Source organism: Pantoea sp. SGAir0183, from assembly GCF_043545505.1.
On the sequence record NZ_CP028053.1, the window covers coordinates 3,616,807 to 3,847,492 of the forward strand.

Annotated in this window: 201 protein-coding genes, 4 tRNA genes, 3 pseudogenes and 1 other annotated feature (2 of these 209 running past the window's edge); of the genes and pseudogenes, 78 read left to right on the forward strand and 130 right to left on the reverse strand. The window is 54.4% G+C overall.

The genetic code is table 11. From position 1 onward, the window contains the following. From C1N59_RS16820 to ribF, 9 genes are all read right to left on the reverse strand, one after another. Positions 1-697, reverse strand: the 5' portion of a protein-coding gene (locus tag C1N59_RS16820) for a porin (RefSeq protein ID WP_394549908.1). It extends 443 nt beyond the left edge of the window; the window shows 697 of its 1,140 coding nt (coding positions 1-697); it begins with the start codon at positions 695-697; the stop codon falls past the left edge of the window. A 371-nt stretch (positions 698-1,068) separates the two neighbouring features. Next, positions 1,069-4,299: a carbamoyl-phosphate synthase large subunit gene (gene carB, locus C1N59_RS16825; protein WP_006117641.1), complete on the reverse strand. Its 3,231-nt coding sequence runs from the start codon at positions 4,297-4,299 to the stop codon at positions 1,069-1,071. Positions 4,300-4,312: 13 nt separating this feature from the next. Further along, on the reverse strand, positions 4,313-5,461 hold the full coding sequence (gene carA, locus C1N59_RS16830) for a glutamine-hydrolyzing carbamoyl-phosphate synthase small subunit (RefSeq protein WP_006117640.1): 1,149 nt from the start codon (positions 5,459-5,461) through the stop codon (positions 4,313-4,315). 468 nt (positions 5,462-5,929) lie between these two features. Continuing rightward, positions 5,930-6,745: a 4-hydroxy-tetrahydrodipicolinate reductase gene (dapB, locus tag C1N59_RS16835; protein WP_033740228.1), complete on the reverse strand. Its 816-nt coding sequence runs from the start codon at positions 6,743-6,745 to the stop codon at positions 5,930-5,932. Between the two features lie 212 nt (positions 6,746-6,957). Next, entirely contained in the window at positions 6,958-7,908 is a 951-nt protein-coding gene (ispH, locus tag C1N59_RS16840; RefSeq protein WP_054634514.1) for a 4-hydroxy-3-methylbut-2-enyl diphosphate reductase, read from the reverse strand. Beyond that, on the reverse strand, positions 7,889-8,359 hold the full coding sequence (gene fkpB, locus C1N59_RS16845) for an FKBP-type peptidyl-prolyl cis-trans isomerase (RefSeq protein ID WP_033740226.1): 471 nt from the start codon (positions 8,357-8,359) through the stop codon (positions 7,889-7,891). The genes ispH and fkpB overlap by 20 nt, the downstream gene beginning before the upstream one ends. Before the next feature lie 3 nt (positions 8,360-8,362). Further along, the gene (gene lspA / locus C1N59_RS16850; RefSeq protein ID WP_006117636.1) at positions 8,363-8,866 is read right to left on the reverse strand and encodes a signal peptidase II; all 504 of its coding nucleotides are present in this window, start codon (positions 8,864-8,866) and stop codon (positions 8,363-8,365) included. Then, on the reverse strand, positions 8,866-11,685 hold the full coding sequence (gene ileS, locus C1N59_RS16855; RefSeq protein ID WP_394549909.1) for an isoleucine--tRNA ligase: 2,820 nt from the start codon (positions 11,683-11,685) through the stop codon (positions 8,866-8,868). The genes lspA and ileS overlap by 1 nt, the downstream gene beginning before the upstream one ends. Positions 11,686-11,714: 29 nt before the next feature. Further along, positions 11,715-12,641: a bifunctional riboflavin kinase/FAD synthetase gene (gene ribF, locus C1N59_RS16860; protein WP_394549910.1), complete on the reverse strand. Its 927-nt coding sequence runs from the start codon at positions 12,639-12,641 to the stop codon at positions 11,715-11,717. Between the two features lie 317 nt (positions 12,642-12,958). Between ribF and rpsT the strand changes: the two genes are divergently transcribed. Then, positions 12,959-13,222: a 30S ribosomal protein S20 gene (gene rpsT / locus C1N59_RS16865; RefSeq protein ID WP_006117633.1), complete on the forward strand. Its 264-nt coding sequence runs from the start codon at positions 12,959-12,961 to the stop codon at positions 13,220-13,222. A 344-nt stretch (positions 13,223-13,566) separates the two neighbouring features. On the opposite strand, the gene nhaA is transcribed toward rpsT, so the two are convergent. The 6 genes from nhaA to tal form a co-directional block, all read right to left on the reverse strand. Beyond that, positions 13,567-14,745, reverse strand: coding sequence for a Na+/H+ antiporter NhaA (gene nhaA, locus C1N59_RS16870; RefSeq protein WP_006117632.1), 1,179 nt, complete (start codon positions 14,743-14,745; stop codon positions 13,567-13,569). A gap of 236 nt (positions 14,746-14,981) precedes the next feature. Then, positions 14,982-16,124, reverse strand: a complete 1,143-nt coding sequence (gene dnaJ, locus C1N59_RS16875; protein ID WP_006117631.1) for a molecular chaperone DnaJ — start codon at positions 16,122-16,124, stop codon at positions 14,982-14,984. Positions 16,125-16,226: 102 nt separating this feature from the next. Beyond that, positions 16,227-18,137: a molecular chaperone DnaK gene (gene dnaK / locus C1N59_RS16880; protein ID WP_039338776.1), complete on the reverse strand. Its 1,911-nt coding sequence runs from the start codon at positions 18,135-18,137 to the stop codon at positions 16,227-16,229. Positions 18,138-18,545: 408 nt separating this feature from the next. Beyond that, positions 18,546-19,853 carry an MFS transporter gene (locus C1N59_RS16885; protein WP_394549911.1) on the reverse strand — a complete coding sequence of 436 codons (1,308 nt, stop codon included), beginning with the start codon at positions 19,851-19,853 and terminating at the stop codon, positions 18,546-18,548. 104 nt (positions 19,854-19,957) lie between these two features. Further along, positions 19,958-20,545: a molybdopterin adenylyltransferase gene (mog, locus tag C1N59_RS16890; protein WP_006117627.1), complete on the reverse strand. Its 588-nt coding sequence runs from the start codon at positions 20,543-20,545 to the stop codon at positions 19,958-19,960. A 116-nt stretch (positions 20,546-20,661) separates the two neighbouring features. After that, positions 20,662-21,615 carry a transaldolase gene (tal, locus tag C1N59_RS16895; RefSeq protein WP_006117626.1) on the reverse strand — a complete coding sequence of 318 codons (954 nt, stop codon included), beginning with the start codon at positions 21,613-21,615 and terminating at the stop codon, positions 20,662-20,664. A gap of 207 nt (positions 21,616-21,822) precedes the next feature. Here tal and yaaA point away from each other — a divergent pair, with 207 nt between their 5' ends. After that, a complete protein-coding gene (yaaA, locus tag C1N59_RS16900; protein ID WP_054634518.1) occupies positions 21,823-22,596 on the forward strand; it encodes a peroxide stress protein YaaA in 774 nt (257 codons plus the stop codon). 52 nt (positions 22,597-22,648) lie between these two features. Here yaaA and thrC read toward each other — a convergent pair whose 3' ends face one another. The 5 genes from thrC to C1N59_RS16925 form a co-directional block, all read right to left on the reverse strand. Beyond that, positions 22,649-23,932 carry a threonine synthase gene (gene thrC, locus C1N59_RS16905; protein WP_394549912.1) on the reverse strand — a complete coding sequence of 428 codons (1,284 nt, stop codon included), beginning with the start codon at positions 23,930-23,932 and terminating at the stop codon, positions 22,649-22,651. A 3-nt stretch (positions 23,933-23,935) separates the two neighbouring features. Then, complete coding sequence (gene thrB / locus C1N59_RS16910) at positions 23,936-24,865, reverse strand: homoserine kinase (RefSeq protein WP_006117623.1); 930 nt, start codon at positions 24,863-24,865, stop codon at positions 23,936-23,938. Positions 24,866-24,867: 2 nt separating this feature from the next. Next, positions 24,868-27,330, reverse strand: coding sequence for a bifunctional aspartate kinase/homoserine dehydrogenase I (gene thrA / locus C1N59_RS16915; protein ID WP_205951269.1), 2,463 nt, complete (start codon positions 27,328-27,330; stop codon positions 24,868-24,870). A gap of 25 nt (positions 27,331-27,355) precedes the next feature. Beyond that, positions 27,356-27,475: a sequence feature (Thr leader region), on the reverse strand. Then, the gene (thrL, locus tag C1N59_RS16920; protein WP_071988721.1) at positions 27,414-27,482 is read right to left on the reverse strand and encodes a thr operon leader peptide; all 69 of its coding nucleotides are present in this window, start codon (positions 27,480-27,482) and stop codon (positions 27,414-27,416) included. (Overlaps the previous feature by 62 nt.) A 187-nt stretch (positions 27,483-27,669) precedes the next feature. Next, complete coding sequence (locus C1N59_RS16925) at positions 27,670-28,374, reverse strand: tRNA/rRNA methyltransferase (RefSeq protein ID WP_006117621.1); 705 nt, start codon at positions 28,372-28,374, stop codon at positions 27,670-27,672. A 601-nt stretch (positions 28,375-28,975) separates the two neighbouring features. On the opposite strand from C1N59_RS16925, the gene arcA reads away from it, so the two are divergent. Then, the gene (gene arcA / locus C1N59_RS16930; protein ID WP_006117620.1) at positions 28,976-29,692 is read left to right on the forward strand and encodes a two-component system response regulator ArcA; all 717 of its coding nucleotides are present in this window, start codon (positions 28,976-28,978) and stop codon (positions 29,690-29,692) included. 38 nt (positions 29,693-29,730) lie between these two features. On the opposite strand, the gene creA is transcribed toward arcA, so the two are convergent. Next, on the reverse strand, positions 29,731-30,204 hold the full coding sequence (gene creA, locus C1N59_RS16935; protein WP_006117619.1) for a protein CreA: 474 nt from the start codon (positions 30,202-30,204) through the stop codon (positions 29,731-29,733). Between the two features lie 197 nt (positions 30,205-30,401). Here creA and robA point away from each other — a divergent pair, with 197 nt between their 5' ends. Next, complete coding sequence (gene robA / locus C1N59_RS16940) at positions 30,402-31,268, forward strand: MDR efflux pump AcrAB transcriptional activator RobA (protein WP_006117617.1); 867 nt, start codon at positions 30,402-30,404, stop codon at positions 31,266-31,268. 46 nt (positions 31,269-31,314) lie between these two features. Here robA and gpmB read toward each other — a convergent pair whose 3' ends face one another. After that, a complete protein-coding gene (gpmB, locus tag C1N59_RS16945; protein WP_033740218.1) occupies positions 31,315-31,962 on the reverse strand; it encodes a 2,3-diphosphoglycerate-dependent phosphoglycerate mutase GpmB in 648 nt (215 codons plus the stop codon). Between the two features lie 60 nt (positions 31,963-32,022). On the opposite strand from gpmB, the gene yjjX reads away from it, so the two are divergent. Next, positions 32,023-32,538 carry an inosine/xanthosine triphosphatase gene (gene yjjX / locus C1N59_RS16950; RefSeq protein WP_006117615.1) on the forward strand — a complete coding sequence of 172 codons (516 nt, stop codon included), beginning with the start codon at positions 32,023-32,025 and terminating at the stop codon, positions 32,536-32,538. On the opposite strand, the gene trpR is transcribed toward yjjX, so the two are convergent. Further along, positions 32,516-32,863, reverse strand: a complete 348-nt coding sequence (gene trpR / locus C1N59_RS16955; protein ID WP_033740217.1) for a trp operon repressor — start codon at positions 32,861-32,863, stop codon at positions 32,516-32,518. The genes yjjX and trpR overlap by 23 nt on opposite strands. 45 nt (positions 32,864-32,908) lie before the next feature. Further along, on the reverse strand, positions 32,909-34,828 hold the full coding sequence (sltY, locus tag C1N59_RS16960; protein ID WP_394549913.1) for a murein transglycosylase: 1,920 nt from the start codon (positions 34,826-34,828) through the stop codon (positions 32,909-32,911). A gap of 270 nt (positions 34,829-35,098) precedes the next feature. On the opposite strand from sltY, the gene atzF reads away from it, so the two are divergent. The 9 genes from atzF to C1N59_RS17005 all read left to right on the forward strand — a co-directional run bounded on the left by atzF (position 35,099) and on the right by C1N59_RS17005 (position 49,133). After that, complete coding sequence (gene atzF, locus C1N59_RS16965) at positions 35,099-36,895, forward strand: allophanate hydrolase (RefSeq protein WP_394549914.1); 1,797 nt, start codon at positions 35,099-35,101, stop codon at positions 36,893-36,895. 2 nt (positions 36,896-36,897) lie between these two features. After that, complete coding sequence (uca, locus tag C1N59_RS16970) at positions 36,898-40,515, forward strand: urea carboxylase (RefSeq protein ID WP_394549915.1); 3,618 nt, start codon at positions 36,898-36,900, stop codon at positions 40,513-40,515. 9 nt (positions 40,516-40,524) lie between these two features. Next, positions 40,525-41,226, forward strand: coding sequence for a GntR family transcriptional regulator (locus C1N59_RS16975; RefSeq protein WP_394549916.1), 702 nt, complete (start codon positions 40,525-40,527; stop codon positions 41,224-41,226). A gap of 30 nt (positions 41,227-41,256) precedes the next feature. Next, positions 41,257-42,525: an urea ABC transporter substrate-binding protein gene (gene urtA / locus C1N59_RS16980; protein ID WP_033740212.1), complete on the forward strand. Its 1,269-nt coding sequence runs from the start codon at positions 41,257-41,259 to the stop codon at positions 42,523-42,525. Between the two features lie 77 nt (positions 42,526-42,602). Beyond that, positions 42,603-44,168: an urea ABC transporter permease subunit UrtB gene (gene urtB, locus C1N59_RS16985; protein ID WP_394549917.1), complete on the forward strand. Its 1,566-nt coding sequence runs from the start codon at positions 42,603-42,605 to the stop codon at positions 44,166-44,168. Further along, the gene (urtC, locus tag C1N59_RS16990; protein ID WP_033740211.1) at positions 44,168-45,244 is read left to right on the forward strand and encodes an urea ABC transporter permease subunit UrtC; all 1,077 of its coding nucleotides are present in this window, start codon (positions 44,168-44,170) and stop codon (positions 45,242-45,244) included. Before urtB ends, urtC begins: the two co-directional genes overlap by 1 nt. Beyond that, positions 45,237-46,028, forward strand: a complete 792-nt coding sequence (gene urtD, locus C1N59_RS16995; protein WP_394549918.1) for an urea ABC transporter ATP-binding protein UrtD — start codon at positions 45,237-45,239, stop codon at positions 46,026-46,028. Before urtC ends, urtD begins: the two co-directional genes overlap by 8 nt. Further along, complete coding sequence (gene urtE, locus C1N59_RS17000; protein ID WP_325991656.1) at positions 46,029-46,727, forward strand: urea ABC transporter ATP-binding subunit UrtE; 699 nt, start codon at positions 46,029-46,031, stop codon at positions 46,725-46,727. A gap of 288 nt (positions 46,728-47,015) precedes the next feature. Then, the gene (locus C1N59_RS17005) at positions 47,016-49,133 is read left to right on the forward strand and encodes a TonB-dependent siderophore receptor (protein ID WP_394549919.1); all 2,118 of its coding nucleotides are present in this window, start codon (positions 47,016-47,018) and stop codon (positions 49,131-49,133) included. Positions 49,134-49,171: 38 nt separating this feature from the next. On the opposite strand, the gene C1N59_RS17010 is transcribed toward C1N59_RS17005, so the two are convergent. The 5 genes from C1N59_RS17010 to C1N59_RS17030 form a co-directional block, all read right to left on the reverse strand. Next, entirely contained in the window at positions 49,172-50,404 is a 1,233-nt protein-coding gene (locus tag C1N59_RS17010; RefSeq protein ID WP_394549920.1) for an MFS transporter, read from the reverse strand. Between the two features lie 78 nt (positions 50,405-50,482). Then, positions 50,483-52,834 carry a GNAT family N-acetyltransferase gene (locus C1N59_RS17015; RefSeq protein ID WP_394549921.1) on the reverse strand — a complete coding sequence of 784 codons (2,352 nt, stop codon included), beginning with the start codon at positions 52,832-52,834 and terminating at the stop codon, positions 50,483-50,485. Between the two features lies 1 nt (position 52,835). Next, entirely contained in the window at positions 52,836-54,128 is a 1,293-nt protein-coding gene (locus C1N59_RS17020; RefSeq protein ID WP_033740201.1) for a lysine N(6)-hydroxylase/L-ornithine N(5)-oxygenase family protein, read from the reverse strand. 10 nt (positions 54,129-54,138) lie between these two features. Continuing rightward, positions 54,139-55,692, reverse strand: a complete 1,554-nt coding sequence (locus C1N59_RS17025; protein ID WP_054634526.1) for a pyridoxal phosphate-dependent decarboxylase family protein — start codon at positions 55,690-55,692, stop codon at positions 54,139-54,141. A 441-nt stretch (positions 55,693-56,133) separates the two neighbouring features. Next, on the reverse strand, positions 56,134-57,720 hold the full coding sequence (locus C1N59_RS17030; RefSeq protein ID WP_394549922.1) for a methyl-accepting chemotaxis protein: 1,587 nt from the start codon (positions 57,718-57,720) through the stop codon (positions 56,134-56,136). Positions 57,721-58,270: 550 nt separating this feature from the next. On the opposite strand from C1N59_RS17030, the gene deoR reads away from it, so the two are divergent. Together deoR and ettA are read left to right on the forward strand one after the other, a co-directional pair. Continuing rightward, a complete protein-coding gene (deoR, locus tag C1N59_RS17035) occupies positions 58,271-59,035 on the forward strand; it encodes a DNA-binding transcriptional repressor DeoR (protein WP_033740198.1) in 765 nt (254 codons plus the stop codon). 197 nt (positions 59,036-59,232) lie between these two features. Further along, the gene (ettA, locus tag C1N59_RS17040) at positions 59,233-60,900 is read left to right on the forward strand and encodes an energy-dependent translational throttle protein EttA (protein ID WP_006118292.1); all 1,668 of its coding nucleotides are present in this window, start codon (positions 59,233-59,235) and stop codon (positions 60,898-60,900) included. Between the two features lie 42 nt (positions 60,901-60,942). Here the strand turns inward: ettA and C1N59_RS17045 are convergent, their stop codons facing one another. Next, positions 60,943-61,320: a type II restriction endonuclease gene (locus C1N59_RS17045; RefSeq protein ID WP_394549923.1), complete on the reverse strand. Its 378-nt coding sequence runs from the start codon at positions 61,318-61,320 to the stop codon at positions 60,943-60,945. Positions 61,321-61,424: 104 nt separating this feature from the next. Next, the gene (locus C1N59_RS17050) at positions 61,425-62,321 is read right to left on the reverse strand and encodes a LysR family transcriptional regulator (RefSeq protein WP_394549924.1); all 897 of its coding nucleotides are present in this window, start codon (positions 62,319-62,321) and stop codon (positions 61,425-61,427) included. A gap of 96 nt (positions 62,322-62,417) precedes the next feature. On the opposite strand from C1N59_RS17050, the gene C1N59_RS17055 reads away from it, so the two are divergent. Beyond that, positions 62,418-63,419: a zinc-binding alcohol dehydrogenase family protein gene (locus tag C1N59_RS17055; protein ID WP_394549925.1), complete on the forward strand. Its 1,002-nt coding sequence runs from the start codon at positions 62,418-62,420 to the stop codon at positions 63,417-63,419. Positions 63,420-63,462: 43 nt separating this feature from the next. On the opposite strand, the gene C1N59_RS17060 is transcribed toward C1N59_RS17055, so the two are convergent. The 10 genes from C1N59_RS17060 to serB form a co-directional block, all read right to left on the reverse strand. Further along, positions 63,463-64,218 carry a fimbrial biogenesis chaperone gene (locus tag C1N59_RS17060; RefSeq protein ID WP_394549926.1) on the reverse strand — a complete coding sequence of 252 codons (756 nt, stop codon included), beginning with the start codon at positions 64,216-64,218 and terminating at the stop codon, positions 63,463-63,465. A gap of 1 nt (position 64,219) precedes the next feature. After that, positions 64,220-65,503: a fimbrial protein gene (locus tag C1N59_RS17065; protein ID WP_394549927.1), complete on the reverse strand. Its 1,284-nt coding sequence runs from the start codon at positions 65,501-65,503 to the stop codon at positions 64,220-64,222. Between the two features lie 14 nt (positions 65,504-65,517). Continuing rightward, positions 65,518-68,040, reverse strand: a complete 2,523-nt coding sequence (locus tag C1N59_RS17070) for a fimbria/pilus outer membrane usher protein (protein WP_394549928.1) — start codon at positions 68,038-68,040, stop codon at positions 65,518-65,520. After that, positions 68,037-68,741, reverse strand: a complete 705-nt coding sequence (locus C1N59_RS17075; RefSeq protein WP_394549929.1) for a fimbrial biogenesis chaperone — start codon at positions 68,739-68,741, stop codon at positions 68,037-68,039. Before C1N59_RS17075 ends, C1N59_RS17070 begins: the two co-directional genes overlap by 4 nt. 39 nt (positions 68,742-68,780) lie before the next feature. After that, positions 68,781-69,335 carry a fimbrial protein gene (locus C1N59_RS17080; protein WP_394549930.1) on the reverse strand — a complete coding sequence of 185 codons (555 nt, stop codon included), beginning with the start codon at positions 69,333-69,335 and terminating at the stop codon, positions 68,781-68,783. A 244-nt stretch (positions 69,336-69,579) separates the two neighbouring features. After that, a complete protein-coding gene (locus tag C1N59_RS17085) occupies positions 69,580-70,029 on the reverse strand; it encodes a hypothetical protein (protein ID WP_394549931.1) in 450 nt (149 codons plus the stop codon). After that, the gene (locus C1N59_RS17090) at positions 70,029-70,946 is read right to left on the reverse strand and encodes a winged helix-turn-helix domain-containing protein (RefSeq protein WP_394549932.1); all 918 of its coding nucleotides are present in this window, start codon (positions 70,944-70,946) and stop codon (positions 70,029-70,031) included. The genes C1N59_RS17085 and C1N59_RS17090 overlap by 1 nt, the downstream gene beginning before the upstream one ends. Positions 70,947-71,268: 322 nt before the next feature. Next, positions 71,269-72,507: a multifunctional transcriptional regulator/nicotinamide-nucleotide adenylyltransferase/ribosylnicotinamide kinase NadR gene (gene nadR, locus C1N59_RS17095; RefSeq protein WP_006121839.1), complete on the reverse strand. Its 1,239-nt coding sequence runs from the start codon at positions 72,505-72,507 to the stop codon at positions 71,269-71,271. A 92-nt stretch (positions 72,508-72,599) separates the two neighbouring features. Beyond that, positions 72,600-73,982, reverse strand: a complete 1,383-nt coding sequence (gene radA / locus C1N59_RS17100) for a DNA repair protein RadA (RefSeq protein ID WP_006121838.1) — start codon at positions 73,980-73,982, stop codon at positions 72,600-72,602. A 13-nt stretch (positions 73,983-73,995) separates the two neighbouring features. Next, a complete protein-coding gene (serB, locus tag C1N59_RS17105; protein ID WP_394549933.1) occupies positions 73,996-74,973 on the reverse strand; it encodes a phosphoserine phosphatase in 978 nt (325 codons plus the stop codon). 107 nt (positions 74,974-75,080) lie between these two features. Between serB and C1N59_RS17110 the strand changes: the two genes are divergently transcribed. After that, positions 75,081-75,749, forward strand: coding sequence for a YtjB family periplasmic protein (locus C1N59_RS17110; RefSeq protein ID WP_033740187.1), 669 nt, complete (start codon positions 75,081-75,083; stop codon positions 75,747-75,749). Positions 75,750-75,862: 113 nt separating this feature from the next. Here C1N59_RS17110 and yjjG read toward each other — a convergent pair whose 3' ends face one another. Genes yjjG through C1N59_RS17125 form a run of 3 tightly spaced genes read right to left on the reverse strand, consistent with a single transcriptional unit; the run spans position 75,863 to position 77,385 of the window. Further along, entirely contained in the window at positions 75,863-76,543 is a 681-nt protein-coding gene (gene yjjG, locus C1N59_RS17115; RefSeq protein WP_394549934.1) for a pyrimidine 5'-nucleotidase, read from the reverse strand. A 19-nt stretch (positions 76,544-76,562) separates the two neighbouring features. After that, entirely contained in the window at positions 76,563-77,003 is a 441-nt protein-coding gene (gene rimI / locus C1N59_RS17120; RefSeq protein ID WP_006121834.1) for a ribosomal protein S18-alanine N-acetyltransferase, read from the reverse strand. After that, positions 76,975-77,385 (reverse strand): DNA polymerase III subunit psi, encoded by a 411-nt coding sequence (locus C1N59_RS17125; RefSeq protein ID WP_006121833.1) that lies wholly within the window; start codon positions 77,383-77,385, stop codon positions 76,975-76,977. Before C1N59_RS17125 ends, rimI begins: the two co-directional genes overlap by 29 nt. 105 nt (positions 77,386-77,490) lie before the next feature. Here C1N59_RS17125 and rsmC point away from each other — a divergent pair, with 105 nt between their 5' ends. The 4 genes from rsmC to C1N59_RS17145 all read left to right on the forward strand — a co-directional run bounded on the left by rsmC (position 77,491) and on the right by C1N59_RS17145 (position 79,000). After that, the gene (gene rsmC / locus C1N59_RS17130) at positions 77,491-78,522 is read left to right on the forward strand and encodes a 16S rRNA (guanine(1207)-N(2))-methyltransferase RsmC (RefSeq protein ID WP_039338798.1); all 1,032 of its coding nucleotides are present in this window, start codon (positions 77,491-77,493) and stop codon (positions 78,520-78,522) included. 159 nt (positions 78,523-78,681) lie between these two features. Further along, positions 78,682-78,768: transfer RNA gene (locus C1N59_RS17135), tRNA-Leu, on the forward strand. 30 nt (positions 78,769-78,798) lie between these two features. Next, positions 78,799-78,885, forward strand: a tRNA-Leu gene (locus C1N59_RS17140). A gap of 28 nt (positions 78,886-78,913) precedes the next feature. Then, positions 78,914-79,000, forward strand: a tRNA-Leu gene (locus C1N59_RS17145). 45 nt (positions 79,001-79,045) lie between these two features. On the opposite strand, the gene C1N59_RS17150 is transcribed toward C1N59_RS17145, so the two are convergent. Beyond that, entirely contained in the window at positions 79,046-79,279 is a 234-nt protein-coding gene (locus C1N59_RS17150; RefSeq protein WP_006121831.1) for a DUF1435 family protein, read from the reverse strand. Positions 79,280-79,536: 257 nt separating this feature from the next. Here C1N59_RS17150 and C1N59_RS17155 point away from each other — a divergent pair, with 257 nt between their 5' ends. Both C1N59_RS17155 and C1N59_RS17160 read left to right on the forward strand, forming a co-directional pair. Then, on the forward strand, positions 79,537-80,631 hold the full coding sequence (locus C1N59_RS17155; protein ID WP_039338799.1) for a GGDEF domain-containing protein: 1,095 nt from the start codon (positions 79,537-79,539) through the stop codon (positions 80,629-80,631). Between the two features lie 192 nt (positions 80,632-80,823). Beyond that, the gene (locus C1N59_RS17160) at positions 80,824-81,288 is read left to right on the forward strand and encodes a YbaK/EbsC family protein (RefSeq protein ID WP_006121828.1); all 465 of its coding nucleotides are present in this window, start codon (positions 80,824-80,826) and stop codon (positions 81,286-81,288) included. On the opposite strand, the gene C1N59_RS17165 is transcribed toward C1N59_RS17160, so the two are convergent. The 4 genes from C1N59_RS17165 to C1N59_RS17180 all read right to left on the reverse strand — a co-directional run bounded on the left by C1N59_RS17165 (position 81,285) and on the right by C1N59_RS17180 (position 86,167). Further along, entirely contained in the window at positions 81,285-82,505 is a 1,221-nt protein-coding gene (locus tag C1N59_RS17165; RefSeq protein WP_033740181.1) for an MFS transporter, read from the reverse strand. The genes C1N59_RS17160 and C1N59_RS17165 overlap by 4 nt on opposite strands. A gap of 200 nt (positions 82,506-82,705) precedes the next feature. Then, the gene (locus C1N59_RS17170) at positions 82,706-83,692 is read right to left on the reverse strand and encodes a nucleoside hydrolase (protein ID WP_394549935.1); all 987 of its coding nucleotides are present in this window, start codon (positions 83,690-83,692) and stop codon (positions 82,706-82,708) included. A 9-nt stretch (positions 83,693-83,701) separates the two neighbouring features. Continuing rightward, positions 83,702-84,727 carry a LacI family DNA-binding transcriptional regulator gene (locus C1N59_RS17175; RefSeq protein ID WP_394549936.1) on the reverse strand — a complete coding sequence of 342 codons (1,026 nt, stop codon included), beginning with the start codon at positions 84,725-84,727 and terminating at the stop codon, positions 83,702-83,704. A 45-nt stretch (positions 84,728-84,772) separates the two neighbouring features. Further along, positions 84,773-86,167, reverse strand: a complete 1,395-nt coding sequence (locus tag C1N59_RS17180; protein WP_006121824.1) for an MFS transporter — start codon at positions 86,165-86,167, stop codon at positions 84,773-84,775. Between the two features lie 585 nt (positions 86,168-86,752). On the opposite strand from C1N59_RS17180, the gene C1N59_RS17185 reads away from it, so the two are divergent. Next, the gene (locus tag C1N59_RS17185; protein WP_039338802.1) at positions 86,753-87,307 is read left to right on the forward strand and encodes a histidine phosphatase family protein; all 555 of its coding nucleotides are present in this window, start codon (positions 86,753-86,755) and stop codon (positions 87,305-87,307) included. Here C1N59_RS17185 and C1N59_RS17190 read toward each other — a convergent pair. Next, positions 87,304-88,254: a YncE family protein gene (locus C1N59_RS17190; RefSeq protein ID WP_394549937.1), complete on the reverse strand. Its 951-nt coding sequence runs from the start codon at positions 88,252-88,254 to the stop codon at positions 87,304-87,306. The two genes, C1N59_RS17185 and C1N59_RS17190, sit on opposite strands and share 4 nt — an antisense overlap. A 503-nt stretch (positions 88,255-88,757) precedes the next feature. On the opposite strand from C1N59_RS17190, the gene C1N59_RS17195 reads away from it, so the two are divergent. From C1N59_RS17195 to C1N59_RS17205, 3 genes are all read left to right on the forward strand, one after another. Beyond that, positions 88,758-89,771: a capsular polysaccharide synthesis protein gene (locus C1N59_RS17195; protein WP_394549938.1), complete on the forward strand. Its 1,014-nt coding sequence runs from the start codon at positions 88,758-88,760 to the stop codon at positions 89,769-89,771. Between the two features lie 180 nt (positions 89,772-89,951). After that, on the forward strand, positions 89,952-92,243 hold the full coding sequence (gene opgB, locus C1N59_RS17200; RefSeq protein ID WP_394549939.1) for a phosphatidylglycerol--membrane-oligosaccharide glycerophosphotransferase: 2,292 nt from the start codon (positions 89,952-89,954) through the stop codon (positions 92,241-92,243). Between the two features lie 234 nt (positions 92,244-92,477). Further along, positions 92,478-93,005: a coiled-coil domain-containing protein gene (locus C1N59_RS17205; RefSeq protein ID WP_253275869.1), complete on the forward strand. Its 528-nt coding sequence runs from the start codon at positions 92,478-92,480 to the stop codon at positions 93,003-93,005. A 21-nt stretch (positions 93,006-93,026) separates the two neighbouring features. Here C1N59_RS17205 and C1N59_RS17210 read toward each other — a convergent pair whose 3' ends face one another. The 3 genes from C1N59_RS17210 to C1N59_RS17220 form a co-directional block, all read right to left on the reverse strand. Further along, positions 93,027-93,734: a GNAT family N-acetyltransferase gene (locus C1N59_RS17210; protein WP_039338805.1), complete on the reverse strand. Its 708-nt coding sequence runs from the start codon at positions 93,732-93,734 to the stop codon at positions 93,027-93,029. A gap of 152 nt (positions 93,735-93,886) precedes the next feature. Continuing rightward, positions 93,887-94,402: an RcnB family protein gene (locus tag C1N59_RS17215; RefSeq protein WP_394549940.1), complete on the reverse strand. Its 516-nt coding sequence runs from the start codon at positions 94,400-94,402 to the stop codon at positions 93,887-93,889. Positions 94,403-94,533: 131 nt separating this feature from the next. After that, entirely contained in the window at positions 94,534-95,718 is a 1,185-nt protein-coding gene (locus C1N59_RS17220) for a serine hydrolase domain-containing protein (protein WP_394550890.1), read from the reverse strand. Between the two features lie 343 nt (positions 95,719-96,061). On the opposite strand from C1N59_RS17220, the gene C1N59_RS17225 reads away from it, so the two are divergent. Beyond that, the gene (locus C1N59_RS17225) at positions 96,062-96,730 is read left to right on the forward strand and encodes a YecA/YgfB family protein (RefSeq protein ID WP_039338808.1); all 669 of its coding nucleotides are present in this window, start codon (positions 96,062-96,064) and stop codon (positions 96,728-96,730) included. Positions 96,731-96,780: 50 nt separating this feature from the next. Here the strand turns inward: C1N59_RS17225 and C1N59_RS17230 are convergent, their stop codons facing one another. From C1N59_RS17230 to C1N59_RS17245, 4 genes are all read right to left on the reverse strand, one after another. Further along, on the reverse strand, positions 96,781-97,521 hold the full coding sequence (locus C1N59_RS17230; protein WP_394549941.1) for a FadR/GntR family transcriptional regulator: 741 nt from the start codon (positions 97,519-97,521) through the stop codon (positions 96,781-96,783). Positions 97,522-97,623: 102 nt separating this feature from the next. Then, positions 97,624-99,021: an MFS transporter gene (locus tag C1N59_RS17235; protein WP_394549942.1), complete on the reverse strand. Its 1,398-nt coding sequence runs from the start codon at positions 99,019-99,021 to the stop codon at positions 97,624-97,626. Positions 99,022-99,162: 141 nt separating this feature from the next. Beyond that, positions 99,163-100,191: an L-idonate 5-dehydrogenase gene (idnD, locus tag C1N59_RS17240; protein WP_394550892.1), complete on the reverse strand. Its 1,029-nt coding sequence runs from the start codon at positions 100,189-100,191 to the stop codon at positions 99,163-99,165. Between the two features lie 42 nt (positions 100,192-100,233). Then, entirely contained in the window at positions 100,234-101,001 is a 768-nt protein-coding gene (locus C1N59_RS17245; protein ID WP_394549943.1) for an SDR family oxidoreductase, read from the reverse strand. A 325-nt stretch (positions 101,002-101,326) separates the two neighbouring features. Between C1N59_RS17245 and C1N59_RS17250 the strand changes: the two genes are divergently transcribed. Beyond that, positions 101,327-102,580 (forward strand): enolase C-terminal domain-like protein, encoded by a 1,254-nt coding sequence (locus tag C1N59_RS17250; RefSeq protein ID WP_394549944.1) that lies wholly within the window; start codon positions 101,327-101,329, stop codon positions 102,578-102,580. A 134-nt stretch (positions 102,581-102,714) separates the two neighbouring features. On the opposite strand, the gene C1N59_RS17255 is transcribed toward C1N59_RS17250, so the two are convergent. Both C1N59_RS17255 and C1N59_RS17260 read right to left on the reverse strand, forming a co-directional pair. Then, a complete protein-coding gene (locus C1N59_RS17255; RefSeq protein ID WP_033740160.1) occupies positions 102,715-104,052 on the reverse strand; it encodes an ABC transporter ATP-binding protein in 1,338 nt (445 codons plus the stop codon). A gap of 10 nt (positions 104,053-104,062) precedes the next feature. Further along, complete coding sequence (locus C1N59_RS17260) at positions 104,063-105,799, reverse strand: ABC transporter permease (protein ID WP_394549945.1); 1,737 nt, start codon at positions 105,797-105,799, stop codon at positions 104,063-104,065. A gap of 290 nt (positions 105,800-106,089) precedes the next feature. Here C1N59_RS17260 and C1N59_RS17265 point away from each other — a divergent pair, with 290 nt between their 5' ends. Next, positions 106,090-106,428, forward strand: coding sequence for a hypothetical protein (locus C1N59_RS17265; RefSeq protein ID WP_394549946.1), 339 nt, complete (start codon positions 106,090-106,092; stop codon positions 106,426-106,428). Between the two features lie 164 nt (positions 106,429-106,592). On the opposite strand, the gene C1N59_RS17270 is transcribed toward C1N59_RS17265, so the two are convergent. Continuing rightward, on the reverse strand, positions 106,593-107,933 hold the full coding sequence (locus tag C1N59_RS17270) for an aspartate aminotransferase family protein (RefSeq protein WP_394549947.1): 1,341 nt from the start codon (positions 107,931-107,933) through the stop codon (positions 106,593-106,595). A gap of 63 nt (positions 107,934-107,996) precedes the next feature. Next, entirely contained in the window at positions 107,997-109,361 is a 1,365-nt protein-coding gene (gene eat / locus C1N59_RS17275) for an ethanolamine permease (protein WP_394549948.1), read from the reverse strand. Between the two features lie 244 nt (positions 109,362-109,605). On the opposite strand from eat, the gene C1N59_RS17280 reads away from it, so the two are divergent. Then, on the forward strand, positions 109,606-110,610 hold the full coding sequence (locus C1N59_RS17280; protein WP_033740148.1) for a phosphotransferase enzyme family protein: 1,005 nt from the start codon (positions 109,606-109,608) through the stop codon (positions 110,608-110,610). A gap of 138 nt (positions 110,611-110,748) precedes the next feature. Next, complete coding sequence (locus tag C1N59_RS17285) at positions 110,749-111,816, forward strand: AraC-like transcriptional regulator QhpR (RefSeq protein WP_033740338.1); 1,068 nt, start codon at positions 110,749-110,751, stop codon at positions 111,814-111,816. Positions 111,817-111,899: 83 nt separating this feature from the next. Here C1N59_RS17285 and C1N59_RS17290 read toward each other — a convergent pair whose 3' ends face one another. After that, positions 111,900-112,580, reverse strand: coding sequence for an EAL domain-containing protein (locus tag C1N59_RS17290; RefSeq protein WP_394549949.1), 681 nt, complete (start codon positions 112,578-112,580; stop codon positions 111,900-111,902). A 615-nt stretch (positions 112,581-113,195) separates the two neighbouring features. Continuing rightward, positions 113,196-114,338, reverse strand: coding sequence for an alpha/beta hydrolase-fold protein (locus C1N59_RS17295; protein ID WP_394550895.1), 1,143 nt, complete (start codon positions 114,336-114,338; stop codon positions 113,196-113,198). 275 nt (positions 114,339-114,613) lie between these two features. Here C1N59_RS17295 and C1N59_RS17300 point away from each other — a divergent pair. Then, positions 114,614-115,042, forward strand: a pseudogene (locus C1N59_RS17300) (GNAT family N-acetyltransferase). Between the two features lie 185 nt (positions 115,043-115,227). Next, positions 115,228-115,440, forward strand: a complete 213-nt coding sequence (locus C1N59_RS17305; RefSeq protein WP_033740144.1) for a hypothetical protein — start codon at positions 115,228-115,230, stop codon at positions 115,438-115,440. A 151-nt stretch (positions 115,441-115,591) separates the two neighbouring features. Here C1N59_RS17305 and acpT read toward each other — a convergent pair whose 3' ends face one another. The 19 genes from acpT to C1N59_RS17400 all read right to left on the reverse strand — a co-directional run bounded on the left by acpT (position 115,592) and on the right by C1N59_RS17400 (position 131,312). Further along, positions 115,592-116,176 carry a 4'-phosphopantetheinyl transferase AcpT gene (gene acpT, locus C1N59_RS17310; protein ID WP_394549950.1) on the reverse strand — a complete coding sequence of 195 codons (585 nt, stop codon included), beginning with the start codon at positions 116,174-116,176 and terminating at the stop codon, positions 115,592-115,594. A 1-nt stretch (position 116,177) separates the two neighbouring features. Continuing rightward, positions 116,178-117,407, reverse strand: a complete 1,230-nt coding sequence (locus C1N59_RS17315) for a beta-ketoacyl-ACP synthase (RefSeq protein ID WP_262959815.1) — start codon at positions 117,405-117,407, stop codon at positions 116,178-116,180. Further along, complete coding sequence (locus C1N59_RS17320; protein ID WP_058702122.1) at positions 117,404-118,135, reverse strand: 3-ketoacyl-ACP reductase FabG2; 732 nt, start codon at positions 118,133-118,135, stop codon at positions 117,404-117,406. The genes C1N59_RS17315 and C1N59_RS17320 overlap by 4 nt, the downstream gene beginning before the upstream one ends. Next, entirely contained in the window at positions 118,132-118,608 is a 477-nt protein-coding gene (locus tag C1N59_RS17325; protein ID WP_394549951.1) for an ApeP family dehydratase, read from the reverse strand. The genes C1N59_RS17320 and C1N59_RS17325 overlap by 4 nt, the downstream gene beginning before the upstream one ends. Then, complete coding sequence (locus C1N59_RS17330; RefSeq protein WP_039338825.1) at positions 118,605-119,774, reverse strand: beta-ketoacyl-[acyl-carrier-protein] synthase family protein; 1,170 nt, start codon at positions 119,772-119,774, stop codon at positions 118,605-118,607. Before C1N59_RS17330 ends, C1N59_RS17325 begins: the two co-directional genes overlap by 4 nt. 1 nt (position 119,775) lies before the next feature. Further along, positions 119,776-120,381: a DUF3261 domain-containing protein gene (locus tag C1N59_RS17335; protein ID WP_394550897.1), complete on the reverse strand. Its 606-nt coding sequence runs from the start codon at positions 120,379-120,381 to the stop codon at positions 119,776-119,778. A 44-nt stretch (positions 120,382-120,425) separates the two neighbouring features. After that, entirely contained in the window at positions 120,426-122,744 is a 2,319-nt protein-coding gene (locus C1N59_RS17340; protein WP_394549952.1) for an MMPL family transporter, read from the reverse strand. Then, complete coding sequence (locus tag C1N59_RS17345; RefSeq protein WP_394549953.1) at positions 122,713-123,318, reverse strand: LolA family protein; 606 nt, start codon at positions 123,316-123,318, stop codon at positions 122,713-122,715. Before C1N59_RS17345 ends, C1N59_RS17340 begins: the two co-directional genes overlap by 32 nt. Next, positions 123,315-123,737 carry an acyl-CoA thioesterase gene (locus C1N59_RS17350; RefSeq protein ID WP_039338828.1) on the reverse strand — a complete coding sequence of 141 codons (423 nt, stop codon included), beginning with the start codon at positions 123,735-123,737 and terminating at the stop codon, positions 123,315-123,317. Before C1N59_RS17350 ends, C1N59_RS17345 begins: the two co-directional genes overlap by 4 nt. A gap of 3 nt (positions 123,738-123,740) precedes the next feature. Further along, entirely contained in the window at positions 123,741-125,432 is a 1,692-nt protein-coding gene (locus tag C1N59_RS17355) for a glycosyltransferase family 2 protein (protein WP_289367812.1), read from the reverse strand. Then, entirely contained in the window at positions 125,423-125,776 is a 354-nt protein-coding gene (locus C1N59_RS17360; RefSeq protein ID WP_058708670.1) for an ApeI family dehydratase, read from the reverse strand. Before C1N59_RS17360 ends, C1N59_RS17355 begins: the two co-directional genes overlap by 10 nt. Further along, positions 125,763-127,124 carry an AMP-binding protein gene (locus tag C1N59_RS17365; protein ID WP_394549954.1) on the reverse strand — a complete coding sequence of 454 codons (1,362 nt, stop codon included), beginning with the start codon at positions 127,122-127,124 and terminating at the stop codon, positions 125,763-125,765. The genes C1N59_RS17360 and C1N59_RS17365 overlap by 14 nt, the downstream gene beginning before the upstream one ends. After that, positions 127,124-127,702, reverse strand: coding sequence for a COG4648 family protein (locus C1N59_RS17370; protein WP_394549955.1), 579 nt, complete (start codon positions 127,700-127,702; stop codon positions 127,124-127,126). The genes C1N59_RS17365 and C1N59_RS17370 overlap by 1 nt, the downstream gene beginning before the upstream one ends. A gap of 6 nt (positions 127,703-127,708) precedes the next feature. Further along, positions 127,709-127,960: an acyl carrier protein gene (locus C1N59_RS17375; protein ID WP_039338833.1), complete on the reverse strand. Its 252-nt coding sequence runs from the start codon at positions 127,958-127,960 to the stop codon at positions 127,709-127,711. Positions 127,961-127,972: 12 nt separating this feature from the next. Continuing rightward, complete coding sequence (locus tag C1N59_RS17380) at positions 127,973-128,230, reverse strand: phosphopantetheine-binding protein (RefSeq protein ID WP_039338834.1); 258 nt, start codon at positions 128,228-128,230, stop codon at positions 127,973-127,975. Beyond that, a complete protein-coding gene (locus C1N59_RS17385) occupies positions 128,211-129,044 on the reverse strand; it encodes a lysophospholipid acyltransferase family protein (protein ID WP_072209564.1) in 834 nt (277 codons plus the stop codon). The genes C1N59_RS17380 and C1N59_RS17385 overlap by 20 nt, the downstream gene beginning before the upstream one ends. Continuing rightward, entirely contained in the window at positions 129,023-129,745 is a 723-nt protein-coding gene (locus tag C1N59_RS17390; RefSeq protein WP_394549956.1) for a beta-ketoacyl synthase chain length factor, read from the reverse strand. Before C1N59_RS17390 ends, C1N59_RS17385 begins: the two co-directional genes overlap by 22 nt. Before the next feature lie 40 nt (positions 129,746-129,785). After that, a complete protein-coding gene (locus C1N59_RS17395; protein WP_394549957.1) occupies positions 129,786-130,856 on the reverse strand; it encodes a class I SAM-dependent methyltransferase in 1,071 nt (356 codons plus the stop codon). Positions 130,857-130,922: 66 nt separating this feature from the next. Further along, positions 130,923-131,312, reverse strand: a complete 390-nt coding sequence (locus C1N59_RS17400) for a lipoprotein (RefSeq protein WP_058702135.1) — start codon at positions 131,310-131,312, stop codon at positions 130,923-130,925. 227 nt (positions 131,313-131,539) lie between these two features. Here C1N59_RS17400 and C1N59_RS17405 point away from each other — a divergent pair, with 227 nt between their 5' ends. Beyond that, positions 131,540-131,959: a hypothetical protein gene (locus C1N59_RS17405; protein ID WP_394549958.1), complete on the forward strand. Its 420-nt coding sequence runs from the start codon at positions 131,540-131,542 to the stop codon at positions 131,957-131,959. 72 nt (positions 131,960-132,031) lie between these two features. On the opposite strand, the gene C1N59_RS17410 is transcribed toward C1N59_RS17405, so the two are convergent. The 5 genes from C1N59_RS17410 to C1N59_RS17430 form a co-directional block, all read right to left on the reverse strand. Continuing rightward, positions 132,032-133,324: an MFS transporter gene (locus tag C1N59_RS17410; RefSeq protein ID WP_394549959.1), complete on the reverse strand. Its 1,293-nt coding sequence runs from the start codon at positions 133,322-133,324 to the stop codon at positions 132,032-132,034. After that, positions 133,321-133,812: a YhcH/YjgK/YiaL family protein gene (locus C1N59_RS17415; protein ID WP_394549960.1), complete on the reverse strand. Its 492-nt coding sequence runs from the start codon at positions 133,810-133,812 to the stop codon at positions 133,321-133,323. Before C1N59_RS17415 ends, C1N59_RS17410 begins: the two co-directional genes overlap by 4 nt. Before the next feature lie 60 nt (positions 133,813-133,872). Beyond that, complete coding sequence (locus C1N59_RS17420) at positions 133,873-134,793, reverse strand: dihydrodipicolinate synthase family protein (RefSeq protein ID WP_394549961.1); 921 nt, start codon at positions 134,791-134,793, stop codon at positions 133,873-133,875. Positions 134,794-134,828: 35 nt separating this feature from the next. Beyond that, complete coding sequence (locus C1N59_RS17425) at positions 134,829-136,025, reverse strand: PfkB family carbohydrate kinase (protein ID WP_394550899.1); 1,197 nt, start codon at positions 136,023-136,025, stop codon at positions 134,829-134,831. A gap of 278 nt (positions 136,026-136,303) precedes the next feature. Continuing rightward, on the reverse strand, positions 136,304-136,519 hold the full coding sequence (locus C1N59_RS17430; protein ID WP_394549962.1) for a hypothetical protein: 216 nt from the start codon (positions 136,517-136,519) through the stop codon (positions 136,304-136,306). A 717-nt stretch (positions 136,520-137,236) separates the two neighbouring features. On the opposite strand from C1N59_RS17430, the gene C1N59_RS17435 reads away from it, so the two are divergent. From C1N59_RS17435 to C1N59_RS17445, 3 genes are all read left to right on the forward strand, one after another. After that, positions 137,237-138,523, forward strand: coding sequence for an MFS transporter (locus C1N59_RS17435; protein WP_394549963.1), 1,287 nt, complete (start codon positions 137,237-137,239; stop codon positions 138,521-138,523). A gap of 238 nt (positions 138,524-138,761) precedes the next feature. Beyond that, positions 138,762-139,388: a LysE family translocator gene (locus C1N59_RS17440; protein WP_394549964.1), complete on the forward strand. Its 627-nt coding sequence runs from the start codon at positions 138,762-138,764 to the stop codon at positions 139,386-139,388. Between the two features lie 383 nt (positions 139,389-139,771). Then, positions 139,772-140,254, forward strand: a complete 483-nt coding sequence (locus C1N59_RS17445) for a hypothetical protein (protein WP_152998366.1) — start codon at positions 139,772-139,774, stop codon at positions 140,252-140,254. A 108-nt stretch (positions 140,255-140,362) separates the two neighbouring features. Here C1N59_RS17445 and C1N59_RS17450 read toward each other — a convergent pair whose 3' ends face one another. Both C1N59_RS17450 and C1N59_RS17455 read right to left on the reverse strand, forming a co-directional pair. Beyond that, the gene (locus tag C1N59_RS17450) at positions 140,363-140,770 is read right to left on the reverse strand and encodes an MFS transporter (protein ID WP_394549965.1); all 408 of its coding nucleotides are present in this window, start codon (positions 140,768-140,770) and stop codon (positions 140,363-140,365) included. A gap of 2 nt (positions 140,771-140,772) precedes the next feature. Continuing rightward, a complete protein-coding gene (locus tag C1N59_RS17455; RefSeq protein ID WP_205955924.1) occupies positions 140,773-141,087 on the reverse strand; it encodes a hypothetical protein in 315 nt (104 codons plus the stop codon). A gap of 965 nt (positions 141,088-142,052) precedes the next feature. Here C1N59_RS17455 and C1N59_RS17460 point away from each other — a divergent pair. The 3 genes from C1N59_RS17460 to C1N59_RS17470 all read left to right on the forward strand — a co-directional run bounded on the left by C1N59_RS17460 (position 142,053) and on the right by C1N59_RS17470 (position 144,114). Next, on the forward strand, positions 142,053-142,379 hold the full coding sequence (locus tag C1N59_RS17460; protein ID WP_394549966.1) for a SymE family type I addiction module toxin: 327 nt from the start codon (positions 142,053-142,055) through the stop codon (positions 142,377-142,379). 348 nt (positions 142,380-142,727) lie between these two features. Then, entirely contained in the window at positions 142,728-143,537 is an 810-nt protein-coding gene (locus C1N59_RS17465; RefSeq protein ID WP_394549967.1) for a DUF6216 family protein, read from the forward strand. A 328-nt stretch (positions 143,538-143,865) separates the two neighbouring features. Continuing rightward, complete coding sequence (locus C1N59_RS17470) at positions 143,866-144,114, forward strand: hypothetical protein (RefSeq protein ID WP_394549968.1); 249 nt, start codon at positions 143,866-143,868, stop codon at positions 144,112-144,114. A gap of 285 nt (positions 144,115-144,399) precedes the next feature. Here C1N59_RS17470 and C1N59_RS17475 read toward each other — a convergent pair. From C1N59_RS17475 to C1N59_RS17485, 3 genes and pseudogenes are all read right to left on the reverse strand, one after another. Further along, a pseudogene (locus tag C1N59_RS17475) lies at positions 144,400-144,560 on the reverse strand (IS3 family transposase); the annotation flags it as partial. A gap of 16 nt (positions 144,561-144,576) precedes the next feature. Next, positions 144,577-145,143, reverse strand: coding sequence for a restriction endonuclease (locus C1N59_RS17480; protein WP_394549969.1), 567 nt, complete (start codon positions 145,141-145,143; stop codon positions 144,577-144,579). Then, entirely contained in the window at positions 145,136-145,354 is a 219-nt protein-coding gene (locus tag C1N59_RS17485; RefSeq protein WP_394549970.1) for a helix-turn-helix domain-containing protein, read from the reverse strand. The genes C1N59_RS17480 and C1N59_RS17485 overlap by 8 nt, the downstream gene beginning before the upstream one ends. Positions 145,355-145,456: 102 nt before the next feature. Here C1N59_RS17485 and C1N59_RS17490 point away from each other — a divergent pair, with 102 nt between their 5' ends. Further along, positions 145,457-146,416, forward strand: coding sequence for a DNA-methyltransferase (locus C1N59_RS17490; protein ID WP_394549971.1), 960 nt, complete (start codon positions 145,457-145,459; stop codon positions 146,414-146,416). Positions 146,417-146,983: 567 nt separating this feature from the next. Here C1N59_RS17490 and C1N59_RS17495 read toward each other — a convergent pair. The 6 genes from C1N59_RS17495 to C1N59_RS17520 all read right to left on the reverse strand — a co-directional run bounded on the left by C1N59_RS17495 (position 146,984) and on the right by C1N59_RS17520 (position 153,338). Then, a protein-coding gene (locus tag C1N59_RS17495) for an IS3 family transposase (RefSeq protein ID WP_394549972.1) occupies positions 146,984-148,104 on the reverse strand; the annotation gives its coding sequence in 2 pieces (ribosomal slippage) (positions 146,984-147,846 and positions 147,846-148,104; 1,122 coding nt in all). A 586-nt stretch (positions 148,105-148,690) separates the two neighbouring features. Next, positions 148,691-149,041, reverse strand: coding sequence for a DUF1493 family protein (locus tag C1N59_RS17500; protein ID WP_028722304.1), 351 nt, complete (start codon positions 149,039-149,041; stop codon positions 148,691-148,693). After that, positions 149,035-149,478 (reverse strand): STM2901 family protein, encoded by a 444-nt coding sequence (locus tag C1N59_RS17505; protein WP_028722305.1) that lies wholly within the window; start codon positions 149,476-149,478, stop codon positions 149,035-149,037. The genes C1N59_RS17500 and C1N59_RS17505 overlap by 7 nt, the downstream gene beginning before the upstream one ends. A 583-nt stretch (positions 149,479-150,061) precedes the next feature. Continuing rightward, positions 150,062-150,730 (reverse strand): haloacid dehalogenase type II, encoded by a 669-nt coding sequence (locus C1N59_RS17510; RefSeq protein ID WP_033737195.1) that lies wholly within the window; start codon positions 150,728-150,730, stop codon positions 150,062-150,064. A 52-nt stretch (positions 150,731-150,782) separates the two neighbouring features. Next, a complete protein-coding gene (locus C1N59_RS17515) occupies positions 150,783-152,114 on the reverse strand; it encodes an aspartate aminotransferase family protein (protein ID WP_394550901.1) in 1,332 nt (443 codons plus the stop codon). Positions 152,115-152,123: 9 nt separating this feature from the next. Then, positions 152,124-153,338: a phosphotransferase gene (locus tag C1N59_RS17520; protein ID WP_394549973.1), complete on the reverse strand. Its 1,215-nt coding sequence runs from the start codon at positions 153,336-153,338 to the stop codon at positions 152,124-152,126. 5 nt (positions 153,339-153,343) lie between these two features. Between C1N59_RS17520 and C1N59_RS17525 the strand changes: the two genes are divergently transcribed. The 3 genes and pseudogenes from C1N59_RS17525 (at position 153,344) to C1N59_RS17535 (ending at position 156,724) form a co-directional block, all read left to right on the forward strand. Continuing rightward, a complete protein-coding gene (locus C1N59_RS17525; RefSeq protein ID WP_394549974.1) occupies positions 153,344-154,804 on the forward strand; it encodes a MocR-like pyridoxine biosynthesis transcription factor PdxR in 1,461 nt (486 codons plus the stop codon). Positions 154,805-155,184: 380 nt separating this feature from the next. Then, a pseudogene (locus C1N59_RS17530) lies at positions 155,185-155,478 on the forward strand (MFS transporter); the annotation flags it as partial. A 77-nt stretch (positions 155,479-155,555) separates the two neighbouring features. Next, positions 155,556-156,724, forward strand: a protein-coding gene (locus C1N59_RS17535; protein WP_394549975.1) for an IS3 family transposase whose coding sequence is annotated in 2 segments (ribosomal slippage) — positions 155,556-155,805 and positions 155,805-156,724 — 1,170 coding nt in all. Because the reading frame shifts where the segments join, the coding sequence is not laid out codon by codon here. 701 nt (positions 156,725-157,425) lie between these two features. Here the strand turns inward: C1N59_RS17535 and C1N59_RS17540 are convergent. The 9 genes from C1N59_RS17540 to C1N59_RS17580 all read right to left on the reverse strand — a co-directional run bounded on the left by C1N59_RS17540 (position 157,426) and on the right by C1N59_RS17580 (position 166,383). Further along, complete coding sequence (locus tag C1N59_RS17540; RefSeq protein WP_049791813.1) at positions 157,426-158,211, reverse strand: arylamine N-acetyltransferase family protein; 786 nt, start codon at positions 158,209-158,211, stop codon at positions 157,426-157,428. 80 nt (positions 158,212-158,291) lie between these two features. Beyond that, a complete protein-coding gene (locus C1N59_RS17545; protein WP_033737163.1) occupies positions 158,292-159,530 on the reverse strand; it encodes an MFS transporter in 1,239 nt (412 codons plus the stop codon). Then, a complete protein-coding gene (locus tag C1N59_RS17550; protein ID WP_033737165.1) occupies positions 159,523-160,755 on the reverse strand; it encodes an ATP-grasp domain-containing protein in 1,233 nt (410 codons plus the stop codon). Before C1N59_RS17550 ends, C1N59_RS17545 begins: the two co-directional genes overlap by 8 nt. Then, on the reverse strand, positions 160,752-162,203 hold the full coding sequence (locus tag C1N59_RS17555; protein WP_394549976.1) for an FAD/NAD(P)-binding protein: 1,452 nt from the start codon (positions 162,201-162,203) through the stop codon (positions 160,752-160,754). The genes C1N59_RS17550 and C1N59_RS17555 overlap by 4 nt, the downstream gene beginning before the upstream one ends. A gap of 468 nt (positions 162,204-162,671) precedes the next feature. Then, positions 162,672-164,996, reverse strand: a complete 2,325-nt coding sequence (locus C1N59_RS17560) for a phage/plasmid primase, P4 family (RefSeq protein ID WP_394549977.1) — start codon at positions 164,994-164,996, stop codon at positions 162,672-162,674. Between the two features lie 11 nt (positions 164,997-165,007). Then, a complete protein-coding gene (locus C1N59_RS17565; protein ID WP_058701181.1) occupies positions 165,008-165,331 on the reverse strand; it encodes a DUF5375 domain-containing protein in 324 nt (107 codons plus the stop codon). Further along, positions 165,328-165,552, reverse strand: a complete 225-nt coding sequence (locus tag C1N59_RS17570; RefSeq protein WP_394549978.1) for a hypothetical protein — start codon at positions 165,550-165,552, stop codon at positions 165,328-165,330. The genes C1N59_RS17565 and C1N59_RS17570 overlap by 4 nt, the downstream gene beginning before the upstream one ends. Continuing rightward, a complete protein-coding gene (locus C1N59_RS17575; protein WP_394550903.1) occupies positions 165,549-166,088 on the reverse strand; it encodes a host cell division inhibitor Icd-like protein in 540 nt (179 codons plus the stop codon). The genes C1N59_RS17570 and C1N59_RS17575 overlap by 4 nt, the downstream gene beginning before the upstream one ends. Positions 166,089-166,116: 28 nt before the next feature. After that, a complete protein-coding gene (locus C1N59_RS17580) occupies positions 166,117-166,383 on the reverse strand; it encodes a helix-turn-helix transcriptional regulator (RefSeq protein WP_394549979.1) in 267 nt (88 codons plus the stop codon). 536 nt (positions 166,384-166,919) lie between these two features. Between C1N59_RS17580 and C1N59_RS17585 the strand changes: the two genes are divergently transcribed. Then, on the forward strand, positions 166,920-167,192 hold the full coding sequence (locus tag C1N59_RS17585) for an ogr/Delta-like zinc finger family protein (RefSeq protein ID WP_072193591.1): 273 nt from the start codon (positions 166,920-166,922) through the stop codon (positions 167,190-167,192). A 913-nt stretch (positions 167,193-168,105) separates the two neighbouring features. Next, positions 168,106-170,577, forward strand: a complete 2,472-nt coding sequence (locus C1N59_RS17590; protein WP_394549980.1) for a TIR domain-containing protein — start codon at positions 168,106-168,108, stop codon at positions 170,575-170,577. A gap of 91 nt (positions 170,578-170,668) precedes the next feature. On the opposite strand, the gene C1N59_RS17595 is transcribed toward C1N59_RS17590, so the two are convergent. Further along, positions 170,669-171,922: a tyrosine-type recombinase/integrase gene (locus C1N59_RS17595; RefSeq protein WP_394549981.1), complete on the reverse strand. Its 1,254-nt coding sequence runs from the start codon at positions 171,920-171,922 to the stop codon at positions 170,669-170,671. Positions 171,923-172,085: 163 nt separating this feature from the next. Then, positions 172,086-172,170 (reverse strand) — tRNA-Leu (locus C1N59_RS17600). Positions 172,171-172,401: 231 nt separating this feature from the next. Here C1N59_RS17600 and C1N59_RS17605 point away from each other — a divergent pair. The 5 genes from C1N59_RS17605 (at position 172,402) to C1N59_RS17625 (ending at position 177,683) form a co-directional block, all read left to right on the forward strand. Beyond that, complete coding sequence (locus C1N59_RS17605) at positions 172,402-172,893, forward strand: DUF2501 domain-containing protein (protein WP_006121821.1); 492 nt, start codon at positions 172,402-172,404, stop codon at positions 172,891-172,893. Between the two features lie 181 nt (positions 172,894-173,074). Continuing rightward, positions 173,075-173,710, forward strand: coding sequence for a hypothetical protein (locus C1N59_RS17610; RefSeq protein WP_006121820.1), 636 nt, complete (start codon positions 173,075-173,077; stop codon positions 173,708-173,710). Positions 173,711-173,722: 12 nt separating this feature from the next. Next, complete coding sequence (locus C1N59_RS17615; protein WP_394549982.1) at positions 173,723-174,391, forward strand: MarC family NAAT transporter; 669 nt, start codon at positions 173,723-173,725, stop codon at positions 174,389-174,391. 129 nt (positions 174,392-174,520) lie between these two features. Then, a complete protein-coding gene (locus C1N59_RS17620; RefSeq protein WP_394549983.1) occupies positions 174,521-176,089 on the forward strand; it encodes an ABC transporter substrate-binding protein in 1,569 nt (522 codons plus the stop codon). 91 nt (positions 176,090-176,180) lie between these two features. Continuing rightward, positions 176,181-177,683: a helicase HerA-like C-terminal domain-containing protein gene (locus C1N59_RS17625; protein WP_289367781.1), complete on the forward strand. Its 1,503-nt coding sequence runs from the start codon at positions 176,181-176,183 to the stop codon at positions 177,681-177,683. 32 nt (positions 177,684-177,715) lie between these two features. Here the strand turns inward: C1N59_RS17625 and C1N59_RS17630 are convergent, their stop codons facing one another. Further along, positions 177,716-178,210 carry a hypothetical protein gene (locus C1N59_RS17630; protein WP_006121814.1) on the reverse strand — a complete coding sequence of 165 codons (495 nt, stop codon included), beginning with the start codon at positions 178,208-178,210 and terminating at the stop codon, positions 177,716-177,718. 248 nt (positions 178,211-178,458) lie between these two features. Here C1N59_RS17630 and C1N59_RS17635 point away from each other — a divergent pair, with 248 nt between their 5' ends. Next, positions 178,459-179,748: a DUF445 domain-containing protein gene (locus tag C1N59_RS17635; protein WP_205952555.1), complete on the forward strand. Its 1,290-nt coding sequence runs from the start codon at positions 178,459-178,461 to the stop codon at positions 179,746-179,748. 623 nt (positions 179,749-180,371) lie between these two features. Here C1N59_RS17635 and C1N59_RS17640 read toward each other — a convergent pair. Beyond that, on the reverse strand, positions 180,372-181,217 hold the full coding sequence (locus C1N59_RS17640; RefSeq protein ID WP_205953989.1) for a BtpA/SgcQ family protein: 846 nt from the start codon (positions 181,215-181,217) through the stop codon (positions 180,372-180,374). Positions 181,218-181,246: 29 nt separating this feature from the next. Here C1N59_RS17640 and C1N59_RS17645 point away from each other — a divergent pair, with 29 nt between their 5' ends. After that, positions 181,247-182,128: a PfkB family carbohydrate kinase gene (locus C1N59_RS17645; protein WP_394549984.1), complete on the forward strand. Its 882-nt coding sequence runs from the start codon at positions 181,247-181,249 to the stop codon at positions 182,126-182,128. On the opposite strand, the gene C1N59_RS17650 is transcribed toward C1N59_RS17645, so the two are convergent. Next, complete coding sequence (locus C1N59_RS17650) at positions 182,121-183,071, reverse strand: ABC transporter substrate-binding protein (RefSeq protein WP_054688480.1); 951 nt, start codon at positions 183,069-183,071, stop codon at positions 182,121-182,123. The two genes, C1N59_RS17645 and C1N59_RS17650, sit on opposite strands and share 8 nt — an antisense overlap. A 324-nt stretch (positions 183,072-183,395) precedes the next feature. On the opposite strand from C1N59_RS17650, the gene C1N59_RS17655 reads away from it, so the two are divergent. From C1N59_RS17655 to C1N59_RS17685, 7 genes are all read left to right on the forward strand, one after another. Then, a complete protein-coding gene (locus C1N59_RS17655) occupies positions 183,396-184,418 on the forward strand; it encodes a LacI family DNA-binding transcriptional regulator (protein WP_054688220.1) in 1,023 nt (340 codons plus the stop codon). Positions 184,419-184,794: 376 nt separating this feature from the next. Then, the gene (locus C1N59_RS17660) at positions 184,795-185,541 is read left to right on the forward strand and encodes an ATP-binding cassette domain-containing protein (protein WP_161784123.1); all 747 of its coding nucleotides are present in this window, start codon (positions 184,795-184,797) and stop codon (positions 185,539-185,541) included. 22 nt (positions 185,542-185,563) lie between these two features. Next, the gene (locus tag C1N59_RS17665) at positions 185,564-186,565 is read left to right on the forward strand and encodes an ABC transporter permease (RefSeq protein ID WP_161784121.1); all 1,002 of its coding nucleotides are present in this window, start codon (positions 185,564-185,566) and stop codon (positions 186,563-186,565) included. A gap of 3 nt (positions 186,566-186,568) precedes the next feature. Next, positions 186,569-187,648 (forward strand): phosphotriesterase family protein, encoded by a 1,080-nt coding sequence (locus C1N59_RS17670; RefSeq protein WP_054634582.1) that lies wholly within the window; start codon positions 186,569-186,571, stop codon positions 187,646-187,648. 12 nt (positions 187,649-187,660) lie between these two features. Next, positions 187,661-188,416, forward strand: coding sequence for a glutamine amidotransferase (locus C1N59_RS17675; protein ID WP_033739233.1), 756 nt, complete (start codon positions 187,661-187,663; stop codon positions 188,414-188,416). Further along, the gene (locus tag C1N59_RS17680) at positions 188,416-189,525 is read left to right on the forward strand and encodes a M20 family metallopeptidase (protein ID WP_394550906.1); all 1,110 of its coding nucleotides are present in this window, start codon (positions 188,416-188,418) and stop codon (positions 189,523-189,525) included. The genes C1N59_RS17675 and C1N59_RS17680 overlap by 1 nt, the downstream gene beginning before the upstream one ends. 211 nt (positions 189,526-189,736) lie before the next feature. Next, a complete protein-coding gene (locus tag C1N59_RS17685; protein WP_241492924.1) occupies positions 189,737-190,069 on the forward strand; it encodes an SH3 domain-containing protein in 333 nt (110 codons plus the stop codon). Positions 190,070-190,132: 63 nt separating this feature from the next. Here the strand turns inward: C1N59_RS17685 and lptG are convergent, their stop codons facing one another. Together lptG and lptF are read right to left on the reverse strand one after the other, a co-directional pair. Continuing rightward, positions 190,133-191,209 (reverse strand): LPS export ABC transporter permease LptG, encoded by a 1,077-nt coding sequence (gene lptG, locus C1N59_RS17690; protein WP_054634584.1) that lies wholly within the window; start codon positions 191,207-191,209, stop codon positions 190,133-190,135. Next, positions 191,209-192,309, reverse strand: coding sequence for an LPS export ABC transporter permease LptF (gene lptF, locus C1N59_RS17695; protein WP_033739230.1), 1,101 nt, complete (start codon positions 192,307-192,309; stop codon positions 191,209-191,211). Before lptF ends, lptG begins: the two co-directional genes overlap by 1 nt. 268 nt (positions 192,310-192,577) lie before the next feature. On the opposite strand from lptF, the gene pepA reads away from it, so the two are divergent. The 4 genes from pepA (at position 192,578) to C1N59_RS17715 (ending at position 198,057) form a co-directional block, all read left to right on the forward strand. Further along, a complete protein-coding gene (pepA, locus tag C1N59_RS17700; RefSeq protein ID WP_033739229.1) occupies positions 192,578-194,089 on the forward strand; it encodes a leucyl aminopeptidase in 1,512 nt (503 codons plus the stop codon). 69 nt (positions 194,090-194,158) lie between these two features. Then, positions 194,159-194,617 carry a DNA polymerase III subunit chi gene (locus C1N59_RS17705; RefSeq protein WP_033739228.1) on the forward strand — a complete coding sequence of 153 codons (459 nt, stop codon included), beginning with the start codon at positions 194,159-194,161 and terminating at the stop codon, positions 194,615-194,617. Positions 194,618-194,622: 5 nt separating this feature from the next. Next, on the forward strand, positions 194,623-197,478 hold the full coding sequence (locus tag C1N59_RS17710) for a valine--tRNA ligase (RefSeq protein WP_054688224.1): 2,856 nt from the start codon (positions 194,623-194,625) through the stop codon (positions 197,476-197,478). Between the two features lie 81 nt (positions 197,479-197,559). Then, positions 197,560-198,057 carry a GNAT family N-acetyltransferase gene (locus C1N59_RS17715; RefSeq protein ID WP_394549985.1) on the forward strand — a complete coding sequence of 166 codons (498 nt, stop codon included), beginning with the start codon at positions 197,560-197,562 and terminating at the stop codon, positions 198,055-198,057. A gap of 5 nt (positions 198,058-198,062) precedes the next feature. On the opposite strand, the gene C1N59_RS17720 is transcribed toward C1N59_RS17715, so the two are convergent. Both C1N59_RS17720 and rraB read right to left on the reverse strand, forming a co-directional pair. Beyond that, positions 198,063-198,824: a tRNA isopentenyl-2-thiomethyl-A-37 hydroxylase MiaE gene (locus C1N59_RS17720; RefSeq protein ID WP_394549986.1), complete on the reverse strand. Its 762-nt coding sequence runs from the start codon at positions 198,822-198,824 to the stop codon at positions 198,063-198,065. A 57-nt stretch (positions 198,825-198,881) separates the two neighbouring features. Then, positions 198,882-199,304, reverse strand: a complete 423-nt coding sequence (gene rraB, locus C1N59_RS17725) for a ribonuclease E inhibitor RraB (protein WP_006121795.1) — start codon at positions 199,302-199,304, stop codon at positions 198,882-198,884. 163 nt (positions 199,305-199,467) lie between these two features. Between rraB and argF the strand changes: the two genes are divergently transcribed. The 4 genes from argF (at position 199,468) to ridA (ending at position 202,597) form a co-directional block, all read left to right on the forward strand. Then, on the forward strand, positions 199,468-200,475 hold the full coding sequence (argF, locus tag C1N59_RS17730; protein WP_006121794.1) for an ornithine carbamoyltransferase: 1,008 nt from the start codon (positions 199,468-199,470) through the stop codon (positions 200,473-200,475). A 242-nt stretch (positions 200,476-200,717) separates the two neighbouring features. Continuing rightward, entirely contained in the window at positions 200,718-201,653 is a 936-nt protein-coding gene (pyrB, locus tag C1N59_RS17735) for an aspartate carbamoyltransferase (RefSeq protein ID WP_006121792.1), read from the forward strand. Between the two features lie 10 nt (positions 201,654-201,663). Continuing rightward, positions 201,664-202,128 (forward strand): aspartate carbamoyltransferase regulatory subunit, encoded by a 465-nt coding sequence (gene pyrI / locus C1N59_RS17740; protein WP_054688225.1) that lies wholly within the window; start codon positions 201,664-201,666, stop codon positions 202,126-202,128. A gap of 82 nt (positions 202,129-202,210) precedes the next feature. Then, entirely contained in the window at positions 202,211-202,597 is a 387-nt protein-coding gene (ridA, locus tag C1N59_RS17745) for a 2-iminobutanoate/2-iminopropanoate deaminase (RefSeq protein ID WP_006121790.1), read from the forward strand. A 98-nt stretch (positions 202,598-202,695) separates the two neighbouring features. On the opposite strand, the gene C1N59_RS17750 is transcribed toward ridA, so the two are convergent. The 5 genes from C1N59_RS17750 to C1N59_RS17770 all read right to left on the reverse strand — a co-directional run bounded on the left by C1N59_RS17750 (position 202,696) and on the right by C1N59_RS17770 (position 212,615). Further along, entirely contained in the window at positions 202,696-204,345 is a 1,650-nt protein-coding gene (locus C1N59_RS17750) for a methyl-accepting chemotaxis protein (protein ID WP_054688226.1), read from the reverse strand. A 307-nt stretch (positions 204,346-204,652) separates the two neighbouring features. After that, positions 204,653-205,846, reverse strand: a complete 1,194-nt coding sequence (lplT, locus tag C1N59_RS17755) for a lysophospholipid transporter LplT (RefSeq protein WP_054688227.1) — start codon at positions 205,844-205,846, stop codon at positions 204,653-204,655. Then, positions 205,843-207,993, reverse strand: coding sequence for a bifunctional acyl-ACP--phospholipid O-acyltransferase/long-chain-fatty-acid--ACP ligase (aas, locus tag C1N59_RS17760; RefSeq protein ID WP_110267940.1), 2,151 nt, complete (start codon positions 207,991-207,993; stop codon positions 205,843-205,845). Before aas ends, lplT begins: the two co-directional genes overlap by 4 nt. A gap of 334 nt (positions 207,994-208,327) precedes the next feature. Further along, positions 208,328-210,067: a penicillin-binding transpeptidase domain-containing protein gene (locus C1N59_RS17765; RefSeq protein WP_054688229.1), complete on the reverse strand. Its 1,740-nt coding sequence runs from the start codon at positions 210,065-210,067 to the stop codon at positions 208,328-208,330. Positions 210,068-210,341: 274 nt separating this feature from the next. After that, a complete protein-coding gene (locus tag C1N59_RS17770) occupies positions 210,342-212,615 on the reverse strand; it encodes a molybdopterin guanine dinucleotide-containing S/N-oxide reductase (protein WP_039339105.1) in 2,274 nt (757 codons plus the stop codon). 187 nt (positions 212,616-212,802) lie between these two features. Between C1N59_RS17770 and galR the strand changes: the two genes are divergently transcribed. Next, positions 212,803-213,813 (forward strand): HTH-type transcriptional regulator GalR, encoded by a 1,011-nt coding sequence (gene galR / locus C1N59_RS17775; protein ID WP_039338882.1) that lies wholly within the window; start codon positions 212,803-212,805, stop codon positions 213,811-213,813. A gap of 218 nt (positions 213,814-214,031) precedes the next feature. Here galR and C1N59_RS17780 read toward each other — a convergent pair whose 3' ends face one another. Further along, positions 214,032-216,407 carry a beta-N-acetylhexosaminidase gene (locus tag C1N59_RS17780; RefSeq protein WP_283788028.1) on the reverse strand — a complete coding sequence of 792 codons (2,376 nt, stop codon included), beginning with the start codon at positions 216,405-216,407 and terminating at the stop codon, positions 214,032-214,034. A 247-nt stretch (positions 216,408-216,654) separates the two neighbouring features. Between C1N59_RS17780 and nrdD the strand changes: the two genes are divergently transcribed. Then, positions 216,655-218,793, forward strand: coding sequence for an anaerobic ribonucleoside-triphosphate reductase (nrdD, locus tag C1N59_RS17785; RefSeq protein WP_394549987.1), 2,139 nt, complete (start codon positions 216,655-216,657; stop codon positions 218,791-218,793). Beyond that, entirely contained in the window at positions 218,790-219,257 is a 468-nt protein-coding gene (gene nrdG, locus C1N59_RS17790; RefSeq protein ID WP_033739209.1) for an anaerobic ribonucleoside-triphosphate reductase-activating protein, read from the forward strand. Before nrdD ends, nrdG begins: the two co-directional genes overlap by 4 nt. Here the strand turns inward: nrdG and C1N59_RS17795 are convergent. Further along, the gene (locus tag C1N59_RS17795; protein WP_394549988.1) at positions 219,249-219,881 is read right to left on the reverse strand and encodes an NAD-dependent epimerase/dehydratase family protein; all 633 of its coding nucleotides are present in this window, start codon (positions 219,879-219,881) and stop codon (positions 219,249-219,251) included. The two genes, nrdG and C1N59_RS17795, sit on opposite strands and share 9 nt — an antisense overlap. Before the next feature lie 145 nt (positions 219,882-220,026). Between C1N59_RS17795 and C1N59_RS17800 the strand changes: the two genes are divergently transcribed. Further along, entirely contained in the window at positions 220,027-220,548 is a 522-nt protein-coding gene (locus C1N59_RS17800) for a type 1 glutamine amidotransferase domain-containing protein (RefSeq protein WP_006121777.1), read from the forward strand. A gap of 37 nt (positions 220,549-220,585) precedes the next feature. On the opposite strand, the gene C1N59_RS17805 is transcribed toward C1N59_RS17800, so the two are convergent. Then, positions 220,586-221,014: a YhbP family protein gene (locus tag C1N59_RS17805; RefSeq protein ID WP_033739205.1), complete on the reverse strand. Its 429-nt coding sequence runs from the start codon at positions 221,012-221,014 to the stop codon at positions 220,586-220,588. Positions 221,015-221,096: 82 nt separating this feature from the next. Here C1N59_RS17805 and C1N59_RS17810 point away from each other — a divergent pair, with 82 nt between their 5' ends. Then, positions 221,097-221,384: a GIY-YIG nuclease family protein gene (locus tag C1N59_RS17810; protein WP_394549989.1), complete on the forward strand. Its 288-nt coding sequence runs from the start codon at positions 221,097-221,099 to the stop codon at positions 221,382-221,384. Here C1N59_RS17810 and C1N59_RS17815 read toward each other — a convergent pair. Both C1N59_RS17815 and C1N59_RS17820 read right to left on the reverse strand, forming a co-directional pair. Next, the gene (locus C1N59_RS17815; RefSeq protein WP_033739203.1) at positions 221,368-221,874 is read right to left on the reverse strand and encodes a GNAT family N-acetyltransferase; all 507 of its coding nucleotides are present in this window, start codon (positions 221,872-221,874) and stop codon (positions 221,368-221,370) included. The two genes, C1N59_RS17810 and C1N59_RS17815, sit on opposite strands and share 17 nt — an antisense overlap. After that, on the reverse strand, positions 221,868-222,392 hold the full coding sequence (locus C1N59_RS17820) for a ubiquinone anaerobic biosynthesis accessory factor UbiT (protein WP_006121773.1): 525 nt from the start codon (positions 222,390-222,392) through the stop codon (positions 221,868-221,870). Before C1N59_RS17820 ends, C1N59_RS17815 begins: the two co-directional genes overlap by 7 nt. 205 nt (positions 222,393-222,597) lie before the next feature. Here C1N59_RS17820 and C1N59_RS17825 point away from each other — a divergent pair, with 205 nt between their 5' ends. The 3 genes from C1N59_RS17825 to C1N59_RS17835 all read left to right on the forward strand — a co-directional run bounded on the left by C1N59_RS17825 (position 222,598) and on the right by C1N59_RS17835 (position 225,610). Further along, positions 222,598-223,593 (forward strand): ubiquinone anaerobic biosynthesis protein UbiU, encoded by a 996-nt coding sequence (locus C1N59_RS17825; protein ID WP_394549990.1) that lies wholly within the window; start codon positions 222,598-222,600, stop codon positions 223,591-223,593. Positions 223,594-223,602: 9 nt separating this feature from the next. Beyond that, positions 223,603-224,487: a U32 family peptidase gene (locus C1N59_RS17830; protein ID WP_205959093.1), complete on the forward strand. Its 885-nt coding sequence runs from the start codon at positions 223,603-223,605 to the stop codon at positions 224,485-224,487. A 112-nt stretch (positions 224,488-224,599) separates the two neighbouring features. Beyond that, complete coding sequence (locus tag C1N59_RS17835; RefSeq protein WP_205953978.1) at positions 224,600-225,610, forward strand: luciferase-like monooxygenase; 1,011 nt, start codon at positions 224,600-224,602, stop codon at positions 225,608-225,610. A gap of 181 nt (positions 225,611-225,791) precedes the next feature. Here C1N59_RS17835 and C1N59_RS17840 read toward each other — a convergent pair whose 3' ends face one another. The 4 genes from C1N59_RS17840 to pnp all read right to left on the reverse strand — a co-directional run. Continuing rightward, positions 225,792-227,660 carry a DEAD/DEAH family ATP-dependent RNA helicase gene (locus C1N59_RS17840; RefSeq protein WP_058702613.1) on the reverse strand — a complete coding sequence of 623 codons (1,869 nt, stop codon included), beginning with the start codon at positions 227,658-227,660 and terminating at the stop codon, positions 225,792-225,794. Then, on the reverse strand, positions 227,653-227,733 hold the full coding sequence (yrbN, locus tag C1N59_RS17845) for a protein YrbN (RefSeq protein WP_100208641.1): 81 nt from the start codon (positions 227,731-227,733) through the stop codon (positions 227,653-227,655). The genes C1N59_RS17840 and yrbN overlap by 8 nt, the downstream gene beginning before the upstream one ends. 103 nt (positions 227,734-227,836) lie before the next feature. Next, positions 227,837-228,721: a lipoprotein NlpI gene (gene nlpI / locus C1N59_RS17850; RefSeq protein WP_033739194.1), complete on the reverse strand. Its 885-nt coding sequence runs from the start codon at positions 228,719-228,721 to the stop codon at positions 227,837-227,839. Positions 228,722-228,850: 129 nt separating this feature from the next. Next, positions 228,851-230,686 carry the 3' portion of a polyribonucleotide nucleotidyltransferase gene (pnp, locus tag C1N59_RS17855; RefSeq protein WP_394549991.1) on the reverse strand. Its footprint extends 294 nt past the window's final position, so only the last 1,836 of its 2,130 coding nucleotides appear in the window; its start codon lies beyond the right edge, outside the window; the stop codon is at positions 228,851-228,853.

Sequence of the window (230,686 nt, forward strand, 5' to 3'; positions counted from 1 at the left end):
TACCCCATGCCAGGGTAGGCGTAATATTGTAATTCACACCCAGCGAGCCACCGCCCTGGCGCTTATAGCGCAGCCCGTTGCCCGGCTGATACTCGTTATCGCTAAACAGGTAAGAGGCGTAAAGATCGACTGCCCCATAACTGTTTTTGTATTTCAGCTGTTTACGAGAACGGTAGGAACCATCGTAATCACCGTTAATGCCGTTGCCCGGCGCCTGGGCCAGCATGTCGTAATCCCAGATATCCGTCTTGGCACCCACAACATCGTAATAAACGCTGTTCTGCTGACCAAAGGTTAACTGGCCCCAGGTTTTACTTTTCAGGCCGGTATAAAGCTGGCGGCGAGTAGTCTCGTGCGCACCTTCAGCGTAGTGATTATCCCAGTTAAACACGGCCGGAATGTTAACGCCCAGTTCATAGTAGCTGGTCCAGCTAATATCATCGAACAGATAGTAGTCGGCGCTGAAACGGAAACGGGATCCGCCGTCAAAACCATTACGCTTGTAAGATTTATCGTTGACGCCGGTTTGATGATTAAACTGGGGGCGAATGCTGCCACCAAATTTGAAATCGAGACGGCTAAGGGGATCGCCTGCTTGTGGGTCTTGTTTAAGAAGAGTGATTTCAGCCTGGCTGGAAAACGTGACCAGAGCCAACAGTGCAGCCACTGCACTCAGTGCAAAATTACGCGCTTTCATTGTTATGAATATCCTGTTTATGCTCTCTTCATGAGCGGGCAGGATATTACATTGGCCATGCATGAGTTGGTAGTACTTTGTATTATAAATTCGTGCGAAAAAGCGAATCAGGCATGATTTGATAATAATTAAATCAAATTCTTTTGGCCTGAATTCGTTACAGTTGGGCTATATGACTTTTATTCAGTCCGCTTTTAAATCAGACGTTTTAAAATTTGGGTTAAAGGTAACGATAATATTATTTATCCGAAGTCTGACCCTGTTTCTTCTTACAACACCGCATTGAAACTAACCGATTTTAAAAAGCCCCTGCCAGAAGCGCTCTGCTGATGGCAGATGCTCCAGACAGGGGCCTGAGCGCTCAGTCTGCGCTATTTATGCGCAAGGATTTGCGCATGCATCTCCTGCACCGAAATGACTTTTTCGGTTGGATCGGCATTTAGCGCCATTGCCGTTGCGAAGCCACCGTTCAGCGTCGTGTCGTAATGCACCTTATATTGCAGTGCGCTGCGACGAATCAGCTTGGAGTCTTCAATCGCCTGACGACCTGCTGTGGTATTTACGATATAGGCGTACTCACCGTTTTTCAGGCGGTCCTGAATGTGCGGGCGGCCTTCGTGAACCTTATTCACCAAACGCGGGTTAATACCGGCCTCGCCCAGTACCACAGCCGTACCGTGCGTCGCATCCAGTTCAAAACCAAACTTCTGCAACTTCGCCGCGAGGTCAACGATACGTTTCTTGTCGCCTTCACGAACGGACAGCAGCGCACGTCCGGTTTTCTTCATGTTGCTTTGCGCACCCAGCATCGCCTTGGCAAACGCCTCGGCAAAGGTACGGCCCACGCCCATGACTTCCCCGGTTGAACGCATTTCAGGTCCCAGAATCGGGTCAACGCCCTGGAATTTGTTAAACGGCAGCACCACTTCTTTGACAGAGTAGTAAGGTGGAATCACCTCTTTGGTGACGCCCTGCTCCGCCAGCGTTTTGCCTGCCATTACGCGGGCTGCCACTTTTGCCAGCGGAACGCCGGTTGCTTTTGACACGAACGGGACGGTACGCGCCGCACGCGGGTTAACTTCAATCAGGTAAACTTCGTTGTCTTTGACCGCAAACTGTACGTTCATCAGGCCACGCACATTCAGCTCAAACGCCAGTTTTTCAACCTGCTGACGCATGACATTCTGAATATCCTGACTCAAGGTGTAGGCCGGCAGTGAACAGGCCGAGTCACCCGAGTGAACGCCAGCCTGCTCGATATGTTCCATGATACCGCCGATCAGCACGCGCTCACCGTCGCAGATAGCATCCACATCGACTTCGACGGCATCATCCAGGAAGCGATCCAGCAAGACCGGCGCATCGTTGGACACTGACACCGCCGTCTGGAAATAGCGTTTCAGGTCGATTTCGTCGTAGACAATTTCCATGGCGCGTCCGCCCAGGACATAAGAGGGGCGGACCACCAGCGGATAACCAATGCCCGCCGCTTTTTCAACCGCCTGCTCCAGCGTGGTGACGGTGGCGTTAGCTGGCTGCTTCAAACTCAGACGGTCAACCGCCTGCTGAAAACGTTCACGGTCTTCTGCGCGATCAATGGCATCCGGGCTGGTGCCAATGACCGGCACACCTGCCGCTTCCAGCGCGCGAGCCAGTTTCAGTGGCGTTTGTCCACCGTACTGCACGATAACGCCTTTCGGTTTTTCGATGCGCACGATTTCCAGCACGTCTTCCAGCGTGACAGGTTCAAAGTAGAGGCGGTCAGAAGTGTCGTAATCGGTGGACACGGTTTCCGGGTTACAGTTGACCATGATGGTTTCATAGCCATCTTCACGCAGCGCCAGTGCTGCGTGGACACAGCAGTAGTCAAACTCAATGCCCTGACCAATACGGTTTGGTCCACCACCCAGCACCATAATCTTGTCGCGATCCTGATTAGGATGAGCTTCGCACTCTTCTTCATAGGTGGAGTACATATAAGCGGTATCTGTTGCAAATTCCGCCGCACAGGTATCCACGCGCTTATAGACTGGGTGAAGATGATGCTGCTGACGCAGTTTACGAATCTCGCCTTCCGCGACGCCCGCCAGGGCTGCCAGACGTGCGTCGGCAAAACCTTTGCGCTTCAGCGCGCGCAGGAAATCCGCGTTAAGGCCATTGATGCCTTCACGCGCTACCTGCTCTTCCAGGCGAACCAGCTCTTCAATCTGCACCAGGAACCAGCGATCAATATTGGTAAGATTAAATACGCCATCGACCGACATGCCTGCACGGAACGCGTCCGCGATGTACCAGATACGATCCGAACCGGCATCTTTCAGCTCACGACGAATGCGGGTCAACGCTTCCGCATCATCCAGATGCACTTTCGGGTCAAAACCATTAGCTCCCACTTCCAGACCACGCAGTGCTTTCTGCACCGACTCCTGGAAAGTACGGCCAATCGCCATGACTTCACCCACCGATTTCATCTGGGTGGTCAGACGGTCATTCGCACCGGCAAATTTTTCAAAGTTGAAGCGAGGAATTTTTGTCACGACATAATCGATAGACGGCTCGAACGAGGCTGGTGTGCGTCCCCCAGTGATATCGTTCATCAGCTCATCCAGCGTAAAGCCTACCGCAAGTTTCGCGGCCACTTTGGCAATCGGGAATCCGGTGGCCTTCGATGCCAGCGCTGAAGAGCGTGACACACGCGGGTTCATCTCGATGACGATCAGACGGCCATTTTTCGGGTTCACCGCGAACTGGACGTTGGAGCCACCGGTTTCCACGCCGATCTCACGCAGTACCGCCAGCGAGGCGTTACGCATGATCTGGTACTCTTTGTCGGTCAGCGTCTGTGCGGGCGCCACCGTAATGGAGTCACCGGTGTGAATGCCCATGGCGTCAAAGTTTTCGATAGAGCAGACAATGATGCAGTTGTCGTTTTTGTCACGCACAACTTCCATCTCATACTCTTTCCAGCCAATCAGCGATTCGTCGATTAACAGCTCGTTGGTGGGCGAAAGATCGAGTCCGCGTTCGCAGATCTCTTCAAACTCTTCGCGGTTATACGCGATACCGCCACCGGTGCCGCCCATAGTGAACGACGGACGAATAATGCAGGGGAAGCCGACATCGGCAGCCACCGCCAGCGCTTCTTCCATCGTATGTGCGATACCGGAGCGCGCCGTATCCAGACCAATGCTTTTCATCGCCACGTCGAAGCGGCGGCGGTCTTCCGCTTTATCGATCGCATCGGCCGTGGCACCGATCATGGTTACGCCAAACTCGTCAAGAACGCCCTGACGTTCCAGCTCCAGCGCACAGTTCAGCGCCGTCTGGCCGCCCATGGTTGGCAACACCGCATCCGGGCGCTCTTTCTCAATAATCTTACGTACCACTTCCCAGTGAATCGGCTCGATGTAGGTTGCATCGGCCATTTCCGGGTCGGTCATAATGGTCGCCGGGTTCGAGTTCACCAGAATGACGCGGTAACCCTCTTCGCGCAGGGCTTTACAGGCCTGGGCACCGGAATAGTCGAATTCGCAGGCCTGACCGATCACAATCGGACCGGCACCAAGAATCAGGATGGATTTTATATCTGTACGTTTTGGCATGATTAGCTCCTGATTACTTTGCTTTCGAACGGAATGCGTCAATCAACTCGATAAAGTGGTCAAATAACGGTGCGGCATCACCCGGTCCCGGGCTGGCTTCAGGATGGCCCTGGAAGCTGAACGCAGGCTTGTCGGTGCGATGGATACCCTGCACGGTTTTATCAAACAGCGAAATATGCGTTACCCGCAGATTGGCGGGCAGATGGGTTTCATCCACCGCAAAGCCGTGGTTCTGTGCCGTAATCATGACGCGATTGTTATCGAGATCTTTCACCGGGTGGTTACCACCGTGGTGACCCAGCTTCATTTTTACGGTTTTTGCGCCACTGGCCAGTGCCAGCAACTGGTGGCCAAGGCAAATGCCAAACACCGGAATGTCGGTTTTCAGAAAGGCTTCAATCGCCTCAATGGCGTAATCGCAGGGCTCCGGATCACCCGGACCGTTTGACAGGAAGATGCCATCCGGATTCATCGCCAGAACGGTTTCGGCGGGCGTTTTCGCCGGGACAACCGTCAGACGGCAGCCGCGGTCAACCAGCATGCGCAGAATATTGCGCTTAGCGCCATAATCGTAAGCCACAACATGGTAGGGCAGCGCTTCTGCTGACGTCTGCGCAGGTAAATCCCCTTCCAGCGTCCAGCTCCCCTGCAACCAGGTATAGGTTTCTGCCGTTGTCACTTCCTTCGCCAGATCCATCCCTTTCAACCCCGGAAACGCCTGCGCTTTCTGTAAGGCCAGAGCGGCATCCGGATTGTCGCCCGCGATAATGCAGCCATTCTGTGCGCCTTTCTCGCGCAGCAGACGTGTCAGCTTACGTGTATCAATATCGGCAATAGCAACAATGTTATTGCGCTGCAGATAGGCTGACAGGCTCTCTTCGCTGCGGTAGTTGCTGGCAATAAGTGGCAGGTCGCGAATGACAAGACCCTGAGCGTGAATCTGACTGGATTCTTCATCGGCGGGGTTGGCACCAACGTTGCCGATATGGGGATAAGTGAGAGTAACGATTTGACGAGAATAGGAAGGATCAGTGAGGATTTCTTGATAACCAGTCATTGACGTATTGAAAACGACTTCCCCCACTGCCGACCCTGTAGCCCCGATGGCCCGACCGTGGAATTGGGTTCCGTCTTCCAGAACCAAGAGCGCTGACTTAATCAAAACATCCTCCAGGGAATAAACAGTCACAATATCTGCATATTAATTCATAATAATGATCTGAATCAATGCAAAAACGGCCTGAGTGGTCAATTTTTGGCAAATTGCGCGCATTCTAATGATCGCTCTGCTACTTGTCCACCCTGAAGCCACTTTTTTAACATCTTTTCAGGCTCAGAGCGAAAAAAAAGAGGATAAGGGACAAAAACAGGGGCAAACATAATCAAATAATCGTTTGCTCATCGTGGAGAATCATTATTCTGCCTGAGAAGGCTATGAATTTTGACCAAATGGTCAAAATTAACAGGTTTACCGTTAAGATGAAGAGAGAAGAAATAAGTTTATGAGCATTTATACAGAAAAAATAAACAAGAGGCTTATTTTTTACAAAATTAAGGGCAATAATATTATTGCCCTTTTTCAATCAATGAATTAGCGATTGAAATCACCACATCACACAGGTAAAACCCATTACAAACTGGCTAAATCAAGGACATCACGCATATCGTAAAGCCCTTTTTTCTTCGCACTTACCCATAATGCCGCCTTAACCGCGCCATTAGCAAACGTCATACGGCTTGACGCCTTATGAGTAATCTCTACACGCTCTCCGTCATCTGCAAACATGGCCGTGTGTTCGCCGACAATGTCACCGGCTCGCACTGTTGCAAAACCAATGGTTTGAGCCTTACGTTCGCCGGTGTGCCCTTCGCGACTGTAAACGGCATGATCAGCCAGTTTCCAGTCCATGGCGTCGGCAATCGCTTCCCCCATGGCCAGCGCCGTTCCTGAAGGGGCGTCCACTTTGTGACGATGATGCGCTTCGATAATCTCAATATCCGCATAATCGCCCATCACGGTAGCGGCTTTCTCCAGCAGCTTCAGAACCAGATTGACGCCAACGCTGAAGTTCGCCGCAAAGACAATCCCCGTCTCTGTTGCCGCATCACGAATCGCCGCCTTACCGGCTTCGTCAAATCCGGTCGTACCAATAATCATTGCCTTGCGGTGTTCACGGCACAGTGCCAGGTAGGCCAGCGTCCCTTCGGGACGGGTGAAATCGATTAAAACGTCAAAATCATCCATCACAGCACGTAAATCATCGACAACGGGAACGTCCAGTTTGCCCACGCCCGCCAGTTCACCAGCATCGGTGCCGATTAATGACGAGCCCGGACGTGCCAGTGCCGCGCCCAGATCCACGCCGTTGGCATGAACGACCGCCTGAATCAGGTTACGGCCCATGCGTCCCGGCGCACCCACGATGGCAATGCGGATATTCTTCATATTTATTCATTCCTAAAACAAAACTATGCATGCAAGCGCAATCAGGTTAACCATGAGATAACAACTGCGCCACTTTTTCTCGGGGATAATAAGAATTTTTATGCCAGGCGAAGGCGATTATCAGTAAAAGCAATTTCACCTCGTCGTTGGCCGGGCGGCGGATAGCAAAAAGGCCGAACAGAGTCGGCCTTTTTGCTACTACAGGTTTGTTGTCACTGCACGTTGCGGACATCAACCCGCAACTCTTTGGGGACTTCAAACACGATATTTTCTTCCCGCCCTTCCAGGACTCTGGCTTCGCCGCCACCTAACGCCTGCAGACGGCTGATGACATTCTGCACCAGAATATCCGGTGCCGATGCACCCGCGGTGACGCCAACACAGCGGGCCGCGGCGATCCATTCGGGCTGGATATCCTCTGCATCGTCGATCAGATAAGCCGCTTTACCCATGCGCTGCGCCAGTTCGGCCAGACGGTTAGAGTTTGACGAGTTTTTAGATCCGACTACCAGCACGACATCCGCCTCTTCAGCGAGTGCCCTTACCGCTTCCTGCCGGTTTGTCGTGGCATAGCAGATATCATCTTTACGTGGGCCGACAATTTTCGGGAAACGGGCACGCAACGCATCAATCACTTCAGAGGTATCATCGACCGACAGCGTGGTTTGCGTCATGAAAGACAGCCGGTCATGATCTTTAACGTCCAGTTTCCAGACGTCATCTGGGGACTCCACCAGATACATGCCGCCCTTGGGGTTATTGTACTGCCCCATGGTGCCTTCGACTTCCGGGTGCCCGGCGTGACCAATCAGCACCGACTCTTCGCCCCGGCGGCTGGCGCGCGCGACTTCCATGTGCACCTTGGTCACCAGGGGGCAGGTCGCATCAAAGACCGTGAGATCACGGCTTTTCGCTTCGTTACGTACCGCCTGAGAAACGCCATGGGCAGAGAAAATCAGGATAGCACCATCCGGCACTTCGCTGATTTGCTCAATAAAAATTGCGCCGCGCTGGCGCAGGCTGTCCACCACGTAGCGGTTATGTACCACTTCATGACGCACATAGACCGGCGCACCAAACAGCGTCAGTGCGTTTTCAACAATGCTGATGGCGCGATCGACGCCAGCACAAAAACCACGTGGATTAGCCAGCAGAATTTGCATGGTTCGCCTCCAGTACCGGATCGATTTCCAGCACCTCAATGTCAAACTGAACGCGATGGCCTGCCAGCGGATGGTTAAAATCAACGGTGATTGAATCACCATTGATTTCGCGAATCACGCCCGGCATTTCACTGCCGCCCATGCCGGTAAACAGCATAATAGCCCCAATCTCAGGCTCGCCCGCTTCATTAAAGTCGCGACGCGAAAAGTACTGGATCAGATCAGGACTGACACCGCCAAACGCCTCTTCCGGTGCCAGTGAGAACTGATGTTTATCCCCGGCTTTTAAGCCCAGCAGTGCCTGTTCCAGCGCGCCGGACAGGCTACCGTCACCCAGACGAAACAGCGCAGGTTTACCGCTGGCGCGGGTGGATTCCGCCACTGAGCCATCTTCCAGCTTCAGAACGAAATGCAACAACACCGCGCTGTCGCGCTGTACAGACTCAGTCATGGTTTACCCTTTTTTAACCTGCTTGCTGGACGGATTAAAAAACCCTTCCAGCACCACCAACGCCGCACCGATACAGATGCCGCAGTCAGCGATATTAAATGTAGCAAAGTGCCAGTTACCGATATAGAAATCGATAAAATCCACCACGAAGCCATGATACGCACGATCAAACAGATTACCGACAGCGCCGCCGATAATGAGCGCATAAGCACTGTTGGCGATCTTCTGTTGAGCGCTGTTGCGATACATCATCACCAGCAGCGACACCACAATCGCCAGCGCAATACCGGCGAAGAACCAGCGCTGCCAGCCGCCTTTATCCGCGAGGAAACTGAACGCCGCGCCGTAATTGTGCGCGTAAAACAGGTTAAGGAACGGCATCAGCGGCTGCGTTTCATGCAGCATCATGTTGTTCATTACCCACTGCTTGCTGACAAAATCAACAACGATAACAACCAGCACCAGCCACAGCCAGCGCAATCCGGTGGAGAAAACAGGTCTACTCATCAGGCAAACTTACGCTCTTCACCGTTTCCGGCTACGTTAGTGTAACAGCGACCGCACACCGCAGCGTGCTCAGGGTTCTGACCGACGTCAGTAGTGTAGTGCCAGCAGCGCGGACATTTCTCGCCTTCGGCTTTGTGCAGGCCGATTTTCAGACCTTTTACCAGTTCACTTTGCTGCGCATCAGCGTTAGCCTGAGCGTAGTCGGCAACCTCAGCACCGGAGGTCAGCAGCACAAAGCGCAGCTCATCACCCAGCGCCTTCAGCTTCGCCGCCAGCTCGGCATCAGCATACAGCGTGACAGAGGCTTCCAGCGCGCCACCAATGCGTTTATCGCTACGTGCCTGCTCAATCACCTTGTTCACTTCACCGCGCACTTTAAGCAGTTCAGCCCAGTACGCATCGTTCAGCGCTTCGTTTTCAGGCAGACCAAACAGGCCGGTGTACCACTCTTCAGTGAACACATACTTCGCGCGCTCGCCCGGCAAATAGCCCCAGATCTCATCAGCTGTGAAAGACATGATCGGCGCCATCCAGCGCACCAGCGCTTCCACAATGTGCCACAGCGCAGACTGACAGCTACGGCGCGCCAGGCTGTCACCTTTCGCGGTGTACTGACGGTCTTTGATGATATCCAGATAGAAGGAGCCCATCTCAATGGAGCAGAACTGCATCAGGCGCTGAATCACTTCGTGAAAATCGTAGTGCTCGTAGGAAGCCACGATATCCGCCTGCGCCGCCTGCGCACGTCCTACCGCCCAGCGATCGACCACCACCATCTCTTCGGGTTTAACCAGATCGGTGGCCGGATTAAAGCCGCTCAGGTTCGCTAACAGGAAACGCGCCGTGTTACGGATACGACGATAGGCATCGGCAGAGCGCTTCAGGATTTCGTCAGAAACGGCCATTTCGCCCGAGTAATCGGTCGAAGCAACCCACAGGCGCAGAATGTCTGCCCCGAGCTTATCCATCACATCCTGCGGCGCAACGGTATTACCAATGGATTTGGACATTTTGCGGCCCTGACCATCAACGGTAAAGCCATGCGTCAGCACCTGACGATAAGGCGCTTTGCCTTTCATCGCTGTCGAGATCATGAGCGAGGACATAAACCAGCCACGGTGCTGATCCGATCCTTCCAGATACATATCCGGCGTATTACCGCCAAATTCCGGGCGCGCATCCACGACGGAATAGCTGGTCGATCCTGAATCGAACCAGACGTCCAGCGTATCCGGCACCTTCACATAGTTGTCGGCATCATCGCCCATCAGATCGCGGGGATCGAGATCCCACCATGCCTGAATACCGTCCTGCTCAACGCGCTGCGCCACTTTTTCCATCAACGACAGAGTGTCCGGGTGCAGTTCTTCGGTCTCTTTATGGACGAACAGCGCCATTGGGACGCCCCAGGTACGCTGACGGGAAATACACCAGTCAGGACGGTTGGCGACCATGGATTCAATACGCGCCTGACCCCAGTCCGGGATCCACTGAACGCCTTTAATCTCTTTCAGGGACTGCGCGCGCAGACCTTTCTGATCCATGCTGATAAACCACTGCGGGGTAGCACGGAAGATGATCGGGGTTTTATGGCGCCAGCAGTGCGGATAGCTGTGCAGCAGTTTTTCAACATGCAGCAACGCGCCCTTCTCTTTCAGCAGTTCAACGATCAACTCGTTTGCTTTAAAGACGTTAATGCCGTCAAGTCCGGGATAGGTACCGGGCAGGTAGGCGCCATCAGGCCCAACCGGATTCGCCGTTTCCAGACCGTATTTCTGACCAATCACATAGTCATCCGGACCGTGACCCGGTGCTGTGTGAACCGCACCGGTACCGGCATCCAGCGTCACGTGATCGCCCAGAACCACCTTCGACTGGATCTGCGCCAGGAAAGGGTGCTGGAACAGTTGAAGCTCCAGTGCTGCGCCCTGGCAGGTGCCCAGCACAGTCCAGTGGCTGACGCCCGCGCGTTTCATGACGCTCTCAACCAGATCCTTCGCCAGGATCAGGCTGCGGCCCTCAATCTGCAACAGCTGATAGTCAAATTCGGGGTGCAGAGAGATGCCGCGGTTAGCAGGCATGGTCCACGGCGTGGTTGTCCAGATGACCAGCGAAACGGGGCCTTCTGAGGCCGTTACTCCAAATGCCGCACGCACGGCATCCGCATCCACGGCATTAAACATGACATCGATGGAGGGCGACGTTTTGTCATAATACTCAACTTCCGCTTCCGCCAGCGCAGAGCGGCAATCCATGCACCAGTGCACCGGCTTGGCGCCTTTGTGCAGGTGGCCATTACCGATGATTTTGCCCAGCGCACGAATGATATTCGCTTCGGTCGTGAAATCCATCGTCAGGTAAGGACGATCCCAGTCGCCCAGCACGCCCAGACGAATAAAGTCGGCTTTCTGTCCTTCAACCTGTTCGGCCGCGTATTTACGGCAGGCTTCGCGGAATTCGGCGGCGGTGACTTTCTCGCCCGGCTTACCGATCATCTGCTCAACTTTGTGCTCGATAGGCAAACCGTGACAGTCCCAGCCCGGCACATACGGTGAATCGTAGCCCGCCATGCCTTTCGACTTGACGATAATGTCTTTCAGAATCTTGTTAACAGAGTGACCAATATGAATGCTGCCGTTCGCATAAGGAGGGCCATCATGCAGGATAAAGGTTTTTTTCCCTTTTTTGGCTTCGCGGATGATGCCGTAAAGATTGTCATCATACCAACGCTGCAGCATTCCCGGTTCGCGTTTGGCCAGATCGCCACGCATGGGGAACCCCGTTTCCGGCAAATTCAGGGTAGATTTATAGTCACTCATCAGATTCTCGATTCCGTTTTTTGCTCAGGTTACAGGCCAAAAAATTGTCGGGCCGTTACCGTGTCTTTCGCAATTTGCTCTTTCAACGCGTCCAGTGAAGCAAAGCGCTGCTCGTTTCGTATTTTCTGCTTCAATACCACATCAATGTGGCGACCATAGAGATCCATATTGATGTCCAACAGGTGAACTTCAAGCTGTTGGCGTAAACCTTTTACTGTCGGGCGCGTGCCAATGTTGGCGACGCCGGGCAGGGGGTTCGGCCCCAGGCCCTCAACTTCTACCGCATACACGCCTTTGACCGGCGAGACGCAGCGGCGTAAAGGGAGATTGGCAGTAGGGAATCCCAGCGTGCGTCCCAGTGCATCACCGTGCACCACGCGCCCTGAGATACTGAAAGGATGGCCCAACAGCGACTGCGCCAGCGCCAGATTGTCCTCAGCCAGCGCCTGACGCACCGCCGTGCTGCTGATGCGTTTACCGCCGTCGCAAAACGTTTCTGTGCTGACGACGTCGAAACCGTATTCTACTCCGGCTTTCTGTAATAGCAGGAAATCCCCCTGCCGACCAGCGCCAAAGCGGAAATCATCCCCAACGGCCAGGTAGTTCACGCCCAGTTTGCTCACCAGCAATTCGCTAATAAAACTTTGCGCCGAGAGTGCGGCGAAGCGATGGTCGAACCGCACGCACAGCACATAATCCACGCCGATTTCTGCCAGGTACCTGAGTTTTTCGCGCAGGCGGGTCAGTCTGGCAGGGGCATTGCCACCGGCAAACAGCTCCAGCGGCTGAGGTTCAAACACCATCACCATGACCGGCAATTGACGTTTCCGGCCTTCTTCCATCAACCGCCCCATCAGCGCCTGATGGCCGCGGTGCACACCATCGAAATTACCAATGGTCAGAACGCAGCCGTGATGCTGCGCATTAAGATTATGAATACCGCGGATAAACTTCATGGCTGACTCAAACCGGTGGAAATCGGCGGATTATACCCTCGAAAGCCGCCGAGGTTAACCCGTGAACACGCCTTTCATGCGTAACAGGCCGTATTTACCGGCACGCAGAGCCACAAAGAGAATTTTGTTGCGAAATACTGTATTCAGGACACAGAAGCTGGTAGAATCTTGCGCCATCAAATACGTAACCGAGTGTCGTGCAGGTTATCACTTGTGAACGACGCTTATTTGCACAAATCCATTGACAACAGAAGGTCCAAAAGGCATAGTCCTCGGCCTTTGATTTGTCTCTATCGAACATATTTGGGAGTTGGACCTTGGCTAATATCAAATCAGCTAAGAAACGTGCCGTAACATCTGAGAAACGTCGCAAGCATAACGCAAGCCGTCGCTCTATGATGCGTACCTTCGTTAAGAAAGTATACGCGGCGATCGCTTCAGGCGACAAAGCTGCTGCGCAGAATGCATTTAATGAAATGCAACCAATCGTGGACCGTCAGGCTGCTAAAGGTCTGATCCACAAAAACAAAGCTGCACGTTATAAAGCAAACCTGACTGCACAGATCAACAAACTGGCTTAATCGCCTTTTGTTTATCGCTTTGTTGAAAGAACCGGCTCTGAGCCGGTTTTTTTATGTCTGCGATTCACCGCTGACCTTCCTCTTTCCCGCTTCCTTGCCGGACAGCCCGCGCAGATGGCGAACCGCTTCAAAGCTCGCCTTTCTGTGACAACGGATAGCCCATGGACGACGGGAAAACGCTATCAGGCATAAGCGGTAGGTGCCCATAATTCAGCCTGTGCCGTCCCGATCCGATATCTGCCCTTTTCGCGTTATCCCCGTACGCAAAAAGGTAATCTGTTATGTTCGCCCTGGCTGCATAACCGCGTCGGGGAAGGCAAAAGGAGGCTTACGCCTCCTTTCGTTTAACGCAGTTTATATCGCAATAACGTGTAACCCAGTACGGCCGAGAGCAGTGAACCGCTCAGAATCCCCAGCTTCGAGAATGTCACCAGCTGTTCATGAGCCGCATCAAAAGCCAGCGAGCTGATAAAGATCGACATCGTAAAACCAATGCCGCACAGCACGCCAATCGCCATGATATCGCGCAACGTCGTGCCATTGGGCAGCACCGCCAGCCTCAGCGTCACCGCCAGCCAACAGAACAGGGTAATCCCCAATGGCTTACCGATCAGCAGGCCAAGGATGATGCCCAGCGGCTCGGGTGACAGCACATCGCCAAAGGTAATCCCCGTCAGGGAAATCCCGGCGTTGGCGAAGGCAAACAGCGGCAGAATCAGCCAGTTCACCCAGGGCATCAAGCCATGCGCCAGATGTTCAGCCGGCGAGTGACCGTCTTTCTCTTCCAGCGGGACAAAGAAGCCGACGACGACGCCCGCAAGCGTTGCATGGACGCCGGACTTCAGTACCGCAGTCCACAGCACCAGCCCAACCAGCATATAAACGGCGATATTACGCACGTTACACCGGTTCAGGATGGCCAGCACGACAATGGCTCCTACCGCCACGCTGAGGGACGTGACTGAGAGATCGCTGGTATAGAACAGCGCGATAATGATAATCGCCCCCAGGTCATCGATAATTGCCAGCGCCATCAAAAAAACTTTCAGGGCCGTCGGGACACGGCTGCCCAGCAGGGCCAGCACGCCCAGCGCAAAAGCGATATCCGTCGCGGTGGGAATGGCCCAGCCATTGCGGGCGATCTCATCCCCGTGATTAAACAGTAAAAACAGGATGGCAGGCGCCGCCATTCCCCCTAAGGCGGCAATAACCGGGAAGACGGCCCGATCGCGGCTGGCCAGTTCACCCGAGATGAGTTCACGCTTCACCTCCAGACCAATCAGCAGGAAGAACAGCGCCATCAGGGCGTCATTGATCCATAACAACAGGTTTTTGCTGATATCCAGCTCACCGAAGCGAATCTGCACCGGTGTCTCCAGCAGCGCCTGGTAGCCCTGAGCGGTGGACGCACTGTTCGCGAGAACCATCGCCACCACGGCAGCCAGAATTAACACCATACCGTTGCTGGCATCACTCTCAATAAAACTTTTAATTAAATGCCTGATACGACGAGGTTTTGACAAAATGCACTCCTCCTGAGCGGAAAACACAATGCTGAGCAGTGTAACGATTCACTGAACCTGATAAAAAGCTAATTTATCCGCTTTTACGTAATGTCGACATTTTGGCGACAGCAAAGAGAAGAAGGAAAGCAGGCAAGAGAAGGCAGGGCCCTAAGTAACGGCGTACCTCCGCCCTGGTGCTGGCATAAAAAAAGCGGAGAATGTCCTCTCCGCTTTAGTGACATACGTCCGTGCGATTAACGGGTTAAATCGTCAAAAAACTTTTTCACGCCGTCAAAGAAGCTTTTGGAACGCGGGCTGTTGTGCTCGCCGCTGGGTCCACCAAAGCTCTCTTCCAGTTCACGCAGCAGCGCTTTTTGCTTGTCATTCAGACTGACCGGGGTTTCCACCACGACACGGCACAGCAGGTCACCTACCGCACCACCGCGCACCGATTTCACACCGCGACCGCGCATGCGGAACAGCTTACCGGTCTGAGTCTCTGCCGGTACCTTCAGCTTCACGCGTCCGTCCAGGGTAGGCACTTCAATCTCACCGCCCAGCGCCGCCATGGCAAAGTTGATCGGCACTTCGCAGTAGAGGTTGTTCTCTTCACGTTCAAAGATTGGGTGTTTTTTCACCGTCACCTGAACGTACAGATCGCCCGCGGGTGCGCCCTGCTCACCGGCTTCACCTTCACCGCTCAACCGAATACGGTCACCCGTGTCGACGCCCGCCGGAATTTTCACCGACAGCGTTTTGGATTTCTCGACGCGGCCATGACCATGACAGGCGTTGCACGGATCTTTGATCACCGAACCCCGGCCATGACAGGTTGGACAGGCCTGCTGCACGGTGAAGAAGCCCTGGCGCATTTGCACCTGGCCTGCGCCATGACAGGTTGAACAGGTTTGCGGTTTGGTCCCCGCTTTGGCACCGCTGCCGTGGCAGACATCGCACTCTTCTAACGTCGGAATACGGATCTCTTTGGTCACGCCGCGAACCGCTTCTTCCAGCGTCAGCTCCATGTTGTAGCGCAAATCTGAACCACGGGCTGCGCGCTGACGGCGGCCACCACCAAAGATGTCACCGAAAACGTCGCCAAAGATATCGCTGAAATCTGCACCGCCGCCGCCAAAGCCGCCGCCGAATCCACCTCCGCCCATACCGCCTTGTTCAAAGGCGGCATGACCGTACTGATCGTAGGCCGCGCGCTTCTGGGCGTCCGTTAAGATTTCGTAGGCTTCTTTTGCTTCTTTAAACTTGGTTTCGGCGTCTTTATCGCCTGGATTACGGTCCGGGTGATATTTCATCGCCAGGCGTTTGTACGCCTTTTTGATTTCACGCTCGTCTGCAGATTTGGCGACGCCTAAAATCTCGTAGTAATCACTCTTCGCCATTTATTTAGCCCTTAACATGATCGCACGGGCGTGGAGAAAACTCCTACGCCCGTGCTGGTTTCAACGGCTGTCAGGGCAACCGTCGCGCCCGGTCAGGGGCAATTATTTCTTATTGTCTTTTACTTCTTCGAATTCAGCATCGACCACATCGTCATCTTTCTTCGCTGACGCATCGTGGGCATCCGCTGCACCCGCCTGAGACTGCTGTGCGGCTTCCATCAGTTTGCTGGAAACTTCCATCAGCGCCTGCATTTTGGCATCGATCTCTGCTTTATCTTCGCCTTTCAGCGCCGTTTCCAGCGCGCTCAGCGCCGCTTCGATTGGGGCTTTGTCATCCGCTGACAGTTTGTCGCCCGCTTCATCCAGCTGCTTACGTGTGCTGTGAGCGATCTGGTCACCCTGGTTGCGGGTCTGCACCAGCTCTTCGAACTTACGGTCAGATTCCGCGTTCGCTTCAGCATCACGCACCATTTTCGCAATCTCGTCCTCGTTCAGGCCGGAAGACGCTTTAATGGTGATCTTCTGCTCTTTACCGCTGTTTTTGTCCTTCGCTGATACGTGCAGGATACCATCCGCATCGATGTCGAAGGTCACTTCGATCTGCGGCATACCGCGTGGCGCAGGCTGAATGCCGTCCAGGTTAAACTGGCCCAGTGACTTGTTGTCGCTGGCACGCTTACGCTCACCCTGCAGCACGTGAATCGTTACCGCAGACTGGTTGTCTTCTGCCGTCGAGAACACCTGGCTGTGCTTGGTTGGGATGGTGGTGTTCTTGCTGATCAGCGAAGTCATCACGCCGCCCATGGTTTCGATACCCAGTGACAGCGGAGTCACGTCCAGCAGCAGAACGTCTTTCACGTCGCCACCTAACACACCGCCCTGTACCGCAGCACCGACCGCCACCGCTTCATCCGGGTTCACGTCTTTACGTGGCTCTTTGCCAAAGAACTCAGTCACTTTAGCCTGAACCAGTGGCATACGTGTCTGACCACCCACCAGGATAACGTCGTTGATGTCCGAAACGGACAGGCCCGCATCCTGCAGTGCGACTTTCAGCGGCTCGATAGAGCGCGCAACCAGATCTTCAACTAACGACTCCAGTTTAGAACGAGTCACTTTGATGTTCAGGTGCTTAGGACCGGTAGCATCCGCCGTAATGTACGGCAGGTTAACATCGGTCTGCTGCGCAGAAGACAGCTCGATCTTGGCTTTCTCGGCGGCTTCTTTCAGACGCTGCATCGCCAGTGGATCGTTGTGCAGATCGATGCCCTGGTCTTTCTTAAATTCTGCCACCAGGTAGTTGATCAGGCGGCTGTCGAAGTCTTCACCACCCAGGTGCGTATCACCGTTGGTTGCCAGAACTTCGAAGGTTTTTTCGCCATCAACGTCGTCGATTTCGATGATAGAGATATCGAAGGTACCGCCACCCAGGTCATAAACTGCGATGGTGCGGTTGCCCTGGCCTTTATCCAGGCCGTACGCCAGCGCTGCTGCCGTCGGTTCGTTGATGATACGTTTGACTTCCAGACCTGCGATACGGCCAGCATCTTTGGTTGCCTGACGCTGAGCATCGTTGAAGTAAGCCGGAACGGTGATAACCGCTTCAGTTACGGGCTCACCCAGGAAATCTTCAGCCGTTTTCTTCATTTTTTTCAGCACTTCCGCAGAAATCTGCGGCGGTGCCATTTTCTGGCCTTTCACTTCCAGCCATGCGTCGCCGTTATCAGCACCCACAATTTTGTAAGGCATGATTTTGATATCACGCTGTACTTCTTCGTCCTGGAAGCGACGGCCAATCAGACGCTTGATCGCAAACAGGGTATTCTGCGGGTTGGTCACAGCCTGACGTTTAGCCGGTTGTCCGACCAGAGTTTCACCATCCTGTGTGTAAGCGATGATCGAAGGCGTGGTGCGATCGCCTTCGGCGTTCTCAAGCACACGCGCTTTGGTGCCGTCCATGACCGCAACACAAGAGTTGGTTGTACCCAGGTCAATACCAATAATCTTACCCATCTAAACATCTCCCACTTAAATTCGTTGCCAGTTTGGGTTGTGAACCTTTTATGTGGGCAGGTTGATGACATTCAACCCGACCTCACATGCTTTTTTTTCCAACGTCCACAACGCTCGATGACAAGTAAATGGGGTCGCTTAGAAGCGCATCAAGGGTTAAATGAAAAAAAATTTTCAACGGCCGCTCAGGCTGCCTTAACCAAGATAATAAACTGACGCGCTCCCTGACGAGAGTGCGGCAAAATGCCGCCTCGAAACAGTCCACGTTTCGGTTCTGTTCATCCATACAATGGGCAGTCCGGGTACGGTACGCTTTTATCTGGCGCAGGGCGCGGCGGCGAGCATCAGACTGCACGCCGCGACTGGCAAAGAAAAAGAAAGCGCGGAGCCGGGCTCCGCGTACAGGGTTCAGGCCTGATTGATGCCTTCACTCAGGCAAGGCTCGTGGCTGATATCCTGTCTCAGCCAGACGCTGACGATCAGTCCCACCAGCGCCAGCGCCATGACATACCAGCCAGGCGCCAGGGGAGACACATTCATTAGCAATGTTACGCAAATCGGCGTCAGCCCGCCAAACACCGCATAGGAAAGGTTGTAGGAAAAAGACAGGCCGGTGAAGCGAACCTCGGCGGGGAACGCGCGCACCATGACAAAGGGCACAATCCCGACAACACCCACGCTAAGACCTGCCAGCCCGTAAAGCAAAAACAGGTAATCGGGATGCTGCGGTGCCAGCGAATAGAACAGCCCGCTGCACAGTGCGAGCAATACGCTTCCTGTGCTTAATGTCCGGCTGGTACCGAAGCGGTCCACCAGCAGTCCGGATACGATACAGCCCACACACAGCATAATAATCGCAATGCTGTTGGCTTTTAAGGTCAGCGCCGGCGCCATTCCATGCTGTTTCTGCAACCAGAGCGGTGCCATCAAAATCACCACAACGATACAGGCCGACAGCATCCAGGTCAGCAGAATTGAAATCGCTACCGATTTTCGATGTTTCATGACCACGGTTTTCAGCGGCAGTTCCTGCGCCAGCGTTTTGCGCTGCTGCATCTCCACGAAAACCGGCGTTTCATGCAGCCAGCGGCGTAAATACATGGCGCCTAAGCCAAACGCCCCGCCCAGAAAGAAAGGAATGCGCCAGCCGCCATCGTGAATCGCCTGTTGCGTCAGCGTTGTATTAATTAAGGTTGCCACCACCGATCCCAACAGGATGCCAATCGTCAGTCCGGCGGTCAGCGTGCCGCAGGCGATACCAATGCGTTTGTAAGGCACATGCTCCGCCACAAACACCCATGCACCAGGCACTTCACCACCGATAGCCGCCCCCTGCAGCATGCGCAGAAGCAGCATCAACAGCGGCGCGGCAAGACCAATCGACGACCAGGTGGGCAACGCGCCCATTGCCAGGGTGGGTAAGGCCATCAGCAATATGCTCAGGCTGAACATTTTTTTACGGCCCACTTTGTCGCCAAAGTGCGCCATGATGATGCCACCAAGCGGACGCGCCAGATAACCCGCGGCAAAAATGGCGAACGTCTGTAACTGACGAAGCCAGTCGGGGATATCGGCGGGAAAGAAGAGTTCACCGATAACGGCGGCGAAAAAAACGAAGATGATAAAGTCGTAAAATTCCAGCGCGCCACCCAGCGCAGCCAGTGCCAGCGTTTTATAGTCCTGAGGTTTCAGGCGCGGCGTCTCAAGTGTGGTCATAGGCGTCCAGAGATAAAGAGAACGGTTGTAAAGCTGTGCTTACTATACCGTCAATTTATCACCACACCAGCCAGGCTGTAGCTTATTCCTGAAAAGCAGAATATTTAGTTATTTATCTCACGTATAGCGCTTTTTGGGCGAAAAGCTGCTACGCATTCCGCGTGGGTTTCGACATAAGGTCCGTCGAGCAACTGTAAACAATAAGGTACAGCTGCAAAAATTCCTGGGACCAGGACGTTGCCCTGCGCGTCTTTCAGCCCCTCCAGCGTTTCTTTAATGGATTTCGGCTGACCGGGCAGGTTAAGGATCAGGGATTGTTTACGAATCACGCCCACCTGGCGCGATAGAATCGCGGTCGGCACAAACTTCAGGCTGATTTGCCGCATCTGCTCGCCAAATCCTGGCATCTCGCGATCGGCCACCGCTAACGTCGCATCCGGCGTCACATCACGACGTGCCGGACCGGTTCCACCGGTGGTCAGCACCAGATGACAGAAGCGTTCGTCCACCAGCTCGCAAATGGCCTGCTCAATCATGGGCTGCTCATCCGGGACCAGTCGCGTTTCCAGTTCAAAAGGCGTGCTGATCGCACCGCTCAGCCAGGCTTCCAGAGCCGGAATGCCCTGATCCTGATAAATGCCGTTCGCTGCGCGATCGGAAACCGAGATCAATCCGATACGTAATGTGTTCATGATGTTGTTCGCTGTGGTTTACCGCAGTGCGGTGATAAGGAAAGGACGTAGTGAAAAGAATAACAAACCGTGACGGAAAGGGAAAACCGTGGCGACGGTGCCGCCACGGTGAACGATTACAGCATTTCTGCCAGCATCTTCTCAAGTTTGCCCTGGTCGATGGCAAAGTTGCGGATACCTTCCGCCAGCTTGGTCACCGCCATCGGATCCTGGTTGTGCTGCCACAGGAACTCTGACTCGGTCATTTTCTCCGGACGCGCTTTCACTTCACCGCTGTAGCTCAGCTTACGCTCCAGCGAGCCCTCGCTTTCAGCCAGCTCCTTCAGCAGCGCAGGTGAAATGGTCAGACGGTCACAGCCAGCCAGCTCAATGATTTCACCGACGTTACGGAAGCTTGCCCCCATAACCACCGTTTCATAACCGTGTTGCTTGTAGTAGTTATAGATTTCAGAGACGGATACCACGCCTGGATCTTCGTGTGGCGCGTACTCTTTTTTGTCGGTGTTCGCTTTGTACCAGTCGAGGATACGGCCTACAAAAGGCGAAATCAGATACACGCCCGCTTCCGCACAGGCACGCGCCTGGGCGAAGGAGAACAGCAGCGTCAGGTTACAGTTGATGCCTTCTTTTTCCAGCTGTTCTGCTGCACGAATACCCTGCCAGGTTGACGCCAGTTTGATCAGGATACGATCGTTGCTGATACCGGCATCGTTATAGAGTTTGATCAGGCTGCGTGCCTTGGCAATGCTGGCTTCTGTGTCGTAAGAAAGACGCGCATCCACTTCGGTCGAAATGCGGCCCGGGACCAGTTTAAGGATTTCCAGACCAATGTTTACGGCCAGTTTGTCAGAGACCAGTTGCAGTTGTTGCTCTTTATCGTTGCTCTGCTGACGTGCCCACGCGATCGCTTCATCAATCAGTTTACGGTATTCAGGGATTTGAGCAGCGTTAAGAATCAGAGAAGGGTTGGTGGTGGCATCCTGGGGTTGATACAGCTTCATCGCTGCGATATCACCGGTGTCGGCCACTACGGTGGTCAGTTGACGCAGGGAGGTCAGTTTGTCCGTCATGTTCTTTTCTCTTAGTTAACTGTCAGGGTGATAAAAGGCTGTTGGGATAATATCACGCGGCAACGGCGGTGCAAGGTCGGGGAATGCCGTTTACGATAGCGCGAACGAATGGGAGTGATTTGCCGATCCTTGCGGCTTTTTTGCTACACTCGCAGCAACAATGACTGGCTCTCCCCTTTCTGAAAGGGACTTACTGAGGACGCGACGATGTTGATGGTGATCTCGCCCGCCAAAACGCTGGATTATGAAAGCCCCCTGGCCACGCAGCACTTTACCCAACCTGCCCTGTTAGAAAAGTCACAACAGTTGATTCAGATTGCGCGTACGCTGTCGCCTGCGCAGATCGCGTCATTAATGAGTATCAGCGATAAACTGGCCCATCTGAACGCCGAACGTTTCAACAGCTGGCATCCCGACTTCAGCCTGGATAATGCCCGTCAGGCTATTCTGGCGTTCAAAGGCGATGTCTACACCGGTTTGCAGGCTGAAACCTTTAGCGAACACGATTTCGACTTTGCGCAGCAACATCTGCGGATGCTGTCGGGCTTATACGGTTTACTGCGTCCGCTGGATCTGATGCAGCCGTATCGCCTGGAGATGGGCATCAAGCTGGCGAATCCGGCAGGCCAGGATCTTTACAGCTTCTGGGGCGACCTGCTCACTGAAAAACTGAATGAAGCCCTTGCCCGCCAGGGCGATGACGTGTTGATTAATCTGGCGTCAGACGAATACTTCAAAGCGATCAAACCGAAAAAACTGCAGGCGCGCCTGATCAAGCCGGTGTTTCTGGATGAGAAAAACGGCAAGTATAAAGTCATCAGTTTCTATGCGAAGAAGGCCCGGGGATTGATGAGCCGCTTTATTATTCAGCAGCGCCTGACCCAACCTGAGCAGTTAACCCGGTTTGACCTTGAGGGTTATCGGTTTGCAGCAGAGGAAAGCAGAGACAACGAACTGGTGTTTAAACGCGCCGAACAGTAAACCTGCCCGACGCGCGACTGAATGCAGGAAGGTGGCACGAGCCACCTTTCTTTTATTTCAGCAAAAAGGCACGCAGTGAGGCAAAATCTGCCTTCATGGTATGCGACAGCAACGGCAGATCGGCACGCTCTGCCAGTTCAGTCGGCAGCGCCAGCTTCTGCTCCAGAATACTTTCCACGCTATCCAGGAACTTCGCCGGGTGCGCCGTGCCAAGGAATAAGCCGTACTCGCCGTCCTGTAACTGGTCACGCAGCAAGCGCCAGGCAATCGCCGCGTGCGGCTCTGATACGTAACCCAGTTTCGCCAGATCACGCATCGCTTCGCGCGTCACCGCGTCGGATACCGCGCCGTAGGCTAAATCACTCAGGCGCCAGGTTTTGCGACGGAACAGCTCCTCAACGCGCGGCCAGTTATTCGGCTGGCTCACATCCATGGCGTTCGACAATGTCGCGACGGTCGCGTTAGGCTGCCATTCGCCGTTGCCAAGAAAGCGTGGCACCGTGTCATTGGCATTCGTTGCCGCAATAAACCGCTTGATCGGCAGCCCAAGTGACTTCGCCAGCAGACCTGCCGTCAAATCACCAAAGTTGCCACTTGGTACAGAGACGACCAGTTGATTACGTTTTTCCTGCGGCAGCTGCGCGACGGCTTCAAAGTAATAACAAATCTGCGCCAGCAGACGGCTGATATTAATGGAGTTGGCTGAGTTCAGGCCGATAGCTTTCTTCAGTTCCTGATCATCAAAGGCCTGTTTGACCAATGCCTGGCAGGCATCAAAATCGCCGTCAATCGCAATGGTTTCGATGTTGCCGCCCAGCGTACAGAACAATTTCTCCTGCAACGGGCTGATTTTGCCCTGCGGATACAGGATCACGACGCGCACATTTTCCATGCCGTAAAACGCATGGGCGACGGCGGCACCGGTATCGCCAGAGGTTGCCGTCAGAATCGTGATCTGCTCATCTGAACCACTTACATAGGACAGCATCTGCGCCATAAAACGGCCGCCAAAGTCTTTGAACGCCAGGGTTGGGCCGTGGAACAGTTCAAGACAGGCGACATCATCGGTCACCGCTTTGATCGGTGCCGGAAAGGTAAAGGCCGTTTTCAGGCGTTCGGTCAGATGCGCCGCCGGCACTTCGTCGCCAATATAGGCAGAGAGGATTTTGCTGCTGCGTGTAACAAAATCCATCTCCAGCATGGCATCGATGTCGGTCAGTTCAAATTCAGGCAGCTCAAGCGGGAAAAACAGCCCTTGCTGTGAACCCAGACCTTGTTTCACCGCCTGGGCGAAGCTGACCTGCTCGTTATGATCCTTAAGATTGTAGAGTTTCATGCGTTATCCCAGTTTACGTGCGCCAGCCGTATCAAGACGGCAGATATGGACGAAGCCTTCATCGTTCTGCAGATAGTGCTGGCTCAGCCAGTCGGCCATCTGCTGTGCCGTTTCCATCTGGTTGCAAATGGCAAAGAGCGTGGGGCCAGAGCCCGAAATACCGCAGGCCAGCGCCCCGATATCCTGAGCAGCCTGACGTGCCTGGGCAAAGCCCGGTAACAGCTGAGTCCGGTACGGCTCAGCAATCACATCCTGCATCAGTTTAGCCGCCAGCGCGGGTTGGCGCGTATGGCAGGCGTGAATGAATCCGGCCAGCAGTCGGCCGTGCTTGATGCAGTCCTGCTTCGCGTACTGCGCCGGTAAAATCGCCCGCGCCTCCGCTGTTGACACTTTGATGCCCGGATAGGCCATCACCCACAGCCAGTCGTCAAAGCCTGGCACCGCCTGGGTAATGATCCCATTTTCCTCGATCATCAGTTGAATACCGCCAAGGAAGCACGGCGCGACATTATCGTAATGTACGCTACCGGAAATGCGCCCTTCCAGCTCCCCCATTAACGTCAGGAGCTGGTTGTCATCCAGCGGTTTGCCACAAAATTCGTTCATGGCCATCAGACCCGCAACCACGGAACAGGCGCTGGAGCCCAGCCCCGAGCCTATAGGCATGTTTTTTTCCAGCGTGATCGCCACCGGCACGCTTTTGCCAATGGCTTCGCAGAACCGCTCCCAGCACTGATAAACGATATTCTCTTTAGGATCGCTGGGCAGTTTGCTGACAAAGCGGCCAGTATTGCTCAGGCTAAAGCTGTCGGCCGCCTCGACCGAGACGCAATCTCCCAGCAATGAACCATCCACTGGCGAGACCGCCGCGCCCAGCACATCAAAGCCCACGCTGACATTGCCTATTGAGGCCGGCGCATGAATTTTTACCATCATTACACTCCCAACTTCCACGACAGTGTGCGCAGCAGATCGGCGAACACGCCCGCTGCTGTCACGTCATTTCCTGCACCGTATCCGCGCAACACCAACGGAATGGGCTGATAATAGCGGCTGTAGAAAGCCAGTGCATTCTCACCGTTTTTCACTTTAAAAAGCGGATCGTTACTGTCTACTGCCTCGATCTTGACTTTGCACGCCCCGCCTTCTTCGATCACGCCGACCAGACGCAACACTTTGCCCGCCTCACGCGCCTGCGCCACTCGGGCGGCAATCGCCGCATCGACGTCGGGCAGTTGCTGCATAAACTGCTCGACATCGGCAATGGCGGTCAGGTGCGCTGGCAGCAACGGCTCAATCTCAATGTCGTGCATTTCGTGTTGATAGCCGGCTTCGCGGGCCAGAATGAGCAGCTTACGCGCGACGTCCGTGCCGGATAAATCGTCACGCGGATCCGGCTCAGTGAATCCCATTTCGCGCGCCATGCGCGTGGCCTCCGACAGCGAGACACCTTCATCCAGTTTGCCAAAAATATACGACAGCGATCCCGACAGAATACCGGAGAAGCGGATCAATTCATCGCCTGCATTCAGCAAATTTTGCAAATTTTCAATAACGGGCAAACCGGCGCCCACGTTAGTGTCGTACAGGAACTTACGGCGCGATCCGGCAGCGGCGGCGCGCATCTTTTGGTAATATTCCCATGACGCGGTATTCGCCTTTTTATTCGGCGTCACTACGTGGAAGCCCTCAGCCAGGAAATCCGCGTACTGGTCGGCCACCGCCTGACTTGATGTGCAGTCCACAATGACCGGATTGAGCAAATGATACTCTTTTACCAGACGAATTAAGCGTCCCAGATTGAACGGCTCTTTGGCCTGCTCCATCTCGCCTTTCCAGTTACTGAGATCAATACCGTGTACATTGGTTAACAGCGCACGGGAATTGGCGATACCGCATACGCGCAAGTCGATATGCTTCTGTTTGAGCCAGGCCTGCTGGCGATGCAACTGATCCAGCAGCGCGCCGCCCACACCGCCAACGCCCACCACGAAGACTTCAATCACCTGATCGGTGGCAAACAGCATCTGGTGCACCACGCGAACACCGGTGGTGGCGTCGTCATTGTTTACCACGACGGAAATTGATCGTTCAGACGAGCCCTGAGCAATCGCAATGATATTGATATTGGCCCGCGCCAGCGCAGAGAAGAACTTGGCTGAAATCCCGCGCAGGGTACGCATTCCGTCACCCACGACCGAGATCACCGCCAGATTTTCGATAACGTCCAGCGCATCCAGCAGACCATCTTTCAGTTCAAGATAGAATTCGTCCTCCAGCACGCGACGGGCGCGGGCCTGCTCGCTCTGAGGAACGCAGAAGCTGATGCTGTATTCAGACGAAGACTGGGTAATGAGCACCACAGAAATGCCGGTGCGCGACATGGTGGCAAAGACGCGGGCCGCCATGCCCACCATGCCTTTCATGCCCGGGCCGGAGACGTTAAACATCGCCATATTGTTCAGGTTGGTGATGCCTTTGACCGGATACTCATCCTGCTCGCCGTTGCCGCTAATCAGCGTACCTGGCGCCTGGGGATTGGCCGTGTTTTTGATCAGGCAAGGGATTTGAAACTGCGCGATAGGTGCGATAGTGCGAGGATGCAGAACTTTGGCCCCGAAATAGGACAGCTCCATTGCTTCCTGGTAAGACATGGATTTGAGCAGGCGCGCGTCCGGAACCTGGCGCGGATCGCAGGTATAAACCCCGTCCACATCGGTCCAGATCTCACAGCAATCGGCCCGCAGGCAGGCCGCCAGCACCGCCGCTGAATAGTCAGAACCGTTGCGGCCCAGCACCACCAGTTCACCCCGTTCGTTACCGGCGGTGAAACCAGCCATCAGGATCATGTTTTCTGTTGGGATCTGACTGGCTTCAATGCGGCGGGTTGACTCGGCGATATCCACGGTTGATTCCAGATAATGACCGATGGCCAGCAGTTTTTCGACCGGGTCGATCACGCTGACGCCATAGCCACGGGCTTCTAACAGCTTTTCCATAATGGCAATGGAGAGCTTCTCGCCCCGACAGATAATGGCCGCATTGACGCTGTCAGGGCACTGTCCTAACAGGCTGATGCCGTGCAGAACCTGTTTAAGTTGCGCAAATTCGCTGTCAACACGGCTTTTCAGCTCCTCATAGTCGAAACCGGGTTGTGCCTCGGCCAGCCCCTGCAGCAGTTCTGCGAAGATGCGCGTCGCATCACTCAAATTGGGCAACGCATCCTGACCGCTAATGGTTTTTTCAATCATCGCAACCAGGTGGTTGGTAATCTTTGCAGGTGCAGAAAGCACGGTAGCAACCTGTCCCTGTTGCGCATTACTTTCCAGAATATCGGCGACGCGCAGAAAACGCTCTGCATTGGCCACCGAGGTCCCACCGAATTTCAGCACTCGCATGATGTCAACTCTCCTGATTTTGAGTCAAAAAAAAACCCGCACTCGTGAGGTGCGGGCTTCTTTTTTTGTTTTTCCTGGATGCGTCAGCCCGCCCCGTTACCCATGGTAATGGTGGTGGTAATAATTGTGGTGTTCAGGCTGTGATTACGCATTCAGATTTATTTTCTGTCTGTCATTGATTGTCCGTCTGGTTCTAAGAAGTAAATCAAAGCGCACATCAAGTCAACGGTTTTATCCTTTGTGCAAAAAAAACTCGCCATGTTTAGCGTGTGATTGCAGGAAAAAAACCTGGCGAATCGTTTGGTATCGTGCGCTTAATTAACATCTGTCACTAAATAGTTACGCATTCCCCGAGGATTTCTCTGCGAGTTTTTTTTCCACATCATGTAACAGGCGATGCAGCATTGCACTGTCGCGCTGTTCCAGCAAACCAATACGCTGATTAATCCAGTCTGACATTTTGATGTCGTCGCTGACATCCAGTTGCTGGAGTAGCTGCGTCAGACGCTGGCGCAACGCATGCAATTGCTGCGCATCGGCAAGCGGCGTAACGGGTGCTGTGACCTGGTTAAGGGCCGCTAACTGATAACAGTACACCATCACCGCCTGCCCGAGATTTAATGAAGGATAGTCCTGCGCCATAGGGATCCCGGTGAGCAGGTCAACCTGATCCAGTTCCTCGTTGGTCAGCCCACTGTCTTCGCGACCAAACACCAGCGCCATGCTGTTTACCCACTGCCGCTTTTCAAGCAACCGGGCTTCAACCTGCTGGGGCGTGGCGTAGTAACGGAACCTGGCACGACTGCGCGCGGTGGTGGCGACGGAAAAATCAATATCCGCCAGCGCATCAGCCAGCGTAGCAAATGTTTTCACGTTATCCAGGATGTCCCCCGCGCCGTGCGCCACACGGCGTGCAGCCGGGTCCTGCCAGGCATCGCTGGCGACAATGCGCAGTTCACTAAAACCCATGGTTTTCATGGCACGGGCCGCTGCGCCGATATTTTCCGGCCGGGCGGGCGAGACGAGGATAAGAGGAAAAAGCATGATCATTCCATCAGTAAATGTAGACGGTGCAGTGTAACATGTAGCGTGATATTAAGAGGTATAAGCTTTGAGGTTAACACCCTGAAATACATGTTAAAACACGTTAAAAAAAGCCATTGCGTCCTTTTTTACCATAAAGTGCACATTATTAGAAACTTCAAAATAAAAGCCTTTCAATTCAGCCCCCTGTGATAGTAAGTTTCTAACATCCCGTTTTGTGCTGTGCTGTGCCTGTCGGTACAAAAATGACGTGTAATCGCCTTCTGCGTCAATTTTTCGGGATGTTTTTCACAGAAATGTTAACGTGCTACAATTGCATTTGATATAAGTCAACGAAGCGTTGTTTTTATGCTTAGCAGTTGTTGTTATTGCTGTTAGGTTGCTGTTAAGACAGTTAGTATATGTTTCAATTTATTATTCCGCAGGGCATGGAATTGTCGTTACGGCTGGCTGAGCGAACACGGTTGTTGACCTTGATAAAAGCTTATCACAATGACTTTCGTACAACGGTTCAGCAAAGCTTGCCGTTCTCCGCACTGGAGAGCACCTAACCGCTGTACGCCCTGTTTTCAATTTAGTTGGCAAAATTAGGTAGCTAAACATGCAGACCCCGCACATTCTCATCGTTGAAGACGAACTGGTCACGCGTAATACCCTCAAAAGTATTTTTGAGGCGGAAGGTTATGTCGTGTATGAAGCGACCGATGGTGCAGAAATGCATCAGGTATTGACCGACAATGATGTCAACCTGGTTATCATGGACATCAACCTGCCGGGCAAAAACGGCCTGTTACTGGCGCGTGAACTGCGTGAGCAAGCTAATGTGGCATTAATGTTCCTGACAGGACGCGATAACGAAGTTGATAAGATCCTTGGACTGGAAATTGGCGCAGACGACTACATCACGAAGCCATTTAATCCGCGTGAGTTAACTATTCGTGCACGTAATCTGCTGTTACGCACCATGAACTTACCGCTGCCTAATGAAGAGCGTCGTCAGGTCGAGAGCTATAAGTTCAACGGCTGGGAACTGGATATCAACAGCCGTTCATTGATCAATCCCAACGGTGAGCAGTACAAACTGCCGCGCAGTGAGTTCCGCGCCATGCTGCACTTCTGCGAAAATCCCGGCAAAATTCAGACCCGTGCTGATTTGCTGAAAAAAATGACCGGACGCGATCTGAAACCTCACGATCGTACCGTTGACGTCACCATCCGCCGTATTCGTAAACATTTCGAATCCACACCGGATACGCCAGAAATCATCGCTACCATTCACGGTGAAGGCTATCGTTTCTGCGGTGACCTGCAAGAGTAACGGCCTCAAAAAAACGCCCTTTCGGGCGTTTTTATGCGTTAATGCCAGGGCATAATCGGCACGGCACTCAGCGCATTTTTCGGCGAACCATCCACCACCTTATCCGAATACGCCAGGTAGACCAGCGCATTGCGCTTGCTGTCAAAGAAGCGAACAACCTGCAACTTCTTGAAAATCAGTGAAGTACGCTGGCGAAATACAACGTCACCCTGCGCTTTTCCTTTGGCGATCTTATCACTTAACTCAACCGGTCCGGTTTGCTGACAGGAAATAGCGGCGTCAGACGTATCCTCTGCGAGTCCCAGTCCGCCCTTAATCCCGCCCGTTTTCGCCCGACTGATATAGCAGGTTACATTTTTAACATCAGGATCATCGAACGCTTCCACCACAATTTTGTGGTCCGGCCCAAACATCTTAAATACGGTATCGACCGAGCCGATCTCTTCGGCCAGCAGCGAACTGGAAAATAGCAGACCAGCGAAGGTGGCGATCGCAAGACGAGTTATTGTCATGAGTTACCATTGCAAATGTAATAGATGAGCATGTAATGTACTGTCAATTGATACAATAACCAATGCAAAAAGGGTATAAACTCCCGCGTTAGTGAATAGTACAACTACCCCAATCAAAGCCGATCACGTCTTTACGCTATAAGTACTATTATTCGTCGACTTCATTTAGCTGCGCCACCAGAGTATGAGGATGTTTTATGGACCAAGCCGGTATCATTCGCGATTTGCTTGCCTGGCTGGAGAGCCATTTGGATCAACCCCTTTCACTGGATAACGTTTCCATTAAGGCAGGTTATTCTAAATGGCATCTACAACGGATGTTCAAAGATGTCACCGGGCACGCCATCGGCGCTTACATCCGGGCACGGCGTCTTTCTAAAGCCGCCGTCGCGCTTCGCCTGACCAGTCGCCCGATTCTTGATATCGCCTTACAGTATCGGTTCGATTCCCAGCAGACCTTTACGCGTGCCTTTAAAAAGCAGTTTAATCAAACCCCTGCATGGTATCGCCGTTCATCTGACTGGAACTCCTTCGGCATTCGCCCACCGATTCGTCTGGGCAATGACACGCTGCCGGAACACCAGTTCGTTACGCTGCCGGAAACCGTACTGTTTGGTCAGACACAGAGCTACACCTGCACGCTGGAACAAATTTCCAAATATCGTGATGAAATGCGCCTCCACTTCTGGCGGCAGTTTCTGCTGGAAACGGATACGGTGCCGCCAGTGCTTTACGGTCTGCACCAGGTCCGTGCCAGTCATGAAAAGGATGATGAGCAGGAGATTCTGTATACCACGGCGGTGCCTGTGGACAGCGCAACGAATATGCACTCCGGGCAGAACGTCAGCCTGGAAGCAGGCGACTATGTGCAGTTCAACTATGCAGGTCCCCGCGTAGATTTGCAGGAATTTATCCTGTTACTGTATGGCACCTGCATGCCGACACTGGGACTGACTCGCCGTCAGGGCCAGGATATTGAACGTTTTATTACCCATGGCGGAAAGAAACGGACCGAACCCCCAGCAGATATTAAGTGCGAGTATCTGATCCCGATTCGCCGTTAATCGCGTTTGTGATTATGCCGTCGCGATGACGGCATGATCTGTCAACTTACCGCTGAAGTTCGTCCAGCGCGGGCTCGTCAAGATGCGAAATATCTCCCGCCGTTTCGACCACCCAGCCCGCTGCCAGCCAGGCGCTTTGTTGATGATCAACGCGGGAAATCGAACAGTTACGCAGACGAAGACGACGTTCCGCATACGCAGGCAATCCCAGAATGGTGCTCACCAGCACGCCCAGCGCCATACCATGGCTGACAATCAAGGGGCGGCTGCCAGCCGGTAACGCCAGGCAGGCATTCAGGGCATCCTGCATACGCTGCGCCAGTTCTGTCATAGATTCGCCCTGCGGAATACGGCCACCCTCAGTGCCGTTAACCAGCGACGCGCGCCAGCCCTCTTCTTCCGCACTCAACTCGTCCAGCAGGCGTTTTTCCAGCACGCCCATATTCAGTTCGCGCAGGCGGGCGTCAAAGGTGACATCGCAGCCGCAGGCATCGGCAATGATTTCTGCCGTACGTCGGGTACGTCCTAAGTCGCTGGAAATGATATGGGTGATACCTGCGTGTTTAATCCGTTCACCGACCTGACGGGCCTGGTGCTCGCCTTTTGCCGTCAGCGGACTGTCGGAGTGCCCTTGAATGCGGCGTTCTGCATTCCATACCGTTTCACCGTGACGAACAAGATAGACCTGTAGCATGCGTAGTTTCCGTTATACTGCGACCAAAATCGCCTTTATTACCTGAGGGTTCAATTAATTATGTACCATGTCGTCGCAGCTACCACCAATCCAGCGAAGATTCGTGCGATTGCTCAGGCATTCAACGACGTTTTCGGCGAGGGATCCTGCCATACAGAAGGGGTGGAGGTCGAGAGCGGCGTGGCAGCACAGCCCCTCTCTAACCTTGAAACCCGCACCGGCGCACGTCAGCGCGTCATGAATGCCCGTCAGGTTCGCCCGGAAGCCGATTTTTGGGTCGCGATTGAAGCAGGCATTGAAGAAGAGAGCGCGTTTGCCTGGATAGTGGTGGAAAACCACAAGCAGCGGGGTGAATCACGTTCAGCCAGCTTTACGCTGCCGCCGCCCGTGATGGCGGGTTTACGTGAAGGCCGTGAACTGGGCGACGAGATGGCGCGCCTGACCGGCATAGAAAACATTAAACACAAAGGCGGTGCGATAGGCACGTTAACCCATGGTCTGCTCAGCCGCTCCAGTGTGTATCATCAGGCGTTAATTCTGGCGCTCTGCCCGTTTACACATCCTTATTACGCGTAATCGACTCCGGGTGGCGCAGTTGGGCCTCCAGCCAGCGCTTGAGTGCGGGAGGCGCCTCTTTCAGGCTGTTCGATCCCCGGGTGATGGTCGCGATGCCGACGCCAAGCTCATTTTTCAACTCACGCTGGCTCATGTCGCCGTTCAGCAGCGATTCGATGATACGCAGACGTGTGCCAAAGGCTTCACGCTCATCGGGCGTCATCATGAGTTGCAGGAGCGGTAACGCATGCTGGTCGGCAAACGCCTGCTGAATCAGATCAACAAAACGTAGCCAGTTCGACTCCGCAGCCTGTTCAGTTTCGGGTGGCACAGCAGGTTGGTTCATGAGAGGGCTTCCGTACTCACTAAAGAGTACGGAAGCTTAACACAGCTAGTAACGGCGATTCCACTCAGCATCTGACAGGATCTTGTCAGGCTGGCCCAGGAAGTAGCGATAGTAGGCATCATAAGCCAGCACATTCTTCACGTAACCCCGCGTTTCGGAAAACGGAATGGTTTCGATGAAGGCGACGGCACTCAGATTGCCCGCGGTGCTGTTTTGCCAGGTCCGTACGCGACCGGGCCCGGCGTTGTAGGCCGCCGAGGCGAAGATCCGGTTCTTATCAAACTGCTGATAGACATAATCCAGATACTGCGTGCCAATCTGGATATTGGTTTGCGGATCGAACAGCTGAGACGGATTCACATAGCCAGGAATGCTAAACATCTTCACGGTATGCGTGGCGGTGGCGGGCATAATTTGCATCAGGCCACTCGCACCGACCGGGGAACGCGCTTTCGGGTTCCACGCACTTTCCTGACGGGAAATCGCCATCGCATAGCTCTGCGGAATGGTTTTCCCCTGTGTGTTCTGCTTATAAAGATCCTGCCATGCCAGCGGGAAACGTTCTTTCAGGCTGTCCCACATTTTTGCGGTGATGGTGGCCTGTACGCTGAGATCCCACCAGTCCTGCTCGCTTGCGTAACGCGCCAGCATCTGCTGCTGGACATGGGTTTTGCTGTTAATCAGGTTGGCCCATTCGCTTCGCGCCAGATTATCCAGCCCCCAGTACATCAGCTCGCGTACCCGGGCCAGCTCGGGCCCCTGTATCGTGGCGCTGTCGGGTTTCGGTGCGGCATCCACCTGCAGAGGATAATTCACGCCCAGACGCTGTGCAGCCACCATCGGGTAAAAGCCGCGTGACGTCATCAGTTTGCGCAGAATCTCATCGGCTTCTTCTTTGCGATCTTTGGAATAGAGCAGATCGGCCTGCCAGTATTGCCATTCGTCTTTCTCTTTCGCTTCTACCGGCAGACGGGCAATCCAGGTATTCAGGCCACGACGGTCATTTTCACTCAGCGCCAGGCGGACGCGCCGCTCCAGCAAGGCAGTTGATTCGCTGTTCATCACCACCGCATCGCGCCAGCGCGCTTGCTCAGAAGTCAGATCGCTGCCCATCATGCGCCAGACCACAATCTCCTTCAGCGCCTGTTCATCCTCCGGCCCCATTTTTTGCGCCCGGACCAGTTCGGGAATCATGCTGCGGGCATTTTCCATATCGGCACGCGCCACACGGGCGAAGGCAAAGATAGTGGCCTGGCGCGTAAAGTCGGTGGCGCCAACGCCGTTGGCAAAAGTCGTTACGGACTGGGGATCTTTCTGCAGCGTCAGTAAGGCATCCGACATCGTCTTATAATCAGCGGGCAGCATCTTCGCCAGATAGCTGACCAGGCTGTCATTGCCCGCTTTCATCGCCAGACGAATGCGCTCCAGCACCGTAATAGGCGAGAGCTGCCCTGAGACCTGCCAGACTGAAAACAGCTTGTCACAGTCATTCGGCAAGGCGGTGCCGCGCAGCCAAATCGCTTTTGCGCCCGCAAAGGCCGCCTGCTGCTGACCGGTAGACCATTTTGCATAATACCAGTTGCAGCGCGCCTGCACCGGCGTCGGTTCATCCGGGCTGAAATTCAGTACGCCTTGCCAGTCCTGACGATGGGCCAGCACGTTCACAAACCGTGTTTTCAGCGACCGTGCCGGGGGCAAGGTGGGGTACTTTTGAATGAAGTTCTGCACCGCCAGGCTGGTTTCCTGATCGAGATCCTGCGCCAGCAAACGGTATTCTAAGTAGGGATAAAGCGGATAATCCTGCAGCGTCGGTAACAGTTGATCGACTGTCGCCATCTGGTTACTGTCCCACGCCTGTTTAATCTGTTGATATCGTTGCCGTTGTTGATCAAGCGAATCAGCCCATGCGCTGCCGGCCATGCTCACCAGGCAGATCCCTATCATCCCGTTACGCCATTTCTCCACGTAAATCTCCTCTGTTGCTGGGCCCTGGCAGGGTGCCAGACGTTATTCATGCTAACCAGGGGAAGCCACTCTTGCCATGTTCTTCACAAAATTTACCTTTGCGCAGGCGTGGCGCACCGCGATATCACACGTTCTGCGCTACCGTTGTGCATTTTATCATCACATAAACTTATGGCATGCCGCTTTATCTCTTTGATTCATCAAGTTAAAAATCTGGCACAGCCTTTGCTTTGTTGAATGCCATCTTGTATACCAGTTGGAATTTATTGCATGGCTTCAACATCTGGCTTGACCCTTAGCGAATGGCAGCAACGCGCCCGGCTGCACCCACAGCAGCTTCACACGTTGCTGGCAACCCACCTGGCGGAACAGGAACCCAGTGATAATGCCTGGATCTGTCTTGCCAGTCCGGCGCAACTCGAAGCACAAATCACGCCGCTTCTGGCACGCTATCAGCAGGATCCCGACGCGCTTCCTTTGTTCGGTGTGCCGTTCGCGGTCAAAGACAATATTGATGTCGCAGGCTGGCCGACCACCGCCGCCTGCCCGGCGTTTAGCTACACCGCTGAAGAGGATGCCTTTGTGGTGGCGCGCCTGAAAGCAGCAGGTGCGGTGGTCATCGGCAAAACCAACCTTGATCAGTTTGCAACCGGCCTGGTGGGCACAAGGTCACCTTATGGCGCGGTGTGTAATACCTTTGATCCGGATTTTGTCAGTGGCGGATCCAGTTCCGGATCAGCCTCGGTACTGGCCCGTGGCCTGGTGGGTTTCTCACTCGGCACTGACACCGCCGGGTCAGGTCGGGTGCCGGCAGGGTTTAACAATATTGTCGGCCTGAAACCGACAAAGGGCTGGTTCTCTGCCCGTGGTGTGGTCCCGGCCTGTCGCCTGAACGATACGATTTCGGTGTTTGCGCTGACGGTTGAAGACGCCTTTACCGTGGCCAGCCTGGCCGGTGGCTACGACGAGAAAGACGCCTATTCGCGCGTGAATCCCCGTACGGCCCCAGCAGGCATGAAAGCCCGTCCTGATTTCGCCATTCCGGCTACACCGGAATTTTACGATGATGCCGCCGCCGAAGCCGCCTGGGATGCCGCGCTCAGCGCACTGAAGGCGACCGGCGCGACGTTGCATCCCATTGACTTTACCCCTTTCCGCCAGCTCGCCGAGCAGCTTTATCAGGGTCCGTGGGTCGCCGAGCGCACCGTCGCCGTAGGCGAGATGCTTAACCAGCCAGAGAACATGGATCCGGTGGTCCACGGCATTGTGGCGAATGGCCTGAAGTACAGCGCCGTAGATGCCTGGCAGGCCGAATATCAGCGTGCCGAACTGGCCCGGCACATTCAGCAGGTTCTGGCCTCGTTTGATGCGCTGGTGGTGCCCACCTCGCCCACCATTTACACGCTGGACGAAATGCAGCAGGAGCCGGTGCTGTATAACGCGCATTTTGGCACTTATACCAACTTCACTAATCTGGCCGATCTTGCTGCACTGGCCCTGCCCGCCCCGTTCAGAAACGACGACCTGCCGGCGGGCATTACGCTCATCGCTCCCGCCTGGCATGACCGCGCGCTGGCGCAGTTTGGCCTGCGCTGGCAGCAGGCTCTGGCCCTGCCTCTCGGCGCAACCGGCCTGCCACTGCCGCCCTCCCCGATGGCGCTTCCTCCATCCCACGATCATGTTCGGGTGGCCGTCGTCGGCGCACACCTGACCGGGATGCCCCTTAATTTCCAGCTCACCACGCGCCAGGCCGTTCTGGTGGAAGAGACGCAGACCGCCAGCCAGTATCGTCTGTTTGCCTTATTAGAGGGTCCGATTAAGAAACCCGGCCTGATGCGCACAGAACAGGGGGCGGCCATTACCGTTGAACTCTGGGATATCCCGCTGGCGCGCTTCGGTGAGTTTGTGGCGGAAATCCCTGCCCCACTGGGCATTGGCAATCTGACGCTTGCCGATGGACGTGTGGTGAAAGGCTTTATTTGTGAAGGTGCCGCGCTAACCGGCGCGCTGGAAATCACTGAATTTGGCGGCTGGCGTAACTGGCTTGCCTCGCCTGGGAGTAACTAATTATGTTCAGCACAGTCCTGATTGCTAACCGGGGTGAAATTGCCTGTCGCGCCATCCGCACGCTGAAACGTCTGGGCATTAAAAGCGTGGCCGTGTTTTCCGATGCCGACCGCAACGCACAGCATGTGAAAGAGGCGGATATCGCCGTGGGTCTGGGCGGCGGCAAAGCCAGTGACAGCTATCTGCGCATCGACAAAATTCTGGCGGCGGCGCAGGAAACGGGCGCCCAGGCGGTCTGGCCCGGCTATGGTTTTCTGTCAGAAAGTCTGCCCTTTGCTGCCGCCTGTGAAGAGGCCGGTATCGTGTTTGTCGGTCCCACGGCTGCGCAAATTGGTGAGTTTGGGCTGAAACATCGCGCCCGTGAGTTAGCCGCGCAGGCCGGAGTACCGATGACGCCAGGCACGCCGCTGCTCAACACACTTGATGACGCCCTCAGCGCAGCCGAATCCATCGGTTATCCGGTGATGTTAAAAAGCACGGCAGGCGGCGGAGGCATTGGGCTGACGCGCTGTGCCGACGCCGGGGCACTGCGCAATGCCTGGGAGAGCGTCCGTCGACTGGGCGAACAATTCTTTAGTGACGCAGGCGTTTTCCTCGAACGCTGTATCGATCATGCCCGCCACGTGGAAGTGCAGATCTTCGGTGATGGCAAGGGCACCGTGGTGGCGCTGGGTGAGCGCGACTGTTCGCTGCAACGCCGCAACCAGAAAGTGGTGGAGGAAACCCCCGCGCCCTGCCTGCCCGCGGCCACGCGCGCGGCGTTGCTTGCCTCAGCCGTTCGGCTGGGTGAGGTAGTCAATTACCGCAGCGCGGGGACCGTGGAATACATTTATGATGCACAGCAGGACGCCTTCTATTTCCTGGAAGTGAATACCCGCCTGCAGGTTGAGCATCCGGTCACCGAATGCGTCACCGGCCTCGACCTGGTGGAATGCATGTTGCGCGTCGCCGCTGACGAAGCGATCGACTGGCCGCGCCTGCAGCAGGCACCGCAGGGCGCGTCGATTGAAGTCCGTTTGTACGCCGAAGATCCGTTAAAAAACTTCCAGCCCAGCCCCGGCGTGCTCACGCATGTCAGTTTTCCTGACGATGTCCGTGTGGACAGTTGGGTGACGACCGGCAGCGAGGTTTCCAGCTATTACGATCCGATGATCGCCAAGCTCATCGTCCATGCGGACACGCGAGAGGCGGCGCTGGAAAAACTGCAATGCGCACTGAACGCCACACAACTGCACGGTATCGCCACCAATCTTGATTATCTGCGGCAGGTCGTCGCCACCGAGGCGTTCCGTAGCGGCAAGGTCTGGACACGTTTTCTGGACAGCTTTACGCCCGCGGCAGCCGTGGTCGAAGTGCTGCAGGCGGGCACGTTCAGCTCCATCCAGGACGTGCCGGGCCGGCTGGGTTACTGGAATATCGGCGTACCGCCGTCAGGGCCGATGGATGATTATGCCTTCCGCCTTGCCAACCGCATCGTCGGAAATCACGAGTCGGCGGCCGGGCTGGAATTTACCCTGCAGGGCCCAACGCTGCGCTTTCATTGCGCGGCGACCCTTGCTCTCACAGGGGCAGACTGCGGTGCCACGCTGGATGGCATCCCTGTCAGCAACTGGCAGCCGATAACGGTCAATGCTGGCCAAACGCTGACACTGGGTCGCGCCCAGCGCGGTTGCCGCTGTTATCTGGCTATCCGTAACGGCTTTGATGTCCCGGAATACCTTGGCAGTCGTTCCACCTTTTCTCTGGGCCAGTTTGGCGGGCACGCCGGTCGCACGCTTCGGGTTGCCGATATGCTGCCTGTCTCACAACCGTCACTGGCAGCCTGCACCACGCCCGCGCCGGTCAGCGCTCCGCAGGCACTCAGCCCGGCGCTGATCCCAACGTACACCAGCGAATGGCACATTGGTGTCCTGTACGGACCGCACGGCGCACCTGACTTTTTCACCCAGGCCGCCATCGATGAATTCTTTGCCAGCGACTGGCAGGTTCACTACAACTCCAACCGCCTTGGTGTACGTCTGGTCGGGCCTAAACCGACCTGGACGCGCGCTAACGGCGGTGAAGCGGGCCTGCATCCGTCTAACGTGCACGACTGTGAATACGCGATTGGCGCGATCAACTTCACCGGTGACTTTCCGGTCATCCTGACCCACGACGGTCCCAGCCTCGGCGGCTTTGTCTGCCCGGTGACGATAGCCAAAGCCGAACTGTGGAAGGTCGGCCAGGTCAAACCGGGCGATAAAATTCGCTTCCATCCCATCAGCGTCGAAGAAGCCGTCGCGCTGGAAAATGCCCGGTTGCAGGTCATCGCCACGTTGCGTCCGCACACGGCGCAGACGTTTGACGTACCGTCGCTGGCTGACAACCGCTTTGGCTCCGCTACCTTGCTCGCCGCCGTTGCCGCCACCGACACCACACCGCAGGCGGTATATCGTCAGGCCGGCGATAAATACATTCTGATCGAATATGGCGACAACGTGCTGGATCTGGCGCTCCGCCTCCGTGTTCATCTGCTGATGGCGTCGCTGCGTGAGCGACCGGTTGACGGCATCGAAGAGCTCTCCCCCGGCGTGCGTTCACTGCAAATTCGCTATGACAGCCTTACCCTGTCGCAGTCCCAGTTAATGTCCGAGCTGCTGGCCCGGGAAGCCATGCTCGGTGATGTCAGCACGCTGAAAGTGCCCTCTCGCATTGTCTGGATGCCGATGGCGTTTGAAGACAGCGCTACGCTCGGTGCCGTCGAACGTTATAAAGAAACCGTGCGCGCCAGCGCGCCCTGGCTACCCAATAACGTCGATTTTATTCAACGTATCAATGGATTATCCGATCGTGAACAGGTTCGCGATACGCTGTTCAATGCCAGCTACCTGATTTTGGGCCTGGGCGATGTTTATCTGGGTGCACCCTGCGCGGTGCCGATTGATCCTCGCCATCGCCTGCTCAGCTCCAAGTACAGTCCGGCCCGTACCTTTACCGCAGAGGGCACCGTCGGCATCGGCGGCATGTACATGTGCATTTACGGCATGGACTCTCCCGGCGGTTACCAGCTGGTCGGCCGTACGTTACCCATCTGGAACACCTTCCTGAAAAACCCGCAGTTCGGTGCCGGTGAGCCCTGGCTCCTGCGCTTCTTCGATCAGGTGCGCTTCTATCCGGTGAGCGAAGAGGAACTGGCGCAACTTCGTGATGATTTCCGCGAGGGCCGTGCTGCGCTGCGTATCGAAGAAACTGAATTCGATTTTGCCGCTCACCAGGCGTTTCTGGCGGCGAACGCCGACGACATTGCGGCGTTTCGCCAGCGCCAGGCCGCGGCATTTGAGCAGGAGGTTCGGCTCTGGTCGCAGGAGGAGCCGGAAGCCCCCGCTTCCACTGAGGCCGAGTCAGACGCGCCCGCTGAGGATAACAGCGCGCAGGCTGTACAGGCAGATATGAACGGCAACATCTGGAAAGTGCTGGTGCAGGCGGGCGAGACGGTGAGCGCCGGACAAACGCTGGTGATTGTTGAGGCAATGAAAATGGAACTGGCCATTACGGCTCCCTGCGCGGGTCGGGTGAAACGCGTGGCCTGTCAGGCCGGCCGCCCTGTCAGCCCTGGCGACACGCTGCTGTGGCTGGAATAAGGAGCGCCGATGACGACCCGATCAACACGAAGCAAAGCCCGCCCGGAAGCACTGGCAGAACGGGTTTACCAGGCACTGAAAAACGACATTTTTGAGTTCCGCCTGATGCCCGGCGACCGCTTCAGCGAAAGTGAGATTGCAGAGCGCATGGCGGTCAGCCGCACTCCGGTTCGCCAGGCCCTGTTCTGGCTGGAGCGTGAAGGCTATGTCGACGTGTGGTTTCGCAGCGGCTGGCAGGTGAAAGCCTTTGATTTTGCCTACTTCGAAGAGCTGTACGATTTGCGTACCGTCCTGGAGTGCGAGGCGGTCACGCGCCTGTGTGCGTTGCCGCCGACCCAATGCGCCGACCGACTACGCGAGCTGTATCAGTTCTGGTGCGAAGCCGCGCAGGTAGAAGATGGCAAACGGGTTTCACAGCATGATGAGGCGTTTCATATGACGCTGGTCGCCGCTGCGGGCAATGCGGAAATGGCGCGGATCCATGCCGAGCTGACAGAGAAAATCCGCATTATCCGGCGACTTGATTTTACCCGGGAAGATCGTATCGCGGCGACCTATCGCGAACACGCACATATTTTGCGAGCCATTTTATTGCAAGAGACCCGCGACGCCCGCCAGATCCTGACCGGGCACATTGCCGTCAGTAAAGCGGAGGTCAGAAAAATCACGCTACACATGCTCCAGCAGGCCCGGCTTCAACCCATTGAATAACGTATCCATACCATTAGGGGTTTACCATCGATGAAAAGACGTTCATTGCTTAAAGCTTTTGCTCTCTCAGCTACCGTCGCGGGCATGGGGTTCGCCTGGAGCGCTCAGGCGGCTGACACCATCAAAGTAGGCATCATGCACTCCCTTTCCGGCACCATGGCCATTTCTGAAACGCCACTTAAAGATGTCGCCCTGATGACCATCGATGAAATTAACGCCAAAGGCGGCGTGCTGGGGAAAAAACTGGAGCCCGTAGTGGTGGATCCGGCCTCAAACTGGCCGCTGTTCGCCGAGAAAGCCCGGCAACTGCTGACCCAGGACAAAGTGGCTGTGGTGTTTGGTTGCTGGACCTCGGTATCGCGCAAATCCGTGCTGCCGGTCTTTGAAGAACTGAATGGCCTGCTCTTCTATCCGGTGCAGTACGAAGGTGAAGAGATGTCGCCGAACGTCTTTTATACCGGTGCAGCACCAAACCAGCAGGCGATTCCGGCGGTGGAATACCTGATGAGCCAGGATGGCGGCGGGGCCAAACGTTTCTTCCTGCTGGGAACAGATTATGTTTATCCCCGCACCACCAACAAGATTTTACGCGCCTTCCTGCATTCAAAAGGCGTGCAGGATAAAGATATCGAGGAAGTGTACACCCCGTTTGGCTACAGCGATTACCAGACCATCGTCTCTAATATCAAGACGTTCGCCGCTGGCGGCAAAACCGCGGTGGTCTCCACCATCAATGGCGATTCCAACGTACCGTTCTACAAGGAACTGGCTAACCAGGGCATCAAAGCCACCGATATCCCGGTCGTAGCCTTCTCGGTGGGTGAAGAGGAACTTCGTGGGATTGATACTAAACCGCTGGTCGGTCAGCTGGCAGCCTGGAACTATTTTGAATCCTTAGATAACCCGACCAACGCGAAATTTGTTGCCGACTATCGGGCTTATGCAAAAGCGCACAATCTGCCGAATGCCAGCACCGTGGTAACCAATGACCCGATGGAAGCCACCTACGTAGGCATTCATATGTGGGCGCAGGCCGTCGAGAAAGCCGGTACGACCAATGTGGATAAAGTGCGTGCGGCCATGGCCGGTCAGACCTTTAAGGCCCCGGACGGGTTTACCCTGACGATGGATCAGACCAACCACCATCTGCACAAACCCGTGATGATTGGCGAAGTTGAAGAAAACGGTCAGTTTAACGTGGTCTGGCAGACGGACAAACCGGTACGTGCCCAGCCCTGGAGCCCGTATATTCCCGGCAATGATAAAAAACCGGATCATCCCGTGAAAACGACGCAGTAAAACTCAGACCGCCCTCGCGCTGGCTGTGAGGGCGGCCGTCAGGACATCCTATGCTCGCCCTTTTGATGAGGCTCACCATGATGCTTCGCCTGAATTTTTTAGCGTTATTGCTGCTTCTGCCGCTGTTTGCCAGCGCCGGACCCGCTACGGATTTTGCCGCCGCCAGCCGAACTCAGCAGGCCGATCTGCTGCAACAGTGGGCCGCTGCGCCAGATGCCCGCCGTTTACCCTTGCTGGAAGCGTTAAAAGCCGAAACCGTCGTAACGGATCAGAACCACCATCCCTTTAGTAAAACCGGGAATACGCTTCAGCCACTGGATGACGCCGCACAGCCCAACGGCGACGTTAAAAAGCTGTTTATGAACAACCGCCTGCGTGTACTGGTCGCCAGTGCTCTCGCCGCCCATCAGCTGGTAAGCCCTGATGCCGGCGTGCGCCTGCGCGCGGCGCAGCAGTTACAAAACGACGCGGCCGCTGACCTGCTTCCGCTCATAGAGAAACGCCTCAGTGTTGAAACGGATCCTCAGGTTCATGCTGCGCTGGCCATGACGGCGGCCAGTCTGCAGCTGACCAGCCCGCAGCCGATAGTGCGGCTGCGAGCGGTCAAACTGCTGGGCGAATCCAGCGATCCTAATACTCAGGCCAGCCTGCAGCGCCTGACGCAGCCCGCAGCCGAGCCCGATGAAACGGTGCGAGAGGCAGCGGCAGACAGCCTGAAGCAGATGAAAAGTCGCCTGATGTGGGGCGATCTGCTGGGGCAGGCATTCAGCGGGCTCTCGCTGGGATCGATCCTGCTGCTGGCCGCGCTGGGCCTGGCCATCACCTACGGTCTGCTGGGGGTGATCAATATGGCGCACGGTGAAATGCTGATGCTGGGCGCGTATGCCACCTGGCTGGTACAAAACCTGTTCCAGCAGTTTGCACCGCAGTATATCGCCTGGTATCCGCTGCTGGCGCTGCCGGTCGCGTTTCTGATGACGGCAGCCATTGGAATGGCGCTGGAGCGCACCATCATTCGCCATTTGTATGGCCGCCCACTGGAAACCCTGCTCGCGACCTGGGGCATCAGCCTGATGCTGATTCAGCTGGTGCGTATGCTGTTTGGTGCGCAGAACCTGGAGGTCGCCAATCCCGCCTGGCTGTCGGGCGGATTGCAGGTGCTGCCCAATCTGGTTCTGCCCTGGAACCGCATTGCAGTCATCCTGTTCGTGGTGTTTGTGCTGATACTAACCTGGCTGCTCCTCAACCGTACGCGGCTGGGGATGAACGTGCGCGCCGTCACCCAAAACCGGGCCATGGCCGACTGCTGTGGCGTGCCGACGGGCCGCGTGGACATGCTGGCATTTGGTCTGGGTTCCGGTATCGCGGGGCTGGGCGGCGTCGCTCTGTCGCAGTTAGGCAATGTCGGGCCAGAACTGGGCCAGGGCTACATCATCGATTCTTTCCTGGTAGTGGTGCTGGGCGGCGTCGGCCAGCTTGCCGGAACCGTGGTCGCCGCACTGGGACTGGGCATTCTCAACAAAGTGCTGGAGCCTCAGATGGGGGCCGTATTGGGGAAAATCCTTATTCTGGTGTTGATCGTGCTGTTTATTCAGAAACGTCCGCAGGGACTGTTTGCCGTGAAAGGAAGGGTGACTGACTGATGACGCAACCTCTCACCTTACGTCTGACGCGTCAGGCACCGCGCCTGACGCTGGGCATTGGCGCAGTCGTTACGCTGCTGCTGCTGATCATGCCGTTCCTGGCACTGCTGCCCGCCTCGCATCCGCTGGCGATCTCCACCTATACCTTAACGCTGGTCGGTAAAATTCTGTGCTACGCCGTGGTCGCGGTGGCGCTGGATCTGGTGTGGGGTTATGCGGGCTTACTTTCTCTGGGGCATGGCCTGTTTTTTGCGCTGGGCGGCTATGCGATGGGCATGTACCTGATGCGCCAGGCCTCCGGGGACAGCCTGCCCGCGTTTATGACCTTCCTGTCCTGGGATCGGCTGCCGTGGTTTTGGGCAGGCACGCAGCATTTCGCCTGGGCGCTGTGTCTGATTGTCCTCGTGCCGGGCCTGCTGGCGCTGGTGTTTGGTTTTTTTGCCTTCCGCTCGAAAATCAAAGGCGTGTATTTCTCAATCATGACCCAGGCGCTGACCTATGCCGGCATGCTGCTGTTCTTTCGCAACGAAACCGGTTTTGGCGGTAACAACGGCTTTACCGGTTTTACGACCCTGCTGGGCTTTAGTGTGACCTCAACCAACACGCGCATCGGCTTGTTTATTGCTACCGTCATGCTGCTGTTAGCAAGCCTGGTGCTGGGCTTCGCGCTGGCCCGCAGTAAATTTGGCCGGGTGCTGACCGCTGTTCGGGATGCCGAAAACCGCCTGATGTTCTGCGGTTACGATCCCCGGGGTTTTAAGCTGTTCGTCTGGACCCTCTCGGCCATGCTATGTGGCCTGGCAGGCGCGCTCTATGTGCCCCAGGTTGGCATTATTAACCCCAGTGAAATGTCCCCGACCAACTCCATTGAAGCCGCTATCTGGGTCGCACTTGGCGGGCGCGGTACGCTTATCGGTCCGTTGCTCGGGGCCGCCATCGTCAACGGCGCGAAAAGCGTCTTCACCGTGGCTTTTCCGGAGTACTGGCTGTTTTTCCTGGGGATGATGTTTATTTTGGTCACGCTGTTTCTGCCGCGTGGCGTGATGGGTTTACTGCGCCGGAGAAAAGATGACTGAGACCCTGTTCACCCAAACTCTGCCAGCCGATCGTTATCGTGCCCAGCGCGATCCGGTCCTGCAGTTGGCTAACATCACCGTAACCTTTGAGGGGTTTCGTGCGCTTAACAATCTCTCTTTACAGATTGGCGTCGGTGAACTGCGCTGCATCATTGGCCCTAATGGCGCAGGTAAAACTACGCTGATGGACGTTATTACCGGCAAAACGCGTCCCGACACAGGGCAGGTCATTTACGATCAGGATAAAAACCTCATCGCCCTGTCTCCGGTGGAGATTGCCCGTAGCGGAATTGGGCGCAAATTTCAGAAGCCGACAGTGTTTGAAGCGCTGACGGTATTTGAGAATCTGGAGATTGCCCTGAAAACCACCAAAACCGTCTGGGCCAGCCTGCGTGCGCGCCTTGACAGCGCGCAACGGGATCGGATCGATGAGATCCTGACGCTGCTGCGGCTTAGCGCCGCCCGCCAGCGAACGGCAGGTCTGCTGTCGCATGGCCAAAAGCAATTTCTTGAAATCGGCATGCTGCTGGTGCAGGAACCGCACCTGCTGCTGCTTGATGAGCCCGCTGCGGGCATGACCGATGCGGAAACTGACTACACCGCAGAACTGTTTCGCAGTCTGGCGGGCAAGCATTCACTTATGGTGGTTGAGCACGATATGGGCTTCGTGGAAACTATTGCCGATCACGTCACCGTTTTGCATCAGGGAGCCGTACTGGCAGAAGGTTCCCTGCGCGAGGTACAGGCCAACGAGCAGGTCATTGACGTTTATTTGGGGCGCTAAATGTTACAGGTATCTGAACTGCATCAGTATTATGGCGGCAGCCACATTCTGCGTGGCCTGTCTTTTGAGGTTAAACAGGGTGAAGTCACCTGCCTGCTCGGCCGCAACGGTGTGGGGAAAACCACGCTGCTGAAATGCCTGATGGGCTTAATACCGGCTAAATCGGGCGAGGTGTGCTGGCAGGACAATATCATCAACGGGCGAAAGCCCCACCAGCGCGTGCAGGCCGGCATGGCTTACGTGCCGCAGGGGCGGGAGATTTTTCCGCGTCTGACGGTTGAAGAGAATCTGCTGATGGGTCTGTCACGCTTCTCATCCTCGCAGGCAAAGCAGGTGCCTGAAGAGATTTACCAGCTGTTTCCGGTATTGTTCGATATGAAATCCCGCCGGGGCGGCGATCTGTCCGGCGGCCAGCAACAGCAGTTGGCCATTGGCCGGGCGCTGGCCAGCCGTCCACAGTTGCTGATCCTCGACGAGCCTACCGAAGGGATTCAGCCTTCAGTGATCAAAGAGATTGGCCTGGTGATCCGCCAACTGGCACAGCGCGGCGACATGGCGATTCTGCTGGTCGAGCAGTTTTATGATTTTGCCGCGGACCTGGCCGACCGCTATCTGGTCATGTCGCGCGGTGAAATTATCCAGCGCGGGCGCGGTGAAGAGATGGAAACGGATAACGTGCGGAGCCTGGTCGCCATCTGATTCTCCTCCTGTCAGGCAGGTCGGCGCGCAGGCTGACCTGCCTGGATCGCGGCACCCTGCGCTTTCTTCCCACCTGAGCCATGCACGCCCACGGTACGCATCCGTGACCGGCCCGTTTCTTTTCCGTCGTTAAATTCTTGTGTAATAACGCACAAGACATCTTGTAATAAATAACAGTAAGTATAATAATTCTCATTTGCATTCAATATGCATAACACCTTTGTCACATGACTTTCTGCGCCTTTCTTCTACCGGGCGCGTTGTATTTGCCTTTGTAAGGGATAAACAATGAGAATGCCTTTTGGCCCGAAACGGTTAGCGCTACTGTGTTCCATCGCCATTGCCGCCCCTGCGGTCTCCTTTGCCGCCGATACGCTGGTGGTGACAGCAAAGCCGGAAGAAACATCGACCACGCCCACTGAAGGCTACACGGCGACCGTCAGTAAAGGGGCAACCAAAACCGATCGTCCTTTGATTACCACCGGTCAGTCCGTTTCGGTCGTGACGCGCCAGCAAATGGCCGATCAGGGCGCAATGGATGTGAATCAGGCGCTTAACTACACCGCCGGTGCCTTCACGAACTTCGCTGGCGCAGCCACCCGCTACGACACGGTCTCTCTGCGCGGCTTCCACGGCGGCGATGTCGATAACATTTTCCTGGACGGTCTGCGCCTGATGAGCGATCCCGGCAGCTATAACGTGCTGCAGGTCGATCCCTGGTTCCTCGACCGTATTGATGTGATCAAAGGTCCTTCTTCTGCCCTCTATGGACAGACGGTGCCGGGTGGCTTAGTGATGGAAAGCTCCAGACGTCCGCAGTATGCGCCTGAGGGACATTTCCGTTTGTCTACCGGCAACCATAACACCAACAGCGCTGCGTTTGATTACACCAATGCCATCAACGATCAGTGGGCGTTTCGTCTGACCGGCATAACGCGCAACAGTGATACGCAGTACGATCACACACGCGAAGAAAAATATGCGATTTCGCCTTCACTGCTGTGGCAACCTGATGAGGATACGTCACTCCTGCTGCGCGCTTATCTGCAAAAAGATCCGTCCGGCGGCTATCACAGTGCCGTGCCTGGGGACGGCAGCATCACCGAACATAACGGGCGTAAGCTCAGCACCGGTTTCTATGATGGCGACAGCGCGCTGGATCAGTTCAAACGGCGGGAGCAAATTTACAGCGCGGAATTCGCTCACCGCTTTAATGAAACCTGGGCGTTTCGCTCGAATGCCAGCTACTCCCATTCCAATGTCGATCTGGATCAGGTTTATCAGATTGGCTGGGCATCACCGCAGTCCGAACTGCTCAATCGCTACTATTCCGGCTCGCGTTCGTCGCTGCAGGCGTACGCGATTGATAACCAGCTGGAAGCCGACTTTAATACCGGTCCGGTGGATCACAAGGTGGTGCTGGGTGCGGAATACCATCAGTACACGAACGATTTACGGGATGCCAGCGGCCCAGCCAGTTCACTCAATGCGCTGACAGGTCAGGCCGTGGGCGTGAATCCGGCTTACGTGTTTACAAATTCACAGCGTCGTTACTATCAAACCGGCGTGTACCTGCAGGATGAGCTGAAATGGGACAAATGGCATCTGGATCTCTCAGGCCGCTACGATCGCATCGTGTCTGAAAACCGCCAGTACAGCACCGATACCCAATATCGTCGTCAGGATGATCACGTCAGTGGCCGGGCGGCGCTGCTGTATGCCTTTGATAACGGGATTTCGCCCTACGTCAGCTACAGCCAGGCGATTACGCCACAGTCCCTTTCCGGACGGGATGGCAACCTGCTGAAGCCAACGACCTCGGAGCAGTATGAGACCGGCATTAAGTACCAGCCCGTGGGCACGTCCGATCTCTACTCCGCCGCGATCTACGACCTGACACAGAATGATGTCGGTAACCGCGTGGTAGTAGGCTCCTATTATGAACCGGCTGGCAAAGTGCACTCTCAGGGCCTCGAACTGGAAGCGCATAATCAGCTCACCCCGCGACTGAGCACGCTGGCGAGCGTGACGGTGAACCATGTGCGCTTCAAAGATTCCATCGACGGCAATAACGGCCACACGCCTTACGTGACGCCTGACTCGATGGCGTCTGCCTGGGCGAAATACCAGTTTGATGCGGGAATCAGCGTCGGTGCTGGCGTGCGTTACATTGGTCGGCAGTGGGCAGACAATGAGAACACCACACGTCTGCCTTCCGCTACGCTGTTTGACGCCTCGGTCCGCGCTGATTTAGGTGCCTGGAACAGCAGCCTCAAAGGCGCGTTTGTGCAGCTTAATGCCAATAACCTGACCGATCGCGACTACGTTTCTGCCTGCTACGGCACGGGCTTCTGCTACTGGGGCGCAGAGCGCACCGTGGTGGCGACCGTCGGCTACGATTTCTGATCCCTCCCAGGGCGGCAATCCGTGCCGCCTGTCACCGCTTATGCCACAGCGGCGCAATGTCGCCGCTGTTTTTCTCGCAGAAAAACACGTACTAACCACAGCCACAGCACACCACAGATCAGATTCAACAGGCTGAAGCCTGCGGTACCGCCATGAAAATAGGCCACTTTGCCTGCCTCAATCCCAAAAGCAAAGACCACCATACTGACCATGCCCAGCATCGCTGCCACGCTGCCCTTCCCTGCCTGACTGGAAAATAACGTCAGTCGGTACAGTCCGGCATTGACCATCCCGCTGCCGAAGCCGTACAGGCTGAGGCCAGCCGTGAGCCCAATGTAGCTGTCCGCCTGCCATAACGTGCTCAGCGCAGCGATCAAAAGCCCTGTAACCACAGGCCAGGCACCCAACCGTAACGGCTGCTCGACGGAGAGACGGCTGGCCAGTCGTCCCAGCGTGAGATTCCCGGCAATCATTGCCATAAAGACCGGCAGTTGAAGCAGTGCGTAATCCAGTCGGCTCAGGCCCAGACCGTGAATCAGGATAACAGGCGAAAGCGCGACCCATGTCAGGCAGGGAATCGTCACCAGGCCAATAGCCAGCGAACCGCACATCACCTGGCGGTCTTTTAGCAACGCATAATAGCCCGCCGCCAGCGACGGCAGCGATACGGAGGTGCGTCTGTCACCTGCGGTTTCCGGCATCGACAGGCCCAGGCCAATGAGCGACAGCGCGGCCAGAGCAGCGAAAAACAGAAACAGTGTGCGCCAGTCTGCGACGGCCAGAAACGCCGTACCCGCCAGCGGCCCGGCCAGCGGAGCCAGCAGCGCAACGTTCGCCATCAGCGCCATCATCTTTACGCTGAGTGCCTCGTCAAAAGCCTCCTGAATGGCGGCATAGCCCACCGCACCGATAAAGCACAGGCTGATGCCCTGCAGAAAGCGCAGCAGGATAAAGGGCCCGATGCCCTGCACCCAGTGCGTCGCCAGACAGGTCAGCATAAAAAACGCAACACCGGTCAGCAGGACCGGACGGCGGCCCAGCTTGTCGGACAGCGGCCCCAGGAGCCACTGTAACAGCATCCCGCCCATCAGATAGGCGGTCAGCGAGGTGGCCACCCACTCCGGGCCCACGTGAAACGCCTGTGTGACCCGCAGCATGCCGGGCTGAATCATGTCATGCGCGAGATAGGTGGCAAACTCAAACAGCACCAGCGATAAAGGAAATAACAGATGTCGTCGCGTCAGGCGCGAGACAGGTTGAAAACGAGCCATCGTCAGTATTATCCAGTAAAACGAGAAAAACGCGGCCGCCAGGGCGACCGCGCTGATGGGAAGGCGGTGATGATCCCGTTAACGCCACTGGGCGACAGGATTCTCCAGCGTGCCGGCAAACTTGAGGTTTTCGGCAGGATCGGACAGGTTGATCATCTGCTGATTATTGGCCAGCTGCAGGCGGTTCAGACAGGAGCGGGTAAAGGTGGGCGCAAACATATCGTAGCGGGCAAATTTACTGGCCAGCTGCGGATGCGCCTGCTGATAATCCTTCACGCACTGTGCCACCAACTGCCAGAACTGACTCTCGGGCAGCGTACCTGACTGGTGCAAAATCGCGCTGATAAAGCGGAAGATACAGTCAAAGACGTCGGTAAAAATCGACAACAGCTTCAGTTCTTCAGGCACGTCTACCGCCAGACGCTGGACGTTCTCCGGCAGTACCGCCTCCGGGTTCATGACGGCGATTTCTTCGCCAATGTCTTTCATGTAGGCGCTGACCGGCACATTGTTTTCCAGCAGCAGGATCAGATTTTCGCCGTGGGGCATAAACACCAGATCGTGTTGATAGAAGCAGTGCAGCAGCGGACTGAGGTAACAGTTAAGGTAACGTTCAACCCACTGTGCCGCAGGCAGGCCTGAGTCGGCGATCAGTGCGGGCAGTAACGGCTGCTGATGATGATCAACATGCAGGAACGCCGCCATGGTCATCAAGCGCTGGCCGGGCTGCAAATCAGGAACCGGATTATCGCGCCACAGGGCCGCAAACATTTTCTTATAGGCGGAATCGCCCTTAATGGCACGTTCGTAATGGCGGTTGTGATAGCCCACGGCGGCCACCTCGCGCAGGATGCGGAAGTTGCAGCGCTGAAGCCAGCTGTCGTTTGCCACCAGCGTTTCCAGCCATTCATTAATCGCAGGCGTGGTCGCCATATAGTACGGCGACAAGCCGCGCATAAAGCCCATGTTGAGCACCGACAGGGCAGTTTTCACATAACGCTTGTGGGGCTGGCTGCGGTTAAAGAAGGTACGAATCGACTGCTGCGCCTGATACTGGTCATCACCGATGCCCAGATAAATAATGTCCCGACTGGCAATATCCGCCGCAAACACCGTCAGCAGCTTGTTCTGCCACTGCCACGGATGCACGGGCATAAAGATATAGTCCTCGGGTTCCACCCCGTGGCTTGTCAACTGAGCCGCGAACCGATCCAGAATGGACTGCCCTAGCTCCTCCTGCAGCAACTGCGTATAGCTCAGCGCGCTGAGGCTGGAGAAATGGGCATGACGACGGTGCACGGCTACCCAGATGAGATTTACCGGCGCGGCGGCCTCTGGAGCATAAGCCAGGTAATCCCGCGCATCGAAGCCGATGCGGCCGTTATTGGCGACGAAGCAGGGATGCCCTTCCGTCATGGAGGATTCCACGGTCTGGAAGTCCGCTTTTACCAGCGCCTGGCTGTCTGGATTCTGCTTCTGCAACTTAAATACGCTGCTGCATAAGGTGCTGCTGATCTCTTCCATATAGGTGGCTAACAGCGCCTGAGGAATGCCGATCTGCGCATTAAACTCCTCAATAAACTGCAGCGCATCCAGCGGTAACGCCCGACCATTCTCCTGCTTTTCCAGTGAGGCAACGTCGATATCCCAGTGGTCCAGCGCCAGACGCTGAGCGGAAAAATGGTATTCTGCTTCGGCACCCGGCACGGCCAGGCGATAACGTCCTGGGTGCATTTCGTCGGGGACGATCAGCTTTTCATGCGCGAATTCGGCAATCGCTTTACGAATCAGTAAACGGTTAGCCTGCAGCCAGTGAGGTCCGGTGAGATGGGCACCGGTTAACAGTGAGGTGGCGTGATTCATTCGTGAGTCCTGCAGTAATGCCTGTTGATAATCGTCGCGCTGACAGAAGGCGAGCCAGGCGGTTTTGTGGCCCATATCAATGGTGTGCTGGTAGCGAAAACCCGCACGTTTGTTCAGGCGATGGATTTTGTCGTTGCGCACATCCGGTTCGACCACCACGCGACTGACCTCGGGGCGGCTGAACAGGTAGTCCATAACGGTGCTGAAGACCTGCCAGCTAAATTCCCTGACCGGGGTTTCCGCGGGCGCGATCAGAATATGCATGCCGTAGTCGTCCGGCTGAGCGGGATAGTATTTACCTACTTCATCCTCGCGGGCGCGATAGCATTCGACAAGGAAGGCCGGTTCACCATTGCAGCAGCCGATCAACGCCGCATTCGGATCCCTGGCCGTCAGCTGGTGGTAAAAGTCGGCGACCTGCTCTGGTGTGTCATTCTGCATTCCCCAGAAGCGGGCATAGTCGCGCGTCACCCAGCGATGAATCAGCGTGGCGTCAGCGGCCTGCATAGGGCGGAGGGTAAACTGGCCTGCCGGGCGGGCGGCAGTGAAAAGCGTTAACTGTGACATATTACGATTCCGATTGAGCCGGGAAAGTCTGGAAGGCAATCTGCCGTTCGACGGGATAGATCTCTTTGCCGGTGATTTCACGCAGCAGCACCGAATTGCGATAGCAGGCCATACCCAGATCCGGTGTAACGAAGCCGTGCGTGTGCAGCTCCGCGTTCTGCACGAAGATCTGGTTGTGGCGATCAATGCTGTAGTTACGCTGAACGTCGTAACGGCCCTTCTCGTCCCAGCGCAGACGCTGGCTGATGCCTTCAATAAACATCGGCGGACGATACTGATAGCCCGTTGCCATCACCAGACCGTGCGTACGGCGGGTAAAGGCACAATCCTGCTCCTGCTGATGCAGCGCGAGCTCGAACTCTCCGTTGGGTAATGCGCGCATTCCGGTCAGTTCTGAATGGGTGAACAGGTTAACGTTCAGCGCGCCATCCAGTTGCTTAACGTACATCAGATCGTAGATAGCGTTGATCAGCGTGCTGTTGATGCCTTTATAGAGATTTTTGTGGCGCGCATTCAGCGCATCGCGTTTCTCACCCGGCAGCGCGTGGAAATAGTCCACCCATTCTGGCGAGGTCATCTCCAGCGTCAGTTTGGTATATTCCAGCGGATAAAAGCGTGGCGCACGGGTTATCCAGTTCAGCTGATAGCCAAACCGATCGATCTCCGTAAGCAGATCGTAATAGATCTCTGCCGCGCTCTGCCCGCTACCCAGTACGGTAATGGACGGTTTTTTCTGCAAATCCGCCTTATTCGCCAGATACTGACTGGAGTGCGTAAAACGCGACCGGAATGGATGGCTGCAGGCAGGCAGCCAGGCTTCAGGACCGGTGCCTAACACCAGCCTGCGGGTCAGCCAGTCCTGCTGCTGCCCACTGACCGTATCGACTGCCCGCACGCGGTAGCACTGCAACGCTTCGTCGTAGCTCACATAGTCCACGCGCGTGTTCCAGCGCAGGTTACTCAGCTTTGAACAGGCCCACTGACAGTACTGGTTGTACTCTTTACGCATCAGGAAAAAGTCTTCGCGGATATAGAACGAATACAGTTTTCCTTTCTGCTTCATATAGTTCAGCAGACTGTAAGGACTGGTGGGATCGGCCAGCGTCACCAAATCGGCCATAAACGGCGTTTGCAGATGCGCACTTTCCAGCATCATGCCGGTATGCCAGTCAAAGCCCGGATTCTGATCCAGAAAGAGGCCATTCAGCCCTTCAACAGGTTCACTCAGACAGGCCAGGCTGAGATTGAAAGGACCGATGCCAATTCCGATAAAGTCATAAATGTTGTCGTTCATCGTACCGTTCTCACTGGTTAGCGGCTTGCAAAGTCAGGTCACGTGCCTGCTCCCGGCCGTAATGGACAATCAGGGCAATGACGTCTTCCATGTCAGCCACCGTAGTGGTGGGATTCAGCAGGGTAAATTTGAGGTACTGGTGACCCTCGACTTTCGTACCGGCGATCACCGCGTTACCCGAGCGGAACAGCGCCTTGCGGATACCGGCATTGATGGCATCCAGCTGTGCGGCCCGCATGTCAGGCCGGGGTACGAAACGGAAGATTTGTGTGGTCAGTTCAGGCGCATGCAGCACCTCAATAGACGGATGGGCTTTCAGCAACTGATGGGTTGCCTCGGTCAACGTCAGGATGGTATCGAATGCTTCCCCCAGCGCCGCCGGGCCCATGATGCGCAACGTCAGCCACATTTTCAGCGCGTCAAACCGGCGCGTCGTCTGAATACTTTTGTTGACCAGGTTTGGCGTCCCTTCCTGCTGGGCGCTGAGCGGATTGAGGTAATCGGCATGGTGCGTCACATGGCTGAGGTGCTGTTTATCGCGCACGAAAAACGCCCCGCAGCTGACGGTCTGGAAAAATGACTTGTGGTAATCCACCGTCACCGAGTCCGCTTTTTCGATACCACTGAGGCGCTGCCGCTGCGTTTCAGATACCAGCAGGCCACAGCCGTAAGCCGCATCGACGTGCATCCAGATGCCGTACTGCTGACACAGATCCGCGATAGCGTTCAGCGGATCGATACTGCCAAAATCGGTGGTGCCACTGGTGGCCACGACGGCGATGGGAATCAGGCCCTGCGCATGGCAGTGCTCAATTTCGCGCTCAAGCTGTACGCTGTCCATGCGGTAGTGTTCGTCGTAATCCACGGAAATCACCGCATCGTAGCCCAGGCCAAGAATTGCCATCGACTTCTGAATACTGAAATGACTCAGTCGGGAGGTCAGCACGCGCCATTTCGCGGCCTCCGTCGGCAACCCCTTATGCTTGATCAGGTGACCCGGATGGTGCGTGGCGCACCAGCTGTCCCGCGCCAGCAGCATCGCCATCAGGTTGGACTGCGTACCGCCACTGGTAAAGATGCCGTCTGCGCTCGCAGGCAGGCCGATGCGGCCCAGCGTCCAGTCAATGACCTTCTGCTCAATCAGCGTGCCGCCCGCGCTTTGATCCCAGGTATCGACGGAGCTGTTTACCGCCGCCATGATCTGCTCTGCCAGCAGCGAGGGCAGCACAACCGGGCAGTTAAGATGGGCGACATATTTGGGGTGGTGAAACCAGACGGCATCGCGCAGGTAAAGTGACCGCAGCTCTTCCAACGCGGCTTCGTTGCTGCCCAGAGGCTGATCAAGGTCGACGGCGCTGAACGCCGGGGCCAGCTCATGGGGCAGGATTCCGCTGAACGGCTTCTCCACGCGCTGCACCGTGCTGCTGATCAGCGCCAGCGCCGCGTGCGTTTGCTGCTGCCACGCCGTAATCTGCGCCTCGTTAAAGATGACGTCCTGAGCCGCAGGAATATCTTCAGACAGATGTCGGCGCGGGACCGACAGAGTTTGCTTACGTAACACCATATCCTGTTCCTTTGTTTAAGACGTAAGTCGCCTGGCCGCCCCGGTAAAAGGGCAGCAGATCGTGCCAGACCGCACGTGTCAGTTCAGATTCGGTAATCTTTAGCCGATACAGCTAACCCATCAGCCCTGAAAAATTGAGAATTTATGTTCGCAAAAATCCAAAAAACTACATTTTGTGTGGTTTATTTGTATTTACTGAGTTATTGTTAACGAAAATGACAACATAAATAATAATCATTATCATTCAATTTATGGAAGTGTAACCATTCTCATAAGTATGACTAATATCTATTTACGTGATCTTGATCACAAAAAAGTAGGTGAAAGGAGCCGCCAGGCTAACAAAACAGGCTTCCCCACGGCCCTGATGCCGTAGGGAAGTGCTGTTTTCAAGATGTGAATACAGATGACGGGATGCAGAGGCTCAGCCCCGGCACGGTTCTACATTGCGGTCTGGGCATCAAGCCTGAATACACTGACGTTCTCAACCAGCGCGCTGACCTGCTGGTCTAATGCCCGTGCGGACTGGGCTGACTGCTGTGATAAGGTTGCGTTTTGCTGCGTCGCGGCATCCATATGCGTCACCGCCAAATTGACTTGTTCAATACCGGCACTCTGTTCAGCGCTGGCAGCAGAGATATTCTCCATGAGCGTACACAGCTGTTTTACGCTCTCAACGATCGCCTGCATGGATGCCCCCGCGCCTTTTACAAGTGAATTGCCTTGCGCAACCAGCGTCACCGATCGATCCGTGAGTCCCCGAATCTCGCGGGCCGCCGTAGCGGAACGCTGCGCCAGTGCACGGACCTCTGAAGCGACAACGGCAAAACCGCGTCCGTCGTTACCAGCACGGGCGGCTTCTACCGCCGCGTTAAGGGCCAAAATATTCGTCTGGAAAGCAATGCCGTCAATTACCGTAACGATGTCATTAATTTCGCGTGAAAACTGATGGATATCTTCCATGGCAATGACCACTTTTTCGACCACCTCACCGCCATCATCGGCGCGCTGGCGCGTATCACGTGCAATGATGCTGGCATGATGGGCATTTTCTGCATTGATTTTTACAACAGAGGTCAGTTGTTCCATTGACGCCGCCGTTTCTTCCAGCGCACTGGCTTGCGCTTCATTACGTGAAGAAAGCTCACGGCTGCCATGTGCCACCTGATCTGTCGTGGCCGCAATGGCCTCTGTTCCACCGCGAACACCGATCACAATGCGTGTCAGGCTCGTATTCATATCGCGCAGTGCGGCCATCAATTGTGCCGTTTCATCATATCCGCTGACGCTAATACGGGCGCGCAGGTCACCCGCTGCTACCGTTTTGGCTATCGTGATTGCCTGTTTCAACGGTTGCGTAATGCTCTGGATAAGCCACCATGTAATTCCCGCGCCCACTATCAGGATGCATCCCATTGCGATCAGCAACATCAGGCGCGTTTGTTGGTAATGCGCAAGGTTACTCGCATCAATGTCCCGATGCATTTCCTGCGCACGCGCTAAGGTCGACGTGACCAGCGCATCGATTTGCTGGGTGGGCGCACGATCAATGCCCGTTACCTGATGATCGACCCGCGCGGGGCTGCTGATGTCGTTGATAACATAGCTGTTCAGCGCCGTCAGGTACTGGCGTTCCAGCCCGGCATGCGCCGCGCGCGCCTGCTCAACCGGGGCAACTGGCAGGTTCAGCTTGGCCTGAATCTGACTGAGCCGGGTCAATAATTGCTGCGTTTTCTGGCTTTCATTCAAAAAGGCCGTTTTATATTTATCAAATGTATTTTGTCCTTGTGTTCCACGCAGCAGAATATTCTTCCACTCCTGCACTTGTATTTTGAACTGCACCTGCGCGCTGCGCGCAGTATCAATACTTTCTGCAATGAGCATCTCCTTTGCCATAACGGCCTGACTGTTCTCTAAAGCCTGTCCGTTAACACGTAATCCGTTCCCCCCCATCAACAGGGTTGCAAGCAGCAGCAACGTGGCAAGAAAACCGAGTCTTTGACCAATTTTAAATCGATTGAGCTTCATAAAAACTGTTACCTGGTGAATAAATAGGAGAACAAACGTGACTTTCGTCACATTGATTATCGTCCTGGCGGGTAGCAACCTTTATGGAGCCGGATGAGGAAATAACGTGACACTTTTGTGACAGAAAGCCCCCAAATAGCGACATTTTGACCCATAATATCTTGCCTTGCGCTTTCACAGCCTGTGCGCTTTGACCTGTAACGGAGGTTGCTCAGCGGGCATTACCGGTGCGACCTGCGCACTGGCATATTGCGCTGCGGTACAAACCGTCCGATATCGCGCAAAGACATTGTTAAAATTTCAATATCACACATCGGCTTATTGCAGGTTACAGTACGGTTCCCCGGGTGGCATGCCAGCGATTTACGGGATAATCGCTTTGCAGGTAAGATAAAAAACGGATGCGTCGAGCATGCAACGCCTTCTTTTTTGCCTTTATCAAAGGTCACGAAGTGAAAACGGGCGAGTTGAACGCCCCCGTTACCGGCCACCTTCGCGGTGTAACAGACATATGACGTCCTCCTCAAGGAATACAGGTTCAGAGATGACAATGGAAACCCGCCGCGACGAACGTCTGCGCAAACTCGCTCTGGCACTGAAGCGCACCGATAAACTTCACCTGAAGGATGCCGCCCGGTTGCTGGACGTCTCAGAGATGACGATTCGCCGGGATCTGAGTGAACCGACATCCAGCGTCGTCCTGCTCGGCGGCTATATCGTCAGCGATCCCAGAAGCCAACCCGGTCACTATTTTGTCTCCGATCAGCACGGGCAAAACGCCACCCGCAAACAGCAGCTGGCGCAGGCGGCGGCAGGTCTGATCGGGGAGAACGATACCGTCTTTTTCGACTGCGGGACGACCTTGCCCTATGTGGTGGATGCCATTCCGGATGCCCTGCCCTTCACCGCCATCTGCTGTGCCATGAATACTTTTCTGGCGTTAAAAGAAAAGCCCGCCTGCCATGTCATCCTGAGCGGCGGTGAATTCCATGCGGATAACGCCTTATTCACGCCGGTGGGCGGACAGTGCATTCTGGATGACCTGTGCCCTGACCTGGCCTTTATTTCTGCGGCAGGCGTCAGCCACGATCAGGGCGCGACCTGCTATAACCTCAATGAACTGCCCATGAAACACCACGCGATGCGGCGCGCCCGCCAGCGAATTCTGGTGGCGGACAGCAGCAAATACGGGAAAGTGTTACCGGCCCGCATTGGCGCACTTTCACGCTTCGACCTGCTGGTCAGCGACAGCGCACCAGATGCCACGCTGAGTCAGTGGTTAGCGCAACAGTCTATTCCCGTGCGCCTGCCCTGACTTCAGCCTGTCCACCGGCGTTCTGATGCGCGTTGCCCTTTGCCGGATCGGTCTGACAACGGACATAAATCAAACAGTTATTCTGAACCCGCGGCCGCCATCGAATAATCCCATCCCCTCGGCTGTGATTAGGCGGCGAAAAAGGCTAAACTTCGACATCATCCAAACGACAAACAGACCCAGAGGCTCAATACAACGTGGCTCAATTCGTCTATAGCATGCATCGCGTTGGCAAAGTGGTACCGCCAAAGCGTCATATTCTGAAAAACATCTCCCTCAGCTTCTTCCCCGGTGCGAAAATTGGCGTACTCGGCCTGAACGGTGCCGGTAAATCGACGCTGCTGCGCATCATGGCAGGCATCGATAAAGACATCGAAGGGGAAGCCCGTCCACAGCCCGGTATCAAAATTGGTTACCTGCCGCAGGAACCGCAGCTCAACCTTGAGCACACCGTGCGTGAATCCGTTGAAGAAGCGCTGTCGGAAGTGGTTGGCGCGCTGAAACGCCTTGATGAGGTTTATGCGCTTTACGCCGAAGAAGATGCGGATTTTGACAAGCTGGCAGCTGAGCAGGGACGTCTGGAAGAGATCATTCAGGCACACGACGGCCATAACCTGAACACACAGCTGGAACGTGCAGCCGATGCGCTGCGCCTGCCAGACTGGGACGCCAAAATCGCGAACCTGTCCGGTGGTGAACGCCGCCGCGTTGCGCTGTGCCGCCTGCTGCTGGAAAAGCCAGACATGCTGCTGCTGGACGAACCGACGAACCACCTGGACGCCGAATCGGTCGCATGGCTGGAACGCTTCCTGCATGACTTCGAAGGCACCGTGGTCGCGATTACCCACGACCGTTACTTCCTGGATAACGTTGCCGGCTGGATCCTGGAACTCGACCGTGGTGAGGGGATTCCGTGGGAAGGTAACTACTCTTCATGGCTGGAGCAGAAAGATGCCCGTCTGGCACAGGAAGCCTCGACTGAAGCGGCCCGTCGTAAATCTATCGAGAAAGAGCTGGAGTGGGTACGTAAAGGGCCAAAAGGCCAGCAGTCTAAAGGCAAAGCCCGTCTGGCACGCTTTGAAGAGCTGAACAATACCGACTACCAGAAACGTAACGAAACCAACGAACTGTTTATTCCGCCGGGTGCCCGCCTGGGTGATAAGGTGCTGGAAGTCAGCCACCTGCGTAAATCCTACGGTGACCGCGTGCTGATTGACGATCTGTCGTTCTCGGTACCGAAAGGTGCCATCGTTGGCATCATCGGTCCGAACGGGGCCGGTAAATCCACGCTGTTCCGCATGATGTCCGGTCAGGAACAACCGGATTCCGGTGAGATCGTGCTGGGTGAAACCGTGAAGCTGGCCTCTGTCGATCAGTTCCGTGACAGCATGGATAACGCCAAAACCGTGTGGGAAGAAGTCTCCGGCGGCCAGGACATCATGCGTATCGGCAACACGGAAATGCCAAGCCGCGCCTATGTCGGGCGCTTTAACTTTAAAGGCGTCGATCAGGGCAAACGCGTCGGTGAGTTATCCGGTGGTGAGCGGGGCCGCCTGCATCTGGCAAAACTGCTGCAGGTTGGCGGCAACATGCTGCTGCTCGATGAACCGACCAACGACCTGGACATTGAAACCCTGCGCGCGCTGGAAAACGCCCTGCTTGAATTCCCTGGCTGTGCCATGGTGATCTCGCATGACCGTTGGTTCCTTGACCGCATCGCGACGCACATTCTGGACTACCAGGATGAAGGGAAGATCGAGTTCTTCGAAGGTAACTTTACCGAATACGAAGAGTACAAGAAACGCACGCTGGGCGCGGATGCGCTGGAGCCGAAGCGCATCAAGTACAAGCGTATTGCCAAATGATTCAGGGGCGGCAGCAATGCCGCCCTTTTCTTTCATTTTGCATTACAACGGCGTCCATTCGTGGATGTATCCTTGATGTTCATCGTTGTTAGTCTTAAATAAAATACATGTTAAGTTATTTTTTTTATCAAAACCAATAACAATATTATCCCCTGGTTTTGCTTGTTCAATGACTGGGTTATTTTCATAATATAAACGGAATTCTGAACGAGTTGCATGTGACTCTCTTGCATCATACCATTTAGCTGACACATGGCATTGCAGCTCACTTCCCCTTAGAAAAAAAGTCGCTATCATTTCTTTATTTTCTGCCCCCATCAAAGCTTTAAGTGCCATGACACCATTAAGCTCTTTTTGATCATATAGTTCACTTTTAGATAACGTTTTAATACAAGCTGCCGTCAGACTTTGTGCTGCCATGACATTCTCCTTGTGCAGATTCAAAATATCATATTCTTATTAATTCCTTATTTTTTCTGTTAAACGGATCATATAGGTATTATTAATTTACCTCGCCTTTATAGCTATTTATAAAAATTCATAAACACCGACGACTGCAACGCAAATTCAATAAACCTCATCAACGCGGGCGAATTCAGTTTACGACTGGGATAGACCAGCCACAGCTCGTTTCCCTCAACCGTCCATTCCGGTAACACCTGCACTAGGCGCGCATCGCGCATCTCCCCGTCCGTTAAGAAACGCGGCAGTAGCGTAATGCCGGCATGCCCCAGCGCCGATTCGCGGGCGTAGAGCAAATTGTCGGTCAGGTGCGCGGGCGGCAGCAGCCAGCGATGATACTGACTGTCGCGTTTAAGCACCCACTCGTTCCAGGCGCGGTGCGCGATACAGCGATGTTCAGCCAGCTGCTGCGGATGAGTAACCGGCGGATGCTGATCGAGATAAGTCTGCGAGGCCACCAGCAATCGCTCGCAGTACCCGACACGTCGCCCAATCAGAGACGATTCCTGTGGCTGGCCGGTGCGTAAGGCAAGATCAAAGCCATCCTGTACCAGGTCGCGAATCTCGTCTGAAACGGAAATGTCCAGCGTGACATCAGGATAACGCCGTAAAAACGCGGCGTTACAGCGCGCCAGTAAGGTTGCCCCAATGCCTGCCGGGCTGGTGATGCGCAGGCGACCGCTGGGATTTTCCCGCAGGTTGGCAATCGCCTGTTTGGCACGTTCGCTGGCCTGCATCATCTCCTGACAGTGCAGCAGATAACGCTCCCCGGCAAAGGTCAGGTTAAGCTGGCGCGTCGTTCGGTTTAACAGCCGGATGCCCAGCCGCTGCTCAAGCTGGCTGATACGTTGACTGACGCTGGATTTGGGCAAACCTGCCCGCTCTGCCGCAGCGGTAAAGCTGCCGCACTCCGCCACCAGCGCAAACAGCGCCATATCCTGCCACTCACGAAACGCCATTGTTCACCTCAGACGAACACTCTAATAACTATTGTCCATCTTATCAGCCTGGCGGTGGGGTTCTACACTTGAAGAAACACTAGAGGAGAATAAATTATGTCTGTCCGCGCGATTGCTGTTGATCCCGAAAACCCAAAAAACTTCACCGAAATTTTCCCGGAAACGCCTGTACCCGGCGAGTATGACCTGCGTGTCCAGGTAAAAGCCGCCTCGGTCAACCCGGTGGATACCAAGGTGCATAAAGGCGCGATCAAAAATGGTTTGCAGGTGCCGCGTATCCTCGGCTGGGATGCCAGCGGCGTGGTGCTGGAAACCGGCAGCAAAGTCACGGGCTTCAAGCCCGGGGATGAAGTGTACTATGCAGGCGATATTACCCGCCCGGGCAGTAACAGCACCGAACAGTTAGTCGATTCCCGTATCACTGGCCATAAGCCGAAAACGCTCGACTGGGCGGCCTCTGCGGCGATTCCTTTAACGGCGCTTACCGCCTGGGAAGGTTTGTTCGAGCGACTGGATATGGCAGCCGCGCGTGACGATCAAACGCTGTTGATCGTTGGCGGCGCAGGCGGTGTAGGCTCTCTGGCGATTCCGCTGGCGAAAATGCGCAGCAAGGCGAAAGTGATTGCCACCGCGTCACGGGAAGACTCTGCCCAGTGGTGCCGCGATCGCGGGGCCGACCTGGTGATCAACTATAAAGACATGCCCGCTGAGCTGGAAAAGCACGGCATTAAGCAGGTCGACTACATTTTCTGCCTTAACGACACTGACGGCCACTGGGAAACCATGAGCCAGTTCATCGCGCCCCAGGGTCATATCTGCACCATCGTCGAGAACGAACATCCGCTGTCAATGGATCAACTGAAGCTTAAGAGCGCCTCGCTGCACTTTGAGTTTATGTACACTCGCAGCATGTTCACCACGCCGGATATGGCGCAACAGGGTGAGATTCTGAATAGCGTTGCCCGCCTGTTAGATGACGGAAAGCTGCAAACCACCCTGAGTGAAACCCTGCACGGGTTAAGTGTGGAAACCCTGGAAGCGGCCCACCAGCGTGTACTGGAAGGCCATATGCGCGGCAAAGTGGTCATGGTTTACTGATCACCTGCGGATGCCGGTCCGTGCGGCATCCGCTCGCCCCGTTTCACGGGGCTTCCTCGGAGGGAGCCACAGGCGCGGTAAAAGCCTGCGGGTTCCCCTCATCGTCCAGCGCCGTGTAATCAACAAGGATCTGGCTCGCCGCGGAAGGCGACGCGTTTCCCATCAGGGAATACTCTTTGCTGGAAAAAGGCGCGAGCGTTTTATCCCCGTCCAGATAAACGGTGTAGCCTTTTCCGCCTGCCCGCACGGTCATTTTGCCCGGCGTGAAAAAGTAGCCACTACGGTTGGTGGCACGAATGAAAACCTGCCCCTGCATTTTCCTGACCTGAAAGGTGACGGCGTTCACCCGTGCCGTAAACGGTATCGCCTTCTTAAACGGTCTGTTGATCACTTTAAGTTGGGTATTCAGCGCCATGCTGATCTTATCGCTGCCCGGCTGTATCGTTCCTTTTTTTACGGCGCTGATTTCGTACAGATTGAGCCAGTAAAGGGATTCCCGATCCTGTGGCAGCGTTGCGGCCAGCTCAGTGCGTAAAACGGTAATCTGTTTTTTTTCATCTTTGTTCAGCGTAAAAACGCCGGGAAGCGCGACAAAAGGAAAGGCTTTACTGCCCGGCGATTTTTCCGGTGCGCCGCTGTCGATCCAGGTCTGGATCAGCACGGGTGCGTCGCCGCTGTTAACCAGCAGTAACGGGGTTTGCACCTCGCCGGGATGGAAGATCAGTCGGCTTTGCTGCGGAATTACCGCGGCCTGGGCGTTAATCACGATACACATACATAACCAAAGAAACGTTTTCATCTTATTGCAGCCGAATGAGGATAGATGCGGTTGCATCAACATGGCCCGCCGTCACCGTTTTACCCGGGAGCTTTGCAAGACGGGCGTTGAAAGTACGCTGATACAGTTTCTCGTCATTCTGCTGGCTGCCGCTGATCACCTGCGCGTCCTCCAGCACCGGTCGCCAGCCCGCACTCCCGCTGAAGCTGCTCCAGCTTAAAAAGGAGACGGGCTGACCACCTGACGTTTCCAGCTCAATGCCCACGCCTTTCGCCAGCGACGGTAAACTGTCGTAATGATCGGACACCAGGTAGCGCGAAAGACCGTCTCCCGTCGTCAGTCCCAACTGCTGCGCCTGCAGCCACGCGGCGTAGCTCGGTTGAAACCCCAGAGACAGCTGACCCGACTGAACGCCAGAGAGGTTTTCGGTTCCGTTCGCACAGGCCAGCGTAATGCTGAGCGGCGCCGTCACCGCCTGGCCCTCATTGAGCGCATTGATGCTGATGCCGGGGAAAAGGACGTTTGCGGTATAATTCTCCACCCGGCAGCCCTGGGTCATATTTTGCGTCAGAGTGGCGACCGGCGCGGTATTCATCCCAAAGGCCATGTAACGTCCGGTTCCCCAGGTTTCATAATGGTTCCAACTGTCCTGACCCGCTTCGGGCACATTCATCCCCGGCCCCATAAACACCACATAACCATTGGGCTGGTTGCAACTGTAGGAGCCAGTGTAATTATCGGCCGCCGCCCAGAGGCAGCCCCACGACCCGTAACCCGGCGTGCGGTTGTTTCTGTCGGTACGAATGAGCTCCGCACTGATGGGGCTGAAGTCGCGTCCCCGGATCAGGATTTTATTTCCCTGTATTTCATACTGGGTGAGCGGTACTTTTTGCCAGATACGGGTAAAGGGCCTGCCACTGCGCACGTGAACCAGTTTTAACGCGGTATAGGGAAAGTAGGTCTGGAAATAACTGTCCCCCATGTCCCAGGCGCCGCCAACGTTACTGTCGCCATTGGTGGCGAAGACCTCATACAGCTGATCTTTATCGGCAAGATCACACTGGTACAACACACGGTCGGGATTGCTGTTATTGACAGCCGGTACGACCCGGAACACCGAGCGGGCCAGCACCGTGCCGGCCGGCTGATAACGCAGATTCATTAATGCGATATTGCCGAAGTTAAGTGGCGCACCGCAGGCATCACAGCCCTGATCGACCGGGTTGACCCGGGTGCAGGTCGCGTAAGCCGGGAGCCATGCGGTCAAAAAAAAGAATGTCATTACCGCTAAAACGCGTTTCATCATTAACACCTTAGAATCTAAAAACGACAGACGGCATCCGCGTAGGTCATCACCGCGTCAGGTTCAGGTTGAGGAATGTGGTAATCCATCACACAGGACGATTGCGCATCGTCACCCCAGACGGCTTTCAGTCGGCCCTGGGTTTTCGCCACACGTAACCAGGCATTGCCGCCCTGGCCAAACGTGCCCACGCGCTTGCCCGTCTCATCCAGCAGATCCGCGCCCACAGGCACCATAGCATCGCGATTCGTGCGGGTTTTCAGCATCAGGGGATAACCGCGTAAGGTTCTGAACGACACCTTCACCATCGCACCGGCATAAGGCGCGACACTTTTTTCGCTGTCCTGAATTTCCACATGACCGTCGCTGCCGCTGGCACCCAGCGTAATGGTGTTGTAGTGATACGGGTTGAGCGAAGGGACCAGCGCATAGCCAAAGCGATCGATTTCACTGCCCTGGCTGTTCAGGATCCGTGCGCCCCTGGCCCCTTTCGCCTCGACGAGGGCGAAGGTATCGCCCAGATAATGGCCTAACGTCACACCACCGCTGTGGATCACCGCCGCCCCCATGGCGTTAACGGACATCTGATTAAACCGTGAAGAGGTCGAGGCAGTACCGGTCACGCTGGCCTCAGAAAAGGTTTTGCCCAGGCTGCCGCTTACTGTCGTGTCACGCTGCTGCTGATCGCGATTCACATTCAGGCTGTAGCTGGTGCCGCTCTCACCACTCAGCCCGCTGAGCGACGCTGTGTAATTACTGCCGTTCTGGCTTCCACGGGATCCCCCCAGAGCCAGGTAAGGTGAAGTGGCGTCCGTGCCCAGCGGCACAGAGACGCTGACCTGTAACTGGGTATCTTTATAAAACGTCTCGTCTGCGTACTGAGCCATGACAGCTCTGCGCGGATCGGTGGCATAGGCTCTACGCGAATACTGGCGGGACAGGGAAATATTCAGTGCGATGTTTTTGGGCAGCACCGTGCCATAACCGACCTGAAACTGTGTCGTCCGCGAGCGACCGTCATAGTAATTTTGCTTCGAGCCGGAGAGATAGATGTTGCCCCACTGCCCCAGCGTCTGATTCAGGGTCATCTGCAGGCGGGTACGCTGCATATATTCGCTGGTAATACTGTTGCGGCCCGGTGTTTCCGCATTATTCAGTGCAATCACGTCGTTGAGATCGCGGTAACCCTGGGTGGAATACTGGTAGCCCGCAAACGTCAGAGTGGTATTCGTGGGCTGAAAGGTTCGGCTGTAACTCAGTGCGTAACGCCATCCCTGGGTCGACTCACCGCCGTTCAGAACCGCGCTGGAATACGCGCTGTTAAATCCCACGGCCCCTATGTCTGAAGCCCAGACGCCGCCAGCCAGCAAGGCATGATAGCGTTCGCCCAGCCTGACGCCGCCGTTCAGCGTAATGGCATTGCTCAGGCCGTGCCTGACGGTTAACTCAGTAAAGGTGTTGGCTTTGCTGTAATCCCTGACTTTACCGGCGGCAAAGTTGTAGTCTGTCCGGCCTGGACGCAGCGACTGCGGTAAGACCGCATACGGCACGCTAAAACGATGCAGGCTGCCGTCAGACTCCTGAACCTCCACGCTGAGATCGCCGCCATAGCTCACCGGGCTCAGGTCATTGATCGTAAACGGCCCTGGCGGCACGGTTGTCTGATATATCCGTTGCTTGCCCTGCCAGACCGTCACGCGGGCATTGCTGTTTGCCACGCCGCGCACCAGCGGTGCATAACCCCGAACAGAATCCGGCAGCATACGGTCATCAGAGTCCAGACTGACCCCGTTGAAACTGACCGCCGTAAACAGATCGCCGTTACTGAAAAGCTCGCCTATGCCCGCCTCACTTCGTAATGACGGCAGCGCACGTTGTACCCAGGCCCTGGCGCTTTGCCAGCGATTGCCGACCTCGTCATGCGTAAAGTTTCCCTGTTGACGAAAACGCCACATGCCGACATTGATGCCACTGTTAATACCCAGATACGTGGATTCGAAACGCTGCGCATTTTTATAATCGGAATAGAACTGGTTCAGGTTGTAATTCACGAACCCCATGGTCGTGCCCGCCGTCAGGTTTTCGGGCGCGATATAGCCGACGGGCCGCTGAACCCGCATCGCCTGTGGGACGGTAACGTCTACACGCAGGCTGCCCGTATTCACGTTAACTGACGCGCCCGTCAAAAGCGCATCGGGTCTGGCACAGTCTTTCGCCTTGAGCGCAGTGAGATAGTGGGCCTTGACGCCAAAGGCCTGATAAAAGGACAACGGCAGGCATACCGAAAGCGCTCTGCCCGCGCGAACGATATCAACCGACGTGGACCGTTGAAACTTACCGTTGAGATAAAGATCGACATCATAGCGGCCGGGCTGGAACCAGGCGTCCTGCACACTGTCAGGCATCGCAATCTGTCCAGGCAGCATTTCGCGCACTAAGGCAGGATCAAACAGATAGTCATCCTGACCTTCAGCCGCCTGACCGCCCCTGAGGAAAAGCAGACTCAAAGCGAACAATAAGAATAATGAGACTCTATTCATTTCTGCGATTTTTCGTTCACGTTGATTTTTTCGTCGGCACCGAAATCATTTATCAGGATGGCATTAAGCGCGTATCCCGAGAGCGCTGAGCGGTTTTGCAACGTGATGCGCTGTTCACTAAACGGCGCCAGCGTGACAGCATCGTCCCAAAGGACGGTGTTATTCCCTTTGACCAATGCAAAAGATCGAATATTGGCGTAAAAGGGCGAGGCATTGCGGAAGACGATGTCATGTCCCTGAATATGGTATGAGAGCGCATTCTTCAGGTTATCCATGGAAAAATTCAGGCCCTTTGGGCGAACGATAACCTTTACTCTGTTCTTAATAATCAAATAGAGTTTATTCTTATCCTCCAGCCCTTTTTTTAACGAGGGAATCTCAGTGTAATCCATATAAAACAGTGACTCTCTGTCCTGAGGAAGATTATTCTCCGTCACGTTGAGCTTTACCGTTTGGCCGGCCTCAGGAGCAATCCTGAATATTTGCGGCAACGCCACAAAAGGCGGGACAGAATGATTATTGAGATTGATCGCCTGAATCTGAATCAGCGCTGGCTGATCGCCAGTATTCGTAAACTGAAGCGTTTTTTCTTTTTTCGCACCGTCTACAATGACACGCGTGCCATTTAATACAACGCTTGCCTGACAAAACATGGCTGAAAAGGCCAGAAAGAGAAGAAGAAGAAGAAGAGACTTCAACACAGGGTTCTCCTGCCCCCTTAAAATAAGGGGGCCTGATGATTAGGGATAGCTGACAGAATATTGCACACTACTTAAAACCGTACCGGCGGCCGCATTTCCAGAGTCGCTGTAATATTCGACCGAGAAATCCTGGGATGCGCTGGTGCTTCCACTTTCCAGCTTCATTCCGGAAACTGTTGCCGTTCCACCCGACAAATCGATCGTTTTGTCACTACTGTCCAGCAAACGCAACGCCACATTGTTGGCCGTTCCGGTATTGAGTAAATCGCCGGTGGACGAAATATTATTGCCAACCAGATTAATAGTTATTGCCTGTGTTGATCCGGAAGCCGGTGCGACACAACCGGTTAAGTTAATCGTAAATGGCGTTTTTCCGGCGGTTGATTTTGCCGAACTCAGCGCGGCCGTTGAAACGGTCGGCAGCAGAATAATCGGGCTGCCGGTTGCATCATTAACATTAACGCTACAGGTTTGTGCATTTACCTCGCCCTGAAAGCGAATCGTATTTTCTGACGCAGAAAAAGCATTAAAAGAAATAAAACCCGCACCACACAAAAAAAGTGTCATGCAGCGTGGTAAAGAGCTGGCTTTCATTGGATTCCCTCTTATGATTTTGGTAAGTAAAGATGCGCATTGGCGACGAGGATCATAAGGGGCACGGTGGGAAAACTGTGTGTGAAGTGTTCTGAGCTTTTGTGAAGAAAGACACCATCAAATATAAATATATTTAAATTCAATAGGATGGTGTTAGGACAGTGTTGCTGAAATGAGATAGTCCATAAGGTAACAACAGGCCAGGAATCCCCCTGCGGCGATAAAAATCGCCACGTTTACGGCATTATTTTTCGCAAAGATAAAGCGGAACAGGGCCTGAATAAAATGTCCAGGTGTCAATACCTGTCCTTTTAATGACAAACGGAAACGTCGCTCCCACGGTAATAAAAAATGCCGGCAGCCACTTTTGTTGTTCCTGCTGGGACATTTGGTTATCCGGTGAAGGTTCGATTAATGTTGACCGGGCAAGATACAGATCGCCCTCGCGCTGATAAGTAAACCGGATTATTTTACTCAAACTGATGACATTATGATTGCTATCGGTGAGTCGGCCGGTGATGGCGATAACACCGTGCCCCTCTCGCATATCGTGAGAGGCGATCACGGAAAATGTCTCACCATTTCTGATGTAGTTAATGTTTGCAATACAATGGACAGAATCCTGTCTAAATAAAAACACGACAATGCCTGCTGCTGTCATCATTATTAAAGCCAACAGAAACGTTAACTTCACTACTTACTCCTTATATAATAATACGAAATACAGTCGGGGGAACCGAAAAGCGAGAGTGCATTTTTACATTGCAGTACCGAAATGCGTTCACCATTGGTAAATGCCGTGATATAAATCTTTCGTCGTTCTGTACAACTGACTTTACTGTCAACGGCGATGCGCGCGACCAGGCCATTACCGGCTTTATCATTGGCGTATATTTCACATCCATTCATCTCAAACCGTTTAATAAAAATCATCTCGTGGCGGTGAAGTGAAAAGGTCATGATGGCAAAACCACAAACCAGTATCGTCATCACCGCCAGTCCCGTGATAAAAAGATGCCGTGTCGAAATAGCATAGCGATAAGCGCCTTTGCTGGCAGTGAATTCAGCAGGATCAGGACGGCTGATGGGCTGTTGAGATTCCGGCTCAGAATATACTGAGTTCTTAATAAGGTTTTCTGAAATATCCTCATCATCCTGAATAACGGATTCCGTTGTATCGCACGCACTCGCCTCTTCACCGGACGTAGCCATGGGCGGAATATTCTGTTCGTCTTTCTGGGCGTTTTTTCCTGCCCCAGCGTCCTCATCAGCAGGCGCAATTGTCGACTCCTCAATAAGAATCGCATTTGCCAGCATGAAGCCACGGCGTGGAATGGTCCTGATCACATCCTGACGGATATTGCATGCCAATAGTGCTTTTCTGATGAGCGAAATACTTTGATATAACGCATTGGCACTGACCTCCATCCCAAACCGTCGCCAGGCATACTGATAAAACGCCTCATGATCGACAATTTCGCCCTGCCGCGCGATCAGCAATTCAAAACAATATGAGACTGAAGAATGCAGCTTCAGCACCTGATTATTACCAATAATTTCCCTTTTCCCAGGATAAAAAACCACTTCATTACCAATACTTATCTTTTTCATATTATTAAATCCGGATATATCCTTATTTCTGTCTTATGAATACTCCCTTAATATAAGCCAGTAAATAATATTGAACTTACATTTAACATAAACAAACAGAAGAAATAAAATAATTTCAGACTTTAAATACGAAATAATGTTACTCAGGAATTCAAAATTCTTTATTTTGTTTGTGTATGTTACGTACGTTATTTGGAGGGCGCGGTATTTTGCAAAGCATTATTTTTTGTAATCAAAAAGGCGGGAAAATAACAGGCGCAGAAAACAGGACGTGAGGAGCGGCAGGGTGTCCCCTCACCGCCCCGGCGTGCAGGCGAAAATCTCAAAGGGCGCTTTGTTCGCCCAGCATACCTTTCACCAGTTCAATACAGCGCAGGAAGCGCGCGTCATAATCTTCTTCCTGCACATGAACGAAGTCGATGTTGTTTTCACCCAGCATCGCTATCAACATGCTCTGGAACTCGCGGCGATCGACAGAGCTGCCCAGGCTGCGTAACCCGTCCGCTACCCAGGGTACGTTGTTTTCCAGCAGGATCACCAGATCGAAGCGATACTCGTCAATCATGGCCTGAACAAACGGATGCTCACGGCCTTCATACTTTTTACAAAATGCCTGGGTCGTGACGAAATCGGTATCAATAAATGCCACTTTATTGGCATATTTCACCGCAAAATCGATGTACTGTGCATGGCCCAGCGCGATCTTGTCGTAGTCTGAATACTGAAGCGCCATCTCATCGCCGCCCAGATGTGAAAAGACATAGTCGCGGCCATATTCCCAGGCGCTGGACGTGTTAAATATGTTCGCCAGCTTATTCACCAGCATCGATTTCCCACTCGACTCACCGCCCAGAATGGCCACGGTGCGCACAAAGAAGGGCTTCACTTCGGTGGGGATGTAATCCCAGAAGCGGAAAGGATCCTGACGAATCTGCGCGCCGCTGATATTCATAAACGATCGGTTCGGATCGATCAGTATGGTTTGAATGCCCAGATGCTGTTGATACATCTCTGCATCAGGCGCCTCACTGGTATAGACGCAGTCTGCCGCAATCCCCTGCTCTTCCAGAAAGATCTTTACCCCTGCGCTCCACACATCCCAGCCATGAGGATAGGGCTCAATCCCCTCTTCATCGAAGGCGTGAATGCGAATATTTTTCTGGTACTTAAAGGTTTGCAGTAACCAACGCAGACGATCACTGACGGTGGGCTGCTGCGACATGGCGCTGTTTTCAAACAGGCTCAGATCGCGCGGCTCGTCGTAGCCCATGATGATATGCAGCTCATCGACCTGGCTACAGGCACGCTGAATCAGATAGATGTGGCCAGTATGAAGCGGATAAAACTTGCCAAAGATCACCCCTATTTTTTTATCGCGACGGGGGAATTCCAGGCCGAGAAAACGGTGCAGTGCCTCCAGCTTTTGCGCGCTGGGGCTTTTAATTTTCGCGTTAAGCAGTTGGCTTAAATACCCTTTGGTCATGCCACTGGCATCGGCCACCTGTTGAAGCGTGTGGCCCTGCTGGCGAATCGCCGTTTTTAAATAATCAAACGCCGACATGTGGTGCCTCCTGCAAGCAATGTTCAACGAGGGGAAGAGCGTAGCCTGTCGCCTGCCCGGTGACCTTACGGCCTCCGGACAAACGGACTCGCTTAGAGATCATCAAGGATAGCCAACGCATCCGCCAGCTTCTTCGCGCTGTATACGCGCATGCCCTCAATCGGCTTTTTCGGTGCGTTACCCGCCGGCACGATCGCCCGCTTAAAGCCATGTTTAGCCGCTTCAGCAATGCGCTCCTGTCCGCTGGGCACCGGACGAATCTCTCCGGCCAGTCCGACCTCGCCAAAGATAACCAGATCCTGCGGCAAAGGGCGATCGCGCAGGCTGGACACCATCGACAGCATCAGGGCCAGGTCAGCACTGGTTTCCGTGACTTTCACGCCACCGACCACGTTGACGAACACATCCTGATCCGCCATTTGCAAACCGCCATGACGATGCAGCACTGCCAGCAGAATGGCGAGGCGGTTCTGTTCCAGACCGACCGCAACCCGACGCGGATTGCCCATCATCGAATGATCCACCAGCGCCTGAATCTCAACCAGTAAAGGACGGGTGCCTTCCCATAACACCATGACCGAACTGCCGGACGTGATCTCTTCACCACGCGACAGGAAAATGGCGGACGGGTTGCTCACCTCACGCATGCCCTGCTCGGTCATGGCAAATACGCCAAGTTCATTGACGGCACCAAAGCGGTTTTTATGGCTACGTAACGTCCGGAAGCGGGAATCGGCATCGCCGTCCAGCAGGACGGAGCAGTCAATGCAGTGCTCCAGAACTTTTGGCCCGGCCAGCGATCCGTCTTTGGTCACATGGCCCACCATGATAATTGCCACGCCACGGGTTTTAGCGAAACGCGTCAGATAGGCGGCCGTTTCACGCACCTGTGCCACGCTGCCCGGCGACGACTGGATATCCGCCATGTGCATCACCTGAATCGAGTCGATCACCATGATTTGCGGCTGCTCCTGCTCCGCAATCAGGCAGATCTGCTCAATGCTGGTTTCCGACAGCATGTTCAGATTGTCACTCGGCAATCCCAGACGATGGGCGCGCATAGCGACCTGCTGTAATGACTCCTCCCCGGTGACGTAGAGGGTTTTCATGCTCTCGGCTAAACGGCACATCACCTGCAACAGCAGCGTCGATTTCCCGGCGCCGGGGTTACCGCCAATCAGAATGGCACTGCCCGGCACCACACCGCCACCCAGCACGCGGTCAAACTCTTTAAAACTGGTCGAAAAACGGGGCAAGGCTTCCAGACTGATTTCGGACAGCTTTTGCACCCGACTGGTTCCGGCATTGCCTGCATAACCGCTGAGGCGCTCATTGCGCGCCGCCGCCGGTGAAGCCGCAATACGCACCTCGGTAATCGTGTTCCAGGCGTGACAGGCGCTGCACTGCCCCTGCCAGCGTGGATAATCTGCGCCGCACTCGTTACAGACAAATGCGCGTTTTGCCGCTTTGGCCAAAACAACTCCTCAGTTAACGCTCTTCGTGAATCAGGCTACCGGTCAGGATGCAAAACACGCCCATCAAATCGGCATGGCGAATCGTGACGGCGGTTTGCTCATTGACTTTCGGTTTGGCATGGTAAGCAATGCCCAGCGCCGACGCTTTTATCATCAGCAAATCATTAGCACCATCGCCGATCGCCACGGTCTGCTCTGGCGCAATCTCAAAACGCTTCGCCAGCTTTTTCAACGTCTCTGCTTTGTACTGTGCGTTAACGACAGGACCCAGCACCTCGCCGGTGAGTTTTCCGTCCCGGATTTCCAGTTCATTAGCGGCTATTGCCGCCAGATGCAGCTTATCGCGCAGGAACTCGGCAAAATAGGTGAAGCCACCTGAGGCAATCGCGACCTGCCAGCCCAGCGCCTGTAATTTTTTGGTCAGCGTGGTCAGACCCGGCATTAAGGGCAGTTCGTCGCGCACCTGCTTAAGAATATTGGCATCCGCCCCTTTCAGCGTCGCCACGCGCTGGCGCAGGCTGGCGGTAAAATCCAGCTCGCCGCGCATCGCCCGCTCGGTGACTTCTGCCACCTGCTCGCCGCAGCCCGCCAGTTTGGCTATCTCATCAATACATTCGATTTGGATGGCGGTGGAATCCATGTCCATGACCAGCAGGCCCGGCGTTTTCAGGTGGGGGATTTTCCCCAGCGGCGCTACGTCCAGCGCCAGCTCGTGCGCCAGTTTGCTGGCAAACGGCGTCAGGGAGCCCGCCAGGCGGATGACCTGATAGTCGTCAACGTTCCAGGCGCTGACGATCACCATGGCGGCCCCAAGCTGATGCTGGTAATCGGTCAGACGCTGTTTATCCAGACCGCGACCATAGAGTAACCAGCCGGTTCGGCCAGCACGGTAATCCAGCGGCATGACTTCATCACCGCTCAGTGAAAGGGGCAACCCCGGCCATAGAGAGACATCAGCAGGCAGATCGCACCAGGTAAGATGATTTGACATCAGGGCTCCTGTAGGAACAACAAAACCACGCAAGAGGCTACCTTGTCTGCGCTGCTTCTGGCAACATAATATCCAGGCTTTCTGTCGTCACGTGATTCGGATAATTAATGGCTAAAACCGCACTGAAATTTCGCTTACATCGCACGGTGATTGTTTTGATTTCACTGGCGCTGTTAGTGGTGCTTATGCAAGGCGCATCCTGGTTTAGCCTTGGCCATCAAATGGCCCGTTCTGAACAGGCAGAAGAGCTGGCCCAGACGCTGACCCGGCAAGTGGCTTTCAGTCTGAAACCCTTGATGGATAACAGCGAAGACAATCGTAGCCAGATTGAGGCCATCATCAGTCAGATGACCGACAACAGCCGTATTCTGGATGCGTCCGTCTATGCAGGCGATGGCAGCCTGGTGGCGCACAGCGGCGAAAATATCAACGTGCGCGATCGGCTGGCGCTGGATGGCAAGCGCGCGGGCAGTTACTTTAATCATCAAATTGTCCAGCCGCTCAGCGGCAGCAATGGCCCTGCTGGCTTTCTGCGCGTTACGCTGGATACGCACGTGCTGGTCACCGAATCACGCCAGGTAGATAACACCACCAATATTCTGCGCCTGATGATGCTGCTGGCGCTGGCCATTGGCATCATCCTGAGTCGCACGTTACTGCGCGACCGTCGCACGCGCTGGCAGCAGTCTCCGTTTCTGCTCACGGCCAGTACGCCTGTGAAAGAGGATGACGAAGAGGACGAGAAAAAAGACGACGCCGCGAAACCCTCCGCGTGACGGAAGGGTTTACAGGTCAACGTCTGACAGCCCTTTCCTGCCTTCCTTAACGCTTAGCCCAATGTAAAAGGCCCGTTTCACGGGCCTTACTGACGTTGCACTTCGGGCGAGAGTCAGCCTCTGAGCAGCGCTTCCAGCTCTGATAACGTGTTCACCCGCCAGTCGGGTTTAATTGCGTCAGGCAAGGGGCGCGTCCCATGGTCAACCCAACAGGTTTTAATACCGGCATTCATGCCGCCGAGGATATCGGATTCCGGCGTATCGCCGACCATCAGCACCCGATCGCGCGGTGGGTTTCCCAGCTGCGCGAGCGCATAGTCAAAGATTCTGGCTTCAGGCTTAGGCACGCCCACTTCTTCTGACACCACCAGCGCAGAGAAGTAATCAAGAAAGCCGGTACGCTCCAGACGGCGCTGCTGCAGGGCGGTAAAACCGTTGGTAATGATGCCCATTTTGACGCGGCCGTGCAGCAGCGTCATCAGGCTGTCTGCGCCCTCCAGCGGCAGGCAAATTTCCGCCATCGCTGACAGAAAGCCATCGTTAAGAATGGCCGGCGCCACGCTCAGCTTTTGCCCCCAGCCGGCAAAGCGGCGAGTCTGAAGCTCCAGTGCGGATAACTGGCCATTCTGGTATTCCACCCATAACGGCTTGTTGACCGCCTGGTAATCTGCAAAATCCTGGTCGGTAAACCGGACATCGTACCCGGCAAACAGGCGTTGCAGGCCGGCATACGAATCAAAGTGAAACAGCGTGTCATCTGCATCAAACAGAATGCAATCCCAGTTATCTAACATCGACATTCCTTACAAGCGGCTACAGCGTCAGCGCCATGATCAGGGCATCTTCACGGCCACTGGCGCAAGGGTAATAGTTGGGACGGCGGCTGACCTGGTTGAAATCCAGCTGTTCGTACAGCGCGATGGCCGGTGCATTGGACGCACGCACCTCCAGCCACAGCGTCATCACATCGCGTGCAAGCAGTTGATCGATTAAATGCTGCAGCAGCGCCCGCCCGAAGCCGCGCCGTTGATACGCCGGATCGACAGCGATATTAAACAGCGAAGCTTCATCCAGCACCACCTGGGTAATGGCAAAGGCGGCCATCTGGCCTTCGACATCCAGCCGCAGGTTGAGAAACCGCTCGCCCTGGTTGCTGATAAAGGTCTCTTCGCGCCATGGAAACGCATGGCTACGGCACTCAATCGCGAAAGCCTGGGGAATCGCGTCAGGCGTGAGAAAAGAAATGGCTGTCATGTTCACACATTTGTTGCCAGAGCGCGCGCCGGGCGGCACCGCTACTCAGGAGTTCATTGAAAGACGCGCTCGATAACGCCACGCCGTTAAAGGATTGCTCGCTCTCAACGCCCAGCAACCACCCTGCACAGTTCAACGTTTCCGGCAGCATTTGCAGCTGATCCGGCGTAACGGTCATGACCTGCGTGGGTTTCAGACCGAGCGTGTGCAGAACATCACGCAGGAAAGGCTCCTGCAAACCGGGCGGATTTTCCGCCACGATAATCAGTTGGGTATCCGGCAAAAGCCGCACGGCGATTTCGCCCTGGAGCACGCGCGGGCGGCGCAGTTGATACTGCGTTATCCCCATTTGCTGTAAAAGCCAGTCGCGCCTGGACGTCATGGTATACCTGCTTTGCTCGCGGAATGCGACGCTATGCTAGCAAACCCATCGAACATGCGCCAACAAACCACTATAATCTCCGCTCAGATCTTACAGGAGCCCGACATGTCTGCTTTTACCCCGGCCAGTGAAGTCATTCTGCGCCACAGTGATGAATTTTCCACCCGCCACGTTTTATTTGCTGGCGACCTGCAGGATGACCTGCCCGCACAGCTGGAGACCGCCGCTTCCCGTGTGCATACCCAACAATATCATCACTGGCAAAACCTGAGCCGCCGTCTGGGCGACCAGGCGCGTTATGGACTGGTTGCGCAGGCCGACGATGTGCAGGGTTGCGATACGCTGGTTTACTTCTGGACCAAAAACAAACCTGAAGTGCAGTTTCAGTTGCAGAACCTGCTGTCGTTACTGCCCGTCGGCTGTGATGTGTTTGTCGTCGGTGAGAACCGCAGCGGCGTGCGCAGCGCAGAAGGCATGCTGGAGCAGTGGGTGACCCTGGAAAAAATCGACAGTGCGCGTCGCTGCGGTCTTTATCACGGACGTCTGGAGAAGCAGCCCGCCTTTGATGCTTCGGCCTTTGGCAACCGCTATCAGCTGGATGACCTGACCATCCATACCTTACCTGGCGTTTTCAGCCGCGACGGCCTGGATGCCGGCAGCGCGTTACTGCTTTCAACATTCACGCCCCATACCAAAGGCAAAGTGCTGGATATCGGCTGTGGTGCAGGCGTGATTGCGGCGTCGTTACCGGCGCATTCGCCCAAAGTGCGCCTGTGGTTATGCGATGTCCATGCCGCCGCAATCGAGGCCAGCAAAGCCACCCTGGCCGCTAACGGTCTGGAAGGCGAAGTGTTTGCCAGTAACGTCTTTTCCGATGTCACCGGGCGCTTTGACATGATTATCTCCAACCCGCCGTTTCATGAAGGCACACAGACCAGCCTGGATGCAGCACAAACGCTGATTCGTGGTGCCGTTAAGCACCTTAACAGCGGCGGAGAACTGCGCATTGTGGCGAATGCCTTCCTGCCTTATCCCCAGGTGCTGGACGAAACCTTTGGCAATCATGAAGTGCTGGCGCAGACCGGTCGCTTCAAAGTTTACCGTGCCGTTTACGGTCGCGGTGCGAAAGCCCGTTAATCTTTTTTCTGCCTTTTTCGCCCTTTTTGCGTGTTGCCAGGCTGAAAACGTTGCTTTTTGCAGCGATCGTTTCCGTCTGGCGAAATATGTGTTGACGCATTGAGTAAAATCTCTAAAATGCGCCTCCGTGGTTGTAATACGGTAACGTATTACGGGTATGCGAAGGTGGCGGAATTGGTAGACGCGCTAGCTTCAGGTGTTAGTGTCTTAACGGACGTGAGGGTTCAAGTCCCTCTCTTCGCACCAAAATCACAGATTTCATATCGCGAGCACTGCGCGAAGGTGGCGGAATTGGTAGACGCGCTAGCTTCAGGTGTTAGTGTCTTAACGGACGTGAGGGTTCAAGTCCCTCTCTTCGCACCAATGCGGTGATATGAAAAGACAACAGGATGCGAAGGTGGCGGAATTGGTAGACGCGCTAGCTTCAGGTGTTAGTGTCTTAACGGACGTGAGGGTTCAAGTCCCTCTCTTCGCACCAACGTTGTCCTCCCTCTCTTTTTCTTCTGCTCCCTTTTTACTGTTACTATCCGGTTAATCTCACGCTAATCGCGGCCAGCACGCTTGCCAGCGCCAGACAGGAAGGCAGTAACACATAATGCCGCATCCGCTGATTAAACAGCATCAGCACTGTCAGCAGTAACGCCACCAACATCATCATACGCCACTGCCCGAAGCTGGGTTGCCACAGCGTCATAGCTGGTATTACCGCACAGGCCAGTACGCCCGCCCATGCACTGTCCAGTTTTATCCCGCGCATCATCGTCTCCTCATCTGTCATCGCTGTCAGGACAGTACCTGATCACATGGATGATAACCATTCCCATTATCATATGATAACTATTCTCAATGCGCAGCTTGTTTTTTGTGGCCCGGCGGGAAGATGACAGAGAAACAAGAAAATGCTAAATTGCGGCTGATTACACAATTTATAACAGCAATATTAAATCTGTCGATCGGCTGAAATCATTTGCCGGCTTTTGCTTTGTTATTTCAGGGCCGTCACGAGTATCAATAATGAAAATAGAATCTTATGATGAATTGAAACACAGCAAATACCGCCTTTCTTTCATGCTCTTTTTGTTTTTAAACGCTGCAGTTTCACTATTTTGTCTGCTCCCTTTAGCAGAAAACAATGAAACACAAGTTACTTTACCGGTGATTATGGTGGCTTTCTTCAGTATGACGATGCTGGCCACGTGTTTAATAAAGGCAAAACTAAAATTACCCCTGTTAAATCCTGTGGCGTTGATTTTAGGCGGGTTATGGGCGTGGCATATTCAGCACCGCTACCAATTTGTTTCTTTGACGGATGGTGGATTTCTGATTGTCAGTCTGCTGTGCGTTTTTTTTATCAGTGCGATTGCCTTAAGCGATTATTTAGTGGCGTTTTGTTTGCACATCACGCCCGCAATGCTCACCGTGCTGATGCTGGATCACGGACAGCATTTGCCCTTGATTTTATTGACCATTGCCCTGCCGCTGATCGGGTTTTCTTTACAACATTTAATGCGCCGACGTTCGGAAGATTTTACACTGCGCTTAATGTATCAATTATATGAAGAGAAAGAATCGTTTAGCGATCTCAGTATGCTCGATCCGTTAACCGGTTTATATAACCGCCGCGGACTGAAGAACCGCCTTGATAACATTCTGGATAATCATGCGGGTAGCCATTATGTGTTATTGCTTGATATCGACCATTTTAAGGCCTACAACGATAATTACGGCCACGCGATGGGCGATCAGGCGCTGGCCCGCGTTTCTGTCGCTATTCGTGACGCCGTTCGGTCACGTGATGTGGTAACCCGTTATGGCGGCGAAGAATTTCTTGTGCTGATGACCAATGTGAATGCCTCGATTGCCATGAAACTGGCTGAACGTATTCGGCAATATGTCGTCAACCTGGAAATACCGCATATGTTTAATGAGCGCGTTTCTACGCATGTGACTATCAGCGCAGGCATTGCCCCTATTTACGATGATGAATTTGATCAGGCGGTTGCGAACGCCGACCGTGCGCTTTACGTGGCAAAAAATCAGGGGCGCAATACCATCCTCGCCTGGGAAGATCTCCCCGTACTTCACAATACCGTCAGCGAGATCGGCTAACCGCCGAGCCGGGTCGCAGGACCACCAGCCGTCGGCACGTACATCACCGGGGGCTGTCTGTCCCCGGCCTGACGGCCATAGCTCTCTGTTAACGTACCGTTATGCATTCTGTTACCTATTCTTTCGCTCTGCCGTTTACACCACCGCGGGCTTATGGCAATTTCTACGCCTTCGATTAGTCGGGAGTAAAAAATGAGCCTGGAGTCTGTACGCCAGTTTTTTGCCGAGCGTGCGCCGGAAATAGACATCATTGAGATGCCATACAGTACGGCAACGGTAGAAATGGCGGCACGTGTTCACGGTGTTGAACCGGGACAAATTGCGAAAACGCTGTCACTCAAAGTGAAAAATGAGGTGATCCTGGTGGTCACACGCGGTGATGCACGGTTAGATAATCGTAAGCTGAAAGCGGTGATGGGTGCGAAAGCGCGCATGCTGAGTGTGGACGAAGTGATTAGCTGGACCGGGCATCCTGTGGGCGGCGTCTGCCCTTTTGGCCTGGAAAACCCGGTGACCGTGTATTGCGATATCTCGTTAAAAAGCTTTGATGAAGTGTTGCCTGCCGCAGGATCGATTCACAGCGCTGTCCGGATTTCGCCGCAGCAAATGGCTGAACTCACTGCGGCAAAATGGGTAGATGTCTGTGAAACGCGCTAGTGCGTCTGCTTTGCCACCGTTCCCGAAATTGTCATGCCGCGCGTTTCCCGGCCAAAGGCGACAAACAGGCAAATCAATACTGCCACCGTCCCGGCTACAATGGCCATACCGAGACCGTAATTGCCGCCATGCGCTTCAGCAATGCGCGACTGCAGCGTCGCGTTGACGGACGCAATGAGATTCCCCAACTGATAAACAAAGCCGGGCAACACTGCTCTTGCGTTTCCCGGAACCAGTTCGTTCAGGTAAGTCGGGATCACGCCCCAGGCGCCCTGCACCATAAACTGCATCAGGAAGGCACCAAGACCAATCGTCCAGGAACCGCTGGAAAAGGCCCACAACGGCAACACAGGCAGCGTCAGCAGCGCCGCGATAATAATGGCTCGCTTGCGCCCAATGCGTTCTGACAGCGTACCGAAGAAAATGCCCCCCAGCATCGCAGCAATATTGTAGGCGATAGCAATAATACTGACCGTGTGCGCATCAAACTGATGCTGCACTTTGAGGAAAGTCGGATACAGATCCTGCGTGCCGTGGCTGAAAAAGTTAAAACAGGCCATCAGCAGCACCATGTAAATACATATTTTCCAGTGCTGGCGCAGGACGGGCATCAGGGCACTGCTTTCTTTACGTTCACGCGCGGCCAGCCAGACCGGGGATTCCGGGACTTTAAAGTAGATGAACGGCAACAACAGAATCGGGACAGCGCCGATAAGAAACATGCCGCGCCAGCCTACCATGTCGAAAACCAGACCGAACACAATGGACGCCAGCAAATAGCCACAGGGATAACCCGCCTGGAACAGGCCCGACATCAGACCGCGTGAACGATCGGGTATTGTCTCCATCGCCAGCGAGGATGCCACGCCCCAGATTCCGCCCATGGCAATACCGTAGAAAACACGAAAGGCCAGAAATGCGGTGAAGGTGGGTGACCAGGCGGACAACAGCTCAAACGCCGAGAAAAAGACGATATTCAGCATCAGGATGGGCTTGCGGCCATATTTTTCCGCCATCCGGCCAAACAGTAAGGCACCCAGCGGGCGCACCGCCAGCGTCAGCATGATAGCGACCGACACGTCGGTGACGGAATTATGGAAGTACTGAGCAAGATTACTCAGGACAAACACCAGAATAAAAAAGTCGAAAGCGTCCAGCGTCCAACTGGCAAAACAGGCGAAAGCCACATTGCGCTGGGTCGATGTCCAGTCAAGCATACAAGTCTCCTCTCTGAGACACTCTGGCGCTCCGCCCAAAAATTTTCTGGTGGCTAACGAAGAGTGATGTGATTGTTAATCAAATGTATACATCATGTTTAGGAGGAGAGCGTATTGCGTAATTGTGAGGCAGTGGATCAGGCTGTAAGAAAGCGTGTCTGACTTCCTGCCAGCAGGTCAGGCGACGAATCGCCTGTACGTTATTCAGGAAGGTGTTGAAATGCCGACTCAATGATGGACAGCAAAAGAGCGTTATCCACACTGTGCAGCACATGTACCAGCGCACCGCTGTCCGGTGGGATACCGATATCCAGCCGCAGGGGTTGACGATAACGCCAGCTTTTCCCGCGTGTGGCTCCCGCACGAAGCTCAATATCGACCCGGTAATCCGTGCCCCAGGCGACACGCTGATTAAGCAACCAGGCGACAACCAGCGCATCATGAATCCAGCAACCTGGCAGATGCCGGGTCTGCATTGAATAATCTATCCAGGGCTGCAACGTCTCCCGCACGAAACGGGTCAGCGGATGAGCGTGCCGGGTAAGACGTTTGAGATCGGCCTGGGTCAGCATGGTTTGTGTTGTCACATCCATCGGCACCAGGGTAATGGCGGCACCGCTGTGCAACACCTGATGAGCCGCCTCGGGATCCACACCGAAATTCGTGTCTTTGATGTAATCTTCCAGCGCAAAGACACCCCCCATAATCACAATCTCGGCTACCGATTCGGCCATTGCGGGAAAACGCTGCATGGCCAGCGCCACATTGGTCAACGGGCCAATCGCAATCAGGGTGATCTCGCCGGGATTATCACAGATGAGCTGCCCCATCGCCACAGCAGCATCGTTTCCGTCAGCCGGTAATGCCGCAGGCTGAGGAACGCCCTGCCATAACGCCATCAGGTCGAGTTGTTCGACCCGCTTATCCAGTAGCGCGCGCCAGGGCGCAGGGTCTTCGCACAACGCCCGCGTAGCCCCCTGTACGACAGGAACCGCACAGCCCAGCCGCGCCATTAAGTCTTTAGCGACTCGTGCACCGACATCACTCGGGGTATTCCCGGCGACCGTCGTAATTAACTCCAGCGAGAGCCCTGGTGAGGCTAACGCCAGGGAAAGGGCCAGGCCATCATCAGTATTGGCCCCGGCAATCCCGTTCCCCGGATCACAGTCAATAATCAGTCTTTTCATTAGGTCGCTTTATTTGTTTTGTTCTGATGGCCGACAGCCACAAGATTCACCAATCTCAAGTTGGTGTGGAAATGCTTCAATCCGTGCCTCGCCATTCCACGCTTTCAGCATATGAATCGCACAGCGTGCCATCTCTTTAACCGGCTGGCGCACGGTGGTTAATGCCGGAACATGGTAGGCGGATTGATCGGTTCCGTTAAAACAGACCAGGGCCACATCGTCCGGCACACGAAGGCCATGCTGGCTGAAGGCGCGAATACAGCCAATCGCCTGACCTTCGTTGCTGGCAAACAGGGCGCGCGGCACCCGTTTACTGGCAATCATACGTAAAGCAGCCTGATAGCCGCCCTCACGTGTATAGGTTGCGGGGAAAATGTTGGCATCATCGGCTGGTAAACCATACGCCCGCAGCGCATCGCGCCAGCCCTGAATACGATCCTGCGCATTCAGCATGTCCCGGGGACCGCTGATCATCCCGACCTGCTGATAGCCATGGCTGAGTAAATGCGACGTCACCTGAAACGCCGCGTCACGCTCATCTACCCGCAGCATGCTGACACCGGGTTGTGGGTTGACCCGATCCAGCATGACCAGCGGTGTCCCGCTGGCTTTGATGATATCGATGAAAGGATGGCGATCGACACTGGTGTAAAACAGACCGTCGACCTGACGGTTCAGCAGCCCCTGAATCAGCTCCAGTTCACGCTTGCGATCGTCGCCGGCATCACCCAGCAGCATCACATGGCCGTGGTTGAGCGACTCCTGAAGCAGCATATGCGCCATGGAGGCGACGAAGGGGTTACTGATATTGGGCACCACCAGACCAAACGTTTTGGTATTCCCTGACGCCAGGGCACGCGCGGCGGCATTCGGGCGATAGCCGGTCTGCTCTATTGCCGCCAGTACCCGTTGCCGGGTCGCGTCCGCGACCGGACGCGGGCCATTATTGATGACATAACTCACCACAGCGACGGAGGTCCCGGCAGCTTTAGCAACGTCACTCCGCGTCACGGCGGTTTTCACCTGTTTCGCCACTTCCCCTTCCTCACTTAACGTGCACTGCCTTTAGCATAGCCTGTTTCAGATAGCGTCCTCTGGCAGGTTAAGGTCGCGCCCACGTGTTTCCGGTGCCACAAACGTAGTCAGGAAACCAATCGTGGCCATCACGGAAAAATAGACGGCGATCGACCACCAGTGTCCGGTATAAGAGAGCATGGCCGCCGCTACTAACGGGGCAGTGCCGCCTGAAATAATAGAACCCAGCTCTTTCGCGACCGCCATCTTGGTATAACGGTGATTCACGCCAAACATCTCCACGCCCCAGGCCGCCTGTACGCCAAAGATGCCCAGAGAAGCCAGCGCCATGCCGACCACAATCACCGGAATCACGATGGCCGGTTCACGCGTATCCAGCAGGGTAAAAGCAGGCCAGGCATAGATCATCAGCAGCAGGCAGAACATGCGATAGACCACACGGCGACCAAAACGGTCAGACAGCCAGCCTGCAAACGGAATAATCAGGAACCCCAGCAATGAGGCGATAAACACCGCCGTGGTGGGCACGGATTTATCTACCATCAGCACCTTGGCGACATAGCCCACAATAAAGCCCTGGGCCAGATAAGAGGGGCCGTTTTCACCGATGCGCAGCCCGACCATTGTCCAGAAGGCACGTGTGCGCTGAAAGAAGGGGCGTGTATCCGCTTCAGAACGATGCGCGGCAATCACCTGGGCGCGCGTTTCGGCAAGCTCTGCTTTCTTACGCTCGAATACCGGTGTTTCACGCAGATTACGACGGATCCACAAGGCCACCAGAGCGATCACCGCACTGCTCAGGAACGGAATGCGCCATCCCCACTCCAGCAGACTCTGCTTGTCCATTTGCACCACCAGCAGCCAGACCAGCGAGGCCAGCAACGTGCCGCTGTTAGAGCCGAGTGCAATGACCGATGACACCAGGCCACGGCGCCTGACCGGTGCATATTCACCCAGCATAACGGTTCCGCCTGAGAGTTCGGCGCCCGCCCCAAAGCCCTGACTGAAGCGTAACAGCACCAGGCAGGCCGGCGCCCAGATGCCAATCGAAGCATAGCTGGGAATCAGCCCAATCAACGTGGTGGAGGCGCCCATCAGGATAATGGTGGTGACCATGACGACCTTGCGGCCTTTACGATCGCCCAGCCAGCCGAAAAACAGGGCACCGATCGGACGGGCAATAAACCCAACGGACCAGGTGGCAAAACTGGCAAGCAGTGCCATCGCGGGCGTTTGTTCGGGGAAAAAGACATCACCAAAAATGATGCCCGCAGCCAGGCCATAGAGCGCAAAATCTGCATACTCCATTGCCGTGCCTAACCAACAGGAAACCGTAGCGCGCCAAAAATCTTTGCGGCCGGCTGAGGTGTTAAACCGCTCATCTGCGGCGGAGGTAGAAGGCAGTGATGCCTGTGTCGTAACGGAGTGCTGTGCCGTCATAAACGCTGTCCCTTGAAAATATGCAGATAGATAAATGCCATTCCGAGAGACAATTCCCTGACTGTAAGCAGAAGAATCGCTCTGGTGGCGACATTCAGTTGGCTAACCATGATGAAAGGAAAGTTAAAAGATTCCCTGGTGTTGGAATCCGCAGTATCGCGAGCTTCGCCGCTGTATTTTTCAGCGGTCGTATAAGTCTGGCGAATGTAACTTGTTCCTCGATCGGCCTACCGTGCATCGGGCACCGAGAGCAATCACTGGAAGCCAGTTTATCTACGCGCGTAGATAAATCAATAGCACTTGAGTAAATTTGTTAGATTTTCTTTAGTATCAAGCTGCATCAGATGCTATTTTTAACGCAAAATCAGTTGGTTAATTGTAACCTGACGCGCAAAAAAACAGCATAACGCTAGACCCGGTTCACTTTTCTTTTATCATTAAGCCAAACTGGCCGTCAGAACCTTTCATCAGATGCTGTTGTCGCATACTGGTGTGACTGCAAAATGACAACGCACCACGTTTGTATCGCGTACAGTCGCGCAGAGCCCTGTCCGCACCTGACCTGGAGGACGCTGTTTACACGTTATGACCATTATCCTGATGCGACACGGCAAACCCGCCCACCCTTTTGCCCGCCGTTTGAGTGCGCAGGGCATGGCGGACTGGTGCGAAGCCTATGATCTTTCGCTGGTCAGCGATGGGCCGCCTGAGCGCAGCATCAATATCGCGCGCAACGCCGCGGTTGTCGTCTGCAGTCCGTTACCCCGCGCCCACTCCTCGCTGGCGCACCTGGGGCTGCGCCCGCATCATGTCGATGCGCTGTTCAGTGAAGTCGGCATTCCGCTGCTGCGGGCCGATCGCCTTCAGTTACCCACCTTTGTCTGGCAGGCCATTCTGCGTGCGATGTGGTTGTGTGGTTACGCGGGCGAGACCGAATCACTGCAACATGCGCGCGCACGGGCGTCGCGCGCCGCTGACAGGCTGATCGCCTTATCGGAGAAAGGCACGGTTTTATTGCTGGGTCACGGCATTATGAACAAAATGATTGCCCGCGAACTGCGTAAGCGTGGCTGGCAGGCCGAAAAGCATGCCAGCAGCCGTCACTGGAGTTCCGCGATTTACCATCGCCCGTTTATTTAATCGATTTGGAAGTAGCTCAGCGTTTCATAACCCGCGCCCACTTCTGCGGTCATCACCACGGTCTGGCGCATCAAATCAATCACGCTTAACGTCTTATTGTCATCATGCGTGATCAGCAGCTTTTTTTTGTCCGGGCTGAAACAGCCATCGAGCGGTTGTCCAGCCAGCGTGATTCGCCCCAGCGGATTAAGCAACTCGTCAAACAGCGTCACAGTCGGCTCCTGATCACCCATCGCCATAAGGTTGTCTCCGTCCGGACTAAAGCGCACTTTCTGGCAGGGATGCTGATGATCGGGCAAAGCCAGCCGCTGGCGGATACGATGACTCTGGCGATCCACCACATACAGCAAGGGCGCATCGGCGGCGCTGGCGATCAGGTAGGGATGTTTGGGTGAGGCTGTCAGACCCGAAACGGGGCCCGGCATAAGCACCGTATCAATGACGCGCCCTTCCGCCTCACAGAGATCCACCACGGTGATAGTGGCGTCCTGCTCGTTGTCGGTAAATAATTTGCGGCCGCTCGGAGAGAGCGTCAGGCGATGGGTATTATCCAGCGGAATAGGAATGGTCTTTTCAACACGATGCGTTTGGGGATCGATCACCACGACGGCCGTTGGATTCTCGCAACACAAATAGACTTTGCCATCCCGCCCTAACTGACCGCTGTGGGGCGCTTTAGACGGCGACAGATCAATGTAGTCGGTAATTTCCCGCCGTCGAAGATCAATTACGGCGACTTTGTGCCCGGGATGCGGGAGTTCACTTCGCATCGCATCGCCGTACAAGGGCAAAAAAGCTTTTCCCCAGGGCGCAAGCATCAGCAGTTCATGCAGCCGCGTCGGAATCACGTCCACGGCCTGGCTGACGGCAAACGTGTCGGGATCGAGAAACAGCGCACGGCGGGTTTGTCTGTCGATCGCCAGTAATCCTCGAGAGTCAAACGACATGGCATCTCCTTTATCATCGGTAAGCTTAAAGCGTAGACAAGGGTTATCGGGCTGCGTACACCTGAGAATTGATAAAATATGCTAAATAATTTTTTTTATCCCGATTTAGCCTGTATCCCTTTGACAGCTTCACAGTGTATCGGTTTTTTTTGAAGTTAAATGTTCAGCATGACGACAGACTCAGTTTGTCATAAACAAATAAACCATTAGCGTGAATAAATATTTATTTTTGTTTCCGGCTGAGCGTTATTTCCGTTTTATCCTAAAGTGTTTATCAGGCATAGCGAATGACTACATTGTGTTCTATTAAATAACCTGGCGTGGTTGATTTCGCCTGTTCAAAACGTCGTTGCCACGTGCCATCGTCACATCACCCGGCAAGACGAATAAGCATTGCAGTACAGCGATGTCTGCTTTTATAGCGGTTCAGATACAGGCTGGCAGTTAAGCACGTTATTTTGACGACCGGCATAAAACACAATAACCAAAATAACAGGTGAAATATGACTTCGCATCGCCGTTCTTTGCTTCCGCTCTGGCGCCATTGGGAAAAACTCGCCTTCACCAGCCGTATGCTGCTGACGATGAAACAGCACCGTGCCCTCAGTGCGCCAGAATATGATCCTGGCCTTGAACACGATGTGGAACTGACCGCGGTGCCTAAGTCACTGCCTGCCATTGCCAGAACGGCCTGGCTCTATTGGCCTGGCGAACGGTTACCTGCCTCTGTCGCCTTAACAATTCGCAAACTTCGTCGCGATAATCCGGATCATGATGTTCATCTGGTGACTCCGCAAACGCTGAGTCATTGGCTGCCTGAGTTGCAGTTTATCTCTTCAGATCTGACGCAGGCGCTAAAAAACGACATCATCCGGCTGGAACTGCTGCTCCGTTATGGCGGCATCAGCATTGATTGTCATACCTTACTGTTTGAAGATCTGACGTGGATACATCAGGCCCACAGCCTCAGCCCCAGGGATTTGATCGGCTATTACCGCCAGGAATCCACCTGTCATTCACTCAGGCCGGTGATTGATACCAGCGTTCTCGCCGCGCCCGTCCAAAACCCGTTTATCCGGGAATGGCTCAAACAACTGGCACCGGTAAAATATGTCGGTATGCATAACTATCTACTGGAGTTAAAGAAACGCAGTGACTTCCCTGCGCTGAGACAAAACCTCAGCCATCCTGACAGTGAGCTGCCGTCGCTGGCCCACCAGCTGGCGATGGACGAATATCGTCGGGTCAATTTCCTTTTGCGTAAAGCCGAAGCGAGCGCCGGGTATTATCACAGGGTTGATGCCGGTAACAGCACGGCGTTTGTCCGCTGTGTTTTATTCCAGCAACGTCCTCTGACGCCTCCTCCGGTGATCAAACTGAGTGCCCGCGAACGCACACATCTTGATTTCAACCTTAAGCTGCGCTTTTACAATCGCTCCAGCCTGATAGGTGAAGTCATGCATCAAACTCTGTCGTCGCCCGCCAGACTGCTGGCCCCCCAGGAGCAACGCGCGTAATCCGTCACGGGTTCTTCAGCATTCGCTATGGCGTGTTTTTATCTGTTGGCAATGTGAATCTGCCGCCAAAATGGCGGCAGACAGGTTGCAGCCCGATGACAGCCAAGCTAGATTGAGCCGCAATTTAATGAAAATGTCCCCCTTAGAAGAGACAGGTTCACATAATAAGAGGATGTGACGTTGCCCGAATTCGTGTCAGTGCTCCTTTTTCTGACCGCGATTGCTGTTTATTCCTGTAAAGCAGGCCGAAACAGAATCTGGTTTTGCCTCGTCCTGGTGTTGCTCATGCTGTTTGTCGTGCTGAATGCCACGCTGTTTGCCAGCAATTATTTTACGGGCGAGGGCATTACCGATGCCGTGGTGTATACACTGACAAACAGCCTGACCGGTGCGGGCCTGAGCAAATATGTTGTGCCCGATCTTGGCCTGCTCATCGTGCTGTTTTTACTCTTTTGCGCCTTATCATGGCTGCTCCGACGCAGTAAGCGCCCTTTTCACCCTGGCTGGAGCCTGGTCGCATTTATCTGCGCCGCCGGTGCGGTGCAGACCACGCCGGCTTTTCATCAGGTCAGCACACTGATCACCTCTTACTCACTGCGGGACGACTCTGACTTCGACACCGTTTATAAGGTGCCGAAGAACCGCATTGAGCGGCCTGCGCTTAATGTCGTGTATATCTACGCTGAAAGCCTGGAGCGCACCTATTTCGACCAGATGGCCTTTCCGGGTCTGGCCCCCGAATTGAATCGCGAGAAAGAGCAAAGCCTGGACTTCAGTCAGACCGAACAACTGCCCGGCACGGATTACACCATTGCCGGTATGGTCGCATCGCAATGCGGCATTCCCCTTTTTGCCCCTTTCGACGGCAATGCCTCCGCTTCCCTTTCCAGCTTTTATCCACAAAATATCTGCCTGGGCGATATCCTGAAGAACTCGGGCTATGAGAACTGGTTTATTCAGGGGGCCGATTTACGCTTTGCAGGCAAAGATGTCTTTTTGCATTCCCACGGTTTCGATGCCGCACATATGTACGGTGCACAGGAGCTAAAAGACCAGGTGCGCGATCCCACGTACCGCAATAACTGGGGATATTATGACGACACGGTGCTGGATAAGGTTTACGACACTTATGCCTCGCTGTCACGCCAGCAAAAACGGTTTGCGCTGTTTGCGCTCACCGTCGACACGCACCATCCCGACGGTTTTATTTCTCGCGGTTGCCAGCGCAAAAGCTATAGCTATGCGGGTAAACCCAACCAGTCGTTCAGCGCGGTATCCTGCTCACAGGAACATATCGCCCGACTGATCGCCCGTATCAAAGCGTCCCCGTGGTTCGCTGACACGGTGATTGTGGTTGCCTCCGATCATCTGGCGATGAACAATACTGCGCACCCTTTTCTGATAACGCATCCCCGCCACGATTTGTTTATGGTGATTCGCGGCGATCGGCCTGAGACCGACGTGATTGATATGAAACGCAGTACGCTGGATAACGGCGCCACGTTGCTGGATATCCTGGGCGGGGATAATGCGATTGGCCTGGGCCGCAGCAGTCTGTCAGCGGTGTCGTTATCCAGTCAGTTTGAGGACATGAAAACCAAAGTCTTAAGCTGGAAGCCCGATATTATTCAGCTCTGGAATTTTCCCAGCAAAATCGACAGTTTTATTATCAATCAGGCCAAAAATACTTTCAGCTTTTCCGGAACCAGCTTTAAATTGCCGATTCTGTTGCGCGTAACAGATAAACATATAGAGCCGCTGCCGGAAGGGGAATATTCCGCGCCGTTGCGTTTCCAGCTGGCCGATTTCAAAGCAGATGAGAAGTTTATCTGGGTCGATCGCTGTTTCAAAATGGGCCGCATCTGGCAACCTTCTCTGGCACTGTCCGGTGACTGGTGCGTTGCGATGGGGCAACCTGCGGGTCAGCCCACCGTCACACGCGTTGATACGCCTCAGTGGAAAGGTCAAGCCCGGTTCCCGGCAGACACCCTCAGCAATGCCCGCTACCAACTTGCTGTGGCACAGCTGCGCATCGAAGATAATGCGATTCGTTATGACGCTGAAAGCTTTCTGTTTGCGATCCCCGGCGCGCCAGCCAGTGTGAAGCAGTTTAGCGGCATTTCGCGCCAGGAAAGTTGGGGACGCTGGTCGAATGCCAGTCTTGCCCCCGACGTGACGATTGAGTTTGTCGATCCGTTGCCCGCGCACTTTGATCTGGTGATCACCGCTCGTGCCTACGGTCCGAACATCCACCGGCCAATACCGGTCAGGGTGGGCGATACTGAGCAGTTGCTGACGCTGGGGGAGATTCCCTCTACCCATACGCTACGTTTTGACAATCCTGAAGGAAGCCACCGGTTAACGCTCTCGCCGCCCGAGCCGCAACTCAGTAACCTCAACAACATCGCCGGACAAGATCCGCGCAAACTCGGTATTGGTCTGGTCGAGCTCAAGGTCGTTCCCCTTCCCTGAGTGGTCACGCCACTGACGTTGGCTGCCGACATTGAAATGGCGATGTTGGCAGCAGCAAAACGCTCATCTTTTTGCGAAGCGCCACGCAAAAAAATGATTATTACCTGTTTAACTAATTGATATTTTTGGATTTAATCCGCAAGATGTTGCCTCTGTACTGTGACTGTTTCGGCTTGCCTGTCATGATGCCATCACGGTTTGATGAAACGGGAAGAGGCATGAATGGCGACCGCAATGATGAATACACATAAAGCGTTTAAACGTCTGCAACGGGCAGGCATCAATGACCGTCAGGCCGAAGTGATGGTCGATATTTTTGCGCAGATACAGCAGGACAACGCACTCTCGCGCGCTGATGTCATGCAGGCTTTTACGCGTCATAACCAGCATATTCTCAGGCTGAGTAAGCAGTCTGAGAATATGGAGACCGATCTCAGCGTGTTGAGAACGGACTTCGATAGCCTGAAGAGTGATGTCAGCATACTGAGAACGGACTTCGATAGCCTGAAGAGTGATGTCAGCGTGCTGAGAACGGACGTTGACAGCCTGAAGAGTGATGTCAGCGTGCTGAGAACAGACGTTAATAGCCTGAAAACCGATGTGAACAGGCTGACTATGGATGTCAGTACGCTGAGAACCGATGTGGATGAAATCAGGACGGATGTCGGCGGGTTAAAAAACGATATGTGCTGGGTTAAACGTCTGCTTATGGTCATGACCACCACTCTGCTTATGGCGGCCATGAAATACATGCTTGTCTGAACGACCAGGCAGGGGCAGATCTCAGCCCCGAAGCGTTTCCAGCTTTTCTCGTTGCTGGCCTTCACGGGTGAAGTTGGTCTCTGCCAGCCAGCGTTCAAAACCCGCTTTCACCTGCGGCCATTCGCTGTCAATGATCGAAAACCAACTGGTATCGCGCGTGCGACCTTTATAGATGCGGGCCTGGCGAAAATCCCCTTCAAACTGGAACCCCAGACGTAACGCGGCCCGGCGAGAAGGCAGATTGCAGCTGTCGCATTTCCATTCATAACGTCGGTAGCCAAGCTGTTCAAAGGCGTAACGCATTAGCAGAAAATGTGCCTCTGTTGCCATTCTTGTCTGCCGAAGTAAGCGGGAGAAGGTGACGAATCCCACCTCCATCACACCATTCGCCGCGTCAATACGCATCAGCGACAGCGTCCCCACAGCCCTGTCGGTTTTTCGATCAACCACACTGAAATGCAGTGGATCCCGACTCGCCTCCATGGTTCTGGCATGAGCTAACCATGCGGCCTCATCATCAAAAGGGCCATCTGAAAGGTAAGTCCAGTCACGACCATCTTCCGCCAGTGACCAGGCCTGCCAGAGTGCCGCCCCATGCGCAGCGACGCTAAAAGGTTCAAGCCGACAGACCTGTCCCTGAAAAATCTCGCGTTGTGGTAAAGGGCGTGACTGCCAGTCGGGCATTGATTGCCCTACCGGTTGACCATACTGATTGAGGTGCTGTGCCATCGTGCCTCCTGCGTTTCGGTTAATCAAAACACGTTGCCACGTTACGCAGAGGGTGAGAAGTCTTACTCTGATAAAACGAAAAAAAACGGCCCCGTGACGAGGCCGTTATTTCACATTCTCCGGTTGCGTCGTGCCAACGTCCGGCGACGGGCTTATCCGCGGAAGAAGATATCGCCTGATTTACCCATGACGATCTTACCGGTGTCATCGGTGATCAGGATATAATTGGCATTGATATAAGCCCAGTGCGTACCGGGCTGAGGCGCAGGCAGGTTACGTTTCTGCCACTCCGTGATGGTATAGGTCTTGCTGCGGTATTTATCTGGCACGGTATCACCGATTTTATGCTCTTTGTAATCAATGATGATGGTGCTGAGATCGTAGTTCGGCTTACCGGGATTACCCTCCGCATGCGATGGCGTGGTTGGCGTAATACCGTCGTTAGAGTCAGAACTCGCAGGTGCCTGGGACTGAACGGGTGCCGTTTCGGGTTGAGCCGCATTACTGCCTGGCTGTACATTCGTCTCGCCAGACGGCGCAACAGGCTGAACCTGTGGCGGCGGTGGCACGTAGTCGGTGGTTTCGCCTGCGGCCTGAACAGCAGGGATAAGGCTCAGCGAGCCGAACAGTAAACCCGCTGAAATTAAAGCAATTTGAGTCCTGCGCATAATAATTTCCACATTGAATTGATTTTAATAACAGTAGACCACTCTGAAGACAATCTGAACAGGATTACGGTTCCATCACTCATAAAGGTAAGTGTAAGGATTCGCAACGTATTCCGGCTCCTGCTTACACCTTACCTGTCTTTTTCTGCCAGGTTAAGCAGCAATGTGATACCCAGGTAGTTACTCCAGTTAAACGCGTTTTGCAGCACCACAATCGCATTGCCAGCCTCTCTGTCAAAACCGATAAATGCCGAATAACCACCAATATAGCCTACCTGGTAAGTGATGTTTCGCCCTTCCAGCCGATCCGTTACCCAGGCGATATTCTGCGTCTGGTTGCCCTGTTGGTACACGCGTTTATTCACTCCGGCAAACGCGCGATTGATTTCAGGATACGGACCGGGCGTCAAATGCGCCCGCAGATAGACGCTGAGATCGCGTGCATTGCTGTACAGGCTGCCTGCAGCCATCATGTTACGTCTGAAGCGCCAGTCCGGTGTGATATCGCCGCGCGGAATAAACTTTGGCTGATCGCCAGCATGGCCCAGCGCCCGCGTGGGGAAACCGCTGAGGCGCTCAGGCACAAAACTCGTTTGCGTCATTCCCAGCGGACGAAAGATTTGCTGACGGGCCAGGCTGTCAATATCACAGTGGCATCGGGTGCGTAAGATGTAGCCCAACAGCGCATAACCCAGATTTGAATACTGCGGAATACGGTGACGGGGTGCCCTAAAGTCGGCCAGATAGCTGAGCACACGGTCATCGTCGAGATTGCCGTAAAAATTCTGCCCGGTGCGAAGATAAGTCATGAACTGCATAAACATGGCCAGGTCCATATCCTGACGCGGCAATCCTGACGTGTGCGTCACCAGTTGTAACAGCGTGATACGGCGAGCATCCGGGCTCAATGCCACCGTTGCGGGTAGCAGGGTTGCCAGCGTATCTTCCCAGCGCAGTTGTCCCTCATCGACTTGTTGCGTAATCACCTCTGCGGTTACGCCTTTACTCAAGGAGCCCAGCGCAAACAAGGTATCAGGCGTAATCGGATAACGATGGACATCGTCCGTCACGCCGGCGCTGTAGAACAACGTGGGCGCGTTTTTGTGGATAATGGCAATGCTGATGCCGGAGACCTGTTTGCGCTGCATGTAATGGCGCACCAGGTCATCCAGATTATCGTGGAAGGCGCTGTGAGTCAGATAAAACCTGTCGCCCGTAGGGGCGGACGTTTGCGACAGTGTGCCGCAGGCGGTTAACCCTATCGCACCGAGTATTACTATGCCGCACCGGGTCAGCAAGCCGGATAACGTCCGGATGAGCGTCTTTTTTCTGGTCACGTCCTCGCGCCCGTCTTATTGTCGTATCAGGGCGCTGACGAAAAGCTTCATCGCGATCCTGCAAGATGATACCGCTGTGCTTATATCGGCACAGTCAGCTAAATCTTTATTCGGTTGCCCGGCGGCGTTCCGCCTGTCGTTCCCTCTGGCATCAGGCCTTGCGGGGCCGGGAGAGTAACATAGCGACAGAGAGAATGCCTCTGTCGTGTGCCTTATTGGGTTGTGCATCTGATGGCACTGCCATCGCATCCATAAGCGTGTACACTGCGCGCTTTTATATGCAGTCAATTTTCTGCTGAACCAGAAACGCCCGGAGAGAACCATGAAAGAAGGTCCATTAAGCGAGAAAGAACTGCAATGGCTTGATGATATGCTGGAAAAATACGGTAGCGAAGCATCTATTCTTGATGTGTCCGAACTGGATGGCCTGCTCACCGCCGTACTGTCAGGCCCGACAACGGTTGAACCCAGCCGCTGGCTGGTTGCGCTCTGGGGCGGCGAAAAGCATATCCCTAAATGGAGCAATGAGCGCGAAATGACGCGCTTTATGGAGCTCTGCTTTCAGCATATGAATGATATCGCTGACCGCCTGTCCGAGTTTCCGGAGCAATTTGAGCCGTTGTTTGGCGTGCGTGAAATGGAAGGTCTGGAATTCACCGTGGTGGAAGAGTGGTGCTATGGCTATATGCGCGGCGTAGCGCTGACGGACTGGTCTGCGCTGCCTGCCGAACTGCACGAATCACTGGACGTCATCGCGCTGCATGGCAAGGAAGAAAACCTCGAAAAAGTCGATGCGTTAACGCCGGAAGAGATGGAAAGCAGCATGGATGCCATACGTCCTGCCGCTCTTGCGCTGCACGATTACTGGATTGCGCAGCCTGAGGCGATTCCTCAGGTTCAACAGCCTGTCACGGCAGCAAAGCAGCCTGGTCGCAACGATCCCTGCCCGTGTGGCAGCGGTAAAAAATACAAGCAGTGCTGTCTGCACTAAGCCACTCGGGGCCGGTAACCGGCCCCATTCACTGTTACAGGTACATGACATTAACGCGGCGCGGGAACGGGCTGCGCAGGTGACAGACCTTCGCGGTTCTTAATCCTGTCGATAGCCACCACGTTGTGCTTCATCGCGTCATTCAGCACCTGCACTGCCGAAGACGCATCGCGGTTTTTAATCGCCATAAACACCTTAATATGCGCTTCCACGCTCTCAAGGGTGATACCCAGCGAGCGATTCAGCTCTTCCAGGTAATAGTAGTAAATGTCCTTAATTGACTTCATCACGTTGTAAAACACGCTGTTATGGGAAGCCCGGATAATCGCCAGATGAAATTCATAATCGGCCTCCGAGTATTTCTTGTAATCCCCTTTGTTGATGAGCATGTTATTCAGGGCCTGCTCAAGCAGGGTAATGTCGTCTTCCGTCGCGTGTTCAACTGCCAGCTCGACACATTTAAACTCGACGGTCTGACGAAACACCATCATGTCATTAAACGCTTCCCGACTCAGGTGCATCAGCGGTCTGGCACTGCTGTTCAGCATCTGCGGCGTGAAATCTTCGCACACATAGCTGCCGCTGCCCTGACGGGTGATGATAATGCCAAGATCACGCAACCGCTGCACCGCACTGCGCACACTCACCCGGCTGACATTGAAAGAGTGTGTCAGCTCCGCTTCAGAAGGCAAGCGAGCGCCCGCGGGCCAGCTACCGTCCAGTAGCCGGGCCTTGATTTGCTCGAACACTTCGTTAACAACGTTCTGTTTCTGAATGGATTTTATGCTCACAACACCTTCTCATATGATGTCCTACATGATGCCATTCTATCTCATCCTTTCAGACAAAGTCCTGTGTTGACACCGTAAAGCACGTCGTTCGAAAACAGGCCATTATTCGCCGCGACGCGGGCTGAGCGCGGACACCCTGTGCTGACTGATGGCAGACTGTGCCTCCACCGCATCGGCTTCTGCGGTCAGATCGCGATCGGCCACCTCAGGCATGATCAGTGACGCCAGCAGACCGATGCAGGAATAACAGATTAACATCACCGCAATCGGGTGCCAGGAGCCGGTAAGTTGACAAAATATCCCCGCCAGCAGAGGACCTAATCCGGTGGCAAACAACCCGCCAATTTCTTTTGAAATCGCCATTTGTGCGAAGCGGTTTTGCGAACCAAACATCTCTGCCATGGTGATCCCTTCAATAGCGGCCTGGCCCAGCACCGCGATGTTATGAATCACGATCAGGCACACCATAATGGTGCTGACAGCCTGGGACTTGTCGACGATCAGTGAAATCATCGGGTAGGCCAGGAGGATCGAGCCGACGGTCAGTATGCGATAGGGAATGCGCCGCCCGACCCTGTCTGAGAGCCAGCCGAGCAGGGGAATCGTCAGAAAACCAATCACGGAACTGACCATGATGGCATCGGTGGGAATCGCTTTATTAAATAACAGCGTTTGCACCATATAGCCTGCCAGGAAGGTCTGAATAATCCCCGAATTTCCGGCCTGGCCAAACCGCAGGCCGGTTGCTATCCAGAACGCTTTCCCCTGAATTAACTGAAAAATGGACTGACTTTTCTTCGACCGGAGCGTAACGGTTGCGGATGCTGCCACATTTTCAAACACCGGGCTTTCTTTCAAATTAAAGCGCAGCCAGAGCGCAAACCCCATCACGACAAAACTGGCCAGAAAAGGAACACGCCATGCCCACGCGACGACCTCTTCATTAGTGAAAAACAAGAACATGACGGCCCAGATAGCGGTGGCGCTCAAGGTGCCGCAGTTAGTGCCCATGGCAACCAGGGAAGCGATAAGGCCTTTTTTCCCTTTGGGCGCATATTCCGCCAGCATCGTACTGGCCCCGGCAATTTCTGCCCCTGCCCCTAATCCCTGTATTACGCGCAACGCGACCAGCAATAAAGGCGCCAGAATACCGACCTGCTGATAGGTCGGTAACACACCAATTAATGTGGTGCATATGCCCATTAATGCGATGGTCATAAACAGCACTTTTTTTCGGCCCACGCGGTCGCCCATTTTGCCAAAAAAGACGGCGCCCACAATACGCGCGATATAACCTGCGCCGTAGGTGCCCATAGCCAGAATTAACGCCATTGCGCCTGATTGCCCGGGAAAAAAGACTTCATGAAAAACCAGAGCCGCACCGAGGGAATATAACTGGAAATCCATAAACTCCAGCGTGGTACCCAACCATCCTGAAACAGAGGCCCTGACAAGATCAGACGTATTACGTTCTTTTGTACGCGTATGTGAATGACTCATGTTTTACCCCGAGGCCAACCCGGCGTTGACAGGTGAATAAAAGACAGGCGAGCGCAGTCCACGCGAGACGTGAGAGCATTTCACTCGCCCTGATCATTAAAGTTATTTGCACGCTGAATAACAGCGCTGTTGTGAATGAACTTAAAAGACGACTAACACTTTTGAATGCTGCGTTTTATCACTGGCGGCCTGCAAAGCCACTTCAATATCCTGATGCGCATACTGACCGGACAGGATCGGTCGCGGATCGATAATGCCTTTTTCCAGCCATTTCACTGCAACCGCAAATTCATCAATAAAACGAAAGGAACCTTTCCAGCTAATTTCTTTTACCAGCATCTGCGCGACGGGAAAATGAAGCGGGCTTTTTCCCATGCCAATTTGAACCATCGTGCCACCTGGCCGCGTCGCCAGGATACTGGTGCTGATGGCTGCCTCTGCCCCGCTGGCCTCCAGTGTGACGTCAAAGTAGCCCCGGTGTTCACAATAGCGGGCCATGGCCGCCGTATCGGCCGGGTCCACGGCGACATCGGCACCCATTTCACACGCAATACGACGACACCGCTCGCTGAGATCACAGGCCACTATTTCCGCTGCGCCCGATGCTTTTGCTGCGGCAATGGCTAACGCGCCTATGGGGCCAGCGCCCATTACCAGCACCTTTTTGCCCACGATACTGCCTGCCACATTAAGCGCATGAATGACGACCGCGGTGGGCTCGGCAACCGCCATCACGCTGGCCGGAACCTGCTCGTCGTAGGGCACACACTGCTGCGCGGACACCACGACATACTGTGCAAACCCGCCTTCCACATGCGGCGTGAACTGCGCACTGCCCATGAAGCGCATGGTTGGGCAGGCATTTTGTTTCCCGGCCTGACAATATTCACATCGCCCGCAGGGCTGCGACGGGTTAACCGCCACTTTCTGTCCGGGTTTGAGGGCAGAAGATTCCGGCGCATGATAAATCCGCCCCACAAATTCGTGTCCGATAATAAAAGGGTGCTGAATGACGGATAACCCGGCCCGCCCTTCGTGATAATAATGAATATCGGATCCGCAAATGCCGCCGCACTCCACTTTTATCACGACGTCATCCTCTGCGTAATGCAGCTCGCGCTCTTCTACCACAATGTCTTTTTTACCCTTTGCCACACAGGCCTGGGTCATTAAGCTATGCACGATGGGTTCCCCTTTGCAGGTCAGTAAGGCTCACAACACGGCCAGCCAGCCGCCATCAACGTAAATCATCTGCCCGTTGATATAATCTGACGCGCGCGAAGCGAGGAAAACGGCGGTACCGGCCACTTCGTCTGGCCGGCCCCAACGTTGAGAGGGATTGCTGCTTTTCACCCAGCTATCAAACCGGGCGTCGTCCACCAGCGCACGGTTCATGTCGGTTAAGATATAACCCGGCCCAATCGCGTTGGTCTGGATATTAAACTGCGCCCATTCGGCCGCCATTGAGCAGGTCAACATCTTGATTCCGCCCTTGGCCGCCGTATAAGGCGCAACCGTCGGACGCGCGGCCTGACTGGTTAACGAACCGACATTGATGATTTTTCCGCCCTGGTGACGGGCGATCATGCGCTTTGCCGCCGCGCGTGAAACCAGGAAGGCGCTGGTCAGGTTGGTATCAATGACTTTTTGCCACTGTTCAAGCGCCAGTTCCAGCATCGGTTTACGGTACTGAATGCCGGCATTATTGATAAGGATATCCACCGCAATCGCCTGCTCATCCAGCGCGGCAAATGCCTGTTCAATTTCGCCTTCATCTTTCACATCGAATACCCGCCCCGTGGCGTGATAGCCTTTCGCCACGAGTTGTTCAACCGCCTCATCCAGCCCCGCTTTACGCGTGCCGTTCAAAATCACCTGTGCCCCGGCCGCCGCCAGGGCTTCAGCATAGGCATAACCCAGCCCACGAGATGAACCGGTGATTAATGCCGTTTTCCCGGTCAGATCGAACAGTGCAGTCATATCCCACCCTTAAATATGTATGACAACTATCTTATTAAGGTGAATTTACGCGCAGATTAAATCAATACGTAATGATGCGTTATGAGGCGTCTATCACAAAGCCCTCACCCTGAAATTGATTAGGATGCTGTATTTTAAGAAAATAAATCTTAACTACGTGCATAAAGTTCAGTCATTAGATCCCCATCACAGAATCGAAAGCTAATAAGGGCAACGACCCGGCTTTGTGATAAAACAGTCATGTTGTATGACAACATACCTGTTAGCCATGAGCAGCAACGAGCACGACGGTGGCGGTAAGTGGCCTGATAAAAGAGGAGCGATTGTGAGTAATCTGTCCATCACGAATGTTAAAACCATTCTGACTGCGCCCGGCGGCATCGATCTGGTCGTGGTTAAAATCGAAACCAACGAGCCGGGCCTGTACGGCCTTGGCTGCGCCACCTTTACCCAACGCATCTATGCGGTACAAAGCGCCATTGATGATTACCTGGCGCCATTTCTGAGGGGCAAGGATCCGGCAAGAATCGAAGATATCTGGCAGTCTGCCGCCGTCAGTGGCTACTGGCGCAATGGTCCGGTCATGAATAACGCCCTGTCCGGTGTCGATATGGCGCTGTGGGACATTAAAGGCAAACTGGCCGGATTGCCGGTTTATGAACTGCTGGGCGGCAAGTGTCGCGATGGCATTGCGCTCTATGTGCACACCGATGGCGCAGACGAAGTCGAAGTGGAAGACAGTGCCCGGGCCAAAATGGAGGAAGGTTATCAGTATATCCGCTGCCAGATGGGCATGTATGGCGGTGCCGGTACCGACGATCTCAGGCTCATCGCGAACCGCATGGTCAAAGCGAAAAATATCCAGCCTAAGCGTTCACCGCGCAGCAAAACAGCGGGCATGTACTTTGATCCGGAAGCCTATGCGAAAAGCATTCCACGCCTGTTTGATCATCTGCGCAATAAGCTGGGTTTTGGCGTAGAGCTTCTGCACGATGCGCATGAACGCATTACGCCGATTAACGCTATTCATATGGCTAAAGCCCTGGAGCCGTACCAGCTGTTTTTCCTGGAAGATCCGGTTGCGCCAGAGAACACGGAGTGGCTGAAGATGCTGCGCCAGCAGTCCTCTACGCCCATCTCAATGGGCGAGCTGTTCGTGAATGTGAACGAATGGAAGCCGCTGATCGACAATAAGCTGATTGACTATATTCGCTGCCATATCAGTTCCATTGGCGGAATTACGCCGGCGAAGAAAATTGCTGTTTACAGTGAATTAAACGGTGTCCGCACGGCCTGGCACAGCCCCGGCGATATTTCACCGGTCGGCGTGTGTGCGAATATGCATCTGGACCTGAGCTCACCAAATTTTGGCGTTCAGGAATACACGCCGATGAACGATGCCCTGCGTGAAGTGTTTCCCGGCTGCCCGGACGTCGAGCAAGGCTATGCATACGTTAATGACAGGCCGGGATTGGGTATCGACATTAATGAAACGCTGGCGGCGAAATTCCCCTGCGAAGGCGGTAACCCCACCTGGACGATGGCCCGTACGCCCGATGGCACGGTCTGGCGTCCCTGAGTCCGTTAACGGGAAGCAAAGGCGCAACAGGGTGCCTTTGCTTATTCTTTCCGGTCCTGTAAACGAAACGTACTCGCGTTCTGACCAGGGACCGGGTCAGTGCCCCCGAGTCGCTACCGCTTCATCCACCTCAATCAGAATTCGACGTCTTCCAGGCTAAAGTACTCGGTCTGGTCGTTATAAGAGAAAATCTCCGCATAACGGCCCCAGTTAATCACACTATCCAGCGTCTCTTTAGCCGCACTGTCGGAAAGCGAATCTTCCAGTTCCTGTTCAAAACGCACGCGCGGTGCACGATGTCCCGGACGCTCATCCAGTACCGTTTTGATCAGGGCGGCCAGCGGCACGTAACGCAGCAGATGATCGGCAAACATCACCTTACGCTGCTGCGTGTCTGACTCGGCAAACACCCGGGCGGGCGGCGTCAGGAAGATGTCCCCTTCCCGCACGTCCGCAAAGCCTAGCGACTGAAGCACTTCGGCTATCGGGAACAGTTCATCGACTTCCAGATGCAGCGAACGGGCCACCTCTGGCATGTCGGCGCGGCCGTGGTACGGCGCTGCTGCCAGGGTTTCGATCAACCCGGCCATCAGGTTGGTTGACACATGCGGCAGCCGCGTTCCCAGTCTGAGGCTCTTTTTCACATTATCGCTGGTAGGCCGTGCGGTCATTTGGGTATAAACATCATCGACCAGCCGACGAAAAGCCGGATCCAACCGGTTACGCGGATGGCCAAAGGGCACTTTGATTTCTGCCACTACGCGCCCGGGGTTAGAGGACAGCACCAGAATGCGGTCACACATAAAGACGGCTTCTTCGATATTGTGGGTGACGATAAGCACCGATTTCATCGGCATCTGTCCCTCATTCCACAGATCGAGTAAATCGGTACGCAGCGTTTCGGCGGTTAATACATCCAGCGCGGAAAACGGCTCATCCATTAACAATAAGGTGGGATCGACGACCAGAGCGCGTGCAAAGCCCACACGCTGACGCATGCCGCCCGATAATTCACGCGGATAGGCGTTTTCGAAACCGTCCAGGCCGATGAGGTCAATGGCCGCCAGCGCACGCTTTCTGCGTTCCGCTTTTTCCACGCCCAGCGCTTCAAGCCCGGCTTCTACGTTCTGTAGCACCGTTAACCAGGGAAACAGCGCAAAGGTCTGGAACACCATCGCCACGCCTTTGGCAGGGCCGTTCAGCGGTGCGCCCAGGTAGTCAACGGAACCCGAGCCGGGCGTAATCAGACCAGAAATAATGCGCAGCAGTGTCGATTTTCCCGAACCAGAGCGGCCCAGCAGCCCCACTATCTCGCCTTCCTGCAGAGTCAGATTAACGTCATCCAGAATCAGCACTTCACCGTGCGCTTTATCGTAACCGTGCTTAATGTCTTTTACCGTCAGGACCGCCTGGCGACCGTCCGTTTTTTTGGTCGACACGTCTGCATGGTGTGTGGGTTGATTGTTTAACATCTCGGGTCCCTTAATTAGCACGGAATTTTGATTCAGCGTAGACGTACAGCGGCCGCCACAGCAGACGGTTGAACAAGGTGACAAACAACGACATCACGGCGATACCAAGAATAATCCTCGGGAAGTCCCCAGCGGCCGTGGTTTGCGCGATATACGCCCCCAGGCCGTGGGCGGTGACCTGCGTATTTCCCCATTGTACAAATTCGGACACGATGCTGGCGTTCCAGGCTCCGCCGGAAGCGGTAATGGCACCGGTAATGTAGTAGGGGAAAATGCCGGGCAGCATCACCTGACGCCACCAATGCCAGCCGCGAATATGAAAGTTTGCGGCAGCCTCTTTGTAATCATTGGGAAAGGCGGTGGTGCCCGCCACGACGTTAAACAGGATGTACCACTGCGTACCAAGCACAATAAGCGGAGACAGCCAGATATCCGGATTCAGCCTGAAGTGCACAATCATAATGACGAACACCGGAAACATCAGGTTGGCCGGGAACGCCGCCAGGAACTGGGCAACAGGCTGAATTTTTCCGGCCAGTGCAGGACGCAGGCCAATCATCACGCCCAGCGGCACCCAAATCAGCGATGAAATCAGAATCAACACGGTGACGCGCAGAAGCGTAATCAGCCCCAGGCCGAAGACATGTTTCACGTCCGCCAGCGTGACACCGATTTGCACATAGGTAATAACCCGCCAGACCACATACAGGGTCAGTAAAATGACGAAGGCGCCCCAGATAAAGTCACCCAGACGCGAGCGGGATTCCGTGCTGCTTTCGGCCCGGACCGACCTGGAGGCAGGCCAGCGCCACGAGATACGCGCCAGCGCAGACAGCAGCAGGCGCAGCGGCGTAAAGATCTGGTGAATCAGGCGTGTACGGCGCATCAGATCACGCACCCATGAGGTCGGCGCACTCCCCGAACGTGTGTTTTCCATGCGGAACTTATCCGCCCAGGCCACCAGCGGCCTGAACAACAGTTGATCATAAGCCAGAATCACGATCACCATCGTAAGCAGTACCCAGCCCACCGCATGGATATCTTTATGCAGAATCGCCTGTGCCAGATAGCCGCCCACGCCCGGTAAGGTAAAGGTATTGTTACCCACCGTGATCGCCTCTGAGGCGACAATAAAGAACCAGCCCCCCGACATCGACATCATCATATTCCACACCAGTCCCGGCACGGCGAAAGGCGCATCCAGCTTCCAGAAACGTTGCCAGCCGGTCAGATGAAAGCCACGTGAGACTTCCACCAAATCGGCCGGTACGGTACGTAGCGACTGGTAAAAGCTAAAGGTCATGTTCCAGGCCTGACTGGTAAACAGGGCAAATATCGCCGCCAGTTCTACGCCCAGCACCTGCCCGGGAAACAGGGCAATAAAAAAGGTCACGGTAAAAGAGATATAACCCAGCACCGGAACGGACTGCAGGATATCCAGAATGGGCACTAACACCTTTTCTGCCCGGCGACTTTTGGCCGCCAGCGTGCCGTAGATCAGGCTGAACACCAGTGACGCCAGCATCGCCACCAACATCCGCAGCGTGGTACGCATGGCATATTCCGGCAGATTAGTCGGATCAAGGGAGATGGCCTGGGTTTTCAGGCTGTCAATCGGCATCAGCGTTTGATGAAAGCCCACCGCCACCATTGCAATCAGGCAAATAATCAGGGGAAATGCCACGGCATCCCAGACGTTTGGCAGCAACCGTCTGTTAGCCGCCAGCATGGTGAATCGGAAGTTCATGAGCCCTCTCTTCTTTTCATCACGGAGCGACTGAAGTATTTCAGGTGAGGGATTATCAGTCAGGATTATTAAACGTATGCTCACCTGATGGCGGGGTTTTTATTAATTTTTTATGAAAGCCCACTCCCGGTTTTTGCTGGCATACTCAATGCAGCCCTTTTCTTAATACAAACAGACTGAATAATTCGGCAAAGGCCCCAACAATTTACGCCCATGCCTGGCTGCCGCAGCGCTATTTCGATGAGATGCGCGTCTGTGAGCAACGCATTCTGCTCCGCAGCGGTAACGGCATGGTTCAGATTTCGGGTAACCAGCCTTTCCGGCTGACAACCCGCGGTCCCGCGCAGCACTGTGAAGCCCGCTTAGCGGGAAAAGAGACCTGCTGGCTGATTCGTCTGAATGACGATCCGCAACTCAGCACGCTGGAAGAATTTGACTCGCGCTTCGCCCAGCTCAGTATCGAACAGCGAGAGGACGGCACGATTTGCGTGAACGATCCCATCTACGGCGACGTGTTCTTCCAGCCGAATGGTTGTGTCTTTGGCCAAGGCCGGTTGCGGGATCCTGACAGCGGGACCCTTGCGGGGGAAAGCCCTGAACTGGAGCTGCCTTCGGGCGCCCACGCTTAAGCTGAGAATGCGCAGGCCCGGCGGCAGCCAGGCCTGCGCGGCCACCTAAAGGACAGGACGCTCAGCGCCAGAGGATTTTTCTCTGGCGCTGCAAACGGATGGGACTCACTGTCGCAGACCGGTTGCGTTCCGTCTGCGCGGTCCCTGGTTTTTTGTAATCGCGTTCAGCTTTGTAATTTCCTCAGGCAGCGATCCATGGCACTGACCACCCAGTCGATATCGTGCGTCTGGAAACAGAGCGGTGGGCGGATTTTCAGCACGTTTCCGTATGGTCCGGCAACGGAGGTCAGCACAAAGGCCTCACGTAACGCCTCCACCAGATCGAGTGCCAGACGTTTGTCAGGCGCTTTGCTTTCTCTGTCCTTCACCAGCTCAAAGCCGATAAACAGCCCTGCTCCACGGACTTCACCGATGCACGGATACGTTGCCTGCAGGGATTGCAGCGCCGCCAGCAGTGCAGCGCCGGTTTTCAGGCTGTGCGCCTGAAGTTCTTCCTGTTCAATGACATCCATCACCGCGTGCGCCGCCGCCATGGAGACCGGGTTACCACCAAAGGTATTAAAGTAAGGTAGTGCATCGCTAAACGCCGCCATGACCGGCGCTTTCGCCATCAGCCCCGAGACCGGAATGCCGTTCCCCATCGGTTTGCCGGTAGTCACGACATCCGGAACCACGCCGTGTCGGGCAAAGCCCCAGAATGCCTCGCCGGTGCGGGCAAAGCCAGGCTGCACTTCATCGGCAATAAAAATGCCGCCGTTCTGATGCACCACATCAATCGCCGGTTTTAAAAAGCCGGGCTGACCGGGTAAAACGCCGTCTGACGAGAAAATCGAGTCGGCCAGGAACCCCGCAAATTTAATGCCGTGCGCAGCCATATCATCAATTTGCTTCTGAATTTCCTGCGCAAACCAGGCACCCTGATCCGCCGTCTGAATACGATAAAAGTCAGGCGGGGCCACCAGCCGCGTATGCGGTGATAACGGCTGACCGCTGCCCAGCGCGGGCGAAACGCCGGAGGTGAGCGCACTGGTGCCGTGATAGGCTTCTTTGGACACGATGATGCCCGTACCACCGCTCCAGCACTGGGCAATGCGGATCGCCAGATCGTTTGCCTCGGATCCGGTACACATATACATGGCCCGATCGATCTCGGCCGGCATCGTGGCCAGAATGCGATCGCTGTACGCAAGGATCGACTCATGCAGATAGCGCGTATGGGTGTTTAACTGCATCATCTGTTTATGTACGGCATCCACGACCACCGGATGACAGTGACCAATACTGGCAACGTTGTTATACATATCCAGATACTGGTTGCCCGCCTTATCCCACAGATACTGGCCCTTTCCGCGCACCAGATGCACCGGATTGCGGTAAAACAGCCGATAGGACTCGCCCAGTACCTGGCTGCGCTTATCGGTCAGTTGTCGAATGTCCGGTGCCAGCGTTTCCGCGTTTTCAGCACGAAAGCTGTTGGTATCCATTATGGTTGAACGTACCGTCATTGTGACTCCTTGGTCTTTGTGCTGCCCGGCGGCACGCTACGCACCGCCAGGCGGGTATAAACGTTAATCGGTTTCTGCGGCAACAGAGCGCTGCGCGACAGCACCGCGGCGGGAGTGCGTGGTCAGGAAGTAGAGATAGCCTGCCACCATAAAGCCCACGAACAGTGCGCCGATCTGTGGGTTAAACCACAGCATTGCGATCAGGCAGATCACCGAGCCACACAGGGCGATGGCGGGGATTACCGGATAACCCGGTGCACGGTAGCTACGTGCCAGTGTCGGATCCGAGCGACGCAGTTTAAACAGGCTCAGCATACTCATGATGTACATGACGATCGCCCCAAACACCGACATGGTGATCATCGCGGCGGTCAGGCTCATTCCCTGAAAGCTGATGCCATCAGAGAAAATGGCAACAATGCCGACCACACCGCCCGCCAGGATCGCCCGGTGGGGGGTATTAAAGCGCGACAGTTTTGCCAGTGAAGGCGGCAAATAACCTTCCCGCGCCAGCGCAAAGAACTGACGCGAATAGCCCATGATAATGCCGTGGAAACTGGCAATCAGGCCGAACAGGCCAATCCACACCAGCATGTGCATCCAGCGTGAATCGTTACCGACCAGCATTTTCATGGCCTGCGGCAGCGGATCGTTAATGCCTGACAGCGTGCGCCAGTCACCTGCCCCTCCGGCAAACACCATGACGCCCATCGCCAGCACCACCAGCGTTAAAATACCGCTGATGTAGGCGCGGGGAATGGTCCGGCGCGGGTCTTTTGCCTCTTCGGCCGCCATGGCAACGCCTTCAATGGCAAGGAAAAACCAGATGGCAAAAGGAATGGCGGCAAACATCCCGGATACCGAAGCCAGAGAGAACGTATCCTGCCCAGCCCAGCCATGGGCGACAAAATTCGTCAGGCTGAAGCCCGGCGCGACCACGCCCATAAACACCAGCAGTTCAATCACCGCCAGCAGCGTCACCAGCAGCTCAAAGGTTGCCGCAATGCTGACGCCGATGATGTTCAGTCCCATAAAGATCAGGTAGGCACAGACCGCAATGAGCTTAGGATTCACTTCCGGAAACTGCACATTGAGGTAGGCGCCTATCGCCATAGCAATGGCCGGGGGCGCAAACACAAACTCGATTAAGGTGGCAATGCCCGCAATCAGCCCGCCGGTATCACCGAAAGCACGGCGACTGTAGGCAAACGGTCCTCCGGCCTGCGGAATGGCGGTCGTCAGTTCGGTAAAGCTGAAGATAAAACAGGTGTACATGGCGGCGACAAAAAACGTCGTGACCAGAAAACCCAGCGTACCCGCGGCTCCCCAGCCATAGCTCCAGCCGAAATATTCTCCCGATATAACCAGTCCCACAGCGATGCCCCAGAGTTGCAGGGTACCAAGGGTGGGTTTCAGTTTCTCTTTCATCACTGCGTTCCCCGTCTGTGTAAAGTGAAAAGGCGATGCCTAAAAAGCTGACGGGTAGATGATGGACACAGCCGCAACAGAAAAACTTGACCGCAGAAAACAGAAACACGTCGGCTGGGGTCAAGTTGACCCGGGTCGGGTTGTGACGCCTCTGCCGAAGTCAATTTTTGCCTGCTCTCAGGTCAAGCGCGCCAGGCCGGTTCAGCGCCATGCTGCCTCCACACGCAGAGAAAGGGAGACAGACATGAGCATTAAGCAATATGACACCTTAACGAACGACAGCATTCTTCAGCTTGCCCACCAGGCGTTGCAGGCGTATCCGGCCTGTTTGCACGCAGAGGTCAAACTTCTGTGCCGTTCCGAGAACGCCACCCTGTCTGTCAGCACGCCGCAGGGCCGGTACGCGTTACGTATTCACCGCGGCGATTACCACGCTAAGCAGGATATTGAAAGCGAGCTGCACTGGCTGGATGCGCTTCAGGCCGCAGACATCTGCGTGCCGGTGGCGGTGCGCGACGGGCACGATAACCGCATTCAGACGCTGCCGCTGCCGGACGGCAGTGAACGCTATGCTGTGCTGTTTCACTGGATCGAGGGCGATATGCTTACCGATGCGGTCGATCCGGCCGCCTTTCGCCAGTTAGGTCGTATCACCGCGCAGCTCCACCACCACAGTCGTCGCTGGCAAAAGCCACAAACCTTTCGCCGTATCGTCTGGGATCATCACACGATGGTTTCCCCCACAGGTCACTGGGGTGACTGGCGCGATGTGGCCGGTTTAGCGCCATCACAACATGGCGTGATCGAAGAAACGCTGTCGCATGTCGGCCGTGAGATGGCAGCGTTTGGCCAGTCGCCCGACCGCTATGGTCTGATTCACGCCGACCTGCGCCTGACCAATCTGCTGGTACACAAAGGCGAAACGCGGGTAATTGATTTTGATGACTGCGGAATGGGCTGGTATCTGCACGATCTTGCCGCTGCGATCAGCTTTGTCGAACACCATCCCAGCGCCCCACAGTGGGTGGAAAACTGGCTAAACGGCTACGAACAGGTGGCGCACGTTAGCGATGAAGAGCTGGCGATGATCCCGTCCATGCTGATTCAGCGCCGCATTCAGCTGACCGCCTGGGTCGCTTCCCATCGCGAAACAGAAATGGCGCGCAGCCTGGGCGACGGTTGGGCGAACGACACGGTACGCCTGTGCCACCGCTATCTCGAAGGGGCCCGATTGCCGATTGGCGTCTAGCGCACTCTGGCGGTGCCTGAATGACAGATCGCGGTGCAATATTCACGGGGGCGATGCTAAGTGCCTGTTAACTGGTGCCTGACGGCTGGTATGTTTCTTGCAGAAGGTAACGATGTTCAGTTGCAGGCGGAAAACATCATGACCAGCAGATTTCCAGAGGCCGCCATAACGGCCATGTCCAGCGCGGGTAGCAGTCATCGTGGCGTCCTGTCGGCCGCCGCGACAGGACTGGGTGATTTCATTAACGCCCAGGGTGGCGATGTGGATCGTATTTTCGGCATCAGCGGGATCGATCCGGATACGCTCGCCTGCCCGACGTTGAGCCTGGACCTGGTCAATTACTGTCGGGTGCTGGAAGAAGCGGCCAGCCAGGCGGGCGTGGACAACTTCGGTTTACAGTATGGTCATCAGTTCCGGCCACAGTCTCTGGGTCTGATTGGCTATATTGGTCTGTGCTCGGCCACGCTGGAACAGGCGCTGCAAAACGTGGTCAATGCTTTTCCCTACCATCAACACAACACCTGTATTCGTCTGACGGAGCGCAGCGACTGCTGGCAGCTGGATTATCAGGTGCGTCACGGCGCGATTCTGCAGCGCCGTCAGGATGCAGAACTGACGTTAGGCATGTTTCTTAACCTGATTCGCCACGCGGCAGGACGCCACTGGGCACCGCGTGAAGTGCATTTCGAGCATCCGCGCCCTGAGCACTGGCACGAACACTGTAAAGTCTTTGATGCGCCGGTCTATTTCGATCAGCCCTTTAACTCGATGATCATCGCCAAAACGGATCTGGGCCGCAAAATGCCGGATCACGATCCCATGCTGCTGCTGGTGATGCAGGATGCGATCCGTCGGCTCAGCCCACCCGTCATCATTCAGGATACCGTTAATCAAACCCGCACCGACATTCACCTTCAGCTACTCAATGGCGAACCCTCACTGGACATTATCGCCGAAAAACAGGGACTGTCTGCCTGGTCGTTACAGCGGCGACTGCGCGATGAGCAAACCAGTTTTTCCGCCCTGGTCGACAGCGTCCGCAAAGAGATGGCGACGCATTACCTGAAACAACACCATCTGTCGGTCTCTGAAATGGCCTTGCTGTTGGGCTATTCTGAAGTCAGCGCCTTCTCACGCGCCTTTCGCCGCTGGTTCGGTTGTAGCCCACGCGACTGCCGTAAATCGCAGGGCACGGTTTTTCTTTGACAGCATCAGGCTGTCTGGCCAACGCATTATGCGGGCCTTTCTTATTGAAGAAAGAAAACCCGGTATGAATTATCGCTGAGCGCTTACGCGAGCGTATCGAATAAAAACGCCTCAAACAGATAGCCCTGAAATGCCGCAGCGTGCGGTCTGGCGAATTCGAAGTGTTGCGCCGTTTCGACGCCTTCTACAATAATAAATTCACAATAGTGTTTAATTTCCGCCAGCGTGGCTTGCCAGACGGGGCTGTTTTGATGCCGCCAGAAAAAATGCTTATCCATTTTCACGGCTTCATACATTCCACGCTGTAAACAGGGAAAGTGGGAAGCCGCACTGCCAAAATCATCCAGCCATAACGTGTATTTATTATGTAGTTCCCGGAGTAAGGGATTATTTAATCCCTGCGCAAGATCGGGAAAGTGTTCCGCGACTTCAATGCGAAGAAAAGAGTGCGCTGTGGCGAGCTCAACAATATCCCGTTCTTCCAGCAGCGCAAAAGCCATTTCCAGATCGACATTTACAGAACACAGCAACTGGTTTTCTTCAAAAAAATGATGCTTCTTATCGATTAAAGAAAGTTGTTCTCGTAACAGCTTTATTTTCTGTTGTTTATTTAATTTCGCAATATGAAAACAGGGGGTTCCCGGTGCGGCGAATCGCGTCAGAACTTCTACTGCAATTAATGTCGACGCGTTGTTAACGACAGGTTCAGCAATGAACCACCAGGCACGGTTGTTATTATCGAGATTGTGGATGTCCATTCCCATGCTCTGATTCAACGCGATGAAGTAGCCTGATTATTGATCGCTACAGACTATCAATCAAATGTTATTTATCGGGTTAAGCTATGATTTAACCTATCAAAATTAAAAGATTGATCGTTAATCCCTTGTTATTTAATAAGGTTTCAGGAATTAAAATCTTTATTTTATGCTGGCCCGGATTGCGAAGCCTTTTACAACGCCTGCTGCATAAGGTATTGACCTCATTTCCTGCCCGCAGCTCAACGCGCCTGTATCCTTCGCGTGCTAAGAATTAAGCATTGCAGACCAGTGAAAAATGGAGACAGTGAGAGAAAATAAAAAGGATAATATTGCCGCATCCGGTTAACGGGTAACTTAAATACATCAATACCGGTCATTTTGAAAAATGGCTGACGCAGGTTTTTCCCACACGGCGTTTGCAGCATTTACTGTCGACATAGGCAGTGATTTTTTACTTACCTGACACGGCAAGCTGAAGAAATAAATAAAAACGCTTTTTAGAGGACGTGCAGGGTATTTCAGCGACGTTGTTTAGCGTCGCCGGAAAAAATGCTGTGAATAACGGTCATTCCGTAAATGCTGCCCTGAATCACCGTCACAGGAAGGGATCGGGCCTGACTATGGCTGCTGCGGTTTAAATACCTGCTGCACAAATTCGATATACGCAGGTCGCCAGACATCCATCTCATGCCCCAACCCCGGATATTGAGTGTAATGGAAGTTTACGCCCTGCTTTTCCAGCTCGGCTTTGAGTCCGGCAATGTCTTTGCCGGTCACGATATCTTTATCGCCCACCGCCAGCGTAACGTTTTTCAGCTGCTTATTCACCGCCTGTGCCTGACTCAGCTGGCGTGTCACAGCCTCATTCGGCACCGTACTGGTGGTCACGCCGCTAAAGCTGGCCAGCCAGCCAAAGTCGTTCAGGTGCGTCATGCCTGACACCAGCGCCTGATAGCCGCCCTGAGACAGTCCGGCAATCGCCCGGTCTGCCGGTTTGCGACTGACGGTAAAGCGCTTTTCCACCAGCGGGATAATGTCCTGCATCAATTCCTTATCGGCGGCGGCGGCATTGAGGGGATAAAAGTCTTTGCGACGGTCGGCTGGGGGAAAGTTTTCAGGAATGGCCTGCACGATGTCCGTTTCGGTATCGGGCACCACAACCAGCATCGGCGTGATTTTGCCTTCGGCCAGCAGGTTGTCCATGATCTGCGGCAGGCGGAGCTGCGAGATGGCGGACAGCCCGGTATCGCCAAAACCGTGATAGAAGTAGAGCACCGGTAACGGTTTACCGTCTGCCTTATAGCCCGGCGGTGCCCAGACAAAGACCTGACGTTCGGATTTCAGTGCGGTGGAATGATACGTCAGCGTCAGCACATCGCCGTGCGCCACGTTACGCTCATCCAGAATGCTGCCCGGCACCAGAATCATACTGGTGTTCACCTGGCGCTGCGGTTTGGTAAAGCGGCTGCCGGTATCCGGCGTGCGGAAACCATCCACATCAAAATAGTACTCATATAAATCGGGCTTCAGCGGCTCGCTGGTCCACGACCAGATGCCGGTACTGTCCTTTTTCATATCATGGGACTGCTGGCTCAGCGGCGTGGCCCCCGTGACCACAGCAACCTGCTTCGCGGCGGGCGCAAACAGGCGAAAGGTAATGGAGTGATCGGGATTCAACGCGGTGATATAGCGGCTCACGGGGATGTGAGTATCCGGGGTTTGCGGTAACGGTGCGGCAAGCAGTGCGGATCCATATCCCATCAGCAGGCTTCCGGCCACCAGGGATAAACAGGTTAATTTTTTCTTCATTTTGCGTCCCGATAATTGAATTGATCACGCGGTATTTATTACATTTTTTCTCCGGGAAGCGAGGTGATAGCGTCGCAAAAAGCGCAGGCTGTGATGAACGTCAAAGAATGGCGTTAACCTGCCGTCAGCCTCACCGGTACGCGATCGCCCCGCGCGTTGAGATGCGGTTCAGGCGCAAACCGGTAAGGTCATGACATCAACGGTTCGATGATGATTTGCGAGGCACTATGCATATTACCTACGAAAAACTGGCCGATCGGCATCTGAAAGAGATGTATGAAATCCGCTTCTCGGTGACGGAAAACCGGCTGCATGCTCACCAGATCCGCTATCTGCAGCGTGAGCAGGCGCTTGACGATATCCGCCAGGGTGGTGGCTGGATCGCCAACGTCGATGACGAGTACGTCGGTTACGGGCTGGGTATTTATGCACCCGATCCGTTAATCGGTGGCCTGTTTATCAAGCCCGCGTTTCAGCGGCTCGGGACAGGTAGCCAACTGCTTGAAAACATCACCGACTAATTCAGACAACAACAGGCCCGGTCGATGATGTTGACCACCGACACAGGTTCCCCTGCTGAACGTTTTTATGAAAAACACGGCTGGCGCGCGGCGGGCACTGACGAATATGGCCAACGGATTATGCGCAAGCCCTGAACCCGGTGTTGCCTGCGCAAACCTCAGTTATCGCAGGCACCCGTTGTACCAGAGCTTTGCCACCGGACCTGACCACTTTTTTTGCAACCGTCGTACAACAGCCCTGCACTTTTTTGCCCACTCATCCTTCATTACGGTTATTGTCGTAGCGTAAACACAGCACTCCCGATAAGGATTAAGAAACGATGCGTAAACTTCCCCTTTTTGTGGTCACGCTTGGCCTGTTAATGTCGGTTGCCTCTCAGGCACAGGCAGAAGGCTGCCTGAAAGGCGCGCTGGTCGGCGGCGTAGCCGGTCACCTTAAACACCATGCGGTTGCCGGTGCCGTGGCGGGCTGCGCGGCAGGACATTATCTGGCGAAGAAGCATAAAGACGAAGAGAGTAAGCAGAGCCATTAAAAGCGGCGACAGGGCTGACGGAGCAGCCCTGTGATTCACAACAGTATCTCCCTCTTACAGCCATGCTTATCGCGCCGGGGCACCGTTTTCCCTGTCAGGGAAAAGAACTGCATAAAGCCTGTTGACCTTTTCGATGTGCATCACGCAGGCGTCACAATGTTCCTGTCACCTTAATTGTCTCAGGCGTCAACTCAAACGACGTTGGCGTGCAGACCGCCAGGCTCAGCTCGCCTGTCTGCAGCGCGCTGACCGACAGCGCTGACGGTGCGGTGCTGTCGATGCTGGCCATCTGCCAGGCACTCCCGCCGCGCTGCTTGATGATGGCCTCTTTGATCGTCCAGATGCGCCAGAAGGCCGCTAACTGCTGGGATACCGGTTTGGCCGCAATCTGCGCCCGCTCACCCGGACTGAAGAGATTTTCAGCCAGGCGCGGCCAGTGAGGTCGCGGTCGTATGGCTTCAATATCACAGCCCACCTCCCCTTCATCACTGAACAGCAGAGCAATCGCATCCCCGCTGTGACTCAGGCTGAATCCGCGTTGTACCTCAGGGGCAAATGCGGGTTTGCCATTCACCCCATACCGCATCGCGGGAACCGGCGTTATTGCCGCAGAGAGCAGCGCGCGCCCGGCAAGCCAGCTGGCACGGCGCGCGCCTGTGGGTGCCTGATCGGTCAGCTCGGGTGCAAGCGGTGCCACACTGAGTTGAGAAATCTTGCCCAGAAAGATCTGGTACATATCAGGCAACGCGCTTGATGATGAGGGACGTATTGATCCCACCAAATGCAAAGTTATTGCTCTGGAAAAACTCGCAGTCAATTTTGCGGGATTGTCCGATGATGTAATCCAGTTCGCCGCAGTTCGCGTCCGGTTTGGTCAGATTCAGCGTAGGCGCAAACCAGCCCTCGCGCATCATTTGCAGACTCATCCAGGCTTCCAGCGCGCCACAGGCACCCAGCGTGTGACCGAAATAGCTTTTCAGTGATGAGATCGGGACCTGATTGCCATAAATCGCGGCGGTGGCCTGACTTTCAGCCAGATCGCCGCGATCGGTGGCAGTGCCATGTGCGGAAATATAGCCGATGTCCTGCGGACTTAAGCCTGCCATAGCGAGCGCTTTTTCCATGCAGATTTGCATCGTCTCGCGCTGCGGCTGGGTTATATGGGCTGCATCACAGTTAGTGGTGAAGCTGACAATCTCGCCATAGATTGTCGCGCCGCGCGCTTTCGCATGTTCCAGCTCTTCCAGAATCAGCGTACCCGCACCCTCGCCAATCACCAGGCCGTCACGTTTTTCATCGAAAGGTGATGGCGTGGTGGTCGGCGCATCGTTGCGCTGACTGGTGGCAAAAAGCGTATCAAACACCGCCGCTTCCGAAGGGCACAGCTCTTCTGCGCCACCGGCCACCATCACCGTCTGGTAACCATGACGAATCGCTTCCCAGGCATAGCCGATGGCCTGGCTGCCGGAAGTACAGGCGCTGGATGTCGGGATAACGCGACCGCGCAAACCGAAAAACAGCCCGGTATTCACGGCGGTGGTATGCGGCATCATCTGGACGTAGGTGGTACCGGTAATGTTGTTGGTGTGCTTTTCCGTCAGCATGGTGGCGAATTCACTCACCGGGCCGGTGCTGCCGGTTGAGGAGCCATAAGCAATGCCGGTTTCACCGTTGGTCAGCACGGGATCGCCGATCAGGCCTGCATCTTCCAGCGCCAGCTCGCTGGCGCGGGTGGACATCAGAGACACGCGGCCCATGGAGCGGATGCGTTTGCGCGTGTAGTGCTCGGGCAACCGGAAGTCGTCGATGGGCGCGCCCAGCAACGTATGCAGCCCGTCATAGACCTGCCATTCCGGCATCCTGCGCACGGCGTTTTCGTATGCCAGCAGCCTGGCGGACACGTCCTGCCAGTTTTCACCAAAGGCGGTGACCCCGCCCATACCTGTAATCACGACACGCCGTGTCATAACATCCCTCCGTTGATGGAAATCACCTGCCGCGTTACATAGCCCGCAATATCGGACATCAGGTAGCGGGCAAGACCGGCCACTTCCTCCGCCTGCCCCATGCGTTTCATTGGGATCAGGGACATGGCTTCTTTCAGTGCGGTCTCTTCCATGTCGAGCATGCCGGTATCGATCAGCCCCGGCGCGATGCAGTTAACGGTGATTTTGCGTTTTGCCAGCTCAATCGCCAGGGCTTTGGTGGCCCCAATTATGCCCGCTTTCGCGGCGCTGTAGTTCACCTGACCGCGGTTGCCCATCAGGCCCGACACCGAGGAGAGCGTAATAATGCGTCCGCCCTGCCGGGCGCTGATCATCGGCATGATGCATGGCTGGATCACGTTGTAAAAACTGTCCAGGTTGGTGTGAATCACGCTGTCCCAGTCATCGTCGCTTAAGGCCGGGAAGGCGGCATCGCGGGCAATACCGGCATTGCTGACCACGCCATACCAGGCGCCATGTGCCTCGATATCCTGTTCCAGCACGTCGCGGCACTGTTGACGCTGCGCGACATCAAACTGCAACAGACGGCCTGCGCCACCGGCCGCCAGAATGGCATCCAGTGTCTGCTGCGCGCCGCTGGCATCATGATGATAGTGGACGCCAATCACAAAGCCGTCCGCCGCCAGCTGGCAGGCGATGGCACGACCAATACCTTTGCTGGCACCGGTAACCAATACTGAACGACTCATGTGGACGCTCCTTGTTGAAATAAAGAATGAAGTTCGTCGGCGGTGGGTTGAAAGGTGTTCACGCGGCCCGTGGCCAGGACCACTTCATCCGCCGTAATCGTGCATTCGAAACTGCCAAAGCGCGCATCCTGCATTAACAGTCTGACCTGCACGTGCAGTGCTGCATCGGCGGGCAACCGGCCTGTAGCGCAGACTAACTCCCGTGCGCCCAGCACCATTCCCAGGGCGATGCTGCTCTGCCCCTGCTGATGGCGATGCCAGCCCGACCAGACGCCCACCGTCTGGGCCATTAACTCCAGCGCATACCAGCCGGGCAGATGACCGTACGCATCCAGAAACGGTGCCAGTACGCTCCGGGGCGACACCGTGACGCAACAGGTTGCGCTGTCAGCCGTCACGCTGCTGACCGTTTCAAGTAACAGCATCGGCGCATCGTGTGGCAAATACTCAGCGGGGGATAAGTAATGGCTCATGAAATCTTCCCAAGCAGGATACTGGCGTTGTTACCGCCGAAAGCAAACGAATTAGACAGGATTACCGGGCGTTCCAGCGGCTGAGGCCGGGAGAGAATGCCGCACAGTGGCAGATCAGGATCGCGCGGCGACTGGCTGAAATCCTGGGCCGGCAGCGGCAGATCGCGCTGCAGAATCAGCATGCTGAGCGCCGCTTCCGTAATGCCCGCCGCGCCTAACGTGTGCCCGGTCAGATGTTTGGTTGAACTGCACGGTACCGCCGTGCCGAACAAGGCATTCACAACGCCGGACTCAATCTGATCGTTAAGCGTCGTGGCAGTACCGTGCAGGTTGATATAGCCCACCTGCTCTGGCGTGAGACCGGCTTCGTTCAGCGCCTGCATGATGGCGCGAATAGCGCCTTCGCCCTGCGGATGCGGCGCAGAAATATGGTAGGCATCGCTGGATTCGCCCACGCCCAGCAGCGCAATCGGCTGAGGTTCACGGGTTAACAGCATCAGCGCCGCGCCTTCGCCAATCGTGATGCCACTGCGATCACGGCCAAAGGGCTGACACAGCGTAGGCGACAGCGATTCCAGGCTATGAAAGCCGTTAACCGGCATCCGGCTGAGCGTGTCCGCGCCGCCGACAATGGCCACATCGGCCAGCCCCGCGTCAATCAGGCGACGCCCGCTAATCATTGCCCGGGCGCTGGAGGAGCAGGCGGTCGAGAGCGTAAAGGCCGGACCATCCAGCGCCAGCCAGTGGCTGAGAAAGCGCGATGGATCGCCCAGTTCCTGCTGTGGATAGTGCCAGGCCGTGCTCGGCTGCTGGTTAAGCAGCCGGCTGACGTGCGTGTCCCCTTCATCCAGGCCGGAGGTGCTGGTACCCAGCACCACCGCCACCCGGTCGCGGCCATAGCGGGCTATCGCGTCATCCACCTGCGGCTGAATCTGCGCCAGTGCAGCCAGCAGCAGCTGATTATTGCGCGATCGGTGTGCGCTGAAGGCCGCCGGGATGGCGGGCAGTTCGCCCTCCACCCCCGCCAGCACTGCCTGCGGATGGTCATGCAGCCAGCCGGTACGCGCCCGCATACCGGGCGCCACGCCGCGTGTCAGGTTCGCCGCGATCGTGTCGTTATCGTTGCCCAGCGCGTTAATCATGCCGACGGCCGAAATGAAGATCATGTCAGTCATCCAGGTATTGAATGGTGATGTGGTAGTGAAAAACATGCTGCTGGATGCTGATCGGCTCGCGCCTGCCGTGCCGGTTCAGATAGGTAATCTCCGTCACCAACTTGCCGCTGGCATCGCGCAGTTCGCGCTTATCGCCCTTATCCACCAGCGTCCAGCTTTCAGGTAACTGCGTCAGCCAGGCGCTCACAGGCCAGTGGCTGAGCATGACGTCGGCCAGCACCTGACTGGCGGGCGGCAACTGCGGCACCACAATCGACTGCTCAGTGTGCACGCCCTGCTGGTCATAGGTCACCAGGAACAGGCGAATGCCGACTGATGACAGCCCCGCCAGCGTCAGCTTTTTATCATCTGCGTTGAGCATCACCAGCAGCGACTGGGTTTTACTGTTGAAACTGCCGGTGAGAAGCTGCTGCGAACTGACCGACGGCGAAATTCCCGGCGCAGGCAGCGTAACGCGCGCGCCCGGTGCCAGCCAGGCCTGCGGGCGCGATGCCTGCGGCTTGTGGACATGGCTGCAGCCGGCCAGAATCAGGGCGGCCGCCACTAACAGGCCGCTTCTGATCGCCCCGCGCGGCCGTGCTGGCCGCGTCGTGCGCATCAGACGCGACCCGCGTGTTTTCAGTAAACGCACAGTCAGGTTTCTCATCGTCTTTTCTTCTCTTTTTTTGTCGGCATCGCCAGGGGCGCAAGCAGCCAGGCGGTGAAAATCCCGCTGACCAGTACGATCCCGAAACTGCTGATGGCCTGGGTGGCGCTGAAAACCAGCATGCCAAGCGTCAGCAACGTCGTCATCATCGCCAGCGTGATGGCCAGCATAGAGGTCAGTGGCGTGCCGCGAGGATTACTGAAAAACAGCGTGTAATTGATGCCAATACCCAGCACCAGCACCAGTGCCAGCAGCGAAAACAGGTTCACCGCGTGGCCGCTCAACGCCAGTACGGCCAGGCCACAGCTCAACGATAATACGGACGGCACCAGGCTTATCGCCCCTTTGCGCCAGCCCAGGCGCGCGATGGCTCCGCAGGCGATGACCGCCAGCGCCACCAACAGCAATCCCGTCAGGATATGGCGGTACAGAGCAAACATCGCATCAAAGGTGCTTTTGCGGTCCACCCAGGCCACGCCGGGCGTCCCCTGGCTGAGCGCATTCAGCGCCGCGCTGTCTTTCACGCCGTCAACCGGCACCAGCACGCCGCTCTCGCCGTTCTGCAACGTCAGCCACAGCAACCGCCAGCCTTCGCTGGCCGGGCTGGCCAGCCAGTCCGCGACGGTCACCGGCATCGCATTCAGGTCCGGATTGACCGTGGTTATCCCGGCCGCCTTCAGCGCGCGGATTATCGTCGGCGCAGCCTCGGTTAACAGCACCCTGTCCTGTGTCTGACGGGCCAGAGAATTCAGCGGCACGGTGCGGTAACCCTTCAGCAGCCCCTGCGCTTTCGCCTTCTCCAGCACCGGCGTAAAGGCTTCCAGCCGCGTCAGCGTTTGCTGGGCGTTCTGGCCGTAAATCACAAACCATTTTTGATCCACGCTCTGGCCCGTCAGCGCGGTAATCGCTTTTTCCTGCGCCAGCACCGCAGCCGGTAATGCCTGCAACTGCGCAATATCATCATCTACGTGCAGCCGGGCAGCGCCCACCAGCGAAAAGAGTGCCAGCGCCAGCGGCAGGCCGAGCGACAGCTTTTTGTTGCGCCGCCAGGCCGCCAGCCAGCGCAGCATCAGCACCATGGCGGGCACCGGACGTACAGGCAGCCCGCGGCACAGCCACGGATGCCAGAACACTACCGTCAGGCAGGCGGCACTCAGGCCCACTGCGGCAAAAATCGCCATCTGGCGGATGCCCGGGAACGGCGCGAGCATCATAATCAGATAGGCGGCTACTGTCGTCAGCAGAGCCAGCAACAGTGCGTTACGTACTTTCGCCAGGCTCTGCCAGGGCGAGGCATCGGCTCCGTGCACCATGCGCTCGGTGAGATAATAGAGCGTGTAATCGGCAGAGATACCAATAATGCTCATGCTCATCACCAGCGTCATCAGATGCAGTTCGCCAAACACCAGCAGCGTGACAACGGTGCCTGCCAGCGCGCCCACACCAATCGAGAGCAGGCACAACAGAATCGGCCGTAGCGAGCGAAACACAGCCAGGATGAGCAGCAGCACGCCAAGCACGGTAGCCAGCCCCAGCGTCGAGACATCGTGCTTCGCCTGCTGACTTGCATAATCGCTGTAAAACACCGTGCCGCGCGATAACAGTTGAGCCTGTGGATGCCTGGCCTTGAGCGTTTTTTCCAGCGCGCCGAGCGTACGCACCAGCTGATGCGTGCGCTGCATATCAAATGATGAGCCAGCCAGCTCACCGTGCAGCAAATACCAGTAATTACCCTGGCTGTCCTGCGTCACCAGCCAGCCATCCATCAGGCGCAGCCGTTGGCCATTTTTCGCCATCGCCAGCTGCGATCCGCGCATCAGCATCAGCGGATCGTTTTGTAACTCTTTGCCGCTGACGCCGGAAAAAGCGGAGTAAAGCTGAGAGAGGATCCACTGCGCCTGTGCCTCGCCGCCGTTTTGCAGCCGCTGACGGGTTTCGCTGTCGATCATGCCGTTACGGTGCTGCCAGAAAAACGATCCCCAGGCCTGCTGACTGTCGGCATCCATCGGACCTTTCACCCCGGCCAGCATGCCGGATTGCTGCAACAGCGTCAGCCAGTCACGGGCAACCTGGGGATCGGCCTGCTTACCGGGGCTGACCAGCCAGACCAGTTGCCTGTCGAGACGCTGCATAAAGCCGTCGTTTAACGCAGGCGGAATCGTGCCCAGCGCCTGCTTTGGCAGCATCGCCAGCACGCTGCTGTTCAGTTGCGCTTTGGGCAGTAGCGTCAGGAGCAGCGTCACCATCACCAGACAGACGAAGCCCCACAACAGCGCGGGCCGTTTACTGGGCGGCAAAGCGTTGGCGTTCATCATCGGTCAGTTGTGCGGGTGTCAGTTGGTGGTGCGAAAGCGTGATGTCGGTGCGATCACCCTGCTTATCATTCAGTTGGATCTGCTCCAGAAAAGTTTTTCCGTCCAGATCGATGCGGGTGAAAATCTTGTCCAGCGGCGTCGTGATCGGCGTCAGGCGCAGCGTCCAGCGGCCCTCGCCTTTGTCGGCAAACGCGACGCGGAAGTTCTGCTCCAGCACCTTACGATCCGCCTGGAACAGCGCGCGCAGCAGGTGATTAAACTGGAACATCTGCGGATTGTTCTCGGCGGTGATAGTCTGCGGCGGCTGACCATTAATCACCTGCACCATGCGTTTATCATCCAGCAACAGTTGCATCGGGAACGGGCGGGTTTGATCCCACAGCAAGCCCTTGTCGCGGGCGATCAACATCGTCCCCTCGGATCGCAGCGGCTGCGGCATATCTTTGATCGTGCGCACCTGATCAAAGTGGGCGCGGATCACCGGCTGCGCAGTAAAGCGCTGCTGCAGATCGTCAAGCGTCAGGGCGCTGACAAACGGACTGATCAACAGCGCCAGTAACAACAGCCCTCTCATGGCGTGACTCCCATACGTTCAAACAGAATAGCCGGGCAGACAAAGCACATCTCACGGCTTTGCTCATGTACCGCGACCTGAATGGTGTAGCCCGTCGTGGTGCGTTTGCCGCTGTCGGCATCGAAAATTTCATAACCAATGCGCAGACGGTTTTCGAATTCCTCTATGCGCGCCCGCACGCGAATACGCTGTTCAAAGGTGACGGCATGGCGGTATTTCACTCGCGTATCCACCACCGGCCAGACGTAGCCGGACGCTTTCATCTGGCGATAGCCATAGTCAAACTGATTTAGCAGCGCCTCACGGGCAATCTCGAAATAGCGAAAATAGTTGCCATGCCAGACCACGCCCATCACATCGACATCATGAAAGGGAATGGTCAGCTCGACATCGACAGTAAAACGGGGATCGTTAAGCACCCTTCACTCCTTGTCTTTGCTATCCGGCAGTTGCCAGAAATCGAAAAAGTTAAACCAGTCGAGCGGCGACTGGAGTGCGTAATGCTCAAGACGTTCAGCATAGCGATCGATAGTCTGCTGCAGCGCATTTTGCCGGTCGTCGCGCGGCAGCAACAGCGGATCGGCGAACGGCTCGCAGTGAATATGCAGTTTGCCCTGCTGACGCAGCGCGAAAATCAGATCGACCGGACAGCGCAGAATCGACGCCAGAATAAATGGCCCCTGCGGGAACGGTGCGGGTTGGCCCATAAACCGGCTCCAGCAAATGCGCCATTCCCCGCCGCGCTGCGGGTTGACCGCAATGCGGTCGCCCACAATCGCGATCCACTCGCCGCGATCCAGCTTTTCTTTCAGCAACATCGCGGTATCCGGGCCGATATCGGTCACCGGCATCAGGTTCAGGCCTGCCTGCGGGGCCATCTCTTCCATGATTTGCTTAAAACGCTTTGCGTTGTCGCTGAACACCAGCGCATTAATGACTTTACTGCTGTTCAGTTGCGCCAGCGCCCGACAGGCTTCCACATCGCCCAGATGCGAGGCCAGCAGAAGTTTGCCCTGCGGATTACGCAGATCGAGCAACGCTTCAGCGCCGGGGGCAAAGGTAATATCGCGCCCAACGTGCAGCTCGCCGCGCCAGCTGGCAATCTTATCCAGCATCACCTGACCAAAACGCAGGAAGTGTTGGTAGCTGGTCAGGTTGGCGGGCACCGGTTTCTGCCGCACGCGCAGTTGCTCACGCACACGCGCGAGCCAGTTCTGTGAGGCGTGACGCGCGGTGGTGGCTGTCAGCCAGTACACACCAACGACCGGATACAGCAACAGCGTAAACGCCCTGCGGCCCAGTACGCGCCAGACCAGCAGCATCAGTCGCATCCCCCACAGCCCTTTGACCTCTTTCTGCCGCGCCCAGTGCTGCGGAGAACGGCGGCCCAACAGGGAAGGAATCCGCGGCAACATGCCGAAAAACAGCCGCGTGTGCATCAGGGAAATGCGCACGTTATCTTTGAAGGCATCGAAATGCGACAGGCCGTCCTGAGGATAAGTCACGCGGGTGGGCACAAAGTAGCTGGGATGGCCCTGCCAGTAGAGCCGCACCATCACTTCGGTATCGAAATCCATGCGCCTGCCGAGGGTGGCATGCTGTGCCAACTGTAAGGTGGGCGCGATGGGATACACGCGAAAGCCGCACATGCTGTCTTTTAACTGCAGGGACAGCGTTTCGATCCATACCCAGACGTGGGTAATCCAGCGACCATACAGGCGCGAGCGCGGAATTGACGCATCATAGACGGGCTGCCCGGAAATCAGCGCCTCGGGATGCTGTTGCGCCAGCGCCAGCAGCGCAGGAATATCCTCAATCGCATGCTGCCCGTCCGCATCCACCTGCACGGCATGGGTAAAACCGGCCTGCGCCGCGACCTGCATCCCGTGCATAACCGCTGCCCCTTTACCGGCGTTTTCCGCCAGGCGCACCAGCGTCAGCGTGCTGTTTTCAGCCGCCAGCCGATCCAGCACCGTCTGGGTTGCGGCATCGCTGCCGTCGTCGACCAGGATGCACGGCAGGCCGAACGGTGCCAGGCGCGTCAGCACCGTGGCGATCATCGCACCGTGGTTATAGCAGGGAATCAGGATGCAGGGGGAAAAGGTCAGCGACATAACCGGATCTTACCGCTGCTGGCGGTATGGCGCGCGTCACCGGCGTGACGCTGATAGCTGAAACTCAGCATCTGGCGCGCGTCCTGCCAGCTAAGCGCGAGCGTCACGGTGCTGTCCGGCAGCAGCGGCGACTGAAACTTCACGTTCTGAATGCTGTGAAAACGCCAGCCGGGCACCAGCAGCGTGGTGGCGTAATGCATGACCCAGTCCATCTGTGCCACGCCGGGCAACAGCGGCTGCACGGCAAAATGTCCTTTGAACCAGAACAGTGACGGATCAAGGTGTAACACAATCTCAGCCTCATCGGGCTGCGACTGATGGCGCTCAATTTCATGGGGTTTCATGAAACCACTCCTGTAGCTGCGCATAAACACGCTTGTTCATACTGTTAACCGGGATCGCGTCAATGACGCGCCAGTAACGCGGCACGGCAACCGGCTCCAGCCAGGGCTGCAGCGCCCGCCGCCAGGCCAGTTCCTGCTGCTTCGACGGCTCACGCTGCCAGTGCTGGCGCGCCGCTGCATCCAGTACCAGCAGCGCCCCAATGGCCTGCCGTCCATGCCGTAACACCGGCACCGCCGCCGCCTCGCGGACTCCTGGCAGACTCAGCAGGCGCTGTTCAACCTCACTGAGTGAAATGCGCTTCTCTTCAATTTTCACGACCCGGCCACGACGGCCCGTCAGGCTGAACTGCCCGTCGGCGTCAATATGCAGGATATCGTCAAGCGCAATGCCCGCTTCTTCCGCAATCAGCGGCGAAAACACCCGCAGCGTCTCGTCCTGTTGGTAAAACCGCACGCCGCTAAAGGGCTGCCAGCGCACCGCCTCCTGCTGGCGGTAACGCCAGGCCAGAATGCCGGTTTCGGTACTGCCATAGATCTCGTCGGGCCAGATCTGTAGCCACTCGGCGGCCTGCACGACATCCTGCCAGGGTAACATGCCGCCCGCGGACAGCACCATCGCCACCGGTGGCGGCGTCAACTGAGGATCCAGCCGTTTCAGGAAGGCCGGGCTGCTGATAAAAGCATAGCGATAATCATGACTCAACGCGCTTAACTGCTCGGCGTACCAGAGCATTGCCGCATGCAGCGGCAGCCCGAGCGCCATCGGCAGCATGATACGAAATGACAGGCCGTACTGATGCTGCGGGACAACAGAAGCCACGATCCGGCAGCCGGCCAGGCGTTCACCAAACTGCGCCGCCAGCAAGGCCGCTTCGTCATCAAGGCGTTTCACCGCCTTACGCACCCGTTTGGGCTGTCCGGTGGAGCCGGAGGTAAACAGTTCAATGGCGGCATCGTCGCGGATTGGCGGCAACGTCTCTGTCGCTGCGGTAGCGGTCATGGACGCGCTGATCACCAGCAACGGTCCCTGCCAGCCCAACGTTTTTTCACTCAGTACGCCATCAAACAATGCGCGCTGCTCGTCGAGTAACGCCATGCGGCAGTGGCCGGGTATGACCGGCGTTTTGCCTGCGTGCAGGGTCGCCAGCAGGGCAACAATAAACAGATAGCTGTCCTCAAAGCACAGTGCCCAGCGGTCACCTTCCTGCTGCTGCAGTAAATGAACCAGGCGGGCAACGTCCTGCCGCAGATGGCCGAGCGTCCAGGTACGATCGTCCAGCCAGGCGACGGGCAGATCAGACGGGCGCGGAGCGCTGAGCCACTGAGACAGGGGAAGAGTCTGCGTCATTATCGTTCTCGTTTCATCAACTTACGGCGTACCAGCCACTCGCCCGCCATCAGCGTGCCCATCAGCAGATAGGCGATCATACCGTTCCAGGCCGTCCATAACCGCATATCCCCGTGCAGCGCCGTCCACAGCGCAATGCTGCCGTTGAGGATAAAAAAGAGGCACCAGATTTGCGTCACGCGCCGGGTATAACGCACGCCCTTTTCAGGCAGATTCGGCTCCGTTACCCTGGCGAGTCGCTCGACCAGCGGCATGGCTGACCAGAGCGATCCGCCAAACACCGCCAGCATGACGCCGTTCACCACCACCGGGTAGAAAAGCAGGAGCTGATGCGTTTTCAGCAGAGCGCTGGCCGCACACAGGGCAATGCCTGCCACCGCGACAGTCTGGGTGATCGCACGCATCGGCCCGGCGCGACGGCGGCTCTGATACAGCCGTGAAAGCAGCAGCAGCGCCATCAGGGGCAACAGCCAGTGCAGGCTGTGATGCGCCAGCCCTACGCTGATCAAAAAAGGCCACGCCACCAGCAGTAAGCCTGTCAGCAACGTGACAACGGGCAGCGTGCGTTCGCTGGCCATCGCGACTCAGGCTTCTTTTAGCAGGCGTTCTACCGCGTCAACCACATCCTGCACGGTACGCACGGCTTTAAACTCTTCCGGTTTGATTTTCTTACCGGTTTTCTTTTGCAGATGGACGATCATGTCGACCGCGTCGATGCTGTCCAGCTCCAGATCTTCGTACAGCCGCGCCTGGGGCGTAATCGCCTCCGGATCCGTTTCAAACAGCTTCACCAACAGGGCGGAAACTTCTTCATAAATAGCGTTTTGTTCTGTCATTCTGGCGGCTCCTCAGGCACGTTGCGCGTCGATGAACGCTGCCAGCGTGGCAACGGAGAAAAAGTGCTGACGCATCTCTTCACTTTCAGCCGACAGCACCACGCCGTACGCATTTTTTACCGCCAGGCCCAGTTCGAGTGCATCGATGGAATCCAGGCCTAAGCCATCCCCAAAGAGCGGTGCCTCTGCATCGATATCGTCGGCAGTCAGCTCGTCGAGATTCAGCGTGTTGATAATGAGATTTTTGATTTCAAGGTAAAGCGCTTGCATCATTCATTCCTGAAAAGGGTGGAGAACCTGGTTGTAATTGAAGCAAAAGATGCCGGTTCAACTGCCTTGCCGCCAGTGCCGGTTCTTGTGAGTTTGCTGTGTAAAATGAGTCGATTGCTATCCGCTCCCGCACCTCAACGCTAAACAGCGGTTTGGCGGGCGGCACGTTATACCATTTGCTCTGCTTATCCAGCAGATGCTCGCTGCAGTGAATGATCACCACACGCAAATCGCTGCCGCAGCGCACGGCAATATTGGCCGCGCCTCGCTGTAAGGTCATCGGTTTATCGGGGCTGGTCCGCGTACCTTCGGGGAAGATCAAAATCGTGTCGCCCTGCGCCAGGCGCTGCCGACAGGCAGGCAACAGGGCATCCGCCTGACTGTTGATCAAATAATCCGCCGCCCGAATCACGCCGCCCACAAACGGGTTTTTCAGCAGCGCGCTCTTGACCAGACAGTCGGTTTCCGGCATGACCGAGGCCAGCAGCACGTAGTCGATCAGCGTCGGATGGTTCGCCACCACCAGGCAGCCGCGATCCTGGCGCAGATGCTCAAGCCCGCGCATGCGGTAATCCAGTACGCCGACGCCTTTTGCCACCCATAAAAAGAAACGAAAGCTGGCGGCAATGCTGCATCGGGCGATACGGCGGCGACGGCCTTTGTCCCATATCACCAGCAGCAGCAGGTTAAACCACACCACAGAAAGCAGCAGCCCACCCAGTCCGAACAGAGCAAAACAGAAGCCGGTCATCACCAGCCGCCATGCCCGGTTTACCACCGCGAACAGCCTGCTCATGCCCGTCTCCACTGCCACTGCATGCGCTCGCCCGCTAAGGCAAAGGTGGCGTCGTCGTTCAGGTAATGCTGTAAAAACTGCAGGCTCTGCGGCAAGGCGCTGTCCTGCCCTGTCTGCTGTGGCCGCGTTTCGCACTGCAGGACCTGGCCGGCTTCAATCACCAGCGCCACGGCAAAGGGCCATGTCGCCATGGGGTTCGGCAGTTGCGGAAGATAAAATTCAGGCATGGTGCCGTCGAAATCCACCATCAGCACGCGCTGATAGCCTGCCTGCAGCAGACAGATCACCTCACACAGCCCCTGCTGAAACGTGTCTTTTCCCGCAGAGAGCGAAGAGGAAACAACAGGTTTCCGGGCGGCAATGGTCAGGCTGCCCACGGCGGAGTTATGAACGGACAGGGCAAAATCGGTGGGCGACAGCGCCTGTCCTGTCGCCAGGGCCTGCAAAATTCGGAAGTTGCGTTCCAGCTCACCGTGACGGCTGGTATACAGCACGGCATCAATCTCATGCTGTCGCAGCATGGCTAATCCACATTCCACAGCCAGCTTGCTGCCCGAACTGAGGCGACGCGCGGTCATCATCGGCAGTTCTCTCAGCTTCGCCTGCGGCGCGGCCGGATCGATGGCGAGCGACAGCCGTGCCCAGTCGAGCCACTGTGGTGTTTCGCTTAATCCTGGGGCCCTGGCCTGCCAGTCAATAATGTTTAATGCAAATTTCATCAACGCGCGTCCGCGATATTCAGGTGATACTCAGGGCGCTTTACGCCGCTTTGTTATTTTTTTGACACTGCAACAACGTATGCCCAACGCCCAGGTTGTCATGACGTTCATCCACCTGGAACCCTGCCTTCTCCAGGCAGTCATAAAACGTTTCTACGCTGTAGAACCGGCTGTTGCCGTTTGCCGTACAGGTGAAATAAAGCGAAGACGCATTGAGACTAAATGAGGCCGCTTCAAACTTCTGTGCATCCCAAAACAGTTCCATGATGAACAGCGTTGCGCCGGGTTTCATGACGCGGGCAACCTTGCTCAGTACGGCGACGATCTGCGCCGGTGAAAAACAGTCCAGAAACTGACTCATCCACCAGATATCCGCCTCTGCCGGTAACGACGCGTCGGCAAGCATATCTGCTTCATGGAAAGCGATGCGATGAGAAAAGCCTGCATTTTCGATATTTTCACGGGCCAGCGCAATTTGTTGTGGCAAATCAATCAGGGTGACCGCGACGTCACGGTTGTATTCACAGCACCGTATTGCCCATTTACCCGTATTGCCGCCCACATCGTTGATGGCGGCAGGACGGCTGGCGAACACATACGGGAGTGCGGCGTGAAACGCGCTGTCCGAGTAATAGTGGTCGAAGGCAAACCAACTGTTCCGCGCGGCCTCAGGAAGCTGTGACAACCCCGGATAAATCGTTGGCCAGTCGCCAAACACCTGTAACCCCGCAGGTTTGCCGGTTTCCAGCGACGCCTGAAGATGGAACAGCCCCTGATAACAAACGTCCTGGGTGAAATCCATATTCACGCGCGTCATCGCGTCATGCAGCAGATAATGCCCCACTTTCGCCAGAACATAGCGTCCGTCCTGCTGGGTGACGATGCGCCCACTCAACCCCATATCCAGCATCACGCCCACGGCATAGACATTGATGCTGCTGTTTTCCGCAATGGCGTCCAGCGTAGCACCGGTTTTCCCCTGTTTATCCAGATACGCAAGTACACCGGTATTACGCAGACACAGCGCCGCCTGAAAAAGCATGGGCGCAAACGCAATGCGTTGCGCTTCCGTAATGGCATCCAGGGCACTGAGCGTATCCGTTTCGTACATAAGCGGGAAAACCTGCTGAGTCAAAATAGGTTTATCGGGCCATGACGGGCCCGACTTTAAAAATAATTACGGTTTTGCGCCTGCCGACAGCGTGGCCTTGATGTCGTTATCCAGGGTTTGTACCCAGCGGTTATAGGTTTTATGGATCTCGCCGCCTGATGCCATCAGGTTATTGCTGCGCGCATAGGTAATGTCATAACCACCCGCCGAGTAGTTAATGCGCACTTCGGCTCTGTGATCACGGCTCTGGTGACTCGCGTTGATGACGTCCGGACCGGCCTGCGTCATGGTCCACTGGCGCAGTGCGCCCGCTTTCAAAATCGCGGTTTTAACCTGTTCCTGCGTGTAGCCTGCCGCCAGCGTGGTGTGAATCTGGGCAATTGGTGCCGTACGGGCACAGCCTGATAACGCACTCACAACCGCTATCGCGGCGAACCACTTCATATACTTTTTCATTCAACATACCTGTCTGTGTGAAGTTAATAAGAACAAAATCATTAGCGTGAAAATAATTATCATTATTACCATGCAGGACTTATTTGCGTTAAATTAAACGCAACCAGTGTTGGCTGATGGCCCGATAAACGGCCGCAATGGTCTTATATTTACTCTTTCACTTCAACAAAATTAATTAAAGAAGCGAATAGGCGGATTGGGGTTCTGCTGTAATTACGTGCGGCGGGATGTTTTCTGCCAGCCGCGCCTCACCGCGTGATTATGACAATGTCCCGAGACAGGAGACGAGCCTGTTTGCCTGCGCCCGGAGAGTGACAGCGCACTGCGCCAACTCAGCCGTACTCGTTTCCCCCGTAGGTACTGCCGGTATCCACGCGCTGAGGCTGTCGGGCGATCTTGCGTCTTTCTCACTTAATCCGGAAGCCGGTTTACTGCGCGCAGGCAACGTTATCGGGTGGACAATTCATCCGACAGAAAATAGCACTGGGGAATATTGTGTCTTTATCAGGGCGTTATTGCCCGTCATTGCTAAAAAGCGCGGAAATAGCCCAACGGCTTTTTCATTTAATAAGGATCAGCCAGATGCGAAATACCCCGGCGACCTCTCCGCCGGTTATTTCCGCCTGCGTCCTCATCACGCTGCCTGATCAATGGCAAGACCTGACGGTCTGTGACCGTCAGTTGTGACAGGTGAATCATCCTGGCCTGAGCCTGATGGTTTACGTCGCCTGAAGAGGTTTACGAACACATAACCCGTAGCTCAGCGCGCCCAGCATTAACAACGCCGCCCCCAGCAAAAACACATTGGTGAATTTCCCCGTGCTGTCCAGAATGATGCCCGTCACGATGGGCGCCATTGCCGCGCCGAGGAATCCGCCAAAATTCTGGATAGCGCCTAAGGAGGCGACCTGCGATCTCGGAGCAATATCACTGGCCAGTGTCCAGAGTGCGCCCTGCGGCATCTGCGAGAAGAAATAGCCCAGCGCCAACAAGCCAATCGCCAGCGGCGTACTGTTCACAAACGGGATGGGGGCTACGAAGCAGGCGGCCAGTGCCGCGCCGGAGACGATGGGCACTTTGCGCGCGGTGATGGCCTTAACGCCCCGCCGCACCAGATTGTCCGAGAGCATTCCGCCCACCAGCACGCCCAGTATACCGGCCAGAAAAGGAATTGAGGCAATCCAGCCCGTGGCTTTCAGGCTAAAGCCCAGCGATTTTTCCAGATAGCCCGGTAGCCAGGTGAGATACACCCAGATCGTGAACATAATCGAGAAATTCCCAATGACCATGAACCAGGTGGTGCTGTGACGGAACAGCGCGCCCCAGCGAGCCGGTGTTTTCGCCTCGGGGGAGGCGCGGTGGGGCTGGCCACCATGAAGCAGAGCCTCTTCCCGGGCATCGGGATCGCGGTAAAACCGCCACCAGGCCAGAAGTAACGGCAAGCCCATTACGCCAATCGCGATAAACATGCCGCGCCAGCCCAGCGTCAGCAACAGCACCGTGAGAATCGGCGGCGCTATCGCATTGGCGATTTGGGAGCCCGTGTTGATGATGGCCGTGGGTAAGCCGCGTTCACTGTCGCCAAACCAGCGATGGGTGATTTTGATGCCAGAGGTGAAAAAAGGCGATTCTGACACGCCCAGCAGCATACGCAGACCATAGAAATAGCTGTAACTGTTGGCAAATGCCGTCAGCACGGTAAAGCCAGACCACAGCCCCAGTGCCCAGGAGAACATCCGTTTCGGCCCCAGCTTATCCACCAGCCAGCCCGCAGGCAGGTTCGCCAGCGCATACGGCCACAGAAACGCCGACAGCAGCAGTCCCATCTCCGTTTGTGAAAAGCCAAACTCTGCGGCGATTGTCGTGTTGGCAATGCTCAGATTGGCGCGGTCGAGATAGTTCACTATCGCCGCCAGCAGCAGCAACGTGACAATGCCCCAGCGGAGCCGGCTTTTCAGCGTCACGTTTCCATGACTGACCGTCGACTGCGCCATTGTTTCAGCCAGCTTCATGGCGCCTCCTGCACAGCAAACAGATCAAGATGGATTTTAATGACCGCTTTACGGATGGCCTGCGCGCGCGGCGCGGCGCAACCGGGCCGGTGCAGATCGTGTGGGAAAAACAGCGCAAACTGGCCGGGGGTCAGCGTAATGCGGCTTTCATCCGTGATGCCCTGATAAAACACCACGTCGTGTTCCTCGCGTCGGTCTTCCGCTATCACCAGGTCTGGATGGGCACGTGCGACGCCAATGGTTTCGCACCCGGCAAGCAGGTACTGAATATCGACATAGCGAAAATGGGATTCTGCGCGACGGACGCTGGCAGGTTCTGTCTCCATCTCCTGAAGCAGGCAGAACATCTGGTCGTCAGGCAGTATGGCGTATTTCCCGGTTGCCATCTGGCTGAGATCGTTGTCGGTAATCCAGCGAATCGCCTGGTCAACGATGGGATGAAACGCATGGCGCTCGCGCGCCCAGTCGTGAAGATCACATACAATCATGTTCTTTCCCCGTGTGATTAATCGGCGTTGAAACAGCGCAAGGACAGACGATGTCCTTTTTTAGCCAAGACGTTGCTGCCACAGCGTGCTGCCATCACGAATCTGATCGAGCAGCACATTGAGGCCCCAGAATTTCTCCAGCACGTTGTCCCCGTTTACCCGGCAGTGCTCACTGCCGAACGTCCCCAGACGCTGGTGATAAATTTTGGCGTTTTTGGGATAGCCCAGCGTTTCGGTGACCGCACTGAGTGACAGGAACAGCGACAGCTCGTGCGCGTTTTCAGGCTGCTGTGCGCCCTGGTGATAGAGCCAGCTGTACAGACCGGGATGAAAGTTAGTGAACACACCGCTGAACCCCCGCGAGCCCGCCTGCATGGCGGGCCAGGCAATAGCCGCATTCGCGTTGATCACCGCCAACGGCGTGCCCTCTGCCAGCGCGACACGACGCGCAACCGTCGGCAGATCGCAGCTCACGTCTTTCAGCACCACAAAGCGTCCGCTGTTGGCACAAAAACGGAATTCGTCATCGCTGAGCAAGCGGCGATACGGCGCCGGGCACTCGTACAGCCCTAAAGGCAGATCGGCAGGTAGCGCATCCAGCAGCGGATGCAAGTGATCATAAAACGCCTGCTCACCCTGGTTCTGAGGATCCAGGTGGTTGGTCACCAGGACCAGCGCATCAATGCCCGTCTGCGCCATCGCCTGCAGTTCCTGGATCTGTTCGTCCAGTCCGTCACTGATGTGCCCGGAGGCAATCACCGGCACGCAGCCCCTAACCTGTTCCATAACGAAACGCGCCAGCGCCACGCGCTCATCCAGACTGAGATACTGCATCTCACTGGACTGACACACTGCGAACAGCGCGTCCACGCCCTGCGACAGATACCAGTTAATCAGCCGTGTCAGGCCAGGGTAATCGATGTGATTATCCGGCGTGAAAGGGGTTAACATGACGGGCACAATCCCTTCGATCTTTTTCATGGTTTCTCCTGCAAGCGCGCACGCGCCAGGTTGGGTTATCGTTGGTTGAGTCGGGTCACGACCTGATGCCGGGCGGGCATATTGCTTGCGCCCTCCCGTTCTACAGCCAGTGATGCAAAAGCCGAGGCCCAGGTAGCGGCCTGCAGTAAAGGCTGTCCCTGTGCCAGTGCAGCGGCCAGCGCCCCGTTAAAGGCATCGCCTGCGCCGGTGGTATCTACGCTCAGCGCCGGAAAGGCCGGGATAACATGAAACTGCCCCTCATCAAGCAGCAGCGCGCCGCGCGCTCCCATCGTGATAATCACCCGCCAGGCACCCTGCGCCACAATCGCCTGTGCGGCCTTGCGTGCGCTGTCCATGTCACGGATATCTATGCCCGACAGGCGTGACGCTTCCGTTTCATTCGGCGTGAGGACATCGATCAGAGGAAGACAACTGACGACGTCTGCTGAAAACGGCGCGGGATTCATGATGATGCGCACGCCCAACGCATGTGCCAGGCGGATGGCACTCTGTGTGGCCGGGAAGTTATTTTCCAGTTGCAGCAACATGACCTGCGCATCGGCGAGTTCGTGGGTCATTTCCGCGATTTCCGCATCCGTTAACGTGGTGTTCGCCCCGGAATAGATCGCAATCATGTTCTCGCCATTGTCCTGTGAGACATAAATGATGGCGCTCCCCGTGGGTTCGGTATCGGTCTGGTATAAACGAAAAGAGTGAATGCCTGATGAAGCGAGGTGATTGAAGGCAAACTGGCTGAACGAGTCGGTGCCGACTTTGGCAACGAAATGAACGCGAGCCCCGGCACAACTGGCGGCCATCGCCTGGTTGGCCCCTTTGCCGCCCGGCCCCAGGGTGCTGCCCTGCGCCATCAGCGATTCACCGCTTTGAGGGAAACGCGCGACTTTCGCCACGATATCGACATTAAATGCCCCGAGGATACAGACCTTGCCCTGCCTGCTCGCCGTTTTTACCGTGGTTTTGCGCGCCGCTAACCGCTGCAACAGGACGTCAAAGTGGCTGCTTTCGCTGATCAGTTTTTCCTGCAAATTGCGACGACGCGCAATGGCCCCGCCATAGCAGCGCTGCACCAGCCCCTGTTCTGCCAGCGCGCGCAGATCGGTGCGAATGGTTTCACGCGTTACATTCAAGTGGTTCGCCAGCCCATTGACCGTGACGCGTTCATGTTCGTCCAGCCATTGCAAAATCTGATTGCGTCGCTCTTCCAGAAACATCATCGTCCCTCCGCCCTGGGCTTAAAGCCTAAGTGAGCCCACGCCGGATGTAAGTGATGCAGATCTCAGCACTTTGGGAAAAACGGAAGCAAACAGAAGTGAAGTGGGGATCTCAGCGATACAGGCCGTGCGGACGTGAGAGATCGGTAAAGCCGAAAAGCGGCGAAGGTTTATGTCACGAGACAGGACTGGGAGGGCATTTTGAGGATTCGTGCAAGGGGGATTAAGGCGTCTCTCCTTTCAACCCACGTTTGAGGATTTCGGTGAGGCAGGACAGGTTAGCGTCGGCGTTTTGGGCATCCCAGCATAGCCAGCGAAGCCAGAATAAACGACAGCGCGAACTTCACAGCATTAAGCGTAAAGGAATAGCTGTCTATCGCCTCTTTGCCATTGCCTGCCAGCGTGATGTGGCTCATCAGTAAGGTGTGGATCCAGCTATCCGGCACCAAAATAAACACCGCCAACAACACAATCAGGAATACCGCAATTTTCATCTCACCCCACACTGACTGAAATCTGGCGTCCCCCTTACGGTAAGACGGTCCTGAGCCCGACACGTTAAAAATCATACTGGAAACCCCTGCTGGTTCAAGCGCTGCCTTGACAGGATTCGTCTTATAACGCCAGGCGGAGTGACTACGCTGTTTTATTCTCTCGCCCCTCCCCGTTATAACGGTTTTGTATATTTTCATTCACTCTTAGTGAAAATAAAGCCCTGTTTAATGAATACGTGAATGCGCCAGTACAGCTGATATCCCCGCTGTTCATCGACATTCATTAACAGGACGTCTTACGTATTGCCGTTATTTTGAAAGCGGCATGAATAACAATCCGCCCTCATTATTCAACGTCTCCTGCTTAAAATTCGACGACACGGGAGAACACAAAACACATTTTTATTATTACGTTTTACATCGTATTTTCCCTTTATCATTTCAGCGCAAATTAATTCCATATTTCTTAGCAAATTTAAATTTTTAACGCATCCTGTTGATTCTGCCACCGCCATTCCAGATAACCCGCTCACATTATTCACAGATCCTTATTCAGAAAACATTAATCATTGGGTTTGCTCACATCTTCACCTCGCCCTTTTGATAGAGAATCGCGCACCGACTGAGACGGGAGAAATGTTATTTTCATGCTTTTATTACGCCTTCACCTTATTCATCTTACGAAACCATTCTGGGACGGTTAAAACGGGATTGCTTATGAAAACGATCAAGCATTACAGATGGCATATGATTTTCCTGGTGTGCTTTATTACGATCATTAATTACCTCGATCGCACCGCATTGGGTGTGGCTGCGCCCACCATCATGAAAGAACTGGATATCAGTAAGGAGCACTATTCCTGGGTGGTCAGTGCTTTTCAGTTGGCGTATACGATTGGCCAGCCCATCATGGGCTATTTTATTGACACCATTGGCCTGAAACTGGGCTTTTTTCTCTGTGCCATGATTTGGGGCCTGGCGACGCTGGCGCATTCCCTGATGGGCTCCTGGCAGGGCCTGGCGGCGGTGCGCGCGATTATGGGCTTCAGTGAGGCCTCGGCGATTCCGGCTGGCGTCAAAACCGCCTCCACCTGGTTTCCGGCGAAGGAGCGCGGCATTGCCACTGGCGTATTTAATATGGGCACGTCGTTCGGGGCGATGCTGGCACCGCCGCTGATTGCCTGGTGCATCCTGTTTCACAGCTGGCAGTTTGCGTTCATTGTGGCAGGCATACTGGCGATTCTGGCAGCCTTCGTGTGGCTCTTCTTTTATAAAGATCCCAAAGAGGCCAAACGACTGTCGGCAGAGGAACGCGCCTATATTGAACGCGGGCAGGAAAAACACCTTCATGTCACGAAAAAAGCAAAGACCTCGGTTATTCATATCTTAAAGCAGCGTAATTTCTGGGGCATCGGCATCTCACGGTTTCTGGCCGATCCGGCTTGGGGCACCATTAACTTCTGGGTACCGATCTTCTTTGTTGAAACCCTGCACTTCAGCCTGAAAGAGATTGCGATGTTCGTCTGGCTGCCCTTCCTGATGGCTGATTTGGGTTGTCTGGCCAGCGGCTTTGTTGCGAAGTTCCTGAACGATCGCGGCACCAGCCTGATTAATTCCCGCCGTATTACCTTTACGATTGGCGCGATTCTGATGACCACTATCGGCCTGGTCAGCATCGTTGAAAACCCTTATGTGGCCGTATTGCTGATCAGCATCGGCGGCTTCTCCCACCAGTTGCTTTCGACTGTAGCCGCCACCCTGGGTGCCGATCTGTTCAGAAAAAACGAGGTGGCCACCGCGGTCGGTATGGCGGGTGCCTGCGCCTGGTCCGGTCAGTTGATCTTTAACCTGTTTATTGGCGCCTTCGTCAGCCTTATCGGCTTTGGTCCGTTCTTCGTTGCGCTGGCGGTGTTTGACCTTATTGGTGCGGCGGCACTGTGGATATTGATTCGGGAGCGTAAGGAGGTCGATGAAGGAGAGGCCGGGCTGGCGGCATCGCATTAAAACTTCTTTTGTATTGCTGAAGGCACGCTGCATCGCGTGCCGCTTCTCACTTCTCCTGATCGCAGAGAATACTGCATCCATCCCGTGAAAATGGGCTTCAAAAAACTGATTAGACTATGGAAAATGCCCTCACCCTGTACAGAGAGATTAAGACGTGCGAACGACAACAGATATTAGTGGCCCGGGCGAATTACAAAAGTTATGTTAATACATTCTCTTCTCAGGTCAGGGATGCAATATGTGGGATATGTCTTCATTTTTAGCTGCTTTACTGGTTTACACCATTGGCACCGCCTCGCCCGGACCGGGCAATCTGTCCATCGCGAATGCAGCCATGAATGATGGCCGTCAGGCCGGACTGGTGCTGGCAACCGGCGTTATCTCCGGCTCCCTGTGCTGGGGCCTGTTAACCGCCTTTGGCATCTCTGCGATTTTGGTCTCCTTCCACGGTTTTATCGTCTGGCTAAAACTGCTCGGCGCGGCCTATTTGCTCTGGCTGGCGTCAAAAGCCCTGCGCAGTGCCTTTCGCCCTGGCGACCTTGCGGCACGTCCCGCCCGTTCTCACACGCGTTTACGCGGCTACTATCTGCAAGGCCTGGGGTTGCACCTTACGAATCCTAAAGCCGCCCTGACCTGGTTCACCGTCACCAGCGTAGGCCTGACCCGCAGCGCCCCACAGTGGCAGAGCTATGTTCTGGTTGCCACCTGCGCACTGACCGGGGTGATGATATTTAGCCTGTATGCGCTGATTTTTGCTTCGCAAACGGCGGAGACGTATCTCAATCGGGCGCGGCGCAGTTTTGATGTCATTTGTGCGGGGTTTTATGCGTTGGTGGCGGTGGGGTTTTTGGTGTCGCTGAGGTGAAATCAATTACGTGCCGTCACAAACCGTCTTAACACTTTAATAGGAATGATTTAGATAGATATAAAGCAGAATTTACGTGCGACTCAAATCAGGTTTAACGCTTTGATTAAAGAGTGGTATGGGGAAACAATTTAATGCCAATGCGCTGTTGACCTTTAAAGTGAAACGGATTGCCCTGGTGATATAAAACGTTAAGACACGCTTTCTTGTCGACAAAAAATCAGGAATCCATGGCAGACCGTCACTGCAGGTTGTCATTAAGGATGGAGCCTTTAGTCTGTCATTGGAAAAAGAGCGTCCCCCATTCGCATTGAGAATGCGTTGCCTTGCTGCACGCAATACGATGTGATGAATTCTGAAAAAATCGGAAATGACTGATAAAAATGGAATCTGACGATTCTATACCTTACCCTCAAGCATTAATATTTTTTAATGTTAATGGAGTAGTAACTGTGTTTAGTAAAGATCATCGCCTCGAAATGCACATCGATAATGGCATGTTTAACGGGAAAACGGTTTACATCCATTACACATCTAAGGAAGGATTTGATGCGATAAAAAGTCAGAGAAAAATCTCATCGAATCCAAATCCTGACCGCAGAGGGACTAAGGCCAAAAGTGGGGTTTATCTGACCTACGCTAAAGATGCTATGAACGGCAGGGATGCTCACGTCTCATTGTTTCTCGGCGCGGAGCGCTATGTTTTGAGTGCTATGTATTGTATCGTTTTTATTTTCAATAGCCCTCGTCATCTTGAAACTCACCCTATTTCTTCTACAAGCCCAGTAACAGAGGTTATTTCATTGCAAGATATCCATTTTCATCAGATAAACATCATCTACGATGGTCAAAATCCTTTTATCTGATTTACACAATATCTGCCTACGATTGGCAGTGGGCAATATAATACCGGGATGGCGGGAGGAAACATCTGTGATGTCGTTTATTAGCACATCTCCCTTCCCTTAACTGTATCACTTTTGCCACATGAACCCGCCTACTATCATCAACGGAAGACCATGAAAGATGATAATAAGCAGCTCAGGATCAAGCCATACATAATACGGGGTAACTATGAGCATGCCCACACCAAAGCCCGTCATCTGCAACAAGGTCATCAGGCTAAAGACCGGCAGTCTCAGCGTGTCCGGTTCGCGCTGAATAGGTGAAATCAGACACACATCCGCAATGCCATCACTCATGGCCGCCACAATGATGAACGCTAGCGCCAGATTCAATGCTGTCTGCTGAAAGGTGGCAATAAAGCCCAGAGACATCAGAGCCGCACCGATAAAGAACAGCCTCTCGATACCTGGCCCCAGGTGATGACGTGATAAAGAGCTGGCCAGCCGCGTACCTAAAAATTTACCGCTTGCCCACACGGTCAGCCGCGCTGAGCGCGTCTGAAACGCCAGGCTTTGTAAGTGACAACAGGTGGCTGGGAGAATGCTGCAACGGCAGCGCCACAGGCCAGACCGAGAGCACCCGGGATAACCGATTGGGCTGATCCAAAAACAAGCAGGATAAAGAACACGACCAGGCAAAATGTCACGGCGACAGCAGCAATAATAAAGCGCCGGGCCAGGTCGTTAATCGCTTCGCCCAGTGTATCGCCAGAGCGTTGTGACATGTTTTTTATTCTGCCCAGCTCACGTAACGTGAAACCGGCCTGCATAAGGGTTTCTTCGCTGACTTTCAATTTTTATCCTGACGTTAAGAACGTTACGGGTCTGTATACCAGATTATCAAGAACACGGCGACACAGGGGATAAAGTAATAACGGAGCCTTACTGCATCTTCGTAATCATCAACAGACTTCACATTTGCAAAGCATTCTGCGTAATTACAGGATTATTCGAAAGGATTTCAATATCAGGCGAAGAGTGTACCGCTCTTGCTGTCCATCTGACTTCAGCTATTTGGCTGCGGGCCGGATAATAGAGGTTTAATAGCAATTTCGATGATTTCATCTATTTAAAAAGGCAGATGCGTTTTTCACTGCAGATATCACGCTGGACAACATACTCCGGCAGGCAATCCCAGCCCCTGAAAGCACCGATTTTCGTAACGGCGTGCTGTCACAGACCGCAAGCGATTTGGGAATGTTGAAAAAGTGACATTCGTTAGTGATCTCATAAGCCCAGTCGTTGCTGCCGGTCAGCAAGCTGGCAACAGTAAGTATTGCGGTGAGGCAACGGTCACGAACGGCTCGGCGATCAGATTACGTTTCACCAGCGGAAGCTGCTGATCCTGTGGATGGCTAAAGGCGTTGACGGTGCCGATGTGGAAATTGTTATGGAGCTCCCAGGAGAGTGCAAGGGGCTGATGAAGGATTTCGGAGTCAGGGTTTGGTGACGCGGTGAAAGTCCCGGAGGCGGTTTAGGCAAGGGCCACAGAATAGCGGATTGACGCTGAGGACGCGTGAAATGGTCGGGTATTTCCCCTTCTTTTCGCCACTATCAGAATTCAGATCTGCCACTAAAAATGATCGATTGCGTTGCGATTTGCGTGAAATTTCTGCGTACGCTTTCGCAGTTTGCTATTTTCTCTATCGCTGCATTTTCGCCTGCCTGATTAAATATTCCGGTCATTTAGCGCGATACGAATGTGGGGCAACACATCCGCATCGCTGATCACAATCACTATTAACGGAGAATAGTAATCATGACTGCCTTCGATTGTATTTCAGGCCACACTGAACCTAAAGCACCAAACTATACCCAGCGCTATGCGACCGTAGGTTATGTGACACGCACTCCAAATTATCGCCGCGTTCCAGCGATCACCCTTAAGGGCTGCTGGCTAAAAGAAGCGGGGTTTCCGATTGGTGTGCAACTGGATGTGAAGGTCACCTGGTGCCAGATTATTATCAGCTTTAAACCCAGGGACGTGATAAACGGGACGCGGGTGGGATCGATTAAGGATCTGGCTTCGCTGTCCGTGCAGCAGAGAAAGCGGGTGATGAAGGCGATTGGGCTTGTAGAATGGTAAAAAGTAGAAGTGCCTGCCCTAATTAGGGCAGGCATTTTAAGATCAGTGAATGCGTTAGAAAGATTGGCCTAAATTGATATCTCTAATTTAATCAAGTTAGGAAATCCACTAAATGAGTATTGAGATGAAGAACTTCTCAGTTATGCTAGGTTTCATCTTTTTTATACGCAAGCATTTAAATAAAACCCAACACTTCACTTAAACCATTGAATCAAAAAGAAATTAAACAATCACACATAGCAAAACGAATGATTAAAACACATAGAAATAGTTTCACAAAGAAAATTTAAAGCGTTAAGATGATAGTATAAAAACTGTTATCATTTTATACAAAAAAGAGACTGGCTTATGGATGAATACATTAGTCATATTGAAAAGTTTGATGCAGCAATCAAAACAGCGCTTGGCTTAGGTCTCATTGTAGTAATATGGTCTTATTTCTACTTTAAGTCCAAATCCCTTTATAGTATTCTTGATAAGCTATGGTCATTATTCGTCGGTTCTAAGGGCTTCAATAATGAGTTAATTAATTCCTTCCACAAAAACCAACATGACATTGATAAATTCAATGCCATATATAATTTTAACGCAACCAATACCACACAAATTGAAAAATTTATTAATTTGGTAGAAAGTGAAATGGTTGATATTCGCCAGATTTCCTCCATGAAAGGATGGTTTGATCTTAATATTTTGAAGCCAGTAAGGCCTCCAATTTTTGAAACATGGGTGCTAGCTTTTTTTTCAGTACTAATTTTCTCTGTTTCAATCGTATTCTTGACTTGGGGAGTTACTGAAAATGCCATATTGAAACTTAATAAAAATGACCCCTGGATTATGATTAATCATGACAGAGCAAAACCGGTATTTAACAAACTAGCAATCACTAAGGAAAACTGTTTAGACAACAAGTTCTCAAAAATAAAGTACTCAGAAATCACTGAATTAGCCCCAGAGTCTATAAATACATTATGCGCTGCGTTTTATAAAAAGTCCGAGATGGAAGCAGTTGATAAGATAATAAAAGGTCAAAGTATATTTTCATATTTAGCAGCTTTTACAACATTTTTGTTAATGATTAGCTTAAAGAGTTTATTCAGAAGACTGAATGCCTATCACTTTTATTTTCATCATAAAAAAATCCACACTGCTAATTAATTACTACACATCTAAACCTAATAATTGCTGTTAAGAAAGAAGTTAGTATTGATAAAGATAGAATTGAAAAATTTGAGTAATATGAATAACTAAAATTATCGATAGAAAAAATTAGAAATAAAGAGATTAAAAATGGTGAGGATAGCCACAGAAAACTAATTCACACGATGATGTAACTCTTAAGAAAAAAGAAGCGTTATGGATATGTTTTGGGAACAATACTAAAATAATGTTATTGGTAATTATAGCGATTTTGATATTTGTTTTGTGGTTTTGAAGTGATTATTTTTCATGATATTGGTAATGGATGCAGAAATATGAGAGCGATATGGATAAATTAGCTATTCAGTTTGCCACAGATTTGCGACTGGTCTTTGACCAAACGCATGATGAACTGAATGAAACAGGGATTCCGTTTTTCTATAGTTTTCCTAAAAATTCATGTCAGGGAGCATCCGTTTTCCTTGGACTGTTCTTTACCTGGCTTTACCCACGCGCAGTTATCAGCATCGTAAAAGGCAGCCACCCAACGCGGGATGAGCATCATTATTGGGTGGAGCTCAATGCAAAGGTATAAGATTTAACCAATGATCAATTTGAACCATTGCTGGGTGAAACCTACCAGGACCTGAACGCACCCGTCTATGCAACGAAGAAGCATCCGTTGCGAAATTATTTTTTTTACAAGAAAAAGGAGTCGGCGATTCATGCTTACGTCACGTTTGTAAGCGGACATGCTAATCTTATCGATGTTGATAGAGCTCAGTGGTTTATTATTGACAAACTTAAAGATTATGGGTGGAACCTGGTGAATACCCCCGAGAGTAAACTGACCAGCCCCTAGGATTAAATACAACCTTCTGTTAGTAATGTCGGTTGGTTTTGCTTCATATTTCCCATTTCGCCAGTCCGCTGCAAATTCAGCTGGAGCCTGGTAATCCAGCGATGAATGGGGAAGGCACTCATTATAATCCTGCCGCCTGCCCTTGCATAAACAATATCGCTGAACCAGTGCTCATTCAGGCCTTTATATATATTATTATACATCTGTTGTAGAAATAGCATTTGCTTTTCTTCTCCGAGCTAACGGAGGAATAGTAAAATCTTTTATACCATCAGGCAACCATACAACTTGACCTACTTGCATTACATACCGCAACTGAATCTTGGGATTATTAATATCCTTTTCACCATCTGCATGCCATTTCTCCTCCCACTTTTTATAAAACGGCTCCATTTTATCGGGAGTGAGTTTATATATTACCTTAAGCTCAATACCTTGAAAGGCGGCAAAATACCAGTCAACCTTTCTATATTTAGCAATTATAACTGGATTCATGTGATGGTGCGTTGTAAATTGACGTTGAAGATCGAGATTTACAGTTTTTATCTCGTACTCATTTCCCTCAGCATCAATTGCATCATTTCCTTCGCGCGTACCATCAGTTGCCAAATCTAACAACATAAGCAACTGTAAATACTTTCCGCCATTGTCTTGGAATATATCATTGATATTATATTCAGAAGCTAATTTCTGGTATTCCCTCACATAAGGAAAAAGCTCATTAAATCTTTCTTTATGAGACTTCGGTACAGTTTCAGTCATTTGGTTCTAATAGCTCCCTTATATCCACGCCAAGAGCAGTAGCCAAACGCTCCATGTTATCAACGGTGATATTTCTCTCACCGCGCTCAACTGAGCTGACATACGTCCTATGGAGATCACACAAATCCGCGAGTTTTTCTTGGGAAATACCTTGCGATTGCCTTATCTTCCGCAGATTCCATGCAAAATTTTGTCTGGCTGACATACTCATTGACTCTGGGTTGGTAAAGCATCAATAATCCATAGTTGACTTATTTGAATCTACAGACTATAAGTTTCCTTCGTTCAAAAGCCCTACCATTAGAGAGATATCATGTTGTTACCAAAATTTAGGGAAAAACCTTTATATAAGACAGAGTTAGGAGAGGCCTACGTAGCTGATTCCTTAAAAATGCTTGCTCAGCTACCTGATAATTCTGTCAATCTGGTGATGACTTCCCCTCCTTTTGCTCTACAACGTAAAAAGGATTATGGTAACAAAGACCAACATGAGTATATTGACTGGCTGGCTGAGTTTGCATCTCTTGTTTATCAAAAACTGAAGCCGGATGGGTCATTTGTAGTTGATCTTGGCGGAGCATATCTAAAAGGTGTTCCTGTACGCAGTTTGTATAACTACCGAGTTTTGATTAAGTTCTGTGACGAAATAGGTTTCCATTTAGCGGAAGAATTTTTCTGGTTTAATCCGTCAAAGCTTCCATCTCCGATTGAATGGGTGAACAAGAGAAAAATCAGGACTAAAGATTCTGTAAACACTGTATGGTGGCTGTCCAAATCAGAATGGCCAAAAGCTAATGTTAGTAATGTTCTGACTGAATATTCAGACAGAATGAAAAAGTTAATAAAAAACCCTGAAGCTTATTATAGTCCGGCAAAACGTCCCTCTGGGCACGATATAGGATCTTCTTTTGGTAAGGATAATGGCGGAGCGATCCCATCGAACCTTCTTCAAATACCAAACTCAGAGGCAAGCTCTAAATACTTAAAACTATGTAAAGAAGTTGGTATTAAAGCTCACCCAGCACGATTCCCTGCAAAACTGCCGGAGTTTTTCATTCGTTTCTTAACTGAACCTGGAGATCTAGTGATAGATATTTTTGCAGGCTCAAACACCACTGGTTATGTTGCTGAAAAAGAAAAACGCCACTGGTTAGCCTTTGAGCAATTGCCTGAGTATCTTGAAGCATCACTGTTTCGATTTCTTGAAGACAAACCGCTGGACGAAATAAAAATGAAATACGCAGAGATTTCTAAGAAAGAGGTCATAAGTTAGTTTTAAAAATTAAAAAGCCGGGATTAACCCGGCTCTTTTTTTTCAGTTTTAGTGGTCTATATTCGTTGACATATTACCTGATAGTGCTGTCAAATCCGCGACCAAGCCGAATAACTCTATCCCTTTCACATACGCTTCGGTTAGTAATCCTGACTCAGGTTATATTAGTAGCCACACAAAATCTTTAGATTATCTCTTATATTTTTATGGTATAAAAAATCTCTACCTTCGTTAAAAGTCAGGGCTATATAGCTTTATTTATTTTACTGTTTCTGAATCACCTGTTGCCAGTGCAAGCAGAACTGGCCCCTCTACGAACCCTTGATTTTACGGTTTCTGTTTTTAAATTTAGAAGACGTGCACAAGCTGAGATATTGGGAATTTCTGAAAGCTTGTCAACAGGAACATCTCACCCAATGACCTGACCATTCTAGTCATCTTCAAATATGATTTTCATTTATTATCCTCTATGAATTGATGAATCAATGGGTATAAAAGGTGAAGGGGTGCATAGTGTACTCCAACACCTAATAAGCCATGACCTGCCCCCAGTATTAGATACAACCATCAGTTAGTAATGTCGGTTTGTTTACCTTCACATTTTCCATTCCGCCATCGTGCTGCAAACTCTGATGGCGTCTGATAATTTAGTGCTGAATGTGGACGACACTCGTTATAATCCTGCCGCCAGTCATTAATGACTTTCCTGGCGTGAACGATATCGCTGAACCAGTGCTCATTCAGACATTCATCGCGAAAGCGTCCGTTAAAGCTCTCAATAAATCCGTTCTGCGTTGGCTTGCCCGGCTGGATTAAGCGCAACTCAACACCATGCTCAAAAGCCCATTGATCCAGTGCGCGGCAGGTGAACTCCGGCCCCTGGTCAGTTCTTATCGTCGCCGGATAGCCTCGAAACAGCGCAATGCTGTCCAGAATGTGTGTCACCTGCACGCCTGAAATCCCAAAGGCAACAGTGACCGTCAGGCATTCCTTCGTGAAGTCGTCCACACAGGTCAGGCACTTGAGCCTGCGACCGGTGGCGAGCGCGTCCATGACAAAATCCATCGACCAGGTCAGGTTGGGCGCCGCCGGGCGGAGCAGCGGCAGACGTTCTGTTGCCAGCCCTTTACGACGCCGTCTGCGTTTTACGCCCAGCCCTCTCAGATGATAAAGGCGGTACACGCGCTTGTGATTAACATGAAGGCCTTCACGGCGCAGTAACTGCCAGATGCGGCGGTAGCCAAAACGCCTGCGCTCCAGTGCCAGCTCAGTGATGCGCTCTGATAAATGCGCATCAGCCGCCGGACGCAGAGCCTCGTAGCGGCAGGTCGACAGGGACAAACCTGGCAGCCTGCAGGCACGACGTTGCGACAGACCGGTCGCATCACACATAAACTCAACGGCTTCCCGCTTCTGGTCTGTCGTCAGTACTTTCGCCCCAGAGCCACCTGGAGTGCCTCCTTATCCAGCATGGCTTCGGCAAGCAGCTTCTTGAGTCTGGCGTTCTCTTCTTCAAGCGACTTCAGGCGCTTAACCTCGGGCACCTCCATACCACCATACTTCTTACGCCAGGTATAAAAGGTGGCATCGGAAATGGCGTGCTTGCGGCAGAGTTCACGGGCAGAAACCCCGGCTTCAGCTTCGCGGAGGATACTGATGATCTGTTCGTCGGAAAAACGCTTCTTCATGGGGATGTCCTCATGTGGCTTATGAAGACATTACTAACATCGCGGTGTGTTAATCAACGGGGAGCAGGTCATTGGGGCTGTACAACGCCACACATCGGGCTTAAATGCGTATGATCAATCCGTGATGGGAGAGTTTAAAGACGTTGGCTGCGTCATGAGCTTCAAGTTGGGTATTGCTACGTGTTTGAGCCTGGAACTACACGCCACTGTAAGTTAGAATCCCAAATAGCCACTACTAACCACAGAGGCATTTTCGTGTGTCAGGGTTCAGTACAGTTTCAGGTGACAGAAAGGTAATACAGGAAGCTTAACCTTCTGTTTTAATTGAAATTATTCTGTATGGTGCGAAGGCCGGACTCAAATAATAATTCAACCACTTGTTTTTATTATTTATTTTTAAATTAAAAACCCAAAGTGCCCCCATTTGTGCCCCCTGATTTTTTTTAGCGATTTCAACTTGCAGGGTTCTCAATACGGTTAAAAACTGGTCGTGTGGAAAACTATCAAACCCATTGGTTAGGTTCCGAAAGACGAAACCTAACCACGCTCTATGCCTTTCTGATGGATCTGGGTGCACTTAAACTGTTCAGTTAAAAAGCCATCGTCCAGCTTTTGCCGACTCAACAAGCATAAAAATCGTAAGGGGCTTTGGTTCAACATCGGGGACTCTTTGCGACTTAGGCCTTAAGAAATTGGGCAGAAAGCCTTTTTCGTAAGGCCAATATGCAAGAAAGTCAAATTCGCTACTATCAACGTTAAATCTTTGGAAATAGTCATTCATTATTTCATCACCAGTCTCTCTGGCCCAAGGATACTTACCTGTTGAGAGGCTGGTTTCGAGCGTTAATTCAGGCTTATCTCTTGAGAAAAGGGGTTTAGAATTATAATTATTGTCGTACCACTCAAAAATAGCGCTTTCTATCGTGTCCTTTACCATAGCTTGTCACCATTCTTTGCAATCAGGTTATAGGTATGGGTTGCTTTCCATGCGATTTGTGTCACGTCATTTAATATAAAGCCAATACCTAGTATTGGTATCCAGCGTCCAGCAAACGCCCCCAGATTATTAACGTAACTAAATTTAAGTCGTTTGATACTTTCAGTTGTAAGAGTTGGCCAGCGGTTCACTCTTATGTTCAACCAAACGCGGAGGTTTGCACTCAAGATCGACGTCCCCTTAGTGGCCCCAGCCGGTTTTCCCCGCGTCGTTTGAGTTGGTTGTCCTAAAATTATAAGTGCCAAAGTAGCTATATCCTCGACACCAAGCTGTTTTTGAGCCTCATCCAGAAACACGAAGAAAAAAAGCTCTCCAGCGGTGAGATTGAACATTCCTTTGTAAAAATACGTTCCACCCAGCTCTTCAACTGTATCCATTTCGCACCTCGTTTGTGGCTCTCTGAATACCATATCTGTCGAATTGATGTTCGTCCAGAATCGACGTTGGTTAATAACGACTCAATATGATGTCGTGATTCCCCATAAAAAAAGATTTTATGAATAATCCTTCACACTGTTCACCTTTTGTTTTTATGCATTCATATCATAAGGTTAGGTGGTGATGAATGGGTGAAGGGTGACGCATATCCTTCACCACAGGTGTATAATGGGTATAAAAAAACCGGCTTTCGCCGGTTCAGGTTGTCATGCTGCGTTCGGATCGTCGCACTTCGGCAGCCAGTCGGCGCTGCTTTCGTCCGTCAGCCCCAAGTTGGTCTGCATCCCGAACTATAATCGACGCTTCAGAAAATAGCTCTTATCATCCTCACATCAAAATGCGGGCTCGTCGTGAAGTATTGGGGTTGGTTTCAGTCAGCTATGAGCGATTAACGGACATTGCAAACACTCTTCTGTGCAAATCGACGGGAAGTAGTTCAGACTGTCTGTTTTACAGCCCGTTTTTTCCGGAAACGTGAACCTGCGGACCGGACGCTCACCGGCTGAGTGCCCGGTGCCGGGTTTAAAGACCCAGCACGCCTGCCAGGCCACCGATATCCCTGATTTCATGATACTGATAAAAAGGCGTGCCCGGCTCGTGGCCACGCTGTACGAAAACCTTATGAACAATGCCCATATCATGCGCCGTCATCAGGTCATAACGCATGCTGGATGAAACGTGCATAATCTCTTCCGGTCCGCATCCTAGTTGATCCAGCATATATTCAAACGCCTTCATGTGCGGTTTATAAGCCTGCGCCTGCTCTGCGGTATACACCGCGTGAATGGGGGCACCCAGTCTGGGCACATGGTACGTGATTAAATCGTTCATCGAATTCGTCAACAGAACCAGAGGAATCTCTCTGGCCACCTTGCTCAGTCCGGCAGGAACATCCGGATGCGGTCCCCAGGTCGTCACAGCGTGATTAATGGCCGCACAGTCCGCGTCATGACAGACAATTTTCCATTTTTTACAGGTACGTCTGACGGAATTGTTCACAACTTCCGCGTAGGGTTTCCAGGCACCAAGCACTTCATCAAGACGATAAGCCGCAAAATCTTTAACAAATGCCGCCATATCGTTGACGTCAATTCGATCGGCAAATTGTGTTCTGGCTGCGCCGGCCATATCGAAATTGATCAAGGTGCCGTAGCAGTCGAACGTAATATACTTTGGTTTGAACAGCGACATCGTCATATTCTCCTGGTAGTCAGTTATTTTTAAAGCGTGCTGGCGATCATTCTTAATTAAACATCTCTTCCATTACGTCGGTCATGACAGCAAGAAGGTAGTGCGCGTTTTCGGCAGAGAAAACCAGAGGTGGCCGTATTTTTAAAACATGGCTGTCCTTACCACAGGCGCTGATGAGAATCTGGCGCGCCCTTAAACGGTTAACCACATCCAGCGCATATTCTCCGGCCGGTTTTTTAGTTGCATTATCGCTGACCAGCTCCGCGCCAATAAATAATCCGCTGCCTCTGACATTACCTATAACGGGAAAGCGTTGTGCCAGCGTATTCAGCCCGTTAATCAGTAACTGGCCCGTTTCAACGGCGTTCTGTTGCAGCTGTTGTTTTTCGATAACATCAAGCACGGCCATCCCGGCAGCGCAACTGACCGGGTTACCGCCAAACGTATTAAAATAACGGGCAATCCCGGCGAAGCGTTGCAAACAGGCTGGCCGGGCAACCACGCCACCAATGGGAAGACCATTGCCCATGGGTTTCCCCAGAATGACTAAATCGGGAACAATACCGTGGCGCTCAAATCCCCACATGTGCGTGCCCAGCCGGCCAAATCCTGGCTGAACTTCATCGGCAATAAACAGCCCACCCGCCTCACGAATCGCAGCCACTGCCCCATGTAAAAAGCCTGCCGGCCCGGAATAAATTCCGTCGCTTGAAAAAATGGTATCGGTGACCAGCGCGGCGGGACGAATACCGTGGCGCTGCAGATCGGCTATGGCGTTGCGTACAGCCTCTGTGAATAAATCGGCCGTATTGCCCTCGCCCTGGTGATAAGCATTGGGTGCCGGGATAACACGCACGTGAGCGCCCAGCGGCACCCCCTTACCCAGCGACGGTGAGATTTCAGCAACCGCGGCAGTAATACCGTGATAGGCATTTTCCGTCACAATGATGCCCGTACCGTCTGTGTGACAGCGGGCAATACGAAGCGCGAGGTCGGACGATTCACTGCCTGTGCAGGTAAACATGACATTGCTTAAGGCTGAGGGAAACGTTGAGACCAGCCGTTCGGCATAATCCAGTACCACCTCATTCAGATAACGTGTATGCGTATTCAGCGTGCATAATTGCCGGCTGACCGCGTCAGTGACGGCGGGATGACAATGCCCCACTGCGGGTACGTTGTTATAAACATCCAGATACGCTTTACCATGTTGGTCATAAAGCCATACACCTTCACTGCGAACGACGTGCAGCGGATGTTTATAAAATAATTTATATGAGGGGCCCAGCACACGGCCCCGACGCGCAATTAACGCGGCGGTATGGGGATCCAGGATGGTATTTTCAGACGGTTCGTAGGCATTTACCATTAGGGCAGGTTTCATCATTCCCCCTCAGTTACAGGCCGCGCGCAGTATTCTGCGGGCAGATAAAAAATCGATTGATATTAACCGGGAGAGTCCCAGCCACGCAGAGTGGGTATTTTTTAAGATGTATTTTCTGTTTTCCGGATAGAGACGAGCGCGATATTCGGTAATGACGATCGTCATACATAATCTGGCGATAATCAGGTCATACAGCATATCAATTTCTCCCCTCTCGAGCGGAAAGACAGAATGATAGCCCTGCACTAAAGGAATAATATGATCAAACGGATTTTCACCTGAAAGATGATAACTTGCTGCAATGGCAATATCGTTCACGCGCGCCGTATGCGTCATATCACCGAAATCAAAAATACCCGATATACTTGCCGGTTCGTTAGGTGACATGACAAAATTATGCGGATTCATATCGGCATGAATGATCTGCTTACTGAAGTTTCTAATCGGCCCCAAAATCCGCGTATCGATGTTGTCGAAAAACTGATAAACCGATTTCCATTTTTTGTCCGGGCAGTGACCGGGCAAAAAGACCTGACAGTCAGCGATATGACTCAGATCCCAGTTTAAAGGCCGGAACGCACCATCATGACGAAAGTCTTTTAAAACGTGTCCCAGACGGGCCAGCATCACACCGATATTAAAGAACTGTGTCTCACTCTGCGGTAAAGTTCGCAGAGGAACGCCGTCAAGCCAGGTGCTGAGCCAGGTCAGACGCGGTGGCGTCCCGGACTGAGCATCCAGCGTCTGACTTAATAACACAGTCTGGCCGGTCCGACTTTTTATGATCCTCGGCACTGGTAAATCCGGTGCCTGCCGGGCTATCCACTGCAACGCCTGCACCTGCAGGTCCGTTGTTTCGGGACAGTCAGCGGGGTTGGCCAGCCGCAATATACCGCGCTTCCCGGAAGCATCCTCCAGACAAAAAAGCTCATCCCGCTCGCTGGCCAGCCGGTGAGCACGGGCCTCCCAGCCATAATTTCGCCTGACAAAATCTTCAATGCGCTGCGGCGAAGACGCGTCCACCGACGTGATCATACTGGCATGAAGCCGGACATCATAAGACTGCGCCATAGTTTGTCCCGGTGTAGAAGCAACCGATTTCACAGCCGCCCCGTTACCCGGCAATAAAAATTGCAGATGATGGCACAGCGTGATTATCCCCCGATGAGGTTGGCTGAAAAATAAGACATAATGGACTGACCCTCTATAGCCAATCCGGATCAATTTTTATGTCCACTTCGCAATCCGTTCTGCTCTGCGACCTTATTCTTCAGGATATTGATGCCGATGCGCATCGTCCCCTGCAGGTCAGGATTTTCAGCATTATTCAGAAGGCAATACTGGGTGGCATGTTGATTTCCGGATCCAGGCTGCCCTCAACACGTCAGCTTTCTGCTGAGCTCGGTGTGTCACGTATGACGCTGACGCTGACCTATGACAGACTCTCCGCTGAGGGCTACATTGTTTGCCAGCGTGGCAAAGGCACCTTTGTCGCCGACATTGCACCTCCAGCAAGCCCCCGTCTGGTGCCTGCGCCCTCAGAGGCCCCGTCGGCGTTGTCATCGCGGGCAAAAATCATGATTTCAGGTGCTTCCGGCGTTTCGCAGCATGCAGGCGCGTTTGTACCCGGGGTAGTTGAAACCAGTAACTTTCCCTTTCCGGTGTGGAAGCGCATGCAGAACCGCCATATCCGTCGGCCTGCGGCGCACATGACCGGCTACGACAGCGAAGGCGGCTATTTACCTTTGCGCGAAGCGCTTGCGCATTACCTGCAGGTTTCCCGCTCGGTGGTGTGCCAGCCGGAACAAATCCTTATCACCATGGGCAGTAATCAGTCACTGAGCCTGTGCGCCCATATGCTGGCGGATCCCGGTGACAGTGCGTTAACAGAGGAGCCCTGTAACTGGAGCACCGCCCTGCTCTGGCAGGCAGCAGGACTGAACGTTATCCCCGTACCCGTTGATGATCAGGGCATTGATATCGGCCAGTTTTCGTTTGCGGCCCCGTTTCCCAGATTGCTGTTCACCTCGCCGTCTCATCAGTATCCGATGGGCGTTGCGCTCACGTTGCAGCGCAGGCGCCAACTCACCGAACTGGCTGCCGAATACGGCTTCTGGATCGTTGAGGACGACTACGACAGCGAGTTCCGTTACGACAGGAGTCCGGTCTCGTCTCTGCAGGGGCTGGACAGCTACCAGCGCGTTATTTACTGCGGGACGTTCAGTAAAGTCATGTTTCCGGGATTACGCATCAGCTATATGGTGTTGCCGGAAAAACTCGCGGGCGCCTTTAAAAAAGGGCTGGTTCAGCTTTATCGCCCCGGCCAGTTTACGGTGCAGGCGGCGCTGGCTGACTTTATCAGTGAAGGCTATTTTTCCACCCATATCAGACGGATGCGCGGGATTTACGCTGAGCGTCAACACACGCTGCGCAGCGCACTGACTCAGGCCTTTGGCAATGAAGTCACGATGTCCGGGGGGAATGCAGGGCTGCACCTGACGGCCCTGTTTAATGCGTCAGTTGATACAAACAGGATGATGGCCAGTGCGGCCAGCAAAGGTGTCGCGTTAAGGGGGCTCGGACACTATTATTTTCAGCCCCGTCGAAGCAATGGCTTTGTGCTGGGCTACGGTGGCATAAAGAGCGAAAACATTGCTTCGGCCGTCAACATTATGGCGGAATCAATCTGACGGGCCTTAAGCAGGCATGAAGAGCGATAACAGTCGTAGAGGTGTTATCCCCCTCAGACAGGGTAACCATCGATAAACAGATGTGAAAACTTGCTCACTGTTGTTGTGGTTCCCTGAAAATGGAAGCTGGCTTTTGTAACGGTGATTTCTGTGCTGCGTGAAATATCTGATTCAGGCTGAGCTGACAGTTTGCTGACTGAAGTGCTCATGATTGTAAACGGGCAAAGTCTGCTATGAGCGAAAAGCGGGCGCTCGCAAACGTCTTACGTTTAGTTACTTAAAAAGGAAGATTTAGCTGTAACCATAATGAAACATTTCTTAAATTACGCTGTTAATACATTAAAATAAAATATCAATTCGATATGAAAAAGTTATGTTTTATGGATACATGGAAAATAAATCTTATCGCAGTATGGTTAGGATGTTTTTTTACTGGCATGGCTATCAGTCAGATTCTCCCTTTCCTTCCGCTTTATATTGAACAGCTGGGCGTTCATAATGATAAAGCATTAACTGTATGGTCTGGAGTGACGTTCAGTGTCACATTCCTCATCTCAGCATTTGTTTCTCCTTTATGGGGTGCTGTTGCTGATCGCAGAGGACGGAAACTCATGCTTCTGAGAGCCGCTTTGGGTATGAGTATAGTCATATTGCTGCAGGCGTTTGTTCAACATCCCTGTGTAGTGGTTTACTGAATTTGGCCACCTGAATAGAGGTGATATGCTCATCTCAGAACAACACAGGTGTCCCAATGAAAAAAAGAAATTTCAGCGCAGAGTTTAAACACGAATCAGCTCAACTGGTCCTTGATCAGAACTACACCGTTGCAGCTGCGGCCAGTGCTATGGATGTGGGTCTTTCTACCATGACGCGATGGGTAAAGCAGTTGCGGGATGAACGACAGGGCAAAATACCTAAAGCCTCCCCTATAACCCCGGAACAGATTGAAATACGCGAGCTGAAGAAAAAGCTACAACGCATTGAAATGGAAAACGACATATTAAAAAAGGCTACTGCGCTCTTGATGTCAGACTCCCTGAACAGTTCTCGTTAATCGGGAAACTCAGAGCGCAGTATCCTGTGGTCACACTTTGCCACGTGTTCGGGGTTCATCGCAGCAGCTACAAATACTGGGAAAAAAGCCCCGAAAAGCCAGACGGCAGGCGAGCGGTGTTACGCAGTCAGGTTCTGGAACTGCATAACATCAGCCATGGCTCTGCTGGCGCAAGAAGTATCGCGATTAAGGCAACCCTGAGAGGCTTCAGAATGGGACGCTGGCTTGCCGGCAGGCTCATGAAAGAACTGGGGCTGGTGAGTTGTCAGCAACCTACCCACCGGTATAAACGTGGTGGTCATGAACACATCGTTATCCCGAATCACCTTGAGCGACAGTTCGCAGTGACAGAGCCTAATCAGGTATGGTGCGGCGATGTGACGTATATCTGGACAGGCAAGCGTTGGGCTTACCTCGCTGTTGTTCTCGATCTGTTCGCAAGAAAACCGGTGGGCTGGGCAATGTCATTCTCACCGGACAGCAGGCTGACCATCAAAGCACTGGAAATGGCGTGGGAAACTCGCGGTAAACCAGCCGGAGTGATGTTCCACAGTGACCAGGGTAGCCACTATACAAGCAGGCAGTTCCGGCAGTTACTGTGGCGTTGCCGGATCAGGCAGAGTATGAGCCGACGTGGAAACTGTTGGGACAACAGCCCGATGGAACGCTTCTTCAGAAGTCTGAAAAACGAGTGGGTGCCAGTGACAGGTTATATAAACTTTAGCGAAGCTGCACATGCGATCACAGACTATATCGTCGGGTATTACAGCTCGCTAAGGCCGCATGACTATAACGGTGGGTTACCCCCAAACGAATCGGAAAACCGATACTGGAAAAACTCTAAAGCGGTGGCCAGTTTTAGTTGACCACTACAATATAGAGTGGAACAACTACGCGTCGAATTCCGTCGGCCCGCATATACCCGGACACAGCCCTTATTGACCACTCTTTTACGGGACTCATGTAAAGTATAGGCTGTCCAGGGCGATGATACCGCCCGCTACTTTCTGGTTTTGGGAGATCAAGGACATAAGCCAGCCTTTCTATGGGAACAGTACGAAAAAAATAGCCACTCATTCTTCTTAAAAATTTCTTGTAGGCCTGACTCATATTACCTCGCAGAATTAAAAAATGTGCCTTATACGATGAAGGTAAGATGTCCGATAATGCATATCCAACGTTACAGAATGTCCGTTTATGGCACAAAGCGGACAGGCTGACTGAGATGAAGGTCCGCTCTGAGCGAAAAGCGGACGCTCGCAGTTAGCCGACAGTAGATGAAGAATTGGCTGAAGCCGTGCATTCATATACAGGGAGCAGGTCAGGCATAATGGAAGAATGATATCTGTCGAACATTCCGGCGATATCATGTAAAGAATCACCTTGCTTATATCTGTCGCAGATAATTGCATTTTGCTCTGGAGTTTAGGTAATCCGCGTTCTTCGTTTCATGGCAACGTCCCTCCTTGTTTAAGGATAGCGTTGCATCGACCCATTGAACTCATAGCACAAAGCGGACAGGCTGACTAAGTTGAAGGCCCGCTATGCGCTGTAAGAAAATACAGCCCTATATGCCGATTCGGGCATGCTCATTCTGAGGAATGGAGAAAACAGTCTCTTCATTGATACCAAAATGCTCGATTAACATCTTACATTGCTCATCATGAGAAAGTGTCGAATGGATCTCCTTTCCATCAGAATCCCTGATTATCAGTTCGCCTTTAACAATACCTGTAATAGTATTATTTCCGGCCAACCTTATAAGGAGAGAACCGTCAAAACGACTATTATCCCTGCTGAGTTCATGTCGGCGCGTATACTCCGCTTCCACTGCATCTGACTCAAGCAGCCTACAGTCAAGCCAGGGGCGACCCAGAGGTTTCCAGTTAATACACCAGTGTCCCTCAGAAAAATGTACCCGGGTTCCCCAGACCGAATGATTTGATTGCCACTCTCTCAAAGGAAGAGGAGCACCATGCAGCATCGTAGCGTCAATAACATAGGTTTCATTGTCTAAAGGCACTAAAAGCGTACCATGCCCTGGCGAGTTGAATGATGCCGGATGCGCTGAAAGCATCGTTGATATTCCGTATTGAACCGGAAAATTGAAATGTTTTAATAAAGCATATAGAGCACCATGGCCAGCCCAGCACGTTCCACCGGTTCCATTTGCCAACCAGTGAGAAAAGAAGTCATGAGGGTTTGCTCCAGGCAAGGGTTTGATTGTATTGCTGGTGCTGTCTATTCGCTTACGTATATTGTCGAATGGAACATAACGACACCATGCCCGATAGAGCTCTCCAAGCCCCTCTAGCGTAGGTTCTGGCGGTCTGGGGATTCGGAGTTTTTCCATCACTCGCTCAATCTGACTATTCAAAAGTTTCAAATTAAAACCATCCCTAATGATACATATTTCATGAAATTTTGGCGTGTTTAGTCGCGAGTATTTGAAGCGAAAAATACATACAAAGCTGTACAAGCCATCAGGCTAGAAGAAATGCAAAATGCTGTCTGAATGCCATAGAGTGCTGAGACTTTCCCCCAAGTCAGGCTCCCAAGTGTAAGAGATCCATAAAAGCACATGCTGTAAACCGACAATGCACGGGCCCTGAGTGATGAATCAAAAACCGACTGAGCAGAGGAGTTCATAGTCGATACAATGGATGCCCATGCAAAACCTCCAACTATGGCAACTGGCACAAGAACAATCACAGGTGCTCCAGTTGAAAAAATAAACAAAAACATACCATACACGCCACAGGCCAGCGCAAGAAGTTGATGCCGGAATAATATCGTTCTTAATGTTGACAAGGAAAAGGCGGCGATCACTGCACCTGCACCAAATCCGCCCATCAGTAGTCCAAGAGTATGACTATTACCTTTTACTATGAGGCTTACATAAGCCGGTAGCATTGCCTGAAAAGTTGATACAGAGAAAAAAATCAGAGCAGTGACAATCAATATGCCCCTGAATTTTATGCTACCAGTACTAATTCTTAAACCTTCAGTTAACAAAGATAAAAAGCTTTTCTTTATATTTCTTTGAGATTTTGATGCTCCTTTATGCATCCAGAAATAAATTACAGCGAGTGAGGCAAGGCAGATAGCATTGGTAAAATAAAGCGCTGCTGCACCTGTGATGGCAAAAAGCATAGCCCCTAATGACGGACCAATGATTGATGCAAGGTTGTAGCTTAACCCGTTAAGCGTTGCTGCCGCTTCGATCTCTTCAGGTGCAACAAGGGAAGACATGGTTGCCTGCCATGCAGATGCTTTAAGTGCAGTACCTGACGCAGTCAGAAAAGTGAATATGAAAATTATACTAATGGCGGGTACAGAGAGCAGGCAGAAACTTGCAAGTATGATTGAAGAGATCATCATACTTACGTTGACACTTCCTAAATAACGAAAACTTTGATATCTGTCAGCCATAACCCCGCCCAGTACTGAAAAAAGGAATATTGGGATCTGTGTAAGGGTCTGTGCCATTGCAGATACAGATGGATCTTTAGTCTGAATTGCAACGAGCCATCCGGTAGCAAAAATCTGCATCCAGCTTCCTATGTTTGCCAGAAAATTCGCCACACACAGGTGGCGAAATTCGGGATGAACCAATGGACGGAATAAAGGGACTTTTAATTTAATTTCCTTATGTTCAGTTTTTTTAAGCATAAGTGACGGCTTTAAACTCCTTTGTAAGCCATTCAAAAACCTCTTGTGCATGGCCTGCATTTTTACAGGTCACAAAGAATCGAGCGGCGTAATCAATATTGGTCGTGGTGCCTTCAACAAGCTGCCCCTGAGAGACTTGCCAGTCGATATCCACTTCAGCATCTGTCACAGGTGTGTTGATGGAAATTACCTTGCCAGCGATTTTTGGGTATACAATGAAAAAAGATGGCCGCGACTGAAAACCAGATATTGAAGATACATCTGCAGTTGATACCTTTCTCCCGCTTTGTACCATTAACTCCAGATCGTACATATTGACGCCTTCCCAGCGATGATAAGCAGGAACAGTCATTAAGCCCGGCGAACGCGCTGCCACCTCAAGAAAAACCAATTCGTCACTACTACTACGAAACAACTCCATATGGAAACAACCATTCAAAGCTTCGAGTGAACTAAGACATTCTTTACCAAAATGGCTTATGCGTTTATGTATCTCCTCATCCCGGTCCACCATGATGGACCCAAGTGTTGTTCCTTCCTGTAAATCAGCCATGGGGCAGCTATAGCGGCTGACATTACTGTAAATCAACTCACCATCCTGGACTACGGTATCAAATTCATAAAGGTCGCCATGGATAAACTCTTCGGCTTCAAAATGAGCTAAGTCACCAGAGTTATCATTAATAAAACTGATGAAATCATGCTTATTGAAAATTTTATAGACCCCACGGCTACCAACAGAACAGCTCGGTTTAATTATAAACTTCTCTGAAAGCCTTTCTAAAAGGTTTTCATAATCATCAACTGATAAATTCTGATTTAACGCAGTATATCGCGGCACGCGAAGATTAGAACGATTGAGTGTCTCTTTCATGAGAAGTTTGTCTCTGAAAATTTCAACTCGTGATCCCATGTGATCATAAACCCCGAAGTGCTGGCGTATTTTTTCTGCCACTTCAAGGTTTGCTTCCTGATTGCAAAAAACTTTTACGTTTTCTTCGTGTGTAATAATAGATTCAAGTGACTCAATGCATTCATTGACATTAAGCTTAAATGTCATAGAACTTGCATCGTATACTTCATTGACACGAATAATCTTCGAATCACTGCTTATGAATTCAGGAATATGGTAGTCCATACTGGTAATAATGGTTTTATCATACTGACTGAGCAGTTGTTTAGAAAAAAAAGTAAAGTTTTTAGTGCCAATAAAAATGATTTTCATAACTGTCCTTGCTCAAGATTTTCTGTGATTTTATTAGCTATTTTCACTGCTTTCTGACGTAACAATTCAACGGAATTTGATATTAAAACCGAGCCTTGAGTAGGATAACCAAGTGAATAAAGACCGTTATTCTTGTTCCCGGAACTGTTTAATATACTCATGGACTCGAACTCGACTCTAAAACCACGCTGCTCATTAATCGCTACAGCGCCTGACTTGATGGCTTCATCAAATAATTTCAAGTGAGCATAAGCTTTCACTCCGGTCGTATTAATAACATAATCGAAATTAAGTAATGAATTGTTAGCTGAAACCTGAAAAATATTGTCTTTAAATGTGATTTTATAGTTTCCCCATATCATCCCAATTCTGCCAGATTTGTATATTTTTAAAAAGCGATTCGCACTCTCTGGCATGATGGCGCTCCGTAAATAATACATGCTTTTTTTCCATGTATTATTAAAATCCTGTTTCTCACAATCAGTGCGAAATGACCACAATTCATTGATAAATGGTGTTATTTCTATCATTATTTTTTGCCAGGAAGGCTGCTTTCTTGATGCCCTTTTTAAATCAACCTCCATCGAGCGAAAAGATGCAGGTGTTAATTCAATTACACCAGTCTGCCTGGCTTTCCACTTGATTGAATCAAGCATCTCATTACAAAGTGCAATAAGACTGGAATTTTTAATGTTAAGTCTGTTTAAAACGCCCATTAAGTTTTCGCCAATGAAAGTCGATTTGACTCTTGGCAGCACACCGCTACGTGATATTAGGGTGTAATTTCCACGCAGACCATAGCTTTCCAGCATTATACAGGCATCTATAGCGCTTTGACCTGACCCTAAAATACCTATTCTGCTAAATTCTTCTATAGAAGATAACTTTTCTTCATCGAAAATACTCAGTAATCTGTCTTTAACAGAGTCCTCAATGCTGTCAGGTGTTGAAACCTGAGCGCCGGTTGCAACGATACAAATATCAAATTCTTCAGAATACCCCGGGAAGCTTAATGTGTATTTATTGCCGACAAAAACACTCTTAACTTCAGCTTTTATTTTCCTGACAATACAACCCAGTGAAGAAAGTTTCTGCAGGCAAATTGACATTTTTTCCTCGAGGTATTCTCCATATACTCCTCTGGGAATCTCATTGGATTCAGATTCTTTTTTATGGGAGCGCTGCAACCATAGATAAAAGTCTAATTTGTCATATTCGCACACGCTCATTGTATCGATGGTAGTATTAAGGATAAGGCTTTTAACATTAGTGCGATATGCAAGGCCTCTACCAAGTAAAGTATTTTTTTCGAATATGGTTATTTCTGGCTTAGCAGTTATTTTACAAATTTTTTTGCTCAGGGATTCAAGTACCATTAATGATGAGACGCCCCCACCAATGATGGCAATTCTTTTTCTTTCGTTTCTTCTTAAAGATGAATCTTCCATGAAAAACCCATTAGCAGGGAGCGGGAATATTTTTTTATCACTTAAGGAATGATACTGGAAAGAGATTTAAAAAGTTAAGCGCACTAATGTTATGGCTTTGTGATATTGCTCACATTAATTTTAACAGTTTTACAAAAAAAATGATAACTTCACAAAAGTGTAATGGCACTGATTGTCACTTTTTAGGAGAGCAGCCCGCACTTAACTATCATTGTGCCAAGAGTGGTCATTTAAACCATTTGAACCTTAGCCCGCTGATAATTTCGACATGTCTGCGCTACTAAGCAGTGAAATCGGTTCTTCACGGATTATTTCAGGAAGATGTTAGAAACGTCCGCTTCTGGCACATAGCGGACTAACATTTTTTATCAGTCGCTGACTTTATGGTGAGCAGAGAATGTCAGAGCACATCGTTCAACACAGATGACCGGCGGATGTAAAAAAACCGGCTTTCGCCGGTTCTGGTTGTCATGCTGCGTTCGGATCGTCGCATTTCGGCAGCCAGTCAGCGCTGCTTTCGTCCATCAGGCCGAGGTTGGTCTGCACGCCTGTTTTCGTGCGCCGCTTCAGGTAGCTCCTGCCGTACTCGCGCAGGATGCTCTCCAGCGCCTGGCTGAAGGTCTTCATGCTGAGCGGGTTGCGGTAGCCGCTGGCCTCCATGTACGCCAGATAGGCGTGATAGAGGTAGCGGCGGGGTTGCAGGGGCCGGATGCCGGCGTTACCCATGAGCAGGCCGTTCGGCTCGGCGGTGGCAAACAGGTAGCCGCAGAAGTCCACCATCGGGTCGGCGTCGCGCTTGATACGCATGGCCTCGCCGGAGTTCTGCTGCTGCTGAAGCAGTGCGCGGGCGTCCTGCGGGTTGCTGAAGCGCTGCATCAGCTGGCGCACGATGACGGCCAGCTCCGCCTGCATCTTCTCCTTCAGCTGCGGGTCGCGCTCGTCCGCCGGGATGATTTCCGAGAAGTGCAGGATGACGCGACGGCGCGACACGCCCCCGCTGCGGTCGGTGAAGCGCATGGGGTTGTTGTTCACGGCCAGAATCACCGCCGGGATGTGGGTGGAGTAGGCGTCGCGGTATTTGGGGTCAACGGACACCGCATCGCCGCCGGTAATCGCCTTGATGCCCGCGCCGTCGCCGCTCCACTTCTCCTGGTCGGGCAGGCGGATGAGCGAATAGCCGATGACCGACGCGCGCTCGCGCGACGACTCCAGCGTCTCGATGGTGGCCGACACGGCGTTGTCCGTTCCCGCCAGCATGGTGGCGATTTCCGCCATGATGCTCTTGCCGCTGCCGCCGGGGCCGGTAACCTCCAGAAACAGCTGCCAGTCGTAGCGGTTCGCCAGCACCATGAACAGCGCGGCCAGAATCACGTCCCGCGTCTCTGCGCTGCGACCGGCGGCGCGGTCAAGCCACTGCCAGAAGTGCGGCGCGTGGCGCTCCAGCGTTTCGCCCGCCACCGGGCGGGTGTAGTCCACGTCGCTCACGGTGCGCAGCCAGTTCTCACGCCGGTGCGGGCTGAAGGTGCCGCTGCGGGTGTCGAGCACGCCGTTGCGGAATCCGATGAGCTGTCGCTGCGGCGCGGCCTGCTGGGGCAGCATCAGCTTCAGCGTGTCCACCACGCCCGCCACCTTGCCCGCCGAGAACGGGGCGCGCAGGCGCTGAAACAGCTTCGCCACGTCGCGCCCGAACTGGTTGCCGGAAATCACCTTCCACGCCCCGGCCTCATAGCGGCAGAGGATTTCGCCGCTGGCGTCCACCGCCAGATTACGCCCGTAGTGCTCCGCAACGCGCTCCGCCTTCTCGCTGGCGCTCATGGCCGTAAACTCGGCCTCGCTCATGGTGTCGAAGGGGCTGGCGGCGGGCGGTGCGGAGGCTTCCCGCATCGCCTGTCGGGTGGCGTCCTCACCGTGCGCGGTGAAGGCGTCGTTCCAGTCGCCGAACACCGGCGGCAGGGCCACCATGGCGTTGCAGGCTGCGGCGGCGTGTTTCGCCTTACGCTGGCCGTCGCCGTTCAGGTCGCGGTCGGCGGCAATCACCAGCGGCAGCGTCGGGTGCTTTTCACGGACGAGGCCGGCCAGGGAAAGGAGGTTAGCGGACGACAGGGCAATCCACACCGCGTCACCGGTCAGCGCGTGCACCGTCAGCCCGGTGGCGTAGCCCTCGGTGAGCCAGATGTGCTTTGGCGTGCCTTTGCCGCTCAGGACGTGGCAGGCGCCTTTCACCTGGCCGCCTTTAAGCGTGCGCTTGTCACCGGCGGCGTTTATCAGCTGGACGTTGACCAGCGCGCCGTCCGCGTCGTGCAGCGGTACAAGCAGGTCGCCGGGGCGGTAAGTGGTCAGGGCCACCTTGTGCGGCCTCGTGAGCGTCAGGCAGGTCTGCTCCGGCAGCCCCTTTCGGGACAGGTAGGCGTTGCCGGTGACTGCCTTCGCGCTGCTGACCAGCCGCTGCGCCAGCGTGGCCGCGGCCTTGCGGGCGGCCTCACTGTCCGGCTCTGCCGGTGCGGCCTCAGTCACCGGCGGCAGATTGCCGGTCAGGTCGTTCACGCGCGCGGCGGCCCCGGTCAGGCTCACCCCCAGCGCCTTCTGCACCAGGTCCATGCCGTCCCCGGCCCCGCACTGGTTGCAGAACCACGTCCCGCGCCCCTCTTTATCGTCAAAGCGGAAGCGGTCTTTGCCGCCGCACACCGGGCACGCCGTGTGCCGGTTCTTCACCACCTTCACGCCCAGCGCGGGCAGGATGCGGGGCCACTGGCCCCGCGCGGCGCTGGCCGCGTCTGATACGGTCATTTTCATTGTGTTTTCCCTCAGTGCAGCGGCGGCGCGTCGTGGATGCGCCCGCAGAGTTCGTCCATCACCACCTGGCCTAAAAAGCTCAGGCACGGGGCGGCCTTCAGCGGCCCGGCGGTCAGCAGGTCGTCGAGCAGCGCGCAGGCAATCTCCAGCCCGCGCGCCCGGCCGTGCTGGCGCAGGTAGAAGCCCTCCAGTTCGGTCTCAATGGCGCGCTCCAGGCGGGCCAGCGTCAGGCCGGAATGCCGCTGCTGCTCGCGGCACAGGGTGAGCCAGGCGCAGGCCACGGCGCGGCGGGACAGCGCGGCGCGCAGCTCCGGGGACAGGGTGCGTGCGTTCATGCGCCGACCTCCCCGTTCATCCAGCCGTCGCGGCAGCGGGTCACCACGTCGTCCAGCTGGCCGGTGATGAGAAACAGCAGCGAGGCCAGCTGTTCGCTGTCGGCAGGCTCCGGCGGCGTGCAGCAGTCGCGCAGGGCCGCCGCGTCACAGGCCAGACGTCCGGCGTTGCGCAGGTGCTCCAGGCGGGCAAGGTCGTCAAGGGTAATGGTGGTGTGATTCATGCGCGCACCTCCGCAACCGGCAGGCGGGCAGCAAAGACCAGAACACAGTCGCGGGCCAGCAGCTGGCGGGCGGCGCGTCCGGTGGCGGCAGTGGCGCGCAGCATCTGCACGCGGGCATGGCGCTCACAGCGGCGCACGGCGGCAAACACAAAGACAAATTCTGAATGCGGGGAATTAAGGACGGTAGCCATAAGGGCTGTCTCCATTGAGTAGCGGTTATCGCCACCACCGGAGTTCCTACGCTCACTGGTGGTGACCCGGACGGGGGTAGGAATACCGGCCTCAATGGATACCGGCCAGCCCGAAGGCTGCCCCGCCCGGGCCACCATTACGAGTACGGCGCAACGGATACAGAACCGTTGCCCGAATAACGGGTGCACTGAGGCTGAGACACAAAAAAAGACGCATGGCGCGTCTGGTGTCGCCATTGAGTAACTCGGGTTCCTACGCCCGGCTGCCGGTTTTGCGACAGCAGAGACACTGTACCAGGGAAGGCCCCCGGCGCGCAAGCCGGGGAAAGCAAAGAAATGCAGCATGACGGACAGTCTCAGCGGTGGGTGAAGGTCATGCCGCACGGTCCTGACCGCGGGCGGCGATGCGTTCGTTCATCCAGGCGTTCACCTCGCTGGCCGCCCACGCGACGTTCTTGCCGCCCAGGGAAATCTGCGCGGGAAAGGCGTCACGGCTGATGAGGTCGTAAATGGTCGAGCGGGACAGGCCGCAGACGTGAATGACCTCCGGCAGGCGCATGAAGCGCTCCTGAACCGGCGGTGCGTAAGGGGCTGACGGAGCCGCCGGGGCGGAGGGTGGTGCGGTTAAAGCGGTGTGCATGGGCTACCTCTCGTTGATTCCATACGGAGCCGGGCGGGTACGTCCGGCATCGGGCAGCTCTGTATTCTGGGCATATTTTTGTGGGAATCAACAAGGCGGGATTGTGTCACCACCCTTACAAAATGGTCATTTGCTGCTCATATAAAACGAATAGGAACGAATAAAAACATATAGAGACGAGGTAAAACCAGGGCTTAGTTTCTGGCTATTGAAAGTGAAAGATTAAAAGGAAATAACGCTGATGAATGTCCGGCGGGCTTTTTAAGACGGTGAACGATGGTGAACAGTGGGTGAAGGATGCTTTTTCAACTGTTCACCCTTTAATTTACTGTATTACTTATTTTTTTCTTTCCGGTGAAGAAAGGTGAAGGATTTATATAAAACTAAAAGTGGAGTGTGGGTTTCGTGAGACCTTTCCCTGGCTGGCCAGAAGAAGGGCCCTTTGTCTGAGCCGTCACACAATGTCATCCGGTGGCACCGCCTGTGCCAGCCCCGGCACAATTGACTGACTGAAAACGACCAGACAGGAAAACGAAATGGCCCTGAAATGTCCCGAATGCGGTCAGGTGGCTCATACCCGGACCAGTTCTTATGAAGCACCGTCCGTAAAGCGCACCTGGTACCAGTGCCGGAACCTTGACTGCTCCTGCACATTCACCGCACTGGAGAGCGTCGAGAGAATCATCATGAAGCCCGGCAGGCCTGTTGCCACTGAGGCAGAAGTGAAGAGCGGCACGGTACGTCAGCCGCAGACGCTTGGCCGGTACGGCTCAGCCTGTTCCCGCAGGGACCGGCACGCACAACCCTGAAAGAAAGAAGACGGCCAGAAATATGTAATGCCCGGCACCTGCCGGGCTTTTTTTATGTCTGTTGCGTGAGTGCATGACTATGCTGCATGAAAACGCATGAATTTCCGGCACCTGAAAACGTCAGCAAAGGCCAGCAGCGGTGCGCCCCGGAGCCACTCATGCAGGTGCATGAAAACCACTATGTTAAGTGCGCAGGCGTGGCGGGGCTACGAGCGCGCGTAACGGGGTATAATGGTGCTAGTATTACAATTATCGGGGAGCCAGCAGGTTATGAACGGGGGTAAATCTCGGCGCTTGGGGCGTTGTGGGCACGCAAGGATTTAGAGCTAAGAGCAGGGTGCCCAAGCAGAGCGACACAGCAAAGAGCATTTCAGGGGGCATAGGTTGAGGTCGGCATAAGAGAGAGGCGAAATAAACAACCGGTATCGGCTATGAGGCTGTGGGGATTAGCCCTCTGGCTCGCTCAGCTCGTGGTAGTGAGTAAAAGCATGACACTCGTGCGGTGATAGTTGCGAAAAGTTTAAGTCCTTAAAAAACCTGAACAACACTCGCCGTGGCGCAGAACTGTCCGCTATGTAAAATTATTTAAAAAATCCGAAACCCCGCATTTTCCGTAAAAAAAGTCATGCATGCATAAGTTGCATTATTTTACATGCTTTTTAGAGACATTGAACCGCCCGCCAGTATCAGCGCTGGTGTGCCCTGAGGCCGTTCATACTTCTGCAGTAAAAGCGGCTTATCAAGCGGGCGGGCGTGGCGTAGAGAACATTGTGTGCCGAATGACAAAAAGGTTTTTTCTTTAAAGGAAAAAATTGATACGTTTGTTCAACATGTTTGTGATTAGTTTCCCTGAAGTTCGTTCTTCCAAAAAAGTCCTTAAAAAATTTTCATACATACGACAAGGAGTGACCAAATGATTAAGTGTTTTTTGTCACATAGTTCCTCAGATAAAAAAAGCTACGTTAGAATCGTTGCCGAGAAGATAAGAAAGGAAAACAGAGTAATTGATGAAGAATCATTCGAGGAGGGGATGGTAACAGCAGAAGAAATTATAAAATACCTCGACTCATCATCACTGTTTGTTTTTTTCATATCAGATAACTCATTAAGATCGGAATGGGTTCAACTTGAACTAGATAGAGCAAAAGAGTTATTGGACGAAAACACAATAAAGCGTATCTATCCAATTATAATTGATTCAAAAATAAATCATAAAGACACAAGAATACCCGAATGGATGAGAGATAAATTAAATATACAATTAATATCAAGCCCATCACTAGCAGCAAGAAAAATCAATGCAAGACTAATAGAACTTGCTTGGGCAAACCATCCAAGACTAAAAGAAAGACGAGATATATTTGTAGGTAGAAATGACCAAATAAAACTAATTGAAGAAAGATTAGATGATCTACAAAGGCAAATGCCAACTGTGTTAATCGCTTCTGGACTCCCTTCCATTGGAAGGCGTTCCCTAATGACATACGCTTTACGGAAAGCAAATTTAGTAAACGACTCTTACGATTTTTCAGTAGTTTCTTTAACCTCTATGGATAGCGTTGAAGATTTCATTATTAAATGCTGTGATTTAGGTGTAGTAGAAGTTAACAACCTCCGAAAAGTTCTCGATGCTGATTTACAGAAAAAAATTGGAATAGCAAAAGATGTTGCTTTACAGATTGTAAGTGCTAATGAACGAATCATTATTGAAGACAGAGGTGTGATCGTTCAAAATAATGGGGATATAGCAGATTGGTTCCTTGAAGTAATTGACCATGTAAAAACAAAAGATTTTTTAACTTTTTTAATTGTAAGTCAATTTAGAGCCAAGCCATCATTACAACGCACAAATCCATCCTTTTTCAACATACACATTTATGAACTTGAGGAAGCAGAAAGAAATGGATTACTAAAGAGATATTCAGCATTTCAAGAAATTGATTTATCGAGAGATGATTCTTTATTTTTCTCCCAATTACTTACAGGCTATCCCGAGCAGGTTCTTTTTACTGTTGATCTTATTAAAGAAGAGGGGATTTTCTCAGCCAAAAAAAGCTCACATTCAATTCAACAATTTGGTTCAGATAAAGCTAAAATTGTTCTTGATACTTTTAATGAAGATACCTCTGTACTTGAATTTATTTATCTAATAAGTAGATTTGAGTTTGTAAGTTATGATGTTTTATTTGATATTGTTGATGAGAAAAAATATCTGCCAATACTTGAACATCTATTTTCACACTCTATTTGTGAAAAAGTTGGTTCCAATTCTGATTATATAAGAGTTAATGAAGTCATAAGAGATTATGTCAGCAGGAGTCGTTTTGCGAAAACCAGTCCATTTGATGAGGCTATTAAGAACCATGTAATGAATTTTAATCCATCCTCATTAGAGGTCGAGCAAGATGTTTCAGATTATATATTTTCTGGGCAAGAGGGCCTAATGTATGGGAGTGAAATTCCTGATAATTTACTGATTCCATCTATATTTATTAAAGCCATAAAAAAACTTTACGATGAAAAAAGAAGTTATATTGACGCACTCACCCTAGCAAATAGGTTACTTGCTAAGGAGAACTCAATCCATCATTCTGCAGTAGAACAGGTAAGATTCATAAAATGCCAGTGTCTGGCAAGAACACGCAATGGCGAATTTTATGAAGAGGTCAGAAAAATAAAAGAACCAGAAAGGACTTTTTTACATGGATTCAACTACAGATTAGGTGGGAAATTTGAGGATGCATCAAAATGCTATAATAAACTCCTTACTCCTGGGCGCAGAGATCCACGTGTCCTTGGTGAGTTAACATTAGTATATATGCAGAGTGATGAGTATGATCAGGCATATGACCTCGCTTACGAAAGCTATAAGAATAGGCCGGGTAATATTTTGAATGCAAATAATTACTTCACTTGTCTTATTTTACGAGAGAAAACGAAAGATAACAAAAAAGAATTGGAAGAGATAATTTCTAATATGGAATTAGATGGTTCACCAAAAGCAAAAGAGATAAGAGGCTCAGCACGCGCAAGGTTCATCGCATATTATGAAGATGATGAAGAACAAAGCTTTTCGTTAATTGAAAGTGTAATTAAAGAATTTCCCGATGTCAATTACCCGATACTTACTAAGGCCGAACTAGCTACACACTTCATGAACAGAAAAATGTTAAGAGAAGCTATAAATCTAATTGACAGCAATATTGCCAAGTTAAGTCAAACTTATCGGACAATAATAAGATATAAGGCCATGCTGATGGCTATGGATGGGCAACTAGCACAAGCTAAAAACTTAATAGAAAAAGAGCTAAGAGGACTTATAAATTCTTCTTATAGAAGACTAATAGATAGGCTAGAATACTTATACGAAAACCGCGCTAATTAAAAAATTCTCTGGGTGTGCAATGCCTATTGCACACCTTTCTAACATAATAAAATATCAATAAAAATCATCTTATAATAATTCGTTAAATATTTTATCCTTTAGCAAATTCATAAGGCGTTATGCATGACTTTTTATTACAATCCAAAAAATCGGCCCACCATTGCACCATTAATCTACGCTCATCCAAATGCTCAGATGTATGAATATAGGCTGCACGTACGTTATTACGCTCTGAATGGCTCAACTGTCGCTCAATAGCGTCGTCACTCCATAATCCTGACTCACCTAGCGCACCACGCGCCATCGTCCTAAAACCATGCCCACAAACTTCAGTTTTTGTGTCATATCCCATCGCTCGCAAAGCGCCATTAACCGTGTTTTCACTCATGACCTTTGTGGCGTCGTGATCTCCCGGGAAAAGCAACTCTTTATCCCCACTTATCTGCTTTAACTGGTTTAGCAGAATCATCGCTTGTCGGCTAAGAGGAACAACATGCTCCTCTTTCATTTTCATACCACGATAAGAGTAACGTACGCCCTTAATTTCTTCCCGTTTCGCAGGTACGCGCCAAAGTGATTTATTAAAGTCAAACTCATCCCAGCGCGCGAATCGTAACTCACTTGAACGCACAAAAGTGAGTAAGGAAAGCTCAACCGCGATCCTTGTCATTACACGGCCACGATATGCAGCAAGACGTGCAAGAAACTCTGGGAACCTACTGGAAGGTAAGGCAGGATAGTGCCGTGTTTTAGTTGTCGATAACGCCCCAGCCATATCACTCGCCGGATTAGAGTCGATATAATCGTTCTGTACGGCATAACGCATAATAGCCGTTACACGCTGCTGAAGACGCTGTGCAACGTCATGCTTACCACTGGCATCAACTTTTTTAATCGGGGCTAACAGATGGCTTGTCTTGAGCTGGCGAATGTCGGATGAACCGATATGCGGGAAGATATAAAGTTCAAGATAGCGAAGAACACGCGAGCTATGGTCTTCACTCCAGCGTTTGTTACTGGCATGCCATTCACGAGCGATAGTTTCGAAAGTATATGCTCCCGAATTCTCTGCCTGAGCTTCTTTCTGTTCGGCTTTAGGGTCAATGCCCTGCACTAACAGCTTTTTGGCTTCATCACGCTTTCCCCTAGCCTGAGCAAGGGTCACCGTAGGCCAAACACCAAAAGCGAGGCGATCCTCTTTTTTGTCAGAGGGGCGTCTGTATTTCATGCGCCAGTATTTAGAACCCTTGGCCGAAACCTCAAGATACAAACCGCCGCCATCGGCCATTTTATAGGTTTTGTCTTTTGGCTTTGCGGTCTCCACCTGTCTGGCATTGAGCTTCATTTGGGGGCACATTTCTAATCGAAGTTAAGATGCCCCCAATTATGCCCCCAACAGCATCCGGATTTCAACGGACAACCTCGGACGACTCAGGACGTAAAAATCTCTGCAAGCATTGATTTTTAAGGGATAATTGGACTTTCTCGGATGGTCTTGGAAGTACTAATGGTGCCGAAGGCCGGACTCGAACCGGCACATCTTTCGATGGTTGATTTTGAATCAACTGCGTCTACCGATTTCGCCACTTCGGCACTGAAGAGGATGCGGAAAACGTTGGGGATTATACCGTTACGTGCCCGGCGCGCAACTCTATTCCGCAGTGTTGTGCGCTAAGCGGCGAAAAAACACACGGAACCGGATAAACCCGCACTTTACCACCGCCAGAATCCTCCCAAACCGCCTTCCCCTCACTATTCCGTCGGAACTTTCTCATCCGCTCCGCCTCTTAGCAACACGAAGCACTAAACCCAACCGAGGTCGAAATGAAAAAGCGCCATATCGCCTGCGCCCTGGCAGCCCTGCTGCTGGCGGGCAATGCGTCAGCCGCAAGCTGGCAGGATCAACTGAGCAGTGCCGCCAACCAGCTCAGCCAGCAAAACAACGGTGCAGCAGGTCAGCAGAACGGCGGGCTGTCGATGTCCTCCATTACCAGCCTGCTGAACAGCAACGACAAAGCCATGAGCGCCAACAGTATGACCAATGCCGCCGGCGTGATGCAGTACTGCGTGGAGCACAACGTGGTGAAAAACAACGTGCAGTCGGTAAAAGACCAGGTGCTGAGCAAACTGGGCCTGAATACCACCGCTGCGCAGGAGCAGAAACCGGATTACACCCAGGGCGTCGCCGGGCTGCTGAACACCGGCAATGGCCAGCAGCTGAACCTGCAAAGCCTCAGCAACTCGCCGATGGGCGAGAAGCTCAAAACCAAAGCCTGTGACGTGGTGCTGAAGCAGGGTAAAAACTTTATCTCCTGACCGTCGCCTGCCAGCCCCGCGCTGGCAGGTTTATCGCCCTTCCCTTCCGCCTGTTTACCGCCTGTCAGCACCCCGCCCGCTGTCTGTATCATCTTGTATCGCAACACGTTAAGTCATAAGTTTTCCTTCCTAATGCGTTGAGCGTTATAGTGATGTTTTGGATTTGAACAGGACGGCACGCATGAAAGGTATCAACATCGCAATTTACTTCGATCCAGACCTGATCACAGCCTGCGTAAATGCGTCAGAAGGGAGCTATGTAAACAAAAAGTTCGAGTACGACGATGGCGTGATCGAAGAGATCTACCAGTGGCTCGAAGAGTACGATCCCAACCGCACGCATATCTGCCTGATTGAAAACGAAAGCGCTGAGCTGCTGGCCGACGAACTGGTGGATAACGGTTATCACGTCCATCAGGTCACCATCCACCAGCTGCTGACCTGGTTCGCCGCCGAACCACCTAAATCCCCGGATGGCACACCGATGCGCCTGATGCTGCGCTACATGGCCGAAGAACACCCGCGCGAATATGAATCCCGCACGCCGCAAACCGAAGCGTTAATGGAGATGTTCGACGAGCTGGATGCGCTGGAGATGGTGGAAGACAACGAAGACGAAGACAACCTGCCCGCCGACCTGCTGCGCAGCATGAAGAAGCATAAAATCAGCGCCAGCGATGCGGCACAGCGCCTGATCCCGGACGTGAACGAACGCATCCGCGAGCACCTGATGCAGTACCCGGAGCTGATGACGCCGGAGATCCTGCAAGACTTCTTCCCGGAGCTGCTGGAAGCGCTGGAACGGCCTAAACACTAAGCGGAATAAGGCATGCTGGAGCTAATCAAAGCTGTCGGGTTGGGACTGGTAGTAATCCTGCCGCTCGCCAACCCGCTCACCACCGTCGCGCTGTTTTTGGGCCTGGCCGGTGAGATGAATTTTCGGGAGCGCAACCGTCAGGCCCTGCAGGCGAGCATCTACGTGTTCGCCATCATGATGGTGGCCTGGTATGCGGGCAGCGCGGTGCTGCATACGTACGGCATCTCCATTCCGGGGCTGCGCATCGCGGGCGGGCTGATTGTAGCGTTTATAGGTTTTCGGATGCTGTTTCCGGCGAAGCCGGTGGGCCATTCGGTCGAAGCCAAACACAAGCACGATGAGCTGGAAACCGCGCAGGAGCCGGTGAACATCGCCTTTGTGCCGCTGGCGATGCCGAGCACCGCCGGGCCGGGGACGATCGCGATGATCATCTCCTCGGCGTCTACCGTGCGCAGCGGGGTGGATTTTCCGGCCTGGGTCATTAACGTCGCGCCGGTGCTGACGTTCCTGGTGGTGAGCGTGATTTTATGGATCTCCCTGCGCAGTTCAGGGGCGATTATGCGCCTGGTGGGCAAAGGCGGCATCGAGGCGATCTCGCGTCTGATGGGCTTTCTGCTGGTGTGCATGGGCGTGCAGTTCATTATCAACGGCGTGCTGGAAGTGATTCACACCTTCCACTGACGATCTGAGCCGCCCTTAACGGGCGGCTTATCAGCTAAGACGAAACTGGCATAGCTCAGAACAAACCGGCATTTTGACCTGTTATGGCGCGGGTTACAGTAGGGTTATCAATCATTAAGGATAACCGCCATGCGCAAACCGCTGCTCCTGCTTACTGCCCTTGCTCTCTCCTCTGCCGCCCACGCGGCAACGCCGAAAGATACGTTCGTGGTCGCCGTGCCGCTGGACGGCATTATCAGTTTTGACCCGGCGGAAAGCTTTGAAACCGTCAGCAACAGCAGCCTGCGCAACATCTACCAGACGTTACTGGAGCCGGACCATCAGGATCCGCAGAAGCTGTCCCCGCTGGCGGCGCTGCGCTGGCAGCCGGGTAAAACCCCAAACAGTCTGGTGTTCGACCTGAATCCGCAGGCGCGTTTTGCCAGCGGTAACCCGTTGACGGCGAAGGACGTGGTGTTCTCCTTTACCCGCGCGGTGAAGCTGAACAAAGCGCCCTCATTTATCCTGAGTGAATTTGGCTGGACACCGGAGAACATCGACCAGCAGCTCACCGTGATCAACGATCATCAACTGGAACTGCGCTGGCCGGCACAAATCGGGCAGGATCTGGCCCTGCGCCTGTTGACCGCGCCGGTCTCCTCCATTGTCGACAGCAAGCTGGCGCAGTCGCATGCCGCCAGTAATGATTACGGCAACGGCTGGCTGAAAACCCACTCGGCGGGCAGCGCGGCCTATGCGATCAAACAGTTCGTGCCCCTGCAGGCGCTGGTGCTGGAGGCCAATCCCAACAGCACCCAGAAAGCGCACCTGAAACGGGTGCTGCTGAAAGGCGTGGCCGACCCGGGCACCCGTCGTCTCTTGATACAGCAGGGCGATGTGGATGCGGCGTACCAGTTGGGGCCGGATCAGCTGGCCTCGCTGAAAAGCGATCCCAATGTGCACATCGCGGCCTTTCCCTCCAGCCTGATCTACTACCTGGGCTTTAACACCAAAAGCACGCAGCAGCCTGCGCTGGGTAATCCGGCCTTATGGCAGGCAGCGCGCTGGCTGGTGGACTACGACAGCCTGGCGAATCAGCTGCTGAAGGGGCAATATCGCGTGCACCAGAGCTTCCTGCCGCAGGGCTTTGACGGCGCGCTGGAGACCAAACCGTTCCACTACGATGTTGAGAAGGCCAAAGCGATTTTAGCCAAAGGCGGCATTAAGCCCGGCGCGCATATCGCGCTGTCGGTGGTGAATCAGCCGCCGTATATCGATATTGCCCAGGCGCTGCAGTCGAGCTTTGCCAAAGCCGAGGTGAATCTGGATATCCAGCCAGTGGCGGAATCGGAGCTGTGGAGCAAGATGCGCAGCCGTCAGTTCGAATCCATCTTTACCTACTGGGGCGCGGACTATATCGATCCGAACACTAACGCCAGTACCTTCGCCTATAACGTGCCAAACGGCAGCAAAACGCTGGCCTGGCGCGTGGGCTGGGATATTCCGGAGCTGAGCGCCCTGACCCGCAAAGCCGCCGGAGAAAGCGATGCCGCGAAGCGCCGGGCCGATTACGTCTCGCTGCAACAGCAGCTTCAGCAGAACTCGCCTTACGTGGTGATGCTGCAGGGCGAGGTGCAGGTCGCGCTGCGCAAGAACGTGACGCACGCCCAGCAGGGCATTGGCGTGACGCTGCTGAATTTTGAAGAGGTGCAGAAGTAAATTTCCGGGCGGCAGCACGCAATCTTTACTGACGGCTGCCGCCCCGCTGGCTATGCTTGACGCATGACTGACTATTTGTGAGTACTGCGCTATGACCGCTCCCCTGCTTATCGCCCAAACCCCTGACGTTCAACTGCATTTGCTGCCGCAGATGGCAAACCGCCACGGCCTGATCACCGGCGCGACCGGCACGGGAAAAACCGTGACGCTGCAAAAGCTGGCGGAATCCTTTTCGTCGATTGGCGTGCCGGTATTTATGGCGGATGTGAAAGGCGATCTAACCGGTGTGGCGATGGCAGGCCAGAGCAGCGAGAAGCTGCAGGCGCGACTGGCCAACATCGGCGTGACCGACTGGCAACCGCAGCGCAATCCGGTGGTGCTGTGGGACATTTTTGCGGAGAAAGGCCATCCGGTGCGCGCGACCGTGTCGGATCTGGGCCCGCTGATGCTGGCACGGCTGCTGAACCTGAACGAGGTACAGAGCGGCGTGCTGCAGATCATCTTCCGTATTGCCGACGATCAGGGCCTGCTGTTGCTGGATTTTAAAGACCTGCGCGCCATGACGCAGTACATCGGCGATAACGCGAAAAGCTTTCAGACGCAGTACGGCAATATCAACAGCGCCTCGGTGGGTGCGATCCAGCGCGGGCTGCTGGCGCTGGAAGAACAAGGCGCGGAGCACTTCTTTGGCGAGCCGATGCTGGAAATTAGCGACTGGATGCGCGTCGACAGCGACGGCAAAGGCATCATTAACATCCTGTCGGCCGAGAAGCTGTATCAGATGCCAAAGCTATATGCGACCAGCCTGCTGTGGATGCTGTCAGAACTGTATGAATACCTGCCGGAAGCGGGCGATCTGGACAAACCGAAGCTGGTGTTCTTCTTTGACGAGGCGCACCTGCTGTTTAACGATGCGCCGCCGGTGCTGCTGGAGAAGATCGAGCAGGTGATCCGCCTGATCCGATCCAAAGGCGTAGGGATCTGGTTCGTGACGCAGAATCCGGCGGACATTCCGGACACGGTGCTGGGCCAGTTGGGCAACCGGGTGCAGCATGCGCTGCGCGCTTTTACCCCGCGCGATCAGAAAGCGGTAAAAACCGCCGCCGAAACCCTGCGCGCCAATCCGGCCTTTACGACCGCAGAGGCGATCCAGGCGCTGGGCACCGGCGAAGCGCTGATCTCCTTTCTGGATGCCAAAGGCAGCCCGTCGGTGGTGGAACGGGCGATGGTGATCGCTCCCGGCTCACGCATGGGGCCGGTGAACACGGACGAGCGCAACGGACTGATCAACCATTCTCCGCTGTCGGGCAAATACGACACGGAAATCGATCGGGAATCGGCTTACGAACGTCTGCAACAGGGCGTGCAGGCCGCGAGTGACAAGGCCAATGCGCCCGAAGCCAAAGGCAATGCCGTGGCCGTCGATGACGGTATTCTGGGGGGATTAAAAGACATCCTGTTTGGCAGCACCGGTCCGCGTGGCGGCAAGCGGGATGGCGTGGTGCAAACCATGGCAAAAAGCGCGGGACGACAGATTACTAACCAGATTATTCGCGGCGTGCTGGGCAGCCTGTTTGGCGGTCGCCGTCGCTAAAGGTTGGTGGCAGCCTGGCTGCCACCTTAACGCTACTTGTGTTTCCAGCTGGTAGACACCGGGTTGGTGACGGTGTTCTTTTCCTGCGTGTAGGTGCCGTTCTGCTGGGCAATCGCCTCGCCGGTATCGACAATCGCGTTCTGGATAAACACGTTCTGCTTATCGCCGCGCACAAAGGTCAGCTGATGGAAGGCGGTCTTGTTACCCCAGTCGGTGGACGGCAGCGAGATAAAGCGCACCGTGAAGGTCTCATCATCGAACTTGCCCTGCATCACGTACACGCCGTAATGGTTTTCCCCCTGCGAGATGATTTTATAGGTGCCGTTGTCGTAGTAATAAATTTCGGCATCGGGGAAGGGTTTTTTGTCGTACATTTTACGGTAATGCAGGACCTGCTTAATGGTGGGCTTTCCGAAGCTGACGGTCAGATTTTTTCCATCGGCAGAGGTGGTCAGCCCTTCTGCGTGCGCGCCGATGCCACTCATTAACATCAACAGACTTGCGGTTGCCGTTGCGATTGCTTTCACGTGAATTCTCCTGGTCTGGTTCCATGGATAGGGTGCGTCAACGTACGGAGACTGCTCCCGAAATGTACACTGCTGTAACTGTTTATAAGAGTGGTAATTTTTAATGTTATTAGTTTTTAGGAACAGTCTGATCAGCACATCGCCCGACATGTTAAGACAGAGCGGTTTAGTACCAGACTTAACTGCGCTTTTCGGCCTGCATCGGGCAACGTTGACTTACTCAGCAGGCAAGCTGCTAAGATCAGGATATGGATAAACAACGCGAATTAAAACGGACCAAACGCCTGGCGCTCTCGCTGCTGCTGCTGGCCGCCATCACTTTTGTTGTCACGCTGTTTCTGCCGCCCAACTTCTACGTCAGCGGTATCAAAGCCATTGCCGAAGCCGCGATGGTCGGGGCGCTGGCCGACTGGTTTGCGGTGGTGGCGCTGTTTCGCCGCGTGCCGGTGCCGTTTATTGCCCGTCATACGGCCATCATTCCGCGCAATAAAAATCGCATCGGTGAGAATCTGGGCCGCTTTGTGCAGGAAAAATTTCTGGATACCGATTCGCTGCTGAATCTGATCCGCCGCCACGATCCGTCGCAGATGCTGGCAAGCTGGCTGAGCGTGCCGGACAACGCCGATCGGGTCGGTCGTCATCTGTTGCAGGTGATGCGCGGCTTTCTCGATCTGACGGATGACGCACGCATCCAGCACTTTATGCGCCGGGCGGTGCACAAGGCGATCGACAAGGTGGATCTCAGCCAGACCGGTGCGCTGATGCTGGAAAGCCTGACCAAAAATAACCGCCATCAGGAGCTGCTGGATGCCGCGGTCGATCAGTTGCTGCGGCTGCTGGATAAACCCAGTACCCGGGAATTTATTGCTAACCAGCTGGTGCGCTGGCTGAAGCGCGAGCATCCCATCAAGGCCAAAATGTTACCGACCGAGTGGCTGGGCGAGCACAGCGCAGAACTGGTGGCGAATGCGGTGGATTCGCTGCTGGATGATGTGGCGCTGGATCAGGGCCATGAACTGCGGCTGGGCTTTAACCGCGCGGTAGATCGCCTGATTGAGAAGCTGAAAAACGATCCGGAAATGGCGGAACGCGCCGAGGTGATTAAAGGCTGGCTGAAAGACGATCCTACGCTGAACCGCTATATCGGCGAGCTGTGGGGCGATCTGCGCGACTGGCTGAAAGCGGATCTCAACAGCGAGGCGTCAAAAGTGCAGGACAAGGTCCGTCAGGCGGCGCTGTGGCTGGGCGAAACCCTGGCCGCTGATGAAGGGCTGCGCAGCTCGATGAATCAGCATCTGGAAGACGCCGCCCGCAGCGTCGCGCCGGAGTTCGCAGCGTTCCTGACGCGCCATATCAGCGACACGGTGAAAAGCTGGGATGCGCGCGATATGTCGCAGCAGATCGAGCTGAATATCGGTAAGGATCTGCAGTTTATCCGCATCAACGGCACGCTGGTAGGCGGCACCATCGGGCTGGTGCTGTATTTGCTGTCGCAGATTCCGGCGCTGCTGCCGGTGGTGAAAGGCTGGCTGGCCTGATTTAACACTGCCCTGTTCTGCTTAATTCAACGACATGATTAAAGGGAGGTAAACATCACCTCCCTTAGGTGCGGCCTGAACGTGATTTACCTGAAGGACTTCACGATAATTTCAAGCAGTTGCAGTAGTGCAACCATGAGCTTCAGAAATACGCGGGCGATTTCTATCCATCTCATACGCTGGCTCCTGTGGTCAGGAGCACTTACAGCCTGCGTACCTTTCCGCTGCCTGTAACAGGCTGATTAGGTTGATAATGCATGATGTGCCCCTGGAGGTTAAGGCACTGACGGCACCACCCGTTGCAGCCAGGACTTGTCAGTCATGAAACGCATCTTTCACAGCACGGTGCGGCCTCAGAGCACATCAACATCAACCTGGAAAAGCATAACAAAAACACTGTATAAATAAACAGAAAAATACAATGATTGCGAGCGAAGCCTCAAACCAATCCAGTCAGAGCGTACAATAAAGCATCACCTGCTTGCACCATGCCGGATTAATTCGTATAGTTCAAAACGTTGATAATGCATGATGTGCACCGCACGCAATCGTGCTGACGTAAACAAAAAACCTCGCCTCACCCGCGGGGTTTTTTGTTGTCTGCGCCAGAGAATAAACGGCGGTTATGCCTGATCCAGCGCCGCCTGCGCCACGGCCATAAACTGTTTTACCCTGTCCCGATCCACATCATTCCACCAGACGCCGTCCACCTTGAGCGCACTGGCCACAATCACGCCCTGGGTGCGCCCCAGAATCTGGCAGACATTGGCGGGCGTGACGCCCGAACCCACCAGCAGCGGTAAGGCGGTGGCGGCGCGGATCTCGTCGATTTCGTCCAGCGTGGCGCTGTCGCCGGTACGCTGTCCGGTGGCGATAACCGCGTCGGCTTCAAAGAAATCAACGTCGCGGGTCAGTTCCTGAATGGAGCGGTCGGCGACTATCGCATGGCTGCCGTGTTTAACGTGGCTGTCGGCAAACACCCGAATATGTTCGGCACGTAGCTGGCTGCGGTAGCGCAGCGCTTTGGCGGCGGCCCCTTCAATAAAGCCTTCGTTGGCGATGTAGGCATTCGCCCACTGGTTGACGCGGATAAAATCCGCCCCGCCCGCCAGCGCGGTGGCAAAGGCAGGCAGCGCGGCATTCGCCAGCACGTTAATACCCAGCGGTACGCCAAAACGTTCGCGCACTTTTTCCGTAATTACCGCCATTAATGCCGGCGTTTCCGGGCCAATATCCTCGGGTTTTGAAAAGGGAATATCGCCATGATTTTCCACGATCAGGCCGTGAACACCGCCGAGAATATAGTTTTCGGCATCGCGTAAGGCGCGCTCAATGATCGCGCTGACGGATTTGCCGCGATATTTTGGCGAGCCCGGAAACGGGTCACAGTGAATCACGCCAATAACGGCTTTGGGGCGGGAAAATATCGCTTGTATTGCGTCATTTTTTTCTGCTGATATAGCAACCATCGCGTCTTTATCCTGTTCAGGAAAACACTATGCGTGTTTATGTGGCTGGTAATATTACTGTCGATGAAACCTGGTCTGTCACGGATATTCCGGCTAAGGGCGCCTCTGTACATGGTTATCACCGTTCGCAGGATATCGGCGGTAAAGGTGCGAATCAGGCGATCGTATTATCCCGCTGCGGCATCGAAACTTATTTACTTGCCGCGACCGGTCATGACAGCAAAGGAAACTGGATCCGTCAGCAGCTTATAAACGAGCCGGTGACGTTACTGCCTGCACAGCCTGTTGCGGCCCTGAGCGATACCTCGCTTATTATAAACAGCGCCGACGGCGATAACGCCATTATTACCAGTACAGCGGCGGCTGAGGCGCTGGATATCACGACGCTCAGTCACCATCTTGCCGGCGCGCGTCCGGGCGATCTGCTGGTCCAGCAGGGTAATTTCTCGCCCGGGAAAACCCACGCGCTGTTCAGCCTGGCGAAATCCCTTGGTCTGATCACCGTCTTTAACCCCTCGCCGGTGAACGCCGGTTTTCGCGCGTGCTGGCCGCAGGTGGATATCGCGGTAGTGAATCAGCATGAAGCCCAACAGTTAGCGCCCGGCGCCGTTAAAACGTTAGTGGTTACTCACGGCAGCGCCGGGGCCTGGCTGATTCAGGGCGAGCAGCGGACGTTTTGCCCGGCGCAGGTCGCCAGTGCCGTGGATACCACCGGTGCAGGCGATACCTTTCTTGCCGTGATGCTGGCATCCGCACTCCTCCGTGGGGGCGAGATTGATAAGTTAGCACTTACTCATGCCAGTAAGGCTGCCGCGCTGACCGTCAGTCGGCATGGCACACGTCAGGCCTTTCCCACCGCAGAGGAGCTCGCCGCGCTGCTCCAGGCAGGCGGCGAGTCAGCGGTTATTTAAACATCGCGCGATAGCTGTCCACGTTAGCTTTGGTCACTACTGTGGCCGGCACCAGAATGGTTTTCGACACGGTTTTGCCTGCGGTAATCGCGTTCAGAGCCTTCACCGCCTCTTCACCCATCTTTTTCGGGTCCTGTTGCAGGACAGCCGTGACATACCCGCCATCAATGCCGCTGATAGCTTTAGAGGTCAGATCCCAGCCAAAGACTTTGATGTCTTTCTGGCGGCCCTGGTTTTCCACCGCCGCAATCGCGCCCAGCAGGGCCGGTTCGCCGGTCGCGTAGATGGCGGTTAAATCCGGGTTGCCGGTGATCAGGTTTTCTGCCGCCGTCATCGCCGTATCCTGCACGTTCTGGCCATCAACCACATCCGCGACGGTGATGCCTGGATGACTTTTAATGGTTTCTTCAAACCCTTTTTGACGCTGGTTCTGCACGGCTGAGTTCAGCGCGCCCACAATGCCCAGTCGCGCTTTGCCGCCCATATTTTTCGCCACGTAGTCGACAAAATATTTACCAATAATTTTGCCGCCTTCCAGGTTATCCACGCCCACCTGTGCCGCCTGTGGGCCCGCCGGTAATACCGCATCAATCGCAATGACCGGTATTTTGGCGGCGGCCGCTTCTTTAATAGCAGGCATAATGCCGTTGACGTCAATCGCGTCCACCATAATGCCCTTCACGCCCTGCTGAATATAATTTTCGATCGCGTCGTTTTGCGATACGGGATTATCGTTGGCGTTAAAGATTACTAAATTTTTACCGCTGGCTTTCGCGGCTTCCTGTGCGCCCTGATTCATCTGATTAAAAAACAGGGCCTGCTGATTAATCTGAACCAGCGCATACGTCGTGGCGGCGTGCGCCAGTGAAAATAACGAACCCGCAGACAGTAAGCCGGTAGCCAGCGCAACCACGCGCAGTTTTCTGGTGTTAAATGCCATCATCATAAAATTCCTCGTCGGGAATGTGCGATAACCAGTCGATCTCCGCATCGTAATGCAGAGGGATTATTGTTGGCGGGCAAATATCGTCTGAATGGCTGATTCAGCCAGGACCTGAATAACCGACTTTCTGTTCGCCGTCCATTATGGTGAACTTGTGAAAGGGATTAATCGGGTTTGGGAGTGACTCCCGGGTCATGCGGTAAACTGTCTCTACCATTCGCTTCCGGCAAAATTTTGTCAAGCGATTATTTTATCGTCAGCGGTCAGGGAAAACACTGTATTCGCTGCGCGTAACTGTGTTACTGATAGCCGATTCCGGGCAAGATGGCAGAAGATATGAGTAAAAAACGGGTGTTGTTATCCGACGTCGCAGCGCTGGCCGGGCTGTCAAAAGCGACCGTATCCCGCTATATGAATCAAAGCATTATGCTGCCGCAGGAAACCATCGACCGGATTGAAGCAGCGATTCGTCAACTGGATTATCGCGGTAACAGCCTGGCACGCCGTCTGAGCAAGGGCGGCAGCGAAACCTTAGGGCTGGTCTTGCCCGATATTACCAACCCCTTCTTTGCCGAACTGGCCGATGCCGCCGAAGAAGCCGCCTCGGCACACGGCTACAGCCTGGTGCTGTGCCTCACCCGCAACCATCCTGACAAAGAGAGCCAGTTTATTCGCTGGCTGGATACCTGCCAGGTGGATGGCCTGCTGTTTACCACTAACCATCCTGATAACGGCCTGTTACGCAAAGAAATTAACCGCCACCAGCGCATCGTACTGCTGGATGAAGACATTCCCGGCAGCATGGTGCCCAAGGTCTTTGCCGATAACGTACAGGGCGGCCGGATTGCCACCGAAAACCTGATCGCCGCCGGTCACCGCCATATCGCCTTTGTCGGCGGGCCGGATGAGCTGATGAGTGTGCGCGAACGCTATCAGGGCTTTTGCACCGCGATGACGCAGGCGGGCCTGCACGTGCCGCCCGAATGGGTGATGTACGGCGAATACCAGCGTGAATTCGGTGAGCAGGCGCTGGAACGGCTGTTCAGCTGCGATGAGCGCCCTACCGCTGTCTTTGCCGCCAGTGATTATCTGGTGCTGGGACTGCTGGATGGCCTGCGCGCACGCGGACTCACAGCCCCTGAGGCGCTGTCGCTGGTGGGCTTTGATGACGCGACCTATGCCGACTTTACCCAACCGCGCATTTCTACCATCCGCCAGCCCGCGCGGGAACTGGGCCGCACGGCGGTTCACATCATGTTGCGCATTCTGAATGACGACCTCGCCGTGCCCGCCGAAACCCGCCTGCCGGTGGAATGGGTGGCGCGCGATTCAATACAAATGTGTTAACAACGTCCCAAAATGGCGCAAAAGCGCACAATTTTAGCGCAAATAACGCGCTTTTTAATTTCACAGCGTTATAGTGAGTAAACCGGTTTACCTGAAATTAACATTTAAATGTTTTGCATTACAAAAGGTTAGACCGTGAATGTCGCGCCTGTTCCCAGGCTGGCACGGAAGCTGCAATGTCGTACCCGGCAAACAAATATCGTTGTAGCGCGTTGTTCTGTATGTAATGACAAAGGGTTTATCTTGCAGGTAAACCGGTTTACAAGGGCGTAAACCGTGCCGGATAACCTCTTTTTACCCACAGAACAACTTTCCCGTTAGCGGTGATGGGAGTGATCACATGCAGCAAATACAACCTGCCCCGGCACGGGTAGAAATGGTGAATATTACCAAGACTTACGGCGCGATACGGTCCCTGCGCGGCGTCAATCTGCAACTGGCCCCGGGCGAAGTGCTGGGCCTGGTGGGCGATAACGGCGCGGGTAAATCCACGCTGACCAAAGTGCTGTCTGGCGCAGTCGTGCCCACCAGCGGCACGATTCGTATCGATGGTGAAGACCAGCATTTCAGTAACCCGGCGGATTCCCGCCGCTGCCATATCGAGATGGTGTATCAGGACCTGTCGCTGTGCGACACCGTCGATGTGGCGGGCAACCTGTTTATGGGACGTGAGCCGATGAAGTCAATTCTCGGCATTCCGTTTCTGGACGAAGAAAAAATGCACGCTGACGCGCGGGAAATGCTGAAAGGCCTGGGCATTTCAATCCCCGACACGCGCTTACTGGTGCGCAATCTATCCGGCGGTCAGCGCCAGGCGATTGCCATTGCGCGCGCCGCCGCCTTCGATCCCAAAGTGCTGATTATGGATGAACCCACCGCCGCGCTGGCCGTCGCCGAAGTCGAGGCGGTGCTGGAGTTGATCCGTCGGGTCTCGGCGCGTGGCGTGAGCGTCATCCTGATCACCCATCGCTTACAGGATCTGTTCCTGGTGTGCGATCGCATCATGGTGATGTACGAGGGCACCAACGTAGCGGAGCGCCGCGTGGCCGACACGGATCTGACCGAGATCGTCAATTTGATCGTGGGTGAGAAGTTTGTCGCCCGCTCGGCCGCCGCGCACTGAGCGAGGTAACAGGATGACTATTATGAATCTGAGCAGTTCCCGTATGGCGCAACACTCGTTGCCACGCCGCCTGCTGCACAACCACTCTGGCGTGGTGAGCATCGCGCTGTTTTTTGTGTTCTGCTGCGTGGTGTTCTCCCTGATCACCGGCAACTTTCTCAGCAGTGCTAACTGGCTGAATATCATTCGCCAGAGCGCGCCGCTGCTGATCGTCGCCACGGCGATGACGCTGGTGATCACCACGGGCGGCATCGATCTTTCCGTAGGATCGACGCTGGCGCTGGTCGGCGCGTTGTCCGCTATCGCGCTGAATAACTGGGGCCTGCCCTGGCCGGTGGTGTTGCTGGGTGGCCTGCTGCTGGGCGCGCTGGTAGGAGCCATCAACGGCTTCTTTATCGCCTATGAAGGCATTCCGGCCTTTATCGTCACGCTGGCGACGCTGGCGGTGGTGCGCGGCGTGGCGCTGCTGATTACGCAGGGCTATTCCATTCCCATCCCTGCCGACAGCCCGTTCGCTTTTATGGGCCGCGCCTGGGTACTGGGCGTGCCGATGCCCGCGCTGATCGGCATCGTAGTGCTGATCGTCGGCCATATCGTGCTGAATCATATGCGCTTTGGTCGCTATGTCACGGCGATCGGCGCGAATGCGGAAGGCGCGCGCCGGAGCGGCATTAACACCAAAGCCGTGACCATGAAGGTTTACATCATCAGCGGCATGGCGGCGGCGCTGGCGGGCATGATCATCACCGCGCGTCTGGGCAGCGGCTCCTCCAACCAGGGCGAAGGCTTCGAGTTACAGGTTATCGCTGCGGTGGTGCTGGGCAGTACCAGCCTGTTCGGTGGTTTCGGTACCGTTATCGGCACGCTGCTCGGCGCGCTGTCGATTGCCATCATCCAGAACGGCCTGATTTTGTCGCATATCTCCCCGTTTTATACGCAGATCGCCACCGGTACGATTATTTTGCTGGCCATCTGGCTGAACACCCGCATTCTCAACCCGACGCGATCGGCGGCGAAAGGATAGCTGATGAAACATTCTATTTTTCGCCATCCCGATCCGCTGCCGCTGGGCATCAACAGCGGCTATGTGATGACCGTACTCGGTCCGCTGCCGGTGAATGAAATGGGCGTGACGCTGATGCACGAACATATTCTGCTGGATGCCTCCGGCAAGTGGGTGCCGCCCTGCTGCTGTGGCGATCGTCACCTGGCGGAAATGCCGGTCAGCATCGAAAACCTGGGCGAGCTGTCGCTTAACCCGCTGATCAGTCGCGATAACTGCCAGCTGTTTGATGTGGATTTGGCGATTGAAGAGCTGATGAAGTTTCGTGCACTGGGCGGCGAGACGGTGGTGGATCCCACCAATATCGGCATTGGCCGTGACCCGAAAGCGCTGCAGCGCATCGCGCGCCTGACCGGGCTGAACATCATTATGAGCACCGGACTGTATCTGGAGCCATCTCATCCGGACTGGGTCAAAACGATCAGCATCGAAGCGCTTGCTGACAAGCTGATTTACGACCTGGGCGGCCGGGAAGAGAAACCTGAGGTGCTGGCCGGTTTGATCGGCGAAATCGGCGTTTCCAGCCGCTTTACTCCCAACGAGGAGAAATCCCTGCGGGCGGCGGGCCGCGCCAGTGCCGCGACACGGGTGCCGGTTGAGGTGCATCTGCCCGGCTGGGAGCGATTAGGCCATCGGGTACTGGATATTCTGGAAGAAGAAGGCGCTGACCTGCGTCACGTGGTGCTGTGCCACATGAACCCCAGCTTTGCCGATAAGCGCTACCAGCGCGACCTGGCGCAGCGCGGCGCCTTTCTGGAATACGACATGATCGGCATGAGCTATTACTACGCCGATGAGTCCGCGCAGTCACCATCCGATGAAGAGAATGCCCGCGCCATTCGCGAGCTGATCGATGACGGCTTTATCGAACAGATTTTGTTATCGCAGGACGTGTTCCTGAAAACCATGCTGACCCGCTACGGTGGTCACGGCTATGGCTACATCCTTAAACATTTTGTCCCGCGCCTGAAACGCCACGGCGTCAGCGGCGAACAACTTGAAACCTTACTGATTGCTAACCCACAGCGCGTTTTTGGTGGGTAAGGGAGAAGCGTAATGCAGAAGAAAATTTTACTGGTCGGGGAATCCTGGACAAGCACATCCGTTCACGTCAAAGGCTTCGATCAGTTTGCCACCGCCACCTGGCACAATGGCGCAACCGACTTTATGGCGGCGCTGGCCGACAGTGATTATGCCATTACCTACATGCCCGCTCATGCCGCCGCGACCGAGTTTCCGCTGACGCCTGCCGGGCTTCAGCAGTGGGATGCGATTATTCTGTCCGACATCGGCGCCAATACGTTGCTGCTGCACCCGGATACCTGGCTGAAGAGCCAGCGCACGGCAAACCGCCTGACGCTGATCCACGACTACGTGGCGGCGGGCGGCGCGCTGATGATGATTGGCGGCTACTTTAGTTTTCAGGGCATCAACGGCGGCGCGCGCTATCGCAACACGGCGGTCGAGAAGGTGCTGCCGGTGCGCTGCCTGGCCTGGGATGACCGCATCGAAACGCCCGAAGGGGCCTATCCCAGTGTGACCGAATCTCACGCGCTGTTTACCGATATGCCGGGCGACTGGCCATGGTTACTGGGCTATAACGAAGTGGAAATGCACCCGGAAGGTAAACTGCTGGCGACCATTGCCGGAACGTCACATCCGCTGCTGGCGGTGCGCGAATATCAGCAGGGCCGCTCGCTGGTCTGGACCAGCGATATGTCTGCCCACTGGCTGCCGCAGGAATTTGCTCAGTGGCCGGGTTATCGCCAGCTGTGGATCAACTGCCTGGACTGGTTAACGGTGCGCGGCTGATGAGCGAGAGCCAGACGCTGGCGCAGCAGCTGTTGCGCTTTGACACCATTAATCCGCCGGGCAACGAAGCAGCCTGCATGCATTTTCTGGCGGACTGGCTGGCGGAACGGGGCTTTGACGTCACCCTGTCCACCTTCGGCGAAAACCGCCTGAACCTGATTGCCAGCCTGCCTGGCCGCCAGCCCGGACCGCAACTGGGATTTACCGGCCATCTGGATACGGTTCCGCTCGGCAATGCCGACTGGCAGCACGATCCGTTCGGTGAAATCGTCGGGGATAAACTGTATGGGCGCGGTTCGAGTGATATGAAGGCCGCCGTTGCGGCCTTTGCCGTCGCCTGCGTTACGCACCAGCAGGCGATTCGACAGGGTTCCGGCGTGGTGATGTTGATTACCGGCGGCGAAGAAACAGGCTGCGATGGTGCGCGGGCGCTAATCGACAGCGCTGACCTGCCCGAAGTGGGCGCGTTGATCGTCGGCGAGCCCACCGCCAACTATCCGGTTATCGGCCATAAAGGCGCACTCTGGCTGCGCTGTGAAACCCGGGGCAAAACGGCCCACGGCGCGATGCCGGAGCTGGGTATCAATGCCATTTATCTGGCGGCGGACGCGCTGGGCAAAATTCAGCATTTCTCACCCGGCGCGCCGCATCCGCTGATGAAGCAGCCGACCCTCAACGTCGGCCGCATCGTGGGCGGTCTGAACATTAACTCCGTGCCCGATCGCACGCAGTTTGACGTGGATATCCGCAGCGCCCCCAATCTGCAGCACGCCACCATTCGTCAGCAGCTCACGACGTTACTGGGCGACAGCGTAACGGTGACCACGCTGGTGGATCTGCCCGCGGTGCTGAGCGAAGACAATCAGGCCTGGATTCAGTCGGTTTATCAGCACTGCCAGCCGTTACATGATGCCCCGCTGACACCGCGCATTGTGCCCTACTTCACCGATGCGTCCTTACTGCTGCCCGCGCTGGGCAATCCGCCCTGTATTATCCTCGGCCCCGGCGAGCCGTCGATGGCGCACCAGACCGATGAATACTGTCTGCTGAGCCGGTTAGCGGAAGCGGAGGTGCTGTATGGTGCGTTGATTCACGACTGGATGACGTGATGAAGAGATGATGCATGCACGGAGCGGCGTCAGCCCCGCTTTCCTGAGTCTTAATCTTTTCCTGCACGGCTGTTTTTTTCACTTCAAACCTTTCCGCCTTTACGCTGCGCCGACACGGTCTGATATGGACGTAAAAGCCATCAGGGATTTCCCCTCTATAATGATTGCGGTGTTTCAGGCCAGAGAGAACATGATGAGACGGCGAGCATGCGTGATAAAGCGTTATGTTTCTGCATATCCTGATCCCCTTTTCGTGGAGGCAGGCGACGTTGCGGTGGTCAGCCACTGTGATCTGGCATGGCGAGGCTGGCTGTGGATAATTTTGCCCGGTGGAAAAGCAGGCTGGGCACCTCAGCAATACTTTTCGCTACGTAGTCCAAATCAGGTTATCTGTCGGCAAACCTACAGTGCGCAGGAACTGACGGTTAGTCCTGGTGAGCGGGTGAGCGTAACGACATCGCTGAACGACTGGTACTGGGCTGAACGCGCATCGGGCGAGTGCGGCTGGGTGCCTGGAGAATGCATCAGGCTGTTGGATGACTGACCGATGCGTAGTAGCTGCAAACAAAAAGGCCGCCCGAAAGGCGGCCTTTTTCACGGCAGGCGATTAGCGCCGTTTTACCAGCATAAACAGACTGATGGCAAAGAAGACGAAACTTGGCAGTATCGCGCCGAAAATCGGCGGCAGGCCGTAAACCAGGCTGAGCGGGCCGAAAATCTGGTCCAGCACATAGAACAGAAAGCCGAAGCTGATGCCGGTCACCACGCGAACGCCCATTGAAACGCTGCGCAGGGGGCCGAAGATAAACGACAGCGCCATCAGCATCATCACCGCAACCGACAGCGGCTGGAAGATCTTGCTCCACATGTTCAGGCGGTAACGACCGGATTCCTGGCCGCTCTGCTTCAGGTATTTACTGTAATCGTAAAGGCCGGTAATCGAGAGCGCATCCGGATCCAGCGCCACCACGCCCAGCTTGTCAGGCGTCAGATTTGTTTTCCATTCGCCGCCCAGGCTTTGTGAGCCGGTAATTTGTTTGGGATCGGTGAGGTTCGATTCATCCACCTGCGACAGCACCCACAGCTTTTTGTCTTTATCCCACTTGGCCGAGGCCGCGTAGCGAACATTCTCTAAGCGGCGCGCGTCGTTGAAGCTATAAATACTGACGCCATCGATCTCATCGTCGCCTTTAATGCGCTCAATGTAGATAAAGCTGTTGCCGTCTTTTGCCCACAGGCCGTTTTGTGTTGAAACCAGCGCGCCGCCGTAGAGCTGCTGCGCGCGGAAATTACGCGCCATCTGCTCGCCCTGCGGGGCAACGAACTCGCCGATAGCCATGGTCAACAGGACCAGCGGAATCGCCGTTTTCATCACCGACAGCGCCACCTGCATGCGGGTAAAACCCGCCGCCTGCATCACGACCAGCTCACTGCGCTGCGCCAGCGTTCCCAGTCCCAGCAATGCGCCTAACAGGGCGGCCATCGGGAAGAAGATTTCGATATCTTTTGGCACGCTCAGCAAGGTGTAGTAGCCCGCATCCAGCGCGCTGTATGCACCCTGCCCGGTCTTACGCAACTGATCGACGAACTTGATGATGCCGGACAGCGAGACCAGCATAAACAGCGTGAGCAGAATGGTATTAAAGATGGTTTTACCAATGTAGCGATCAAGAACGCGAAACATCAGATCGATCCTCCGCGTGAAAAGCGCGCGCGAATCCGGCGCGCAGGCACCGTATCCCACAGGTTGAGCACAATCGCTAACGCCAGGTAGCTGAGGTTAACCACCCACATCCAGATGGCCGGATCCAGGCGGCCTTTGGCTCCACTTGAACGCAAAGAACTCTGCAGCAGGAAGAAAATCAGGTACAGCAGCATGGCGGGCAGCATGGACAGTACGCGCCCCTGACGTGGATTGACCACGCTGAGTGGTACCACCATCAGGGCCATCACCAGCACAGAGAACACCAGCGTCAGACGCCAGTGAAACTCGGCCTTAAATTCCGGCGTGTTGTTGGCGTAGAGCGTGCTCAGGGGAGCCTGATCCACATCGTTAGGATCCAGCGTCGCCTGCTTATAGCCTATATAGGCCTGGTAGTTGGTGAAATCCGTAATGCGGAAATCACGTAACAACGCTGTGCCCTCAAAGCGAGTACCTTTGTCCAGGGTGACGATCTGCGAACCGTCTTTTTCCTGTTGCATATGGCCGCTGTCGGCCAGTACGACGGACGGGCGGGCATTGCCTTTTGGCCGTAGCTGCGCCAGGAAGACATGGCCGAAATGGTTGCCTTTTACGTCTTCCACGAACAGCACATTATTGCCGTCGCTGGAGGTCTGAAACTGCCCGGCCGCCATGGCCGCTGCGCCGGGGTTGGCCTTGGCGTTTTGCGTAACCTGATCCTGATAACGTGACGACCAGGGGCCGAGCCAGATGACGTTAATCGCGGCCACAATCGACGTGAACAGCATCAGAATCATCGCCGCTTTGACCAGCACCGCTTTGCTCAGCCCGCAAGCGTGCATCACGGTGATTTCACTTTCCGTATACAGCCTTCCCAGCGTCATTAAAATCGCCAGAAACAGGCTAAGGGGCAGAATAAGTTGCGCCATTTCAGGCACACCGAGTCCTAACAGCGTCAGAACAAGGTTTGTCGGCACTTCGCCATCCACCGCAGCCCCTAAAATCCTGACCAACTTCTGGCAGAAGAAGATCAACAACAGGATAAACAGGATAGCCAGCTGGCTTTTGAGCGTTTCCCGAACCAGATATCTAATAATGATCACGCTTAATACGCCTGTGAAAACTTGTCTTTTTGCAGGAAAATCGCTAATTTCAACGCTTATTAGCCATTTTTCTTCATAAATGGCCGAAGCCAGCGCTAAAAATGTATACGAATTGCATGTGGGTGGTGAAAAAACAACACGTTGTCACCCTGATTCATTACGACCGTCGACAGCATGCTAGCATGTTGCACCGATTAATAAATGAGTCATGAATGCGCTACATTCTAGCGGCAGCTACGGCTGTTGTCTTTAAGATTCAGGAGAGTGCATGGAGTTCAGTGTAAAAAGCGGTAGTCCGGAAAAACAGCGCAGTGCATGCATTGTAGTTGGTGTTTTCGAACCGCGCCGTCTGTCACCGATTGCCGAGCAGCTGGATAAAATCAGCGATGGCTATATCAGCGCCCTGCTGCGCCGCGGTGAGCTGGAAGGTAAAGTGGGTCAGACGCTGCTGCTGCATCATGTGCCGAATATCCTGTCAGAACGTATTTTGCTGATTGGCTGCGGCAAAGAACGCGAGCTGGATGAGCGTCAGTACAAGCAGGTGATTCAGAAAACCATTAACACGCTGAATGACACCGGCTCGATGGAAGCCGTGTGCTTCCTGACCGAACTGCACGTCAAAGGGCGCAACACCTACTGGAAAGTGCGTCAGGCTGTCGAAACCTCTAAAGAGGCGCTGTATAACTTCGACCAGTTGAAGAGCAACAAAGCCGAACCGCGCCGTCCTTTGCGCAAGCTGGTGTTTAACGTGCCGACCCGCCGTGAGTTAACCAGCGGAGAACGGGCGATTCAGCACGGCCTGGCCGTTGCGGCGGGCGTGAAAGCGGCCAAAGATCTGGGCAACATGCCGCCAAATATCTGTAATCCGGCTTACCTGGCTTCTCAGGCGCGTCAGCTGGCGGATGCCTACAGTAAACACATCTCAACCCGCGTGATTGGCGAGCAGCAGATGAAAGAGCTGGGCATGAACGCCTATCTTGCCGTCGGGGCCGGTTCGCACAATGAATCCCTGATGTCGGTGATTGAGTACAAAGGCAACCCGGATACCGATGCACGCCCCATCGTGCTGGTCGGTAAAGGGCTGACCTTCGACTCCGGCGGTATTTCTATTAAGCCTGCGGACAGCATGGATGAAATGAAGTACGACATGTGCGGTGCGGCATCCGTTTATGGCGTGATGCGCATGGTCGCCGAGCTGAACCTGCCGCTGAACGTCGTGGGCGTACTGGTCGGCTGTGAAAACATGCCGGACGGCAAATCCATGCGCCCGGGCGATGTGCTGACCACCATGTCTGGCCAGACCGTTGAAGTGCTGAATACCGATGCCGAAGGTCGCCTGGTGCTGTGCGATGCCCTGACCTACGTCGAGCGTTTTGATCCGGAAGTGGTCATCGACGTGGCGACGCTGACCGGCGCCTGCGTGATCGCGCTGGGCCATCACGTCAGCGGCCTGCTGTCGAACCACAACCCGCTGGCCCATGAGCTAATCAGCGCGTCAGAACAGTCGGGCGACCGCGCCTGGCGCCTGCCGATGGCCGATGAGTACCAGGAACAGCTGGAATCCAATTTTGCCGATATGGCCAACATCGGTGGCCGTCCGGGCGGCGCGATTACCGCCGCTTGCTTCCTGGCGCGTTTTGCGCGCAAATATAACTGGGCGCACCTGGACATCGCCGGCACCGCGTGGCGCTCCGGCAAGGCCAAAGGGGCCACCGGCCGTCCGGTGCCGATGCTGTCACAGTTCCTGCTGAACCGTGCAGGTCTGAACGGCGACGACTAAACGTCCGGGCAACCGAACCAACCGGGGTGGACGCCATGTCGCCCCGCTTTTCTTTTAGCAGGCAATTCGATGAAAAACGCAACCTTCTACGTGCTGGAAACCGATGCATCCCGCGACGGCTTAACCGCTGTGGAAGCGCTGGTGTGCGATCTGGCGGAAACACGCTGGCGGGCCGGTAAGCGAGTGCTCATCGCCTGTGAAGATGAGCAGCAAGCCATTCGGCTGGATGAGGCGCTCTGGCAGCGCCCTGCCAATGCCTTTGTGCCACATAATCTGGCTGGCGAAGGCCCGCGCTACGGCGCACCGGTCGAGCTGGCCTGGCCGCAGCGTCGGGGCAATTCACCGCGCGACCTGCTGATCAGCCTGCTGCCGCAGTTTGCAGATTTTGCTACTGCTTTCCATGAAGTGATAGACTTCGTTCCTTATGAAGAATCGCTCAAACAGTTAGCGCGCGATCGCTATAAAGCCTATCGCAGCGTTGGCTTCCAATTGAATACGGCAACGCCACCACAGCCGCAAACGACATAGCAGAAATGGATAAGACATATAACCCGCAAGATATCGAGCAGCCGCTTTACGAGCACTGGGAAAAGCAGGGCTACTTCAAACCGAATGGCGACACCAGCCAGGAAAGCTTTTGCATCATGATCCCGCCGCCGAACGTCACCGGTAGCTTGCACATGGGTCACGCCTTCCAGCAAACCATCATGGATACCATGATTCGCTACCAGCGCATGCAGGGCAAAAACACCCTGTGGCAGGCCGGTACCGACCATGCGGGCATCGCCACGCAGATGGTGGTTGAGCGTAAGATCGCCGCAGAAGAAGGCAAAACCCGTCAGGATTACGGTCGTGATGCCTTTATCGACAAAATCTGGCAGTGGAAAGCCGAATCCGGCGGCACCATTACCCGCCAGATGCGCCGCCTGGGCAACTCTGTGGACTGGGAGCGTGAACGCTTCACCATGGATGAAGGCCTGTCCAATGCTGTAAAAGAAGTGTTTGTGCGCCTGTACAAAGAGAACCTGATTTACCGCGGCAAGCGCCTGGTGAACTGGGATCCGAAACTGCGCACCGCGATCTCTGACCTGGAAGTGGAAAACCGTGAGAGCAAAGGCTCCATGTGGCACATCCGCTATCCGCTGGCCAACGGCGCCAAAACCGCCGACGGGAAAGATTATCTGGTTGTCGCCACCACGCGTCCGGAAACGCTGCTGGGCGATACCGGCGTAGCCGTGAACCCGGACGATCCGCGTTATAAAGATCTGATCGGCAAGTTTGTCATGCTGCCGCTGGTTGATCGCCTGATCCCGATCGTGGGTGACGAGCACGCGGATATGGAAAAAGGCACCGGCTGCGTGAAAATCACCCCGGCGCACGACTTCAACGACTATGAAGTGGGCCGTCGTCATAAGCTGCCGATGATCAACATCCTGACCTTTGACGGGGATATCCGTGAAAGCGCGCAGGTTTACGATACCAACGGCGAAGCCAGCACTGTCTACAGTGACGCGATCCCGACTGCGTTCCAGAAGATGGAACGGTTTGCGGCGCGTAAAGCCATCGTGGCCGCGGTGGACGAACTGGGCCTGCTGGAAGAGATCAAACCACACGATCTGACCGTTCCTTACGGCGACCGCGGCGGTGTGGTCATCGAGCCGATGCTGACCGACCAATGGTACGTCCGCACGGCACCGCTGGCAAAAGTGGCCGTTGAAGCCGTTGAGAACGGCGATATTCAGTTTGTACCAAAACAGTACGAGAACATGTACTTCTCCTGGATGCGTGACATTCAGGACTGGTGTATTTCCCGTCAGCTGTGGTGGGGTCACCGCATTCCGGCCTGGTACGATAACGACGGCAACGTATACGTTGGTCGCACCGAAGACGAAGTGCGTAGCGAAAACAACCTGGCCGCCGATGTGGCGCTGCGCCAGGACGACGACGTACTGGATACCTGGTTCTCCTCAGGTCTGTGGACGTTCTCAACGCTGGGCTGGCCGGAAAACACCGAGGCCTTGCGGACCTTCCACCCGACCAGCGTGCTGGTCAGTGGCTTTGACATTATCTTCTTCTGGATTGCCCGCATGATCATGCTGACCATGCATTTCATCAAAGATGAAAACGGCAAACCGCAGGTGCCGTTTAAAACCGTCTATATGACCGGTTTGATCCGCGATGAAGAAGGTCAGAAGATGTCCAAATCCAAGGGCAACGTGATTGACCCGCTGGATATGGTTGACGGCATTTCGCTGGAAGATCTGCTGGAAAAACGCACCGGTAACATGATGCAGCCGCAGTTGGCCGAGAAAATCCGTAAGCGCACCGAGAAACAGTTCCCGAACGGTATTGAGCCATCCGGTACCGATGCGCTGCGCTTTACGCTGGCCGCGCTGGCATCAACCGGTCGTGATATCAACTGGGACATGAAGCGCCTGGAAGGTTATCGCAACTTCTGTAATAAGCTGTGGAACGCCAGCCGCTTTGTGCTGATGAACACCGAAGATCAGGATTGTGGTCAGAACGGTGGCGAGATGACGCTGTCGCTGGCCGATCGCTGGATTCTGACCGAGTTCAACCATACGGTGAAAGCTTACCGTGAAGCCCTGGACAGCTATCGCTTCGATATCGCCGCCAACATTCTGTATGACTTCACCTGGAACCAGTTCTGTGACTGGTACCTGGAGCTGACCAAGCCGGTGATGAACAGCGGCAGCGAAGCAGAACTGCGCGGTACGCGCCATACGCTGGTTCATGTACTGGAAGCGCTGCTGCGCCTGGCGCACCCGATCATTCCGTTCATCACGGAAACCATCTGGCAGCGCGTGAAAGGCCTGAAAAATATCAGCGATGACACCATCATGCTGCAGCCGTTCCCGCAGTTTGATGCGGCGAAAGAAGATGCCGACGCCAAAGCCGACATTGAGTGGATGAAGCAGGCGATCGTCGCGGTGCGTAACATCCGTGCGGAGATGAACATCGCGCCGAGCAAGCTGCTGGATGTGCTGCTGCGTGACTGCTCGCCGGCGGCCCAGCGCCGCGTTGAGGCCAACCGTAACTTCCTGTCGCGCCTGGCGCGTCTGGAAAGCCTGACCATTCTGCCTGCGGGCGAGAAAGGGCCGGTTTCGGTGACCAAAATTGTCGAAGGCGCCGAGCTCCTGATCCCGATGGCGGATCTGGTGGATAAGGCCGCCGAGCTGGAACGTCTGGCGAAAGAGCTGGTGAAACTCGATGTTGAAATCGAGAAGATTCAGACCAAGCTGGCCAACGAAGGCTTTGTGTCCCGTGCCCCGGAAGCGGTCGTCGCCAAAGAGCGTGAACGCGTTGCCGACATGGAACAGTCCAAAGCAAAACTGATTGAACAGCAGGCGGTGATTGCGGCATTGTAATGCGTCGTAGTCCGATAGCTTGAACCTGAAGCCGGGCTTTGCCCGGCTTTTTTATTGCGCTGACTTTGTACCGGAATCCTGATGAAAACCACTGCCGATATTCAGCTGCGGCCCATTACTGCCGCCGACAATCTCCATATCGCCCGGGTCATCCGCGACGTCTCTGCGGAATTTGGCCTGACGGCGGATAAAGGCTACACCGTTGCCGATCCTAATCTGGATCAGCTGTTTGAGCTGTACAGCGCTGAACACAGCGCTTACTGGGTGGTGGAACATCAGGGGAAGGTGATGGGCGGCGGCGGCATTGCCCCGCTCGCCTGCAGCGCGCCGGATATCTGTGAACTGCAAAAGATGTATTTCCTGCCCGCTATCCGCGGCTTCGGCGTGGCGCGCGAACTGGCGCTGTTAGCCATGGATCATGCGCGCCAGCGGGGCTTTCGCCGTTGCTATCTGGAAACCACCGGCAGCCTGACGCGCGCCATTAAGCTTTATGAATCGCTGGGCTTTGCGCGCATCGACCATGCGCTGGGCTGCACCGGCCATGGCGACTGCGAGTTCAGGATGCTGAAAACGCTGTAACGCCGTCAAAAAGCCGGGACGCCGCTGTGAAAGCGCAGCTCCGTGTCCGGCTCACTAATCAGCCTGGCCTCCGCTTCACCAATCGCCCGTACGCGCGCCGTAATGTCTTTGGGTGATATCTGTGCCGCCAGCTCCAGGTAATCCTGGTAATGGCGGGCTTCAGAACGCAGCAGCGAGATATAAAACTTCTCGAGTTCACTGTCCAGGAAAGGCGCCAGGCTGGCAAACCGTTCGCAGGAGCGCGCTTCGATATAGGCACCGCAAATCAGCTTATCCACCAGCGTATCGGGTTCGTGCGTGGTCACTTCGCGCAGCAGCCCTTTGGCGTAACGACTTGAGGTGATTTTCTCGTACACCAGGCCGCGCGACTGCATAATTTCCCACACCTGATAAAAGTGATGCAGCTCTTCTTTAATCAGCAGCACCATTTTCTCTACCAGATCGTCCGCCCACGGTAGCGCATTACGTACGATGATCGTTTTAGTCAGATTTTTATGGGCGTTGATAAAATCGCTGTCGCCGTCTTCGCGAAAGATAAAATTCTCGTAAGGCCGCAGCCACACCAGAATCCGGTCTCCACTTGGCTTGTCGGCGACATATTTGCGAATCAGCCAGACGGCGGTCTGTGCGGCTTTCAGTTCACACACCAGGTGGTCGGTCAGGAGCAGCGTGAGGTTTTCAGGTTTGCGCGCTTCATCAATCCAGGCCTGCGGCGTGCGGCAGTGTAAAAATTGCTGTATCGGTTCAAGTAAGGGTGCGTAATTCATGAATGTCAGACAGGGCCGGAAAACAGAAAAGGCGGAGCAGACTCCGCCCTCGTCAGATTAGTGGCGAATGCCGTTATCGTCTTCGTCGATGACATCGCCATCGTCTTCATCGTCATCCTGGGCATTCGGATCTTCAAAGTAGGTGCCCCAGCCATCGTAGTCGACGTTATATTTTGCCACCAGATTCACCAGCTGCTCTACCTGCGCGTCGATCAGCTCCGCTTTCAACGCGCCTTCGCTGAGAATATCCACGCACATGACGGTGGTGCCGTCTTCCAGCTCCAGCTCTTCCGGCTCGGTGACTTCATAGCCCAGCTTAAACGCGTCCACCGCCGCTTTTTCCAGCGAGTCAAAGTTGTTACAGGAGAGATGGTGCTCAATGGTATAGAGCGCATCGGGATCGCTGCCATCCTCTAACAGTTCTTCGATGATCAGCCGCGTCTCTTCACGCTGCTCTTCCAACAATGCTTCAAATGCCATGGCGATATCCTCTCTGAGTTCGGCAATAAGTCATTATTTTCCCATACTGCCTGTCGCGCCACTACACAAAACAGAAAAGATTATTCTCGCCAGGGTTGAAAATGCATATTCATACGGTTAAATTGAATTTTAATTCATTACGAAACCCGTACCGGAGTGCTGTATGAGTCAGTTGTATCACCGTCATTTTCTCAGGCTGCTGGATTTTACCCCGGCCGAGATCGATTACCTGCTTGCCCTGTCTGCCGAATTAAAACACGCCAAAAAAACCGCCAGCGAAACCCAATACCTGAAAGGCAAAAACATCGCGCTCATCTTCGAAAAAGACTCGACCCGTACCCGATGCTCTTTCGAAGTTGCCGCCTACGATCAGGGAGCTAACGTCACGTATCTTGGCCCGAGCGGCAGCCAGATCGGCCATAAAGAGTCGATGAAAGACACCGCGCGCGTGCTGGGTCGCATGTATGATGGCATTCAGTATCGGGGTTACGGTCAGGCACTGGTGGAAACGCTGGCCGAGCACGCGGGCGTGCCGGTCTGGAACGGCCTGACCACCGAGTTTCACCCTACCCAGTTGCTGGCTGACCTGCTGACCATGCAGGAGCATCTGCCCGCTACACCGCTGAATAAGATGACGCTGGTATACGTTGGCGATGCCCGCAATAACATGGGCAACAGCATGCTGGAAGCCGCCGCGCTGGTCGGGCTGGATCTGCGCATGGTTGCGCCGCAAAGCTGCTGGCCGGAAGCCGGGCTGGTCGCAGAATGCCGTCAGGTCGCCGAAAAGACCGGCGGTAAAATCACCCTGACGGCGGATATTGCCGAGGGCGTAAAAGGTGCCGATTTTATCTATACCGACGTCTGGGTTTCCATGGGCGAAGCCAAAGCGGTGTGGGAAGAACGGATTGCCCTGCTGCGCGACTATCAGGTGAACCGCGCGATGCTGGCGCTGACCGGCAATCCGGCGGTGAAATTCCTGCACTGCTTACCGGCTTTCCATGACGATCAGACCACGCTGGGCCGCCAGATGGCAGAACAGTATGGCCTTAAAGACGGCATGGAAGTCAGCAATGAGGTCTTTGAGTCGGCACACAGCATCGTGTTTGACCAGGCTGAAAACCGGATGCACACCATCAAAGCGGTAATGGTCGCCACGCTGGGACAGCGCTAATCAGACAGACGCAAACGGTTACCTGTTACGCGATTTTTCCTTGATGCCAACCCGCGATGGCGTATAATGCGCCACAATTTGCCGGAGGAAACATGCAACAGCATCGTGGACAATGTGACGCGCTATCTCGCCTGACCGCAGGCGGCACCGCTGTTTCTTTCCGTCATCGAACCGATCTCAAAAAAGCCCCTTTCTAAGGGGCTTTTTTTTGTCCGCAATCCGGCCGCGCAGAGGAGAGAGCTATGGCTAACCCGCTATATCGCAAGCACATCATTTCAATTAACGATCTCAGCCGCGACGAGCTGGAGCTGGTGCTGCATACCGCCGCCCGGCTCAAAGCCAACCCTCAGCCGGAACTGCTGAAACACAACGTGATCGCCAGTTGCTTCTTTGAAGCCTCCACCCGCACCCGGCTGTCGTTTGAAACCGCCATTCATCGCCTGGGTGCCTCCGCCGTCGGCTTTGCCGATGGCAGTAACACCTCGCTGGGCAAGAAGGGGGAAACCCTGGCGGATACCATTTCCGTCATCAGCACCTATGTGGACGCGATTGTGATGCGTCATCCGCAGGAAGGGGCAGCCCGGCTGGCCACGGAGTTCTCCAACGGCATTCCCATTCTGAACGCGGGCGACGGCGCGAATCAGCACCCAACACAAACGCTGCTGGACCTGTTTACTCTCCACGAAACCCAGGGTCGTCTCAGCAATCTGAACGTGGCCATGGTGGGCGATCTCAAATATGGCCGTACCGTTCACTCGCTGACCCAGGCGCTGGCCAAGTTCGACGGCAACCGCTTCTTCTTTATCGCGCCGGATGCGCTGGCAATGCCTGCCTATATCACCGATATGCTGGACGAGCAGAATATTGCCTGGTCGCGCCATGACAGCTTTGAAGAGGTGATGCCTGAGCTGGATATTCTCTATATGACCCGCGTGCAAAAAGAGCGGCTCGATCCCTCAGAATATGCCAACGTCAAAGCCCAGTTTATTTTACGGGCAGCCGATCTGGCCGGAGCCCGCGATAACATGAAAGTGCTGCATCCGCTGCCCCGTATTGATGAAATTACCCCTGACGTGGACACCACGCCGTACGCCTGGTATTTCCAGCAGGCAGGTAACGGTATTTATGCGCGCCAGGCCCTGCTGGCGCTGGTACTGAACAGCGACATCGCCCTGTAAGGAGTGAACAATGAGCCACGATAACAAACTGCAGGTCGAAGCCATCAAAAACGGCACGGTTATCGATCATATCCCGGCGCAGGTGGGCTTTAAGCTCCTGTCGCTGTTTCGCCTGACCGAAACTGACCAGCGCATCACTATTGGTCTGAACCTGCCGTCAGGTGAAATGGGCCGTAAGGACCTGATCAAGATCGAAAACACCTACCTGACCGACGATCAGATCAATCAGCTGGCGTTCTATGCGCCGCATGCGACGGTCAACCGCATCGACGACTATGAAGTGGTGGCCAAGATCGCCCCGACGCTGCCGGATTACATCGATCGGGTGCTTACCTGCCCGAACAGCAACTGCATCAGCCGCAGCGAGCCGGTGTTCTCCAGCTTCGCCGTTAAGCACCGCGCCGATGAGGTGCACCTGAAGTGCAAATACTGTGAGAAAGAGTTCGCCCGCCATGTCGTGCTGGGCCACTTTTAATCGTCCCGGGCGCGCCTATAATGGAACGCGTTCTGTTGCGGGCGGCATCGTTGCTGCCCCGGCCTTACTTTAAGGAGAAATGATGTCTCGTGAAATCAGTACGGAAAAAGCCCCTGCGGCCATTGGCCCTTACGTACAGGGCGTTGATCTCGGCAACATGATCATCACCTCGGGCCAGATTCCCGTGAACCCGGCCACCGGTGAGGTCGCCGATGATGTGTCTGCGCAGGCACGTCAGTCGCTGGAAAACGTGAAGGCAATCGTGGAAGCGGCGGGACTGACGGTAGGCGATATCGTTAAAACCACCGTGTTCGTGAAAGATCTGAATGACTTTGCGACCGTAAACGCCACCTACGAAGCGTTCTTTACTGAGCACAAGGCAAACTTCCCGGCGCGCTCGTGCGTGGAAGTCGCCCGTCTGCCAAAAGATGTGAAGATTGAAATCGAAGCGATTGCACTGCGTCGCTGATAAAACGCGTGCGCACCGGGTGCGCACGCGGCTTTCGGTCTGCCATCAAGCCAGGAATTTGCCCTGCTTACCGCCGACCGTTCACGGTGTGATCAACCTTAAAAGCTTTGCCAGTTATCCTGTCCGCCTGTCGCCAGAGCCATTACGGGTTTGGGCGCAACAACGGCTGTGGGTTGACGCTGAGGCGTCACATCAGCCGCCTGCTGGCCCGCGAGCGTAAACCTGCGCACCAGCGCAGCCAGGCCGTCGGCCTGCTCCTGTAGTGAGAGCGATGCGGCCGAGGCTTCTTCCACCAGAGCCGCATTCTGCTGGGTCACATCGTCCATCTGATTGACCGCCTGATGCACCTGCGCGATCCCCTGGCTCTGCTCTGTGGCCGCAGCGGCGATTTCGTTAACCAGATCGGTAACCTGACTGACCGCACCGCGCATCGTCTCCATATTTTGATTCACGTTATCCGCCTGCGACGTTCCCGATTCAATCAACGCATTTGACGACTGAATCAGCGTTTTGATTTCACGGGCGGCGGTGGTGGAACGCTGCGACAAATTGCGCACTTCCCCTGCCACGACCGCAAAGCCGCGCCCGTGTTCGCCGGCTCGCGCCGCTTCAACCGCCGCGTTCAGCGCCAGAATATTGGTCTGAAACGCAATGCCTTCAATCAGGGTGATAATGTCGCCCACCTTGCCCGCGCTGTCACGGATCGACGTCATGGTATCCAGCATGGTAGTGAGTGCCGCAGAGCTGGTTTCGGAGAGGTTACGCGTATTTTCGGCCAGATTGCTCGCCTGGCGCGTGTTGTCGGCGGTCTGTCTGACGGTTTCGCTGATTTGCGTCATGCTGGCAGCCGTTTGCTCCAGCGAGGCAGCCTGCTCTTCTGTACGGGCAGACAAATCCTCATTCCCTGCCGCAATCTGTGCCGACGCACTGCTGACGGACTGCGAGGCACTGCTGACCGCATACATTGCGGACGAAATACTTTCCATAAGACGATTATAAGAACGCGCCATGACACCGACTTCATCACGGCGGCTGTCATCGGCCTTCAGGGAAAGATCAAGCGTATTGCTGGCGCGTTCCATCAGCCCACCCATGGCATTCAGGCTGCGGCGGACGCGCATGATGGTCAGTATCGTCAGCATCCCCAGGCCAGTAATCGCCAGGGCAATACCGGCGGCCATGCCCCATTTGGTCAGCCGATAAATATGTTGGTTTTGCAGGCGTAACGCTTCACCCATTTTGCTGTTAAATTCAAACTGATCGCGGTAACTGTTTTTTAGCTGGGTGATGGCGCCGCCAATGCCTTCATCATCACTTAACAGCGCCAGGCTGCGTTCATTCTGATGTGCCCGGGAAGCCGTGAGAAATGCCGGAAGATTTTGTTTAACGGCATCGATTAGCCGGAATGACTTTTCTGTCATCACCCGATCGTCGTCGTTGGTAATATCGTTATCGAAATAATATTTCGTCAGTGTCGAAATGTCCTCAATGCGTTTTTGAATAACCGCTTCGAGACTGGCCAGCTTGCCGCTCTCATCCTCTGTCTGATGACGATATAACGCCACAGAGAGGCGATTACTTTCATCCACCAGCCGGTTTAATACCTTGAGCGAATCAATCGTGTTTACCTGCACATATTCAAATCTCGCCTGAAAACCGGCGAGAAGTGAAAGTGTTACGATCCCCAGAATAATTAATGAACCTGCTAAAAGCGAAAAAGCCAGAGAAAGTCTTTGCGTCATATTCATTAAACCGAGCTCCTTTCTTTCCTCCGAGCCTATTCCCGAAGGAAGCCAGAAATTAATCGGCAATAATAAATAAAAATTTATTTCAATTTTTTTAAACCTGAATTCGATTTCAAGTTTAAATTAATTATTCATTGCAAAAACTTATCGAAATTAAATAAACGACCGGATAAAAACAATAACAAAATAAACTATATTTTTTTGAATAGTAAATTTCTGGTGATACATCAAAAAAAGGCGTAATACCCTCGGGGCCAGCATAAAGGAGAAAAGCGGAACCGCGGGGACAGCGCGCCCCGCGGTTGTTGCATCAGGCGCGGGAAGACGGACGCCACAGCCACAGGAGGGTAATCGCCAGCGCGAACAAGGCGCCAAAGCCAATGCCGGTCGCCACGGCGGGCGCACCGGCGCGAATGGCCAGCGTATACAGCCCCAACATGATGAGCATGGCGGTGTTTTCAATCAGGTTCTGCACTGCAATCGCATTGCCCGCGCCGACGCTCTGTTGACCGCGTTCCTGAAGCAGCGCGTTGAGGGGTACAACAAAGAAACCGCCCAGTACGCCGATGATCATCAGCAGCAGGTAAGCATTCAGCAGGGTATGTTGCAGGGCGAAAATCACCACCATCACGCCGATCAGAACGCCCGCGGGCATACAGCGGCGCACGGTTTCCAGCGTCACCAGCTTTGCCGCCAGTGCCGCGCCCACCACAATTCCTACCGCGACCATAGCATTCAGCATGGTCGGCGTTTTGTTATCGCTGATGCCCAGCGCCACGGGTACCCACAGCACCAGCAGAAAACGCAGCGTTACACCTGCGCCCCAAAACAGACTGGTACCGAGCAGAGAAAATCGGGTTTCGGCATTGTTCCATAGCAGGCGCGTCGCGCAGAGAAAACGGCCCAGCATGGCCGCCACATTCCAGCTCTGCCCCGGACGCGCGGCGCGCAGTCTGGGAATAAACAGGTTCGCCACCACCGCCACCGCATAGGTCAGAGCACAGGCGGCCAGTGCGGCAACCAGATTCCAGTCCGACAGGATGCCGCCCGCCACCGAGCCCAGCAGAATAGCCGCAATGGTGGAGGCTTCCATCAGCCCGTTGGCTTTAACCAGCTTTTCGCCATGCGCAATTTCAACCAGAATGCCGTACTTCGCCGGGGAGTACGCGGCAGCCCCGATTCCCACCAGGGTGTAACCCAGGAAAGGATTAAAACCGAAGCAGATCACCATCGCACCGAGCAACTTCAGGCTGTTGGCAAACATCATGGCCCGGCCTTTGGCGATGCTGTCTGCCATCTGGCCGACAAAGGGCGCAAGCAGAATATAAGTGGCAACAAACAGCATCTGCAGTACCGGCTGGCTCCAGACGGGATAGAACTGGTTTTTCAGCAACGCCAGCGTGGCAAACAGCAGGGCGTTATCGCCGAACGCGGAGAAAAACTGCGCCACGATTACCGCTATCATGCCGCGCGACAGTAACGGCGCATCACGTTCTGGGATCATGCCTGGTCCTCTTCCGCCATTTTCTTCAGGGTGACATAGTCAGGTTTGCCACTGCCCAGCAGCGGCAGCTGTTTGACCACACGGATATCGCGCGGTACGGCCAGATCCGCGGCACCCAGCGACCGGGCCGCCTTTTGCAGATCCTCACGCGCTAAGGCGCTGTCGGTAGTAAACAGCACTAATGCTTCACCCCGATTACCGTCGGGCCGCAGCGAGGCCGCGTGCTGTTTCTCCGGCGACGCGCTCAGGGCGATCTGCTCGACCACTTCCAGCGAGACCATTTCCCCGGCAATTTTGGCAAAGCGCTTCGCCCGGCCCTGGATCTGGCAGAAACCGCCGTCATCAAAGCTGACGATATCGCCGGTATCGTACCAGCCCGCTTCCATCTGCCCTTCCCCGTTGTCCGCAGCCGGGGTTTCCAGTACGCCGGGATTCTCCACCCGCAGGTAGCCTTTCATAATATTTGGACCACGCAGTTGCAGCCGCCCGCCCTGTTCAATGCCCGGCACGGACATCAGGCGCGAATCCATTCCCGGCAGAATACGACCTACCGTGTGCGCTTTGGCGGCCATGGGCACGTTGATGGCGACAACAGGCGCGCATTCGGTGACGCCATAGCCTTCCAGAATCCGGATGCCGTATTTTTCCATGTACAGCTGGCGCGTGTTCTCCTGCAGTTTTTCTGCCCCCGCGACCACATAGCGCAGACGGGCAAAGTCATAAGGTTGCGCAAAACGGGCGTAATTCCCCAGGAAGGTTGAAGTGCCAAACAGCACGGTACAGTTGCGGTCGTACACCAACTCAGGCACCACGCGGTAGTGCAGCGGACTGGGATACAGAAAGACCTGCGCCCCGGTCATCAGCGGCGTAAACAGCCCCACAGTCAAGCCGAAGGCATGGAACAGCGGCAACGCTGACATAAAGCGATCGCGTGGCGTAAAGTCGGCCACCGTGCGAATCTGCTCAACGTTCGCCAGCAGGCTTTTATGAGAATGCACCACGCCTTTCGGATGCCCTTCGGAGCCAGAGGTAAACAGCACCATCGCGGCATCTTCCGGCTGTTGCGTCACCTGCGCCTGACGCGGCGCCAGCAAATGCGCCAGTATCCAGAGCTTATCCTGCAACGTGACGGTATCTTTCAGATCTTCCAGATAGATCCACCGCACCTCGGTCAGCGCCTGCGGCAGATGCCAAAGGTTGCCTTTATCCAGGAACTGCCGCGACGTGAACACGGTCTTTACCTGTGACGCAGTCAGCGCCGCACGCAGGCCCGTTACGCCCGCAGAGTAGTTCAGCATGGCGGGCACACGCCCACGTAATGATGCGCCCAGGATCGCCGCCGCCGTGACCGTGGCGTTGGGCAGCAGCAACCCGACGTAATCGCCAGGCTGGCTGTACCGTTCCAGAATGCGTCCAACGCCCAGCGCTTTTTTCAGCAAGCCGGTATAGCTGTCGGGTTTGAAATTCACGTCTTCGATGCATCGCTTAAACGCGCCATAGCGCTGACGGGCACTCAGGAAAGCCTCATACAGGGTTTCCCTGGGTCGCACCGCCATGCGTGCTTCCATCATAATATGATGCAGGTGCTCACCGGCCAGCACGCGACGGTCGCGGGCGCGCTTCGCCTCGGGCATCGGAATATGGGTGCCGGGTAAAATGCTCAGGGTAATACGGGGAAACAGGCGACGCTTGAAAACGCCCGCCAGACGACCGAACGGCGTAAATTCTGCCCCTTCAATGCGCATCGGCACCACGGTCGCGCCAGATTTTGCTGCAACAAAGCCCGCGCCGCTGTAAATCTTCATCAGCGATCCGGTCACGGTAATGCGGCCTTCGGGGAAAATAACCACCGGGCGGCCGCTGTCGATGAGCCGCACCAGCTGCTTCAGCGCCATCGGCTTCATAGGATCGAGCGGCACAAAATCCGCATAGGGTTTTATCAGGCGTAAAAACCAGTGTTCGCTAATAGACGAGTAGATTGCAAATACTGGCTTAACGGGCAGAAACAGCGCCAGTAGCGCGCCATCCAGGAATGAGGTGTGATTGGGCGTAATCAACACTTTCTGCTTGCGCAGCTCAGCGGTATCGCCCCGCAGTTCAACCCGCCACAGCAGGCGAAAAAGCAGACGGAAAAAAGTGAATAACATGCCGGCTCCTTAGCATGGTGAAAACAGCCACTCACGATGCAGGATTTAGCGGTAATCGACAACTGATTATTGGCGGATGCGCCGGAGAAAGCTGACGCAGATCATGACAAGACCAGGCCAGATTTCAGGCAAAAAAAACCCACGCATCTGCGTGGGTCGGTGTAATAACGACTGGCCTTGCCGGAGCAGTGCCCGTTTTCACACCCATCAATACCTCTGGGATTTCTATCCTCTCACCCTTTAGTCGGTCAGAGACAGGTGAAAAAAGAAAATGAATTCGCCGAAATGAAACGAGGTGTAAAAACATCCACACCTCGCTTACAGTTTGATTTGATTAGGATTTATCTGAACCGTTATCCACAGGCTTACTGTAGATAGCATCGGGGGCGATATTCATGTGCTTCAGCACCGGCCCCATGATGTTGCCGAATACCGGCGCGGCCACGGAGCCACCAAAGTGATCGCCAGCGGTCGGGTGGTTAATCATGACGACCAGCGCCACTTCAGGATGGCTGGCGGGAGCAATACCAGCGGTGTAGTTCACATAGCCGCCGTCATATTTACCGCTGTTGCCCATTTTCTCCGCTGTCCCGGTTTTGGTAGCCAGACGATAGCCGGGTACCGCCGCCTTCACCCCGGTCCCGCCCGGTAAGACGTCACTTTCCAGCATGTGCACCACTTCTTTCACCGTTTCAGGATTGGCCACCTGCTTGCCCAGCACGGGTGGCGTGACCTTGGTGATCGACAGCGGACGATAAACCCCATAGGAACCCAGCGTGGCATATTCCCGGGCAATCTGAAGCGGTGTCACGCGTAAACCATAGCCGAAGGAGAAGGTCGCGCGTTCGATATCGGCCCAGCGCGTGCGGTGCAGCGGGAAGTAGCCGACGCTTTCGCCGGTTAAGCCCAGTCCGGTGGGTTTACCGAGGCCAAAGGCATAGTAGGTGTTCACCAGGGCTTCCGCAGGCATTGCCAGGGCAATATGCGAGACGCCGATATCGCTCGATTTTTGCAGGATGCCGGTCATCGTCAGACGCGGCCAGTGCCCGACGTCACGGATCAGGTGGCCGTTCACGCGATAAGGCGTGGTATCCAGTACAGAATCCGGTCGCACCAGGTGGCGCTCCAGCCCTTCCATCACTACCAGCGGTTTCACTGTCGAACCCGGTTCATAACTGTCGTTGATGGCGGTATTGCGCATCTGTGCCGGTGTGGCACCCTGGTAGTTGTTGGGGTTGAACGACGGATAAGAGGCCATTGCCAGAATCTCGCCGGTATCAATTTTGACCAGCACCGCCGCACCGGAGTCGGCCTTGTTGAGCAGCACGCCGTCACGCAGTTTGCTGTACAGCGTGTACTGGCTGAATTTATCAATGCTGAGCTGTACCGTCGGCGGCTGCGTCGGCGGCTGATAGCTAATCATCGAAATGATATTGCCGGCCGCATCCTGGCGATACACTTCTTTGCCCGGCTGACCCTGCAGCACTTTATCGAAGCCTTTTTCCAGGCCATTCAGTCCGGTATTGTCAGCACCGACGATGCCGATAAGCGGTGCCGAGGCTTCACTCATCGGATAGAAGCGGCTGTCGTCATAGACCTCACTGATGCCCTTCAGCTTGAGATCTTTGATGTCTTTGGCGATCCCCAGCTCCACTTTACGTCCCAGATAGAGAAAACGACGTTTAGGATTGGCGGTGATCTGTGACGCGACCTCTTCGGGCCGCATGCCCAGCGCCGCCGCCAGATAGGCCCATTTGGCGCTGGTAAAGTCGGGGTTACTTTCCAGTACGCGCTGCGGATCGGCGATCACGTCACGAGAGGGCACGCTGAGTGCCAGTGCCTCACCATTGCGATCCAGTAAGGTGCCCCGGCTGGTGGGCAGTGTCACGGTACGCAGGGAGCGCTGATCCGCCTCATGCTCCAGCATCGGCTGATTCAGGAACTGCAAATCGGCAACGCGCGCCAGCAAAACGACCATGCAGGCAAATACGCCCAGACAAATCAGGCGAAAACGAAACGGGTTAAACGGGGCTTTTATCTGGTCTTTACCCAGTAATTTTTTTATCCGGGGCATAGCAATCCGCTGCGCTTAAAAAAAAGAGGTCAATCCAGCAGTTATAATCAAAGCGCGGGTGAAAACACAGGAAAACTGTGTATCAGTTCGTTATTGATCGTTTTCCTCGGGGCAAAAAAAACCTGCGTATCTACGCAGGTTGGTGTAATCAAAAAAATCAGTTGATGTTCACCCATCAATACCTCTGGGATCCTGACTGTAGCAAGCGGCGATCCCGTTCTGCCACGACAGAAACGCAACAGTTACCTGCAAAATGTAACCAGCCGTGTGATCCTTACGTATTTGTGCAAACGACATGTTTTTTGATGTCCACGAGGCAACTCATGGCGTTCGGTCCCTGGGTCAGTGACGAGGTGCCGATATCCAGCGTTAAGACATTGGGATTGCCCGCCCGATCAAACGGCTGCCAGGCGTTGCCAAAGCCGGGATCAAACCAGGCACCGGTAGAGATGATCACCACGCCCTGCTTCAGGCCGTCGGTTAAACGCACCCCAGCCAGAATCCTGCCGCGCGCATTGCTGACTTCAATCTCGTCACCATCGACAATGCCGCGCGCGTTCGCATCCTCAGGATGCATGTACAGCGTTTCATGGCCGGCGGTTTTATTGCCCTGCACGGTGGCGGTGGCATCCAGCTGACTGTGCAAGCGATCCGAGGGCTGAATGGAGATCATATGCAGTGGATAGTCCTGACTTGCCGGCGCTCCCAGCCATTCCCTCGGCTCACGCCATTCCGGGTGACCGGCCATATCCTCCAGCTGATAATCCGCAATCGTCTGGCAGAACAGCTCAATTTTGCCGCTGGCGGTCTGGATCGGATGCGCGAGGGGATCGGCGCGGAAGTCCGCCATAAAGACGTAGGGTTTACCGCCTTCGGGGATTTCAACGAAGCCGCGCTGCCAGAATGCCTCAAATTCGGGGAAAGCAATGCCGCGACGACCATGGGCGACGGCGCATTGTTGGTAAAGATGCGCGATCCACTGCATCTCGTTGCGCCCTTCCGTGAAGGTATCCCGATAGCCCAGTCGCTCGGCCAGATCCGCAAAGATATCAAAGTCGTTACGTGCCTGATGCTGGGGTTTAATCGCCTGATGCATCGCCAGCACAAAGCGATCGCGTGACGAGCCCCCGATATCATTGCGCTCCAGCGTGGTGGTTGCCGGCAGTACGATATCGGCCATCTGTGCAGCCGGTGTCCAGACGATATCCTGCACCACGACGGTATCCGGCTTTTGCCAGCCTTCCACCAGCCGGTTCAACTGCTGATGATGGTGGAACGGGTTGCCGCCCGCCCAGTGCACCATGTGAATGTCCGGGTAGTGCAGGGTTTCGCCCTGGAAGCTATAAGGCTGGCCGGGGTTAAGCAACATGTCACTGATGCGCGCCACGGGAATAGAGAGGCCCGACGGATTGGGTCCGGTACTCATCATTGGCGCGGGCCCTTCCTGGCGCGGATTGCCCACGCTGTTCATGGAGCCGTGACCAAATGAGAAGCCCGCGCCCGGCAGGCCTGGCTGTCCGAGCATGGAGGACAGCGCGATCATCATCCAGTAGGGCTGTTCGCCGCGATGAGCACGCTGGACAGAGTAGGAGCAGGTGATAAAACTGCGTTTGCCGATCAGCTGCTGCGCCAGTTGCACAATGCGCTCCGCCGGGACCGCGGTGATCCGGCTCGCCCAGCCCGCCGTTTTGGCGATGCCATCGCTTTCGCCCAGCAGATAAGCACGCAGCTGCGGCCAGCCGGTGCAGTGACGGGCAAGGAAATCCTCGTCGGTCGCACCGCGCTGATAAATTTCATAACCGAGGGCCAGCATCAGCGCCACATCGGTATTCGGCCGGATCGGGATCCAGTCCGCGCGAACAAATTCAGGGCAGTCGTCGCGCATGGGGCTGATGTTGATGACGGGCGTGCCTTTCGCGGCCAGCTGTTCCAGCGCCGGTTTCAGGCTGTGCTGACCTGCACCGCCGGAAGCCACCTGGGCATTTTTTAGCGCCAGTCCGCCAAAGGCGACAAAAATCTCGGCGTGTTCCACCACCTGCGGCCAGTCGGTGACGCGCCCGGTGAGCGGCATGTAGGTGCCCATGACATAAGGGAGGAAAAACTGCGCTGCGCCCCAGCTGTAGTTGCCTTGCTGATCGACCCCGCCGCCGCCCTGAAAATAGAAACGCCGTACCAGCGTGCGCGCATGGTTGACGCGCCCTGCCGATGACCAGCCGTAAGAGCCATTAAAAATGCCGGAGGCACCGTAGCGTTCACGAATGCGGCGATTTTCCTCAGCCACCAGATCCAGCGCCGTATCCCAGTCAACGGCGACAAAATCTTCGCGTCCACGCAAGGTGCGATCGCTGTTCTCGCGGGATGTTAACCACGAACGCCGCACCATAGGTTGGCGGATGCGTTTATCCGAGTAGACCAGTTCAGGAATGGTGTTGAGCATGGGCGACGGATCGGCGTCGGCAAAAAAAGGTTCGCAACCGATAAGACGGTCGTTTTCGCTTACCGCGGTAAAGGCGCCCCAGTGCGCCAGATGTGGCACTTTTATTTTCATGGTCATCGCTTCGGCAGGTGTTGGGATAAGCAGCATACCATGGGCTGTGACCGTAGCAGAAGGCATCACCCATCGTCTGATTTTGCCCTGTTTGCGACCGCACTGGCATTCTGTTGGCTTGATGTGCGTACGCTTTTCCGTAACACTGGAGCGATGTGTAAACGTTTCCCCAAAATCAGGTAAACCCATGGCTACCATTAAGGATGTTGCCCGGCTGGCGGGTGTTTCTGTCGCCACGGTTTCCCGCGTGATCAACAATTCGCCTAAGGCCAGTGACAGTTCGCGCCAGGCGGTGAATCAGGCCATGGAATCGCTCCAGTACCATCCAAACGCCAATGCACGGGCGCTGGCACAGCAGTCAACCGAAACCCTGGGGCTGGTGGTGGGCGATGTATCCGACCCGTTCTTTGGCGCGATGGTGAAAGCGGTAGATGAAGTGGCAGGCCAGACAGGCAACTTTTTGCTGATTGGTAACGGTTACCATAATGAGCAAAAAGAGCGCCAGGCTATCGAACAACTGATGCGCCATCGCTGCGCGGCGCTGGTGGTTCACGCCAAGAAAATCCCCGACAGCGAGCTGGAAGTGTTGATGAAGCAGATGCCCGGCATGGTGTTAGTAAATCGCCTGCTAAAGGGGTTTGAACAACGCTGTATTGCGCTTGATGACCGCTACGGTGCCTGGCTGGCCACGCGCCATCTGATTCAACTGGGCCATCAAAATATCGCGTTTATCTGTTCCACTCACACCATTTCGGATGCGGAAGACCGCCTGCAGGGCTATTACGATGCCCTGGAAGAGCACGGCCTGCCCTGCAATGACAGGCTGGTCGCCTGGGGCGAACCGGATGAAGTCGGCGGCGAGCAGGCGATGACGGAATTACTGGGACGCGGCAGAAACTTTACTGCCGTAGCCTGCTATAACGACTCCATGGCTGCCGGCGCGCTGGCGGTCTTAAGCGATAATGGCGTACAGGTTCCCGAAGCGATGTCCCTGATCGGTTTTGATGACGTGCTGGTTTCCCGCTACGTTCGCCCGCGCCTGACGACGGTGCGTTATCCCATCGTCACTATGGCGCAGCAAGCCGCCGAACTGGCGCTGGCGCTGGCTCACCACCAGCCCGTTCCTGAAGTGACCAATATGTTCAGCCCGACGTTAGTCCGCCGTCACTCGGTCAGCGGCCCGGCCACCTCGTCCTGAGTTCCTGCCTTGCCGCGACCTTTGGCGCGGCATGCGTTGATGGTGCAGGATGATACCCACCTTTTTTGCATCTTTTCTCTCTGCCTGTTCTGCGAAATAAACCAAGGCCTTCGCGCTGCAGGAAGGCGGCAAGATGAGTCATCCCCGGGAACTTACTGTTGTCAGTGACCGTGATGGCGAACCGCTGACAATGCGCCTGCTGCGCGCAAATCGCCAGCTTATTTGAAAGCATGGAGGAGGCGTTCAAGCGGCCGTACGAGTGCAATGACCGTCTCATCCTGCACCTGTGCCGCTGCATCCAGCTTCGCCTGCATCTGCGCCACCTCGCCCGCCCCAAAGGCCTGGTTACGTACATAGGCATCCACCATCGCCATGCCCATCACGCTCAGTGCATCAACCTGCCTGGCGCTGCCCGCCAGCGCATGGAGCGGCTGAGTGGCATTCAGTAGCGGCTGAACCTGCGAATAATTTTCGTGCCAGCGTTGTAACTGTGCACGAATCGCCGTCGCGGCGGCAGGATCGGTCCGGTCTTCAATCAGCAGGGCAACCTGCTTATCCAGCGCCCGGACGGTATCACTTTCAGCCGGTAAGACGTCCGCCAGGCGATTCAGCGGTTCAAAGTAGTTGTAATGCCCGGCCTGAAACTTGAGATGCTGACGCGTATAGTACTGTGCCGGTTCCAGCGCCTGGGCCAGCACGCGCAGCGGCTCGATATGGGTACTGTTGGCCAGCCGCATCATCTGTCGTTCCGTCTGATCGTGCTGTTGCAGGCCGACGGAGATCGTTGTCCAGCGATCCATCGCCGCCAGCCGTTGATACATGCTGTCAGGGTCGGTCACGTTCTGCGCTGACCATAACCGTTCGGCCACCACAAAAGCGCGCGGCCAGAGTTTGGTATCAATGATCGTGCTGTTGACGTTTTCAGCCCACAGCGCGGCCTCGCCGCCCAGCAGGTTTTGCTGCTTCTGCCGCGCATCGGGCAGCACCGGCTGAATACCGGCTGGCACGGCATCAAGGCGTCGGCCTTCGGTGGCATAGCGTACGTTCCCCACCCGCATATACCCGCTGAGCTGGTTACCCGTCAGCGTCACCACGGGCTGGAACGGTCCCATCCACGTATCGACCTCGAACGTCAGACGATCGGGTGCCAGCCACGCAATCCCTTTCACCAGACGGCGCGACTTACCCGCGAAATCAATAAACCCGCGCCAGCCGTCACGACCTTTAATCAGCGTAAAGCTGCCCGTCACCGGACTGCCTTTTAACCGCGGCATAGAGAACGACCAGCTCTGCGCCTTGTCACCCGGCTGAATGACATCTTTGCCCTCAAGCCCCTGGGGATAGATTTCATTGCGATAGTGATAGCTGGCCGGTTGAGGCTGGTCCAGATAGAACCCGGTGGAGAGAATGCCGCGATAGCCATTTTTGGCGACGGTACCCAGCGCATCCTGGCCCTGCCAGGACTGGATCAGAATGCTGTGGGGCAGATCCGGATGGGCGATCTCATCCCAGCCCACCATGTGTCGTTGATGTTTTTCCAGAATTTTTTCAAGGCGCTGATTAAAGTACGCCTGAAGCGCGTGACTGTCGGCAAGACCACGATCGTGCATAAATTGCTGAATGCGGGATGATGCCTGCCACTGGCTGGGATCGACCTCATCGCCGCCAATATGCACATACGGATCGGGAAAAATGGCGGCGACCTCCCCGATTAGCGCATCAATGACCTGGTAAACCTGCTCATTACTGGGATCCAGTAGCGGCTTAAAGACGCCCCAGCCGCGCTCCATCCGATAAGGACCGGGGGCGCTGATCAGTTCCGGCATCGCCACTGCCAGCGCAGAGGCATGTCCGGGAAAATCGAGTTCCGGCACTACGCGCACGCCACGTTCCGCCGCGTACTGCACCACGTCGCGCATCTCTTCCTGGGTATAGAAAAGGCCGTCGCTGGCGTTTTGTTGTAGCTGAGGATAGCGGCTGGAGGCGAAACGCCAGCCCTGATCGTCCGTCAGATGCCAGTGCAGCACGTTCATCCGTGCCGCCGCAATGCCATCAATCTGCCGCTTAATCGTTCTGACCGGCATGAAATGGCGGGCACTGTCGATCAGGATGCCGCGCCACGCGAAGCGCGGTTTATCCTGGATCGTCACCCAGGGAATGCGGGTGCCTTCGGGCGTGTTTTCAATCAGTTGCAGCAGTGTTTCCATGCCGCGCATCGCGCCAAAACGGGTAGTGGCCCGTAGCAAAACGCCATCACTGTTGACGTTAAGCTGGTAGCTTTCATCGCTGTCTGGCTGCGGAATGGGATCGGTAACCGTTGCAATCTGCACGCGAATCGTAGGCGGGGTTATGGCCTGATCGGTGGGCAGTAAAGGCCAGCCGGTTTGTCGGGCAATGCGTGACAACCAGCGCGTTTCGGCACCGGGTAACCTGTCCCCCTCGATGCGCAAGGTGAGCTGTGGCGTCAACGTCAGCCAGCCTGCGTTGGCAGGTTGCTCTACCTGCTGTGGCCATGGCATTAACGGCAACGTGTCCGCTGCGGCAGAAAAGGACAAAGCACAACAACAGATAAGCACATTTCGGCGTAGCGACATTGGCACGGTACCCTGCAAGTCGATGGCAAAAAAGGTCGGTCACCAGAGTAATGTCATTTTGCGTGGCTAATCAAATCAGTCCGTCCGAAAAGGCGACCCCGGGGCGATTTTTTTGTCGTGCTGATTTTCTGCGCGTGTTTACGGCTTCTTTGTTTCAGGTCAAAACGAGACGAATTAATTCGCTGCAGTCACTACATGTTGAGCCTAAAATCCGAAACAACACCTATATGTAGTTAACGGAGAGAACATGGCAACGGTGGTGATAAAGCGCGACGGATGCCGCGTAAGCTTTGATGCACAACGTATCGCAGCGGCCGTTATGGCGGCTGCGCGGGCAGCGAACGTCGACGATGCCGCATGGTGCGACGCGGTGGCCGGACAGGTTAGCGCACAACTGGTGGATCGTCAGGACGTCGACATTCAGGATATTCAGTGTGCGGTGGAAGAGACGCTGATGGCCGGACCTTACCCACAACTGGCACGGGCTTATATTGCCTATCGTCACGATCGTGACGTCGAGCGCGAACGCCGCAGCCAGCTGCATCATGCCATCCGTGGCCTGGTCGATCAGACCAATGCCGCCCTGCTTCATGAAAATGCCAATAAAGACAGCAAAGTGATCCCGACCCAGCGCGATTTGCTGGCCGGAATTGTGGCGAAACATTACGCCCAGCAGCAAATCCTGCCTCGTGATGTGGTTCAGGCGCATGAGCGCGGCGAGATCCATTATCACGATCTCGATTACTCGCCTTTCTTCCCCATGTTTAACTGCATGCTGATCGATTTGAAAGACATGCTGACCAACGGTTTTAAAATGGGTAACGCGGAGATCGAGCCGCCCAGGTCGATTGCTACCGCCACTGCGGTGACCGCGCAAATCATTGCCCAGGTTGCCAGCCATATCTATGGCGGAACCACGCTGAATCGAATTGACGAGGTGCTGGCACCCTATGTTGAAAAAAGTTTTGCCCGGCATAAAGAGGTAGCGCAGCACTGGGATATCCCGCAGGCGGAAGCCTATGCCCGCCAGCGTACCGAAAAAGAGTGTTATGACGCCTTTCAGTCGCTGGAATATGAGGTGAACACGCTGCATACGGCAAATGGCCAGACACCGTTTGTCACGTTTGGGTTCGGGTTGGGGACAAGCTGGGCCGCCCGTCTGGTGCAGACATCCATCTTGCGTAACCGCCTGGCAGGACTGGGTAAAAATCGCAAAACGGCCGTCTTCCCGAAGCTGGTGTTTGCGATTCGGGAAGGCGTTAACCGTCGTCCCGGCGATGTGAACTATGACATTAAGCAACTGGCGCTGGCCTGTGCCAGCAAACGAATGTATCCCGATATTCTCAATTATGATCAGGTCGTTAAGGTTACCGGCTCCTTTAAAACGCCGATGGGCTGTCGCAGTTTTCTGGGCGTTTACGAAGAAAATGGCGAGCAGATTCATGAAGGGCGCAACAATATCGGCGTCATCAGTCTGAATCTGCCACGTATCGCGCTGGAAGCACGGGGTGATGAGGCGCGTTTCTGGGCGTTACTGGATGACAGGCTGATGCTGGCGAAACGGGCATTGATGACGCGTGTTGCCCGGCTGGAAAAAACCAAAGCTCGGGTTGCGCCCATTCTTTATATGGAAGGTGCCTGCGGCGTGCGTTTGCAGGCAGACGATGAGGTGGGTTCGATTTTCCGCAATGGCCGCGCCTCCTTGTCTCTCGGTTTCATCGGCTTGCACGAAACACTGAATGCGCTGAGCGGCGCCTCAGTCCATCCTTTTGATGATGCAACCCTGCGCGCCAAAGGCGTGGCTATCGTGGCACGTCTGCGCGCGGCGACCGACGCCTGGAAAGCGGAAACGGGCTATGGCTTTAGCCTCTACAGTACCCCCAGCGAAAACTTATGTGACCGTTTCTGCCGTCTGGATGCGGCTGAATTTGGTGTGGTAAAAGGCGTGACCGACAAAGGTTATTACACCAACAGCTTCCATCTGGACGTTGAGAAGAAGGTGAATCCTTACGAAAAAATCGATTTTGAAGCCCCCTATCCGCCACTCTCCAATGGCGGTTTTATCTGTTACGGCGAATATCCCAATGTGCAGCACAACCTTAAGGCGCTGGAAGACGTCTGGGATTACAGCTACGACCGCGTGCCTTACTACGGCACCAACACGCCAATTGACGAATGTTACGACTGTGGCTTCAACGGGGAGTTCACCTGTACCAGCCGCGGATTTACCTGCCCGAACTGCGGCAATCACGATCCTGCACGGGTTTCGGTCACACGGCGGGTTTGTGGCTATCTGGGCAGTCCGGACGCGCGCCCGTTTAATGCGGGAAAACAACAGGAAGTGCAGCGTCGGGTGAAACATCTTAATAGCGGCCAGCTGGAATGATGCGCATTCATCGTTACTACGATGTCGATATCGTGAACGGCCCCGGCACCCGCTGTACCCTGTTTGTCTCTGGCTGCGAGCACCAGTGCCGCGGCTGTTACAATCAACGTACCTGGCGGCTGGATTCCGGGGTGCCGTTTACCCTGGCGATGGAAGAACAACTGCTGGCCGATCTGAACGACACGCGCATCCCACGACAGGGCTTATCGTTAAGCGGCGGCGATCCCCTGCATCCACAGAATGTGCCGCATATTCGTCGTCTGGTGAAACGCGTCAAACAGACCTGCCCGGGCAAAGATATCTGGCTATGGACCGGCTATGAAATGGCGTCACTGACGTCCGCGCAGCGTGAAGTGCTGCCCTGGATTGACGTTCTGATCGACGGGCGCTTTGAAGAAGCCGAAAAAGACGCCACCCTCTTATGGCGCGGCAGTCGTAATCAGCACATCTGGTATTTACGCTGAAGAGCGGGGAATCGCCCCGGATTCAATGAGGGTGACGCCGACTTTATCCATGAAGGCCTGCTGATGCAGACAGCGGGCCACATCCTGTGCTGACACTGCACGCCAGTTGCCGGGCAACCAGGAAAACAACGGTGCCATCAGGCTTTCTCCGCGGCGTTTCTCTTTTCTTTCACCGAGCAATAAAGATGGCCGGACGAAAACCAGGCGTGCCCAGTTCTGGTGGCGCAGCGTATTCTCCATCTCACCTTTTACGCGGCTGTATAAAAAGGGCGAATGGCGATGCGCGCCGTGCGCACTCACCACCAGCATCTGCGTGGCGCCCAGTCGCAAGCCATTCAATGCGGTGTCCACCACCAGCGTGTAATCCACATGAATAAAGGCCGCTTTACTGCCTGCCTGTTTGCGCGTGGTGCCCAGACAGCAAAATACCGTGGTCAGTGGCCCATCCAGGGGCTGAAGCACATCGGTCAGATCGTCCTCAACCGGATTGATCACCTTGTTCATAACAGGCAACGCGCGGCGCGTCGGGGCGATAATCTCATCGATGCGAGGATCATCAACCAGTAAACGCAGCAGATATGACCCGACTAATCCGGTTGCGCCGGTCACTAATACGCGATTCATCTCAGAATTGTCCCTGTTTCATCATCAGCCGTGCAAAATCTGGTCAATGTGCGCCGTCTGGCTTGCTTTCCTGATGTCGGCAGCCAGGCTTAATGCGTATCAGGATAGCGCATTAAGCGCCTAACATGCCTACAGGAGGGTAAAGATGAGCACCAAAATTGCGGTATTGATCACCGATGAATTTGAAGACTCTGAGTTTACCTCGCCAGCGGAAGTGTATAAACGTGCTGGCTACGAGGTGGTGACCATTGAGGAGCAGGCGGGTAAAACCGTTAAAGGCAAACAGGGTGATGCGGAAGTGAAGATTGACCGCAGCATCGACGATGTCAGTGCGGCTGAGTTTGACGCGCTGCTGCTGCCTGGCGGCCATTCACCTGACGCCCTGCGCGGCGACGACCGCTTCGTCGCTTTCACCAAAGACTTCGTGGCAAGCGGCAAACCGGTGTTTGCGATCTGCCACGGACCACAGTTGCTGATCAGTGCCAATGGCGTCCGCGGCCGAAAAATGACCAGCGTAAAAGCCATTGCGGTCGACCTGATTAATGCCGGGGCTGATTTCCGCGATGAAGAAGTGGTGGTGGACAGTGACAAGCTGGTAACCAGCCGCACCCCGGCTGACCTGCCTGCTTTTAACCGTGAGTCCCTGCGCATTCTGGAAGCGCTGTAACGCGTTGGCGCCCTTTTCCGTCAGGGATCAGGGCGCACTACTCTTCCCGCAGCCAGGCAATCTTTTTGCCAAATCCCAGCGCGTTATCGGTCATTTTCAGCTCATCGAGCGTGATTTCCCACAGCGGTGCAGACACGCTGCGTGACATCGGGAAACGTCGCTGATAGGCATGGCGAGCTTCAACCGCCTCCTCCTCACGCAGTTGCCTGATGCGTCCACGATACTGCACCCCTTTTATCAGTAAGACCGTTTTCGGCTGACCATTGATCGTTCCGGCCACGTGAGGATTTTTGCTGGCCAGAAGGCCATGACGTGTATCCGGTTCCGTCATCAACCAGAATGCCATACGTGCCTCATCAAACACGTAGTAACAGTTTGCACACCACAGTTCATTTCCGGCACTGCAGCACAGTGACAGGACATGTTGCTTCTTCAGGTAGCGAATAAGATGGGAAAGATCAGACACAATCAACTCCGGATAAGGGCAACGGATAGCGCACGATGGGGAAGCGCGTTACACTGCCGGGCAGGCATTTCTGGGACAGATTATGAGTCAGCACTGGCAACTTTACCTGATAAAAACGGCCGCCGGTCTGTTATATACCGGCATCACGACCGACGTCACGCGCCGCCTTGCGCAACATGAGTGTGGTCGTGGAGCCCGGGCCCTGCGCGGAAAAGGCCCACTGGCGCTGGTTTATGCCTGCGCGGCAGGTGACCGCACGCAGGCATCCAGGCTGGAATATCAGGTCAAGCAACTTCCCCGGCAACGCAAACTGCAACTGGTTGCCGAGCAACCGCAGAGTCTCGAAACCTGGCTTAGCGCAGTGCGTTAAAGGGAGCTGCATACTCAATGCGCCCTTCCGCGTCGTCGAAGGCATTATCGGCCAGACGGTAAACCTGGAAAGCGGCTTCACTGTCCGGCCAGCGACAGTGCAATCCCCGGCGCGCCGCAGGTTCAAATCCCAGCGGATGAAACAGCGCAGGCTCGCCAAGTACGACTACCGCGCTGTAACCAAACTCATTGAGCGTATCCAGACCTTCGTAAATGAGGCGTTTCGCAATGCCCTGCCCCCGTAAAGGTTCATCAACGGCCAGCGGCGCAAGGCCGACCCAGCCGCGATCCTCGCCCTGCATCGTGACCGGACTAAAGGCAGCATAACCCAGCACTTGTCCTTCATCATCGGTTGCCACGACGCCAAGCGTTAACAGGCCATCTTCGCGCAGTGCCTGTGTCAGTTCCGCCTCGGCCGATGTAGGGAAACAACGTCGGAGCAGTGCATCGATTCCGGCGGCGTCAACGCCAATTTCCGTTCGTATTAACATGAAACACCTGCGCGTGCCTGTGCGGCGTTCGCGTCCTGTTGCATCGTTGTTTCCACAATCGCAGCCATGTGCTGAATGGCGGTACGTAACCCTACGGGCATGGTGTCGAGTTCTATTGCATCCATTACGTTCTTAACCTCCAGTCCCAGTTCAGTATCCCCTTCAATCAGCAATCGACGCTGAAAGAAAAGCATATCAGGATCCGCTTTACGCGCGGCTACCAGCAACAAATCATTGGCATTGCCCCGGAACCAGACATCTGCTTCGGCATGCTGCAATACCTTCAGTCGGCCATCCTCTAGCGTGGTCATCCAGGTGAGATGCATATCAAGGATCTCAATGCCTAAAAAGCGTCCCTGAAGGAAGTCTAACTCACCTTCAGCCAAAACATGACGAAATTGCCAGTTTAAGAGTTGCTGCAAGAGGGGCTTCTTCAAGGTAAACGGGGCAATCTTCGCCGGTAAACCAATAATTTTAGGACCATTTTTCACTAAACTGGCTGAAAACCGCTGAAGCACGCTCGTCACTCCTGTTAAAAAAATTTTAGCTATATTGCCACAGACACCGGTTATCGCCGTCGGTGAGATCAATAAAACCAACAGCTGACCGATTAAAAATACGCCAGCCTCACGCATCAAAACGGCTTTCACTGCCCCAAATCAAGATTTGCGCAACGCGGCATGACTAGACTCGGGCTCCATCTGTATGTCGAGAGGATTGTGTATGGAGTTGCTGTGTCCAGCCGGGAGCCTGCCAGCCCTGCGCGCCGCCGTTGAGAATGGGGCCGATGCGGTCTATGTCGGGCTAAAAGACGATACCAATGCGCGTCATTTTGCCGGGCTAAACTTTACGGATAAGAAATTACGTGAAGCAGCCTGTTACTTACATCAGCATCGTCGCAAACTGCACGTTGCCATTAATACCTTTGCACACCCTGATAGCGTGCATCGCTGGCAGCGGGCCATTGATGTGGCGGCGGACTGTGGAGCGGATGCGCTGATACTGGCCGATATCGCCACGCTGGCCTATGCCCGCGAACGCTATCCACACATAGAGCGACACTTGTCCGTTCAGGCCTCGGCCACCAATCTGGAAGCCATCCGTTTTTATCACCGTCATTTCACTTTGCATCGCGTAGTGCTGCCCCGTGTTTTATCCCTCCATCAGGTAAAACAACTGGCGCGCATTACGCCAGTCCCGCTGGAAGTATTTGCCTTTGGCAGCCTGTGTATTATGGCCGAAGGTCGCTGCTACCTGTCCTCCTGGCTCACAGGGGAATCGCCAAACAGCAAAGGCGCCTGCTCGCCGGCGAAGTTTGTGCGCTGGCAGCAAACGCCTGCCGGGATGGAGGTGCGCCTGAATGACGTATTGGTTGACCGTTACGGTGCGGATGAAAGCGCGGGTTATCCCACCCTGTGTAAAGGGCGTTACGAGATTGACGAACAGCGCTACCACGTGCTGGAAGAGCCCACCAGCCTGAATACCCTGGAACTGCTGCCTGAGCTGCTGCGGGCGGGCATTGCCTCTGTGAAGATTGAAGGCCGTCAGCGCAGCCCCGCCTATATTTCTGAGGTGGCGCGCGTCTGGCGTCAGGCGATCAATCGCTGTCAGGCCGCGCCGGATAGCTTTGATGTCAGCGAGAAATGGATGCAGACATTAGGGGCGCTGTCTGAAGGAACGCAAACCACGTTAGGTGCTTACCATCGTGACTGGCAATAAGGAGGCAGCATGAAATATTCCCTTGGCCCGGTGCTGTGGTACTGGCCTGGCGACACACTGCAACACTTTTACCATCTCGCCGCCCAAAGCAGTGCCGACATCATTTACCTGGGCGAAACCGTATGCAGCAAGCGCCGCGCAACCTCGTTTGCCGCCTGGATGGATTTAGCGCGTGAGCTGGCTGCCAGCGGCAAGCAGGTTGTGGTGAGCACGCTGGCGCTGCTGCAATCCCCATCCGAACTGAAAGAGTTACAGCGTTATGTCGAAAATGGCGAGTTTCTTATCGAGGCCAACGACATGGGGACGGTCAACATGGCGGCGGAACGCAAGCTGCCCTTTGTCGCCGGTCCTACCCTGAACGTTTATAACGCTGACACCTTACATCTGCTGGTGAAAGAAGGTATGACGCGCTGGTGCCTGCCCGTTGAAATGCCACGAGACTGGCTGTTAACTCTGCTGGCGCAGTGCGAAACGCGCGGTATTCGCGAACAGTTTGAAGTGGAGGTGCTGGGCTATGGGCATTTACCGCTAGCCCTGTCAGCGCGATGCTTTACGGCCCGCTCGGAGAATCGTGCTAAAGATGACTGCGAAACCTGCTGCCGTCATTATCCGAACGGACGCAGGGTGCTTTCGCAGGAGCAACAACAGGTTTTCGTTCTGAACGGTATTCAGACGCTGAGTGGCTACTGTTACAACCTGGGCAACGATCTGGTAAGCATGCACAACTGTGTCGATATCGTGCGACTTTCACCACAAAGCGAGGAAACCTTAAGCCTTGTTGACCGTTTTCGCGACAACGAAGCGGGCCAGGCCCCGTTAGCGATCGAGAAAAACCGGGACTGCAATGGCTACTGGCGTAAACTGCCGGGGATGGTTTTACAGACCACCGACTGAAACGCACATACAGGCAACAGAGAGTGGGCGTAAAGCGTTTTAATATAGCGAATGTTGCGCAATACTTAATAGTGCAGGGTATGAAACCTGCGCTATAACCTCTGGAGTACCCATGTCTGAGAAAAAAAACGTTCGCCTCTCTGTACTCGATCTTGCCCCTGTTCCTCAGGGCGCTACGCCACGTGATGCGTTTCAGAATTCACTTGCGCTGGCACGTCAGGCCGAAGCTCTGGGATTTGAACGTTACTGGTTAGCTGAGCACCATAATATGACCGGCATCGCCAGCGCCGCCACAGCCGTGTTAATCGGCTATCTGGCCGCAAACACCACGACGCTGCGTCTGGGCTCTGGCGGCATTATGTTGCCCAATCACGCGCCGCTGGTGATCGCAGAACAGTTCGGCACCCTGGCATCGCTGTATCCCGATCGCATCGATCTGGGATTAGGCCGTGCGCCAGGATCGGATCAGCGCACGATGCTGGCTTTACGTCGCAACCTGTCAGGCATGCAGGCCGATACGTTTCCGGATGATGTGGCCGAGCTGATTCACTGGTTTGATGCAGAAGCTGGCGCGCAGCCGCCTGTTCAGCCGGTACCTGGTTTAGGGATGAAAATTCCCGTCTGGTTACTGGGTTCCAGCCTGTACAGCGCCCAGCTCTCGGCCAAAATGGGACTGCCGTTTGCGTTTGCCTCGCATTTCGCACCGGACCAGCTGTTCCAGGCTCTGCATATTTATCGTGAAAACTTTACACCGTCAGCGCGCCTTGCTGAACCTTATGCTACCGTCTGCATTAACATCGTGGCGGCGGACACGGAAAGCGACGCCCGTTTTCTGTTTACCTCAATGCAGCAGCAGTTTATTAATTTGCGTCGCGGCAAGCCCGGTCCGTTACCTGCCCCGGTGCAGAACATGGACAGCCTCTGGTCGCCGTCAGAACAGTATGGCGTCCAGCAGGCTCTGAGCATGTCGCTGGTCGGGGACGTGGATAAAGTGCGTCACGGTCTGGCCTCGCTGCTGCGTGAAACGCAGGCCGATGAGATCATGGTTAACGGTCAGATTTACGATACCGATGCACGTCTGCACTCCTTTAAGCTGGCGATGGAGGCGGCACGCGGGCTGTAAACGCCTCGCTCTGTTTCGCGCCAGGTAAAAGACAAAGACAAAAAGGGAAGCCTGCTGGCTTCCCTTTATTTATCTTACTTCCCCGCTGTCTCAGCCGGTCTGCCCTGACAGGGATTTACCGCAAGGGCAAAAAAAAGGGAAGCCCGCAGGCTCCCCTTTTTATCATGCGAAATCGTCTCGCTTATGCGTCACGACGACGAGGTGCAGCAGCACCGTCTTCACGACGTGGACCACGACCGCCTTCACGGTTAAAACTGCGTCCACCTTCACGACCACCTTCACGGCGCTCAGAAGAGAAACGACGGCCCTGACCTTCAGGACGAGGACCACGACGCTCGCCAGAACCTGAACGACGCTCACCACGGCCACCTTCATGCGGCTGTGCATCACCCAGCAATTGCATATTCATCGGCTTGTTGAGAATACGCGTACGGGTAAAGTGCTGCAGGACATCGCCCGGCATGCCTTTCGGCAGTTCGATCGTCGAGTGCGTACCAAACAGTTTGATGTTACCGATGTAACGGCTGCTGATGTCGCCTTCGTTAGCAATCGCGCCAACGATGTGACGAACTTCAACACCGTCATCACGGCCCACTTCAATGCGATACAACTGCATGTCGCCAACATCGCGACGCTCACGACGTGGACGATCGCCATCACGGCTGTCACGTGGACCACGGCTGTCGCGACGATCATCACGTTCACGGAATTCGCGGCGCGGAGGACGCGGTGCGTCAGCAGGTACGATCAGCGGACGCTCACCCTGTGCCATTTTCAGCAGGGCGGCAGCCAGCGTTTCGATATCCAGCTCTTCTTCAGGCTGCATTTTGGTCAGCAGTGCACGGTACTGTTCCAGATCGCTGCTTTCCAGCTGCTGCTGAACTTTCGCGGCAAACTTAGCCAGACGACGCTGACCCAGCAGCTCTGCGTTTGGCAGCTCAACTTCCGGGATAGTCAGCTTCATGGTGCGTTCGATGTTGCGCAGCAGACGACGCTCGCGGTTCTCAACGAACAGCAGTGCGCGACCCGCACGACCCGCACGACCCGTACGGCCAATACGGTGAACGTAAGATTCGGCGTCCATCGGGATATCGTAGTTAACAACCAGGCTGATACGCTCAACGTCCAGGCCACGGGCCGCAACGTCAGTCGCGATCAGGATGTCCAGACGACCATCTTTCAAACGCTCCAGCGTCTGCTCACGCAGGGCCTGGTTCATATCACCGTTCAGGGCCGCGCTGTTGTAACCGCTACGCTCCAGCGCTTCAGCGACTTCCAGAGTGGCATTTTTGGTACGTACGAAGATGATCGCCGCATCAAAATCTTCTGCTTCCAGGAATCGAACCAGTGCATCGGTTTTACGGCCGTAAGCCGTCCAGTAGCTCTGGCTGATGTCAGGACGCGTTGTCAGGCTCGACTGAATACGCACTTCCTGCGGATCTTTCATGAAACGCTTGGTGATGCGACGAATCGCTTCTGGCATGGTGGCAGAGAACAGCGCGGTCTGATGACCTTCCGGGATCTGCGCCATGATGGTTTCAACGTCTTCGATGAAGCCCATACGTAACATTTCATCTGCTTCGTCCAGCACCAGACCACGCAGATTAGACAGATCTAACGTGCCACGCTTCAGGTGATCCAGCAGACGACCTGGGGTGCCCACAACGACCTGGGGTCCCTGGCGCAGAGCACGCAGCTGCACGTCATAACGCTGGCCGCCGTAAAGGGCAACTACGTTCAGACCGCGCATGTGCTTAGAGAATTCGGTCATCGCTTCAGCAACCTGAACCGCCAGTTCGCGGGTCGGAGCCAGCACCAAAATTTGCGGTGCTTTAATAGTCGGATCAATGTTGTTTAACAGCGGCAGAGAGAACGCTGCCGTTTTACCACTCCCGGTCTGCGCCATGCCTAACACGTCACGACCCGCCAACAGGTGAGGAATACACTCAGCCTGGATTGGGGATGGCTTTACGTAGCCCATGCCGTTCAGTGATTCAAGGATGTCGGCGTTCAGGCCAAGGTCTGCAAAAGTGGTTTGAATATCAGTCATGTAGTACACGTGCCTCGTTGATTGCGGCGGCCAGTCTACATAACTCGTCGTGAAAACTTTCAGTCATTTTCATCAAAAAGTGTGAACCGGCTCAAATTAGAAGTTTTGACGAACAGAAAAGCCCTCATCCCTGAAGATGATGACTTGACAGGTTTACAGGCAAAAAAGTTCGTCAGCTATTGCTGGTCAGATTCTGATAAATCGTCTTGTGCCTGGCCGAGTAGCGCCAGTTCCAACAATGCGTATCGGTGTTCAACAAAGTTATTCACGTTGTTGGCGACCGCCAGTTTGAACAACGCTTCTGCGTTGTCCTTCTCCCCCAGACTTAGGTAATACTTACCTAAATAGAAGTTGGTTTCACTGAGATGTTCAGCGAGCGAGGTGTTATCCGTTGCGTCCGCCTTGAGACGTTCCATCAGTGTTGCTTCGCTGATGTCGCCCAGGTAGAACTCGACAATATTCCATCCCCATTGGTCCTTAACCGCTTTGTCGTAACGCTGTTTAAGCGCCACTTTTGCCTTGGCTGCGTCCATCTTGCTTTCAACAAGATAGAGCCACAAGCTACGGAAAGGATCGTTAGGATCGTCTTGATAAAACGCCAGCAGATCATCTTGCGCTAACTTGTATCGACCACCGTAATAGAGGGCGATACCACGATTTAAATGCGCATAGTTGTAAGTTGGATCAAGCTCAAGTACAGAATCAAACGCTTCATAGGCGGCATCATAGTTGCCCGCCTGCGTTAAGTATATACCAAGATAGTTAAACACTTCTGGCATATCAGGTCTTATAGACAGCGCTTGCGAAAAATCGTTCCGCGCTAATGCCCTCAGACCCAAACTATCATACAACACTCCGCGCTCATATAACAGCTGTGCGCGTTCATCATCGGTAAGGGCTCGACTGGCAAGAATTTGTTCCATGCGAGCCAGAATCACTTCCTGCTGCAGTGTGGGCTGTAAAGGTACTGCAAGAACTTCGTTCTTACGCCAATTGGAGTTGCTGCATCCTGCCAGCGTCAAAGCTGTCGCAACAAAACACCAGCGCAAAAAAGGCTTCATTTCCCACTCCCGAATACAAACATTGGGACAACCGTCCTGTCATCCGCCTGCTGTGCACAAGGATTCCTGCCCTCGCGATGACACAAAAGCCTCCCCCTGCCAGGCAAGGAGAGGCAAATCAGGAAAGACTTATTCAGCGTCAGGTGCGCTCTCAGCTGCAACAGCCTCAGGCTTGGTTTCTGTCGCTTCTTTGATGCTCAGACGGACACGGCCCTGGCGATCCACTTCCATCACCTTCACCGGTACTTCCTGACCCATCTGCAGATAATCTGTCACTTTCTCAACGCGCTTATCAGCGATTTGTGAAATGTGCACCAGACCTTCTTTACCGCCGCCGATAGCAACGAAAGCACCGAAATCGACAATGCGCGTGACTTTACCGCTGTAAATGCGGCCCACTTCGATTTCAGCGGTGATCTCTTCGATGCGACGAATCGCTTCTTTCGCTTTCAGGCCATCAGTTGCCGCGATTTTCACCGTACCGTCATCTTCGATTTCGATGGTGGTGCCGGTTTCTTCGGTCAGCGCACGGATAACAGAACCGCCTTTACCGATCACATCTTTAATCTTATCTGAACTGATCTTGATGGTGTAAATGCGCGGTGCGAACTCAGAGATTTCCTGACGCGGCGTGCTGATAGCCTGCTCCATCACGCCCAGAATGTGCAGACGTGCACCTTTGGCCTGATTCAGCGCTACCTGCATGATCTCGCGGGTGATGCCTTCAATTTTGATGTCCATCTGCAGCGCGGTGATACCGTCACGGCTACCCGCCACTTTGAAGTCCATATCACCCAGGTGATCTTCATCACCCAGAATGTCGGACAGAACAACAAATTTGTCGTCTTCTTTTACCAGGCCCATCGCGATACCGGCAACAGACGCTTTAATAGGTACGCCCGCGTCCATCAGTGCCAGAGAAGCACCACAGACGGAAGCCATAGAAGATGAACCGTTTGATTCGGTGATTTCAGACACGACACGAACGGTGTAAGGGAAATCTTCCACTTTTGGCATTACGGCCAACACGCCGCGCTTCGCCAGACGACCGTGACCAATTTCACGACGCTTAGGCGAGCCCACCATACCGGTTTCACCTACTGAGTAGGGAGGAAAGTTGTAGTGGAACAGGAAGCTGTCGGTACGCTCACCCATCAGTTCATCCAGGTTCTGCGCATCGCGGGTGGTACCCAGCGTTGCGGTCACCAGCGCCTGTGTTTCACCACGGGTGAACAGGGCTGAACCATGGGTACGCGGCAGTACGCCGGTCCGCACGTCCAGACCACGAATCATGTCTTTTTCACGGCCATCGATACGCGGCTCGCCGTTCAGAATACGGGTACGGACAACCGTCTTCTCCAGGCTGTGCACGATATCACCGATTTCAGCCGCATCCAGGGATTCGTCTTCCGCCAGCAGCGCCGCGATGGTTTCGTCTTTGATGGCGTCAACCTGGGCATAACGCGCTTGCTTGTCAGTAATACGGTACGCATCGCTGATACGCGCTTCAGCCAGAGCCGTAACACGTGAAATCAGTGCAGTATTGGCCGCTTCTGGCTGCCAGTCCCAACGCGGTTTGCCCGCTTCAGCGACCAGTGCATTAATGTTTTCAATCACCACCTGCTGCTGATCGTGGCCGAACACCACAGCACCCAGCATTTGTTCTTCAGACAGGATTTCTGCTTCAGATTCCACCATCAGAACGGCGTTCTGCGTACCTGCAACCACCAGATCCAGACGTGACGTTTTCAGTTCGTCAGCCGTTGGGTTCAGTACGTACTGGTCATTGATATAACCCACACGCGCCGCACCGATTGGGCCATTGAAAGGCAGACCCGACAGCGCCAGCGCGGCAGAGGCACCGATCATCGCAACGATGTCTGGGTGAACCTGTGGGTTGACCGAAACAACGGTCGCAATCACCTGAACTTCGTTAACGAACCCTTCCGGGAACAGAGGACGCAC

Excerpts from the sequence above, each read along its gene's own strand:
- carB (WP_006117641.1), bottom strand. The coding sequence starts at position 4,299 with ATGCCAAAACGTACAGATATAAAATCCATCCTGATTCTTGGTGCCGGT.
- dapB (WP_033740228.1), bottom strand. The coding sequence starts at position 6,745 with ATGAAGAATATCCGCATTGCCATCGTGGGTGCGCCGGGACGCATGGGC.
- ispH (WP_054634514.1), bottom strand. The coding sequence starts at position 7,908 with ATGCAAATTCTGCTGGCTAATCCACGTGGTTTTTGTGCTGGCGTCGAT.
- fkpB (WP_033740226.1), bottom strand. The coding sequence starts at position 8,359 with ATGACTGAGTCTGTACAGCGCGACAGCGCGGTGTTGTTGCATTTCGTT.
- lspA (WP_006117636.1), bottom strand. The coding sequence starts at position 8,866 with ATGAGTAGACCTGTTTTCTCCACCGGATTGCGCTGGCTGTGGCTGGTG.
- ileS (WP_394549909.1), bottom strand. The coding sequence starts at position 11,685 with ATGAGTGACTATAAATCTACCCTGAATTTGCCGGAAACGGGGTTCCCC.
- ribF (WP_394549910.1), bottom strand. The coding sequence starts at position 12,641 with ATGAAGTTTATCCGCGGTATTCATAATCTTAATGCGCAGCATCACGGC.
- dnaJ (WP_006117631.1), bottom strand. The coding sequence starts at position 16,124 with ATGGCGAAGAGTGATTACTACGAGATTTTAGGCGTCGCCAAATCTGCA.
- dnaK (WP_039338776.1), bottom strand. The coding sequence starts at position 18,137 with ATGGGTAAGATTATTGGTATTGACCTGGGTACAACCAACTCTTGTGTT.
- C1N59_RS16885 (WP_394549911.1), bottom strand. The coding sequence starts at position 19,853 with ATGACCACACTTGAGACGCCGCGCCTGAAACCTCAGGACTATAAAACG.
- mog (WP_006117627.1), bottom strand. The coding sequence starts at position 20,545 with ATGAACACATTACGTATCGGATTGATCTCGGTTTCCGATCGCGCAGCG.
- tal (WP_006117626.1), bottom strand. The coding sequence starts at position 21,615 with ATGACGGACAAACTGACCTCCCTGCGTCAACTGACCACCGTAGTGGCC.
- yaaA (WP_054634518.1), top strand. The coding sequence starts at position 21,823 with ATGTTGATGGTGATCTCGCCCGCCAAAACGCTGGATTATGAAAGCCCC.
- thrC (WP_394549912.1), bottom strand. The coding sequence starts at position 23,932 with ATGAAACTCTACAATCTTAAGGATCATAACGAGCAGGTCAGCTTCGCC.
- thrB (WP_006117623.1), bottom strand. The coding sequence starts at position 24,865 with ATGGTAAAAATTCATGCGCCGGCCTCAATAGGCAATGTCAGCGTGGGC.
- thrA (WP_205951269.1), bottom strand. The coding sequence starts at position 27,330 with ATGCGAGTGCTGAAATTCGGTGGGACCTCGGTGGCCAATGCAGAGCGT.
- C1N59_RS16925 (WP_006117621.1), bottom strand. The coding sequence starts at position 28,374 with ATGCTTTTTCCTCTTATCCTCGTCTCGCCCGCCCGGCCGGAAAATATC.
- arcA (WP_006117620.1), top strand. The coding sequence starts at position 28,976 with ATGCAGACCCCGCACATTCTCATCGTTGAAGACGAACTGGTCACGCGT.
- creA (WP_006117619.1), bottom strand. The coding sequence starts at position 30,204 with ATGACAATAACTCGTCTTGCGATCGCCACCTTCGCTGGTCTGCTATTT.
- robA (WP_006117617.1), top strand. The coding sequence starts at position 30,402 with ATGGACCAAGCCGGTATCATTCGCGATTTGCTTGCCTGGCTGGAGAGC.
- gpmB (WP_033740218.1), bottom strand. The coding sequence starts at position 31,962 with ATGCTACAGGTCTATCTTGTTCGTCACGGTGAAACGGTATGGAATGCA.
- yjjX (WP_006117615.1), top strand. The coding sequence starts at position 32,023 with ATGTACCATGTCGTCGCAGCTACCACCAATCCAGCGAAGATTCGTGCG.
- trpR (WP_033740217.1), bottom strand. The coding sequence starts at position 32,863 with ATGAACCAACCTGCTGTGCCACCCGAAACTGAACAGGCTGCGGAGTCG.
- atzF (WP_394549914.1), top strand. The coding sequence starts at position 35,099 with ATGGCTTCAACATCTGGCTTGACCCTTAGCGAATGGCAGCAACGCGCC.
- uca (WP_394549915.1), top strand. The coding sequence starts at position 36,898 with ATGTTCAGCACAGTCCTGATTGCTAACCGGGGTGAAATTGCCTGTCGC.
- C1N59_RS16975 (WP_394549916.1), top strand. The coding sequence starts at position 40,525 with ATGACGACCCGATCAACACGAAGCAAAGCCCGCCCGGAAGCACTGGCA.
- urtA (WP_033740212.1), top strand. The coding sequence starts at position 41,257 with ATGAAAAGACGTTCATTGCTTAAAGCTTTTGCTCTCTCAGCTACCGTC.
- urtB (WP_394549917.1), top strand. The coding sequence starts at position 42,603 with ATGATGCTTCGCCTGAATTTTTTAGCGTTATTGCTGCTTCTGCCGCTG.
- urtC (WP_033740211.1), top strand. The coding sequence starts at position 44,168 with ATGACGCAACCTCTCACCTTACGTCTGACGCGTCAGGCACCGCGCCTG.
- urtD (WP_394549918.1), top strand. The coding sequence starts at position 45,237 with ATGACTGAGACCCTGTTCACCCAAACTCTGCCAGCCGATCGTTATCGT.
- urtE (WP_325991656.1), top strand. The coding sequence starts at position 46,029 with ATGTTACAGGTATCTGAACTGCATCAGTATTATGGCGGCAGCCACATT.
- C1N59_RS17005 (WP_394549919.1), top strand. The coding sequence starts at position 47,016 with ATGAGAATGCCTTTTGGCCCGAAACGGTTAGCGCTACTGTGTTCCATC.
- C1N59_RS17010 (WP_394549920.1), bottom strand. The coding sequence starts at position 50,404 with ATGGCTCGTTTTCAACCTGTCTCGCGCCTGACGCGACGACATCTGTTA.
- C1N59_RS17015 (WP_394549921.1), bottom strand. The coding sequence starts at position 52,834 with ATGTCACAGTTAACGCTTTTCACTGCCGCCCGCCCGGCAGGCCAGTTT.
- C1N59_RS17020 (WP_033740201.1), bottom strand. The coding sequence starts at position 54,128 with ATGAACGACAACATTTATGACTTTATCGGAATTGGCATCGGTCCTTTC.
- C1N59_RS17025 (WP_054634526.1), bottom strand. The coding sequence starts at position 55,692 with ATGGTGTTACGTAAGCAAACTCTGTCGGTCCCGCGCCGACATCTGTCT.
- C1N59_RS17030 (WP_394549922.1), bottom strand. The coding sequence starts at position 57,720 with ATGAAGCTCAATCGATTTAAAATTGGTCAAAGACTCGGTTTTCTTGCC.
- deoR (WP_033740198.1), top strand. The coding sequence starts at position 58,271 with ATGGAAACCCGCCGCGACGAACGTCTGCGCAAACTCGCTCTGGCACTG.
- C1N59_RS17045 (WP_394549923.1), bottom strand. The coding sequence starts at position 61,320 with ATGGCAGCACAAAGTCTGACGGCAGCTTGTATTAAAACGTTATCTAAA.
- C1N59_RS17050 (WP_394549924.1), bottom strand. The coding sequence starts at position 62,321 with ATGGCGTTTCGTGAGTGGCAGGATATGGCGCTGTTTGCGCTGGTGGCG.
- C1N59_RS17055 (WP_394549925.1), top strand. The coding sequence starts at position 62,418 with ATGTCTGTCCGCGCGATTGCTGTTGATCCCGAAAACCCAAAAAACTTC.
- C1N59_RS17060 (WP_394549926.1), bottom strand. The coding sequence starts at position 64,218 with ATGAAAACGTTTCTTTGGTTATGTATGTGTATCGTGATTAACGCCCAG.
- C1N59_RS17065 (WP_394549927.1), bottom strand. The coding sequence starts at position 65,503 with ATGATGAAACGCGTTTTAGCGGTAATGACATTCTTTTTTTTGACCGCA.
- C1N59_RS17070 (WP_394549928.1), bottom strand. The coding sequence starts at position 68,040 with ATGAATAGAGTCTCATTATTCTTATTGTTCGCTTTGAGTCTGCTTTTC.
- C1N59_RS17080 (WP_394549930.1), bottom strand. The coding sequence starts at position 69,335 with ATGAAAGCCAGCTCTTTACCACGCTGCATGACACTTTTTTTGTGTGGT.
- C1N59_RS17090 (WP_394549932.1), bottom strand. The coding sequence starts at position 70,946 with ATGAAAAAGATAAGTATTGGTAATGAAGTGGTTTTTTATCCTGGGAAA.
- nadR (WP_006121839.1), bottom strand. The coding sequence starts at position 72,507 with ATGTCGGCGTTTGATTATTTAAAAACGGCGATTCGCCAGCAGGGCCAC.
- serB (WP_394549933.1), bottom strand. The coding sequence starts at position 74,973 with ATGTCAAATCATCTTACCTGGTGCGATCTGCCTGCTGATGTCTCTCTA.
- C1N59_RS17110 (WP_033740187.1), top strand. The coding sequence starts at position 75,081 with ATGGCTAAAACCGCACTGAAATTTCGCTTACATCGCACGGTGATTGTT.
- yjjG (WP_394549934.1), bottom strand. The coding sequence starts at position 76,543 with ATGTTAGATAACTGGGATTGCATTCTGTTTGATGCAGATGACACGCTG.
- rimI (WP_006121834.1), bottom strand. The coding sequence starts at position 77,003 with ATGACAGCCATTTCTTTTCTCACGCCTGACGCGATTCCCCAGGCTTTC.
- C1N59_RS17125 (WP_006121833.1), bottom strand. The coding sequence starts at position 77,385 with ATGACGTCCAGGCGCGACTGGCTTTTACAGCAAATGGGGATAACGCAG.
- rsmC (WP_039338798.1), top strand. The coding sequence starts at position 77,491 with ATGTCTGCTTTTACCCCGGCCAGTGAAGTCATTCTGCGCCACAGTGAT.
- C1N59_RS17150 (WP_006121831.1), bottom strand. The coding sequence starts at position 79,279 with ATGCGCGGGATAAAACTGGACAGTGCATGGGCGGGCGTACTGGCCTGT.
- C1N59_RS17155 (WP_039338799.1), top strand. The coding sequence starts at position 79,537 with ATGAAAATAGAATCTTATGATGAATTGAAACACAGCAAATACCGCCTT.
- C1N59_RS17160 (WP_006121828.1), top strand. The coding sequence starts at position 80,824 with ATGAGCCTGGAGTCTGTACGCCAGTTTTTTGCCGAGCGTGCGCCGGAA.
- C1N59_RS17165 (WP_033740181.1), bottom strand. The coding sequence starts at position 82,505 with ATGCTTGACTGGACATCGACCCAGCGCAATGTGGCTTTCGCCTGTTTT.
- C1N59_RS17170 (WP_394549935.1), bottom strand. The coding sequence starts at position 83,692 with ATGAAAAGACTGATTATTGACTGTGATCCGGGGAACGGGATTGCCGGG.
- C1N59_RS17180 (WP_006121824.1), bottom strand. The coding sequence starts at position 86,167 with ATGACGGCACAGCACTCCGTTACGACACAGGCATCACTGCCTTCTACC.
- C1N59_RS17185 (WP_039338802.1), top strand. The coding sequence starts at position 86,753 with ATGACCATTATCCTGATGCGACACGGCAAACCCGCCCACCCTTTTGCC.
- C1N59_RS17190 (WP_394549937.1), bottom strand. The coding sequence starts at position 88,254 with ATGTCGTTTGACTCTCGAGGATTACTGGCGATCGACAGACAAACCCGC.
- C1N59_RS17195 (WP_394549938.1), top strand. The coding sequence starts at position 88,758 with ATGACTTCGCATCGCCGTTCTTTGCTTCCGCTCTGGCGCCATTGGGAA.
- C1N59_RS17205 (WP_253275869.1), top strand. The coding sequence starts at position 92,478 with ATGATGAATACACATAAAGCGTTTAAACGTCTGCAACGGGCAGGCATC.
- C1N59_RS17210 (WP_039338805.1), bottom strand. The coding sequence starts at position 93,734 with ATGGCACAGCACCTCAATCAGTATGGTCAACCGGTAGGGCAATCAATG.
- C1N59_RS17215 (WP_394549940.1), bottom strand. The coding sequence starts at position 94,402 with ATGCGCAGGACTCAAATTGCTTTAATTTCAGCGGGTTTACTGTTCGGC.
- C1N59_RS17225 (WP_039338808.1), top strand. The coding sequence starts at position 96,062 with ATGAAAGAAGGTCCATTAAGCGAGAAAGAACTGCAATGGCTTGATGAT.
- C1N59_RS17235 (WP_394549942.1), bottom strand. The coding sequence starts at position 99,021 with ATGAGTCATTCACATACGCGTACAAAAGAACGTAATACGTCTGATCTT.
- idnD (WP_394550892.1), bottom strand. The coding sequence starts at position 100,191 with ATGACCCAGGCCTGTGTGGCAAAGGGTAAAAAAGACATTGTGGTAGAA.
- C1N59_RS17245 (WP_394549943.1), bottom strand. The coding sequence starts at position 101,001 with ATGACTGCACTGTTCGATCTGACCGGGAAAACGGCATTAATCACCGGT.
- C1N59_RS17255 (WP_033740160.1), bottom strand. The coding sequence starts at position 104,052 with ATGTTAAACAATCAACCCACACACCATGCAGACGTGTCGACCAAAAAA.
- C1N59_RS17260 (WP_394549945.1), bottom strand. The coding sequence starts at position 105,799 with ATGAACTTCCGATTCACCATGCTGGCGGCTAACAGACGGTTGCTGCCA.
- C1N59_RS17265 (WP_394549946.1), top strand. The coding sequence starts at position 106,090 with ATGGTTCAGATTTCGGGTAACCAGCCTTTCCGGCTGACAACCCGCGGT.
- C1N59_RS17270 (WP_394549947.1), bottom strand. The coding sequence starts at position 107,933 with ATGACGGTACGTTCAACCATAATGGATACCAACAGCTTTCGTGCTGAA.
- eat (WP_394549948.1), bottom strand. The coding sequence starts at position 109,361 with ATGAAAGAGAAACTGAAACCCACCCTTGGTACCCTGCAACTCTGGGGC.
- C1N59_RS17280 (WP_033740148.1), top strand. The coding sequence starts at position 109,606 with ATGAGCATTAAGCAATATGACACCTTAACGAACGACAGCATTCTTCAG.
- C1N59_RS17285 (WP_033740338.1), top strand. The coding sequence starts at position 110,749 with ATGACCAGCAGATTTCCAGAGGCCGCCATAACGGCCATGTCCAGCGCG.
- C1N59_RS17290 (WP_394549949.1), bottom strand. The coding sequence starts at position 112,580 with ATGGGAATGGACATCCACAATCTCGATAATAACAACCGTGCCTGGTGG.
- C1N59_RS17295 (WP_394550895.1), bottom strand. The coding sequence starts at position 114,338 with ATGGGATATGGATCCGCACTGCTTGCCGCACCGTTACCGCAAACCCCG.
- C1N59_RS17305 (WP_033740144.1), top strand. The coding sequence starts at position 115,228 with ATGCGTAAACTTCCCCTTTTTGTGGTCACGCTTGGCCTGTTAATGTCG.
- acpT (WP_394549950.1), bottom strand. The coding sequence starts at position 116,176 with ATGTACCAGATCTTTCTGGGCAAGATTTCTCAACTCAGTGTGGCACCG.
- C1N59_RS17315 (WP_262959815.1), bottom strand. The coding sequence starts at position 117,407 with ATGACACGGCGTGTCGTGATTACAGGTATGGGCGGGGTCACCGCCTTT.
- C1N59_RS17320 (WP_058702122.1), bottom strand. The coding sequence starts at position 118,135 with ATGAGTCGTTCAGTATTGGTTACCGGTGCCAGCAAAGGTATTGGTCGT.
- C1N59_RS17325 (WP_394549951.1), bottom strand. The coding sequence starts at position 118,608 with ATGAGCCATTACTTATCCCCCGCTGAGTATTTGCCACACGATGCGCCG.
- C1N59_RS17330 (WP_039338825.1), bottom strand. The coding sequence starts at position 119,774 with ATGATCTTCATTTCGGCCGTCGGCATGATTAACGCGCTGGGCAACGAT.
- C1N59_RS17335 (WP_394550897.1), bottom strand. The coding sequence starts at position 120,381 with ATGCGCACGACGCGGCCAGCACGGCCGCGCGGGGCGATCAGAAGCGGC.
- C1N59_RS17340 (WP_394549952.1), bottom strand. The coding sequence starts at position 122,744 with ATGATGAACGCCAACGCTTTGCCGCCCAGTAAACGGCCCGCGCTGTTG.
- C1N59_RS17345 (WP_394549953.1), bottom strand. The coding sequence starts at position 123,318 with ATGAGAGGGCTGTTGTTACTGGCGCTGTTGATCAGTCCGTTTGTCAGC.
- C1N59_RS17355 (WP_289367812.1), bottom strand. The coding sequence starts at position 125,432 with ATGTCGCTGACCTTTTCCCCCTGCATCCTGATTCCCTGCTATAACCAC.
- C1N59_RS17360 (WP_058708670.1), bottom strand. The coding sequence starts at position 125,776 with ATGAAACCCCATGAAATTGAGCGCCATCAGTCGCAGCCCGATGAGGCT.
- C1N59_RS17365 (WP_394549954.1), bottom strand. The coding sequence starts at position 127,124 with ATGACGCAGACTCTTCCCCTGTCTCAGTGGCTCAGCGCTCCGCGCCCG.
- C1N59_RS17370 (WP_394549955.1), bottom strand. The coding sequence starts at position 127,702 with ATGGCCAGCGAACGCACGCTGCCCGTTGTCACGTTGCTGACAGGCTTA.
- C1N59_RS17375 (WP_039338833.1), bottom strand. The coding sequence starts at position 127,960 with ATGACAGAACAAAACGCTATTTATGAAGAAGTTTCCGCCCTGTTGGTG.
- C1N59_RS17380 (WP_039338834.1), bottom strand. The coding sequence starts at position 128,230 with ATGCAAGCGCTTTACCTTGAAATCAAAAATCTCATTATCAACACGCTG.
- C1N59_RS17390 (WP_394549956.1), bottom strand. The coding sequence starts at position 129,745 with ATGAAATTTGCATTAAACATTATTGACTGGCAGGCCAGGGCCCCAGGA.
- C1N59_RS17395 (WP_394549957.1), bottom strand. The coding sequence starts at position 130,856 with ATGTACGAAACGGATACGCTCAGTGCCCTGGATGCCATTACGGAAGCG.
- C1N59_RS17400 (WP_058702135.1), bottom strand. The coding sequence starts at position 131,312 with ATGAAAAAGTATATGAAGTGGTTCGCCGCGATAGCGGTTGTGAGTGCG.
- C1N59_RS17405 (WP_394549958.1), top strand. The coding sequence starts at position 131,540 with ATGTTTTCTGCCAGCCGCGCCTCACCGCGTGATTATGACAATGTCCCG.
- C1N59_RS17410 (WP_394549959.1), bottom strand. The coding sequence starts at position 133,324 with ATGAAGCTGGCTGAAACAATGGCGCAGTCGACGGTCAGTCATGGAAAC.
- C1N59_RS17415 (WP_394549960.1), bottom strand. The coding sequence starts at position 133,812 with ATGATTGTATGTGATCTTCACGACTGGGCGCGCGAGCGCCATGCGTTT.
- C1N59_RS17420 (WP_394549961.1), bottom strand. The coding sequence starts at position 134,793 with ATGAAAAAGATCGAAGGGATTGTGCCCGTCATGTTAACCCCTTTCACG.
- C1N59_RS17425 (WP_394550899.1), bottom strand. The coding sequence starts at position 136,025 with ATGTTTCTGGAAGAGCGACGCAATCAGATTTTGCAATGGCTGGACGAA.
- C1N59_RS17430 (WP_394549962.1), bottom strand. The coding sequence starts at position 136,519 with ATGAAAATTGCGGTATTCCTGATTGTGTTGTTGGCGGTGTTTATTTTG.
- C1N59_RS17435 (WP_394549963.1), top strand. The coding sequence starts at position 137,237 with ATGAAAACGATCAAGCATTACAGATGGCATATGATTTTCCTGGTGTGC.
- C1N59_RS17440 (WP_394549964.1), top strand. The coding sequence starts at position 138,762 with ATGTGGGATATGTCTTCATTTTTAGCTGCTTTACTGGTTTACACCATT.
- C1N59_RS17445 (WP_152998366.1), top strand. The coding sequence starts at position 139,772 with ATGGAATCTGACGATTCTATACCTTACCCTCAAGCATTAATATTTTTT.
- C1N59_RS17460 (WP_394549966.1), top strand. The coding sequence starts at position 142,053 with ATGACTGCCTTCGATTGTATTTCAGGCCACACTGAACCTAAAGCACCA.
- C1N59_RS17465 (WP_394549967.1), top strand. The coding sequence starts at position 142,728 with ATGGATGAATACATTAGTCATATTGAAAAGTTTGATGCAGCAATCAAA.
- C1N59_RS17470 (WP_394549968.1), top strand. The coding sequence starts at position 143,866 with ATGGATAAATTAGCTATTCAGTTTGCCACAGATTTGCGACTGGTCTTT.
- C1N59_RS17480 (WP_394549969.1), bottom strand. The coding sequence starts at position 145,143 with ATGACTGAAACTGTACCGAAGTCTCATAAAGAAAGATTTAATGAGCTT.
- C1N59_RS17485 (WP_394549970.1), bottom strand. The coding sequence starts at position 145,354 with ATGAGTATGTCAGCCAGACAAAATTTTGCATGGAATCTGCGGAAGATA.
- C1N59_RS17490 (WP_394549971.1), top strand. The coding sequence starts at position 145,457 with ATGTTGTTACCAAAATTTAGGGAAAAACCTTTATATAAGACAGAGTTA.
- C1N59_RS17500 (WP_028722304.1), bottom strand. The coding sequence starts at position 149,041 with ATGGTAAAGGACACGATAGAAAGCGCTATTTTTGAGTGGTACGACAAT.
- C1N59_RS17505 (WP_028722305.1), bottom strand. The coding sequence starts at position 149,478 with ATGGATACAGTTGAAGAGCTGGGTGGAACGTATTTTTACAAAGGAATG.
- C1N59_RS17510 (WP_033737195.1), bottom strand. The coding sequence starts at position 150,730 with ATGTCGCTGTTCAAACCAAAGTATATTACGTTCGACTGCTACGGCACC.
- C1N59_RS17515 (WP_394550901.1), bottom strand. The coding sequence starts at position 152,114 with ATGAAACCTGCCCTAATGGTAAATGCCTACGAACCGTCTGAAAATACC.
- C1N59_RS17525 (WP_394549974.1), top strand. The coding sequence starts at position 153,344 with ATGTCCACTTCGCAATCCGTTCTGCTCTGCGACCTTATTCTTCAGGAT.
- C1N59_RS17540 (WP_049791813.1), bottom strand. The coding sequence starts at position 158,211 with ATGGAAAAACTCCGAATCCCCAGACCGCCAGAACCTACGCTAGAGGGG.
- C1N59_RS17545 (WP_033737163.1), bottom strand. The coding sequence starts at position 159,530 with ATGCTTAAAAAAACTGAACATAAGGAAATTAAATTAAAAGTCCCTTTA.
- C1N59_RS17550 (WP_033737165.1), bottom strand. The coding sequence starts at position 160,755 with ATGAAAATCATTTTTATTGGCACTAAAAACTTTACTTTTTTTTCTAAA.
- C1N59_RS17555 (WP_394549976.1), bottom strand. The coding sequence starts at position 162,203 with ATGGAAGATTCATCTTTAAGAAGAAACGAAAGAAAAAGAATTGCCATC.
- C1N59_RS17560 (WP_394549977.1), bottom strand. The coding sequence starts at position 164,996 with ATGAAAATGACCGTATCAGACGCGGCCAGCGCCGCGCGGGGCCAGTGG.
- C1N59_RS17565 (WP_058701181.1), bottom strand. The coding sequence starts at position 165,331 with ATGAACGCACGCACCCTGTCCCCGGAGCTGCGCGCCGCGCTGTCCCGC.
- C1N59_RS17570 (WP_394549978.1), bottom strand. The coding sequence starts at position 165,552 with ATGAATCACACCACCATTACCCTTGACGACCTTGCCCGCCTGGAGCAC.
- C1N59_RS17575 (WP_394550903.1), bottom strand. The coding sequence starts at position 166,088 with ATGCTGCATTTCTTTGCTTTCCCCGGCTTGCGCGCCGGGGGCCTTCCC.
- C1N59_RS17580 (WP_394549979.1), bottom strand. The coding sequence starts at position 166,383 with ATGCACACCGCTTTAACCGCACCACCCTCCGCCCCGGCGGCTCCGTCA.
- C1N59_RS17585 (WP_072193591.1), top strand. The coding sequence starts at position 166,920 with ATGGCCCTGAAATGTCCCGAATGCGGTCAGGTGGCTCATACCCGGACC.
- C1N59_RS17590 (WP_394549980.1), top strand. The coding sequence starts at position 168,106 with ATGATTAAGTGTTTTTTGTCACATAGTTCCTCAGATAAAAAAAGCTAC.
- C1N59_RS17595 (WP_394549981.1), bottom strand. The coding sequence starts at position 171,922 with ATGAAGCTCAATGCCAGACAGGTGGAGACCGCAAAGCCAAAAGACAAA.
- C1N59_RS17605 (WP_006121821.1), top strand. The coding sequence starts at position 172,402 with ATGAAAAAGCGCCATATCGCCTGCGCCCTGGCAGCCCTGCTGCTGGCG.
- C1N59_RS17610 (WP_006121820.1), top strand. The coding sequence starts at position 173,075 with ATGAAAGGTATCAACATCGCAATTTACTTCGATCCAGACCTGATCACA.
- C1N59_RS17615 (WP_394549982.1), top strand. The coding sequence starts at position 173,723 with ATGCTGGAGCTAATCAAAGCTGTCGGGTTGGGACTGGTAGTAATCCTG.
- C1N59_RS17620 (WP_394549983.1), top strand. The coding sequence starts at position 174,521 with ATGCGCAAACCGCTGCTCCTGCTTACTGCCCTTGCTCTCTCCTCTGCC.
- C1N59_RS17625 (WP_289367781.1), top strand. The coding sequence starts at position 176,181 with ATGACCGCTCCCCTGCTTATCGCCCAAACCCCTGACGTTCAACTGCAT.
- C1N59_RS17635 (WP_205952555.1), top strand. The coding sequence starts at position 178,459 with ATGGATAAACAACGCGAATTAAAACGGACCAAACGCCTGGCGCTCTCG.
- C1N59_RS17640 (WP_205953989.1), bottom strand. The coding sequence starts at position 181,217 with ATGGTTGCTATATCAGCAGAAAAAAATGACGCAATACAAGCGATATTT.
- C1N59_RS17645 (WP_394549984.1), top strand. The coding sequence starts at position 181,247 with ATGCGTGTTTATGTGGCTGGTAATATTACTGTCGATGAAACCTGGTCT.
- C1N59_RS17650 (WP_054688480.1), bottom strand. The coding sequence starts at position 183,071 with ATGATGGCATTTAACACCAGAAAACTGCGCGTGGTTGCGCTGGCTACC.
- C1N59_RS17655 (WP_054688220.1), top strand. The coding sequence starts at position 183,396 with ATGGCAGAAGATATGAGTAAAAAACGGGTGTTGTTATCCGACGTCGCA.
- C1N59_RS17660 (WP_161784123.1), top strand. The coding sequence starts at position 184,795 with ATGGTGAATATTACCAAGACTTACGGCGCGATACGGTCCCTGCGCGGC.
- C1N59_RS17665 (WP_161784121.1), top strand. The coding sequence starts at position 185,564 with ATGAATCTGAGCAGTTCCCGTATGGCGCAACACTCGTTGCCACGCCGC.
- C1N59_RS17670 (WP_054634582.1), top strand. The coding sequence starts at position 186,569 with ATGAAACATTCTATTTTTCGCCATCCCGATCCGCTGCCGCTGGGCATC.
- C1N59_RS17675 (WP_033739233.1), top strand. The coding sequence starts at position 187,661 with ATGCAGAAGAAAATTTTACTGGTCGGGGAATCCTGGACAAGCACATCC.
- C1N59_RS17680 (WP_394550906.1), top strand. The coding sequence starts at position 188,416 with ATGAGCGAGAGCCAGACGCTGGCGCAGCAGCTGTTGCGCTTTGACACC.
- lptG (WP_054634584.1), bottom strand. The coding sequence starts at position 191,209 with ATGTTTCGCGTTCTTGATCGCTACATTGGTAAAACCATCTTTAATACC.
- pepA (WP_033739229.1), top strand. The coding sequence starts at position 192,578 with ATGGAGTTCAGTGTAAAAAGCGGTAGTCCGGAAAAACAGCGCAGTGCA.
- C1N59_RS17705 (WP_033739228.1), top strand. The coding sequence starts at position 194,159 with ATGAAAAACGCAACCTTCTACGTGCTGGAAACCGATGCATCCCGCGAC.
- C1N59_RS17710 (WP_054688224.1), top strand. The coding sequence starts at position 194,623 with ATGGATAAGACATATAACCCGCAAGATATCGAGCAGCCGCTTTACGAG.
- C1N59_RS17715 (WP_394549985.1), top strand. The coding sequence starts at position 197,560 with ATGAAAACCACTGCCGATATTCAGCTGCGGCCCATTACTGCCGCCGAC.
- C1N59_RS17720 (WP_394549986.1), bottom strand. The coding sequence starts at position 198,824 with ATGAATTACGCACCCTTACTTGAACCGATACAGCAATTTTTACACTGC.
- rraB (WP_006121795.1), bottom strand. The coding sequence starts at position 199,304 with ATGGCATTTGAAGCATTGTTGGAAGAGCAGCGTGAAGAGACGCGGCTG.
- argF (WP_006121794.1), top strand. The coding sequence starts at position 199,468 with ATGAGTCAGTTGTATCACCGTCATTTTCTCAGGCTGCTGGATTTTACC.
- pyrB (WP_006121792.1), top strand. The coding sequence starts at position 200,718 with ATGGCTAACCCGCTATATCGCAAGCACATCATTTCAATTAACGATCTC.
- pyrI (WP_054688225.1), top strand. The coding sequence starts at position 201,664 with ATGAGCCACGATAACAAACTGCAGGTCGAAGCCATCAAAAACGGCACG.
- ridA (WP_006121790.1), top strand. The coding sequence starts at position 202,211 with ATGTCTCGTGAAATCAGTACGGAAAAAGCCCCTGCGGCCATTGGCCCT.
- C1N59_RS17750 (WP_054688226.1), bottom strand. The coding sequence starts at position 204,345 with ATGAATATGACGCAAAGACTTTCTCTGGCTTTTTCGCTTTTAGCAGGT.
- lplT (WP_054688227.1), bottom strand. The coding sequence starts at position 205,846 with ATGATCCCAGAACGTGATGCGCCGTTACTGTCGCGCGGCATGATAGCG.
- aas (WP_110267940.1), bottom strand. The coding sequence starts at position 207,993 with ATGTTATTCACTTTTTTCCGTCTGCTTTTTCGCCTGCTGTGGCGGGTT.
- C1N59_RS17765 (WP_054688229.1), bottom strand. The coding sequence starts at position 210,067 with ATGCCCCGGATAAAAAAATTACTGGGTAAAGACCAGATAAAAGCCCCG.
- C1N59_RS17770 (WP_039339105.1), bottom strand. The coding sequence starts at position 212,615 with ATGAAAATAAAAGTGCCACATCTGGCGCACTGGGGCGCCTTTACCGCG.
- galR (WP_039338882.1), top strand. The coding sequence starts at position 212,803 with ATGGCTACCATTAAGGATGTTGCCCGGCTGGCGGGTGTTTCTGTCGCC.
- C1N59_RS17780 (WP_283788028.1), bottom strand. The coding sequence starts at position 216,407 with ATGTCGCTACGCCGAAATGTGCTTATCTGTTGTTGTGCTTTGTCCTTT.
- nrdD (WP_394549987.1), top strand. The coding sequence starts at position 216,655 with ATGGCAACGGTGGTGATAAAGCGCGACGGATGCCGCGTAAGCTTTGAT.
- nrdG (WP_033739209.1), top strand. The coding sequence starts at position 218,790 with ATGATGCGCATTCATCGTTACTACGATGTCGATATCGTGAACGGCCCC.
- C1N59_RS17795 (WP_394549988.1), bottom strand. The coding sequence starts at position 219,881 with ATGAATCGCGTATTAGTGACCGGCGCAACCGGATTAGTCGGGTCATAT.
- C1N59_RS17800 (WP_006121777.1), top strand. The coding sequence starts at position 220,027 with ATGAGCACCAAAATTGCGGTATTGATCACCGATGAATTTGAAGACTCT.
- C1N59_RS17810 (WP_394549989.1), top strand. The coding sequence starts at position 221,097 with ATGAGTCAGCACTGGCAACTTTACCTGATAAAAACGGCCGCCGGTCTG.
- C1N59_RS17815 (WP_033739203.1), bottom strand. The coding sequence starts at position 221,874 with ATGTTAATACGAACGGAAATTGGCGTTGACGCCGCCGGAATCGATGCA.
- C1N59_RS17825 (WP_394549990.1), top strand. The coding sequence starts at position 222,598 with ATGGAGTTGCTGTGTCCAGCCGGGAGCCTGCCAGCCCTGCGCGCCGCC.
- C1N59_RS17830 (WP_205959093.1), top strand. The coding sequence starts at position 223,603 with ATGAAATATTCCCTTGGCCCGGTGCTGTGGTACTGGCCTGGCGACACA.
- C1N59_RS17835 (WP_205953978.1), top strand. The coding sequence starts at position 224,600 with ATGTCTGAGAAAAAAAACGTTCGCCTCTCTGTACTCGATCTTGCCCCT.
- C1N59_RS17840 (WP_058702613.1), bottom strand. The coding sequence starts at position 227,660 with ATGACTGATATTCAAACCACTTTTGCAGACCTTGGCCTGAACGCCGAC.
- yrbN (WP_100208641.1), bottom strand. The coding sequence starts at position 227,733 with ATGAAAATGACTGAAAGTTTTCACGACGAGTTATGTAGACTGGCCGCC.
- nlpI (WP_033739194.1), bottom strand. The coding sequence starts at position 228,721 with ATGAAGCCTTTTTTGCGCTGGTGTTTTGTTGCGACAGCTTTGACGCTG.